The organism is Agrobacterium sp. DSM 25558 (assembly GCF_900100825.1).
Classification (GTDB): Bacteria; Pseudomonadota; Alphaproteobacteria; order Rhizobiales; family Rhizobiaceae; genus Agrobacterium.
In genome coordinates, this window is record NZ_FMUD01000010.1 from 1 (window position 1) to 164056 (window position 164056).

A 164056-nucleotide genomic window follows, 5' to 3' on the forward strand; every position below is an offset into this window, starting at 1 on the left:
CGCACACGCCGTCCTCATCATGGACCAAGCCGGATGGCATATGTCCAACAATCTCGTCGTCCCAGGAAACATCACCATCCTGCCACTGCCGCCCAAATCACCTGAGTTGAACCCCGTTGAAAACATCTGGCAATTCATGAGGGACAACTGGCTCTCAAACCGCGTCTTCAAGTCCTACGAGGATATCGTCGATCACTGCTGTTACGCTTGGAGAACGCTCCAGCAACGTCCATGGAAGATCATGTCAATTGGCCGACGCCATTGGGCGCAACGGTTCTGATCAATGACGGTTGGTATTACTTGGCGACGTGCGTACATATTCAGTTCTGATAGCGTTAAGAAGGGGGAACTTTGAAGAGTCTCGCATGTTCGGCGTGTGAATTCTTTGGAGGAATACCTAATGATACGTCGTGTTACCGGCGCTGCATCTCTTGTGGCGGCACTTTTTGCGTGCAGTACGTCCTATGCCCAGCAGGGCGATGGAACTGAAGTCCAAATCACCACAAACGTGTTCAAGCCCAACAAGGTCGCACCGACGAGCGAGCGGGTAGGACAATTGAAGGTGCCCGACGGCTTCTCTGTAAAGCCTTTCGCCCAGGGTCTTGGCAACAGCCGCATCCTCGCCGTGTCCGACAAGGGTTTCATTTATGTCAGCCGCCGGGAAGAAGGCGATGTGCTGCTGCTGAAGGACGAAGACGGTGATGGCAAGGCAGATCGGGCACCGATCCAGGTCGTGTCCCGCGCGCAGGCGCATGGATTGGCAATCAAGGATGACAAACTCTACCTTGTGACCGTCAAAGAAGTCTTCGTTGCCGACATCAAGGCCGATGGGACCCTTGGCGAACTTGAGATGATCATCGGCGATCTGCCGGATTCTGGCCAGCATCCAAACCGCGTTCTTTCATTCGGTCCTGACGGGATGCTGTACATCAGCGTCGGCTCCACTTGCAATTCATGCAACGAAAGCAATCCTGAAAACGCAACGATCATTCGCGCGACGCCGGACGGCAAGAGCCGGACGATTTTCGCATCCGGCCTGCGCAACACGATTGGTTACGACTGGCAGCCACAGACCGGTGAACTCTGGGGCCTGGACCACGGTATCGACCTGATGGGCGATGAGGTTCAGGCCGAGGAACTCAACAAGATCGAGCAGGGCAAGCAATATGGCTGGCCACATGTTTATGGCGCGGGTGACATCTATCCACAGTCCACGCCGGTTGGCGGGGTGACGAAGGAACAGTGGCGCGACCAGAGCCAGCCGATGGTGATCGGTTACACGGCCCATGCAGCGCCGATGCAGATGAAGTTCTATCGCGGAACTGCCTTTCCGGCAAAGTTTGCAGGAGATGCCTTCGCCACCATGCGCGGTTCCTGGAACCGCAACCCGGCCTCCGGATATGAAATCGTCCGCATTCACTTTGAGAACGGCCAGCCCAAAACAATCGAGCCATTTCTGACCGGCTTCCTGACGGATGGTGGAAAGACACATTTTGCCCGCCCTGTCGGTCTTGCCGTCGCTAAAGACGGTTCGCTGCTCATGGCGGATGATGCCAATGGTGTCATTTATCGCATTGCCTATACGGGTGATGCGAAAAAGGCTGAGACGGCTGCCACGGCACCGTCAGATGTCATGGAGGCACAGGCAAAAAAAGGCGCAGATGTGCCGTTGGCTTTGAAGCGTTCCGAGACAGACACACAAGGCAAAATCACGGTCTCCACTGAGGCGTTCTCCAGCAATCAGGCGATCCCAACAAAATACAGCGAATATGCCGATGGCGTTTCGCCGGCGCTTAGCTGGAGTGCCGTGCCCAAGGCGGCGTCCTACGCCATCATCATGGAAGACCCGGACTCTTCGCCGCTCAAGCCCTTTGTCCACTGGTTGGCGTGGAATATCCCAGCGATGGTAACGACGCTTCCAGAGGGTTTGCAGGAGCAGCTTCGCCTGGTCGAGCCGGAGGGCATTTTGCAGGGTCGCAACACATCCGGAACACACGGCTATTTCGGACCGAAGCCACCTCCTGGCGATAAGCCGCACCACTATCATATCCAGATCGTCGCTCTCGATTCCATGATTGATCTTCCTCCGACATCTGACCGTGACGCACTTCTGGCTGCCATGTCCGGTCACGTCATTGGCAAGGGTGAACTCGTCGGAACCTACCAGCAAAAGATCGAGCCACCCAAGCAATAACGAAATGTCACACCGCAGTTTCAAAGGAAATCTCATGCCCATCTCACGTTCCATCATTCGTACCGCGAGCCTAGCATTCCTGCTGCTTTCGTCTTCTGCAACCGTATGGGCCCAGCAGCCACCCTCAGCCCAACCGGCTCAACAAATGCAGCAGGCTGAGCAAGCAAAGCCTGATCCCCAAATGCAGGCTGTTCTTGATGCTCTGAAAGGGCTGGATGCCAAACCCTTCTCCGGCCTGACCGTGCCGCAGGCCCGCACGCAGGCAAGTGCCGCCGATGCCGCGCGCACGGTTCAGCGAGACAAGAAGATTTCTCCGATGCCAGAGGCGGGCGTTGCGACGACGGATATCGCCATTCCAAGTGCAGGCGGGGCGTTGCCCGCCCGCGTCTATATTCCCGAAGGCAAGGGGCCATTCCCTGTCGTGCTGTATTTCCACGGCGGCGGTTGGGTTGTGGCGGATATCAATACCTATGAAGCGACACCCAGGGCGCTTGCGCTTGGATCCAAAGCCATCGTTGTGTCTGCCGATTATCATCACGCACCGGAAAGCAAGTTCCCGGCTCAGCATGATGATGCCTGGGCTGCATATACGTGGACAGTTGAAAACATTCACACTTTGAATGGCGATGCCAAGCGGATTGCTGTTGCGGGTGAAAGCGCCGGGGCCAATCTGGCGGCGAACGTTGCTTTGATGGCGAAGGAGAAGAAGACAACGATGCCGGTGCACCAGTTGCTAGTCTATCCCATCGCTGGCAACGACATGAATACGCCATCCTATCAGGAAAATGCCGATGCCGCGCCGCTTGGCAAGGCCGATATGGAATGGTTCGTCTCGCATGTGTTTACGTCAAAGGATGAGACTAAAGATCCTCGCATCAATCTCGTTGGTCGCAACGACCTCGAGGGACTGCCATCTGCAACCGTCATCACTGCGCAGATCGACCCGCTACGCTCCGAAGGCCAGGCCTATGCTGAAAAGCTCAATGCAGCGGGCGTGTTGGTCAATGCGCTCAATTATGAAGGCGTAACCCACGAATTTTTCGGAATGGCCAAGGTAGTGGACAAGGCAAAGGATGCTGTCGATGCTGCCAATGCCGACCTCACAAAAGCATTTTCCAAAACGAAGTGATTACCTCACAAAGGACCATGACTATGAAGTTTTCAAACCTATCATACCTGGTATTATCCGTCGCCATGCTTGCCCAGCCTGTTACGGCGCAACAACAGAAGCACAAGCCTGCCGGCGACGCCGCACCCATGATGGTTATGGATCGGCCGACCTTCGTCAGCGTCGTTTCAAGCTCCAACGAGTTCGAGATCAAGTCCAGCGAATTGGCTTTGCAGAACGCGGAGTCTGCCGATCTCAAGGATGCGGCAAAGATGATCATCGCCGACCACCAGAAGGCGGGCGAGAAGCTGAAGGGAATACTGGACAAGTAGGGTGAGCCACTGCCGTCCCCAATCGTTCTTGCACCCAAGCAGCAGAAAATGATGGATCAATTGCAGACTGCCAAAGGCAAGGACTTCGACATGCTTTACCTCGACATGCAGGTGCAAGCGCATATGGAGGCGATCGCGCTGTTTCGGACCTATGCGGGATCCGGTGACGATCAGACCGTCGTTGGCTTCGCGAAGGAAACGTTGCCCAGCCTTGAGACGCATCTGTCCCACGTGAAGATGGTAAGCATCGAGCACTAGGACGCATCGCCAAAGCGCCAATCATTTTGCCTTCGGCGGGCTAGCGATCCGCTTGAAGGCATTTTCTTGGAAACTAACCCGGCGGCAGTGGGTTAGGTCTTCAATCATCACATCAGGAGATATCAGCATGGCTGACGACAGCACCACCACAATCCGAGCAACATTTGATACACGCTCTGCCGCCGATATTGCGGTGGAGCACCTTGTCCAGCAGCACGGCATTTCGCGTCCGGACATCTTTATTCAGTCAGCCACCGCGGAGAACACATCAGGGTCAGTTGCATCTGGTGGCGATGTCTCGAAAAGTGGTGCGGTGCGCGGCGATGCTCCTCTCGAAGGGGAAATCGAAGTGTCCGCAGACATCCCGTCCGACAAGATTTCCGCGGTTCAGCGTAGTCTCGGCGAGGCTGGGGCACTTCGGGTATCGGGCGCTGCATAAGGCGGTTCCGCGTTGGTGAGAAGGGGTGGATGCCATGGCCGACAATCTCAGCAAGTACCGATCCAAACGCGATTTCAAAAAAACGCTTGAGCCAAGCGGAGAGGTCGAGATCAAGGCATCCAACCGTCGCCGCTTCGTCATCCAGAAGCATGACGCGACACGGCTGCATTATGATCTTCGTATTGAGCTCGATGGTGTTTTCAAATCCTGGGCTGTGACCAGAGGTCCTTCTCTCGATCCTGCTGACAAGCGGCTTGCCGTGGAGGTCGAAGACCACCCCCTAGACTATGGCGATTTCGAGGGAACGATACCGAAGGGTCAGTATGGCGGCGGCACAGTCATGCTGTGGGATCGCGGCTACTGGCAGCCCGAGGGGAGCAAGACCCCCGAGGAGGCACTGGCGAAGGGTGATTTCAAGTTTACTTTGGAAGGTGAACGACTGCATGGAAGCTTTGTTTTAGTGAGGATGCGCAACGACCGAGACGGCGGCAAGCGCACCAACTGGCTGCTGATCAAACACCGCGACGATTATGCGGTCGACGAGAACGGAGCAGCGGTACTGGATGACAATCTGACGTCCGTCGCTTCCGGTAGAACCATGGAGGCAATCGCCGCTGGCAAAGGGAAAAAGCCCAAGCCATTTATGACGCAAGGCGATACGGTTGAGGCAGACGCGGTGTGGGACAGCAATGAGGGACTTGCCGCCGAGGAGCGCAAGGCTGGCATGAAGACGTCGCTGAAGAAGAGGTCGGCTCGACCTAAGGCAGCCAAGCCCACCAACGCTGAAACTGCGATGCCGAGCTTTATCGCCCCTCAGCTCTGCGAAAGCTTGACGCGTCCACCCGCGGGCAAAGGCTGGATCCACGAGATCAAATTCGACGGCTACCGGGTGCAGATGCGCGTCGCTGGCGGTGAGGTGACGCTGAAGACCCGCAAAGGTCTGGATTGGACATCCAGATGGCCTGCGATTGCGGAGTCGGCGTCGGTACTCCCTGACTGCATCTTAGATGGTGAAATATGTGCGCTTGACGAGCGGGGTGCGCCTGATTTTGCCGCTCTACAGGCGGCGCTGTCAGAAGGGACGACGGACGACCTCGTATACTTTGCATTCGACCTGCTGTTTGCTGGTGACGAGGATTTGAGAGAGCTTCCCCTGACGGAGCGCAAATCCCGTTTGGAAACACTGATGTCCGATGCGGGCGAGGGCGCACGCCTGCGTTTCGTCGAACACTTTGAGACGGGCGGCGACGCCGTGCTGAAGTCAGCATGCCGTCTATCGCTCGAGGGTATCGTCTCCAAGGAGGCAGATGCTCCTTATGCGTCCGGCCGGACGAAGACATGGGCGAAATCCAAATGTCGCGCTGGTCATGAAGTGGTCATCGGTGCCTATGCCAAGACCAATGGGAAATTTCGATCGCTGCTGGTTGGCGTCTTCAGCGGCAAGCACTTCGTCTATGTCGGGCGTGTCGGTACAGGGTATAGCGCGAAGACGGTCCAACAACTTCTGCCGAAGCTTCAAGAGATAGAAGCGGCCAAATCTCCATTCACAGGAATAGGGGCGCCGAAGACGTCAGACGATATCGTCTGGCTCAAGCCCGAGCTCGTCGCCGAGATCGAATTCGCCGGATGGACCGCGGACGGCCAGGTTCGACAGGGCGCGTTCAAGGGGCTGCGCGAAGACAAGCCTGCTGCGGAGGTGGAAGCCGAAGAGCCCGCGACGCCATCGGATGTGGATGTCGCTGATCCCGAGACCGACAAGCCACCACCCAAGCATTCCCGGAGGGGCGCAAAGGAAGAGGTCATGGGCGTCATGATCTCAAGCCCCAACAAGCCGCTCTGGCCAGACGCGGATGACAAAAAGCCTGTCACCAAGGTTGACCTCGCCCAGTACCACGAGGCTGTCGGAGCGTGGATGATCGATCATATCAAAGGTCGGCCATGCTCGATCCTTCGTTGCCCTGATGGCATTGGTGGCGAACAGTTCTTCCAGCGCCATGCCACACCAGGAACGTCGAACCTTCTGGAGCTCGTGACGGTCTTTGGTGACAAGAAGGCCTATCTACAGATAGATCGCGTTGAAGGACTTGCCGCCATTGCCCAGATCGGCGGGATCGAACTTCACCCTGGAATTGCTTGCCGGATCAGCCCGAAGTGCCGGGCAGGTTGGTATTCGATCTCGATCCAGGCCCGAATGTTGAGTTTCCAGCAGTCGTCGACGCCGCGCGCGAGATACGCGACCGGCTAGAAGAACTGGGCCTTGTCAGTTTCTGCAAGACGACAGGTGGAAAGGGATTACACGTCGTGACGCCGCTTGTCGCGTCCAGGGGAAAGAAGCTGAGCTGGGACGAAGCGAAGGGGTTTGCGCATGACGTCTGTCAGGATATGGCGCGAGATAATCCGGACCTTTATCTTATAAAGATGGCAAAGAACCAGCGGGAAGGCCGAATATTCCTCGACTACCTGCGCAACGACCGTATGGCGACGGCCGTGGCACCGCTGTCTCCGAGAGCACGTACCGGAGCGACGGTGTCGATGCCTTTGACGTGGACGCAGGTGAGGGCTGACCTTGATCCAATGCGGTTTACCGTTAGAACAGTCCCAGGCCTATTGGAGAAGAGCACGGCCTGGCAGGATTACCATGAGGGCCACCGGTCGCTGGAGCAGGCGATCAAGCGACTGAACAAAGCCCGGAAGGCGTCTGCCTGACGGGCTTTATTTTGCGCGTGTTTCTGCTGCGACCGATTTCTTGAGCGCGTCCATGATGTTGATGACATTGCTTGGCTTGGAAGGGGACGCAGGCGCCTTCGTTTTGGCACGGGTTGGCTTCTTCTGCTGTTTCTTCTTTTCCTTGATGATGTCGAGCAGACGGTCCTGCACAGGATCCACGACCATCTTCGCGTCCCATGACTTCGTCTGCTTTTTGATGAGCTTTTGGATAAGTGGCATCATGTCGGCGTCGGGCTCTTCATCGGCGATACCATCGAAATAGCTGTCTTCGTCTCGCACCTCGTCACCATACCGCAGGGTCCACAAGACAATTCCTTTGCCGCGGGGCTCCAGCATGACGGCGCGTTCCCTGCGCGAGATCACCAGCCGCGAAATTCCGACCATGTCCTGCGACGCCATAGCGTCGCGGATCACGGAGAAGGCCTCCTGCGCGATTTTCTCATTCGGAGACAGATAGTATGGTGTATCGAGCCATATCCATTCGATGGTGTCTCGTTTCGTGAACGTTGAAATATCAATCGTCCGGGTGCTATCCAGTGCAACGTTTTCGAGCTCTTCGTCTTCAAGGATGACGTAGTCGTTTTCGCCACGTTCGTAACCCTTGACCTCGTTTTCTTCCTTCACGTCCTTGCCTGTAACGGAATCCACGTAGTGACTGACCACGCGATTGTTGGTGGCGCGGTTCAGCGTGTGAAACCGCACCTTCTCGCTTTCCGACGTCGCGGGCATCATCTGAACGGCGCAGTTGACGAGGGAGAGCTTCAGGTAACCCTTCCAATAGGGGCGGACAGCCATGATGATATCCTCTTAACCGGCGCGACGGGTCGGTGCGAGCGTCGCCTTTGCTTTGGTCGCTGCCTTTTTAGGTTTTGCAGTTTCTTCGCCAGCGTTGGCGTTGGCAGCGGTCCGTTTTGACTTGTTTTTCTTGGCGTCGAGGCCCGCGCTCTGACGCAGGGCCTGCAATAGATCGACGGACTTGGCGGCCGGTGCGGCTTTCTTCTTTGGAAGCGATCGCCCCTCAATCTTCGCCTTGACGAGTTCTGCTACAGCCTCCTCATACCGATCATCGAAGGTGCTGGCGTCGAAGCTGCCCTTCTTTTTTGCGATGATCAGTTCAGCAATCTCGAGCAATTCGGGATCGCTTTTGACATCCGGCTGATCCTCGAAGGCTTCCTGCGACGATCGAACCTCGTAGTCGAAGTTGAGAGTGGAAGCGATGAGGCCCTTGCCATGTGGGCGGATGAGGACGGTGCGGAGGCGGCGGAACAGCACGGTCCGTGCGATAGCCGCAACCTTGGCCTCCTTCATGCCGTCGCGAAGCAGAACATAGGCTTCCGTACCCATCTTGTCTGGCGTCAGATAATAGGGCTTGTCGAAATACACGGTGTCGATGTCAGAACAGGGAACGAAGGATTCGATCGTTAGCGTCTTGTCGCTATCGGGGACGGCGGCCGCGACTTCCTCCGGTTCAAGAACGATGTATTGTCCGTTCTCGGTCTCATAGCCTTTGACCTGGTCTTCCCGTTCGACGGGGTCTCCGGTTTCACCATCGATGAACTCGCGCTTGACCCGATTTCCGGTCGCTCTGTTGAGCGTGTTAAAAGCGATACGGTCCGACGCCGATGCTGCGGTGTAAAGCGCCACCGCGCATGACACTTCGCCGAACTTGATGAAACCTTTCCAGTTTGCTCTCGGGGAACTCATGATACGCGCACTCCTCACACAACCAACGCGATTCAACCGAATCAGTGAGCGAATCGTTCCTTGCTAAAACGAATCGTTTTTCAATGACTTAGGCGCACGTGGTCTCCCGTTTTGCGAGTCTGTCTTAGGTCGCTGATTCGAATGCATCTTTTGACAGCAGCGCGCGTTTTCCTTGGACAGCAACCAAAAGGGAGATCTGTGATGACCAAGCGCGAATTGATCGATACCGGCACTGACAAGCGTTACGTACGCCGCGATGAAGACGGAAAGTTCAAGGAGAGCGTCGATGTCTCTCGTTCGCTTTCAGCCGATGCGCGCCATGACGCAAAGAATGATACCAAATCAGGCGAGGGCGACAGAGGCGATCGCAAGCGCTGACGCAAGCCGGTGAAGCTCGCCACCTATAATGTCAACGGCATCAACGGTCGCCTCGACATCCTCCTTCGTTGGCTGGACGAGGCGCAACCTGACATCGTTTGTCTGCAAGAACTGAAGGCACCGTCCAATAAATTTCCGCGCAAAGAGCTGGAGCGTGCTGGCTACGGCGCGATATGGCATGGCCAGAAATCGTGGAACGGTGTCGCGATCCTTGCACGCGGTCAGGAGCCGCTTGAGACGAGACGTGGGTTGCCCGGCGGCGAGCACGACGACCAAAGTCGTTACATCGAGGCTGTCATCGACGGAATGGTTGTCGGATGCCTCTACCTGCCAAACGGCAATCCGGTCCCAGGTCCGAAGTTCCAATACAAACTAGACTGGTTTCGGCGACTACATTCCTACGCGGAAGAACTGTTCGAGCTCGGAGTACCTGTAGCCCTCGTTGGCGATTTTAACGTCATGCCGACCGATCTCGATGTCTACAAACCGGAGCGTTGGGTAGACGACGCGCTGTTTCGGCCCGAGGTCAAAGCAGCTTATGCAAATCTGGTGGCTCAAGGTTGGACAGATGCGTTACGGCATCTCCATCCGAACGACCGGCTCTACACCTTCTGGGCATATTTTCGGAACGCATATGCGCGCGACGCTGGTCTACGGATCGACCACTTTTTGCTGAGCCCGGATCTCGTCGAAAAGCTCGTGAAGGCCGGAGTCGATAAGCACGTCCGTAGCTGGGAGCACACCAGCGATCACGCGCCTGTCTGGATTGAACTTGCTGAAAAACCGCCAAACAAAGGAGAGAAAAATGACCGATAATTGGAAACGTGAGGTTCGCTCAAAGCTTGAAGAGCTGGTCGATGGCCTCGTTGTAAACGGCATCAGTTATGAGGACGCCTGCAGTGTTATTGTCGTGGAGGTCAACGGCATGTTGGTGGCTCATGAGAATGATCCAGATCCCGCAGATGATGATGTGATCGAGGAGCCGGCCAACGACTGGCCAGCGGCGGAAGGCAAACGACCTGTAGATTGAAGGTTTGTGGCGGCCCCGGAGGATAATCCCTCAGGGGCCGTTCGACATCTTACTGAGGCGGCTGACCGTTCGACGCCGACATTCCACCATTGACAGGTAGATGGGAGAGGGCATCTATTTCCGCTGTAGCACAGATTGACACAGCATCTGGCTCATGTCACGACGAGCTTATGGCTCAACGTTTATCCCGCAATGTTTCGCTGACCCCCGAGCTCGAGGGTTTCATCAACGACAGCTTGGCAACAGGCGATTACGCCAATGCCAGCGAGGTGGTGCGTGCTGCTCTTTGCAGTCTGAGGGATGGCGGCCCTGCGCCTTTTCAGGTGCCAAAGACTTGGCCAATAGGCGGCGGTGAGTGCGGCGAAATGATCCGTTCCAAGGACTGGCTCAAAACCATGGCGGGGCCCATCGAAGGATGGAGCGCCGAGATGCGGGCGACGGTGGCAAACATCGTAAACTCGCCTGTTGCCAAGGTTTTGATGTGGGGTCCGCACCACGTCATGATTTACAACGATGCCTATCGTGAAATCGCTGGCGAGCGCCATCCTATGGCACTCGGCACACCTGTCGCTGCGGCATTTCCCGAGGTCTGGGACTGGAACCGCCCGATCCTCGAAGCTGGACTGCGTGGAGAAACAGTTTCCCACCACGACCAGCCTATCGTCTTTAACCGGGCGCATGGCCCCGAAACCCTCTATCTCGATCTGTTCTATACGCCCGTTTACGACGCTGACGGTGATGTCGGCGGCGTCATGTGCACCATTGTTGACAACAGCGCCCGTGTTATCGCCGAAAGGCGGCTTGAAGAGCGTGAGGCAGAACTGCGGCGTGTGACGGATGCGGTGCCGATGCTGATCTCCTATGTGGACCAGGATCATGTTTATCGATTTGCCAACGGCGCGTATCGGGATTGGTTTGGCGTAGAGCCGGGCAGCATGATTGGCCGCCACGTCCGCGATGTCATCGGTGACGCAGCCTATGACGATCGCCGGGCGTCGATCGCTCAAGGGTTGGCGGGGGAAACAATCGTTGCTGAAACCGACATGAGACATGCTGACGGCGGGACCCGCCGCCTTGAGATCCGCTATGTTCCACATGTAGAACCAGACGGTTCTGTTCCAGGCGTGCACATTCTGGGCATTGACGTCGAGGAGCGGGCACAACGTGAAGCCGTCGTTGCCATCAGCAACGGCCGGTTTCGAACCGCCATGGATGCAGTTCATGGCGTCCTTTGGACCAATAGCGCCGATGGCCGGATGGTTGGAGAGCAACACGGTTGGGCCGCTCTGACTGGCCAGACTCAGGAAGAATATCAGGGTTATGGTTGGTCTAATGCCGTGCATCCCGAAGACGTGGGCGCCACAGTCGAGGCCTGGCAGGCCGCTGTTGCAGTAAAAAGTATGTTCGTGCACGAGCACCGCGTGCAGCGACACGATGGTGCGTGGCGACAGTATGCCATTCGAGGTCTTCCCATCCTCGATACAGGCGGGGAAATCGTCGAGTGGGTCGGTGTCCACACCGATATTACCCATCAACGTGCGGCAGAGGCCGCTTTGCGCGAACAGGCGGAGACCCTTGCGCGTCAGGTGCGTCATCGTGAACGTGCGGAAGAGCAACTGCGTCACGTGAATGAAAATCTCGAGGCGCGGGTCATTGCAGAAATCGATGAACGGCGTCAGGCGGAAGCCAAGCTTGCGCAGTCCCAAAAAATGGAAACCGTCGGCAAGTTGACCGGCGGTGTCGCGCATGATTTCAACAATCTCCTACAGGTTGTCTCGGGCAATCTGCAGCTTCTTGCCAAGGATATTGCTGGCAACGAGCGCGCAGAAACCCGTGTCGCCAACGCGATGGCGGGTGTCTCCCGTGGCTCGAAGCTGGCGAGCCAGCTTCTGGCCTTCGGTCGTCGCCAGGCGCTTGAGCCGAAGGTCGTCAATATCAGTCGGTTCGTGCGCGGAATGGATGACATGCTGCGCCGTGCCATAGGCGAGGCGATCGAGGTTGAAACCGTGGTAACCGGTGGACTTTGGAACACATTCATCGATCCCGCGCAGGTGGAAAACGCACTGCTCAACCTGGCCATCAATGCACGCGATGCGATGGATGGCCGCGGAAAGCTGACGATCGAGCTCGCCAATGCCCATCTCGATGATACCTACGCGCGCTCACATGACGAGGTCACACCTGGCCAGTATGTCATGCTCGCCGTCAGCGACACCGGATCCGGCATGTCGTCAGAGATAATCGAGAAGGTGTTCGAACCCTTCTTTTCGACGAAAGCCGAAGGCAAGGGCTCTGGTCTCGGATTGTCCATGGTCTACGGCTTCGTCAAGCAATCGGGCGGTCACGTCAAAATCTATTCGGAGGTTGGCGAAGGCACCACCATCAAGCTTTACCTTCCCCGCGCCCTGCAGTCCGAGGACGTCGAGGTGGCTGTCGATACCGGTCCAATCTCAGGCGGCACGGAAACTGTTCTCGTGGTCGAGGATGACGATGCTGTTCGCGAAACCGTCGTCGCGCTGCTTTCTGACTTGGGCTACCGAGTGTTGAAATCCGTCGATGCGTCGAGCGCCCTCAACGTCATCGAGAGCGGTATTCCCATCGATATGTTGTTTACCGATGTCGTCATGCCAGGCACACTCAAAAGTCCCGAACTCGCCCGGAAAGCCCGCGAACGGCTCCCCAACATTGCTGTCCTGTTCACATCGGGCTATACCGAGAATTCGATTGTCCACGGCGGTAAACTTGACGCTGGCGTCGAGCTTCTATCAAAACCCTATACCCGCGAAGCACTTGCCCGAAAATTCCGGTCTCTTTTGGGGAAAGGCAACCAACGGTCCGTTCCTGCGGAGGCGCAGCAGGAACCAATGCCAGCACAGGCCGTCATCCCGACCGCACCATTGGTCACAGCACAGCTCACGGTCTTGCTCGTGGAGGACGACGCGCTGATCCGTATGAACACGGCCGAAATTCTGCAGGATGCAGGTTATATCGTGGTCGAGGCAGCCAGCGCAGAAGAGGCGATGGCAGCACTGGAAACGGTACCGTTTGATGTCCTTGTCACCGATGTCAATCTTCCGGGAGCCTCTGGTCCGGAGCTCGCCCGTCGAGCAAGAACGTTGCGGCCATCGGCTGCCATCGTCTTTGCAACGGGAGACACGTCCAGCGTCAAGAAGGAGGTTGGGGCGGGCATTCTGGGAAAACCCTACGATTCAGAAGCGCTGATCGCCGTCGTCGGCGCGACGTGGTCTGGTGTCACACGATCGATTGATGGTCTTGCGTCCGCTGATCAGACTGATGCACTGGGTGTTGGCAAAGGAACGGTGCAAGATTGAACGACATTCCTGAAATCCATGTAGAAACGTCCCCACTTGAGCAGGCGAACGATCCGGCCGAAGATCTTGCCTATCGGCTTCGCCAGCAGCGGCTGACGGCAGATTTTGGCTACTTTGCCTTAAAGACAGATGCGTTGGATGAACTGCTACAGGAAGCGACACGCGTCGCATCGCTTGGGTTAAACAGCGAATTTGCAAAGGTGCTCGAACATCAAGGTGGCGGTCAGGGCTTTGTTGTTCGCGCCGGTGTCGGTTGGAGGCCGGGCATTGTCGGTCACGCCACCGTTGGCGACGACCTCGAAAGCCCGGCAGGCTTTGCCTATCACACCGGCAAGCCGGTGATCTCCAATCATCTCGACAATGAGGAGCGGTTCCGCACGCCATCACTGCTGGTCGAACATGGAGTGAAGCGGGCCATAAACGTGCTGATTCAGACCGACAGTGAACGATATGGCGTGCTTGAGGTCGATAGTCCCGACGAAGGCAAATTTGATGAACTCGACACTGCGTTTCTCGAAGGTTTTGCCAATTTGCTGGGTGTTGCAATTCAGCGCAAGCAAAGGGACGAGACACTGCGTTTCAAAGAGAAGCAACTCGAGGCGACGATCCGGCACCAAGAAGTGCTCACGCATGAAATCAGCCATAGGGTCAAAAATTCCCTAACCGTTGTCGGAAGCCTTCTTGCGATGCAGGCCAGAGGTTCATCGAGCGAGGAAATTCGCAAGGCCCTAACAGATGCTCAATCGCGTGTTCAGACAATTGCGTCGGTCCACGACAGATTATGGCGCACAGATGAGGTGCACACCGTCAGCCTTGATGGGTTTATGATCGATCTTTGTCGTCAGCTTGAAACGATGGCAGGACAACATACGCTTCTGTGCGATGTGGAGCCGGTGACAATCCAGACGGATCAGGCGGTGACACTCGGTTTGCTCGCAAACGAACTTATTACCAACGCGTTTAAGTACGCATATCAATCCAACGCTGGGGAAGTTGTTTTAAGGATTTTCACCGTTGAGAACGGTGACCTGTATTTCTCGGTGTCCGACAAGGGCGCCGGGCTACCAGACAATTTTAACGAGACGAAAAAGAGCCTCGGGATGAAGCTTATCAGCAGTCTCAGTCAGCAACTGGGCGGCTCTCCGCATTGGATGAACACATCGCCGGGAACACGCTTTATGGTTCAGTTCAGGCCGATCAAGACGGACCAATAACTGTCGGTATCAGAAACCGGACATCGGCCAGAATGTCCTCAATCATTGTGGCGACGACTACCTCATCCTCGACAGTCAGTATGCTCAGCGAAGAGTATGGAGGATCACGTCTGTGAGCTCTGAGCACCAAAAATTGACTCGAATGTTTTACGCGATTGATTTTAAAATATTGATCATAGTTTGATTCATAGATGTCGCGAGGTAAAGGCGCGTGAAGTCGTTCGCTGTCATTAGTCGTCCGTAGAGATAGCCCTGTCCTTCATCGCATGCGTATTGACGCATCAGGTCTTCCTGTTCGGCGGTCTCAATGCCTTCAGCAATGCCTTCTAGATCTAATCCCGTCGCAAGTCAGTAGGAGTGGCGTCCCGGGCTTAGGATATCCAGAATACAATGGCGGCCATCACAAATCTCATCAGTCTGACCAGCGCCTACAACGGTTGCAGATGCGTGAGCGACCCGGAGGGAAACTCAGGAAGGCCGACATCGGCAAGACCATCAGACAAATCGTCGAGGATCCCGACGCTCATCGCATCGAGATCATGCAGATGATGCCGGATGGGATGAAGGCGGTAGAAATAACTAAAACTAAAGCGAAATAGTTTTCGTATCCGTTGAATCTTCTACCTAGGGACGTCCCTCACTTGATCAGAAAGTTCGCAAACTCGTCTTTTGGCAACGCACGACTGAACAGCCACCCCTGTCCGAATTCGACCCCTTTACCCTGAGGTATTCCGCTTGTTCAGACCGCTCCACCCCCTCCGCGACGATGCGTGCTCCAAGCAATTTCGCCATTTCGATGATATGATGAATCACCATGCTTTTCGGTGATGAGATACCAATACTGTCAACGAACGATTTGTCGATCTTCAGAACATCAGACGAAAGCTGCTCGAGATGCTGGAGGCTACCCCTGAAAGCATATCGGGGTCTTCCAGCTCGTCTTTACAGCTATCAACCATCTTACGGGGTGAGGTCATCGGTCTGTGACGTCACGCCAGGGACGCGGATGGCATAACGCTGCTTCGTCGCCAGCCCTTGATACGACGATAGTCCGTCGCACCGGTTAAGATTACGCGCCTTACCCATTCAAGAATTTCAGCACGTTTTTCCTCCGGCAATGAGTTGAAGTCATCCGGCAGATGCCACGCCAGACGTCGACGCTCTTCATGAGATACATCGTCACCGACATCATATCCGACCCCGGCACGAGACTGATGCGGAAGCTTTTCCTTGAAATAACCAAGTGGCAGTCGGTAGCGCCGCTCTATTCGATTGAGAATGCCCTGGTTGCCACACTGCGCGGCACCTTCGTTCCCTTCAACCAGCTCAACAAGGTCGTTGCTTCAAGAGCGTCACCGTCTCGGAATATGGCGCGATGCAAATGGTAATAGCTCTCACCGAAACGGTCGATATGGAATTGGAGAGCAGCCTGAAAAGATATCGGTTCCTCATAAGTCTCGAAGAGCGGTTCTGGTAACTCTTCGATGGGCTTGGGCTTCGGACCGGGCTTTGATCGATAACTGGTTTTTGCCGCGTCAGGCGTGCTTTTTTTGAAAGACTTTTTGCGCGGCTGCGTGTCTTTGTTGAATTGCAGGTGATTGAGGGCCTTCTATGGCTTGGCCCCGTGTCAGCGAGCCACCGTGATATCGCGTCAAAACCGTATTGGGCAATTCTCCTGAGTTCTGCTGATGTTTCCCAAGACCGAATGCGGGCGAAATTTCTCCCCAGTTGACGTGCGTGCCGAGCATTGGAGGTACACAAATTGCCTTCCTCATCATTCATGACCATCCTCTCGGCGCGTTTCAGCTAAATCAGTTCGGGTGATTGATTAGCGAGAGGCGGTGCCTGTGTAATTCTCGCCTACCTCGTGCCACCGAGTTTGGACCTGTATTTTCAATCAGCCGTCAAGTGAATTTCAAATGGTCACATATTGACTTTCAGTTAATCAATAATGCATTTTCAAACGGTCATTGAGAGGAATAAGGCCGTGATGCTCTATCCAAGACTCGTCGAGCAACGTGTTGCCGATGCCATGTTAGACACAAGGGTGATTATGATCGTCGGTCCCCGACAATCAGGAAAAACGACACTGGCAAAGAAGATAGCCAAAGAAGCCATGGAGTATTACACTCTAGACAATGCGACCACCCTGGATGCAGCGCGACAGGATCCGGTTGGCTTCGTAAGGCGTATAGATCGCGCCGTCATCGATGAAATTCAACGCGCGCCCGAGTTGTTGCTCGCAATCAAAGAAAGTGTGGATATCGACCAGCGCCCGGGACGGTTCCTCCTGACCGGTTCAGCTAATATTATGACGCTGCCACGTGTGGCGGACTCGCTCGCAGGACGCATGGAGGTCGTTCGATTGCTGCCGCTTGCGCAGAGCGAGATCAGAACCGCGGGCAGCAGCTTCCTGAGCGACGCCTTTCAAAATGAATCAAAGGTCGGAGAACCCGTCATCGGTGACGACTTGATGGCTGCGGTCCTTGCCGGTGGATATCCCGAGGCACTGAACCGCAAAACGTTGAGGCGCAAACACGACTGGTATGCGGATTATATCCAAGCGATCGTTCAACGCGACGTTCGTGATGTTGCCCAAATCGAGCAGATTGCGAAAATGCCGCGCTTGCTGCGCATTCTAGCTGAGCATTCGGGACAACTCGTGAACTACTCCGGAATTGGTGCCCCCATCGGGATGAACCACGTCACAACCCAGAAATACGTCGGTATATTCGAGAGCCTGTTCCTCGCCCGAACCGTTCAACCTTGGTTTTCCAACAAACTAAAGCGCTTGACCAAAACCCCTAAAATACATTTCCTCGATTCTGGTCTGCTCGCATCTCTTCGTGAACTGTCTCTCGAGAGAATGCGGGACGACAGAGGGCAGTTCGGGGCGTTGCTCGAGACTTTCGTTTTTGGGGAGATACTCAAACTCGCCAGTGCCGCACATACACGATTTGAGTTTTCGCATTTTCGTGACAAGCAGCAGAATGAAGTCGATATTGTCGTTGAAGACAGGCGGGGGCGGATTGTCGGTATCGAGATAAAAGCCGCAGCATCCGTCACAAATTCCGATTTCTCTGGCTTACGAATTTTGGCCGAGGAATGCGGAGAGCGCTTCGTATCAGGCATGGTCCTTTACGACCACCACAAGGTAATTCCATTTGGAGAACGTTTATCAGCGGTTCCAATTTCGGCGTTGTGGCATTAGCGCCTGGAGATTCTCTCTAGGCTCCAGACGCGAGAGCGGTCCTGGAAGTCCGACGGCAAAAAAATAAGACTCAGGTTCGGTTCCCTTCAAGAGCTCCACACCCAGTCTTTGATCTCCGGCAAATCGTCAAAATGCTCGCGGATGTAATCGTGGTGTGTTGCGAGCGTGTCGGTGCAATATGTCAGCAGGTCAGCGCCATCGATCAGCATTTTTGGAACGTACCGCAGAACGTCCAGACATAGATGCAGGCGGCTGATCTTGTTTAGAACCACCATGTCGAACGGCGTGGTGGTTGTTCCTTCTTCGAGGTAGCCACGCACATGGAAGCGGTCGTGCGCTTCACGGCCAAGCAAGAGATCGTGGATGACGCCCGGATATCCGTGGAATGTGAAGATGACGGGTGCCGTTGTCGTGAATATCTCTGCAAATTCGATGTCGCTCATGCCATGGGGGTGCTTGTTTGCGGGACATAGACGCATCAGATCGACAACATTGACGATGCGAACTTTCAATCCCGCAGTTTTTTGACGGAGCAACCATGCCGCGGCAATCGTTTCCTGTGTCGGGATATCGCCTGCACAGGCCAGAACGACGTCCGGCTCATCGGGTTCATTACTGTACATATCCCAGATGCCAGCACCTTTCGCGCAGTGTTCGCGAGCCTCATCCATCGTCAGCCATTGCAACTGCGGTTGCTTGTCGATGACGATGAGATTGAGATAGTTGCGACTGCGGAAACAGTGGTCAGCGACGGACAGAAGGCAATTGGCATCTGGCGGAAGATAAACACGCGCAACTGCTGGTTTGCGGTGGATAATGGTGTTGATGAAGCCGGGTCCCTGATGGCTGAAGCCATTGTGGTCATTCCGCCAGCAGGTCGATGTCAGGAGATAGTTCAGCGACGGGATATCGGCGCGCCAGGGGACATGTTTTGCATGTTCCATCCACTTGCCATGCTGCATCGACATTGAATCGACGATCATGGCGAAGGCTTCATAGGTTGCAAAGAGGCCATGGCGGCCTGTCAGCGTATATCCTTCCAGCCATCCGTGGCAGCAGTGTTCGCTCAACACCTCCATGACACGACCATCATGGGAGACGTGGTCATCGCCCGGCAAGATCTCGCTCACCAAGCATCGATCGGTCACTTCGAAGATTGCTCCAAGCCGGTTGGAGTTGGTTTCGTCGGGACAAAACAGACGAAAGGTGTGCGGGTTCTTGATGTAAATATCGCGAAGATAGTCTCCGAGGCCCGCCGTAGACCCCATCCGCTCCGTGGCGCGTTGCTCCAATTGGACGGCATAGGACCTGTAATCCGGTAGATCGAGAGGCTTTGTCAGCGTGCCGCCATTGGCATGCGGGTTTGACCCCATGCGCGACGTCCCCTCGGGAGAAAGATTTGCGTATTCTGCGCGGAACGTTCCGTTGCGATCAAACAGCTCTTTCGGTCTATAGCTGCGCATCCAGTCTTCCAGAATGGTGAGATGCTCTGGCTTTGTCCTAACCTCAGATACAGGCACCTGGTGGGCTCGAAACGTGCCTTCGATGGGAATGCCGTCAACGACCTTGGGTCCGGTCCAGCCTTTTGGCGTGCGCAGGACGATCATTGGCCAACGAGGTCTGGTGCTTGCGCTGCCATTGCGCGCCGATGACTGGATCGCGCGGATTTTCAAGACAGCGCGCTCGACCACGCCGGCGAAAAGCTGATGGACGACCACGGGCACGTCACCCTCGACGAAATAGGGCTCGTAGCCTTGGCCCTCGAAAAACTTCCGCAAGTCTTCATCGCTATGACGCGCAAGGACTGTTGGACCGGCGATTTTGTAGCCATTGAGGTGCAGGATCGGGAGAACTGCTCCGTCGCGTGCTGCGTTGATGAAGTCGATGCTTTTCCAGCTGCCAGCCAGTGGTCCGGTTTCCGCCTCGCCATCGCCGACCACAGCAACGACAAGAAGGTCAGGATTATCCATGACCGCTCCGAAGGCGTGGACCAGAACATAACCGAGTTCCCCGCCCTCGTGGATCGAGCCGGGTGTGGGAACGCTGACATGGCTGGGTATGCCGCCGGGTGTCGAAAACTGCCGGAACAGGCGCAGCAGACCGGCTTCGTCCTGTGTTACGTCAGGATAAAACTCAGTGTAGCTTTTTTCAAGATAGACGTTTGCAATCAGGGCAGGGCCACCATGGCCGGGGCCAGCCATGTAAATAGTGTTAAGGTCGAATTTCTTGATCAGGCGATTCATGTGAGCGTAGATCAAATTCAGGCCTGGGGACGTACCCCAATGCCCCAGCAGCCTCGGCTTGATATGCTCGACTTTTAGAGGCTCGCGTAGAAGTGGGTTCGCTGAAAGGTAAATTTGCCCCACATTCAGATAGTTAGCTGCCCTCCACCACGCATCGATCTTGTGAAGTTCCTCACCACTGAGTGGCTGCGCCGTCTGATTGAGATGATCCATAGTTGCTCCTGTGGCATCTGGTTTTGCGGCTTGAAAACGGAAACCAAGAGGTTTGTCGTGCGCGTGGAAACGTGGGTGCTTGGCGTCTAGCCTAGTGGCCTGGCCCAGTTCGCCCTCAGTGCTTTCAGCAAGCCGAAGGCATCGTCTGCAATCACCTGCTCTTCATCCGTCGCAATCACAAAGACCTTGATCTTGCTGTCCGTGCTGCTGATGAGCTGGGCGTTCGCCGCATTCGCCTCAACATCGATGTCGAGACCGAGCCAGCCGAGATGCGAAGAGATGGCTGCCCTGATCGATGGTTGATTTTCACCTATTCCAGCGGTGAACACGAAGGCGTCTATTCCGCCCAGAGTGTTGACGATCCGTGCGGTCTCACCAGCGGTGCGAAACGCAAACAGGTCGATGGCCTCCGTTGCCTCACGGAGATTACTTTCAAGAAGGACGCGGCTGTCCGAACTGATGCCTGAAACGCCCAGGAGGCCGCTTTCGTGATATAAGAGATGCTCTAGCTCTGCCGGGGTGCGGTTCTTTTCAGTGAGCAGATAAAGCAGGACGCCGGGATCCAGCGCGCCACAGCGCGTGGCCATCGGTATGCCGTCCAGCGTCGAAAACCCCATGCTGACATCGCGGCTCAGGCCCCAATCCATCCCGCAGAGGCTGGAGCCGCTACCAAGATGGGCGACAACGACTTTTGCATGCGCTACCTCTGGTGCCACTCGGGCCAACTCCCGGGCAATGAATGAATAGGATAAGCCGTGAAATCCGAAACGCTTTATGCCCTGGTCATGCAGGGCACGGGGCAGGGCGTATCGTTTCACAAGCGCAGAGTTGGTGTTGTGGAACGATGTATCGAAAGATGCGGTCTGGAACATGTTTGGATGCAGTTGCAACACCGCGTCAATCAGCTCGAGGCTGTGCTGCTGGTGGAGAGGAGCCTGAGGAAGCAGGCTCTCCACTGATGTCCGCACCGAGTTGTTCATCGCCACTGCACCGTGGAAAAGGTCGCCGCCATGCACCATGCGGTGGCCGACCGCCGCGATATGTGAGATATCGATATGGGAAGCCAGACTTGTAAAAACGGTTTCAACAATAGCGTTGGGATGCGGTTCGCCGCCGTGCTCAAATGCGATCTCGGATGTCCCTGACCCCTCAATATGGAATCTTAAAGACTTTCCCTGAAAATCGATTGTGCCATTGCCGATCCTTTCGGGAGTGCCGGTTACCAGGCTAAAGAGACCCATTTTGATGGACGACGAACCAGCGTTGAATGTCAGGAGTTTTCCGTCGTTCGATCGCAGACCTTGACGACGGTGATCAGACGGCTCAAGCATCTGATCATCCTAATCGTTTCTCGCGCAGCGGCCAGACAGGGTCTCAATCTCCACGCTGAAAAAGACGGGCAGAGATGCAGGTTTGGGAGGCTCAACTCCGGCTGGTTTATATGCACCGGGTTCCCACCAGTCGTTTTTCTTTTGGAGGAGTGACCAAGCATACATATGCTCTCCATGCCACTTTTCGTCATCAGGCAACTCTTGGTAACGTCCCTCGACCAGAACGCTTTGCCACTCCTGTTTTGTCTCTACATGATCCAGTTGAAGACAGACATGCGGGTCGGCGCGCAGGCTATCAATCTTCTTGCCCGGCATCGAGAAAGCGTAAAGCATACCACCACGATAAATGTACTGGAGCGGCACGATATAGGGTTTGCCGGCCGCTATGCAGCCCAAGTGGCATATATTGTTGGCTTCGAGCATGGCCCGGCATTCAGGCGTCGTCATCTCTTGCACGTTCATGTGGCAATCCTGACGAAAGCTACGAGCAACATCCGGAGGAGAGCTGCTGAGCGAAGTCCGGTATGCGCCTTTTAATTGTAGTTCGCAATCATAAGTTTTCATTGGAGGAGGCGCAATCGATGCTCGATCAATGAGGCGCAATGCTGACATCCCAGCCATTTAACGGGAAACGCCGAGACCGGACGAGGCGCCATGGCGGTATTCCAGAGGAATACAGTGTCCCGCGACACCACTGAAACGCACGATCATGAAACTCCCGATGGCTGCTTCGAGCCGGTCTCTACCTCGGACATTCATCGCCGATATGCCAGCTTATCGTTTGAAGTACCAGTTGCACTGCCAGTCAGCGATCGGCCCCACTCCAGCCTTCCCAGAGGCTCAGTAGTTCCCTGGACTGAAAATTTAAAGCCGGTATGATTTATAGAACCAAGGGATCGACGGTTCCTATTCCTTCAGTGCGATGGCAGAATCATAACTGCCGACGTCCATCCACGTGACGCACTGTTCCCAAAGCCTTTTCGGCCATTTCTACGAGGCGTGCATCACCGTAATAATCTCGATGCCCTGCCGAACCCGATAAGGGATGATATAGGAATGTCGGACAATACAACTTCGCGCGTGCCGGTTATGCGACCGATACGACCAGCGGCTGGTAGCTCTGCCAACATATCAACGAGGCTACAATCCGTGCAACGGCCCTTGCAGCGGCATCTGGGTCTTCATGCTCAATGTACGCACCAATTTCGTCAAGACGCTGCAACGCCCGCGCTGTCCAGCGAATGCGCCTCTGCTTCATGACTAAGCAGTCGCCTTGATATGTTTATCGATTACGCGTGCCACGTCTTCATCACTTGCGACTTCGCCCCGGTCCGCCTCCGCAATTCCGGCTTCTATTTCCGCAAGCTGCCATTCTACGCGTGAAACGAAATTTTCAATGGCCTGCGCTGCCATGTAAGAGCGGGAACGGTCGAGCTTTTGAGCAATCTCGTTCAGGCGGTTGGCCACCTCGTCTGGGACGCGGATCGTGAATGCGGTCATTAAAAGACACCCTATTGTTCACCTCGAAAATCGTTGAGCCACTTTGGTTCGTCAAGGTTCAATAGATTATCTTCCAAGTTTCTCCTGCCGTGCTGGGTCACCTTGGCCTATCGGATGATCTTTCCGATGATGGCGGCCGCACTACGCTCAACAGCGAAAAGCATTACCCATGTCTCCGGTACAAAACGTCACCTATCTCTCAGGTCGGACAGTGAATGCTGGACCTGTCCTGGCTTCGTCCCCAAGTCCTCTTAGCGAACATAGGCGAGGGGATTTGCAAGGTTGGGCGAGGAAATTACATCCATGTCGATCCCGTAGATGTCATGCAGCACCTTTGGTACGAGAATGTCGTTCGGCGGTCCGCTGGCGACAACGGACCCTGCCCTCAATGCGTGAATGCGGTCACAGAAACGGGCTGCCATGTTTATGTCGTGCAGAACGATGATGACGCTCCTGCGGCATTCGTGCGCCAGACGTCGGACAAGCGTAAGCACCTCGATCTGATGGGCGACGTCGAGTGCTGCTGTGGGTTCGTCTAGTAGGATGCAATTCGCGTCTTGAGCGATCATCATAGCGATCCAAGCGCGTTGTCGTTCGCCACCCGAAAGGGTTTCCACAATCCGGTCGCCCAAGCTCTCGATTTTGGTAGCTTCTAGGGCGGCCTCAACCTTTTGGTGGTCTATTTGTGAAAATCGGCCGAGTGCACCGTGCCACGGGTAGCGACCACAGGCTATGAGCTCACGGACCGTCATCTCCGACCCAGTGCTGACGTCTTGCGGCAAATAGGCGACCGATCGAGCGAAGGCTCGATCCTGGAAAATCCGCAGGTTCTGGCTGTCGTAGGTGACACGTCCAGTCGTCGGTAGAATTTGTCGGGCGAGGATTTTGAGAAGACTGGATTTTCCTGAGCCGTTGTGCCCGACGAGAGCTACAACCTCGCCGGCAGGGAAGTCGAGGGTGACATCCGACAGGATTACGCGGCGGTCAATCACAAGTCCTATGTTCTGAACAGCGAACGCCTTGGTGACCCACTCTGCTTCGTCGATCTCTTGAGCTATCGCCACATCAATTCCTTTCCTTTGGGACAGTCTGGTGGCCGTATCATCTGAATGTTGTAAGGGTTGAAGCGGAAAATCACTACGCAGCGACGGGTAAAGATGCGAAGCGCACCACTATCCCATGTCTTGTTTTGTAAGTGGGCACGTCTTGCAGTAGCCCAAGGATGGGATCAGATACCGGATGCAACAGACCCGCCGTTTTCTGACCTGTGTCTCACCAATATGAGTATAGCGAACTGGTTCAAAAAGCGGGTTGGGTTCGCCAGAAGACAGTCGGCGAGCCCTTAGGAGCAACCGTGCTTGCTCAACGCTTTTTTTCGCAGGGGCAGATTTTTCGCTGTAGCTGACAACGTTCTCGACGATATTGCCTGCATTGCTCCAGAGAACTTTTTGCGACAGTCCTGAAGCACCAGCGATGGCGCCGATGACCGGGGCGATATGTGCGTCAATCACAAAGGAAAAACGTTCGTCTGCGGTCTGTGCAGCTATCGCTAAGCCAGCATGTGTGAGGCAAAAGGCTCCTGGACGACCAAACTCGTCCAGTGTGATACCGGTGACACCAAGGTCAAGCGGCAGCCTCCAATCAAGCATGAGCGCGGCCGCGACCGAGGGAACAATCAGTTTTGAAAAGTAGATTTTCGACCACTGCGACGCGACCGCTCGTCGTTCCGGTTTTTGATAGCACGTGGAAAACTTTTCGAGGATCGCAGACAGACGATCGGGTTGCATCAGGTCAGCGACGGGTTCGAAACTGCGGGTATGGTCTTTGATGACGAGCGCTGCTCCTACAGCGGCCAGGTCTCCGCGGAATAATCCTGCCAGTTCGGGATTCATCGACGCACCAAAAGCAGTCCGTAAAAGCCTGCACCAATAATCATTGATACCAGCCCGGCCGGGACTTCCCAGGGGAATGCGATGGTGCGTCCAACCCAGTCTGAAAGAACAAGGATCGTTGCACCTATGAATGCCGCTCCTGCCAATTGGGTAACCGGTTTTCGCAAGCCGATCATGCGGGCGAGATGCGGTGCAATCAGCCCCGCAAAGCTTAGGGGCCCAACGATCATTGTTGCCGTTCCCGTGAGCCCGGCGGTCATGAGCAACATGGTCAGACGGGCATTTGCAAGAGGCAGGCCGACCGAGATGGCAGCCGAAAGCCCCAGCGGAACGATGGTCAGCCATCGACGTACCAGCGGCAGGAGTATCAGAAATATCAGAAGTAACACGATGGCGACGACAGCGTCTTCGGCTCGTACGGAATAGGTTGATCCCGACATCCAACCCAGCATCCGAGTGACGCGGATGTCGCCGAACAGCACCGAAACGGAGATGACCGAGCCCGCCAATGCGGTGACGGCCACGCCATTTAGGAGCAGCTTTTCCGGCGCGAAAGCCGAGCGTCTCGCGATGCGCATGGTGAAGGCTAGGAACAACAGGCAACCCAACGTCGCCAGAAGCATTGTCTGGGTGCGCCCAAGTGGCGGTAGAAAAAAGACGACGGGGATCATCAGCAATGCGGCGCCAGAAGAGACCCCCAGCAACTCTGGACTGGCAAGCGCGTTTCCGGTCATCCGCTGCATAAGGCAACCCGCCATCGCCAACATCGCGCCGGCGCTGGCAGCAGCGACTGTGCGCGGAAGTCGCCATTGTAACAGATTAACCCAATCTGTACCGGTTGCTATGTGCCAGCCGTCGGGAAGCCTGCCAACACTGGTGGCGATCAGTGCGGTGAGCACAAGTGCGCTGGCCACTGCAAGCAAACTTGTTCTTGGACTGCGGCAAAGCGCCGGCAGGTGCGGCTGCCGATGTCCGGCAGGACTGTTTTTCACCCTGCTGAGCAGCCAGATCAGCATAGGCGCGCCAAGAATTGCGGTCACCGCACCAGCTGGGATTTCGATTACAGTGATGAATGTTTGCAGAGCCTGATCAGTGACCAGCAGCAGACCTGCCGAAATCAACGGGGCCGTAAGCAGACGATCCTTGAACCGTCGCGCGCCGCTGGCCTGCGACAGTCCGGCGCCGGCCAAGCCGACGAAGCCGATCACGCCCAACTGGGCAACGACCAACACTGCTGGAACGATTGCAATCGAAAGCGCCAGCGCTCGCAGTCGAGCCGGGGAAATCCCTAGCCCACGGGCAGAAACCTCTTCCAGTCCAATCAGCGTCAAAGGACGGCACAACCAGAATGCCGATATCCAGGCCGCAGCTAAACTGGGCAACAGCAGGAGGGCTACGCGCCAATTGTCCTGCGTTAGAGATCCGACCTGCCACGTGAGAAGTTCGCCAAGGTCCTCGAAGTTGGCCAGGATCAGCATGGCTGTCAGTGCGTCCAGACATAGCGATAACACAAGACCGTTGAGGACAAGATACAACGGAGAAAAGTTGCCGCGTGCCGATAGAGCCAAAACCAATGCAATGGTCAGTGACGCGCCCAAGAGGGCAGGCAGTGCAAAGCCGAATACGAGCAGGGGAGGGAACCACAGCATGGCGATTGCTACTCCGACGCGCGCGCCTGAAAAAATGCCAAGCGTACCTGGTTCCGCAAGGGGATTGCGCATCACCTGCTGCAGGATCGTGCTGCTGAGGCCGAGCATTAACCCGCTCAGGATGGCGACGACGAACCGCGGTAATAGGCTGAAATATACCGCAACCTGATCAATATTAGTCAGATCCGGGTCGAGCGCAGTTGCCCATCCGGGCGTAGAGAGGTTCGTGGATCGCAAACTGAAAATGAATAGCGCGCATCCTGCTGTTATCAACAAGGTTGCGAGTAGCAAACCCCGGTTTCTGGCCGGGCCGCCAGTTATGGCATCAGACATCCTTCACCTGCGCAAGACCGTTTTCCAACTGCGTTGCCAGTCGCTCGATCGAGCGTACTCCGCCATTGGGGTAAATAACCGGCATCCGCAAGACCCGACCGCCCCGCACGGCTGAAAAGGCGTTCCAGAGCGGGCTTTCCGCCAGACGTTCCAGGGCGCGGTCGGTCTCTATGCCCCGATCGAAATGAATGATGATTGCATCGGGCACATCCGCCAGACGTCTTAGGGATACTGAAGCTACTCCCGATCCGTTGACACGACCGCCAAAGGCATTGCGCAGGCCTAGACGTGCCAGGGTATCGCCAATCATGCCGTTGCCACCAAACACTGCGGCGTTGCGACCGTCACGCGTGAACCGACACACATAGACAGGACGGCGCAGGCCACTCAAGGTTCCACGGGCATTCGCAATTGCCTGTTCGCAGGCAGCGATCGCGGATTCTGCTTCTGTTTGTCTGCTCAGAAGCTTTGCTAGTTGCCGCAACACGGACTGGACGAAAATGACCGCCGGAATGTTTTTGGGAAAGACCGCAAACGGCAGTACTTCGGTAATCCTGTTTAAATTGTCGAGACCCGCGGTTTGCCAGTCGGCCATCAGCAACAGATCCGGCTTCAGAATCTGCAAAAACTCGAGATTGGGCTCGTTCAACGGGCCAAGATCGGCGACCTTGTCCGACAGGGCAGGCTCGGCCACCAGTCGCCGGTACAAAGGAATGTTGGCAATAGCGACGGGTTGAATGCCAAGCGTCAGCAGCAATTCGGTTAACAGCAGATCCATGCTTACGATACGCTGCGGTGTCGCTGCCTTGGCAGTGCCGACCCAGGCGAAAAGGGCCGGAGCGGCCAAGGCCACCCCGATGAACTTTCGCCTGTCGAGGAGTGGCGCTCCTACCATTTGTAAGAAAGGGTCGCGAACACGGTCAGTGGCTCGCCATAGCGGCATCCATCAGACGCGACGCAAGTGTAAAACTGCTTGTCGAACAAGTTGCGCGCGTTCAGTTTCAGCGTGGCACCATCGAGTTCGTTTTTGAACTTACCCAAATCGAAACTCGCCATCGCGTCGACAAGCACGTAACCTGGGATGTCGCTGGTACTATCGGTAAGATTGGTCTCGCCGACATAGCGGACACCACCGCCGATCTTCACGCCTTCCAACCCGACATCGTCGAGTGCATAATCTGCCCACAGAGAGACATTGTGTCGAGGAACCAGAGAAACCTGCTCGCCGATTTCGGCCGTTTTTGCGCTCTCAGTAATTTCTGCATCCGTATAGGCATAGGCTGCGATGAGACCGAGATTGCCGAATTCGCCGCGTGCTTCAAGCTCGAGGCCGCGCGATTTCACTTTTCCCTGCTGGTAGGAAAGCCCGGCGGAATCATACGTAACGACATTGGTCTGTGTCAGATCATAGACAGCCGCGCTGAACAGCATGTTGCTGCCGAGTGGCTGGTAGCGCAGACCGGCCTCGTACTGCACACCCTCGTTGGGCTTCAATGCTGCCTTCGTAATATTATCGATGCCTGCCTGCGGCAGGAACGACTGACTGGCACTAAGATAAGGCGCAAATCCATTGTCGAACAGATAAACAAGACCAACGCGTCCTGTCAGAGCGGAATCCGTCTGTCCGGTAATGACCCCTGTTTGATAGCTCTTCGACTCGCTGTTTGCCCAGTCGTGCCGACCGCCCAGAAGCAAGACCCAGTGATCGTCGAACTTTATTTGATCCTGCAAATAGACCCCATACTGATCACCAATCGCATCAGCGCCACGATCAACGGCGTAGTTGATGGACGGCGATCCGGTATAATTGCCGGTGTCGAGATCAAGGAAGTCTGTTGCCGCACCCCGGAAACGATGGGAATCATATGAGCGGCGGTAATAATCAAATCCGCCAAGGACGGTGTGATCAGCACCCAGCGCATCGAAAGAGTATTCAAGTGAACTGTCCGAGGTGACGCCATAGGACGATTCGTTACGTGCGCTGCCCAGACGTGCCAGCAGCCCGCCGTTCCTCGACAGGGGAGCAAGATTTCCCATCATGTAATTCCATTCAAGGTCAGAACGGAAATAACGATTGCTGTTTGAAAGCTTCACACCATTATCGAACTCGTGTTGGAAGATCGTGCCGATCGCGTACATGTCGATGTTGTATTTGTCGAAACCGTCTATGCCGAGAAACGTGTTCCTGGGAATATTTCCGGCACTGACATCAGAGTAGAGGAGCGGCGTGGCAAACCGGGTATGAATGTGCTGGTAGCTGGATAAAACCGTCAATGACGTTGCTTCATCGGGCTTCCAGGTCAAGGCAGGTGCGATGTAGGTCTTGTTGTCAGGTGTGTTGTCGACCCAGTTGTCGGCATTGCGCAACAGTCCTGTCAGACGGTACGTCAGCACCCCGTCATCGGTGACTGGTCCGCCGAAATCACCTGAAATCTGCTTGCGGTTGTTGCTGCCATATTCGACGTTTAGCTCGCGCAGCTCCGTATCGGTTGGGCGTTTCGATACGCCGTTGACGATGCCACCAGGAGCCAACTGCCCATAGAGAACCGATGATGCGCCTCTCAGAATCTCGACTCGCTCAAGGCCGTAAGGCTCCTGTCCACCATCATAGACATTTGACTGAAACTTCATTCCGTCGCGAAGTGTGCCGGTATTGCCATTCGCCACATTGAAGCCCCGGATTGTAAAGTCATCCACAATACGGCTGAAGGTGCCAGACTGCGTCGTCACCCCGGGAGTGTAGCTGAGTGTGTCGGCGACCGAGGTCGCTTTTTGATTGCTGATCTGGTCTGCCGTCACGACTGTGACAGACTGCGGTGTCTCGATGAGGGGAGTGTCTGTTTTGGTGGCAGATGAGTTGCTCTGGGCGAGATACCCCTCGACCGGGCCAAAGGCATTTTGTCCTTGAACAACAATGGTCTCTAGGACGGTGGACGCACCTGATGAAATGACGCTAGTCTTTTGACTCGCAGCGCTCGCTATGGTGACGGAGGTTGGGCTGGTAAAATTGTATGTAAGGCCGGTTCCGTCAAGGATCTGTCTGATGGCGGCTTCCGTCGAGGGCGCGCCTTTGGTGCCAGGCGACGTTCGTCCCCGCGTCAGCCCGGCATCATATAGAACCTGAACACCGCTCGCGACACCGAACCTGGACAGCGCTGTATCGAGTGCCCCTGCCGGGACGGAAATCTGTTGCGTCTGTTGCTGAGACCAGCTCGGTCCTGCGGTCATCAATGATGTCCCGATCACTAAGGCAACCGCCGTCGTGACGTTTGAAAGATGGAACCGGTTTTTTTTCGCCGCGCCGCGTTTCTGCTTGCTCATCATAGTCCCCAAAATATGCTGCCCATGGCACGGTTTTGCCGACACCACTAAAGACAAGAACGAATGTCCGCGCTGAAGCCGAACTCGCTTTTGATGATTTTTCTGAGAAATTTAGCCGAGCGGCTGAAAATGGCCGTGGGCGCTAACGCAAAATGACGATACCTGCGGGCAAGCGCGTTGCTGAAACATTCAGCGTCGCCTCCAACTGGGCAATGATCTCGTTGGGCCGGGACAGGTGAAAGACACCAGAAACGCGTCTTTGACCAAGCGTACTGCTAGCGATAACGACAGTGCCACGTCGATGGCGATTGATGTCCATCACGACACTGGACAGGGGCTTGTCCCGAAACACCAGTAGCCCGCGTCTCCACGCGGCCATGTTTTGCGGTTCGTCTTGATTGATCTCGCCCAGGCCCGTATCGAAATAGCGGACCGACTGACCAGACTTCAAAAACATCTTCCCACGACATTCGACTTCGATCTGCCCTTCCAGGCATTCTACGGACACTTCATCTGAGCCACGTCCAATGGCAAAGTTTGCGGCATATGCGGTCGTGATGCCGCTCTCGGCGGAGAGCCGAAACTGGCGTTGGGAATCGGGGACAACATGGAATACCGCGGCGCCGTCGCTGAGGGTCAACGCTCGCGTGTATGAGGTGAAGTCCCATGACAGACTTGACCCGCCATCCATTTCAACGGTCGAGCCATCGGCAAGCATGACGGTCTTCTGTTCTCCGCGCGCTGTCGCAAAATCGGCTGCAAGTGCCGAATAGGATGGGGTTATTCCCAGGAAGGAGCCTACGACAGCTGTTCCAACGCCGGACGCAGCGATGGCGCCTCCACCGATAAACGCACGGCGGGATAAGCCCATGCCCCGTGAATGGTTTCGCGTTAACGCCGGTCCCATCGTTTTCCAGAGCCGGGCCGCATCAACGAAGGCCTGCTCGTGGCTGGGACTGATGCCGCGCCATGCCTGCAGACGCTGTACATCATCCGTCGTGGCGTCGCCTGACGTAAGGATCACAATCCATTCGGCTGCCTCCTGCGTGAGGGGTGAGCCGCGTTTAATCTCGTCGTCGAGGGGCATGGGGCAAAATCGATCAGGATATCAGTCAGCGAAGTTGTATTACAATGATAAGACGATTGGCAGCAGTGGTGCCGAAACCCGCTGGCAGATTATTTTTCTGGATCAGCAGGTTCGTGCAGGCGTGCGAAGCAGTATTCGATTGCCGCTCGAATTTCCAGTTCAATGGTTCGGGTCGAGACGCCATGGGTCGCCGCGATTTGCCGATGTGGCTCGCACTCAACGCGTGCGGCAAAAACGATTGCTCGACGCCTTTCAGGCAATTCGTCCATGATTTTCAACAACCTCGACAGTGTGTCGCGAGACATCAAGACGGCTTCGGGATCGGGTCTGTTATCATCGACATTCAGGAGCTCGTCAACCTCATGCGAATGGAGGCGGCGGCGGTGAGCCGATCGGCTGTGGTCGATAGCAAGATTTTTGACAAGGCGGCGGAGGTAGGGGACGGGAGCGACAAGGGTCATCGCTTTGCTTTGGGAAAACCGGATCCATGCCTCCTGCGCCAAATCCTCGCCATCTTCAGCGGATCCGGCGCGTCTGGACAGGTAGCGTGATATTCCTGCGCGTTCGCGCATGAAAATTGCGACCATTTTTTCATCGTGGCTTGCCATTCGTTGCGGCCCCGGCCGATATGATCGCTATCCGGTGACTGGATCAGCACCATGAGTTCGTTGAGACTTGCATAGCGACGAGCCGGATAAGAATCAATAGTGGAGCGTGTCGATCATCTTATTGAGCGCTAAGTTCAGCCTGCCGGAGCAAATGATGTCTTCAAGAGTGGGACCCCGAAGCGCGTTTTGATATTGGTCGCCAGTTCAATTCCTATCAAGAGCAGTCAGATAGCTTGAGTTTGCTTTACGCGTTCAACCCGGCAAGAGCAGCAGATCTTTGGCAATTTGCATAGCGGTTCACTCATGTAATTATGCACGGCAAAGATTGGCGATCAAATGGCTGCGACTACCCAACCGGAGAGTGCCACCTATTAACCTCTTGTAGCACCGGTTACCGCACTGCGGATATGCGAACGAGAGACGCCGAGGTCCTGCAAGGTACGGTCGTCTAGCGAACCTAGTTCATGCATGGCGCGACGGTTAGAGGCATATGTCTTGATTTTCTTGAAGATGTTCATTGTAAGCTCCTGCTTTGCTGCGCAATATATGTGCATTTTGTGATGAAATAGAATGCATATGCGCGCAGGTTGGGCATGCCAAAAATGCATGTCACGCCTAGATTGCTATCAAATCCTATAAAAAGCCCTCTCCCGCCATCGTGAAACGCTATGGCGGCAGAATGGAGTTGTGTTGGCCAAAAACGCTTTTATGAACCTACTGTGATGGTGTCGGCTACGCGCTGGCGCAAAAAATAGAACCGCAAAAGCGGCAGCAAGCACGTCACGGCATGTGCCGGACGAAAGCATCCGAAAAACGGAGTGGGAACATGAAACACACGCTAACTCGCAGAATACTTTGCATTTCGACAGCAGTTCTTTCGCTGGCGTCGGCTATGCCGGCTATTTCAGGACTTGCTCAGGCGGCAGACGACACGATCAAGCTTGGTCTTGTCGCGCCAATGAGCGGACCAAACGCCCGTTACGGCGCATTTTCCATGCACGGTGCTGAGCTTGCAGTTAAAGAAATCAATGAAGCTGGCGGCATCGATGGACGCAAAATAAAGCTTTTCAACGCAGACAGCCAGGGAACGCCGGTTGAAGGTGTTTCCGCCACGCGCAGACTGATCGACGAAGATGAAGTCGATTATGTGATCGGCGACGTTTCCAGCTCCGTAACACTCGCGATGCAGCCTGTCGCAGAAGATTCTGGCGTGCTCTTGCTGAACGCGGCTTCATCCAACCCAAAAATTACCTATGGTGCTGGTGTCGGCGGCTTTAAGTGGACGTTCCGCAACTATCCAACCGATGAAAATCGCGCCTTGATCGTTGCAAAATATGCAGCTGAACAGCGCGGCTTTACCAAATTTGCTGTTCTGTCCGTCGATAGCGATTATGGACGCTCCGCCATTACCTTCACCAAGAAGTATCTTCCCGAATTCAAGGGCGAAATCCTCAGCGAAGATTACTACAAGGAAGGTGAAGTCGACTTCCGCAGCGTTCTCGCCAAAATCCGCGACAACGGCGCTCAGGCAATCATCATGTATGGTTTGGCCGACACCACGCCAATCATCGCCCGCCAGATGGTTGAGCTAGGCATTGCCGGCAAGGTAACGCTGATTGGCAATGGTGAATTCAACACCGAAAAAACTATCAAGTCTGCACCGACCGCCATGGAAGGCGCTGTCGAGGCGGCGGCTTGGCTTCCTGCCTTCGATTCTTCTGCCAGCAAGGCCTTCGTCGAGAAATTCACGAAGGAATACAACGAAGCACCAAACAACCATGCTTATGTTCACTGGGACACGGTAAACTTGCTTGCCAAGGCAATCAAAGAAGCCGGCAGCCCGGACCGTGAGAAGGTTCGCGATGCTCTCTCCAAAATCCAATACAAGAGCCCTGTTGGGGACGTCACATTCGATGACCACAACCAAGCGCGTCTGCCGATGATCCTTCTTCAGATTGAGAACGGCAAGCCGAGCATCAAGGGTGCCTTCACAGCAGATATCCAGTATCCTGCCAAGTAATGCTTTCTGGAGGATAGAACCATGTTCTCGACAGTTCTCGAGCAGATTATCAATGGTATTGTGACGGGTTCCGTCTACGCCATTGTCGCAGTCGGCATGACGATGATTTTCGGCGTGCTGCGGGCGATCAACTTCGCTCATGGCGAATATTACATGCTCGGGACCTTCGGGGCATGGTTTGCCATCGACTATCTCGGGCTTTCCTACGAGACTTCAATCTTCGTAGGCGTCCTTTCCACCATCGTTGTTGCCTATATTGTCGGGCAACTGGTCATGCGTCGCATGGTTGGTGCTCCGGCTGAATCCGGCGTGCTTGCAACGCTAGGTATCGCACTGGTTTTGCAGAACACGGTGATCCTCGTGTTCGGCGGGGGCTACAAGTTCTTTGCTGGCGGTTATATCGAGCCGGTTTCGATTCTTGGCTTCAGCCTTGCGCAGCAGCGCATCCTCATTCTGGTCGTGTGCCTGCTCGTCTTTGTCGGCCTTGAACTGATGGTAACTTACAGCCGCATGGGCAAGGCGATGCGGGCCGTTTCGCAGAATGTCGAATGCTGCGAAGTGGTTGGCATCGACGTGCCACAGATCGTGATGCGGACGTTCGTTCTTGGTGCTGCACTTGCTGCCCTGTCCGGTGTCCTCACGGCACCTGTCAATGTCAGCGTCTATGGCGGCATGGGTGAACTTATCACCTTCAAAACCCTCCCAATCATCATCATGGGTGGTCTTGGCAACGTGCGGGGAACCTTCTTTGCAGCCATGATCCTTGGTGTCGCTGAAAGTCTGGTTGCAACCTATGTGGGGCTTCAGTTCCGCGATACGGTTGGCTTTGCAACCCTTATCCTGATGCTGATGTGGCGTCCACACGGTCTCTTTTCGACGCAAGCGCGCTTCTGACGCGCATCCGCCGATCAATCCTGAATTCGAGGACCCGACATGGCTATTACAGAAACAACACAGCCGATAAGAAAGCGAGATCTGCGTATCCCGCTGGCTGTTATTCTGATCGTTGTCGCACTTGCCGCGCCCTTCATCGGCAGCCGATACGTTACACACTCTCTGATCATCGCTTTGATCTTCATGCTTCCCGCCCATGGTCTTAACCTGCTGGTGGGCTATACCGGCCTGCTTTCACTGGCGCAGGCCGCATTCTTCGGCATCGGTGCTTATGTTGCGGGCCTGCTTGCCGTGACCTACGGCACGCCCTTCTATATCAATATTGCGGCGGCAGGTCTGGTCACTGGTGCCATTGCGCTTCCTTTAGGAATTCCAGCCCTTCGTCTGCGTGCAACGTCCTTCGTTATGTGTACGCTCGGCTTCGTTATCATCGGACAGGCCATCGCCAAAAACTGGATTGCCGTGACCCGCGGCGACATGGGCCTGTCAGGTATTCCAAAGCCCTATTTCGAGCTTGGCCCTTTGTCTTTCACGGTCTCTGGAACCACCGCGTTTTATTATCTCGCGCTTTCCGTTGGTGCCTTGGCAACCTTGGCTGTGTGGGCCATCGTAAGATCGCCAGCCGGACGCAATATGATTGCCATTCGTGAAAACGAAACACTGGCGGAATCTGTTGGAATTCCAACATGGCGCTATAAGCTTATCGTCTTCATGCTCAGTGCCGTCTTCGCTGGTGTTGGTGGAAGCCTTTATGCCCATTACCTCACGGTTGTCAGCCCGCTGACGTTCCAGATGTACTATTCCACGACGATGCTGATCATCGTGCTTGGCGGCGGTGCGGGTACGATTTCAGGCGTGGTCTTCGGTAGCCTGTTATTTGTGGGCTTGACCGAAGCGCTCAGAATCACTCCGGAACTTAGAATGATTGCCTACGGGCTTTGCCTTCTGGTGCTGGTATTCTGGTTCAAAAAGGGCTGTGCACCTCTCATCAACCGCTTCTGGAACCTGATCGGAGGCACGAAATGAACCACCTTCCTATCCTTGAGATCAGCAACCTCACCAAGTCTTACGGTGCCGTAAAAGCCGTCAATGACGTCAGCGTTCATGTCAATCGCGGTGAAATCGCGGGATTGATCGGCCCGAATGGCTCAGGCAAATCCACATTTTTCGATTGCAGCACGGGCCTTGGAAAACCGGATTCTGGTACTGTCAAACTTGATGGTCAGGATATCACAGGCTGGACGTTGAACCGTATTGCGCGGGAAGGCCGGATGCTGCGGTCGTTCCAGAAAACAGTCGTCTTCAAGGCGCTGGATGTGGAAGAAAACCTCATCATTGCCGGGCAAATGTTCACCTTCCCTTCGATCCTGTCGACATTTGGTCTTGGCCGCATGTCCGAGACCCGTGTTTCTGCTCTGCGTGGACGCGCTCGTGAGCTGATCAAGATGGCGGGTCTGTGGGACGTGCGCCACATGCCTGCGGGCAACCTTTCGGGCGGCCAGCAGAAGCTCATTCAGTTCGCATCAATGTTGATGCCGGAACCGAAGATCATTCTTCTGGATGAGCCGATGGCAGGCATCAATCCGAAAATCATCGAACGTGTCGTCGATACCATTCGCTACGCGAACAAGTCCCTCGGAACCAGTTTTCTCGTCATCGAACATAACATCGATGTCGTGACCAGCATTTGCGAACGTGTCATCGTTCTCGATCAGGGAAAGAAGCTTGTCGAGGGATTGCCGCACGATATCATTGCAGACCAGCGTGTCAGGGAGGCCTATCTTGGTGGCTAATTCCAACCTTACGATCAAAGATCTCCGCGCAGGCTACGGTTCACTTGATATTTTGAACGGCGTCGATCTCGACATTCCATCGGGTCAGTTCGTCGCGCTGATGGGGCCGAACGGGGCTGGTAAATCGACGCTTCTGAAAACGCTTTATGGTATGACGACCGTTAAAGGCGGTGTCATCGACTGGCAGGGCAAGAATATTGCCGGTGCCAAATCCAGAGCGATTTTGGGCGAGGGCATTTCCTTCGTGCCGCAGGGGCGCTGTAATTTCCCCGTCATGACGGTGGATGAAAACCTGCAAATGGCCGCCTATACGCTGCGAGACGCCAAGGTGAAAGCGGACAGGGACTATGTCTATGACCTGTTCCCCATTCTGAAAGACCGTCGCGCCACGCTGGCTGGCAATATGTCTGGTGGTGAGCAGCAATTGCTGGAAGTCGCCATGGCGGTGTTGCAACGGCCCAAGGTCTTGCTGGTGGACGAGCCTTCGGTTGGCCTGTCGCCCGCCGCCATCGGCATCGTCTTTGATGAGCTTCTTCGCTTGCATTCCGCAGGACAAACCATTCTTCTCGTCGAACAGAACACCAAGAAGGCAATGGAAGTCGCGGAGCGTGCCGTCATATTGCGTCTGGGTAAGGTGATTTGGGATGGTCTGCCCAAGGACATTACGCATGACGAATTGGGCGAACTGTTCCTGACCGGAAAAATGCGTGGTGAGACCGAGGCTGTTCACTAGCCTTGCCTGAACATAATCACAGAACAATCTAAGGAAACTTCCATGAGCACTTTTGTGCCTGCATTGCGCGTGTCCAAAATCAAGGTGTCTCCAAGCACCGCTGCCGCCGCGCGCGCCCGCGAATTGAAGGCCGCAGGCCGCGATATTGTCGATATGACGGTGGGCGAACCTGATTTCGATACGCCCGATGACGTGAAGGCTGCAGCCCATGCGGCAATCGACAAAGGCGAAACGAAGTATACCGCCGTCAATGGCACGCCTGCATTGCGCAAGGCGATTATCGGCGATTTTCAGCGTCGCCTGAATGTCAGCTACGCCGAAAACGAGATTTGCGTGGGCGGTGGTGCCAAGCAAATCCTGTTTCTGGCCTTGATGGCAAGCGTTGAAAATGACGCCGAAGTCATTATCCCGGCACCCTACTGGGTTTCCTATCCCGATATGGTCATCGCCAATGACGGCAAGCCTGTCATCGTGCAATGCCCGCAGGAGCAGGGTTTCAAGCTGACACCGGCGGCACTGGAAGCGGCGATTACGCCGAAGACGCTGTGGTTGATCCTGAACGCGCCGTCCAATCCAACCGGCGCGGCTTACAGCAAGGACGAACTGAAAGCGCTTGGCGAGGTTCTCCTTCGTCACCCGTATGTCTTGGTGCTGTGCGACGATATCTATGACCAGGTCTGGTTCAAGGATGAGCCGATGACGACGCTGGTTGCGGCGGTGCCGGAACTGAAAGACCGTATCGTCCTCGCAAACGGTGTATCCAAATCCTACGCAATGACCGGATGGCGTATCGGTTATGCGGCGGGGCCAGCTCCATTGATTGCTGCGATCAACAAGCTGCAATCCCAGATGTCATCCTGCCCGTCTTCAGTCAGTCAGGCTGCTGCAGCCTACGCACTGTCTGCCGATCAGTCTTTCGTCAACGATAGCGTCAAGGTCTACAAAGAGCGCCGCGACTACGCCTGCGAACGGTTGAATGCCGTCCCCGGACTGTCATGCCTTGTGCCAGACGGCGCATTCTATCTTTTCCCCAATTGCAGCGGCGTTATCGGCAAGACGACGCCGGATGGCAAAACCATCGAAAACGATCTCGATTTCGTGCTTTATCTGCTGGATGGCGTCGGCGTTGCGGCTCTGCAAGGTGCGGCCTACGGGTTGTCGCCCTATTTCCGCCTGTCGATTGCGACCTCCATGGACGTGATCAAGGCTGCTTGTAACCGTATTGAAAGTGCAGTCGCTGCGCTTCGCTAAAGTCTTTCGTCGGGCAGGGCTTGTATCACACCTGCCCGACGTTTTAGGTTTCGCCAAAGGGTGGGACCATGAGCGTTGATTTCAGAAAACTGAAAAGTTTCGTCAAGATCGTCGATACCGGAAGTGTATCGCGAGCAGCCGCTATTTTGCGCACGGCCCAGCCGGCACTGTCCCAGCAAATCGCATCGCTTGAGGCGCATTTCAAGCACAAGCTCCTGATCCGTAGTAATGTTGGCATAACGCCCACCGAAGCGGGCCTCATTCTTTACCGACATGCGCAATTGCTGTTGAAGCAGCTTGAGCAGGCGCAGACCGACATCAATCTTTCCACGCAGTCCCTTGCCGGGCGCGTATCGATTGGTCTCGCTACCTATTCGACTTCCAGCGCGCTGACCCTGCCGATCATCCGGGAAATGCAGGCGCAGCACCCGCAAATCGTCGTGCATATCAATGACAGTTTCGGCCACATCCTGAGCGAGCTGATCATGACTGGCAAAATGGATATGGCGCTGATCTATGCGGCAGACCCCATTAAAGGCGTAACCTTGCAGCCGCTTTTCCGCGAAGAAATGTTCCTTGTTTCCCCGCCTGGAACAAAGCTACCGGGTGATCAGGGAGAGCCATTGCCCCTGTCGGAGCTGGATAATATTCCGCTGCTCTTGCCGAGCAAGGGGCACCTTTTGCGTAGGCTCATCGATGAAGCGATGGCAAGAGCGCGGGCAACACCGAAAGTCATATCGGAAATCGAATCGGTTCCGGCACTCAGCGCCGCGGTTCTGGACGGCATGGGGTCCACCATTCTGCCCGCATCCGTCGTGACAGAAAACTCCGCTTTTGCAGGAGCAGAGATACGCGCTTTGGTGAAGCCCGTTATTGAGGCGACTGTTTCGCTTTGTATATCCGACCATCTCCCGCTGTCAGAACCTGCGCTGGCGGCGCACTCCGTCCTGCTCGGCGTCGTCAGCAAATTGATGGCTGGCGACCATCCGGGAATTCGTGCCGTCTGATCAAATTGCCATAAGCAAACCCTATGGCGGCAGACCATAGTTGTGTTGGCCAATCATGTCACAAGTCGCCTAACCTCATGACAGATAACGGGTCCAGAAAGTCGGACCTAACCTGTTCGGCACCTCGTTGCCTTACCGTTTCTCTGAGGAAAACATGGCAAAACTGGCATTTGATACCGGCGGCACCTTCACGGATTTTGCTCTTCTGGATGACAATGGCGAGCTTCATCTTCACAAGGTTCTCAGCACACCGAAGAACCCTGCGGAAGCTGTCGTGCAGGGCGTTTCTGAACTTCTCGAAAATTTTTCAGGTGCGATTGCGATAGAGAACCTGCAGGTGCTTGGCGCAACCACGGTTGTGACCAACGCGGTTCTGGAGCGCAAGGGCGTTGAAACCGGCTTTGTCACGACAGACGGTTTTCAGGATATGCTCCGCATCCGCAACGAAGGCCGCTATGATCTCTACGATCTGAATATCAAATATCCAGATCCGCTGGTTGCCCGCGCAAACAGCTATGGCGCGCAGGAACGTATTGCCGCAGACGGCACGGTCGTGACGGAACTGAAAGAAGAAACAGTTCGTGAGATCGCGATCAAGCTCAAGGACAAGGGCATTCGCTCTGTCGCGGTGTGTCTCCTTCACGCTTACAAATATCCGCAGCATGAGCAGCGTGTCGCAGCGCTTCTGCGTGAAGAATATCCTGATATCTTCGTATCGCTTTCCTCGGAAGTCTGCCCTGAAATGCGCGAGTTTGACCGCGCCTCCACGACTGTCGTAAACGCTTACACCCGCCCACAAATGGCAGGCCATGTGGCCAACCTTCAGCGCGAATTTGCCGCAAAGGGTATTGATCGTCAGGTTCTCTGGATGACCTCTTCTGGCGGTCTTGTTCCCAGCAGCCGCGCCGCTGAACTGCCTGTGAGATTGATTGAATCCGGTCCTGCTGCGGGCGCTGTTGCCGCTGCGGAATTTGGTCGTATCGCTGGTGAAGACAGCGTTCTGTCATTCGACATGGGCGGCACGACTGCGAAACTCTGCCTCATCCCGCATGGTGAGCCAACAGTCGGTACTGATCTTGAGGTCGCGCATTACCAGCGTTTCCGCAAGGGCTCAGGCTTTCCGCTAAAAATCCAGTCCATTCAGATGATCGAAATCGGTGCCGGTGGCGGCTCCATTGCTGCCAAGAACCCGCTTGGTCTTCTTGATGTTGGCCCACATTCTGCCGGTGCAATGCCGGGACCAGCCGCTTATCAGCGCGGCGGCATACAGCCTACCGTGACCGATGCCGATATTCTACTCGGTTATATGGGCACGGAATCTTTCGTCGGCGGATCGTTCAAGGTTTCTAAAGACGCGGCCCGCGAAGCCATGGCGAAACTCGCCACGTCGCTCGATGTAAGCGTTGATCGTTGCGCATGGGGCATTCATGACCTCGTCAACGAATCCATGAGCAAGGCTGCGGCGATGCACGCGACTGATCTGGGCGTTGACCCAAGATCATTGCCAATGGTCGCCTTCGGTGGCGCTGGCCCGGTCCACGCTTACGGCATTGCCAGAAAGCTCGGCATCAAGCGGGTTATCTGCCCAACGGGTGCAGGTGTTACCTCCGCCATCGGTCTGCTGATTGCGCCAGTCGCCGTTGATCTTTCGGCAAGCCATCCGATGGGCGTCGATGCCTGGGACATGGATGCGATGAACACCCTGTTGGACGATCTCTCCGCACAGGGTGCAGAGGTTGTTTCTGCCGCTGGTGTTGGCAAGGACACGATCACAAATCGTTATACCGTCGATATGCGCCACGTTGGCCAAGGCCATGAAATTACGGTTGTTCTGCCTGATCGCAAGCTTCCAAAGGAAGAGTTCCTCAAGCAATTGCTCGACAACTTCTTCAAGCTTTACAAGGAGCTTTTCGGACGCACGGTTGCTGCTTCGGTCGAAGTCATCACATGGCGCCTGCGCGCCAGCGGTGAGAAGGGTCAGGTCACTCGTCCTCATGAAACGCAGGTTGCCGATGCCAAGAAGGGCAGCCGCGAGGTCTATTTCCAGGAGCTTGGAAAATATACCGAAACGTCGGTCTATGATCACTACAAGCTTCCCGTTGGTCACGAGATCAAGGGGCCAGCCATTGTTGAGCAGCGTGAATCAACCGCAGTCGTTGGTCCAAGCGGCGTCTTCCATGTGGATGCCCGTGGCAACCTCGTGATCAATATTCTCTAAGGGGACATCAGATGTCGAAGCCCGCAACCGATTTTAATGATCCGATCAATCTACAGGTCATGTGGAACCGTCTGATCTTCATCGCTGACCAAGCCGACAACGTTCTTGGCAAGACGGCGTTCTCGCCCATCGTGCGCGAGAACCACGATTACGTGACCGTGCTGCTCGACAGCAAGGGTCAGGCGCTTGCCCAGTGCACATGGTCGATCCCAGTTTTCATCACATCGCTTCCAGCGGCAGCCCAGAAATACTTCCTTCCGAAATTTCCGGCTGAATCCCTGAACGAAGGTGATGTGCTGGCGACAAACGATCCTGAAATCGGCACCGGTCACCTGCCGGACGTAACTATGATCACGCCGATCTTCAAGAATGGCAAGGTCGTTGCGTATGCCGGCTCCATCGCTCACTTGCCGGATATTGGCGGTGCGCCGCTACACTCTGAGGCAAGCGATATCTTCGAGGAAGGCATCCGCTTTCCAATCGTCAAGCTACTAAAAGCGGGCGTGCCGAACGAAGACGTGTTCGATATTATCGCGGCATCTGTCCGTCTCCCCACGGAAGTCCGCGGCGATCTGGAATCGATGATCGCGGCCAATAATGTTATGGGCCGAGAACTCGTTAAGTTTCTGGACGAATATGGTTTGGATGATGTTGATGGTCTAGCAGAAGCGATCCATGTTCGTTCCGAAGCGCAGACCCGCAAGGCAATTGGTGAATGGCCGAATGGGAGCTACTCAGCAGAGATGCTGCTGGATGGTTATGAAGCCGACATCAAGTTGAAGGCTACCGTTATCGTCAAGGACGATTCCATTCATGTCGACTATGCCGGCACGTCGGATCAGGTTCTCCATTCAATCAACTGCCGCACGAATTATCGTTATGCCCACTCGGTTTATGCGCTGAAGTGCCTGCTGGACCCTGATACGCCTAACAATGAAGGCTGCATCACGCCTATTACCGATGATGCTCCGCTCGGCTCCATCTTGAACCCTGAGCAATGGACGGCTGGCAACTCCCGAAATCTAATCGGCCACGCTATTCCATCCCTGATTTTCAAGGCATTGGAAACCGTCGTGCCGAACAAGGTCATGGGCGATAGCGGTGGTGCCCCCATCTGGGCTGCCAACTGCGTGGGCCGCAGGGATGACGGAACCCAATATGGTTCTGTTCAAAACTTCCATGGCGGCCAAGGTGCGCGTGCGCAATTCGATGGCCTCGACACTTTGAGCTTCCCATCCAACTGCAAAGTCACCGCCATTGAAATGTTCGAAATTGCAGTTCCGGTTCTCACCGAGCGGAAAGAACTGATTGCAGATTCCGGCGGACGCGGAAAATACCGCGGCGGATTGGGTCAGCGCGTTGTCCTTCGCAATATCGGAAACACGCCCATGAATATCTACCTCGCTTCCGAGCGCGTTCGTCATCCCTGCTTTGGCGTTGTCGAAGGCGAAAGCGGCACCCCCGGCAAGGTATCGAAAGATGGGAAGCCACAGTTTCCCAAGGGAAAAGTCGTTCTTAAAACAAATGAACGGCTTGAAGTGGAGACACCAGGTGGCGGAGGATGGGGTCGTGCGAGCGAACGTGCGACACAGGACGTTGAACATGATCTTGCAGAAGGCTTGATTACGCTGAAGGCCGCGAAGGATGCATATAGCTACAACGGTAAACTCGCTGTAGCCGCAGAATAGGAGTTGGGAATGGGCTTGCTTGATGGAAAAACCGCACTGGTCACGGGTGCCGGAACGGGTATCGGCCGCGAGGCCGCCCTGCTGCTGGCGCAGGACGGTGCGACCGTTGTTCTCACCGGCAGGCGTCTTGCTCCGCTTCGGGAAGTCTCTGCGTTGATTGAGAAAAAGGGAGGCAAGGCATTTACCTATGTTCTCGACATCGAATCCCGCGATGAGATTTTTGCCACTGTGGAATGGGTCAAAAACGGCATCGGTCCAGTCGATATTCTCGTCAACAATGCTGGCAGCGCAAGCAAGGTGCTGAATGCCCGCTTTTTGAGTGAAGAAGAGTGGAACTCGACGGTCAATGTCAACCTGACCGCCGTTTTCAATCTGACGCAGGCAGTCCTTCCGGACATGATCGCTCGGGGGCAGGGAACGGTCATCACCGTTTCCTCGCTTGCGGCTCTTAACCCCAATCTGCTAGGCGGCGCGGCTTATGGCGCGGCAAAGGCGGGCGTCAAGAATTTCATGACCTTCGTTCACAACACCTACCGCAATCAGGGTATTCGGGCGACTACGATCCTTCCCGGCGAAACCAACACGCCGATAATGAACAATCGTGCCCGCCCGCCGCTGGAAACCGAGCGTGCGATCATGCTTGATCCGCATGATGTGGCCCGTGCTGTTCACCTCTGCGCCAGCCTTCAAAATGGCGCGGTGATCCCGGAGCTGCATATTTGCCCGACATTCATGCGCGACACATCTGCCGATATCGAGACAGCACGTTGGGTTGGCGCACCAGCCGACACGCCCGATTTGCCCAAGACAGTTAAGTAGGAGGAGCATCCATTATGAACGGTGCGAAGTTACGTGCCCGCCTTCAGGCCGGCGAAGCGATCACCATGTTCACGCCGCACCATTCATCATCCGGCATGGCTGCGCGTCTGGTGGAACTGGGTGCGGACTCTGTTTTTCTCGATTGCGAACATGGAACATGGAGCTTCGAAGACGTTCGTGAAACAGCGCAGATCGTCCGCTCCGTTAATGGTGCCGCGATTGTTCGCCCGCATTCACACGAACGTCCGCTTATCATCCGCTATCTAAATGCTGGTGCAGACGGTATCATGGTGCCGATGGTCGACACTTCGCAACAGGCGCAGGCGATTGTCGATACAGTGCGGTATGCTATTCCAGCCGACTACCAGAAGAGACTGGTGATCAGCATGGTCGAGACTGTCAAAGCCGTCGATAATCTCGACGAGATGCTGGCCGTTGAAGGCATCGACGTGTTCTTCATCGGACCTGGTGATCTATCACAGGATATGGGCTTTCCACCTGCGCCGCCCTTCGGTGAACCGCGCCCAGCGGTGGTTATGGACAAGGTTGCCGTTGCGGTCGAAAAAATCCGGGCTGCTGGAAAGATTGCCGGAACACTGACAACCTCTGACGAGTTGCCGCACTGGCTCGAGAAGGGCGTCCAGTTCTTTTACATGCATTCCGATCCGTTCCTGCGCATTGGCATGAACGGCGTTAAAAAGACACTGTCCCGTTGATCAGGACATTTCCATGACCTTTCCTCTCTTTGATCTATCCGGTTCGCGTGCGCTGGTTACGGGTTCGTTTCAAGGCATCGGTTTTGCGGCGGCGCAGGGATTTGCCGGGCATGGCGCTGAAGTCGTTCTGAACGGCCGTGATCGCAGCAAGCTGGAGTAAGCCGCTGCGCCGTTGCGGCAGGCTGGTCACAGCTCGGTTTCGATTTCGGACTTCGACGTGACAAATCCAGAAGCCGTGAAGCGCGGTGTTGACGCCATCGAGCTGGACATTGGCCAAATCGACATTTTGATCAACAATGCCGGCATGCAGTTTCGCACGCCGCTTGAAGATTTCCCTGTTGATCGGTGCCTAATGGTTTCTCGTTTGATCCTTTCGCGTTCGATGAGGATGGTCTGGCTGCGTCCGAAGTAGACGTCGGCTGGGGTGAGATTGTCGAGGCTTTCGTGGTATCGGCGATGAATGCTCGACGAAGGCCGCGATCTGGGCTTCGAGGTCAGGCTCAGATCCGTTGGTTTGTTCAGGATCTGGGAATGGGCCGCGCAAGGGCAATCATCGTCTTTTTCGGCGCGTTTCTGTTTGACACGATCGCAGCTTCCGTTGTCGCACTTCTGATCACTCTTGATGCCAAAAGTATTGCTCCTGCATCCGGGTGACGAGCGGATGTCCATGCGGGACCTAATGGCAAGCAACCTATCGTCGCCGGAGCCATAGGAGCACTCCTAGCGAAATCAGAATTCCGACGACGGCCCATAGCACGAGATAGGCTCCGAGATGGAGCATGTCGGCTTCGGCTGGACAGAAGCCGAGGACAGCGGTCGCAGAGACCACCACCAGAGCGGTGACAGCCATTGATATCCAGAAGAGCATCCTGTCTCCACGATGTATGTGATCGGGGAGATTCAAAATCGGAGCGCCCCGAACGATTGGGGTCCAGCCGACGGTCCGGCAGATAGAAGGTCGGATCAGCCTGTGCGATCAAAACGGGGCGTTCGGTTTGATGACCTTGCAGCGCCGGGTCCTCTGTGTGACGATCGTGTGCTCTGGAGGGTACCCATGAATCGCGGCGAAGATTTTGCACACATCGTCTACACGCTTCTCGTCGTTGAAAAGCAGAAGTCAGTCGAGGAGGCAGCCTTAGCCCCGATCCCACAGGCCTGACCGATCATCGTCCAGTCGATATGACCATTCATATACGCAGGCGATTTCCGGTAGATGATCAAACTGGCTAGATAAGGCCGTATTCTTCAACACTCGCCTGGATGCGATCGGAGCGAAACGAAGCTCGCAGAACTCCGAAATTTTCCGCTGAAAATGATGTGATGAAAGGTCGTGTTTGGTCATGGTCATTCCGTTTCTCTCGATACCAATGCCGAGGGCGAGCGGAAATAGGGTGCGCCCGTTAAACAAAATATGTTCAGGGTAAGTGCTCACTTGTTGATTGCTCCGTCTTGAACGGAGAGCCGTAGTTTGTTGTGCTGAGCGATAGATAGGCTTGCAATAGCTCATCTATTGAATAATCATGAGTTATAGACTGGGGTGCTATAACTCATGAAATGGAACTGGCAAAAAACTGATTGGCCAAACTTCAGGTACGACACCGCAAGCTTGGTACCATTAGAGCAAAAATTCTTGCAATCCGCCGGCGAGGTTATCGGTGCCGTTCGACATTTCAACGAGGACGACAGCAACCAACTTCGCATCGACTTGCTGAGCGACGAAGCGGTCAAGACCTCAGAAATTGAGGGGGAATTTCTGGACCGCGTGAGTGTTCAGTCATCGCTCCGCCGGCAGTTCGGGCTAAGCACTGATGATAGACAGATCCGCCCACAAGAGCGGGGGATCGCCGAGATGATGGCGGATGTCTATCGAAGCTGGCATACGCCGCTGCGTCATGACGGACTGTTCCATTGGCATTCAATGCTGATGGCGGGAAACCGATACATTGAAACGGTTGGCGCTTACCGGACGCATGAAGACGCCATGCAGATTGTGTCCGGTCGATTGGATAAGCCGACAATCCACTTCGAGGCTCCTCCGTCTCGCCAGGTTACCGGTGAGATGGAGACTTTCATCGCATGGTTCAATCAATCCGGGCCAGATGGCCAAACGTCGCTTCAAGCTTTGACGCGTGCAGCAGTAGGCCATCTGTACTTTGAAAGCATACATCCATTTGAGGATGGCAACGGCCGAATTGGGCGCGCGCTCGCTGAGAAATCGCTGGCGCAAAACGTAGGGCAGCCAAGCCTCATTTCACTCGCCTTTACAATTGAGAAGAGCCGGAAGGCCTACTACTCCGAGCTTGAGCGGCACCAACGTACGCTCGATATCACCGACTGGATCATTTTCTTTTCAGAAACGATCCTGGATGCTCAACGGGCGACGCTTGAGCGCATAGATTTCTTCATTCAGAAAGCAAAGTTCTATGATCGTTTTCGAGACCGGTTGAACGAGCGGCAGGAAAAGGTAGTCGCGCGTATATTCAAGGAAGGCACGGCAGGCTTCAAGGGGGGGCTAAGTGCCGAAAACTACATTTCTATCACAGAGACATCCCGCGCTACAGCAACACGCGACCTTCAGCAGCTAGTGGGGATCGGTGCAATGACGCGTACGGGTGAACGTCGGCATACCCGGTACTCGCTGTCACTGCAGAAATAAATTGCTGCTAGTTTAATGAACTCCACCAACGTTATTATCTACGTGAACGACTGTTCGATTCCATTCACATCAGGATTTTTGTCAATTGTTTATTCGAGTGGCATCGAATTTCTCCTTCTTAGGCGGATCCGCGGTCTGAGCCCATCGCTTTACCGGCTCGTTATCGAGCCTGTACAACCTCACATCCGGTCGCCGCTTCAACGGCAGACACCAATTTCCCGCTTTCGCGGGCGAGGGCTCAGGAGAACGGGACCAATCTCAAGACCGGCAGTTGAAGCCAAAAGGAATCCCGGTCCGTTCACCTGGATCCGTCAAGGCTGATCACGCCCTGAGGATTAGAATTTACTTCTCGCAGCCGTTTTGTATGTCAGGCGGTTTTCATGATTGCACCTTCGATCACGACGCCTGAAGCAACATATTTCCAAAGCGCAACGAGCAGCTTGCGGGCCAAAGCCACAGATCTCGATTTACAGGCTCGTAATCTCGTATTCCCTGAGTGACGAGCAGTCCCTTTATGCGATTGACGTGTAAGACATGTTCCGCAATCAGAGTTTTCCGCTCCCGCCCGATACGACGGTTGTCGTCCGCCTCGGGTGTAAGAAGTTCGACCATCGAGCACGCGCGGGGCTCGCCACGTTGCCATGCCATCAAAGCGCGGATCAGCGTTTTGCCGTCGATGGCGGCGGGGCATGGCAATCGATGCGGCCTCTACAATGTGGCTCTCTATCCAAGGTTCCTTGCTGAGCACTCATCCTAGCCAAAAGCCATCCAGTCCGGCCTCCTGGATCACCACCATCGGATAAAGCTTGTCTTTACGCCGCGTGGCCTTCTGGCGAAGTGCGGCAAAACACAAGAATGGCGGTGTCGCCTCCTGTAACTGTATGGCGAGACATCTTTTCGCTTCCTGGCGATAAAGCTGTCACGAGCCACGTCGATTTACTCAATTCCAACGAGACGAATAGTGCGCCCCTGACTCGCAAGCCCTCGCAGGGAAAAGTACTGTCGCCGATGCTGATGGTTCCAGACAGCTGCGATCCTACTCGCAACAAAGCGAACATCACTCTCACACAAGGTTTAATCATTGGACGGCGAATTCTCACCAGCGCAACAAGGATCGCCCGAGCATACCCCCCAGAAGCCCAGACAACGCGATCCCAAGTGTGTACCATAGGGAGACGAAAGTCAGGCCGTTCTCAATGCAGCCCCAGCTATAGACCCAGGCCCCGATTGAACCTGCTGTCAAGCCAGCAATGAGACCGGCGAGACGCGTGTGGGTGGGGGCGCCGCGTCGCAGGAACCAGAAGGTCGCTGCCATCAGCGGGGCACCGGATGCCTGGATGATCAGCGGGCAAAACCAGTAGGAAACGCCCGTCACCAGCTTGCGATACTCCTCAGGCGATGACGCCGTGTTGAGCTGTATAACGCCGATTGCGAAGACAAGCCCATAGATGATCAGCGCCGGGAGCGCCGCATCCACTGGCCTTCCACCGGGGCGCGCCACTTTCATCAGCGCAATGACGCCAACAATCGACAGAAGTAGCGGATAGGCGGATTTCACCCAAAAAACGGGCAGCGAAATAGCGTTAGAAATGTCGGGCCTCAAACCGTGGCCGAGCAGGATGAATGCTGCTGATAGTGCCAGGCTCGGCAGGATAGCAAGTACCAGCAACTTGCCCAGCGCGCCCTTGCGTACGGGCCGCAGGTCTCTCGCCAAGCCATCCATGAAATCATCCATCTTAGCCACGCTCGCCTCTCAATCTCGCAGCCAGTGCCTTGATACCCCGGTGGACACCGATCTTCACCATCGCCTCTGTCTTGCCACCGCTGGCGGCCGTTTCTGCAACCGAAAGGCCTTCCAGTCGCACCTGCCTGATCATCGTACCTTGCCAGGCGGGGAGACTGGCCAGCAGTCGGTTCACATCCATGGTAGCCGATACCGCGTCCTCGCTGTAGCCGTCCTCAATCTCCTCCACCGCCTCCAACCCAATGTGCGAACGGCGTCCGCTTCGTCGAAGGTGATCCACCAGCTTGTGGCGGGCGATGGTAAAGAACCAGGCCGTGAACGGTCGGTCTCGGTCATATGTTATGCGTCGCTGGTGCAGCGAAAGCAGCGCATCCTGCACCAGATCATCAACATCGGCAGAAGCGGAACGGCCAATCCGCCGGGCATAATAATTTCTCAGCAGATGCCGCAGCATATCGAGCAGGCAGCGATATGCGACCTGGTCTCCGTCGAGAGACAAGAGCATCAGCGCTTTCAGTTCAGACTCGGTCAGCTGCTTCATGTCGTTTCCGTCTCATACGGGCCAGCACAAAAACAGTTACACGCCCGCGGAAATAAAAGCGAGGAAGCCGCGGCTTAGAAAACGCGATCACATAGCCGTGATGACTGTAACCGCCTCGGCTGGCGGCCGAATGATCTCCTGTGAACCACAGCCGTGGAGTGCGGCGGGCACATCAACTGGGAGAAACACAATGACAATTCGTCTTTTCAGCACTGCCACCTTTGCAGCCCTTCTCGGCCTCTCGCTTGCGACCGGCGCAGCCCAGGCACAGACCAGCATGGACTCGATGAAGCAGCCCGACGCCATGAAGACCGACACGATGAGCAAAGATAGCATGAAGACCGACGGCATGAAGATGAGCGGTCGCAAGGCTGACTGTATGCACAAAGCGGGCATGGAAAAGAACAGCATGAAGAAATCCAACATGATGAAGTCCTGCGAGGCAATGAAGTAACCTCTCGGCGCCCTCGCATATTTGCGGGGGGCGCCGCGTCTAGACCGAACCCGTAGTCATGAGGAAAAGCCATGGACGCCTCCGCCAAGCCCGCCCCGACAACACGCATGCTCATCCGTCGTCATAGCCTGACCGTGCGCTTGTCACACTGGCTCAACGTTCTGTGCATGACTGTGCTCCTCTTCAGCGGCCTGCAAATATTCAACGCCCATCCAAACCTTTATTGGGGCCAGTACGGTGCCGATAATGATCCCTCCTTCATCTCCATGGAGGCGGTCCAGGACGGCGATGCTGTCAAAGGCGTTACTCGTATCGGTAGCCTTTCCTTCAATACGACAGGTGTGCTTGGCGTTTCCAATGTCGATGGCGAGCCGACCGCCCGCGGTTTTCCGGCCTGGGCAACGCTGCCGAGTTATCAGGACCTTGCCACCGGTCGCCGTTGGCACTTCTTCTTCGCATGGCTGTTCGTTATCAACGGGCTGATCTATATGGGCTACGGTTTTATCGCCCGGCATTTTCGCCGGGACTTACTGCCCCGTCGAGATGAGCTGACACCTGGCCATCTCGGCCACGAGATCGCCGACCACGCACGCCTGCGCTTTCCCAAAGGTGAGCAGGCCCGCCATTACAATGCGCTTCAAAAGCTCACCTATCTGCTGGTGATCTTTTTGCTACTGCCGATGATGATTGGCACAGGTCTTACCATGTCGCCGGGGTTTGATGCTTTCGCCCCGTGGCTGCTCGATCTGTTCGGTGGGCGTCAATCGGCACGCACGCTGCATTTCATTACCGCTAACGCACTTGTCGCCTTCGTTGTCGTCCATGTCGTTATGGTGCTGGTTTCCGGTGTCTTCAACAACATGCGTTCGATGATCACGGGCCGTTACGCCATTCATGTGGAGCTGAAGCCATGAGCCGCCTCATTACCCGCCGCCGCTTTCTGATTGGTTCAACACTGACAGCCTCGGCGCTTGGGCTCAGCGGTTGCGATGCGCTGGTCGAGAACCCCACGGTGCAACAGGCTTTGCGCATGGCCGAGGGGCTAACGATGCGCACACAGCGTCTGTTGCTCGGGGATAACACGCTGGCGCGGGAATTCACCGTGGCGGACATCTCATCGACCTTTCGCGCAAACGGCACCAGCATGCCCGATAGCCCGCAATATCAGGAATTGCTCAACCAAAAATTCTCGCAATGGCAACTGGAAATCGGCGGCCTAGTCGAAAAGCCGACAAAACTGTCGCTTGCCGCGCTGAAGGCGATGCCAACGCGGACGCAGATCACCCGCCATGACTGCGTCGAAGGCTGGAGCGCCATCGGTCAGTGGACCGGCGTGCCGCTCGGTGCACTGCTGGCCAAGGTGGGGTTGAAGCCGGAAGCCCGCTACATCGTCTTCCACTGCGCCGACGAATACGAAAAGTCCCTTGATGGCAGCGGCTGGTATTACGAAAGCATCGATCTTGTCGATGCGTTCCATCCCCAGACCATCCTCGCCCATTCCATGAACGGTCATGATCTGGAAGTGCCGCATGGCGCGCCGCTCAGGCTGCGGGTCGAACGGCAGCTCGGTTACAAGCAGGCAAAATACCTCATGCGCATGGAAGCCGTTGCCGATCTATCGAGCATCTATGGCGGCAATGGCGGCTTCTGGGAAGACCGCGGCTACGAATGGTACGCTGGCATTTAATGTTCAACAGGCCGGCAGGATTTGCCGTTCCTTCTGAAAAACCGGCGGATTTCCAACCCGCATCTGCCGGTGGTTTGAAACGATAGGGCTCTGAAAGGAAGAAGATATGCTATCCATTTCCAAGATTGTTTCCAGAACCGGTACATCGGTGATCGCAGGCACGCTGTTGGCCATGTCTGCGGGCTTCGCAGCGCAGGCCGCCGATCAGGTGCGGGTTCGTGGCACCGTCGAAAGCTTCGAAGGTAAAACCCTATCGGTCAAGACGCGCGAAGGCACGGACGCGAAGATCATGCTCAAGGATGACTGGAAAATTTCGAGCGTCGCCAAAGCCTCGGTCGACGACATCAAGCCGGGCGATTTTGTCGGAATTGCTTCGATGCCAACTGCAAGCGGTGGTGACGGCGCGCTCGAAGTGCTGATTTTCCCAGCCGCCATGAAGGGCACCGGCGAAGGCAGCTATGCCTGGGATTTGAAGCCTAACAGCTCCATGACCAATGCCACTGTCGCCGATGCGGTCAAATCGGTCGATGGCCGCACCGTAACAGTCTCCTATAAGGGCAAGGAAAAGAAGATTTCGATCCCTGACGGCACGCCGGTCGTGACATTCGCGCCTGCTACCGAAGCCGATCTCAAGGCAGGTGCCACCGTGTTCGTGCCATCTGAGAAGGCAGCCGATGGCTCGATGTCGAGCGGTCGTGTCGTTGTCGGCACCAATGGCGTCGTTCCACCGATGTAAAAAAAACTTGTCGGAACTAAAGAGTGGCGGTTAGAAATTTCCGCCATTCAAAGTGTGCATGACGTCAAAACATATTCAGAAACTCTTACATTTTAGTATCGGTTCATGTGTCTTTGGGTCGTAACCGTTCAAGGCGATTACCAATCATTTTGACCCGATACAAAGTAGCTAGCACCTGATCGAGTTCTCCACTTCAAGTGTCTATATATCTGTCATCGCTTTGTTGCGTAAGCGCAACGGTGAGCCAAGAAACGCGTGATTGATAAACGACATAGCTACAGATGCATCCATTCAGGCTTCCTATCGCTGAATGCCTATCTATTTGAAAACTTGACAATTCTACACATGTTTTTTCTAATTTTGAAAACACGCCATTCTTGCAGACTAGAACCACTCTAAGAAACTAAGCTTGCAGCATGTTTACACAGGGGATTAAAGCATTGGAATGTCTCGCATAACGATGGGACTCCAAACTTGAAGCCGCGAAAATGAACAAACTGACACGTGTTAATAACTCAAATAAGGCAAGCCACGGGCTTGATGTGGTCTCAACATGTCGTCTGGTGGCTTCGGAAAATGGTTCGTATGTCGCCAGAGAAGGCCACCGTTAATTGGCCTGGGATCTGCACGGACTTTTCCTTCGCCATGCAAACGGCATTGCCCGTTCACTGCGCAGGCGCGGGCTAAGCGAAGAGACGGCTGCTGACATTACCCAGGACACGTTTCTGCGCGTACTTTTGGTGCCACCGGCAGAAAATGTCACCAATTCCAATCCGGCGGCTTATCTTTATCAAGTGTCACGCAATCTCGGCATAAATCATCAGCGGCGGGAATGCCTGATGGACACGGTCGATCTTGGCGATGAAAGCGTTACAAATATCGTCGATCCATCTCCGCTTCCTGACACGGTGGTATATGACCGTCAGAGGCTGCGGCTCACAGAGGAAGCGCTTGCGGAACTTCCGGAGCGCACACGCCGCGCATTCGAATTGCACAGACTGGGTGAGCGCACCATCAGTGACGTCGGGCAGGAAGTCGGGTTGTCCACCTCGCGCACGTGGGCTTTGATCCGGGACGCATATCGCCATATTGTGATACGAACCGGCGGGATGTGATTTATTTTGGTTGCATCAAGAGAAAATCGCGGTGCTTCGTTTGTAGTAGATGCTAAGGGCAATGCGCAATGACATCGCTTTGGTGCCTGAAACCGGAAAACACGCATGAATGTTGCTGCGCCAGATCCCCAAAGACTGCTTGATGAGGCCATTGATCTCGTCATTCGTTTGCAGGTAGATCCCGGCAATTCAGTAACCCTCGAAATGATCAGGACATGGCGCAAGCGTGGCCCTGAATATGAGGAGGCCTGGTCCAGTGTGGCAGATGCCCACGGTATGAGTGGCAAGGTTCTGACCGACCGCGCAACGGCCGAAAACCGCAAAAGACTAGGACTGACGAGGCGCAATTTTGTCATTGGTGGCACTGTCGGTCTTGGCGCGGCACTAGCCGGGACAATCTATGGACCTTCCATAATTCTCCAGGCCAAGGCAGATTACTTTACCGCAAAAGGTGAAATCCGCGATTTCCAGCTCCAGGATGGAAGCGTTGCGACACTTGGGCCAGACAGTGCAATTGCCGTGAATTACACGCCCGAAAAACGTGGTATCGACCTTCTTTCAGGCATGTCCTTTTTTGATGTCGTCCGAGACCCCCGCAGACCCTTCGTCGTTCAGACCGCTGGCTTGACCGCAACGGCAATTGGAACAGCTTTCGATGTTGCCAATGATGCAGGCATCCTGACAATCTCTGTCGACCACGGCATCGTAGAGGCCCGCACATCGGTGTCGTCGCGGGAAACCGGCGAGCGGTTGAGACAGGGAGAGTGGCTGTCCTTTGATCCCTCGTCGGACGGCATCCAGCGTGGAACGCGCGATTTGGCGCAGATCGCTGTGTGGCGCGATAATGTTATTGTGGCCGAGCGGGAAACTGTATCGGCCCTCATCGCGAGGATCAGTCGTTGGTATCCTGGTAGGATCGTGATCGCTGACCCGTTTGTCGGATCGCAGCGGATCAGCGGCCTCTTTGACCTTCGCAATCCCCAACGCGCGCTCGAGGCCGTGGTGCTTCCGGCTGGCGCGCAGGTCAGACGTATATCGTCCAATTTGACGATCATTTCGCCCGTCTAAAAATAATTCCGAAAAAAAGAGAAAAAATCGAAGCCCCGTTTGTAATAGCTACAGGGGTTACGATACCGACGCTTACGGCACGCACCCCTTAACACGATCGAGCAGGAGAATAGGGGCTATGGTGCAGTTGTCGGGGAACGGACGTAAAACAAATGGCAAACGCAAAGCGCTGATTACCACGCTGATGATGAGCACCAGTATCGGCTTGGGCATCGGTGTGACGGCAAGGACGGCATTCGCGCAGGCGGCGGCGCAGACGAATTTCTCGATCAATGCCGGACCGCTCAATCAAGCTCTGATGACATTTGGTCGCCAGACAGGCCTTCAGATCACCTATCTCGCATCAATTGCCGCTGGAAAATCGTCGCCCGGTTTTTCTGGAAACGCGACACGCGAGCACGCGCTTGCCAGCATTCTGAAGGGTTCGGGCCTGACATATTCCTTCCCGAATGCGACGACCGTGGCGATCGCCGCTTCTGGGCCGCTTGCTTCGGGAGCGAATGTCTCGATCGATGGATCGACTGTGCTGGAGACCATCATCGTTGATGGAGCCACAAACGGTGTAAACAGCTTCGTGGTGGCGAATAGCTCTTCCGGAACAAAAACGAATGCACCTCTTGTCGAAGTGCCACAATCCATTTCCGTTGTAGGTCGAAAACAGATCGACGCACAGAACGCGCAATCCGTTTCCGAAATCCTACGATATGTCCCCGGTGTGACGATCGAAACCTATGGCCCTGATCCAAAAGGCTATGACTGGATCATGATGCGCGGTTTTAATGCCCAGTCCACCAGTTCCTATCTTGACGGGCTGCGCCAGATTTCGAGCGGTTACAGCTTCTTCCGGACCGACCCTTATCAGCTTCAATCGGTAGAAGTACTGCGAGGTCCATCATCTTCGCTCTACGGTCAAAGCGATGCCGGCGGCATCGTCAACAAGATTTCGAAGAAGCCGACAGACACACCGGTCCGCGAGGTCGAGGTTGAATATGGTAGCAACCAGCGTGCACAGGTCGGGTTCGATCTTGGTGGTCCGGTTAATGACGACAAGTCCGTCATGTACCGGGTGACCGGCGTTGCACGGAACAGCAACACGCAATTCCAGTATTCCGATGGGACCGATATTGGCGACGACCGGCTGATGATCGCGCCTTCGGTCACATGGGCGCCGGATTCAGACACGTCGCTCACCGTCACTGGGCAGGCACTGCGCGATAAGAGTGGCGGCACAGTCCTGATGTTCACGCCGACCAATACGCTGATAGGTGATCATACCTTCAACAAAAGTGTCCAGGAACAGGGGACGATCGGATACGAGTTTTCCCACCGCTTCAGCGACACGTGGACCGTTCGTCAAAACCTGCGTTACGGCCACGCAGAATTCAAGCTCGACAATCTTCTGGCCACCGGAATGGATGCTTTCGGCAATCTAATCCGCGGCACCCGCCGCTTTGATGAGAGCCTTGATGCGCTGACGATAGACAATCAGGCGCAGGCAAACTTCGACACCGGAGCTTTTGCGCATGAACTGCTGCTGGGCCTGGACTATGCGCGCTCGGACGCCGATGTGAAGCGTTATAGCGGATCGGCTCCTTCGCTAAATCCGAACAACCCGGTCTATGGCGTCGGCATTCCGCAGCCCACCACCGCATTCGCCAATTACAAGGAAAAATATCAGCAGATCGGGCTTTACGCGCAGGACCGGATTAATCTGACGGATAACTTCATTGCAACGATTGGTGGTCGTTACGATTGGGTTGACATCGACACGAACAATCGACTCTCAAGCACGAATTCGTCTCTTGACGTCGGCAATTTCAGCGGTCGGGCCGGGCTAAGCTATAAGACGCCGTGGGGCCTTGTTCCCTATGTCAGCTACGCAGAATCCTTCGTGCCAAACACCGGCGTCTCTTCCTCCGGTACTGGCTTCGACCCATCGACCGGACGCCAGTGGGAAGTCGGCGTTAAATATGAACCGGTGGGCATCGATGCGCTGTTTACGGTGGCATGGTTTGATATCGTCAAGTCGAACGTATTAACGCCAGAGCGGAACGGTGCCGGCGCGTTGACTAATTTCTTTGTCGCAACCGGCGAAGTGCAGTCACGTGGTGTGGAGTTGGAAGGCAAGTTCAGCATCGCAAATGGCTGGGACCTGACAAGCTCCTATACCTGGACAGATGCCGAGATTACGAAGGACAATTCAGGATTTGTAGGCAAGACACCCTATCTGGTACCTGAACATCAGGCCTCCGCCTGGCTGAACTACACCGTTTACGACGGCGTTCTGGAGGGTCTGTCGATCGGTGGTGGTGTACGGTATGTCGGCGATAGCTTCGGTGACAACGCCAACACCGTGAAGGTGGATGGCCGTACCCTGCTCGATCTGGGAGCCAGCTACAAGGTGAGCGATAACGCAACCGTTTCTCTCAACGCCACCAATGTGTTCGATAAGAAATATTACACGACATGCGAAGACAGTATGTCTTGCTATGAAGGTGATCGCCGTAGTGTTATCGGTCGCCTCAAGGTGAATTTTTGAGGTCGCCGGTTGTAACAAATAATTTGTTTCCGGGCGGTTTGCAGCCCGGAAACGCCATGCAGTCGCGTAGACATTTTCTGGCTCTCTCGCTTGTCTCCTTGATTGGAATGCGAAGCAATGCGTTTGCCTCGGGCAATGTTTGCCGCATCGTTGCGATAGACTGGGCAGCGGCAGAATCCTTACTGGCTCTGGGCGTTACACCAGCGGCTGTTTCGGACACCGGATATTTCCGCCAGAGAATGCCGCTGCCGCTTTCGGATAATGTTCTTGATATCGGTCCATTCTGGGAGATCAACCGCGAGCTTCTTGCCGAAATCGCGCCCGATCTGATCCTGATAAACAGTGCCAGTCTCATCATGACCCCAGATATCGCCCGTATTGGCCGGGTAGAAACCGTTCCGGAGAAAATTGCCGCTGGAGACCGCTACGATCTCTCAATCGACATTCTGCATCATGCCGGAAAGGCCGCAGGAGTTGAGCCGTCCCGAATGGATGCCATTGCAGCGCAAGGGATTACGCACTTTGCAGCGTTGCGTGCACGACTGCCCAGCCGGTCCCGGCGTGTGTGCGTCCTGCTACCAGACCAGACGGGTCGAGGCGTTGTCGTTTACGGAAAAGGCAGCCTGCCAGATGCTGTCCTGCGAAGGCTTGGACTTGAGAACGCATGGCAAGGGCCGGTCAATGCAGCAGGCGTATTCCAGACCGGTTTCGATGCGCTGTTCGAAATGGAAGAGGACATTTTCGTTCTGATCGATATTCCGGTATTGAGGCAGCAGACGACCAGAGGCCTGGAGAAAAGCGCCCTGTGGCAGGCGCTTCCGGCTGTCGGACAAGGCCGAACCTATTGGATTAGACAGTTTTATCCATTTGGTGGGTGTATTTCTGCCTTACACCTCGCAGAGTCCATGACCTCAGTGCTGGAGGGAGCGGGTTGATAAAGAGCACACCGTCAGCATCCAACAGCCTGCCACGAAATGGTACGGTCTTTTTTCTGCTCATCGCTATTACGGCATCAGCACTTGCCCTGAACGGACTTGGCCATTCCCTGCCACCCGCGCAGTGGTGGGCGTTTCTCAGCTCTGCCAAAATCTCAACGCCATCTGAAGCGCTAGTGTATTATGGATTGCTGCCCCGCATAGTCGTGGCTCTTGTCGCAGGTTTCGCCCTTGGACTTGGTGGCACCGTCTTTCAGCAGGTTCTTGACAATCAACTGGCCGAACCGGGTCTCCTCGGCGTCTCGTCCGGTGCAGGTCTGGCTTTGGCTGCCAGCCTCCTCTACGCACCGCCATTGTGGCGCTCCGGCCCCGAAGTCGTTGCGCTGGCAGGTGCCGGATTGGCGCTTATGGTGGTTCTCGGCGTGGCTTTCGGGCGGGGCATGGCCTCCAACACTCTCATTCTGGCAGGTGTCGTCGTCAATTTATATTGCGGCGCTCTGTATTCGCTTCTCGTCTTGTTCAATCACGATTTCCTCACCGATCTTCTGCGTTGGCAGGCCGGGTCGTTGCAACAGAGCGACTGGCGCGGCCTCACCATGTTGCTTCCACAGGTCGCTGTCATCTCCGGCGCTGTTTTCCTCATGCAGCGACCGTTGACGCTTCTTTCGCTTGGGGATGGAACGGCGAAGACGCTCGGTGTGTCATCAACGACGATGAAGATCGTTGCTCTGGCCTGCGCCTCCATGCTTGCGGCTTTCGTCACGGCAAATTTCGGGATCATCGGCTTTATCGGTCTGGCTGCGCCCGCGCTGGCAAGGACGCTCTGGCCGAACAACAATACCAGACTTTTACGGTCTGCCGTAACTGGTGCCGTGCTGTTGCTGCTTGCGGATCAACTCGTGCGCCTTCTGTCGCAATATGCTGGCGATATTCCAGTGGGAGCCGCAGCCGGGCTTTTAACCGGGCCTTTGCTTGTTGCTCTTGCTCTGCGTAATCGTAAGGCCTCGCTGCCGCATCATGACATCGCGCCTATACAGTCATCGATCAAAATCCGGTCCACCGCACAGTTGACAGGAATTCTGGCCGTCCTCCTCATCGCCGTGACGATCATGGCGTTCTTTGTCGGGCAGTCACAAATGGGATGGCAGGTCGCTACGCTTTCCGATATGGAGCCAGCCGTGAATTGGCGTCTGCCACGCGTTCTTGCCTCCGTTGGTGCAGGCGCATGTCTGGCAATCTCCGGGTTTATTCTTCAGCGCAGTTTGCGCAATCCTCTTGCCAGTCCCGATCTGCTAGGGATCGGCCATGGCGCCGGTCTTGGTTTGGCCTTTGCCATCATCCTGCTGCCTGCAGCCAGCATCTGGTCGAAATTCGCTGTGGCCTCGGTCGGTGCCGTCTTCGTGCTGGGCCTCGTCGTGCTTCTTTCTTGGCGCAATGCCTTCCATCCCGAACGAACCCTGCTGATCGGCGTCGGTCTCGGCAGCACGATGAATTCGCTGTTGGTTCTTGTGCTCGCTGGCGGCGGCCCGAAAGCTGCCGCTCTGTTAAGCTGGTTTGCCGGGTCTACGGGCGGTGTTAGCCTTGATGAGGCGCTTGCTGTAAGCGTGGTCGCAATCCTTACGCTCATATCTGGCGTCCTTTGCCATCGTTGGCTGGAGCTGTCCTCTCTAGGTGATCCGACTGCTACCAGCCTCGGTGTGCCGATGAAGGCATCCCGCGCGTTGGTGCTGGTGACGGCCTCGATCGCAACTGCTGCCGCCACAATCGTCATCGGTCCATTGAGCTTTATTGGCCTCATGGTGCCGCATCTTGCAAAGATGATCGGATTTCGTCGGGTCGCAGACTCCCTCGTTGGATGCGCTTTGCTTGGCGGCTTGCTGATGGTGTTTTGCGACTGGTTAGGGCGCAATCTGATTTGGCCGTGGCCAATGTCGCCAGGGCTGCTGGCCGCATTCATAGGTGGGCCACTGCTTCTCTGGCTCATTCACCGAAACGAACGAAGATGACGGTCCAGCGGTTCAACAGGCAGGATCATGTAAGATGAGTTTCGAATAGGCAGACGTCAGTGTGCGTGTGAGTAATAATACGCTGCTTGACACTCTCACGCTCGATTTACAGAAGGGAAAAACGATCGGACTGATCGGCCACAACGGTTCCGGGAAATCCACCCTGCTGAAACTTCTGGCCCATCAAGTCAAACCAACCGCAAGCCGGTTGCTGTTCCAAGGAAAGCCCCTTGAGAATTGGGGCGGGCGTCCGCTGGCACGCAAGATTGCCTATCTGCCGCAACATATGCCGGCGACGTCAGGAATGTTGGTCAAGGAACTCGTGGCACTGGGTCAGATACCCATGGCATGGAGCACTTGGACAGTTTGGAACGACTGATCGTGACAAGGTCGAGCAAGCCCTAGCTCTGACCGATACTGGAGCGCTGAAGGAGCGGCTGGTCGACACGCTGTCGGGCGGCGAACGCCAACGTGTGTGGCTTGCGATGCTTGTGGCGCAGGATGTGGAGTGTCTGTTGCTCGATGAGCCAATCTCGGCGCTCGACATTGCCCATCAGATCGAAGTCCTTTCACTCATCCAAACGCTATCCAGAGAGAAGGGTCTTTCTATTGTCTTGGTTCTGCACTTCGTCAACATGGCAGCTCGCTTCTGTGACGATATCATTGTCCTGCATACCGGCAGGCTTATAGCGCGGGGAGCACCGGAAAAAATTATGACAACGGAAGAATTGAAGCGTATCTATGGAATTTCGATGCATGTGATGTTCCATCCACAAACCGGAAAAGCGATTGCACTAGCTTATTAAAGCGACGGCGGTGTGGAAAGACAACAGTCGACTGTGGTAAGCGAATGGTCGACTTTCCCCGAGACCGCATGCCGTATGAGTTCTTTTCCCGTCCTCGTCAGAGGACTGCGTACGACCTCATGCGTCGGCTGTACTCGGGACAGCACTGTGATGAAGAGCGTTTGCGTGAAAAACGCCCAATCTCCCAAGAGATGGTCATCGCTCATTTTTGCCAGCAGGCATTGAATGCTGAAACGCTTCTAATCAATGTTTCTCCAGTGCCTTGTTGCCCTCGTGCATAGATCGGAAGCCCTCTTGCATGCGGACGAGATCGTAGGCCTCGCAGACCTTGGCGGTCATCTGAACATGCAGTTCTTGACTGTCGTCGATGTCGAACGACTGGACCACCCCGGAGCTGATCGCGAAGGCCTCATGAGGTTCCAGGCTGCTGTTATCGATCAGCAGGACTTCATCCGCGATCCTCAGGGCCTCGGTCAGCTTCATCAGCGATCCTTTATGCCGCCTGCGGATCTTTTCTTCAGGAATGTCATGACCGCCCTTGAGGACACGCTGCCTAACGCCCTCGACATTCGTCTCAACGAAATCCAGGGCGACGTAATACAGTCCTATTGTGAACCCAGCCTGCTTTGGTTCCTGCATCAACCGTATTGAATGCTGGCTGCTCAGTGTCGTCTCGAAAATAAAGCTTTGCCGGGTTCTTATCATCTCGGCAATTTCATGAGTGCGGCTCTGCCAGCCTGCATGTCGGTCGATCTGCCATTGCAGCCCGAGGGTATCGCCTTGGCGATTTCATCAGCGTTGATCCAGACACCTGCAAGATCGAGCTTCGTGACGCGGAAGGCTTGCCGGAGCCATTCGGCCCTGCAAGGAGGATGCATGACAATTCCGGCATGAAGCGACTTCAACCTCACTGTCGCCGGGGCGTGATCCGTGCGCTCGCTTGCCGACCGATCCTTTGCCTCGTTCTGCTTGTCCTTGGCGGAGATCGACAAACCCATGCGACGGCTCTCGGCAAGAGCTTCCCGGCCAATCTGCTTCAGGGCATCCTTGTTTTCGCGGTACTTCTTCAAAAGCATCGTATATCTCCTTTCCTTGTCTCGACTATAGAGCTTCACGCCATCCGCTGCAAAATCCGCTTTTGCAGGTTTTGCCGATAGCAACACTGGATCCAACAGGTCGCGCGAGACGGCCTTTAAGCACTGAAGGTAGCAGCTTAATAGTAGCGGCTCATGCCAAAGGGTTTCAACAAACCAGCGGCCAAGCTAAGCCAGATTATGTTGTCGATGGTTCTGATCCCATCAAAAGCGTGGAATGGACCCTGCAGGCTGTAATCCGAACGAACGCAGCAAGCTGGAAATAAATTAGAACATCGCTCGAGAAATGAAACTGCCTTGTAAGGGAAAGCAAAAACGTCGTAGAGGTCTTTTGTTTTCTCCCCGAGGCGATTGTGAACTTCTTCACGCCTGTCCAGCCGTGTTATGGGAGCGCCTGTCAGGCATTGTCACGACCACCCTGACCTTCGTAAGCAAAAGCCCCTGATGGCTTTGGGTTGCAATAGGGCCGTCATAGTACATAAATTTACGGTTTACTTGCAATCGGTGTTCTTCTGGAAAGAACTGTCGATGATATAAGCTGCGGGTTTGGAACGATTATGAGATATTTTGCTGGGCGCGAGTTTGTTAGTTTGTCTGGCCGTCGCCCAACGCTTGCGTGGCAATTTGCCTTTGCGGGTACGATCGTTCTGTTGTTGGGTATGATCCTGATCGGGCTCTGGGTAACATCGAAAATCGAGAGTGCGGCCGTTAGGAACATGGCGAGCGGCACTGCCCTCTATGTCTCGGGCATCGTCTCGCCATTGACACAGGAACTGGCGACCAGCTCATCGTTGAGCGATGATGCGCGAGGCAAAATTCTCGACACACTCAACCAGGGGCCTCTAAGAGGTGAACTGTTTTCCTTCAAAATATGGGGCAAAGACAACAGGGTCGTCTTCAGCAGCGAACCAGGGTTGATTGGTAAGACCTTTGAAGGGTCGCTTGGGCTTTCTACTGCGTTCAATGGCACGGTTCATGCCGCTTTCGATGATCTGGAAGGCGAGGAACATGAAGAAGAAAAGCGCAGTGGCCAGGTGCTGCTGGAAATCCACAGCCCCATTCGTGACGCGGTGTCCGGCCGGGTTATCGCGGTCGCGGAATTTTATGAGCGCTCTGCCGATCTGATGTCGGAGCTGGACAACGTCCGCTATGAGAGCTGGCTGGTGGTGGCCGGGGTAACCGCAGGCATGTTGGTGTTGCTGTTCGGTATCGTCGCAAAAGGCAGCCATTTGATCGAGGCGCAGAAACGATCTCTGCATGTGCAGGTCACGGAGTTGTCGCGGATGCTAGAGGTGAACAGAGATTTGCGCCAACGTGTCGATCAGGCAACGCAGCGCACGGCCGCACTGAACGAGCGATATCTTCGCAGGATATCTGCTGAGCTGCACGATGGCCCGGCTCAGCTGCTAGGATTTGCAGCGTTACGGCTGGAGGCTATCCGCACCGGACGGGCAAGAGATGACGACGAAGCCATGGTGCAACATTCCATCGATGAAGCCGTCAGAGAAATCAGGGGTATCTGTCGAGGACTGAACCTGCCAGAGCTTGAAGGGCTTTCCGGTGAAGATGTGGTTCGCCGGTTGATTACTACACACGAAAAGCACTCGGGTCGATCTATACAATTGGATATCGCTCCGCTGGAGGTCTCATCCCAGGCAATGAAAATCTGTATCTATCGATTCCTTCAAGAGGCTCTCAGCAACGCCACCCGGCATGCTCAGTCCGCCGATATCGCTGTCTCCGCAAGCGAAACGAATGGCGAAATCGTTATAGGTGTCCGGGATAACGGTATCGGTTTTGTCAGGCGTGATGATGAGGACGGCCTCGGTCTGGCCGGTCTTGAGGAGCGGGCCGCAGGACTGGGCGGAAGATTGACGATTGTCTCTGCTATCGGATCAGGCACGTCGATCACCATGACCCTGCCGAGGGTCACTAGTTCATGAGACCGCACGTGATCAGAATCGTTATTGTCGACGATCACCCCATCTTTCGAAGTGGTCTGTCCCGTAGTCTGGAAGATGAGCCGGGTTTCGAAGTGGTTGGCGAAGGTGCCAGCGCCGCCGATGCAATTTCATTATTCGACCAACACCGCCCAGATATCATGTTGCTGGATTTGTCCATGCCGGGTGGCGGACACTCGGCATTGCACGTCATTCTGCGCCGGGACGCTGCGGCTTCGGTGATTGTGCTGACCGCTTCGGGACACGATTCCGATATCGCGCAAGCTCTTGCTGAGGGAGCAAAGGGTTATGTGCTCAAAGGGGTTGGCGTATCCGAGCTTGTGAACGTCATTTCGACCGTTGCAGCTGATGATGGTTGTGTGGCGTCATCTTCGACGCGAAACGTTATGGCCGGACTGAAAACCGTCAACCATCCGGCGCAAGTCCTTGCCACCCTGACACCCCGCGAAGAGCAAATTCTTGAGCTTGTTGCAGCGGGCAATAGCAATAAGGAAATCGCTCGGCTGCTGAGCCTTCAGGAAAAAACCATCAAACACAACATGACCCGCATCCTCCAGAAGCTGAAATTGCGCAATAGGACCGAGGCTGCCATCTACCTGCGCGAAGCGCGATCAAAAGGCTGATCCTCGAATAATCGGTTCCCGTCCCATCCTCCTGATAGGGACTTTAGTCCCCATGGCCCGAAACCATCCACGGGTATAAGTGGAGTTTATCCGAATAGTTTTAAGCGCGTTTCATTCGCGCATTCGGATACACAAATTGCACGGGAAATAGGGTCCGCAGCGGCCTGTTTTGATCGGGAGAACGACGTGACTAAACGATCTGGAAAACACCTTTTGATTGCGGCTGCGCTTGCCGCGACGGGCCTTGCTGGCGTAGCGCGTGCGCAGGATACCGATGGCATTGTCGTCTATAACGCGCAACACGAAGGATTGGGTAACGCCTGGGCAGAAGCCTTCACGAAGGAAACAGGTATCAAGGTCACGCTCCGCAAGGGCAGCGACATGGAGTTTGCCAACCAGATCGTTCAGGAAGGCGCCAATTCTCCGGCCGATGCGTTCCTGACAGAAAACTCTCCGGCGATGGCGCTGGTGGAAAGCAAAGGTCTCTTCGAGCCCGTTGCCAAGGAAACACTGGATCAGGTTCCTGAGCAGTTCCGCCCTGCGAACGGTCATTGGGTTGGCATTGCAGCCCGTTCAACCGTATTTGCCTATGACAAGACAAAGCTGACAGAAGACAAATTGCCGAAGTCGATGCTCGACCTTGCAAAGCCGGAATGGAACGGTCGTTGGGCCGCATCTCCAACGGGTGCTGATTTCCAAGCCATCATTGGCGCGCTGGTACAGCTAAAGGGTGAGGCTGAAGCCACGACATGGCTGAAAGGCATGAAGGAAAACTTCAAGGCCTATCGCGGTAATTCTACGGCCATGAAGGCTGTCAATGCCGGTGAAGTCGAAGGCGCCTTGATCTATCATTATTACTATTTCGGTGATCAGGCGAAGACGGGTGAAAATAGCAAGAACGTCGCGCTGCACTACTTCAAAAATCAGGACCCGGGTGCTTTTCTCTCCACGTCGGGCGGTGGTGTGCTTGCGTCTTCCAAGCACAAGGAACAGGCTCAGGCCTTCCTGAAGTGGGTTACCGGCAAGGGTGGCCAGACAATCCTGCGTGAGGGAGATTCGTTCGAGTATGCCGTGGGAAATGGCGACGCTTCCAACAAGGCACTGGTGCCAATCGCCGATCTCCAGGTACCAAACGTTGAGCCTTCCACGCTCAACAATGCCAAAGTCACCGATCTGATGACGGCGGCTGGCCTGCTCTAAATCATTACTGTCAGACAGAAGTCATCGCAGCTTGCCTGCGATGACTTTTCGATTTCGAGGCCCGTATGAAATCTGTCGTGGAAACCGGTCAATTCTCCATCTCCAGACCCGGTCTGGTGGTCGAGGTGCCATGGACAATCCTGATCGCAATCGTGGTTGCGTTTCTTGCGCTTCTGCCGTTTTGCTTTGTGTTATGGGCAGGCATCGAAACCGGTTGGAAAACGGCATCACACTTGATTTTCCGTGCCCGCGTCGGTGATCTTATGGTCAATACGGTCCTGCTGATCCTCTTTACCGTTCCCATTTGCATCATACTGTCGGTGACGCTGGCCTGGTTGACGGAACGGACCGATCTTCCCGGTGCCCGGCTGGCGTCGTGGCTGGCCATTGCGCCGCTGGCGGTGCCGGCCTTTGTGCATTCCTATGCCTGGATCGGTTTGTGGCCGGGCTTCAATGGTTTGCCTGCAGGCATCGCAATATCTGTCGTAGCCTATTTTCCTTTTATATATCTGCCCGTATCGGCAGCGACCCGATTGCTGGATCCAGCGCTTGAAGATTGCGCGGAATCGTTGGGGTTGAACCGCTTTGCGGTATTTCGCCGTGTCGTGTTGCCGCAATTGCGTCTGGCAATCTGTGGCGGAGCACTTCTTGTTGGCCTTCATTTGCTTGCCGAATACGGGCTTTATGCCATGATCCGCTTTGATACGTTCACGACCGCGATCATGGATCAGTTCCAGTCGACCTATAGCGGGGCTGCGGCAAACATGCTGGCGGTCGTCCTTGTCTTCTGCTGCATTTTGCTTCTGTACCTCGAAGCCAGATTGCGCGGTAAGGGCCGCAGTGCGCGCGTGGGTTCGGGTGTCTCAGCCCGCAACCGCACTGTTCCGCTGGGCCGATGGAAATACCCAGCTTTTGCCATGATCATAACCGTTTCCGCATTCTCGCTCGGCATTCCGGCTCTGACGCTTGGGCATTGGCTCATTGCTGGTGGGGCAGGCGTGTGGAAGGTTGGTACAATCGGTCTGGCACTCTGGCAGACGATGGAGATTTGCTTGATCGGTGGCATCGTTGTCACTGCGGCTGCCGTGCCGATTGCATGGCTTTCCGTCCGTCGCCCGACGCGCGCCTCCGGTCTGCTGGAGAAATGTTATTATCTGGCAAGCTCCATGCCGGGCGTGGTCGTCGCGCTGGCGCTGGTAACGGTGACGGTCAGGGTTATTTTGCCGCTTTATCAAACCGTTTCCACTATCGTTCTCGCCTATGTCGTCATGTTTCTGCCTCGTGCGCTGGTCAGCCTTCGCGCAGGCATAACCAAGGTGCCCGTTGAACTGGAACAGGCTGCGGCAAGTCTTGGCCGGTCGCCAACGCGTGCGCTTTGGTCCACAACGGTACGGCTTGCCGCACCGGGTGCAGCGGCAGGCGCGGCGCTTGCTGCTCTCGGCATTATGAACGAGTTGACGGCGGCTCAAATGCTGGCACCGAATGGCACCCGCACACTCGCCATGGCCTTTTGGGCGATGACAAACGAAATCGATTATGCCGGTGCAGCTCCCTATGCCTGGCTAATGGTACTTTTTTCTCTGCCGATGACATTTCTGCTGCACAACCAATCCAGAAAGATTTCCGGTCGATGACATTTCTGAAGCTTCACGCCGTCGGCAAATCCTATGGCTCGGTGGTCGCGCTGGATGGCGTCGATCTTTTGGTCGAGGCGGGCAGCCGCACCGCCATCGTTGGCCCGTCTGGATGTGGAAAAACCACGTTACTGCGGCTTGTGGCCGGTTTTGATGTCCCGGATTCGGGAACGATAACCCTCGGTGGCGAGATGATCGCCGGTGATGGCCATCAGGTTCCAGCGCATCGCCGAAATATTGGCATCGTGGCGCAAGACGGCTGTCTGTTTCCACATCTCTCTGTGGCAGACAATATCGGCTTCGGCGTTAATGCCGAACGTGCGGTCAGACATGGCAAGGCGGCTGAGTTGATGGACATGGTCGGGCTTGATCGCGCCATGCTCTCGCGCAAACCCGATCAGCTCTCGGGCGGCCAGCAACAACGCGTGGCGCTGGCCCGCGCATTGGCGCGAAAGCCGCGTTTGATGCTGCTGGATGAACCGTTTTCGGCGCTCGATACCGGCTTGAGGGTCGCAACCCGAAAGGCTGTAACAGACGTGCTGTCTGCTGCGGGTATTCCGACCATCCTCGTCACGCATGATCAGGCAGAAGCATTTGCATTTGCCGAACAGCTTGTAGTGATGCGAAATGGCATTTTTGCTCAGGTCGGCTCGCCTCAGCAGCTTTATGCTCATCCGGTAGATCCTGTGACGGCAAACTTCTTGGGCGAAGCGATTGTTCTGCCAGCGGAGGTTTCTGGGGGCTATGCTGCCAGTGCACTTGGCTTGATGCCCGTCGATGCCCCCCTATATCGCGGCCATGCCCAGGTCATGATCCGCCCCGAACAGATCGTCGTAGCAAGCCCCCCCAGCAACGGTCAGCCATCCGGCACGATCAATGAAATGAGCTTCTGCGGGCCAACTTTCGCTGCAAAGATCACTCTCCATAATGGCGGATCGTCTTTCTACGTCAATATTCCCTCCAATGAAGGACTCAACCTCGGAGATAGCGTGTCTATTTCGGTTAGGGGAGCGGCACATTTTTTCAAAGCGTAACCGCTTGTCGCCACCGATTTGGAATGCCGTGACCAATTGCAATCAAGCCATTATCGATCAAACGAGCCTCGTTTTTCCTGTTGGCCACAAGACTTAAGCTCTTAGTATACCTGCGCTATTCCATGTTCTAGAAAATCGCAATCGACTTGCCTTCCGTTCAATTACCTTCAAGGCGATCGATTAGTAGCATCCTGATGACAACCGCCTATGCTATCAGGCTGCCTCGGCTCACAAAAACGCGTCGCGAACGCCTTCCTCTTCCTCGTGTGAGATGATGCCAGCTACATAGCCGGCACGACAATAGCAGTCGATGGCTGGCAACTGTTGCTGAAAGGTGCGGATTTCCGGCTTCTGCCTTCGTAAAAGCGGCCCGTATTTCGCTCCCCGGCAACGCGGCGTCTCGCGTGGTTCGCATAATCTCGGGAACCCCTGTGACTTGCGCGGGTTATTTATGCATGACCCCAACGAGGAGTGGAACCATGCCTAACAATGATAGTTTCCCGACAGACCCGGCATCCTCACAACGAGGCCCGACATCGACGCCGGGAGTTCCGGACCGTGTTCAAGAGAAGCCGCTGACGCCTCCCGTTCAAGACCCGGGCGATAGCAAAAATCCAAACGATCCTACGCTTAATCCTGCGCTTTTGCCGATAGGTGACCCTGCTGGCGCGGCGTAATCGGTAAACTGCTTAAAACTTAAGGCGCTTGAAGAACGTTGCTCACGGAGCTGGTTTTCAGGCGCTTTTTAATTCGTATTTGGAGGGGTTGATCGAAGTATACGGTCAAAGCATATGAGATAAAGACCGTTGCCACTATAAAGGTCAGGCCAGCCGGGATTGCCCAGCCTGCGTCACCGGGACGGGGCACGAGAAATACCGTCCACGCAAGCAGTGGGATGTGCAGCACGTAGACGGCGTAAGACGCTGTTCCCAGAAAGCTCGAAACCCGATCAAGCCAGCCGCCCGCCTCGATTGCGGACGAGACACTCAATAGGATCGGCCAGACAAGCAACACGATGACGACGTCGAATATCGGGCGAATTTCGTCGGTGATGGGCAGAAACAGCACCAAAGCAACGACTGACAGGCACAGCACGGCCAGCGCAGGACGGGTTTTGATTGTTTGACTGCGAAAGCGATAAATGAGCACACCGGCGAAGAACGAAAAGAATACTCTACCCATGCCTGCATACATCTCGTGCCATCGAAAACCGAGATGAAGCTTCCCAGAATGGATGGTTGCGATGATAAGGACACAAGCGCTCAAGGCTAAAATGACGCCAATTGTCTTCACCTGCGCGCGAGCGCCCTTGAGAGCATAGGCGATGTTGACCACAAGTTCATTGAACAGCGACCAAGCGGGGCTCACCAGAAACAGCGCACCATTGAGCGTGAGCGTAAAGGGGGCCGGTAAAAACAGCAGCCCCGTTACCAAGGCAAAACCCAGTTCCGCAGGCTGTATCTTCCGGTGAAGATCATCAATGGGAGTCGGTAGATCGAGGAAATACAGACAGACGAAGAAGGCTGTCATCAGCAGCAGCGCTAAACCATAAAGCGGATACAGCCTTAAGAACCGCGCCTTCATGAAGTTTAGCGGCTTTATTTGTCCGCTTGCAAGCCGCTCGCCGTAGGCGTGAGCCAAAACGAAACCGCTGAGCGCGAAGAACAAGTCCACAGCCAGATAGCTCGATGCTTCCGGCCTGCCAAAAAAGACTTCAGCATGCCGATGCACAATAGCAACTGCCGCCAGCCCCCGTATTCCATCGAGCAGCACAAACCGATGCGGGACGTGAGTGTCTGTCATTGATGATCCTGAAAGGCAGAACGCCAACGCATCAAACGCATGGAAGCAAAACCGGTTCATAACGCATATCACATTGCGCGATTTTGTAGAGGCTCTGCCGTCATCAATGAAGAAAAACGTTGTAGCACGTTGTGAGAGAGTTCGACCTCGCGCACTAAACGTTTGACGGTGTTTCGCCCGAGCATAGAGCGGATCATGTGGCTTTGCGGTGCATGGACGCTCGAGACTATAGTCTCTTCGCAATCCTCGGTTCCCACCAAGCTCAGGAGCGAGAACGGTTATAGTGCCGGCATTTTCGATGACGCCACGTCGCAGGGCAAAAGCGTCGTTGCCAATCGGAAAACTGGCATCGACATCCCGCGAGATCAATGTCGGCAGGAGAAGTGCTGCCACTCTTTTTCCGGTCGCATCCGGTCTTTGACTGCTGTTTGAAGATGCTCGTGTAGCTGCGATAGACAGACCAGTTATGATCACTTGCGAGATGACAGCGCGGCTGGCAATCATAGCAGGTATTCCGCACATTTGTTAACCAGAAGTAATGCCGCTGGCTTGCCACTTTTTCTAAAGTGTGTTTGATTGACGCTACCCTTACTGGAAGGGGTATTGGGTTGAGGCCCGCCGGTTGGGTGGGACCTAAGGCGGGCCTCCCTGACTTCCGATCGCCGTTTTCTTCTCAAATTTGCCACGCGCCTTGTCGTCGCGTTCCTTTGAAGCCGCTGCAATGATACGCGCCACCACGCCGGGCGCGCTCCTGTGGGCCGTCATTGAGGTTTGGCCATGATGATGATGCCTGTGCGCGCGCAGGTGACGAAAGGCGCTCCCAGTGTGGCCCCTCAACCGGAGAGAGAGAAGAAGGCGAGTCATGTCGCGACAAAGTTTGCCACTAGCAGCATCGGCGTCCTGGAGTCCGTCATACGACAGGCAATCTGAAACGCACTACCAGCGCTATGCCATCGGTGATTCAAGACGGGTAAGCGTAAATTTTCGTGAAACTGCATCGTGACCGATGCTCCGGCGAGAAAGTTTCATGGTTTGACGCTACTGTGATTTAGCATGCATCAAAATTTCTGCTCCAAACACGGTCGGTCCACTGATCGACCTACCGTGTTGCTATCCATCATCCAGGGAGTCTCGATTTGATCAACGAACGTTCGCCCATTGCCCCATGTTCGTCCAACCGGGGCAAATCAGAACAGGTACCATGTTGCCGCATCAGATAGCGTTGAGGATTGAGGCAGCGGAGCTTGAGTGGAAAAAAAGAGCGCTTGCGACAAGGCACCGGAAGCCCTTGTCGAAAACAAGGTTGTTTCGGAACCTATGGTGTCGGATGCACGGCCCAGATTCATGAACTCGTGGTGGTGCAAACCGGTGAACCGGTCATTTCGCCGTAGTTGCGGCGTAATCAGGTCTGAAAAGCTCAATTGGAACAGCCATCGATGTGGCTTTAAAGCGCTCTCACCGGACGATGTGGGCCTTATTTTTTAGGCAACTTGAAGGTGCAATCGGGAACTCTCTTCGGTTTACACATGCGAAGGATTTCGGCGCGCGCTGCGTCAGCACCCTTCGAGGGCTGTTTTTTAACGTACGGGCCAGACGTAAAGAAGAGCCGGGACGCTAACAAAGATGATCAACAATGACAGAGGCAACCCCAATCGGGGATAATCAGAAAACTTATAGCCCCCGGGTCCAAACACGAGCGTGTTGCATTGGTGGCCAACAGGGGTCAGGAAATCGGAGCCAGCACCAATCGCAACAGCCATGAGGAATGGCTCTGGTCTGAATCCGAGATTTGTGGCGAAGGTCGCAGCGATTGGCCCCATCACAAGCACAGTCGCTGCATTGTTGAGAAACGGCGTCACTGCCATAGCGGTAACAAGGATGAGTGCAAGTGCGCCCCAAGCCGGAAGATTGGCTGCAGCGTCCCCAAGCCAGCGGGCGATCAGTTCGCTGCCACCCGTTGTGCGCAGGGAGTCGGAAACTGGGATGAGTGCCGCGAGCATGACCAGGATGGGGCCGTCCACAGACTTGTAGAAATCCGTAAGCGGAATAGCGCGGAACACGACCATGCCAAGTGCAGCAGCGAAAAACGCTACCGAAACAGGCACTATGCCGATAGCTGTCGTTGCCATGGCAATGGCCAAAATCACTAACGGAATGAACGAACGGCGTTTCGTGCCCAAAAGCACCTCTCGCTGAGCCAGCGGAAGCAGCGAAAAATCCTGCAGCATGGCAGTTAGACTGCTGCGGCTACCCTGTAAGACAAGAACGTCGCCGGTTGTTAGCGTCAGTCCGCCTAATCGCTCCTTCAGGCGTTGACCCCGACGGCTGATTGCAAGCAGGTTGACCCCGCGTGTGTACGACAAGGCTAACTCTTTCGCTGATCTTCCCGCAAGCGTGGACTCTTGGCTGACAATTGCCTCAACAGAGATAACGTCAGTTTGCGGCTGTCCGTGATCCTTTAGCGGTTTGCCCGACAGTTGCAAGTCGCCGCCTGACACGACCCGATCAATTGCGCTCGACGAACCTTCTAAGAGAACTATGTCGTTGTGACGCAAAGTCAGGTCTGGAAACGGGGCCATGCGAGTTGAGCCCCGTAAGACAGCACTCGCTACGACTTCCCCGTCACCAAGTTTCAGTAAGGTGCTCAGAGGCTCCGAGATCAGCATTGAATGCTCCGGTATTGTGACCTCGCTCGAGTAATTCTTAATCTCAACCGCTTCCTCGATCGAGCTTTTTTGCTTGTTCCGGCTTGGAACAAGCCAGTGAAAAAACAAAAGGAAGGTTATACCGACAACCGCCAGGATGCCTCCAACGGGCGTAAAATCAAACATCGTGAACGAGGCCCCGGTCATCTCCTGTCTTAACCGAGAAACGACGATGTTGGGCGAGGTTCCAATTTGTGTCATAAGTCCGCCGAGCAGAGCGGCGAAGGCCATAGGCATCAGGTATTTCGATGGCGACACCCCAGACTTTTTTGCGAACTGAAAGGCTACCGGCATCATAATTGCGAGTGCGCCTATATTCTTGATGAACGCGGAAAGGACTGCCACCACGATCATCAAAAGTGCGAGCTGTGTTCGCACGGTGCTGAGGCTTGGAAAGAACTTCTTAATGGCGATATCGACAGCGCCGCTGCGAGCGACACCCGCGCTGACGACCAGAGCGCTACCAACGATGATGACGATGTCGTCGGAAAAGCCTGAAAATGCTTCGGTCGGTGGAACGATACCGACAGCCACGGACCCAATCAACGCGCAGCAAGCAACGACGTCGTAACGGAAGCGGTCCCAAATAAAGACTGCCATCATGAGTGCAATGACGGAGAATGCGAGGATCTGATGCGTTGTCATGTCATACCGAAAAGGAGGCTAGCGTATATGCGACAACCAAACGGGATGGAAAACGCCATTTAAAACGAATGTCGGCAGGGCAAGTTCCAATAGCAACGAAACTTAGGCCGTTCTTCCCAAACGATACATCGCCGATGTCGACAATAGTGACGAGGTAAGATTTATCAAAAATGGGCAATAATCAGTTTTGAAAGCTCTACCTGGGCAGTAAACCATTTGAGTTAAAAAGGCATTCTCAACAACCAGAAATCATTGAAGATTAGTGTCCCCTACGGCCTGCGAAGTGCTAAGCAAGTTAACGCTTGGACCTCGTGTCTCGCCGCTGGCCAATGGTGTAGGGCTTGCAAGGCCGTAGGACTTCGCGCCCGTGGTGACGAAGCAGTGGCGGGCAAGCACCGAGGAAGTCGCCGGCAAGCTTACGAACGACCAGCGGAAGGCCATCGTGGCGGCCGTGAAATCTTGAGATTACAAGAAATCACCCAAGGCCAAGAACCGGGTTGGCAATGCTGCGGCCCTTGCCGTGATCCTCGACATGGACGACGGGTCGCAGCGGAAGCGGGCGGATAGCCCGGTCACGACACAGACGAAGAAAAGCGCGCTTGTCGAGAGGAGGGCATGATCCGGTCAGGCGTGAGATGACGGTGTTTGTCAGGGTGGCATAGAGACGAATATCGGGCCAGAAATAGCTGGTTATTTTTTAGGCGGAACGATGTGCTCCTGAGAGTGTTTAGGTGTTGCCAAAACGCAGTCGGTCGGGCTGCGCTGCTCGTTGGGTGCGGGAAGCGTTAGACGTCTTTAGGATCAGCTGCGTCGTTAGGACTAATTTTTTTAGAGGAGACCTTCATGAACTCGATCATTTATCTGGTGGGACTGGTCGTTGTCGTCCTGTTCGTTCTCTCTCTGTTGGGGCTACGTTGATGGTAGAATCTACATTGATCGAGAACCCGAACCGCAGCTTCGTTGACTGGCCTGCAATTTTTGCCGGTACGGCCATCGCCTCCGGCACTGTGGCGGTACTCACCGCGTTCGCTGGCGGACTGGGCTTAAACGCAATCTCTGCCGACAACGGCGGCGAACTCAGCATTACATGGCTCATCGTAACTGGCCTTTTTGTGGTCCTGTCCATGGTGGCGTCATACATGCTTGGTGGTTACATCACCGGTCGCATGAGACGCCCAGTTGGAGGCTCCGCAACCCGAGATGAGCTTACGACTCGAGACGGAATCAATGGTTTGGTCGTGTGGGGCATCGGCACGGTCGTATCCGCTTTTCTTGCGCTCAGCGTGGTTTCGGGCGGCGTAAAGGCCGTCGGGAGCGTTGCTCAGACCGCAGTTGAGGCTACTGGCTCGGCGGTCGGTGGCGCGGCGCAGGGCGTGGGTCAGTTGGCTGGCGGAGTCGTTTCAGGCGCTGGTAATGCCCTTGGTGGTCTCGCCCAGGGCGCTGGTCAGGCCGCCGCTCCAAGCATTGAGCAGTCGTTGCCACAGGGTCTCAAAGCAAACCCGATCGAATACTTCACCGACACGTTGCTGCGGACAGATACACCTGCACTGAATGCCGATCCTAACAGTGGTGATTTCCAGCGCCAAGCCGGCGGCATACTGAGCAATCTGCTGTCGACGGGCGAAATATCCGATGCGGATAAAGCATGGATGGCTAATCAGGTCGCTGCACGCACAGGCATCCCTCAGGCAGATGCGCAGACCCGCGTGAACCAGACTGTGGAGCGTGTTCAGGCCGTTCGTGCAGCAGCGCAACAGCGCGTTGATGAAGCTCAAAAGAAGGTTAACGAACTGAGAGCCCAAGCCGAAAAGACCGTGCAGGACGCCAAGACTGCAGCCGCAGATGCGGCCGAGAAAGCCCGGATAACCGGTATTCTGACAGCTTTTCTTCTTGCGGCATCTTCGCTCGTAGCCGCAGCAGCAGCTTATATTGGCGCTGTACACGGCGGGCGTCACCGGGACGAGGGTCGCGTTTGGGGCGGTCTCGCGTATCGAAAGTAGGATCGATGCGGAGGCGGAACCATACGCGCCTCTGCGCATTCTTAATGCCAAGTAGCTTGCGCACTGACCACGGATGTACTGGCAGAAGATGACAAGCGGCAGGAAGGTCGGTGCGGTTTCGCCCCGGCCTTTTTTGTTCCGTTACGCTCAGGCCTCATAAAATCAGAGCCGGAAGATAAAAGTGGCGGTGATGCAAATGCTTGAGAAATAGGTGCGTGCGCAGCGGTCATAACGTGTGTGGATGCGCCTCCAGCTCTTTACCTTGCCCCATAGGTTCTTTATTTTGTGGCGTTTCCTGCAGAGAACAGGATCGTGCGGGACGGGCACTTCCCGGTTGGATGGTGAAGGGCAGGCGTCGATCTCGCGCTCGGCTAAGGCGGCGCGAAACCAGTCGGCGTCGTAGCCCTTGTCCGCCAGCAACGTCCTGGCTTTTGGCGGGACACGCAGCATGTGTCGCCCCTTTGTAATCGCCTATCTGGCCTCCGCTCAAAAGTAGGACAAGAGGCCTTCCTTCTCGATTGCAGACGGCATGTTGTTTGGAGTTCAGGCCGCCTTTGGTTCGTCCTTGTTTATCAGGCTGGCTGCACTGCGACCCGCTTTGAGGTGCGTGGCATCGATCATCATGGATTTGCTGCGATTTGCTGTCAGTTCGGCCAAGATGGGGTTGAAGACACCGAGCCGGCTCCGGCGAATGAAACGATTATGGATCGTCATATGCGGCCCGTACAGCAGATTATCTAGGGCTTGCACGGCAAGGACATTATGAAGCGCTACAAGTTCATCGGCGTGTCCTGTCAGCGTGATGCTGATCGCCTTCAAGCGTTGAATATAAATACGCTCGTCGACCATGCATTCTGGCACGTGACCCATGATCGCAACCTAGCGCGCCGCGTCGTATGTCACCTTGATGCGATTAAATATCAGTTTCCCGACATGAAGGCGGCTGCCTGACCATCCAGGGGTGGTCGCAAAGTCAACGATCGACCTGCCTAGGGACGGTCGGGAAATGCAATGTTACTCCAAACACAAGTTTTACAATTCGCGCCAAAAGAAAAGGCCCGCGTTTGAAACGGGCCTAGAAGGTTTACCAGCGGTCGCGACGATCACGATGGCTACGCCATTCTCTGTGATCTCGGCGATCTCGCCACTCTCTGCGGTCATGCCAGCGGTCACGACGATCCCATCTTTGCTCGTAGTGTCTTGGCGGTCCAACGGGGCGGCAATATCCGCGTGGTGACAGACGAAAACCACGTCCGCATGCATAGTCTACGTCGTGCACGACGGATGCAGCCGGTGCAGAGGGGTTGCCAACAGGCATGGCGTTTGCACCGCTGCCGATGAGCGCGGTTAGAATAATTCCCGCACCGAAGATTAACTTGCGCATTTCAATGACTCCTTTGTGATGAGCCATTTAGCTCCCATTTTTGTGAATGCCCTCTGAACGAAACGTGAGGATTTTGTGGCGGTCCCGCGTGCGTGCGTGCAAGAGCGCGCGTGCAAGGGGTTGAGCATGTCTGATAAGACAAGCCGCGTAGACAGCCTGGCTGAGGCCGTGAGTATTGCTTCTGCGGCTGCTGAGGAAATCCCGTTTCCCGATAGAGAGTCCTCTTGAATAGGGCGACGTTCCGTTTTTCAAAAATGTCATTGCAGAATATGCCCGCGCCGAATGGTCAACCCACCGGCTTGGGATAGCAGCCATCCTGGCTCTCACGATGGCAGATTTGGCGTGTGAGCAAGACCCTCTGCGAAGCGACGGTGCCGTCGCATGGACAGAGGCTTTCGGGCGAAGGCTGAAATCACGAACGGTGGGCTAATATTGATCGCCGCGACGGTCCCATCGATCTTGCTTTCAACGGCGGTTCTCGTCCAAGTCGCCGTCAGCGCACAGCAGCGGAAGCGATAGACTGCCATTCCCGGGTCATGTCTTTACGACAGATTGGAGTGCGGATTTCAGATAACGCTCTGTAAGTTCATTACCGCTTTGCTGGGCGAGCGTGATCGCTGCGGAAATATGGCCTTCGATCCCTTCCTCTGTCTCGTGTACTTTCATGTCATCGGCAGGCATCACAATCCCGGAGTATGTGACGGGTAAACCGTCCTCATCGCGTGAACAGGAACCGATGCTGACGAGGGACTTATACCGTCCGCTAGGGCTGAGAATACGATAAGGCGTAACGGCGGGAGTGCCGCCGAGCAGAACACTATGGATGCGCTCAGCCAGGCGCGCGCGATCATCTTCGACGATAAGCGAAAGGATGTGTTCCACTGGGACCCCTTGGATGAGGTCATCGTCACCTATCTCGTAAAACTCTCCAAACGTCTTGTCGGCGGTAATTATGTTCTCCGGGATCGACCACGAGTAAAATGCCACTTTTCGCAGTAAGCGGTTTAACAGCTTTGTTTCTTTAACTTCTGTCTGCATAGAGCACCACGTCTCCGCATGTTTCCTTCACCCTGACAAAAGCTAGAATCTGTAAATCCGGAAAACAAGACGCAAAGCTAAATGTTGACGCCTTATTCAATCCATCTAATGATTGCCGATCAATCTTTTGCTTATTGAACTTCGGTTACCGCGCCTGAAACGCGTCTCGACGAACTTTTCTTTCAAACTATCGTTACACTCCCCGCGAGGCTTTACGCCTTGCACTCGTTCAACAACGTATTGAGAGGGTTCATCATGACCACAGGCACAGTTAAATGGTTTAACGCCACCAAAGGCTTCGGATTTATCCAGCCGGACAACGGCGGCGAAGACGCCTTCGTTCACATCTCGGCTGTCGAACGCGCCGGAATGCGCGAAATCGTTGAAGGACAGAAGTTGAGCTACGAGCTCGAACGCGACAAGAAGTCGGGCAAGATGTCAGCCACAAACCTTCAGTCTGCATGATTTTTGACTGCTTTCGCTTTGATCACGGATGTACTGGCATCGCAGGAGCAGAATTTTTGGAAGGCCGGACGATTGTCCGGCCTTTTCCAGTTTGCATAAATCTACGGAGGGCTTGATGTCCCAGAGCAAAGCTCGCGAAGACGCCGAACTCGCCTGCAGCGACATGCAATCTCAGTTTTTGGGACGTGGGAATGCAGTAGAAGAGATCGACCACGTGGCCAGATCGCGTGAGGAAAAAAAACGTGCCGCGTGCGTGAAGCGAGGCTTACAAAGAGGAAGAAGACCGTTTGACAGCGACCACCAAGAACGCAGTCAAAACGCGCAAAAAGGCCTCACCCATGGCCAGAGACCACAGACTCGATCACTCCGATTGGTCCTCCGGCGAGCTCTGCAGGGCTTTGCGGCGGGGGTGGCGCTATGGATATGGGAGGTGGGCACTGACGAGCTTGTGATGGACAGCCATAGCTACATGCTCTGCGATGTCACTAGAACCGAGCCGCTGACGGTCGAGCGGCTACGGTAGCAAGCTGCTACACAGCACTCTCGCCAGCAAGCTCGGTGGAACAATCATGCACGACTGGTCGAAAGAGGGCCAGATCGCGACGCTGAAAATCGATGCAGCCCATCTCTCCGGTTAACTTTCATTGCTTTTCGCAGGTCAGCTCAGGCGCTCTGATCGTACCGGATCATAGAATGCGGAGACCCTTGTCATATCTGCCGAGCGGAGGACAGAGGAGAGGCGGCGCGTCTCTCTGGGTCTCAGACCGGCATCGCGTTGATCCATTCCATCGACGCACATCCCACCAGTAGGCTATGGATGCGTCATTCGCGTTCTGCCCGCCTCATCGGCATGCGATCTATAATGTCAAACATATCGAGATCGCTCACGACGGTGTCACTGCGCAGTTTGATGCCGCCGTCTTTTCCTACTAAGACGACCTGGAAACGATCTTTCTTGATATCTGCCTCTCGCCGTAATGCGACCGCATCGAGTTTTGAGACTGATCCAAAAAAGGCTTTTGCGTCGTCGTCGGAGACACCGATCACAACGAGGTCTCGCTCGCTAAGTTCGGAACGTTGATCTGTCAGGATTTTTATCTGATGCGCTACCCGCTGATCGCGGACCTCGCCGAAGACGATGACGGCCCGCTTCTTCCAGGTCAATTTTGAGAGGCTATCCATTGCGAACACCTGAGATGATACGAGGGCGATTAGAGCGGCGACGAGCAATCTTGCCATTGCGGGGCCTCCATTGTTGCATCCGTGAACGTCGTCACGGGCGAGAGGTTCAACCAGAAATGCTGTATTGCCATTACGGGTGAACAAAAACTGCGTCTCATTGGCCACGGTGACTTACATAGCCACGCATTGCTGGATGAGACGATTGCCTTCTTCGAGCGCATTCGACCTCAAGCCATCGCGGCGGAAAGTGCCACCTCGCAGTGAACCAACGTTGTGTCGAAGACAGGTACCGAGACGTTCTCCGCGCTCAACAGCATTCCGACTTCGGTACATCCGAGGATCAGGCAGTCACATCCTTCCTCCACCAGTCGCTCGGCGATGGATTCAAAGATAGTTCGGCTGCGTTCATTGATCACGTCACGGCAGAGTTCTTCGTAGATGATCCGGTGCGTTTCGTCCCTATCTTCTGCGTCAGGCACGACAGGGATCAAATCGCGGGCTCTGAGGCGGTCGGTGTAGAAGGATTGTTCCATGGTGAACTTGGTTGCCATCAGACCAGGCCGCTTCAGCCCCTGCGCCGAGATTTTCTCAGCGGTCGCATCGGCAATGTGAAGGAGCGGTATCGAGAGACCATCGACGATCTTGTCGGCCACCTTGTGCATTGTGTTGGTCGCAAGCAACAGCAACTGCGCTCCGCCACGTTCGAGCGCGAGGGCCTCGGCATTGAGAACCTGTCCGGCAGTGTCCCAGTCTGACGAGGCCTGGAGCTTTGCTATCCCGTCGAAATCGACAGATCGAATCAGAAGTTCCGGGGAGTGCAGACCGCCCAGTCTTTCCCTCGTCAGCCTCGCCAGCTCGCGATAGTACGTCTGCGTGGATGCCACCGACATGCCCCCAAGAATTCCGATCGTCTTCATATCAGCGCTCCGAGCTTTCGTTATAATTCTGAGGCAGAGCAAATCAGTTCATGCTTTCATAACAGAAAGCCGCGTTCCGGCAATTCGATGCCGCGCTGACTGAGCTAGAATAAAGACGCTCGTCCCGACCACCAGTCGGGTAGGGACGAGCGCCATCCATGGGTTCAGCCAAAAGGTGCGAGCTTAGCTTTTCTGAAGCAATGCGTTGTCGAGCTCAACGCTCCGCTCGTAGGCGTCTGTGGACACGAGGTTGCCAGCCTGTTTCGCGAACGCCCCCGCGGGGAGGGATCGTTCCCAAACCGAGACCTCATCCAATATGGAAACGACGTAGACGTCGGCTGCGGTGAACCGTTCACCCGCGATGAAAGGTTGCCGTGTTACCGCGAACTAGAGTTGATTCAACGTGCGCTCGAAGCTGCCATAACCGAAAAAGAACTCCTGTTCCGCAAGCGGAACAAATCCTGCGCGCTTGTTGGTAAAGGCCTGCTCCACCGGACCTGCGGCAAAGAAGATTTAACGATAATAGTCGGCTTTCGATTGGTTGAGGGGAGCCAGGTTCGCCGACGGAAAGAAATCGGCGCGATGGGCAATGATCGCTCCGCTCTCGCTGATGACATGACTGTCATGCTTGATCTCAGGTATCTTACCAATCGGATTGACCTCCCTGAAAAAGCGACCCTCCGCATTGCTCTCGTCGGTTTAGGGCTTGTTGAGCGCTGCGCCGCCCCAAGGGTCGCCCGCGCTCACCTTTTGGCACTCTAGCAAGGTGGTCTCGTGGGCACTTGCTTCTTCGAGCATTCAGCGGACCACGAGGAGTTTCTGGTCGTTCTCGAACCCAGAATAACCGTTGAGAACACTTACTCGCATTGACGCCGACAATCCTAATTTGACCGCGGCTCAGACAGATATCATTTTGGGCCACACCATCGGTGCGCAATGACACATAGTCGGCATTCATTCCGCCGCCCTCGGGGCCGCCGCTTTGAAAAGAAAAGGGGGTCCCGGCGATCTATATCGTCCTGAAAAAACCGGGGCATTCACCATTAGTCAAAGCATTGGCGCATTTGAGGCACGGGGGAGGGGCTGGTAGTCAACCAACTTGAGTTCAGTGACGCTATCGTCACCTTTGGCGATGATCTCGGCGTACCGGATCGAATGTCCCGTGGCATCACCGATCATCCTGTAAATGTCGCTCGCCAAGACAAAGTTTTACTGGGGTGCTCTACCGAAAACGGGCGATTTGTTCATCGGTATTCGTCGACATTTCAAATGGACATGGCGGCAGCCTTCACGAAGCCATTGAAAACGTTTTCCTCACCTTTCACTCGCTATGCGTCGGATTCCAGCTGAGACCGTCGAGGCGGCGCACACCGCGGACGGCATTGTCTTGCCTTAACTAAGTCAGCTAGCCCACCACAGGCCGGGCGCTATCTTCCTCTTACGTAGACGGAGTCACTGTCTCTGGATCCGCTGTTCGCCCAGTCTCTACCGTTCTCGCGCCGCCAGTCGCAACGACCTGCGTAGGGGTGAGACACATCATCTTGGCCGTTGCCACATGACTGGCCGAGTGGGGCCGACGGACCGCCACGATAGCCGGGGCCGTCGACGCAACTGCTAAGCAGGCCCATCGATGCGAGGCAAATTGTTATAAGGGAAAACTTCATGGCCCAATCTCCAATTTATCAAACCAAACGCTCGCTGGTGGACCAAGTTCCATTCCGCGGGTCGGTCGCGCAAAAGGAAAAACAATGCCAGTCCAAAATCGCCACACAGGAGAGAGCATTCGTGCGCCTGCATGAGGTCTATAAACAGGGAGCTGCCAACATGGCTAGAGAAACTTTGCCATCTCGCTGGAGGAAGGAAGTTCGCAATATACAAGTTCCGCGTGCTGAACTGGAAAGGGTCTGGCAATCTCAAGACGAGACGGATGTCCAGCTTCAAAAGCAGATTGATGAGATAAAGGCCAATGCAGCGGCTACATACCCTCCCCGAGACGCTATGCTTGATATGAGAGAAAGGTTGTTGGAGCGCCAGCGCCCGTCTTCAAGTCATGACGGCGGCGTATTAGGTCGTAACCTTTTAAAAAAACAAGCCCGACATCGCTGCCGGGCTCATCCTTTAAATGCAGAAACATGGGGAATTAAAACTTCACGCCGAGACCGACCCGAATTGCGTGTTGGTCGAGGTCGGAGTTGATCGTGCCGCCTCCAGCAAAGTTGAAGTCCTTATCGCCGAAATCGGTATAACGATATTCGATGCGGCCAAACATCATGTCCGTAAAGGCGTAGTCCACGCCAACGCCGACTGTGTAGCCGTTGAAGTTTTCTTTTTCTTCAGGCAGGCCAACTACTTCGGCATAACCACGGCCAACGGCCCAGCCAGCTGTTCCATAAACGAGTGCACGATCAAATGCGTAGCCTACACGGCCACGGACAGAGCCTTGCCAATCAAGACCATAATTAATCGTGGTAAAGCCAAGGAAACTCTGGCTGTCATCGCCCCAGTTTGCTTCGAAATCGCCTTCGACGCCGACGACCCAATTGTTGGAAAACTGGTAGTTATAGCCAACGAAACCGCCCGCAAGAGCACCATCAAAGTCCGCGGAAATGTCACCAAATCCACCGGAGATATTGGCATCCTGGTTGTTCCAAGCATAGCCGCCCTGAATACCGACATTAAAACCGGTCCAAGAAAAAAGCGGAGTTTCTACTGATGCAGGGGCTGTGGGGACTTCATTCACGGCGTCAGCTGCCATTGCTGTCGAAGCGGCGAGAACGAAAGAGAGGGTTACTATGATATTTTTCATGATTTTCTCCCAATATTAGATTTTTGGAGAATACTTAATTAATCACAAAATGCTGTAGTATTAGAGCCACACCAACCACCATTGCCCGAAACTTAGTTGCTTTCTACAGACTTACCCAAAAAAAGTTCACAAATTTGATTTCGGGCATTATGGAAATGTTGCTTGAAATGCGCGTCGTCGCGAAGCGGCCTTCGCCGTGGGCTTACGCCGTTACCCCATGTCCGGGGTTTCACCGTGCTTAAAGATGATCGTCGGAGGGCCGTATTCTCCGATGTCTGGATCTGCATCACGCGACCAGGCCACAACGCCGTCATATTGGCTGACCAGTGATTTCCCTTCACGTATGGCGCGATCTTCAGTCGGCATCTGTTTTTCCTCCATAGCCTCGACCATGTTGCCTTCATCATCCCTTTTGTATGCGGCGAGAACGATCAATTTGATTTTAGCCATGTCTCAATCCCTTAGGTGGGTCATGCACTCAGCACGCCAATCGCATCACAAAAGCTACTCGCTTTCGATCCTCTGCAATCTTGCCGCTTTGAGTTTTTCGGTTTTGTCTCTGTTAACGCTAATCCGCTTCTCTTCCAGATTGGTAGCAGCCAATTTAATGGTGTCGAAGTCACCTCTGACTGAGGTACGCCCGGCTTTGTTTGGCTCTAGATCGGCCATGTGCAAATCCTTGGTTCTCGAAATAAGTGTATTTTCGTTACTTTAACGCACTGGATGTGTAATCGTTGCCGCGCCTTCAGACCGCTTCGCGCTCCTGGCTCGGAACCCACCCCCACGTATAGCCTCGGGCCATGGCCGTGACGGCTAAGCTCAGTTGATGTTGCCGGTGCTCGATCTCTTCCTGCATTGCCTCAATCGCAGCCATGGCATTTCCATCGTGACATTGCACAATGTAATCGGCAAACTCAGTGGCTGCTGGTCTAGCTTCTGGTCGCACGTTCTCTATCTCCATATTTCAGAGACCAATGCCGCAAATGTGTTTCTTGAATGCGCGCCCGTCCGCGTCAGTTGTGTTCTTATTATGTTCTTACTTGAGGGTAAGTCAATAGTGGCTTTCAAGCGGCATTACGTTTTATGAAACAGGCTACAAGCCGTGGCGTCCACCAGCCGCTCCCGCTCTTGAGGCCTCGCGCCGCAGTTCTAGTCAGCCATGTTTTGCAGTTGTATCCTCGTGTCATAGTGAGGCGTCTTCCAGCGCCGCACGGCGAAATGATGGGGTAGACATTAGCTATTTTCAAGCCTGGCCTGTTCCCTCAGCCTCCAGACACGGGGAGGTTCACCAGCCCGGCTGAGGAAAAATCGGGAAAAATAGGCGGGATCCGCAAAGCCCAAATGGGCCGCAATTTCGCTGACGGGAGCTACTGAAAACAATAGCTGGGCCTTGGATTCCTCCATCAGTTTTTCCGCAATCAAATCATGCGCCGTGCAACCCAATGCCGAGCGGACGATACGATTGAGATGGGTCAGCGACACGTCGAGCGACCGCGCATAGAAGGCGACCGGCTTATGGCCGCGGAAATGCTGCTGGATCAAAGCTCGGAGCGCCTCGATACGGCTCGCCTTGTCTGAGCGGAATGGTTGTTCTGCAGTCTGCGCGGAGGATATCCGTGTCAAAAGCTGCAAGGTCGACGAGATATAGGCGGCCAGAAGATTGCCGCGCCCGAGGCGACGATTGTCGAATTCGTCCGCAAGCCGCGTCAGCGTTTGTGCCACATAGGCCCCATCCGCCTGGCCAATGTCGAGGCGCGTGACTATCGGTACTAGGAGCAGTCCGCTGCGTTCGCCAGGCCCGTGGCCGAGATGTGTATTGAGGACCGTGAGCACGAGGCCCCTCACATCGCGCGAGAAGCGAAAACCGTGATTAAATCCGACGGGCACGCTGACGACGGCAGGCGGGAGAATCGGTACAATTCCGTCGCCAAACATAGCATCGCCAGATCCGCTCTCGAGGTACAATATCTGAAAGAACGATTCATGTCGGTGAAGCCGGATTTCCCATCCATGACGGCTGCTTCGCGACTGAATCGTCTCGCAATGCACCCAGAAATCAGGCTCTTTGCGCGCATTCTCGCCGTAGAGCATATAGGTTGGAACGGACTGCATTGCGATGTTTTCTCCAGCGCGAATGTTCAGATAGTGCAAGCATCCGGCTGAAATGTCCATTGCGGACAAGCCTGAAGCTCATCACACTTGCAACATCAACTGCGATCGGGAGGAAAGCATTGAGAACACAAGTTGCCATCATAGGCTCCGGACCATCCGGTCTGCTGCTCGGTCAGCTTTTGACAAATGCTGGAATCGATAACGTCATCCTCGATCGCGTATCGAAAGAGTATATTCTCGGCCGCGTGCGCGCTGGCGTGCTGGAAGAGGGTACTGTCGAGCTTCTCGACAAGGCGAAAGCTGGTGCGCGCATGCATGCGGAGGGGCTTCCACATGGTGGGTTTTCACTGGCATTCGACGGCCGAGATCATCGGATCGACCTCTCCGGACTGACCGGTGGCAAGCGCGTCATGGTCTATGGCCAAACCGAGGTTACCCGTGACCTGATGGAATGTCGCGAAGCCAGCGGGGCTATGACGATCTACGAAGCGTCCAACGTCCAGCTGCAAGATTTCGATATCGGTTCGCCGTTTGTAACCTATGAAAAAGACGGCACGACACACCGGCTCGATTGCGACTTCATTGCGGGCTGCGACGGTTTCCACGGTGCCAGCCGCAAGGCAGTGCCACCGGGTGCGATCAAAATATTCGAAAAGATTTATCCCTTCGGCTGGCTGGGTATTCTCGCCGATGTCGCGCCCGTGAGCCATGAACTGGTCTATGCGAACCATCCACGCGGCTTTGCGCTCTGCTCCATGCGCTCGGAAACACGCAGCCGCTATTATCTTCAATGTTCGCTGGATGAAAAACTGGAGGGTTGGAACGACGACCGGTTCTGGGATGAGTTGCGGCGCCGCCTTCCTGCCCACCATGCGCAAGCTCTGCTAACCGTACCATCCTTCGAAAAATCGATTGCTGCGCTGCGTTCCTTTGTTGCCGAGCCGATGCGGTTCGGCAGGCTGTTTCTCGTGGGAGATGCGGCCCATATCGTGCCGCCCACAGGCGCGAAGGGCCTGAACCTTGCGGCCAGCGACGTGCACTATCTCTTCAGCGGGATGCGGGAGCATTACAAGGATCATTCGGACGCCGGTCTAGATACTTATTCGGAAAAAGCCCTTGCCCGCGTCTGGAAGGCAGTACGTTTTTCCTGGTGGATGACCAACATCATGCATCGTTTTCCCGACACCGGAGACTTCGGCCAGAAAATTCAGGAAGCTGAACTCGATTATCTCACCCATTCGCCAGCGGCCTCGACGGCGCTCGCGGAAAATTATGTGGGTCTGCCCTACTGATGAAATGCCAAAAGGGTGCGTATCTCGCGACATGCGTTTAAGAACATAGGTTGAAACGGTGCAAAACCTGGGAGGTGCGCACCAAAAAGGGAGGACTAAAGCATGAGGAAAATCATTCTTGCCGCCATGGCGGCGCTCGCACTGAGCAGCACGGCTTATGCCGACGTCATCAAGGTAGGTGTCGTAGGGCCGTTTTCGGGTCCGTTTGCATTGCAGGGCAAAAACTTCAAGGCTGGCATCGATGCCTATATGGCGATCCATGGCAACAAGGTTGGTGATGAAACGGTAGAGATAATCTATCGCGATGTCCCGCAGGCCGATCCCGCCCAGTCCAAGGCGCTCGGACAGGAACTGGTCGTCAAGGAAAAGGTGCAGTATCTGGCCGGGTTCTATTTCACCCCAGATGCCATGGCCGTGACGCCGATCCTGAAACAGGCAAAGGTCCCTATGGTCATCATGAATGCTGCGACCTCTGCGATCATGAAGACCAGCCCGTTGGTCGTGCGCACGTCGTTCACCACCTGGCAAACTTCTACCCCGATTGCGACCGTGGCCTTTGAGGCTGGCGTCAAGAAGATAATCTCGGTGGTCAGTGACTACGGTCCGGGCGTAGATGCCGAAAATGCCTTCAAGGCGGCCTTCGTGAAGGCAGGAGGCGAAGTGGTGCAGTCGATCCGCATGCCGCTGACCACCAATGATTTCAGCCCCATCATGCAGCGCATCAAAGACTCGGGCGCGGATGGCGTCTTTGCCTTCCTTCCGTCCGGCCCGACAACCCTCGGCTTCGTCAAGGCCTATAATGACAACGGCCTGAAAGCGGCTGGCGTGAAGTTCTTCGCGCCCGGCGACCTAACGCAGGAATCCGATCTTCCAGCGCTTGGCGATGCAGCGCTCGGTATCCAGACCACCTTCCATTATGCGGTTTCGCACGAGTCGCTGGAAAACAAGGCGTTCGTGGAAGCGGCCACCAAGGCAATCGGCAACAAGGCAGAGCTTTCCTTCCCGGCGGTCGGGGCGTTCGACGGCATGCATGTCATCTATAAAATGATCGAGGCGACCGGCGGCAAGCAGGACGCGGAAAAGGCTGTCGATGCCGTCAAGGGCCTGTCGTGGACCAGCCCGCGCGGGCCCGTATCCATCGATCCTGAAAGCCGGCACATTAAGCAGAACATCTATCTTCGCGAAGTCGTGAAGGCTGATGATGGCACCTATATCAACAAGGAAATCCGCACCTTCGAAAATCAGGGCGATCCGGGCCTCGCGGCTGCGAAATAAGCCTCAAGAAGAACCTCGAAACATCGGTGGGTCCATGATCCACCGATTTGAGCAGGATATTCCATGCAGACAGTCTTCAGCATAGCCATCGATGCCCTTGCCTATGGCATGGTGCTCTTCGTGATTTCCATCGGCCTTTCAGTGACGATGGGTTTGATGCGCGTCGTCAATCTGGCCCATGGCGCCTTCGCGATGATCGGCGGCTACATCGCATCCTACGTGGCCCGCGACCTTGGCCTCGGTTACTCCGTTGCGGTGTTAGCGGCTGTCGTGCTGACCATTATCATCGCCATCCCGATCGAGCGGTTCCTCTATAGACGCATCTACGGTGCCCCCGAGCTGACGCAGGTTTTGATGACGATCGGTATCACCTTCTGTGTCATCGGCATCGCCAACTACGTGATGGGACCGACGCTGAAAACGATCCCGCTCGCAGGCCCATTGCAGGGCGTTGCCGACCTTGGCTTCCGCAGTATTTCGGTCCACCGCATCTTTGCCATCGTCTGCGGCCTCGTCGTTGCGCTTGGTTTGTGGTTTGCAATCGAAAGGACCAGCTTTGGCGTCAAGGTGCGGGCTTCTGTGGATGATGCCGCCATGGCCGCGGCACTTGGCGTCCGCACCGAGGTCATTTATGCCATCAGTTTCGCCATTGCGGTCGGTCTTGCAGCATTCGGCGGTGTCGTCGGCGCAGAGCTTCTACCGGTCGAGCCCTATTACGCACTTCGATACATGGTGACGTTTCTCGTTGTCGTCTCCGTCGGGGGCGCAGGATCCATTCCGGGCGCTCTCGCGGCCTGCTTGCTGCTGGGCGCAATCGATACGACCGGACGCTACCTGATGCCGGAATTTGGCGAGTTCTTTTTCTACCTCGCGGTGATCGCGATCATTTGCGTGTTCCCGCGCGGCCTTGCCGGGAGGGCGAAATGAAGGCGGAGAACGTAGAAATGATCTCCAACCTGAACAACGATATCGCCCTCGGCGCGAAAACGCGCAGCTCTTTGGTTCGCGACCTCATCGGCATCAGCGTGATCGTGATTGCGGCCGTGATCGGCTATATGCTGTTCCCGGACAATCTGGCTCTGCTGACGCGCATCCTTGCGATCGCCCTTCTCGTGCTGGCACTCGATCTCGCCACCGGATATTGCGGCGTCGCGACACTTGGCCATGCCGCGCTGTTTGGATCTGGTGCTTATGCCGCCGGTATTCTTTCGGCCCATTTCGGCATAAATGACCCGTTGCTTATGACATTGGCAGGTCTCGTCGGCGGTGCGATTTCCGGCCTGCTTTGCGGCGCGATCATGCTGCGCGCCCATGGCTTGCCGCAGCTCGTCCTGTCAATTGCGCTCATCCACCTGTTTCATGAACTTGCCAACAAGATGTCATCCTGGACCGGCGGCAGTGACGGACTTGCGGGCATCGCGCCGGATCCCGTTTTCGGCATGTTCGAGTTCGACCTTTACGGTCAGACGGCCTATGTTTTCGGCGTCGTTCTTCTGCTGATCGTGTTTGCGTTTCTGAGGATACTCGTTCGCTCGCCTTTCGGCATGCTCAGCCGCGGTGTTCGCCAGGATACATTGCGAATTCGAGCGATGGGCGCATCCCCGAGCTCTGTGTTGATCAGGATGTACGTCATATCAGGCGCAGTCGCCGGCCTGGGTGGCGCGTTGAACGCCATCTCGACGCAGGTCGTTGCACTCGATACGCTATCCTTTACCCAGTCTGCGGAGGCGCTCGTCATGCTGGTGCTTGGCGGTACCGGTTCCCTGTTCGGTGCCTTGGCCGGAACGCTCATCTTCATGTTGTTCGAGGATTACGTCTCAGCTGCCAACCCTTTCCATTGGCTGACGATGGTCGGCGCGTTGCTGATCGCCGTTGTTCTGTTCGCGCCGAAGGGGCTTTACGGAACGGCCGCCGATTATGTCTCACGGCGCAGGGAGGCAAAGCCATGAGCGCGGTTTTTGAAGTCAACAAACTGAATAAGGCCTTTGGTGGGCTGACCGTCACCGACAACGTCTCGCTATCTATGATGCCGGGCGACCGTGTCGCGCTGATTGGGCCGAACGGCGCGGGCAAAACCACGCTCGTTAACCTCGTAACCGGCAATCTGCGGCCTGATTCCGGAGACGTGCGCCTTAACGGTGAGACCGTCACGAAAACTGGCGCGACGGGTCGCGTCAGGCGGGGTCTCGTGCGCTCCTTTCAGGTCACACGGCTTTTTCAGGACATGACGCCTGCCGAACATGTGGCGCTTGCGGTCCTGCAACGTGATGGCCGCGCCACTAGCCTGTTCGGGAATTTTTTGACGATGCCTGACGTTATGGCCGAAGTTGCGGCGCTGCTTGGACAGCTGGGTCTGGCCGACCTTGCGCACCGCAGGGTCAGTGAGATTGCCTACGGCCAGCAGCGCCTGCTGGAGCTAGCAATGGCCCTGGCTCTGAAGCCGAAGGTGTTGCTTCTGGATGAGCCAGCGGCGGGCGTGCCGCAAAGCGATACCGGCCTTATCGAAAGCGCCCTTGCAAACCTGCCTGCTGATCTTGCGGTACTCATGATTGAGCATGACATGGATCTGGTTTTCCGTTTTGCAAAACGCGTGATCGTTCTGGCGGGGGGAGCTGTTATTTTCGACGGGCTCCCTAACGATGTCACCAAGGATGCCCGCGTGCGGGAAGCTTACCTAGGGAGTTACGCCGATGCCAGCCAAGTCGCTTGAGGTCGAAAAGCTCTCCGCCGGATACGGCCAGACCAAGGTGTTGGAAGATGTTTCCTTTTCGGTGCCCGCTGGTCAGCGCTTAGCCGTGCTGGGGCGAAACGGCATGGGCAAGACGACCTTGTTGGCCACGCTCGCGGGCCAAACTAGGCGCTACGAAGGACAGATACGACTTGGCGGCACTGATATCACGACCTCGCCGAGCGCATCGCGAGCGCATGCGGGGCTTGGCTATGTGCCGCAGGCGCGCTGCGTGTTTCCGACGCTGACCGTGGAAGAAAACCTGTTTGTTGGCTTGAAAGGGCGACCAAAATCGGCGCTAGACGAAGCCTACCAGATGTTTCCGCGTCTTAAAGAACGGCGTCGAAACCTCGGTACCCAACTGTCTGGTGGCGAACAACAGATGCTCTCTACCGCCCGCTCCATCTTGGGCCATCCTTCAGTTTTGTTGCTGGACGAACCACTGGAAGGGCTGGCTCCGGTGATCTGCGAAGAATTGATGCTCGCTTTCGCCGATCTGGCGAAAACAGGTGACATGACAATCCTTCTGGTCGAGCAGCGCATTCAAAGCGCCCTTGACTTCGCTGAGCAGGTCATCATTCTCGAACGCGGTAGGCTGGCCTGGAGCGGAACGCCGGGTGCGCTTGTTGGTGACCATGACACGGTTGAGCGACTTCTCGGTGTCGGAGGACTTGTCACGGAGGAAGCGTAGGCGTTCGAACGGTGCTGAGAACTGCATAGGAATGAATTCCAGACCTAACGTTCGTCGCGGTTCAAAGAAATCTCTGCTGTGAGGTGGGATGTGATTAATTGCGTCAGAATTTAAGTTAACAAAAAAGCCCGGCTTAAGAAGCCGGGCTTTCCTAACCAACCGAAGTCAGATCAGATTAGAACGAACGCTGCAGACGAACGAAACCAGTAACCTGGTCGTTATTGTTGTCTTCGTCGTAGTAGTTCGCAGTGATCTTGGTAGCAAGACCATCAGTGATCTTGTAGTCGACGGTCAGACCAGCCGTCCAAGCATCGTTGGAGCTGAAGTCGGCGTTTGGCGAAATGCCTGCACCATAGATCGCGCCGTCAAGACCGCGAGGACCTACGTTGCCAAGGTACTCAGCAGCAGGCGTGATCGTCAGCTTGTCTGTTGCCTTGATTGCGTATTCAGCAGCAACGGCCCATTCGGACACTGCGTAGTAAGAGTTTGCGCCGGAAGCCCATACGCCGGAAAGACCGAGTGTGCCAGGACCGATGTCAGCAAACAGGATACCACGGATGGCACCGTCTTCGAGGTCTGTATCATAGCTACCGACGATCGTTGCGCTGACTGCGCCGAACTTCGCAGCAACAACACCAGTGATACCAACGTTGTTATCGCGTGTAGAAAGCGTGCCTTCAAGTTCGTCAACAGACAGAGTGGCCGAGAAAGAGCCAGCGTCGTATGTGTAACGAATAGAGTTGAACAGCGTATTGGTGGACAGGATGTCTGTTTCGCCGTTCAGGTCGTTATCCCATTCGCTGTAAACCTTACCAACGGTCAGGCCGCCGAGAGAGATGAAGGCCTGGTCAACAAATACGGAAGAGGAAGCAGCCGAACCGTTTTCAGCATTGCCACGGAAGCCGATGAAACCACGCAGAGCGCCGAGTTCTGTGTCTGTCTTTGTGTCAACTTCAAACTGAGCGCGCGTGAAGGAGTTCCAATCGGAAGTGCCAGACTCGTCACGACCAAAATCCGTCTGGAAACGAACATAACCACCAAACTTCAAGCAAGTTTCAGTGCCTGGGATGTAGAAGAAGCCCTCGCCGAAAGCATCACAAACGCGAACATATTCCAAAGGCTCCGGCTCGGCAGCGACGATAGCGTCGGCAGCCTGCGCACCAGAGATAGTTGTAAGGGCTGCAGCGGAGCCGATGAGAAGGCCTTTGATGTTCATAGTGAACTCCATTTATGTTACAAAACGGCGGTGGGATGCGCCGGTCAGGATGTCGCCAAAGTTATGGTTGTATCTGACATCGCCGCGCGGTCGGAGGCAAACTTTTATCAGCCTAAAAGCCCCGGAACGGAATATGGAGATGCCCCGTGTTGCAATTCTGGCACGCTCCGGTGGCGTACAAAGGGTGATGCATTCCTGAGTTAAATTAATGTAAATCGTCAATGGGTAGAGTTAGTAGGCGGCAAATTCGAGGATAGGTTAGTTGATCTTCGCTATTTTGCCTTCAGAACAATGTCATTGAGACAATCGAGTATCGGACATTTCGCAGCTTTATCGAGGGGGGGGTGCAGTCGACGCGACCTGTCGTGCATGCAAGCTGATAGGACGGTCGCTTCCTAGGCGTCTGAATTTGGGCATTGAAGCTGTTGATATAGTGGACTGGCCCTCTGGATGAGCGACGATCAAGAGGGATCCTCAATGTCACGCCGGTTAGTATCGTCCCGGGGGCAAACCGGCTGATCATGGCACTGCGTCATCTGTTTGTTCGAAACACCGCGGCAGATCGCAAGAGGCGTTTGGAAAGTCCATCATGGTGTTCGCTTTCAAGCCGGTCATTTTTGACCAACCACTAAGTTGTGTGTCGTACAGCCGATCTCGTCGCCGGTGAAAGATGTTCAGGTGATCAAGACAATTGTCGCACCGATGTTGCGCCATCGTCCCAGCGACCTGAGCGCGGGGTGCAACTGAGAATTTTTCTCTCGCGTTGTTTGTCATCTCACGGACCGCTCAAGCCAAGAGTTATCCGGCAACGTCTGGGTGGTTGCACCGCCCGTGCGCCACATAGGACTAAAACTGCGGCTTGCGTGCTTGAAGCGCAGGGTCGGGCATTCCAGACCGTAATCGCATGCTACGATCCGGATTTTCGCTTGTCGGGCGCGACCGACCCGAAACGGAACACTACGGCGGACCGAACACTCCTCACCAGGCGAGGTGCCGCTCTCCTGAAAAATCGAAACACACGACATAAGTGCTCGACATCCTGAGGAAATCCGAAGGTCTCGTCGCGGCGGCCGAGGTGGCGCAGCGGTTTGTAACCCACGAGGAGCTAGGCGATATGGTCGACAGGCTGAACAGCCACCTCACAGTGGTTTCGCCGCCATCCTCGAAGGTCTTTACAAGCAGAACCTGGTTCGCTTCGAGCAGGCTAGCGAGGTCGGCGGGCTCCGGCTCTAGGAGATCAATCAATAGATAATTTGGAAGGTACTCAATTCACTCCCGTCTGGCCTGGTTTTCAGACAGGTAGAGTATAGCGTAATATGATTTAAGATACATTTTTATAACATTTTATGTTTTTAGTTTCATATTGCGCATCTACTCCTATTGACTGCATATGAATGCTGAAACATATTTTCCTTTGAAAATGTACCAGGTATCATATATTCGGAGCGCGCATGTTCTTTCAGTTTATGGTAGGCGTGAAGAAGCTGAGGAAAGCCCTTCGAATGACCCAGAGTGAGTTGGGTATGCTGATCGGGATCGATCAGGGCTATGTTTCCAGGCTCGAAACGGGAAAACAAAACCCTCAGGCTGAGACACTTCAGGCGATCGCGGAAGCTTTGGAGGCTGAAATTATCTTCGTTCCCAAAAAAATGGCGAGACGGGTGCATTCAATCATCGATGAACACCTGTCCCCTCCCATCCAAAAGAAGCGGACGTTCGCGGGTAACGTCATGGATGACGTTTTCATTCCGGATGGCGATGATGAAGAAAGCCCAAGGGGATCGGAGATATGACCGATACGCTTGGTGTAACCATCGTATCCAATGAACAGGAAGTTCGTGTCGGTACACTTATACGCGATGAAGCGGATATGATAAGTTTCGAAGTTGACCGCTCATACATCGAGCGAGGAGAAAGCCGACCACTACTGAGTTCGTCCGTGCGATTTCTAGGAGACGAAGAACGCACCGTCCAAATGCTACAATCAGGCACCATAACCCAGCCTGGCCGGGATTTACATCCATGGTTCAGTAATCTACTTCCCGAAGGTGCACTGCGCGATCTGGTGAACAAGGGACTTCCCAGCGGGCGAATGTCAGACTTCGACGTACTTGCGTACCTTGGGCACGATCTACCTGGCGCTGTTGTCGTTCGCGCCGAAGGTGGTGCCCATTACCCGACGCCGCCACTTCAGGAGATCGAGGAAGCAGGTGGACCTAAGGCCATCCGCTTCTCTCTAGCAGGTGTGCAGCTCAAGATGAGCATGATGAAACAGGACGAGCGTCTCACATTTCCCACTACGGGAATTAACGGCGACATCATAGCCAAATTGCCCAGTCCGAAGTTCGAGTTTCTCCCGGAAGTCGAATTCAGTTCGATGAAGCTCGCCGAGTCTGCTGGCGTTTCGATTCCAAATTGCGAATTGGTGGCTTCGGGCTCGGTATCTGACATCGGGGAAGACATTCTTGAACACGGTGCGTATGTTCTGGCCGTCTCTAGATTTGACCGCGCGGGCGGTAGGCGTATCCATATGGAGGATTTCTGCCAGGTTCTCGGCGCTCCCAAAGACCGTAAGTATACGGCTGCGAACGAGGAGACCGTCGTCAATATGTCCCGTCGTTTCGGGGGTGGATCACGTTCTTTTGTCGAGATGGTACGGAGATTGACTGTCAACATACTAATAGGCAATGGCGACGCGCACCTGAAGAACCATTCGTTACTATATGTCGATGGCGCATCCGGTAGTCTGACACCGGCCTACGACATCGTTCCCACGTTTCTTTATGATGGCAAGGACGATCTGGCGCTAAAGTTCAGGGAAACAGTGAATCCCTTCATCGTCAAACTGCAACGGTTCGAGCGAGTCGCCGAACTCTGCGGTATTCCAGCCAAGATTGCCCGCAAGGTGGTGACCGATACCGTTGAAAAAGCCGCTGATAATTGGTCGAAGGAACTTCAGGACCTCCCAATGCCTGCACACATCGCAAAAAAAGTCGTGGAGCGAACGCACAGACTGGCGCTTGTGCAGGAGCTGCAAGTATCGTTTTAGTCCAAAGCCTCCGACCCATAGGCAAAGGGCGGATAGGTGCCTAGATCTGCACATGAACGAACTGCCCGCTGGCTGCTCTGTGGCATTTGCTAAACAATTCCTTGAATTCGCCGCACACTGACATTTGCGCAAATGTGTGGTCTCCCCACTTCTTTGCGCGGAATTGAAGCACCTATTCACCAGTGAGTATTCTCACATGAATAGAGAGCGGCAATAAAAGATTTACCGGCCTTGTCTGTTTTCGCTGCGATACAAACGGGGAGCGTTTATATTGAATTTATGGCCTGGGTGTTAACGATGCTCTTGATATCAATTACTTAGATCCATAGCTTCGCCAAATATCTGAGTTCTGGAGGCCCAAGAATGCGAACCCGCGACCCCACACTTCGCTGCGACAGTATCCGCTAAGGGGAAGCCTTTATGGTAAAGTTTCACCCCCCACGTGCTGGGGTATTTTTTTCATGATGTGATCGGACACTTGAATACATGCCGGTGCTTCTAAATTCGCTCGGATTGATGCCATAGAGCCGCCGAAAGACCTTCGAGAAGTAATTCGGGTCTTCGAAGCCGCACCGCACAGACACTTCTTTGATGGGCATGTTTGCTGCCGTCGTCAGAAGTTTGGCCGCGCGTCGCAACCGCTTTTCTAATACGAATTCGGCAGGGGGCAGGCCTTCATTGGCGGTGAAAATACGGGAAAAATGGGCGCGGCTGAGTCCCGCAACGACTGCAAGGTCGCTTACGGACAGGTTCCTATCAAGATGGCTGTCGATGTACGTTAGCACGTGTTGCATAGTGCGGTATTCGCCACCGAACGAGGGATGGGAGCCAAATACATCGTCGTAAAGCGCCATCGTTGCTTCATAGGCGACGGCAGAAGCTGCTCCAGGCGTTTCGGCACCATTGACGAGACGCGAACAACAGAGCGCCAGATGATCTACGGTCTCTGGCTGAAGCTTGAGGACAGGCCCGGTCACGGCTTGAATATCACGATGAATACGCAGGGCTTCCTCGCCATTCATGGATATCCAGAAAAACTCCCAGTGACCATTTTCCTCCAGCCAGTAGCGGTGGTTATGGGGAATGAGAAGCAACAAGGTTTCACCGGCCCCGACGCGGTAGGTGTTGTTCTCATACCGCAGGTTTCCTTCACCGCTAATGCAATATTGCAGAACGGTGAAAGGGGTTTGTCCGCGCTTGCGTCCATCCCAGTCATAACCGCTGCCACGGCGAATTTCGTAGCCGCTGCTGGTAGGCATTGTGTGAAGGGTTTGCCTGCCACGCGGCAAAGAAACCGTCCGCATGGACGGTCCTTGATCGATCAAATCCTGCAGCACAAATTTACCCATAAAAGCATAATCCTTCTCTGGCCCTTGCGGATATTATCAGCATAATCCCGCATCGAGGAGACGATCAAGTGGGGAATTGGGAGGAAAATCCTTGTTATTCAGTCATTGTCTAATACTATCTTCCTTCCTTCGTGATCACGTTGCCCGCCCATCTTTCGCATTCATTTCGCAAACGAAGGTGCCAACATGAGTTTCAAAATCGCTATCATTGGCGCAGGAAGTGTCGGTTTTACCAAAAAACTGTTCACCGATCTCTTGTGCGTGCCTGAATTTCGCGACGTCGAAGTCGCGCTGACCGATATCAGCCAACACAATCTCGAGATGATTAAAGCGATCCTTGATCGCATCATCGAATCCAACGGTCTGGCGGTAAAGGTTACGGCCACGACAGAGCGCCGCCTTGCTCTGGAAGGAGCAAAATACGTCATCAGTTGCGTGCGGGTTGGCGGGCTTGAAGCCTATGCGGATGATATTCGTATTCCGCTGAAATACGGCATCGACCAGTGCGTGGGAGATACGATCTGCGCGGGCGGCATTCTTTACGGTCAGCGCAACATTCCGGTCATTCTGGATTTCTGCAAGGATATCCGCGAGGTCGCAGCGCCGGGTGCCAAGTTCCTGAACTATGCCAACCCCATGGCCATGAACACCTGGGCGGCGATCGAATACGGCAAGGTCGATACGGTTGGTCTGTGCCACGGCGTTCAGCACGGCGCGGAACAGATTGCGGAAGTGCTGGGTGCCAAGTCCGTTTCTGAACTGGATTACATCTGCTCCGGCATCAACCACCAGACATGGTTTGTCGATCTGAGGCTGAATGGCCGTAAGATCGGAAAGGATGAGCTGATTGCTGCGTTTGAAGCCCATCCGGTTTTTTCGCAACAGGAAAAGCTCCGCATCGATGTGTTGAAACGCTTTGGCGTCTATTCCACGGAAAGTAACGGCCATCTCTCGGAATATCTGCCATGGTATCGCAAGCGCCCAGACGAAATCGGCCGTTGGATCGATATGTCAGACTGGATTCACGGCGAAACCGGCGGTTATCTGCGGCATTCGACGGAAACCCGCAACTGGTTCGAAACGGAGTTTCCGCAGTTTCTGGAGCAGGCGTCGAAGCCTGTCGATCCGGCCAAACGCTCGAACGAACATGCCAGTCATATTCTCGAAGCGCTGGAGACGGGGCGTGTGTATCGCGGCCACTTCAATGTCAGAAACAATGGCGTCATCACCAACTTGCCGCACGACGCGATTATCGAGTCGCCCGGTTTTGTAGACCGTTTCGGCATTAACATGGTCTCCGGCATCACCATACCGGAAGCCTGCGCGGCAACCTGCGTGGCCTCGATCAACGTTCAGCGCATGTCGGTTCATGCCGCTGTCACTGGCGATATCGATCTTCTGAAACTCGCCGTTCTGCATGACCCGTTGGTGGGTGCTGTCTCGACACCGGAAGAGGTGTGGCAGATGGTCGATGAAATGGTGGTCGCGCAAGCGCGCTGGTTGCCACAATATGCAGATGCCGTACCAGCCGCGAAGGATCGTCTTTCCAGATCCACCGTCAAAACACGCGATTGGGCAGGTGCTGCACGGCGCAATGTCAGATCGATTGAAGAGTTGCGGGCCGAAAAAGCGTTATTGAAAAAAGCGGTTTGATTTATCTGCGGCAGCATCGGCGCGAGGAGGCGTCGGTGCCGCCTGTTTCCGGGAACCATCAGGGAGGGCGTGCTTGGTCGCGCCATTGGGAGGACATGACGATGCAACATAAACGCAAGATTTTCTTGAGTGCATGCCTTGGTTTCGGTGTTTCGCTGATCGCGATGAATGCACACGCTTTTCAAACGTCCGCGCCGCCCGAGCCAGCGAAGTTTCCCGCTGAAGGCAAGATCAAATATGTGGAGCGCGATTCCATTCTGGAATTCAAGGCGCTGCCAAATTACTCCGAGCCCGACTGGGTTTCTGAAAAATTCGAAAAGACCGGCAAACTGCCGCCGCTGAAGGAACGTCTGCCGGAGGAGCCGCTGGTCTACAAGACCGGGAATATGCCTGACGGTATCGGCGTGTATGGCGATACCTTGCGCCATGTCATCGGCGGGCGTCCGGAAGGCTGGAATTATATGGCTGGCCAAACGCAAGGCTGGGGCGGCATCGATATTGCGCTTTCGGAATGCCTGACACGCACCGCGCCGCTGTTTCAGGTGGATGCCAAAGATACTCAACCATTGCCCAATCTGGCGAAAAGCTGGGAGTGGTCTCAAGATGGTCACAAGCTGACGATGCACCTCGTCAAGGGTGCAAAGTGGTCGGATGGTGTGCCTTTCACGTCTGAAGACATCATGTTCTATTGGGAGGATGGTGTGGTCGATCCGAATGTCTCGCCACTTGGTGGCGGTGCATCACCGGAAGCCTTCGGGGAAGGGACGACCCTTACCAAGATCGATGATTACACGGTTGAATGGACATTCAAGAGCGCGTTTCCCAAACAATATCTCTACACCATGGCCTATCCAAACTTCTGCCCCGGCCCGGCGCATATTCTGAAACCGCAACATCCGAAATATTCGAAAAACACCTATAACCAGTTCAAGAATGCCTTCCCGCCGGAATATATGAACATGCCGGTGATGGGTGCTTGGGCGCCGGTGGAATATCGCCCAGACGACCTTATCGTCCTGCGCCGCAACCCCTGTTACTGGAAGGTTGACGAAAAGGGCCACCAGTTGCCTTATCTCGATGAAATTCACTACAAGCTGTCCACCTGGGCGGACCGCGATGTGCAGGCTGTGGCCGGATCCGGCGATTTTTCCAATCTGGAGCAGCCAGAAAACTTCGTGGCCTCTCTCAAACGCGCTGCCGACGAAAAGGCGCCCGCCCGTCTTGCCTTCGGTCCGCGTCTGATCGGCTATAACCTGCAAATGAACTTTTCGGGCAATGGCTGGGGTGCGCCGGATGAGCGTGAACAGGCCATTCGTGAACTGAACCGCAATCAGGATTTCCGTGAGGCGGTGACGTCTGCGATTGACCGCAAGGCCGTTGGCGACTCGTTGGTCAAAGGCCCGTTTACGGCGATTTATCCCGGCGGCATTTCCTCCGGCACGAGTTTTTATGACCGTAACTCGACAGTCTACTACCCCTATGATCTTGAAGGAGCAAAGGCTGCTCTTGCCAAGGTTGGGCTGAAAGACACGGACGGCGATGGCTTTGTGAACTTCCCAGCGGGCACGGCAGGCGGCAAGAATGTCGAGATCGTTCTGCTCGTCAACAACACCTACACGACAGACAAAAGCCTCGCCGAAGGTCTGGTTGGCCAGATGGCAAAGCTGGGTCTGCGGGTGGTGCTGAACTCGCTGGATGGTAACCAGCGCGACGACGCGCATTATGGTGGCCGGTTCGATTGGCTGGTGCGCCGCAATACGACGGAGCTTGCCTCTGTGGTGCAGAACACCGAACAGCTTGCACCCGTTGGTCCTCGCACCAGTTGGAACCACCGCGCACCGGAAGGCAAGCAAGTGGACCTGATGCCGTTCGAAAAAGAAATGGTCGATCTCGTCAACCGCTTCATTGCCTCGCAGGACAATGCGGAACGGGCTGAACTGATGAAACAGTATCAGAGGATTTACACGCAAAACCTCTACACGATTGGTCTGACGGAATATCCCGGTGCGCTGATCATCAACAAACGCTTCTCCAACGTCCCGCAGGGAACACCGATCTTCATGTTCAACTGGGCGGAAGATTCGATCATGCGCGAACGGGTTTGGGTCGCTGCCGATAAGCAGGGCAAATACGAACTCTTCCCGCAGCAACTCCCCGGCAAGCCCGGTGATAAAGGCCCCATAGACTAGCTCCCTCCCGGAGACACCATGACCGGTCGCGCGTGAAGCGCGGCCGGACGGGGAGAAAAAGCGGAACCGATCACAAGCGGGACCGCAATGCAGGGAGATATTTCGTTATGCTCAGGTTCTTTTTCGTTCGCCTCAGCTCTGCCATTCCAGTGATGCTGATCCTCAGCGTCGTGACATTTGCGATCATTCAGGCACCGCCCGGCGATTACGCAGACTATATTCGCTCTCAACTGATGAATCAGGGTGGCGCATCGTTTGAACAGGCAGAAGCGCAGGCGCAAGCCTACCGTATCGAGCATGGTCTCGATAAGTCTGTCGTGGTGCAGTATTTCAACTGGGTTGGCGGTATCGTTACCCGCGGCGATTTTGGTTACAGTTTTTATTATAACAAGCCGGTTGCCGAGGTGGTGGGGGAACGCCTGCCGCGGACGCTTCTTCTGGCGCTGGTCTGCCACCTTTTCGCATCAATACTGGGCATTACGTTCGGCATATGGGCAGCGACACGGCAATATTCGTGGGTTGATAATCTTTTGTCCGCCATTGCCTTTCTGGGCATGACGATCCCGCGTTTTCTGATGGCACTGATCATGGTTTACCTGATGGTGTTCCACTTCAATGTCGCCGAAATCGGCAGTTTCTTTTCTCCGCAATATGGCGGCGCGCCGTGGTCATGGGCGAAGTTCGTCGATCTCGTCAGCCATGTCTGGCCTGTCGTTGCCATCGCCACATTCGGCGGTCTGGCCTACAATATGCGCGTCATGCGCGGCAATTTGCTAGATACGCTGAACGCGCAATATGTCGAAACGGCCCGCGCCAAGGGTCTTTCAGAAGGCGCTGTCATCATGCGCCATGCAGTTCCGAATGCGCTGCATCCACTGGTCATGTATCAGGGCGTCGTCTTGCCCTATATGCTGACCGGCGAGATCGAGACGGCGATCATCTTCGCACTGCCAACCGTTGGACCCGCCATCGTCGGTTCCATGGCGGTTGGTGATGTGTATGTGACCGCAACCTTCATGATGGTTCTCGCCGCAACGCTGATTGTCGGCAACATCATTGCAGACATCTTGCTTGCCTTGCTCGACCCACGTGTGCGCGAATTGGGGAGGGCGTAACATGGTTGCCGTTCATTCTTCTACAGGTCAGGAACAGGTCGTCAGCGTTGCCGAGCAGCGCGCAAACGAAAGTTACATGGCTCTTGTCTGGCGTCGGCTGCGACGCTCGTTTACCGGCATGGTCGGGCTGGTTCTGGTCGTGCTTCTCATCCTCATCGCTGTTTTCGCCGATTTTTTCGCACCTATGGACCCTCGGGAAACGGGTGCCAGTTTCACGCCACCGCAGGGCATCAGCGTTATGGAAAAAGATGGCAGCCTCAGCATCTGGCCGCGTATTTATGCCTTGGCGGAAACGGAAGAGCTTGACCCGATAACCTTCCAGCCCATCGTGGGGCCCAATTACGATAAGCCCCATTATCTTGGCTTTTTCGTAAAAGGTGCACCTTACGACCTCTTCGGCCTTATTCCCATGCAAAGGCATTTTTTTGGTGCCGTGGATGGTGAAGCCGTGCATTTTCTGGGAACCGACAAGTTTGGTCGCGATGTGTTGTCACGTGCCATTCACGGCTCGCGGATTTCTCTCGCCATCGCGCTGAGCGTGGTGTTTATCGTGACGGTGATCGGCACCAGCGTCGGTTTGATATCGGGTTATTTCGGCGGCTCGGTGGATGCGTGGGTGCAGCGTTTTGTGGAAATCGTTCTCGCTTTCCCGCAATTGCCGCTCTATCTGGCGCTGACATCGCTTATCCCCGTTACCGCTCCCACCAACGTGTTCCTCACCTTTGTCGTGGTCGTTATGTCGGCGCTGGGCTGGGCGCAGATGTCGCGTGAAGTGCGGGGCAAAACGCTGGCGCTGGCGCGTATTGATTATGTGCGTGCCGCCATGGCGATTGGCGCAACGGACCAGCGCATCATCTTCCAGCACATTCTGCCCAATGTCATGAGCCACGTCATCGTTGCCGTCACACTGCATATTCCCAGTGTCGTACTGCTGGAATCCTTCCTTGGTTTCCTGGGCTTTGCCGTCAAACCGCCGCTGATTTCGTGGGGGCTGATGTTGCAGGATACGGCAACCTATTCGGTCATCGGTTCCTATCCATGGATTCTGGCTCCGGTCGGTTTCGTTCTGGTCACTGTTTTTGCCTTCAACGCGCTGGGCGATGGTCTGCGCGATGCTGTCGATCCCTATTGAGAGGAGACTAAAATGGTGACGTCCTCGCTGGCATCATTTGCGCCCGATACTCGCTTCGACCACGCATCGCGTCAGGATGCGCCGATCATCGATGCCCGCAACATTGCGGTTAATTTCAAGGTGGAACATGGAACCGTCGATGCCGTGAAAGGCGTGTCGTTCCAGCTTTATCGCGGTGAAACCATCGCCATTGTCGGGGAATCCGGTTCCGGCAAATCCGTCACGGCGCGCACCATTATGGGGCTCTTGTCCAAACGCGCCGTTGTTTCAAGTGGCGCTTCCGTATCCTACGAGGGAAAGAATATTCTAAAATTGCCGGAACGTGCGCGCCGCGCCATGCGCGGTAACCGTTTGGCGATGATTTTCCAGGAGCCAATGAGTTCGCTGAACCCGATCTACACCATCGGCAGCCAAATCGTTGAAGCCATCCGCGTTCATAACCGAATGAGCCGCAAGCAGGCTGAGGCGCGGGCGCTGGAACTGTTGAAACAAGTGCATATTCCCGACCCGGTAGCCCGGTTGAAACAATATCCGCACCAGCTCTCCGGCGGGCAGCGTCAGCGTGTGATGATTGCCATGGCCTTGTCGAATGATCCGGACGTGCTGATTGCCGACGAGCCGACAACGGCACTGGATGTGACGGTACAGGCGCAAATTCTCAACCTGATCCGCGAGTTGCAGCAGGCCCGTGGCATGGCCGTCGTGCTCATTACTCACGATCTGACTATCGTGCGGAAGTTTTCCGATTACGTTTATGTCATGCAGCATGGCGAGGTGCGTGAGCACAAAACGACTGAAGCCATCTTCACCAACCCGCGCCACCCCTACACCAAAAAGCTTCTGGATTCCGAGCCGCAGGGGCAGGCTCAACCAATGCCATCTGGCTCTACAATGTTGCTGGAAGCCAGCGATGTGCGGGTATCCTTCATGTTGCGGCATGGTGGTGTGTTCAAGCCACAACTGAGAGAGTTAATTGCGGTCGATAGTCTGGGACTGACGATTCATAGGCATGAAACCCTTGGTATCGTGGGCGAATCCGGGTCCGGAAAGACGACCTTCGGGCAATCGCTGCTGCGGCTGAATGAGCCGCAGGGCGGCCGTATTCTCTTCGACAACGAGCCGATCCATGGCAAGTCCCGCACTGAGATGCGGCCCTTGCGGTCGCGGATGCAGGTGGTGTTTCAAGACCCGTTTTCGTCGCTCAATCCCCGCATGACCATCGGCCAGATCATCGAGGAAGGGCTCATCGTCAACGGGCTGGGAGCGAACAAGGCGGAGAGGCTGGAGCGTGTGTGCGATGCGCTGTCCGCTTCCGGCATGCCCACCAACATTCTGTCGCGTTTCCCGCATGAGTTTTCTGGCGGCCAGCGGCAACGCATCGCGATTGCCCGCGCCATCGCGCTGGAGCCGGAGTTCATTCTGCTGGATGAGCCGACATCGGCGCTCGACCTTTCGGTCCAGTCTCAGATCATCGCCCTGCTGCGCAAGCTCCAGGATGAAAGAGGGCTGAGCTATCTGTTCATTTCGCATGATCTGAAGGTGGTGCGCGCGCTCTGCCACCGGGTCATCGTCATGCAAAACGGTCGCATTGTGGAGGAAGGGCCAGTGGAAGACGTGCTGGCCAATCCACAGACCGCTTACACCCAACGGCTTGTCAAAGCCGCATTCGAAATCGCCTGACCTGCTATCGGAGACACATATGGCAAGAAATCCACGGATCACCTTCATCGGGGCCGGATCGACGGTGTTCATGAAAAATATCATAGGCGATGTGCTGCAACGCCCCGCATTGTCCGGCGCAAAGATTGCACTGATGGACATCAACCCGCAGCGTCTGGAAGAAAGCGTCATCGTCGTCAACAAGCTAATTTCGACGCTGGGTGCCAAGGCGACCGTCGAAACCCATACGGATCAGCGCAAGGCGCTGAGCGGCGCGGATTTTGTCGTCGTCGCATTCCAGATTGGCGGATACGAGCCGTGCACGGTTACAGATTTTGAGCTGCCCAAAAAATACGGCCTGCGCCAGACCATCGCCGATACACTGGGCGTTGGCGGTATCATGCGCGGCTTACGCACCGTTCCGCATTTGTGGAAGATTTGCGAAGACATGCTTGCCGTCTGCCCTGAGGCGATCATGCTGCAATATGTGAACCCGATGGCCATCAACACCTGGGCGATTGCCGAAAAGTACCCGACGATCCGCCAGGTTGGGCTTTGCCATTCCGTACAGGGCACAGCGATGGAACTGGCTGAAGACCTTGAAATTCCCTATGAGGAAATCCGCTACCGTTCCGCCGGTATCAACCACATGGCGTTCTTTCTGGAATTCGAACATCGTCAATCGGATGGCAGTTACCGCAACCTGTACCCCGATCTTGTGCGCGCCTATCGTGAAGGTCGCGCGCCGAAGCCGGGTTGGAACCCGCGATGCGTCAACAAGGTGCGGTATGAGATGCTGACCCGCCTCGGCTACTTCGTGACCGAAAGTTCGGAGCATTTTGCCGAATACACGCCCTATTTCATCAAGGACGGGCGTGACGATCTCATCAAAAAGTTTGGCATTCCGTTGGATGAGTACCCAAAACGCTGCATTGAGCAAATTGAAAAGTGGAAAGGTCAAACGAAGGCCTATCGTTCCGCACAGAAGATAGAGGTCAAGAAGTCCAAGGAATACGCCTCATCGATTATTAACTCGGTATGGACGGGGGAGCCATCTGTCATTTATGGCAACCTGCGCAACAATGGTTGCATCACCTCACTGCCAGCCAATTGTGCGGCAGAGGTGCCGTGCCTTGTAGACCTTAACGGTATCCAGCCAACCTTTGTTGGCGAACTACCGCCGCAGCTGACGGCACTGATGCGCACCAACATTAACGTACAGGAACTGACTGTCGCTGCATTAATGACAGAAAACAGGGAGCATATTTTTCATGCAGCTATGCTGGATCCCCATACGGCAGCAGAACTTGACCTCGACCAGATTTGGTCACTCGTTGAAGAATTGCTTGTTGCCCATCGCGACTGGTTGCCAGAGTGGACCCAGTTTAAGCCGGAGCAAGCTGCACCACTGTACTGTGATGTTTCATGATGCGAGACGCGATCAAGGCCGTTATCCCAGTTCCTCGTGACTCGCGCAAAAATTATCGCAAAAGGCTGATTACGCGACATTTAATAACAGCTTGGGGTGTTGCCATTTGCCTCAGTCGGACGATACTGGAGGCGCGCGTCGTGTTGCCTGAAAAGCCGACGATCAGATTACTGCTCATTTGTAATCTCTTCTTTGGGGGCACACGGAGGTGTGGCATGCGCACGTGTCAGGCCGTCTTTGCGACCGCAAGAATTGGCGTATTTATCCGTTCACTCTCGGCGCTCTTCCAGCGATTGAATGCCGCACGGCCGAGAATGGCGACGGAGGTGTCCTCTTGTGGAGCGTGGACGAGTACGGACTGGATATCGCGAAAATGCCGCTCCAGACCGAGATCGACATTCAGTCCAGGATTGCCGATGCCTCTGACTGCGATCTGAACGGCATCGCGTATCTGACGGCCCGCCAGAAGTCGTGCGCGGATTACGCGCTCGGCGTCATTCAGATCACCGTCAAGCGCGCCAAAAATGATCTGGCGCGCGCCTGAAACCAGAAGATCGATTTCTCCTGAAAGTGTCACGAAACGTTCGGTCTGTGCGACAGGATGGCCGAGATTGGCGGGAACTCGCTCGTGCGCGAACCGAATGAATGCCTCTTGTGCTGCTTCGGCAGCGCCAAGGTAAATTGCCGTCAAGGCGAGGTTCATTGCTGCGTGACTGCGGTTATCCTGTTGGGCAACCGAAGGATCGGCCAATTCCAATACATTCTCCACCGGAATTTCAACATTGACATATTCGACATCGTGAGAACCCGTTGCCCGCATGCCTAGGCTCTTCCAGTTCTCGATGATCGTGATGCCCGGCAAGCGGTTCGGTACGACGAAGGTACCGATGCGTGATTGAACTTCATCGGTATGTGCCCAAACAAGGAAGTGGGTGAGGCCATAAGCACCCGTCACAAAACGCTTGCGACCCGTGATCGCCCAGCCATTCGCCGTCCTGCGCGCCCGCGTGGCGGGCAATCCACCGCGAGCAGGCGAACCGAGCTCAGGCTCCACACGTGCTGCATTCAAAAGCAGCGGCTGGTCTTTTGCCTGGGATAGGAGTTGCCGGTACAGGCCTTCCGGCCAGTGGCCTTTGGCGGCCTGCCCCAAGTGATTGAAAATCGTCATGGCGCTGATCAGCGCCACTGAAGGGTCGCCCCGCCCAAGTGCCGCCAGAATATGAGCGGCCGTGCTGAGGGTACCGCCCGCACCGCCGTAGCGTGTCGCAACAGTGCTTTCGAGAAGACCGGCTTTATGAACGGCGCGAATGCCGGTCCAGGGAAACTGACCGGTCTGATCCGCATCTGGGGCGGCCTCGGCAACGATGTGCACAGCTCTATCAAGTGCGGTGGGATCATAGGACATGCGGGTTACGACCTTCTGGGAACCGACACCGGAACCAGCCAGAGCGTGGCTTCCGATGTTTTGGAAGAGAAAGATGGTGCTGCCCGGCTCTGCGACCGGACGCCCATGATCAGGCGGCTGCCTTCCTCTTTGCGTCTTCGCGCTCGCGGATGCCTTCGCGCACGAGGGGCAGGATGTATCGCCCGTAATCGATGGCGTCGTTGAAATTATCGTAGCCTCGGATCGAGATCAGATCGCAGCCGAGATCGATGTAATCGAGAATGGAATCGGCGATGGTGCGCGGAGATCCCACCAGCGCGGTTGTCGCACCGCTTGCATTGGTCGCGGTAACAGTCGGGTACCAAAGCGCCCGGTCATGCACATCGCCGCGCTTTGCGATATCGAGAAGACGCTGCGAGCCGACATTGGCTGGTGTGATCGCATTGACGGGAGCGCGGGAAAGGCCCTTTTGACGGTTGGCATTCAGCTGATCGAGAACGCGATGCGCCTTTTCCCAAGCCAGTTCATCCGTTTCTGCGACGATGGGCCGGAAGGTGACCCAGATACGCGGACGATCTGTTCGGCCAGCCTTTGCTGCTTCGGCATAGATGCGGTCGATTTGCTGCTTCGTTTCCGCGAGAGGTTCACCCCAAAGACCGAAGATGTCGCATAGGGAGCCACCGATGCGATAGGCAGCGTCGGAGGAGCCGCCAAGGGAGATCGGGATAAGGCCGTTTGTCGGACGCACAGCACTACGGAACTGCTTGAACTGATAATATTTTCCATCGAAGTCGAAGGGTTCGGTAGATGTCCACGCCAGCCGGAGAATGCGGATATATTCCTCCTGCCGTTCGTATCGCTCGTCCTTGGTGAGAAAATCTCCTTCGCGCGCCTGTTCATCGTCGCTACCACCAGCGATGAAGTGGACGACCACGCGGCCACCGCTTAACTGATCAAGTGTGGCAAGTGATTTCGCAGCCACCGTCGGATAAACCGTGTTCGGTCGCAGGGCGACAATGATCTTGATGTGCTTGGTGTGCGCCAGCACGGTGGCACCCAGCGTGAATGGATCAAAAGAAGAGGACGAATAGGGAATGAGTGTATAGTTGAACCCGTAATCGTCGAGCGCGCGCGCATAACGCTCCAGAAACAGCGGATCAATGGGAGCATCCGGAACAGGATTTAGATCATTTGACGCATTGGGAAAGCTGACGCTTATGAATTCCGCGGCCATGGGAGCTCCTTTGTGTTCTCGAATGTTGGTAAAAGCTAAGGCCCGGCTCGCAAATGAGGAAGACAGGTCTTTCTATTTCTATGGATATTATAGAAAATATTGCCTGACTACAGAGGCGCTCTAGAACCTCAGATCGAAGATTGCTTCAGAGACGTGTCGAGACTCGCGGGCGTCCAACCCAATGCGGGCGCAACAGTCGTTGCCAGATCGCTAAGCAGACGAATATTGTCGGAAAGGCAAAAGGCTGGCGGCAAGAACAGTGCGAGTTCATCGGCTGCAGCCAAGCCTGGATCGTTAAAGACTGCCTCTATGACCTCATCCGCTGAGCCCTGAAAAACAGGAGAAATCTGTGCTCCGGAAGGTGCGCTGGCAGGCGCAAGCGCACCCTTGGGCCGCGAGGCGGCAATGCCCACCGTTCGGCGCTCAAGATCGTAGGCCGCATATTTTTCCCGCAATTCAGGCGTCGTGCCGACCAGGATGGAGGCTGCGACAGCGACTGGCGGCGGCGGTGTCTTCCACAAGCGCAGCCAGTGGGTGCGGTACGCCTCGATGATGCGGGCCTGATAGTGCCCAAAGCTCTCGCCTTCGTCATGACCGTGCAGAACCGTACCGGATATAAGGCCGATACCGAGTTCAGCCGCCTGAACAGCAGAATCGATGCTGGCAGACCCTTGCCGGATGCGACTGCGCAATGTCGGACTGTGCGGCGTCACGCGCAACTCTGCGCCGACTGGCGCCCCGTTGTTCTTCTCGGTGACGGTGTGCAGAACATCTCCTGATATAGCTGACAGGAAGCGCGATTGACGACGTTTGGCCTCTGTTCGAGAGTCGGTATCGACAACACCGAAAACAGCGTCGAACGCGCCATTGGCACCGGTCGAAATCGCAAGTTCAAGCCGCCCGTCAATCAACAGGTCTGTCGTCGCAGCCGCCTCCGCCAGCAGAATTGGGTCCTGATAGCGCATGGGAATGACGGCCGAACCAAGCGTGATGTTGTGTGTGTGCTGGCCTACAGCTGCGAAAAACGGAAGCGGGGAGGAAAGATAGTGGTCGAAATGCCTCTGATAGGCCCATCCCGACTGGTATCCCAGACGTTCTGCCTGTTTGAACAGCTCGATGCCCTCCAGCAGCCCATGGGCCGGTCCATCATCGTCATTGAACGAAACACGCGTATTGAACCCCAATCGCTGTTTGGGTCGAAACGAAACCGGAAGCTCTGCGGAAGGGGATGCGATATTCATCCGATATGTTCCTTGCGTTGAACGCATTGGATCGCTTGCTTCGAGCCATGGACCTCGGCAATCCCGGAGGGGATGGAATCCAGCAGTGAGGCCGTGTAGTCGTGCTGTGGATTGGCGAAGATGTCCGACACGCTTCCATGTTCGACAATGCGACCCCGCTGCATGACGGAGACCGTATGTGCGAGCTGGCGAACGAGTGCGAGATCATGGGACACGAAGACATAGGTCAGGCCCAATTTTGCCTGGAGCGACAGCAACACCTCGACAATGTCGGCCTGCACGCTGACATCAAGTGCCGAGGTTGGTTCATCCAGCACGATGACGTCCGGCCTCAAAACAAGCGCGCGCGCGATTGCCACGCGTTGACGTTGCCCACCCGACAAAGCTGACGGCTTGCGTTCCAGCAGGTTTTCGCTCAATCCCACATTGGCGATCGCTTCCTTGACCGCCTCGGAGCGCTCATTTGGCGTCCCGATCTTGAAGCGGTCCAGTGGTTCGCGAATGAGCTGCTCGACCTTCCAGGCAGGATCAAGCGAGGTGAAGGGATTCTGATAGACCAGTTGCAGGTGCCGCCAGACGGATCGAAGATCCGAGCGGCTCTTGCTGCTGACGACATCTTCGCCAACGGTGATCGAACCGGCTTCCGGCTCTTCAAGCCCAAGCAGAAGGCGTATCGTCGTCGTCTTGCCCGAGCCGGACTCGCCAACAAGCGCGTGAGTCGTACCTGCGGGGACGCTGAAGGAGATATCGTCAACGGCTGTCAGAATGTTGCCGTCAACCGTGAAGCTCTTGGTGACACCGTTGACCGAAATTTTCGCAGGTTTCTTTTGCGTGTTCTGCTTGAAACCCGGGTCGCGCAGCTTTGCGTAGCGGTTTGGATTAAGAGCTGGCACGTCACCGTGAAGCTTCTTCGCGTAAAGAGAGTTGGGGGACGAAAAGACAGTGGATGTCTTGCCGGCTTCCTGGATGACACCGTTCTTGAGGACGACCAGGCTGTCAGCACGTTCTGCGGCAATGGCAAGATCATGCGTTATCAGCAGGAGGCTGATGTTCAGCTCTTCCTGCAACCGTGAAAGCAGATCGAGGATACGTTTCTGAATGGTCACATCGAGCGCGGAGGTTGGCTCGTCGGCAACCAGGAGGGCAGGGCGGGGCAAAATCGCAAGCGCAATCAGAACACGTTGCAGCATTCCGCCAGAAAGCTGATGCGGATAGGACTCATACGCACGTTGAGGATTGTCGAGTCCGACCTTGGCAAAGGTCTCCAGAATGAGCGCCTTGCGAACTGCCGGATCGACCTCATCCGTCAGGGCCGCGGCTTCAAGCGCCTGAGAGCCGATGGTGCGGACAGGATTGAGGGAATTGCCTGGATCCTGCGGGACAAACCCAATCTCCCGGCCGCGATACGGCCTGAAGCGCCTTTCGGGAAGAGCGAGTATATCCTGTCTGTCGAACACCACCTTGCCCGTTGCGGCTGCGCCATTGGGGAGGAGCCGTAGAACCGCTTTTGCGATCGTGGACTTACCCGAGCCCGATTCACCGATGAGGGCCAGGCTTTCGCCGCGCCGGATTTCAAAGCCGACATTGTGAACGACCTCTTGTTGACCATAAGAAACGCCAAGATTTTCCACCGTCAGGAGCGGTGTTGCGGGTCGTGATGACGGAAGCCGAGTTTCAGTTTCGATCTCGGTGGGCGCTATTTTCAGTGCGATTTGCGAAGCCATCGGCTGATCCTGTTGACAGAGAGGACGGTAACGATCGTAACGAACGCGGGCGCATAAACGAGCCAGGGCCATTTGAGGTAGTCTTTGCCGATAGAGATCAGCAGGCCCCAGTCGGAGGAGGGTGGCGGGTCGCCATAGCCGAGGAAAGCCAGGCTTGCGATGACGAGGATGGACTCGCCGAATTGCAACACGGCAAGCGGCAGCATCGAGCGCGATGCATTGGGCAGCACATGCCTCAGAACGATAAAGCGACGCGAACCGCCGAGTAAAAATGACGCCTCGACAAAGGTCGCTTGGCGGGTCTTGATGACTTCGGAGCGGGCCACCCGCGCAAAGAAGGCGATGGCCGAAATCCCCGTTGCGATTGCCGCATTGATTGTTTCAAAGCCGATGGCCGTGACGATGATGACGGCAAGCAGAAATTTCGGGATCGACAGCAGCACATCGACAAGTCGGGCAAAGACGACGTCGATCCACCCACCGAAGAAACCGGCAAGCAGTCCGATCAGGCCGCCAATCACCACACCAATCACCACGGCGACCAGTGCGCTCGATACGGATGACGCGGTGCCGTAAACGACACGCGTGTAGAGGTCACGTCCCAGATGGTCCGTGCCGAACCAGTGGGCCAGGCTTGGTCCAAGCAGTTTGTCAGCCGGGATACCATTGACCGGGCTGTGGCTGGTAAAGAATTGCGGCGCAATCGACCACGCAACGACGATGGCGATGACCGCAAAGGCGACCGCAACCGTTGGCGTGATATTCAAGGATTTGATCCTGTCAAAAAAGCTTTCGCCAGAAACCGGACTAGAGATGAGGCTCATGGCTTTGCTCCTGTCCCCAGAGGAAGACTTGCGTCATCGGCGATGGACTGGCGACGCTTGGCGCCAATGATGATTTTCACGCGTGGGTCGAGCAATGGATAGAGAAGATCGGCGATCAGATTGACGACCACGAAGACGACGGCACCGAGCGAGACAATCGCCTGAAGAACCGGTAGATCCTGCGTGCTCACAGAGCGTTGCACCAGACTACCAATTCCCGTGCGCCCGAAGACGGTTTCAGTGATCAGCGAATTGCCGAGAAGCTCACCCACCGTGAGTGCAATGACCGTGACGACCGGAAGCGAAGCGGGCTTGAGAAGATGGGTGGCAAAGAGCCGCTTCGGCCCAATGCCGCGGCTGCGCGCCACCGCTGCGTAATCCTGCTCGGCCTCATGATCGAGATTGGCAATCAGAACTTCCGCAATCTGCGCGGAAAAAGGAATGCCGATCGTGATGGCGGCAAAGAAGGTTGCCCAAAAACTGTCCGGCTCGATCACCCGGAACAGTCTCAGCTGAAATCCGAAAAGATGGATCAGGAACAGGCCGATGACGAAGTTTGGTGTCGACAAGAAAAGTGAGGGAAAGGCCCGAAGCAAGCCTTGCCCATATTTCTTCGGCACAACCTGCGTACCATAGGCAACAGTAAAGGCCAGGATCAGGGCAACCGTTAAGCCTGATGCCGCCAGAACGAGAGTCGATGGCAGAACCTCGGCAATCAAGGTTGAGACGGGCCGATTTGAGCGCATCGACATGCCGAGATCGCCGGTAAGAAATGACGACAGAGAGTGCCAAAGCTGTACGATGACCGGTTGATCCAACCCTTGCGCAGCGATGATCTCGGCAATTTCCTGTTCGGTAAAGCCGTTTTGCGGGTTGCGCAAAACGCTGGTAATAGGGTCGCCAGGCAAAATGCTGACGACCACGAAGGTGAAGATATAGGCCAGAAGGATGACGACAATCGCCTGGCCGAGCCGTTTTGCGGCGTAGGTTAGGTAAGCATTGCTCATGCCGTCACCTCCTTGAGTTTATTCATGAGTTGCGTCTCACTCGGCAATGTAAGCCGTGTAGTAGCTGGCATAGGCTACGCCGTTATAGACTTCGCCCTTGAGGTTTGGAGACTGCACATAGATACGCTGGACGATCTGTGTGCGCGGAATGAAATAACCCTGCTCCAGAACATATTTCTGCAAATTCTCGAGCAGGGGCTTGCGCTCCTCCACGGAGCCGGCACCGGCAATCTTGTCGCGCAAATCGTTCAGGGTTGCGTCACGCTCATCCAGAGCAAACCAGTTCTCACCATTATTGGCGTTCGTCAGGATGCTTGCGACGGTGCCGGCATCGATGAAACTGCGCGTGACTTCGTAGGTCGGCACTGCTGCACCGCCGAACTTGACCTTTTCGCCAAACGTGACGACGTCGTAAGTGCGAATATTGACCTTCCAGCCAAGTTTTCCGAGCTGTTGTGCAATAAGTTCATCGACGGATTTCGACGTGGCCAGATAGGGGTTGGAATGGATCGTTAACTCCAGCGGCTTGCCGTCTTTGACACGAACGCCATCCGCGCCCTTCACCCATCCTGCTTCATCCAGAAGCTTTTCCGACTTATCCGGGCTGTAAGCCAAGAGGTCACTGTGGTCTGTCGCGCCAGGCACGTTGCTCTGGATGAAGGACTTTGCGAGTTGCCAGTCCGGCGTATAGACGGTGTCGATAATTTCCTGGCGATTTATGCCGGACTGAAGAGCTTGGCGCACCTTCACGTCGTCATAGGGTTGCAGCTTGGTATTGACGGCCCAACCATTGACGAAACCGAGATAACGTGGCGTCGCAACGGTAAACCCTTCCTCCTTCAGCGACTTCAACTCCTGGGGAGAGGCATTATAAGCCACATCCGCCTGACCGGACTGGACGGAAGCCACGCGAAGTGACGGCTCCGACACGAGTTTGTAGGTGATGGTATCGAGATAGGCCGGACCCGTGTGGCCAACGGCGGACGGACCCCAATTGTAATCCTTGCGCTTGACCAGGGTGACGTGGTCACCCTCCTTCCAGGATTCAACGACATAGGGGCCACTGCCGGCTGTCTTGCTGAGATCAGCCTGCACGCTTGCGGGCTGGGCAATCGTCTTGGGAGAGATGAGGATTGAGCCATGGTAGCCAAGCGTTGGAATGAAGCCAAGCGTCGGCTTTTTGAAGAACACCTTCACCGTGGTGGCGTCGATAGCCTCGGCGCGGTCATAGGTTTTCGGGAAAAGGCCGATGGGGTTGATGCCCTCGTTTTTTCGGCCCGCATACCAGATGTTCAGATTGGCAACCACGGCCTTTGCATCCAGGGGTTCGCCGTCCGAAAACGTCACGCCGCTCTTCAAATGAAGGGTGAATTCCGTAGCAGCGTCATTTTGCTCCCACTTCTCGGCGATCCACGGGCTGGCTTTACCTTCGGCGTCCACATAGAGGAGCTTGTCTGCGACATGGCCCCAGACGTGTCCTTGAAAACTGGATATGGCGCTGTTGTTGGGGATCCAGGTGTCGCCGAGGGAATCGATCAGGAATGTAATGTCGCCGCCGTCATGCGGGCCGTCTGCCGCCTGAACTGCGAGCGGAGCTGCTGCGGATAGGAAGAGCGCTGCCGAGGCGGCGATAGATGCCGTAAAAAGCAGCTTGCGTCGGGAAAAAGAGCGTTTTGGGAAGAGTCTGACCATGATGCAATCCTGAGTGAAAATAGAAATTCTTGTTACCTTTGGCTTCTTCAGCGCATCGCAGCCACGCGTCGACGATGTCCGCCGCGTTGCGCTGGCGAGCTGTGGAAGCTTTCGAATGTTGGAAAGGGAGCGCCGCTAGGGCTGGTGAAGGTCTATTGGAACTCGCCAGCTCGTGGAGCGCACCCGCTTCTACATAATCCGGTCATGACGCAGTCCCTTGCGTTAGAGCTGTTTATCTTGACCTCTAACCTAGCAGTCGCGCGGGAGAGAGAAAGACTAGTTGTTCTTTTTCTATGGAATTAGGGGATTAATTTATCGCAATTTTCGCCGCTGTTTGGATTGGTGTTTCAGTACTGTCTTGAACTGGCGTCGGCTACGCCATGCAACCTGAACGTCGGGCCACCAGTTCGTCGTCGCGCTCCGCAAATGTCATGGCCTCGAAAATCCTCACCTCGGGAAGATCGTCTGTGTAACGTTCGATCTGAACCCTCGTAATTTGCCCGGTCGAGCCCTGGGCAAGCTTCGAGGTGCCGATGTCATGGGTGAGGATATTGGGATTACCGTGGACACACATGGTCTTCTCCGCTGCCGGATCGCTTGGCTCGAACCATGCGCCCGTCGCAAGCTGCATGACACCAGGCATGACATCCTCGCTAAGCACCGCCCCTGCTAGGCAGCTGCCGCGTCCGTTGAAAAGCCTCACGATGTCGCCAGCGGAAATCCCGCGCTGGGCTGCATCTTGCGGGTTGATACGAACCGGCTCGCGATTACTGATCTTGGTCGAGCGGCTGAAATCGCCAAAATCGAGCTGGCTGTGCAGCCGTTGATGAGGCTGATTGCAGACGACGTAAAGCGGATGAAGATCGGTCTCACCAGATACCTCACTTCGTACAGGATACCAGCGTGGATGACCCGCGCAGTCGTCATAGCCGAAGCTTTCGACAGTCTTCGAGAAAATTTCGATCCTGCCGGAAGGCGTTGGCAGTGGCGTTGTCTCAGGATCTAGCCGGAAGGCGTTTGCGGGACCTCCATCCTCGGATTTCGTCGGAAGAACAAGCTCGCCGCGCTGCCAGAACGTTTCAAAGTCCGGCGCGTCCTGCCCCTGGGCTTCCAGTGCAGACCGTGTCGTTTCATAAAGAAAGGCAAGCCATTCCCGGCTGTTACGCCCTTCGGTGAAAGCATCGAAATGGCCGAGTTGCCGCGCAATACCGGCAAATATGTCATAATCGTCACGCGCTTCACCGACGGGCTCTATCAGACGCTTCATCGCGATCATAAGGGAATCACGGTCGGCTGCACCGATGTCGTCGCGCTCCAGGGTGGTCGTGGCGGGTAGCACGATGTCAGCATGTCTGGCTGTCGAGGTCCAGGCGGACTCATGAACGATGATCGTCTCGGGGCGCTTGAACGCAGCTCTGAGCCGATTGATATCCTGATGATGATGGAATGGATTGCCGCCAGCCCAGTAGACGAGGCGGATGTCCGGATAGCGCAGGGCATGTCCGTTGTAATGGAGCTCACCGCCGGGATCGAGCAGCATGTCCGCAATGCGCGCGCAGGGTATGTAGTCCGGCACCGGATTTTTAAACTGGCTAAGCGTGGGCAAGGGGACCGCCAGCAGTTTCTTGCCAATATTGCCAAGCGCGCCGAGAGAGTAGGAGAAGCCGCCCCCATCAAGCCCGATCTGGCCGAGCATGGCTGCAAGCACAATTCCCGTCCAGACCGGCTGCTCGCCATAATCAGCCCGCTGAAGGGAGTGGCTGACAGTGATCAGCGTTCTGTTGCTTGCCATCCTCCGCGCGAGATTACGGATCGTCTCGGGATCGATGCCGCAGATCGTCGCGGCCCATTCCGGGCTTTTGGGCTGACCATCCCCTTCGCCGGAGAGATATTTCTCGAACCTATCATATCCGACTGTGTAGCGCTGCAGAAATGCTTGATCATGCAATCCCTCTGAGACGAAGCATTGGGCGAGCCCAAGCATGAGCGCGACGTCGGTGCCGGGTTTGATCGGTAGCCATTCCGCTTTCAATTCTGTGGGAAAATCATCCCTCAAGGGGCTAACGGATATGAAGTGCGCGCCCCTTTGAGCCGCGCCGCCCAGTTTCTGCCGGACCGTGTGCTGGCTGATACCGCCGCCATGGACATCGGCGTTCTTGATGGCCATTCCGCCGAAGGCCAGGACGAGGCCCGTGCTGCGTTCTATCGCGTCCCAGGTCACGCTTTTTCGGTCAAAGCTGTCGTAAGGTCCAAGGACATGCGGGATGATCACCATCGCAGCCCCGGAACTGTAGGTGTTGACGGAACGCACATAGCCGCCAAGGACGTTTAAAAAGCGATGAATCTGGCTTTGGGCATGGTGAAATCGGCCCGCGCTTGACCAGCCATAGGAACCACCGAAAACAGATGCCGGGCCATGCGTTTGATAGACCCGGCTGAGTTCAGCGGAGACGATCCTCTCTGCTTCTTCCCATGACACCTCGATGAATTCGTCCGCGCCGCGTTTTTGCGCGTGGTCACTATTTCCTTCCAGCCATCCGCGTCTGATGGCTGGGCACCTGATACGCACGGGACTGTCTGCGACAGCAGGGAGATTGCCGAGCAAGGGCGAGGGGTGCGGATCGTTGTCATGCGGCCGGATCTCCAACCGGCCACCGACGACACGCCCGGAGAAAGCGCCCCAGTGAGAACTGTGGGGTTTAAAGGAATTCATTATCACCCTCACAATCGCATATGTTCAGCTCTTCTCATCTTTTGATCAAGCGGCGAGCTTCTCGCCCTTGAGATGACGCTCGAGGAAAGGAAGGCTATCCTGCCCCCAATAAAGTTCACTCTCGTAGCGATAGGTTGGCACGCCGAACACACCTGCGGCCTTAGCCGCCTCGTAGCCGGCCTTGCGGATTGCCTCCGTGGCTTCACTCTGAGCACGGTCTTCCAATGCAGAGCCATCGAAACCCGCGGCATTTGCAATCTTGCGACGGACTTCTAAGCTGCCAATGTCTTCGCCACGCAACCAGAACGCTTCCTGAAGCGCCAAGGTCAGTTTGAGCCAATCATCGCCAGTCTCGATTGCCGCCACGACCAAAGCCCCTGCCGGTCCCGGATCGGACAAGCTCGCCCGGTTGTCGAAGTTCAGCACCTTGCCACGCAATGCGGCCCAGCGCTTGAGATCCTTGGTCCAATACGCGCGGCGAACCTCCGGGCGGTTGCGTGAATAGATGCCGCCATTTTCCTCGATCAGCGGAATGACATGAGGCCGTATCGTCGCGTCGTACTGGTTCGCCAGGTCGGCAAATGGCTCAAGCCCGATGAACGCCCAGGGCGAACCGATGCTGAAGAAATAATCGATCGTCTTTGTCATTATGCTTGCTTTCGGTTGGGTTGATGGATGGGAGATGCCGCATCGAAAACGAACAGCGCGCAGTCACGCGCAACGAGCACGGCGTTTGGATCCCGTCCGACGGCGACCGTTGCCAGGGCTCCTTCGTAGAGAAGCGAAAGATGGGCGGCGGCTAGATCGTTCGTGTTTGCCGATTTCGCCAGAACCGCGGCAAAAACGTCCCTCACCATGGTCTTGTGAAGGCGGGCCACGGACGAAACTTTTTCGGAATCTCCATGCTCGGCAACCGCCAGAGCAAAGGCGCAACCCCGGAAGTCCGGGCTGTCCGCCTTTTCGTAAAGCCGCTCGAATATTGATCCGATCTGCTTTCTGGGAGATGTGGCGGCGGAGAGCACTTCATGCAGCGACTGGATCACGCGCTCGTGGCGCGCCAGCAAATAGGCGGCGACGAGGTGGTCTTTCGATGGGAAGTGCCGATAAAGCGTCGCTTTGGCAACCTTGGCTTCCTCAATGATGCGATCGATGCCGACAGCCCGGATGCCTTCTCGGTAGAAGAGGGTCCCGGCTGCGGAGAGGATATGGTCTGATATGGCTTCTTTCATTGCATCGCTTCAAACTATCTTATCAAAATCTTGGTTGGTCGCGTCATGCCCCGACACTCAGATGAGGTTGGGACGGATCTTCCTCGTCCAGCAGTGAAAAGATCGCCTCCAAGGGGAGCGGTTCTGTAAATGCGCCCTTCTGGGCAAGTACACCGGCGAGCGTTTGAACGGCCTTATTATAGGGCGATGCAATGCCATGAAGACGACCAAGAAGTACGATTTCGCCATTGAGGAAGTCGACTTCGCTGGACGCGCCGCGCGTAAAACTTTGCCAGGTCGATTGCTGACCAGGCACGATGCCGCTGTCGGGTGCGATGCGCCAGTGACTGATGTCTATTGTTCGCTCCGAAGGTGCTGCAAACGAATAACCTGCGGCGGATAGAACCAGCCGAGCTTCTTCCACGATGGCCGTGCTGAGCGTTTCGCGCAACGGCTCCGGGCCGTCAAACAATTCCAGCACGTTGCGGACGTTGTGCAGCAGCTTGGCCGCCTTCCAGCGGCTTATATCGCCAGTCGCCTCTGCGAGATAGCCAGCGCTGGTCAGATCGGCTGCTATCTGCTGGCTGTCTTTATCGTGTCCCTTCGGAAAACGACCCAACGTCACGATTCCCGGCTGCGGCACGCCTCCAACGACAACGGTTCCGGTCTCCGTAAACCTTGCAGGCGTCAATATGCTCGCCCCATAAACATTTGCGAACGTTCTTAGCGCAACAGACTCTGTAGATAGCCCATTTTGGAAGGTTACGATGGGAAGGATTGCCGATGCTGGAGATTTCGATCCTGAGACACTTCTCCAAGACCAGAAGGCAAGTGCGCTTGCGGCGTCCTGCGATTTGACGGTCAGCAGCAGAATGTCATTTGGGGTCAGGTCCTGCGGATCAGAAAGATCGAATGCGTTAAGCGTTATCTGCCGCGTACCCTCCGGCCTTCGGTAGTTTAGGCCATGTTGCGTGATATGAGCGATCTGATCACCCCGCCCGACCAAAACATAGTCGATTCCAGACAGGGCAAATTGAGCTGCCAAGCTCGCGCCAACCGCACCAGCCCCAATGATAACATAACGTGGCATATGTCGTTCTTCGCCTTATTCGGATTGCGCGCGATGTTTGATTCCGCGTTCATTCTTTCACGATAGACATCCAGCAAGGAAGACCGGTCGTTCTATTTATATAAACTTAGTAGAAATTTGTTTCAGTTAAGCCGATTTCCCCGAACTCCGTCACCTCCAATGGTTTCATCATTGGAGTACACGTCCCAACAAGTCAAAGCCGACGCCGCCAGATGAACCGCAGCGGGTTTGCTGGAGACCGTTTGGTTTAAGTCATGCGGCCATGGCTGTTTCGTTCAGTATGGCAAAGTATCGTTCTTCGGCCTTGGCGGGTGGAGTGTTTCCGATGGGCACCAGAAGGGGGCGGTTTTAAACCAGTCGACCCATTCCAGCGTGGCGAACTACACGGCTTCGAAGTTGCGCCATGGTCCCCGTCGATGAGCCAGACCCGCGATGGGAGGTCTGGTTTCGGTGAAAATCGTCAGGCACTCCGCCACCGTCAGGCTGCCTTCGTCATTCAAAACGGCGAGGACTTTCAGTCGATCGCCCAGCGCCAGTTGGACGCTGCCGTAGCGCAAGAGGTCTCGCGCGTACTGAAGCCTCGGACCGTCGTAGATTTCCTCCGGGGAAAGCAACCGATACTGTAGGCCAACCTGGTCGGCCGATTTCTCAATCGAAGGCGCATCGCAGGGCAGTAGCCTGTCCGGCGCATCCATCAGAACCTGGAAGCCGTCGCTGTCGAATACAATAAAGTCAGGAACATGCGCAGTTCTCCAAGCTCCAGTGACAACGACATGCAACGCCATGGAGGGATTAAGATCGAGAATGCAGGCGACATCGCGAGATGGCTGGGATCAGTAGATGGCAGGCCCGTCACATTTGATGGAAGCCGCGGGTGCAAACGACCTGATAGATGCATTGCTACGGCTCGAGCGAAGCGACTTCGCGCGCTGTGCGACACCCTTTTCGAAACCTCATGGAAAACGGTTGATCGTCGCGGCAGGCGGGGATCAACGTATTCGTGTGAGGCGGGACATGTTTTGCATGTGAGAACGATTAGGGAACAAATAATCGGGGGTCAACTGCCTCTTGGAAAATTTAAATGATTTCGATAGCGGCCACCGGCACCTGACTTAGCAGAAGCGTGAACGGACAAATCTGTGGAACTTAGGGATGAAGACCCGCTGAATAAACAATGTTCATTTCGCAAACGGAATCGTTTCGTCCCGTTCGCGAGTGCCTGGTGGAAGGCCTTTCCGGTCGTCGCCAGCCACCATTCCTCGGGTAGAGTAAGTCAAGTTTTCCCAAAAACGATCCCACATCGGGGAGCGTACTCCGGCGCGATATCCTGCTTGCTCGCTTAGCGCCTTGTCCCGCCAACGGTTAGCGATCACGGGAGACACGAGCGCGAAAAACATCGTATCGCCGTCCGTCGCATCGATCGACAGGAGAACCTTACCGCTGTCCAGGATGCTCTGCTCCAGTTCCTTCGTGGCGAGGGCATAGTGTGACCAGACGAGATCATGATAAGCGCTTATCGGTCCCGGAGGTTGTTCTCCAACTATCAGAGGGCCGAAAACGGCATTTGCGACCGGACCTAACGTGGTCTTGTCTATGACGCCGCCTTCCTCCCAGATCGAGAAAATTTCACTGGTGTACTTGTCTTCGACCGAGTGGAGCTTTCCCGCGTTGTCTAGCAGATTTACCGTGGCGAGAAATAACCGATGCCGCGAAGAATAATCCTCCACGCCGTAAAATCCGACGGTCTCCATATCCGCGGGCGGGTTGGCCGCCATTGCCCGTACCCGGCTAATGATAGTGGGGTCATCTCCCGAGAAATCGGACGCGAAGGCGATGATATCGGCATATTCTTCAGATGGCATTTGGGCTCCTGCAAATTGCGCTGTGGAAAGAATGCAGAATAGGACGGCGATCATGAAAGTGTACCGCGCTAACATCTTCAGATGGCTGATCACCTTCGCTAGACCCTCTTCGAAGTACATTGTCTCTGAAGTGGCGCGCCGACGTTACAGAACATCGGTCACCGACGCGTCGCACAGTTCTTCAAAACCTTCTTCTGAGCACATCTGACGGTTCTGACTCAAAGATCGGGTTTCTGTTTTCGCTCCCATGCATTTCCATCGAAAAGAAAAATATCTTTCCGGCCGGCCACACAAAGCGCATCGTTGGAAGCCTCTGAGTGGGAAATATAATCGCCGTGCAGTTCAGGCATTCTAGGGGTGAAGCGGCGGCGGCCGGAAGACGACTTATCTGCGTTCAACAAGCGATATTATCGTTTGAGCAGGGGGGCTGGGATCGTGATCGCGGTCCACTCTGCACCGTCGAATGTTTGAACGCCGTGCTTCCTGTCGAAGAAGTAAAGCGTGTCGCCAACAGTTTGAACATTGAGCGGATTGGGGACGTTCTTGTTGATGGACGGATCAAGCGTGGGTTTCAGCGGGGACAGGATATGTCCATCAAATGAATAGAGTCCGTAATCAGAGCCAACTGTGATCCTGTCACCAAACCGGGTTATCGATCTCAAGTCCTCGTCGTCTCCCTTGAATGAAACGTCGCTGAAGCCGTGCTCTGCGTTGCCATCCAGAATGACGCCGTTCTCTCCAACCGCCCATACCTTGTCGGGAGTTTCTACGAAAACGTCCGACAGTACCGCTGGTTGGGCGTAGTGTTGACCGTCTCTCGGGGTGGCGACCACCTTCCAATTGGTTCCGTTCCAGTGGTAAAGCCGACCTTCCATGACCTTGGTCTCGCCTTCGGCCGCATGGTGGATGGCGAGCGCTTCGTCGGGTCGTCCCAGATCGAACAGTTCCGCTGCCCGGTCCTCCTCTTCCTCGGTCAACTCCCTTCCCGAAGCCTTAGGCATGCAGGTGACTGCCATATAGAGGTCGTCAAGCGAAGGGCCAGCGAGCGCACCAAACACGAGATGGTCGAACTCCTCCGATGGCATCGGCAGCTTGTCCCTCTTGAACCATGTCCACTGGTCGCGTTCTCGGATGTAGAGCTGGGAATTATGACCAGTTACCAGCAACGTGTCGCCGATCGCAACGATACGGTTCGTGTAACCAAGCCCCGCGGCATCCTCGCTATATACTCCAGAACCGATGATCTTGCTGTGCTTCGGCTCGGTTCCTGCGGAGAGGTCGTAGACGTCACCCTCGTCGCTCTTCGCGAAGACGAAAGGCTTTCCGTCTTTGCCGATCCAGCCCGTCACGCTGTCTATGATGCGGGGAATGTCGAATCTGGTCCACGGCTGGTCAAAGCCTCCCTCGTAGACCAGGACGATGGAATACATGTCGTCGTAATCCGCTTCGCTAAAGGCGATGCAGAACTTGCTTTCGGACAATGCCGTGGCTGCGGTCATGCGCAGCGGATCGTAGTTCGTCATGATTTACCTCGCGTAGCTTCCACCCGATAGAACCCTTATGGCGTCCGCATCTTTGGGCGGCAAGCGCGTTGTCCTCCCGGGTTGTCTGGATTTGCTTCCTACCTGCACCGTGGCCGCATCCCTGGCCAATTTCTTACATTTTTCGGGCAGGTTGGAGATCATGTTGATCGCCTGGTGGGTGGCAGCCCTGATCTCGCCCAACGGAGCAGTTCCGTTGGGAACATGTCTTTCCCCCAAAAGCTTAAGGGCGGGATTCAGCGACTTGTGGACCGCATCGTCGTCGGTCCTGTGCATGCCTGGGCTAAGGCAGATGGCCTGTCCCTCGTTGTAGGTCGGGGAATAGGGTATTCTGTTCGCGTTCGAATTCCTGTCGGGCTCGAGCTTAGGTGCCTTGCCGAGCCGGTAGACCATGTCGGGAATGATGTGGTGCGCTTCGCCGGGACAAATCGTCTCCACCCACTTGTAGGGACCGACAACGCACGGCCACTTCTTGCGGTCCTTTGTGTCCACCCTGACGTTGTGGTCCAAGGCAGCTCCCAATCGAGGATTCTTTTCCACTTCCTCTCTCGCACGCTCGTTGTCGTCGTCGAGACGTTGGCGGTATTGGGTAATGGCGTCACGACTCCACTGGACCCCTTCGTCCAATTTCAGGCGTCCCGTGCGCACCGCTTCCTCCGCAGTCCTGACGATATCGAACTCTTCCTCGTCGCGGGGGAACAGTCCTCCACCCAGCCGCTCGGATATCGGCGCTCCGAGTTCACTTGGCCACAAGACGGCGACCGCCGTTCCGAGAAACCTCGCTCCGAACTTGCCGAGCCTGCCCAGCCACGGCAGCGCCCTCTGCCCCAAAGACTCGGCGACCTTCGCAGGCATGGGCGGTCGATGCCAAAGCGGCGCGCGCCCCGGGCCCGGACGTATCACCTCACCAGGTCCTCTCGGCACCGTCGGCGCGGTTGGTTTGGGTAACGCGCCCCCTCGGGTTGTGGTGGCTACCTGCGGCGAGCTTTTCGCGGCTGCCGTGGCCCCGCTCGCAAGGGCGTACTGTTCACCTTCGATCAACGGCTCGGGAGAAGCGTCGCTAACAACCCTGCCTTCTTCATCTCCGCCGTTTGACCTTAACGATCCCGGGACCGGATCATCGTCCTTCGGAGGGCCGTAGGTCTGGGTGCTGCGAACGAAAATCGCTTCCCCTTCGGTGTTCTTGTTGTTCATGTAGAAGCGATCGAGGTGGCGAATGACGTTTGAGCCTTCGGCTCGGACCTGATCGGCGTGACCGATAGGCTCACAGATGTTATCGACAGTGCCGGACTTTCGGCCCTTTCTGATACCCGGCGCGTCGCCATGCACGTGCGTCGTGCAGGAGCGCATGACCATGGCCTTCTTTCGCGTGAAGCGGACCGAAGGCGTGTAGTTCTTGTCATGACCGCAAAAATCTACGACCGGGTACGGAATGGGGACCACTGAGGAGCCGACGGGGGTCAAACATACATCCGGTGCCAGCGAGACGATTCGGGCCTCGTCGATGTCGCGCAAGCCCTCACGTGGCTTATTCGTCGTCCAAGGCTCGGGATATTGCGGCTCGCCAGCATAGTCACGAGGGATGCTCATGCCATCTCTCCCTCTTTGACCGTGGCAGTCTCGACTTCAGGCGGAATCAACCGGACACGCGTCAAAGTGAGGGTCGTTTCGCCTGCGTCTGGCAAGGGAAATCTCGCCCGCCAGGTTAGCAGGACCCGCCCATCGTTACGCCAGTCGAACTGGACACCATCGAGTTCGAGCACGTGCCAGTCGTCTCGATCCTCGCGAGAGCAATGAACGCCGAGCGTGAGACCGGGCAGCTTGCCTCGGGCGACCGGGTGATGAGGATGCAAATTTGAGAGCTCGTATGCTTCATCACCCCGAAGATACGGAGCCGCTATCAGATCGGGATGTGCGGATTGCCAAAACCGACGATCGAAATCGCGCGGCAAGAGAGGATGACGTTTCTCCACCCAGTCGTCGTCGTAGGTTCCCGTATGTTGCTGGCGCGAACGCCACCATGGCGATACGAGACCCAGCCCTTGAGGCGCCGGCGTTTGCCGCCAGTCCAGCGCTTCATTGGGTGCGGTGATCTGGGGCGCGGGTACGGGATGGGTGTCGTGAGGCATATCGAGGTTGACGATGCCGCATCCGAGCGGGTTCCTGCGTTCAACGTCAACAGGTGTCTCTGTTTCGACATCTCCGGTGCCGGGGATCGCGCCTCCATAGGCATTGCGCCAGCAGACGCTGACGCTCCTTGCTGGTTCGGGTTCCGTCAGCGTCCAGTCTGCGATGACGCGTTTGGGCTCCTTTGCGGAAAACCCGGCCCACTTCTCCTTGATCACAGGCTCCCAGAAGCGCGGCCCGGAAACGTCGATCTCCTTGAACACCTGTCCCAGCCTCAACGAGGCCCGCCAGGACTGTTCAGGCTCTCCCGAGGGAGACCAGGCATGTCCCAGAAACGTGACGTCCGTTGCAGGTTTGTCAGGGGTGAGATCGCTCTGGCGCAGAAGGACGGTTTGATGCGGATCGCCCTCGTAAGCGTCCTCCCACTGGAAGCTTTCCTGCTCCTCGGCGATCTCGAGCATACCGTCCTGAACATGCATGAATGTCGCGCGGACGGACACGACACAATCCAGTTCCCCCTCGGTGTCGAACTGACGAAAGGCCATGGCGGGAAACGGAAGTCGATTATCAAGCTCCACGGGCCAGCCCCTTCATCAGTTCAGATCGATCGGCTTGCCGCGAAGCTGGAAATGATCGGTCGCCACGAAATTGAACGTCTTGCCGAGGATGATGACCTCGCCGTTGGACTTCATGATGAACTTGGAATCGCCGCACTCTATGACGAACTCCTCACCGACCGCGATCTTCTTGAACTTGCCCACGCTTTCCAGCGAAGTCTGACCGACATTCGTGACCTTGCTGACACCGATCTGTTCGGCATGCGCGACACCAACGCTGTCTGACTTGAAGGTGCTGACGATCGTGTTCATGATGCCGGGGAGCGGGAAGAGACCGGAAGCATCGGTGCCCACACCCGTACCTGAGCCTGCAAGCGCCGTGCCTGCATCGGAACGCGGGCTGGGGCCTGAGACCACACCCTCGCGCGACGACATGCCGCCAGCGCCAAGGAAGCCGAGGGCGGAAGACGCCAGCGTGGTTGCGAAGGCTGCCACACCAGACCCGCCGCCGCCCGCGATTTGGGCAGCCTGTGACAGCAGTCCGGCGGTGTGACCCGATAGTGCCTGAACACCCGCCATAGCCATCATCGCCATCGGTCCAGTGCCACCGACGACCGTGTTCACCGATCCACCGATCTCATGCTTCTGGTTGCCGGACACTTCAACGGCACGGTTACCTCCAACGGAGGCCACCTCATGGCGGTCAATGCGCTTCGTGCGGTCGTTGAGAACGCGGGTGGTCTGATCCTTCTGGGCATGGAAGAACTGGTTTTCCTTGCCTGCTTCATCCTCGAATGTAATTTCGTTGAAGCCGTCGCCCTTATGGGTATTGGAGCGCAGGACCATGCGGGTCTTGTTTGCGGGAAGGTCGTAGGGCACCGAATTTTTTGGATTGTTCACGACACCCGTCACCAGCGGACGATCTGGATCGCCATCCACAAAGGCCACCATCACTTCCATGCCAATGCGTGGAATGACCTGCGCACCCCATGTTCCGCCACCCCATGCCTGACTGACCCGCACCCAGCACGTATCCGTCCCGTCCTTCTTCGCCTTACGGTCCCATGGGAACCACAGCTTGATGCGGCCATATTGATCCGGGTGTATTTCTTCGCCTTCCGGTCCGGCGACGATGGCCACTTGCGTGCCCTCGATCTTCGGGCGTTTGGTGGTGCGGTGCGGGGTGAGCGGAACGCGTGCAGGGATGGCCTCGAAGGCGTTGCGGTATTCCGGCTCATTGCTGTTGGTCTCATAGGAGCGGTCAACAATGGTGTGGCTTGCCCGGATGATCACATGCTCTTCGTATTCGTGCTCGGGATGGGCCACCTCGTAAGGCGTGAAGCGACGACCGGCTTCCAAAATGCGGGAGGTCGATCCGCCGAAGACGCGGTCATGGTCCGCCTCGATGGATTGGGAACGTAGTTTTTGGGCACGCTCTGCCTCTTCCACCGTCTTGATGCGGGCAGGGTATTCGTAAAGCTCGCGCTTGGTCGCATCGGGCATCTGCACCAGTGACGGCGTCATATTGCTGGGCACCATGCCGGGTGTCTCGAAATTCCAGTCGGCCCCTGCACGCTGACCGGGCACGTAGGAAAAGCGTCGGGCCCAGTCATTGATGTGGTTGCGGTCTGATGAGCCCTGTGCCAATCTCACTTTGCCTTCACCCTGTGCTGAAGGTGATGGTCCAAGCCATCCGTTGGCGGTATCTGCCACATGCAGCTTGTGAGAGCCGTCTTCGTGGGAAAAAAAGTAAAAAAGACCGTCCTCTTCAAAGCGACGCAAGAGATAGTCGAGATCGGTCTCGTTGAACTGGGTGCTGTAGTGCTGCGTAGGTGGCGGTGAAATGACACCCGATGTATCCGGAGCTGGAATGCCGTGCTCGGAAAACAGCGTTTCGACGATATCGACCGAAGTCTTATCCATCCAGATGCGGCAGTCTGAACGGCGCGACAATAACCACATCTGCGGGCGGATGGTCATGGCGTAGGAGCGTAGACCGCGAGTAATCGGCGGTCCCTCGTGCAGGTTGGTCACGAGACCGTTGAACGGGCGGCGGATACCGCTACCTTCCTCGCCATCGCCCTGTTGAACCTCGATTGAAACGTCGACCAATCGACCGATCAGTTCTTCCGGCTTGACCGCTTCGTTCTTGGCACGGACATTCAGCTGTATCTCGAACAGTTGTGATACGCCTTCGTTGATGATCATCCGCTCGGGCAGCAACTGGTCTTCGCCGATCGGCGACTTGACCTTTAAAACACGGCTGGCTTGGATGAAATCGGACGACGATGGCTGGTCGGTCATGGGGAGCCCCGGTGATCGGATTGGATAAAATATCAATCAGCTGTCAAAATCTGTACGGAATGCAATCAATCATTGTGGCAAAAGCAAGGAGATAAGACCTTATTTGCAACCGATAGCCTATAATATTCGCTTGGCATCCCAAACTCGCCTTAATCTGCCGCCTAATCTCAAGGATCGACGGGTGAGGTGACATTCATGGTGCCAGTGGATATGGACAATGTGTTAGCGAACAAACGTAGGAAAGCTCAAGCTTACAGACGAAGCAATACGGTTCGAGGGGCGGACCTTGTAAGCTTCAGCTCCTTCGCGCACAGCCGCGCCGTTGCTCAGGGATGCACGGCGTTCTGTTTATGCAGACTGTCTGGTCGAAAAGGCACAGCTTAAGTTCGGTCCCCCCGGCGCTGAGCGCCGGAACCTATTCCTATTTTAGAAGCCAAACTCATCACGCTGTACTGAACGGCAAGAACAAAAGTAGTGCTACGGTCGCACCCACGAGCGACAAAACTGAAGCGTCTGAAAATTCAGCATTGTCGTCCTGATATGGTCAAGTTGACTTCTTTGATTTGAGGAATTTTGGCCATTGCCGGATAACTCAACCTCAACCAGATTAGTCAGTATTTTCCTCAATTCAGGCCGAGGGGCATCCTGCCCCTTGGTACCGGGATCTTGTGGTCTCATGAAAAAGTGCAGTTTTGCAGTCGTTTCCACCATCGTTCTTGGTTGTGACTAGGATATATGCTTGACAGAGCTCCCTCCTGATCCGCCAGATCGTGCTCGAAAGGCAAGAGCAGGGCTGTATCCAAGCTTTCTATCTGCGCCATTCCAGTTCTCGCGACACTTTCGCAACAGAGACACAGGCTCAGGGACCGTCAGAATTAAAGCGAAAGCTGGTAACTTCTTCGAAGAACCTGTTGCTGAGAGGGTGGAAACCAGACGTGGTTCTGCGACGATAGCTCTCGATATCGAACCTCATTTTGATCGCCTGATTTTCATGGATCAAAAACAAGCACATTGCGCTGCGCTTGAAACGCGTAAGGAGTTTCATTCTGGTCGAGCTATCCATTGAATGGCAATGCCAAGATAATTCAGCAAAACATCGGCCGCGTTGATTGGTCATCACGACGAGCAATTCTGTTTTTCGGTCCCTACGGCATGGACGTGTCTAGTGAGACGTAGGCGCTCAAGCAAGCTTGACCTGCGGCACTCACAGTATCGCCCGCATTGGGCGTGAGCTGACACGGAAACGTCCCGGCTACGCCATTTAGGTCGACCGGTGCGTGCGGCACACTGAATTTTCGATGGGTGATTTGGAGAGCTAGATCCTCCCTATGCCCGCAAGGGTATTCTCTCGATTGTTATCCAGTCGGCTGAATACCCTTGAGGGCAGAGGTCCTGGAGTGGCGCTCGACGTAACCTTACATCCCCAGCGCCCCGCATTCCTATCCGTAAGGGGCCAGCAGAAATCATTCTCTCGGCCGCCTTTATTTGACAAGTCTAACAACACCCTTTGCGCTTGTTCCTCCGCCGTCGTACGGCTCCAGCGCCCAGTTTGCCGAGTTGATGATCATGGTGTTGACGACAAGCGAGATTTTGTTCGCCTGATTGGTCGTCGAATTGTACGTGACGTCCCGGTTCGGAAGGTAGATGACGCCGTCGAGCGTTTCGCCCTTCGAACCGTTGAAAATATACTGGCGGGTGTTCGTACCAGGAGAGGCACCACTGGTCTTCTCAAACATCAAGATACCTTTGTAAGTGCCAGACGCAGGTGCGGAAGCGGTGAAGGACAAGCCTCCATTCGCGCGTATCTCACTGTCTACGTCAGGAAAATAGAATGTCACGCCTTCCGCCTTCACCTTGGCATTGCTGTTTATGATCATACGTCCTTTAACGACGTGTAGCCCCGGTTCGAATGTGATGGTCGGACTACCGTTGAAGGTCACATCGCAATGCAGGCCTGGCTTCAAAGATACAGTTGCTCCGTCTTTGGTGCCGCTTGTGGTGCAACTTGATGGAACTTTTGGCTCGATCATCTTCCCAATGTACGGATCAGAAGCTGCATCGCATCCAACCTGGAGATTGGAGAGCGTGCCGCCGTTCTTGATGTACTGCCTTCCCTTAACGCAGAACCGGGCGGTTTCGATAGTGGAGCCACTGTTCATGATAAATGCAGGATTGCTGACCGAACTAACGTCAACGCCGCAGCTCGGTGCTTTGACGGCCGCTCCAGAATTGACCAAGACCGCTTGGTTTGTATTTCCAAGAACGTAAATGCAGGTGCTCGGGGCTTTGGATTTCGGGGCTATGGCTGTTGCGGATACGGAGATCGGTAAAAGATCAATTCCGACGAGGGACAGGAAGGAAGGCACAAACTGTGCGTTAAAAGTTCCCGTTACGCTGCCGTCTGTATTGCTGATGACGGAGAGTGTCTTTTGAAAATCAACCGCTCCGCCATCATTGGCCGCTAAGTCGGCTAAAAAGTTCTCTATTTGTAATCTCTGACCAGAAGGGGTCGATTCAACGGCTGCCGCTAAAACACCGGAATCCAGCTTTTCCTGGAGATGGGCCTTCTCGGTGACTGCGCCGTAGATGTCGACAGCGCCCCCTGCTGTCGCAATGAGAATGGGAAACACGAGAGCAGACAGTACGCCGAAATTACCGCTAGAACATTGCATGTTGTGGAAAAAGGAGTTTGATAACTGTTTTGCTATGGGACGCTTAGGACTTGCTGGCACTTTAACCCTCTTTCATTACGAGAATACTTCTATCTCATAATATTTCTGGGCTATTATTAAACGAATCTGAATTTCTAGAAGGATTTTATCTAGTGGTAAATTCCTTGTAACCAAAATCTGGAGAATTTAATGGCAATTCTGCAGTTTAATAGCTGTCGAAAGGCCAGAAATTACATCTGAATCAGATAAATTTTGATTTCTATTGAGATATGCCGAGTTTTGACTTCATTAACGGCTTTCCACCCAACGTTGGCGTTCTTGCCAAATGGCATCGGCGACTATTTTTGTAATATCCTTCTCGCCGCGCGTCAGATGCTTTGCAACAATGACCCAAGCCATGAGTTTCAGTTCTTCGGGATATTCGAGTTGATCTTTTGTCACAGCAACCTCAAGCTTCAAAAATATGCTAGATTAGTGGGATTGCGCGAACCTGACCCTCGCGCGGACGGTTGCGGGTAGCTTGCGCATCGCAACAAGTATGTCGGTCGGCTCGTAGTCCAACTCGTCGCCGAACTGGAGAAACGCGGGCTCGGCGCTCGCCGGACTGATCTCATCGTGCATCGCGTCGACAGCACCCTCCAGGCGATCCGTGCAGGGACGGCAAAGCCGGCACGCGACGTCACGTGGCTTACGAAACTATTCAAGGATCGCACCGAGCAGATCGATCCCGGTTTTGGGATCGAGAAACTCGTTCTCGTTGCCGTGTCGGCGGAACCGCTGCAGGAGGAGCAGAAGTCGTCGTCTCTCGTAGAAGAGGAGATAACCGACCTGACACCTTTGATCGACATCTTCAGTAATCGCGGCGGCCAGCGCGTCTACCGCGTGGCACCCGTGGCACCGGATGTGCCCGAGCGCAGCGTGCAGCAGGTCTCAGCAGTTGCCGAAAACGTTGCCGAGAGCTGGGTGGGGCATTGGCGCAGACCCGTGCGGCTGTTCGAACGATCGGAGCAGATCCAAGCAATCGCAATGATGCCAGACTATCCACCAGCGACAATTACGTGGCGTGGAAAGCGCCACCGCGTGAAGCGAGCCGACGGCCCGGAGCGCATCTTCGGTGAGCTACGTCGCCGAGGTTATGCTTCAATCGGTGACGATCACCCGGTCGACGGGCAAGCAAATACTTTTTTACCGGAGACCTTGGCGGGGCGCTGATCCATGCCAACCCTCAGTTCTCCTTTATCCTCTGGACGCGCCAGGCGGGACTGAGGCAGCCGGATGTGGGCTACGATCAATCATGCCGTCGGCTTTCGACCCCTCGTTGATGATTTGACCGGAACAGTCGAGCCATACTCACTCCACCATGCCGCCAACGCCTCCATCGTGGGGCCAAGCCCGCGCGCCTTCTGTGTCATCTCGTACTCGACCCGCGGCGGCACCTCAGCAAATATGGTTCGCGATATTAACCCGTCCGCTTCCAGTTCTCTCAGCTGGGCGGTCAGCATGTGCTGTGTGATGCCAGGTATGGCTTTCCGAAGCTCTCCGAAGCGGTAGACCCGCTCGTTGAGCAGCCACATGATTTCAAGCTTCCATTTCCCAGAAAGCATGCTGAAGGCACGGCGCATCTCGTCTTGCATCGTTGGCGTTTCGTCGGTCATGGTATGTATTTCCATACTAGGGTGTCTTAATTCATCCTACTTGCACAAAACGATCATAGACGACAACTTGCAGTAATGCATCAGAAGAGCGCGAAAAAAGCTCTTTATTCGTCGTTTCAAGAAAGGCGCTGCCTGGCAGCGGCACGGTTTCTGCATGACTGCAACATATACCTATTGGATCAGCACGGCACTGTTGTCGTTGCTCTATCTTGGCTCGGCCTTCATGTATCTGACGAAGCGGGATTTCGTCACGAAGGCACTCGTCGATCTTGGATATTCCGCGGGTAATCTTGTGCCGTTCATGATCGTGGTCAAAATCCTCGGCCCACTCACGATTCTGACGCGATTCAATGTGGCACTGAGCGATCTGGCCTATGCCGGCATCTTTTACCACCTCCTCTTGTCTGGGATGGCGCATCTGGGCGCTCGCAAACCTGCAGGTGCAATGCCTGCCGCCATCGGGTTTGTCTTGCTCTTGGCCTCTTTCCTCACCCAGAACGCCGCCCGCGGCGTCCCGTCTGCCTATCTGCAGGCTCTGGGTTTTTGACAAACACATCAACAATCAAACTGAGAAATGGAGAAAATCATGGGTCGTCTTGATGGAAAAGTTGCTTTTGTCACAGGTGCTGGCCGCGGCATAGGCCGGGCCACCGCCAAGCTGTTCGCAGCAGAGGGCGCGAAGGTCGCGGTTGTCTCGATCACGCCAGCCAATATCGAGGCAGTCGTTGCCGACATCGAAGCCGCAGGCGGGACAGCGATCGGCGTGCCGTGTGATCTCGGCGACGCGAACCAGATTATTGCTGCAGTCGATAAGGTCGTAGACACGTGGGGCCGTATCGACATCCTGGTCAACAACGCTTTTGACCCGTCCGCAGTCATGTCTTCCATCATCGATCTGTCCGTCGAACAGTTGCAGCGCAATTTCGACATGGGTCCCATCGCCTATCTGCGAACGATGCAGGCGTGCTACCCGCATCTGAAGGCCAGCGGCCACGGTCGTGTCATCAATTTCGGCTCGGCTGCGGGCGTCGTCACGATTCTGCCCTATGGTCCCTACGGCATGGCCAAGGAAGCGGTGAGGGCACTGACGCGAACCGCCGCGAAGGAATGGGGCCCGGACAACATCACTGTCAACAATGTGCTGCCGGTGGCCGATACCTGGGGCGCGGCAGAGGCCAAGGCACCGCCACCGCCCAATGCACTTTCCCGTTTCGGTTCACCTGAAGACGACATCGCGCCTGCCGTCCTTTTTCTTGCCAGCAGTGATGCGAAGTTCATCACCGGTTACAGCCTCGCTCCCGATGGCGGCATGATCATCGACAGCGCACGATAGGGCCTTGGTTCTCACACAGCAGAAATACGATACGCCACGGCGTGCCGAGCATCACGCCGTGGCGACGGAAATCAATCAACAATCCGGAAGGACACACTCATGAAACTCCACGCCATCACATTCGACTGCGAAAATCCAAAAACACTGGCCACCTGGTGGTCACAGGTTCTGAACATTCCGATCGGCGGCGACTACGGCGACAATGTCGTGCTGTTACGCACGGATTCAACACCGCTTGTCTTGTTCCAGAAGATCGCGGAGCTGCCCACGCAGCGCAACCGCGTCCATGCCGATTTTTCGACCAGAGATCTCGATGGAGACGGATCGACTGGTTGCCCTCGGGGCAAAGATCGTTGAAAAGTTCGAGCTTCCTCAGGTTCGCTACACCACCATGACGGATACGGTTGGCAACAGGTTCGATCTTGTCCAGGAATTCACTTCCCAAGCAATAGCCCGACATATTCCCCGCATCCGCATTGACCGGAATTTCGGTTGCAACTATATGATTGAGTAACTACTCACTCAATAAAGTTAGATGTAAAAATGGCGCGTCCCCTCAGTGAAGAAAAACGACAGGCACTGCTCGATGCCGCCGCCGAGTTCGTTGCCAACATGGGCACGGGCGCGCCGACATCCAAGATCGCGAAGGCTGCTGGCGTCTCTGAAGGAACGCTTTTCACCTATTTCCCGACCAAGGACGATCTTCTCAACGAACTTTTTCTGGATATCGAGGCCAGCTTCATCAAGACGATGCTGGCACCCTATCCGATAGATGTCTCTGCCAGGGACCGGCTCTGTATCGTCTGGAACCGACTGATCGACTGGGGTCTTGCTCACGAGGCTTCCCGCAAGGCTCTTCGCCAGTTGAAGGTTTCGGATCGCATCACCGCAGACAGCCGCAACCGCTGCCATGCCATGCTACGGGATGCGCGGACGATGGTAGAGGGATGCCTCTCTGATCATGCTGCGCCAGACAGGATCAACTTCTATATCGATACCATTCTCATCGATCTGGCCGACAGCACCATCAATGCTGTCACAGCCAAGCCGAAAGACAGCGACGCCATCCGCCAGGCGGGGTTCGACCTGTTCTGGAAGGGTTCAGCCGCCTAAACCTTTAACTCATAAATGAGTATGTAATTACTCAATAAAGGATCGCAAATGTCTCACAGTAAAGGTTTTACCGAAGCCGACGTAGCCAACCAGGCAGACAAGAGCTTCATCGTCACGGGTGCCAATGCGGGTGTCGGCTTCGAAATCGCTCGTGTGCTCGCAAGCAGGGGAGCGCGCGTCCTTCTCGGCTGCCGTGAGCAGGGCAGGGCGCAGGATGCCATCGACCGGATCAAGCGGATTACGCCGACCGCCGACCTTGTCTGGCTGCCCCTTGATCTCGGTGATCTCGACAGTGTCCGCGGTGCAGCCGAAATTGCTGCGAAAGAGCAGCGGATCGATGCGCTGATCAACAATGCAGGGATCATGAATCCTCCGCTGACCCGTACGAAGCAAGGCTTTGAGTCTCAGTTCGGCGTCAATCATCTCGGTGTGTTCGCACTCACATCTCTGCTCTTGCCAAAGCTTGCGGAAACGACTGGGTCAAGAGTTGTGGTGACATCGAGCATCGCGCACCTCAAGGGCAAGATCGATTGGGATGACCTCAATGCCGACAGGAGCTACGGCAAGTACGATCGCTACGCCGCGAGTAAGCTGGCGAATGCACTGTTCTTCTTCGAACTGGATCGCCGCCTGCGCGCGGCAGGATCACCTGTCACCGCCATCGGCGTTCATCCTGGCGTCGCCAATACGAGCCTTGGTCGCCATATGGGGATTGTGCAGTATGCAGGCCCGATCGTCGGTTTGCTGCTCAACAGTGCCGACAAGGGTGCGTGGCCAGCGCTCTTGGCCGCAACTGGCAAGGTCAAGCCCGGCGGCTATTACGGTCCAACAGGCTTTGGTGAAATGCGGGGAGCCGTAGGCGAGGCGAAGAGGGCTGCAGACGCAGAAAGCGCTGCGCTCGCAACGCGGCTCTGGGACGTATCGGTGTCAATGACGGGTGTCGAACCCGGCTTGCCGGCCGCCTAACCTTTCCTAGGTCAATGGGATCAATTCAGCTTGAGGGGATAGCCCGCTGCTTCAAAGGCTCGGGCTTCTTTCCGTCTGGTAGCAAATCCTGAAGATGATCGTATACGACATCCGCGCTGAATGGCTTTTTCACAAATCTGGCCTCTTTTGGCATGTCGCCCTCGCTTGGTTCGATCATACCTGAGGCGACGATTATCCCTATGTGCGGCCAGGATGCATAGCATTGCCGGGCTAGGTGGAAGCCGTTCAGCTCGCCGGGCGGCATCTGCACGTCCGTAAACAGAAGCTGGATGTCCTCGCCGTGTTTATGGAGGACCAATAATGCCTCCTCAGCGTTCGCCGCTTCCAGCACCCTGAAGCCAGCGTCTTCTAAGATATCCACCCCGTCCATTCTGATGAGGCCATCATCATCGACCACGAGAGCGTAGGGTGTGTTTTCGTCGGACATGCGGTGGATCCTTTCGACCTCTTCGCAGACACAACGCGACGTCATCAAGTTCGATCCATTCTCGACAGCCGATTGATAAAACACCGAGTCTGTGGAGCACGAGACAGTTGAATTCCGTCTCTTATACCGAAGCAGATTATCCGGTGATTTTAACAGGTCTCACTTGTTTTGCTCAGTCCAGTGGCACTTTCGCTACGAACGACAAGCCGGAAGGATCATATGATACGGTCGCCACACCGCCTGCCTCGCTCGCTAGGAGGCGCTGAATCAGCTGCGTCCCGAAGCTTGTCCGAGCTGGTGCAACGACGGGCGGCCCACCACGTTCTCGCCAACTCAGCGCTAGCTCACGGCCTGTGGCGTTCGTGTCGATCGACCATTCAATTTCGACGACACCACTCTCGTTCGACAGGGCGCCGTACTTGGTGGCATTTGTCGCCAGTTCGTGCATCACGAGCGCATAGGCTGCCGTGAGATTGGATGGCAACTCGACCTCTGCTCCAATGATAGAAAACCGCGCCTTGTCCTCAACGCCAAACGGTGCGAGCGTGCGCCTGACGAGCGTCCGCAGTGATGCTTTGCCGAAATCCTCATTGACGAGAAGATCGTTTGCAGTGGCCATCGCATGTATTCTCGCCGCCAAGGTCGCTCCGGCGTCGTCCAGGGAGGCGGCTCGCCTGATCGTCTGCGAAACGATCGCCTGCAGCGACGCGAGCGTGTTCTTCAGACGGTGGCTGAGCTCTCGAGCCAAAAGGGCGCGGTGACCCTGCGCCTGCCGTCTCAAGGTGATATCCTGTGTGATGCCTGTGATGGATAACGGCGTGCCGTCTGGTGCGTAACTCGCCTGGCCCCTGATCTGAACCCATTTGAGCTCCCCGGCAGGCGTGACCAGTCGATACTCGGCTTCAAGGAGGCATCTGTCTTTCACAGCTTGATCGATCGCCTCGATCTGTAGAAGGCGATCCTCGGGATGGATCGTTTCCCGCAGGTCGTCCAGTGTAAGGGATTCGTTGGGTGTTCGACCACATATGGATTTGCATTCTGCCGAGGCGGTCAGTTCTCCTGTATGGAGGTCAATGGTCCAGATGCCGAGTTTTCCCGCCTCAAGTGCCAGGCGTAGACTTTGTTCGCTCGCGTCAAGTTCGGCCGTGCGCTCCGCGACTTCTCGCTCGAGGTCGGCTTTGCGCCGCTCGATCGCTGCCAGTTCCTCAAGCTCGAGTGTCACATCCTGTTGAGAGGCAACGAAGTAAGTGACGCACCCGTCTTCGAAGACAGGAGAGACAAGCAACCTGTTCCAGAAGCTGCTTCCGTCTTTGCGATAGTTGAGAAGATCGACTTCGATTTCTTCGTTTGCGGCGATGGCAGTCCTCAGGCGGTCAACGGATGCCGGGTCTGTCGCCTCACCCTGCAGAAAGCGACAATTCTGGCCAACAATCTCGTTTTCGGCGTATCCGCTCATCGCGATGAATGCGGCGTTGGCGTATACGATGGGGTTGTCCGTAAGCCTTGGATTGGTGACGACCATCGGCGTCCGCGTCGCATTGACCATGGCAACGAACGGACCAGCGGCGGCTAGGGATCGTTTGAGTTCGTCTGCGGTAACTTGGTCTTGCTTGATATCCATACAGACGCCTTCGAGCACAGGTTTTTTTCACCTTTTAAATCGACCCCGAAAGCAAGTCCAGAAGGTAGGGTAGCCGACAACTGTCATCATTTCGTGTTGGGACTTCAAGGATTTCGGGCCTGCTACTACGAGACTCGCCGTTCCTTTGCTGTTAAGTTCGGGCCTTGCGTCCCTCAATAAGCACAGGACTGGACGATGTTTACTCACGTAATGATTGGCAGCAATGATCTGGATAGATCGAAAGCTTTCTACGACGCCACCTTCGCTGCTCTTGGCGGCGTCCCCGGTGAAATCGATGCCAGAGGGAGGATTGTCTACATACATGGCGGAAGCCGCCTAATGATAACAACACCGATTGATGGAAAACCAGCGACGGTCGCCAACGGTGGAACGATCGGTCTTGTCGCTCCAAGCCCGGAGCATGTGAAAGCATGGCACGACGCCGGGACAAGCCACGGAGGAACGTCGATCGAGACACCGCCGTCAGAGCGTCCGAACGGCTCATTTGTCGCCTATCTCCGTGATCCGGATGGAAACAAGCTGACCGCGCGCACGTTACCGTCGGCTTGAGTTGGCCATGCACGGCAAGGTCTCGTCATCGGTGGAAACTGTCTGGAGTAACGGATGCCGAAGCGTCGTGAGAAGTCGGACCTGCCTACTAAGATCTGTCCGGTCTGTAGCAGGCCATTCTCATGGCGAAAGAAGTGGGAGAAGACTTGGGAAAACGTGAAGTTTTGCTCCCAACGATGTCGAGAGACGAAAGTAAGATCGTAAGTGTATTGAGCCGTCGTGAGATCGGGCAGACGTAACTGCTCGATATGTAAGGATTAGAAATGGCCGAAGATGCCGGCGTGATAGCTGTGGACCACACGGGATTCTCGGTCGCCTCGTTGGAGGATGCGATCCAGTTCTGGACTGAGGCGATGGGCTTCGACCTTGCTCGCCGAGGAGAGATGGGTGGAGAGTTTCTACGGGAGGCCACGGGGGTTGACGATCCGCGCTGCCGAATGGCGCTGGTAACAGCTCCAAACGGCTACCCTGTGGAGCTTCTCGAATATTCGACAGGCCGTACGCTGGGCCAGACACCTCGGAGCGCGGGTGCGATCGGCACCGCGCACATCGCCTTCACGGTTAGGGATATCCGTACGGCGATCGCGCGGGTTGAGAGGGCGGGGTGGGCCGTGAAGGGTTCGCCGCAGCCGATACCAGCCGGCCCCCGATGCGGAACAATGGTTGCGTACATCTCTGGCCCGGATGGGATCACCATAGAGCTGATGCAGCCCCCTGTTCAACATTACCGGATCGTGTAATGCCCTTAGGTCCGGAAAAGCTGAACCCTCTGTAGGTCTTCGTAAATTGACCAGGTGCCAAAGGTCGTCTCGAAACTGCGAAGTTCATGGCCGGATTGCGCGAACCGTCGTCTTCCGCATTGCGCCAAATGCGGTCGTTGGCCGCATGCACCTTGATGATGTCTTCGATCCGTGTTGGCTGCTCGGCGGTGAGCGGCTTGGCACGCTCTGTCTGGCGTGCAATGTTCGCACGCAAAGCCAGTTCAGTTAAAGGATGGGTCTCATGCGCCTCGACAAACTTTCGCCTAAAGATAAGCCCTACAAAATCGATGGTTTACCTACGCTCTACGGCGGCAAGGGGGCTTGGGTCACAGCGCTACCAATGCCTTTAACTTCAACGTTTCAACACTCGCTTGTCGCTCTGCCCCATCCCGGACGTGGCAATGCCGAGTTCGCTGAGCCGGGAGAAGTGCCGGTCATCTTGGAGAACGGCGACGGTACGGGTGACGTGCCCAGTTCGAACATGATCGCAGCAGCGCGGTGGCTGATCGATAACGACGCAGAAGTGGAACAGGCGATCATCGCTACTATTCGATCCTCGCTTGATGAGCTTATCAACATTCAGAAGGGGATTGACGGCGTGACCGACGAGGCCGTTAATGAGACATGGAAGAAGCACAGTTGCGCCCGAGAGTCAGCCTTCTCCACATCGCGCTACCAGACGTGGTAGGAAAGCCTCCTTATTTTGGTGTCGAGCTTGCCTGCAGTTGGGATACGGAGAACGGCTATGGCATAATGTTCCACGGCACGGATGTCGTGGAGTGGGGCGCTGGAGACGTACCAAACCTGCCTTGGATTGCCCTTCGCCATGCCGAAGGGCGGAGTTAGCTTTGAACGTACAGCACCCAACTTGTTTGCATTGCGGTTGACCCTGTCCTGGGCCGCTTCAGAGCGGATGGGCTGAAAAAACCAGTTCAAGGCGTTGTTGCGAAATTTTGGATTACGGAGACAGCGCGTCCGCAATGCGCCGATACTGTTGAAAAACTCCCTTGGGCATCAGTAAGGCGGCGCCTTGACCGGATCGTCAGGTATAGTTTTCTGACGGTTCGGAAGAGATGAAACTACTTTGCGTCTGACGTGCTGGGGAGCGTGGCATGCGCAATATGATTTCAGCGGGTTCGAAGGAAAAGCCGCTTGCTAGAGTTTTTCAACAGTATCCGCCAACAGGAGACATAGCTAAATATCAATCACGGAGGTGTTTCGGCCCCATCGCCGGAAGCGGTGAGGCCGATGCCTTCGTGAGGATTAAGTGTCCCCTCACTTTTAGCTTGGATACGCGCATCGGCGTTAAATCCGCTGCCTTCCCGGACCATGTGATCAGAAGGGCGATCACCCGCAGAACGGTCAGTTCCCAAGGGAAGTGACGTAAGGCCATATGAATCCAGAAGAATGCGCCCTGCGATTCCGCCGCCTGACGAACCATTCCGGGCAACGACACTCAGCAAAAAGGCTACGTTTGCGCCATCGACTGCACCTTCATCAAAACCCAGTCGATCAGCCCCACTTCATTTCGCCAGTAGCAACCTTGGAGCCGATATCAAGAGCGACGCCCATGCCGAGACCGGGAAAGCGCGACTCCATCGCGGCCTTAAGCCCGGCGGAGCCCTTGGCCTTACCCAACTCCTCATCGAAAGCTTTAAGGTAGGCGATGGTATGCGTGATTCCCGAGAGGTCTGTGGCCGCATCGGAATTCATATGGCCAGCAACGACAATTTTCGGATTGCGCGCTGCTATCTTTTCGAGATTGGCGACCCATGCGGAACGCAATTCGGCACTGTTCGTGTCGGCGGTCCAGACATGGACACCGTTGAAGATCAGCACGCCACCGAAAACAGCATTCAGCGACGGAACGAAGAGATAGCGTCGGTTGGCAAGTCCTTCGGCTTCGATGATTTCGATCGCCTCACCATCGACACTCAACGTGGTATCCGTAATGGCTTCCGGTATGACGATATCAGCAAGCGTTTGCGGACCATTTTCCTTCAACTGTGGACCCCACACAGCAAGCTTCTTCTCGACGCTACCCTTGATCGCCTCAACCGTGGCAGGCGCGGCAATTACCTTTGCATCTGGAAAGACGGCCTTTATCGGTCCCAGGCTAAAATAGTAATCGGGATCGGACTGGCTCACATAGATGGACGTGAGGGTCTTGCCAGTCTCTTTGATGGCGTCGGCAATCGCTTTGCCATCTGAAAGTGTGAACCCGCCGTCTATCAGAATAGCTTCCTTCGCGCCGGAGATGAGAACGGGAGCACGGAAAAAGCCGTTCTCTCCTGCAGGGAAATGTTTCCATGTTAGAGCCCCAGCAGAATGGGCGAGCCCTGCAGGTGCGAAAACGGCTGCAGCACCTGCGGCCAAGGTCGTCTTCATAACGGTTCTCCTGGTAAACATCTGTATCTCCTGTGTATGGATGAAAGTGTCCGTTTCCGTAATTTGTGGTCCGCATAGAGACGGCTATCGATCTGCGCCGGCTGGTCATTTCAGCCGAGATTGATCCCAAAGTTCCGGTGCCACACCAACGCCACCCAAAATCTATGGCTCTGATTGGCAAGACTTGAAACTCACGCAATCGCTGTACGCCATCTTTAGGCGTTTTGCCTCGAACCCGGTTTGCCGCTAATGTTCCAAGCCCCGCGAAGCGATAAATGGCATGCCGCGATAGATCTGAAAAGACTCACGGAGACTACAGACTGTATGTTAAAAGCTGACAATCATTTGAGGGACGATCATGCCTACGGCCACCAATCTCAATCGGCTCTCTTACTTCGTCGCTGTCGTTGATACGGGGTCATTCACGCGTGCGGCCGAGTATCTGGGAATCACCAAGGCGGTTGTCAGCCAGCAGGTTGCAAAACTGGAGTTGGAGGTTGGAACAACACTGCTGATGCGCACGACGCGACGGCTCCAGCCGACAGAAGCTGGGCGGATGTTCCATGCACGTTGCGTATCGGTCCTACGGGATGCCGAAGATGCCTTGGGCGAACTGGCCCAGGCCGCGGTCGACCCACGCGGCATGCTCAGGATAACGGCGCCTTACGACTACGGCACTTCTGTTCTGGTTCCGGTCATCACTGCCTTTACGTCGAGGTATCTGGATTGCAAGGTGGAGCTCAATCTCACTGACAAGACAGTCGATCTCGTGGCCGACAACATAGACCTCGCCGTGCGCGTGGGATGGCTGACGGACTCAAGCATGCAGGCGAGACGGATTGGTTCTTTTCGACAATATTTGGTTGGCTCCCCCCCGCTTGCCGAGAAACTGTCGAAAGCGCGTGATCCGGAAGACCTAGGGTCCCTTTCCTTCGTTGCCAACGCTTCGCTGCGAGAGCCTCTGGAATGGATATTCACCCAGGGTGAAAGCAACACCAAGACCTTACGTTTCAATTCTGACATAGCCATAAACACGACGCCAGCGGTCATGGAGGCCGTTAAGCACGGCGCAGGACTGTCTGTGCTACCGGATTTTCTTGCCGAAGCCGGGATAGCAAACGGTCACCTGATCCATGTGCTGCCGGATTGGAGCCTCCCCTCCGGTGGAGTATATGCGGTTTACCCTGCGGCGCGCTTCCGTCCACCAAAGGTTTCAGCTTTCGTTGCGATGCTGATCAGCACAATCAAACAGTAAATGAGGCTCCCTCCGAAAAAGAGGAAGTCGCAGGTGCGTCTTCCTCATGATCGATTTTTACGTCTGTCAGATCTTGATGAAACTGTGTGAGGCCAACGAACCGAAAGGCAGTGAAGCGAGCCGACCACCAGTATCCAGAGTACCGAGATCGACAGCAAAGAACCCAGTCGCTTCTATGATCGCGCGAACCTGGGACTTGGCATCAGCATCGTCACCAGAGTAAAACAGCACACGCTTTCCACCCGACACCTCAGGCTCAGGCAAGACATTGACGTCGAGATGGTTAAACGCCTTCACAACCCGTGCGCCTGGAACGTATTGGCTGAATACTTCGCTCGAATGCTGTTCGCCGAGATCAACCGCCTTGATGCCATAGGCCGCCAATGGATTGTTTGGATCGTTCGCATCGGGCGAGTTCGGCTCGAGGAATTCCACCGCGTTCGTTCCGTCGACGATGATGCGGCCATTCCAAGCAGGCAAACTTGTCAGAACGTCTTTGGCAACACTCCATCGCATCGCAGCAAATACGATGTCTGCGCTTGCCGCCTGTTCGACCGTACCTGCGGTGATGGACGAACCAAGCTCTTCGACCAGTGCCGCAAGAGATGCTGGACCGCGGCTGTTTGAGATAGTGGCCGCAATGCCATTCTTGGCGAAAATGCGTGCGAGGTTGGAGCCGAGTGCGCCGGAACCAATAATGCCGATAGTCATAGTTTTACTCCTGCAAACGAAACGGGGCTTAAAAGACGAGAACTGCCAACGCCCCTACGGCCAGCAATTCCTGGGATCCAACTTGACGCATAACAGTCAGATTGAAGGTGTGTCGCTGGCATAGTGACAGTTATCGACAAATGATCACCAGACCAGCGGAATAGAGAATTTACCAAGGCGCGCCACTTCCGCTGCGATGTCCGCAACGGTGGACTTCGCCAACTCTGCTTCAAGCGCCGCGCGCGCCTTTGTCAGGACAGGCTGAATCGCCTCGAGAATATTTCCACCAACGGCGCAGTTCTCACAGGGCGGCGTGCGATGTAAGGAAAACAACTCGGTGTCTTCCACAGCTTCGTAAACATCCAGAAGCCTGATTTTTTCTGCCGGCCTTGCTAGAAGGGCGCCGCCTCCAGCGCCGAGTTGTGAACGCGTCAAGCCTGCATCGATCAGCCTGGACAGAAGTCCGCGGACGACCACTGCACTCGTATTTGCCGAATAGGCTAAATCCTCAGACCGCATCGGCTTTCCATCACTGACAGCGAGAGCGGCCAGAATGTGCACGGCGACGGCGAAACGGGTGCTGGTAGGCATGACGATCTCCGTTATTGTGTAAGTATCACTATTACACACATTGCGCTCTGTCAACCGGCTTCGCTGCGAATTTATTTTGAGCGCTGCTTGAGGCGATCAATCATCCAACGTGCTGCGGGTCCTGGCGGAGCGTCCACCCGATAAACCGCTGACATCGGCAACCGTAAACCGCCGGGTGGTATATCTTCAATGGTGAGTTCGACCAGGCGACCGTCAGCAATGTCTTTTTCGACGGTGTGCAATGGCATCCCACCCCATCCAAGTCCGCTCACAAGAAAAGCGTGTTTGGCAAAAAGGTCTGCCAGGCGCCACGTCAGGGGAGACATGACACCAAATTCCCGCCCGGTTGAGAGATCCGACCGATCGGTCAGCACCAATTGAACGTGGCGGGCAAGCTCTTCACGAGGTATAAGCCCCTCACGTTCCGCAAGCGGGTGCATGGCCGCTGCAACCATGACAAATTCGACACTCGTGATGCGCTCCGCCCTAAGACCATCGGGCAGCGTCGGTAAAGACCCGACAAGACCAAAGCTCGCTCGGCCGTCCATGACCGGCTGCACTGCCGCACCCAAGGCCTCTACATACAGCCGCAACGGTGTGACAGGAAATTCCCGGCGGAACTCATGCGAAACATCGGCAATCGTCGCAATCGGAAAGAAAACGTCGATCACCGCTGCAAGCTCGGGTTCAAGACCTCCGGCAATACCTCTCGCCCGTGCTTTCATTCCGTCTACGGCACTGACCACAGCCCGCGCGTCAGCAAGGAGCACGGCTCCCTGCGGCGTCAGCTTGGGATATCGCGCCGAGCGATCAAACAAAGCGGTGGCGAGTTGGGCTTCGAGATTGGCAATGCTTTCGCTGACGGCCGACTGGGTCCGTTTCAGACGACGAGCGGCCGCAGAGAAGCTGCCTTCGTCGGCCGCAGCTACAAACGTTCGCAATTGATCGAGTGAGACTCCGTCTAGCATGTTGTCGGTTCCTATCGGTCAAGTCTATGGGTTCCATCGGACAATACAGGCTAGTCGCATTTATGCAACTGTGGCACTGACACATTACTTTTTCTTGACTGAGCGGGCATGCTGGTGCGGCCACGCGTCAGCGAGTTTCACCGCGACGACACCCACGCCAAGCGGGGGATCGCTGCCGTTATCGCAAAGATTATCACATACGGATTGGAACACGTTATGACCACCACAACAACTGCCGCCGACCTGCTGCGCCAAAGCCTGGAGAGATTTCTGGCAAAGGACATGCAAGGCTGGGCCGCACTTTGCGCCGAGGACGTCGTCGCGGAGTTTCCATTCGCCCCGCCGGGCTCGCCGACAAGGATCGAAGGTCGCCCTGCTCTCTACGAATATCTGCGCAACTATCCGAATGTCATTGATATTCGGTCGCTTCCGACGTTGCGGATATATGTAACAGACGACCCGAATGTCGCCATCGCCGAATGGAGCGCCTCGGGAATCGTCGTGAGTAACGCAAATCCCTACGACATGAGCTACGCCACCTTCGTCACTTTTCGCGATGGGCTGATCGTGAGCTACCGTGAGTACTGGAACCCACAGGCATTTATGAAGGCGTTGGGCGGCTCCGGCTTCTGATCGCAGACCCCAACGCACCGGACCGGCGCGATGTCCACTGGCACGTATCTGTAACGAAGCGAAATTCGTAGAGGACTAACAGGATGACCGTATTGAAACCGAGCCACGAAGGCCGTGTGGCCCTCGTCACGGGGGCTGCCCGTGGCATAGGTCAGGCAATAGCTTTGAAGTTGGCCGGACATGGAGCCAAACTCGTCCTTTGGGACATGGACGAGTCGCAGGAAACTGCCGGCATGATCGAAGGCGCAAACCTGATCGTGACGGGTGACGTGTCAAGCGCAGCCGATTGGGAGCGTATCGACCGGGAGGTCCAGGAACGCTTCGGCGGTACGGATATCGTCGTGAACAATGCCGGTATGGGAAGTCCCAAACCAATCGACGAGCTCGACATCGAGCTTTGGCGAAAGACATTTTCCATCAATCTGGACGCCCACTTCCTGAGTGCAAAGCAGTTCGTGCCACAGATGCGCGCGAAGGGTTGGGGACGCTTCGTCAACATTTCGTCCAATTCGATCGGCTTGGCGATACCCGGAATGAGCCATTACATGGCCTCCAAAATGGGAGTGATCGGCTTTGTACGAGGGCTGGCAAACGACGTTGCCGCCTCTGGCATCACTGTGAATGCGGTTCTGCCTTCCATCACCAACACGAGGCTGACACAGGACATGCCAGAGGAAGAAAAGCGCAGGACCTGGGAGACACAGGCAATCAAACGCTTTGCCGAGCCCTCGGATATTGCAGGTGCCATCTGCTTTCTCACTAGCGAAGATGCCTCGTTCATTACCGGACAAGCCCTCCCGGTTGACGGTGGACAGTACAAGATTTCCTGATGGCACTGATGCCTTGGCTATCAAATCCCCGTCCATACCCCCCGACACGTAGCCGCTTCTTTAGCGACAATACACAAAAGCAGCGGAAAATCGTGTTTGGTCCATCGCTACAGCCGATGGATGTCATCGGGAAATACAGGCTTCTCCAGCAGTTCTGATCATGGTGATGTGAGTCATGATCAAGACATTCAGAAACTTCCTTATCCGTATCAACTCTACTTTTTCGGGCAAATTCGTGGAGACGAAAACCATGACAACAATTCTGCATATCGATTCCAGCATTCTGGGCGGCTATTCCGTGAGCCGTAAGCTCACAGCCGAAATCGTTGCGAAGCAGGAGGCGCTCCATCCCGGTGCCAGAATCATTCGCCGCGATCTCGTCATCGACGCGGCGATGCATCTCTCGGACGAGCATATGGCTGTGTTTCAGGGCGGTGAAGTCGGAAGCGCTGCCCTTGGTCAGGATCTGGCGACAGGCGGTGCCTACATTGACGATCTGTTCGCGGCCGACATTATCGTCATCGGTGCCCCGATGTACAACTTCACGATCCCTACACAGTTGAAGGGCTGGATTGACCGTGTTTGCGTTGCCGGACGGACATTTCAGTACGGTGCCAACGGACCAGAGGGTCTTGTAAAAGGCAAAAAGGTCTTCGTGGCATCCGCCCGTGGTGGAGTCTACACAGGTGACAGCCCTGCCGCAGCCCTTGACCATCAGGAAACATACCTGCTCGGCGTGCTCGCTTTCATCGGCCTGACCGACGTGACTGTCATCCGTGCCGAGGGCCTTGCTCTTGGCGAAGACGCCAAGGCTGCGGCCATCGCTGGGGCGACGACGCAGATCGACGCGCTCGCCGCTTGACCCTTCCCTGTACGACAAATCAAATAGTTCAAGGACAACCAATGCCCAATAGCAATTATCTGGCGGCTACCGGCAGACTTCTCCTCGCTGTCATGTTCATCTTCAGCGGTCTCGGCAAGCTCATGGCACCGGAGGCTACCCAGGGATACATCGCCTCCGTCGGTTTACCCCTGCCTTTGCTGTCCTACCTGTTGGCGGTCGCCGTTGAGGTGGGTGGCGGCATCCTTCTAGTCATAGGCTATCAGACCCGCATCGTCAGCCTTGTCATTGCAGCCTTCACACTCGCAACGGCGCTGATCTTCCATAACGATTTTACCGACCAGAACCAGATGATCCACTTCTTGAAGAATATCTCCATCGTCGGCGGGCTTCTACAAGTGGCGGCGTTCGGAGCGGGGTCCCTCAGCCTCGACGCGCGCCGTCTGAGGACTGCATGATTTCAGAGCTGGCTCATTCTTGACAACAACAAGCCAGCCCCTCTCTTTCTTGACACCATATTGGAACGAACATGGAAATCGGCATCGATAGTTTCGCGGCAACAATACCAAATCCGGCGACCGGCCTCACCGTGCCGCCAGCGGATAGAATGGAGGCTTTGCTTGCGGAGGTGGAAACAGCGGATCGCGTCGGCCTTGACGTTTTCGGGATAGGCGAACATCACCGCAAGGAGTTTCTGGATTCTGCACCAGCCATTATTCTTGCTGCCGCTGCAGCACGCACCAAGCGCATTCGACTTGCGAGTGCTGTCACCGTTCTCAGCGCTGCAGATCCTGTCCGGGTCTTTCAGGATTTTGCGACGATTGACCTAATCTCCAAGGGTCGGGCGGAAATCGTGGTCGGGCGCGGTTCATTCGGCGAGGCCTACCCGCTCTACGGCTTTGCCATGAACGACTATGATGCTCTTTTCATTGAGAAGCTCGATCTTCTCCTCAAATTGCGGGAAACAACCAATGTGACCTGGCGCGGCCGCTTCCGGCCTGCGCTTAACGGGCAAGGCGTATATCCGCGTCCATATCAGCAAAAAATGCCGATATGGCTTGGTGTCGGCGGAACACCGCAATCTTTCGCGCGTGCGGGAGCTCTTGGACTGCCATTGATGGTGGCAATTATCGGCGGCAGTTTCGAACGGTTCCGTCCTCTCGTCGACCTCTACCGTGAAGCTGGCAACCGTGCGGGTCATGCGCCGGAGACGCTCAAAGTCGGTGTTCATGCTATGGGCTTCGTCGGTGACACCGACCAGAGTGCGGCTGACGCCTTCTTTCCGGGATGGGCGCATGTGTTCACCGAAATCGGTCGGGAGCGCGGTTGGTCGACTGCGACGCGTGACCAATTCGACGCGATGCGCGGACCGGATGGGGCCTTCCTGATCGGCAACCCTCAGACCGTGCTCGACAAGATCGTGGCTGCTGACAAAGCGCTGGGTGGGATTTGCCGCATTACCTTCCAGATGAGTTCCGCCATGCTGGAGACAAAGGCCATGCAGCGTTCGATCGAATTGCTCGGCAGCGAGGTTTCACCCGCCGTCAAGGCAGTCCTTGGTGAGGCGGCTCATCATGGGTGATTGATCGCAGGTGTGTGGCAGCGCAGCGGTATGGAGAGCGTACTGGCTGATGGGAACTGCGCCGTCCGCGCACCGTGTTTCGCAACTGGATTAAAGACGAGCCCAACAGTCTGTTCAAGCCAGAGCTGGGCCGTTACCACCTCTACGTATCGCTCGCCTGCCCAGCCGCATCCGACGACCGTGCCCTGAAAGGCGGTAATTCCTCGAACACTCCAAGCGAAAATCCGCCGTGCTCCAGCTCGATAGCTTCCATTTCTTCAAGACGCTGCCGAAAGCGTTGAAGCCTGTCGTCTTGGCCACGCTCGTCTCTAGCCCAGACATCGACCAGGTGACGAAGTGCCGGCACGGTTGCGTTGACGATATGAGACTCCGCATGACGGGAGTTCCTATTCGCAATTCTTGTGGAGCGGCTCTCACCGTCAAACATTTCGTGTCACCTAGAACGTCCCGCTACCGGGCTAATTCTGTTGCCCGAAATCAGCCGGCGCAATTATCTGTCCGGAAGAAAAACTCTGATGTTCCCCGCACCACCTCTTGAAGGATTCGTCGTTGTCGTCCAGCACAAGCCAGATGTCGTTCGCCAGCTGGAAATCGCTCTCGGCAATGCCGGCGCGACGGTCTTCGCCGCTCGCACTGCTGCAGAAACGATCGAGATCATGGCCAAGTATCAGGCGCATCTCATCGTCGTTGACCTGAAGGACGCTAACGGCGTCTTCAATGAGCAGGTGGTCTTCGCAGCGTTTCACAGCGAGAGCGGACGTATCTGCTACAGCGAGAGCTTTCCCGACGAGGGTCTGATCACGTGGGCGACGTGGTTAGCTCTCAGCGAACCGGCGGGCACCGTGGTCAAAGAGGCAAGCGCTTGGAGGGGGCGTATGCGAGCATAAAGAACCATCGGCTGGGGTTTCGGCACCGCCACCACGCCAATGCAGGTCGTATGCGGATCAATCTTGCGGAAAACTGCCAGCGTAACCGAAGAAGCTTCGCCTTCTGCGAAACTATCCCGTTTGTCTACGCTCCCTCAGGGCCTCCCGGATCGGAAAACGTTTTAAATCTGTGAAACCTCTAATAAATCGGGTTTTCACCCCGCAACTTTGAGATAAGTTCAGTTTTGAGTGTTCTCGGTGGAACCTTTCTTGCTCCAAATGGTTAGTTTGAGTTCAGGCTCAGCAAATTATGAAATTTCACAGTTGGATACGCAGTCTCCATCCTTCTTCCCGCACCACATCAGCCGCACGTCGGAGTTTTTATCGGTTTGACTACGACGCAACACACAGCCGATTTTGCGGCCATCGTCCGCGGGATGCCGCAGCCCTACCTTATCCTCAATAGCGACCTGACGATTGTCGGCGCGAGCGACAGCTATCTTCACCTTACAGACCGCACACTCGATGACATCGTCGGTCGTCATATCCTTGAGGCTTTCCCAGAAAATCCCGACGCTGTAGGCACAGTGGAGCAGGGCCCGTTGGAGGTCTCGCTACGACATGTCCTGGCCACGGGCAAGCCACACGAGATGGCTGTCATCCAGTACGACATTCCTCGACCAGAGGGCGGTTTTGTCCAGAAGTTTTGGACTCCTGTTCATACGCCTGTTGCCGGGGACAACGGAGCCATCGAATATATCATTCAAAACCCGATGGATGTGACGGAGAGCGTCGTCAAATCGCGCGAAGCCGATGCTCGGTTGCGCATCGCCCATCATGCCGCTGACCTTGCATCTTGGGAGTATGAGCCGGAGACGGACATCTGGCGGCGAAGCCATTCCGTCGATGAATTGTTTGGGTTTGAACCGGGCACCGGCGGGCCTGTCGCTGCGCCGTATTTTGCAAGGATGCATCCCGACGATCTCCCGCGAGTGAGAGCGATCGTTGAGAGCGCGATCGGCAGCCCTGATTTGACGGTGCTGAATTTCGATTGCAGGATCGTTTTGCCAACGGGCAACATCCGCTACGTCGCCTCGCGAGGAGAGGTTTTGAGAACGTCCAGCGGCGCAGTGCGGATGATTGGCGTGTTGATGGACGTAACCGCGGATCGTGCTCGAGAAGCCGAACTCTCAAGCTCCGTGAAAACTCAAGAGCAGCTTTTACAGCAGAAAGACGTTCTGCTGGCCGAAGTGAACCACCGCGTCAAAAATAGTCTGCAACTTGTCGTCAGTACGCTTCGCCTACAGGCCCGAAGACTGGACAATCCAGACGTGATCGAAGCCTTTGAGCAGGCCATCGGCCGGGTTAGGGCGATCATCTCGGTTCACGAGGGTCTCTACCGGACAGCCAATTCCCTGTCGGTGGATATGGCTGATCACCTCACCAGGCTGTGCCTCGATCTGACCAACTCGGTCGACAGTCGGCAAATCGAAGTCGATGTCGATCCGATTGCGCTGACGACCGAACGCGCAATACCGGTATCTGTCATCGTGAACGAACTCATCGCCGAGCGATTACGGCGAACCGAGGGAACCCCGTCTCCCGTCCATCTATCGCTGAAGCAGCTTTTCTCGGGTTCTATTGCATTGATGGTCCACGATCAGCATGCTTGTCCGACAGATGCTCCAGCGAGCGAACTGTCATCGAGGCTCATTGAAAGCATGGCAGCGCAGATCGAGGGTGAATTCCGCGAAGAGACAAACGATGATGGGCTTCGAGCAACCGTGACTTTTCCAGGGAAAGGCACCTGATGCCTCTACGGGTGATGATCGTTGAAGACGAAATGCTGCTGGCGCTTGATCTGGAAGACATGCTTCTCGATGCGGGCTATACGGTGATCGGGCAGGCTTCCGACATGCCGCAAGCCATCGCGCTCGCCGAGAAGGTAAACGGAAGCGTGGACGTCGCCATCATGGACGTCAATCTCGCCCGAGGAACAAACGGTGTCGAAACCGCAGCCGCTCTTCGCCAGCGCTGGGACATTCCATCCCTGTTCGTCAGCGGAAACCTTGACGAGCGCACGCGGGCAGAGGCACAGCGTTGGCATCCCATTGGTTTCGTGGGCAAGCCCTATTCGGAACGTGAAGTGCTCTCGTCGCTGATGCAGGTCGCTAAATGAATTCAAAGCCCGAAGTATCTGATTCCTAATCGATTGTGCCTTCATGCGTCGAAGCGAGGCGGCTCAGTGAACCTGTTGTAAAACGCTGCATTGGCCCCAGAGATGGTGCCGTGACTTCTTAGGTTGAAACCAATATGTGTGGGGTTATGTGCTATGGCGGATCGGAGAACTTGGTTATGAACACTGGGTTGGGCGTGAATAATCTCCGCTAGCGAAATCGAAGGGTTGGTCTGGCGAAGCGCCGTCGATCTTTAATGCGGCCGGAATCGCAAATATTACCTGGACGTTCGTTGTCTTCGGCCCAAGTCTTTTAGAATTTCAAGGTGGAACCGGGCCTGTCCGGATCGCTTGCGCAAGGTGTTTGAAAATGCGTTTCATAATTCATGGTGTGGGTGCCATCGGCGGCACGATTGCGGTCTCGCTTGCTTCGGCCCGTCAGAAGGTCATCGGGATCGCGCGCGGCGAGCAGCTAAAGGCGATCAAAGCGAAGGGGCTGACATTGCGGACTCCCAGGGGAACCGAGACCTGTCACTTCGAATGCGTGGAATCGCCGAGCGCGATCGCGCTTCTTCCTGACGATGTGGTGCTGGTCTGTACGAAGACCCAACACATGGGTGCAGTGATCGAGCAACTCGCGGCGGCTGGCCTTCAGGACCAGTCGATCTTCTGCTTCCAGAACGGTGTCGAGAACGAACGCACCGCTTTGCGGCGTTTTGCCAATGTACATGGCGTGAGCGTCATACTGCCGGCGGACTATGTCACGCCCGGCGAGATCCTCGCCTTCGGATCACCTCACTCCGGCTATTTCTATCTTGGCCGGTATCCGCAAGGTTTCGACAGTGTCGATGAAGCCGTCGCGCAGGCGCTCACGGCGTCAGGTCTGCCAGCTTTTGTGGTTCCGGACGTGATGAAGAACAAATATGGAAAGCTGCTCTTAAACCTTCACAACATCGTCGAGGCCGCATGCGCCGACCAGGGCGATATCGCGCCAATCGTCGACCTTCTACGCGAAGAGGCAGAGGTGGTTTTCGCTGCGTCGGGCGTGCAATGGCAGAGCGTCGGTGAAACCGATCCCAACCGTGGAAGGCTGATGAAGATGGCATCGATCGCAGGTTTCAGCCGTGCGGGGAGCTCCTCCATGCAAAGCCTTGCCCGCTCCACGGGATCTATCGAGACCGATTATCTCAACGGTGAAGTCGTTCTACTGGGGCGGCTGCATGGTGTCCCCACACCTGCCAATACCTGGTTCTGCGAACTCGCTGCCCGCATGGTACGAGAAAAACTGCGGCCCGGAACGATTCCGCTGGACGAGGTCAAGCGGGCACTGTCTCTCGCTTAGAGTATCGGGTTTGATCAAAATCTGTGTGCAGCCGGTGGTCGAAGGCTCCCGATGACAGAAGGTGCAAGAGCGGCTTCATTATGTGATCGAACGAACCTGTTCCGCCGGCTGCTCCTAACGCAAGATGCGTCGCAAATACCCTAGCATATCAATCAAATTCTCTAGCCCTGAAAAATTAAAGGGAATCTTCGTCGCGAAACTCGCTCTCAAAAGTCGAAGTTTTGCGACAGACATTTGCGACAGATTTAAGCTGCGAGTGACATGCCCTCGGTCTTACGCTCCACGAGCGCCCAAATGTGGCCGAACGGATCGAAGATCGAGGCCACGCGCCGGCCTATCACGTCAGTCTGGATTTCGTCTCGGATCCCAGCTCCGGCTGAAAGGGCGCTCTGCATTACACCTTCAATGTTGCCAACCTTGAGCTGGAAAATCGTGCTGACCGCCCCTGGTTCTTTCGGAAAGAAAGGGCCACCGTAGGAGGATGCTTTTCGCGATTGGGATTAGAGTCGGCGACCCACACAGGCAGGTTCCCGAACCGCATTTCGACAGCCGCCAGAGCGCCATCGATGTCATTAGTGTTCGCTTCCTGCTCACCAAAGGCGGCGGCATAGAATTTAGCGGCCTCTCTCTCCCGCCCATGTTCAACAAACAAAGAAAGTTCGACGATGATATCTGCGGACGTCTTGGCTCCTCGCTCTATCTGATCACCTCTCCACTATACCGCAAACTTTGTTGAACTATCGGACGAGAGGCCGCGAAATCCAGGATTCACTACCATTTCGCCGAGGGCAGATGACCGGTTTGGGCCAATAGTAGACCAGCGTATCGGCTGCCGCGCCAAAGGGACTTGGACTGGTGATAGTTGACGTTTATCGTTATCTGATTTCGACTAAAGCAAATCGGGCATCAAGGAAGAAAGATGACAGAAACCTATGATGACCAGTTACGATGCTTGCGTGAAGAAATTCAGCGTCACGGCGCTCGTCCGACCGTTATAGATTCGGTACTTTCGAAACTGCTCGTTCATAGCTGCGATAAGGTTTCGAGAGATTTATTGCTGCTCTTGTCCGATGAGGCAGAGTATGAAGAAGGCATGTATTCCCTCATCCACGCTGCAGAAAGTGCGCCCGACGAGGAATATATCCTCTCTCTTCTCTCTATTTTTTCGGCTATCAGGACATCATCTCCGCGTTGGACATCAATTGTCACAATGAGGGTACTCAATAGTCGTCCGACGCAACTAGAGCTAATTACTCAGCTGCGTACCGCATCTAAATCAGTCAAAGCTGATGTTGATGCCGTGTGTCGTCGTATTGCTGAGATCGATCCGCAATTTCTAGCAAAAACCGTACCGGTAACTTTGGCCATGCGATAAGAGGTCGCTCACATCATTAACACTCTGAGCACGGCTGAACGAGTGCGAAACGTGTTCAGACGTTTGCATAGGCGTCAGGGCGCTACCAGCGTTGCTAGTAATTATTGGCTGCCGAACCATAATGCCACTGGTCGTAGTAGCGCACGGCGGTATCCTGTGCGGTCCCCTGTAGCCTGGGATTCTGCCAGATGATCACGCCGCCGATGATGAGAGCCGCCACTAAGACGATGCCGATCAGTTTGCGTACGACGAACATTACAAGCCAGATAGTGATGACCGTGCCGATGGCAATCATCAGCACAGAATTGAAGTCGTCAGGGATATAGGGCCCAAAGGTTTCCATCTGCGCTTATAGCTGAAGCGTTTTGGCCGAAGAAAGGCAGCGCGAGGATCGTATTGCTGTTCTCGTGATTACAACCTAGATTTTCTTCCAGAGCAGAACCGCACGTAGGAGCCTCTGTGAAGATCACCCACTATGATGACGGCGTAGAATTTTCAGTTAAGAACGCGCCGACTGTATGGATACATGGAAGCATAATCTTCTTGGTCGTGGCCCTGACTCTGCCGATATGGTTCAAATTTACCTCCCGAGGGATTTCTACCGCCTGTGTGGTGTCTGTCGGAATAGTGCTGTCGATATTCATTCACGAGGTTGCACATGCATGGACTGCCATGAGGCTGGGCCACCGCGTGACGTCAATCCGCCTTCATGTGGCGGGCGGCGAAACACTTTGGGAGACTTACAGATACAGCCGAAAGGACGACTACCTGATAACATTGGCGGGCCCGCTGGCGAATCTCTTTATCGGCGCTCTTGGCGTCACAGCGTACTATGCCTTCTTACCCGATCCCGTTGTGTTTTCCTCAGGAACGGAGCAGCTATGGCACAGGCCACCACCAGCCTCGCCGCCGTTTATCTTTGATGCAGTCTTTTGGCTTTCTGTTTTCAATATTGTCCTGACATTCATCAATCTGCTTCCAGCTTTTCCCCTTGATGGGGGACACATTCTCCGAATTTTTTTGGAAGCCAAGTACGGGCTCCACCGTGCTTTGTTTTGGACGGGACTAATCGGGACGGTACTTGCTGTAATATCCAAGTTCGTTTTCATCGTCTCCATATTGGGCGGCGTGATAGTCTGGTCTCCGCCAAATTTCCATATGAATTACAGTGCCATGCAAGCCGGTCGACATAAGCGCCCCTGGAGTGTGGAATAGAAACTGCCCTGTTCCGATTTGGTCCAATTTCCGCTAACGAAGCCTCTCATTCGAGGTCTCCTGGAGATAAGTGCCAAGGAGAATTGAAGCATTTTTAGGAAGGTCAAAGCATGGCTGAGATTTGTAAGACTGTCGTCTCCCTGAGCTTCTCCGGTGACAATCTTGATCCAGACGAAATTTCGCGCTGGCTTGGTAAGCCTACGAACGGAGCGAGTATGGGCGGCATTTTGCTCACGCCTGCAGGTAATGAGCGTGTTTCGCACACCGGTATTTGGCTTCTCAGGGCAGAGGATGCCCAGCACGGGGGCTTTGAGCAGCAGATACATGCACTACTCTCTGGTCTCAGCGAAGACTTCAGTATCTGGAAGGACTTTTCGGATCGCTACCGAGGGCGGATCTTTGTTGGACTTTTTCTATCAGGGTTTAACGAGGGTTTGAGTGTCTCTCCCCAGACTCTCATTGCCATTGGCGTCCGTGGTCTTACCCTTGACCTAGATATCTACAGCGGTGAGGACGAGGCGGATGCTGGGGAATTTGAAAACGGCAACTGTGTGTAATGAAAGGCTTGAGACGAGCTGGGCGGCAGACGGTGACTATGGTTACGTCACCGAATAATGCCACAAGGCGGACGAAGTCTACGCCGAAGGTATGTCCCCTTTGGCCAACTGCTGCCTTGGCAGCGTTGCGCCAAGAGCGGTCATTGCGTCTCATCACGGCACTGCGTAATCTGCGAAACGCGTGCGGAAGTCATCAATATTAATGCCCAAGCGGGGGTGGCAAAAGTCGTATTGCCGCAGTCTCCTGAGTATGTCGGGAACATGGAATGAGCAACCCTAGCTTTTACAAGTGGCGTACAAAGGAGCCGAATGAAATTTCCAATCTCACGCACTGGCGACCCCTCCAAGCTTCTGGCACTTGTAATTGCGGAACTGCATGCCGATGACCTCTTGGATATCGCGCGCTGCGATTACGGGGACGGGGTAGAGCTGCATCTCGAGCAGCTCCAATATATTGCACGGAATCTTTCTGTCCCTGCGCCGTTCGGATGGTATCCGGCTGAAGTGCTCCAATTAATGAGATGGATTGAAACTGCACAAGATGCGACCAATGACGGCCTTATCCAAATGCATAGGCAAAGAGCATTTTGTTGCACCGTCCTGATGACAGCAATGTGTGATCCGGAGAGTTCTCACGACGGAAGCAATTGCACCCTGATTCAACTCATCGAAAGCCTTAGAGAGCTTCAGCTTTCAACAGAGGTTGAAGCGGCAGACCTCCTTGTCTGCTTGCTCGATACCGACCCGGATGATCATGATGTAGACACTATATTTTTCGGCCTCGGTCTCCTTCATTTTGCGCTTGCTGTTCCCCAGTGGGACAATGCCGCGCTGGTGGCGCTCATAGACTGGATAATGGTAAACGAGACTGCAGCCACCAGCATCCAACTCCAATACGCAAACTTGGGAGCAAACGACACTTGGCTGCTTTCAAAAACAATCTACGATCACCGCCACATGAAATGGCGGCAGCTTGGCTCTGAATTGAGCGGGCGTTTATCGACTCGCCACAATGCGGAGGTTGTCGAAAAGGTAGAACTGATCGCGGCCCTAATATCGCAAAATTCCTAATTTTGGGGGCAACGTCACGGTCAACGACCGGTTTGGGCCAATCGCTGCCTTGGCAGCGTTGCGCCAAAAGCGATCAGAAGTCTCACTGCCTCAAATCCGTCTATTTCAATCGGAAGCTTGTGGCTCTTTGGGGATGAACCAATATGACAAACGCGTTTTCGAAGGTTTCTGTTTATGCCCTGATCGCGGCTGCGGTTGTTGCGGCGGCTTTTTTCCTTCTTAATACAAACCTGCTTGCGGCACGACCGACAGGACAGATGACACTTCTCGCCCATCGCGGAATCGCACCGAGATACGATATGACAGGTGTTAAGGCTGACACCTGCACCGCCACGCGAATGCTGCCCTCTGGCGACGTCTTTATCGAGAACACTTTGGCTTCAATGAAAGCCAGTTTCGAAGCAGGCGCAGATGCTGTTGAGTTTGATATTCACCCTACCACGGATGGTGAATTCGCCGTCTTCCACGACTGGACGCTCGACTGCCGTACGGACGGTCATGGCGTAACTCGTGAGCATTCGATGGCCGAACTGCGCAATCTCGATGTCGGCTACGGCTATACATCCGATGGAGGTGAAACCTTTCCATTCCGTGGGAAAGGAGTTGGCTCAATGCCGACGCTTCGCGAAGTACTCGACACCTTCCCAGGGAAAGGCTTTCTGATCAACATCAAGAGCAACTCTCCAAAAGAGGGAGAGCTTCTCGCTGCATATCTCAAGTCTTTCCCATCGAATGTCAGCGATCAACTATTTGTCTATGGCGGCGAACGACCGACAGCGGTTCTCAAGCACCTTATGCCAGGGCTGAAAACGACGACGCGGGTTTCGGCCATCGCTTGCTTAAAGGACTATTCCAAATGGGGATGGTCTGGCATCGTGCCATCCTCCTGTGCAAACGGCGTCGTCTACTTGCCTATCAATCTGGCACCGAAGATGTGGGGCTGGCCCAACCGCATGCTCGACAGGTTTCGCGCAGCCGGTAGTGAGGTATTTATCATAGGACCTTACAACGGTGGAGACTATTCTACTGGGGTCGATACAGTCGAAGAACTCAACTCACTTCCGACTGATTGGTCTGGAGGCGTGATGACCAATGAACTGGAGCTACTTGCCACTTCAATTGGTCGTAAATCGACGCCCTCATCACGTTGATGTCTACTGCACCCTCTTTTTCAAACACTCGGAACGGTCGATGTATGTCCGCACTGGGCCAAATGCAGCCTTGGCAGCAGTGCGCCATCATCGCATAAATTGGAGGAATGCCTATTCTAGGACATATGGCTTACGTCCGCCGAGCAGAAATGCTTAATATCAGGAATGACAGACCCTACGCCCGAACAAATCGAAAAACTGGCTACCGATTACGCAGGCACTCATTCGAGGTCCACGATGCGCGTAGTTAAAGAGTTAGAGGCGGTCGAGATCGCAGCTGTCGACAAAGGGTTGCGTCGGATTATCATCATTGAGCGAGACGACGGTTTTTACGCCTTCGCAGAACAATATTATTATGTTTCTGAATACGATGGCGAGATAATAAGTCAAGGCTGGCACACAATTTCCCGAAATGGGATTTTTGAGACTTCTCAGGTCGCCGAGACCGAAGGTAGGGACGCCTTTTGTATGTGGTACGGCGTAGCTTATTAGGTTGGATCGAACCCGACTGTCCGCTTCGGGCCAAAGGCAGCCTTGGCGGCAATGCGCCAATAGGAGACATGGCTCCACATATCGGTCACGGTCATGTTTTGGCCCCACCGCGGTAGCGATAGGACCGATGCTTGTCTTCGTGAGGCGTCAGTGTCCCCCCACCTTTGCGTTGGAGGTACGTGCCCCTGGTGTAAATCCGCGCACCCGCCCGGACCAAGTGATCAGAAGGGCGATGACGAGCAGAACGGTCAGTGCCCAGGGAAACGCCGTGGGTCCATGCGCATCCAAAAGAACACCGCCCATGATTCCGCCACCTGCGATGGCACCATTCCAGGCGACGACGTTCATCGACAGTGCAACGTCTGCACCATCACCCGCGGTGTCTGCCAAGGCGGTTTGCAACAGCGTTGCGGCCCCGCCGAATGTCAGGCCCCAGATGGCAACGCCACCATAAATGACCCAAGGTGACATCGAAACAATCCCGAAAAGCAGGGATACCAGCCCGAAGGCGGCTAGACTGGCCAGCACGGTTGCGCGCAGGTGACGGTCGACCAGCTTTCCCGCCATCCAGATGCCGACGAGTGCAGCCAACCCAAAGACCAGGAGAACAAGGTCGACACGGTCCTGCATCCCGGCCGACTGAACGAAGGGTGCGATATAGGTGTAAAGTATGTTGTGAGCGAGCATCCATGCAACGACAACGGCAAGGACCGGTCGAACGCCGGGGGTTGAAAATACCCGAAGCAGGGGCAGTCGATCGCCCTTCTTCTGGCCCGGATAGTCAGGCACTTTCATTACGACCCAGCCGATCAGGACCAATGTCAATATCGACATTATCCAAAAGGCGGTTCGCCAGCCGACCTGCGCACCAAGCCATGTCCCCATCGGCACGCCGAGCGACAGCGCGATCGGCGTGCCTACCATAGCGATCGCCATCGCCTTCCCCTGTTTATGTGAAGGGACCATGCGTCGTGCATAGCCTGCCAAGAGGCTCCAGGCGAGACCAGCGGCAACGCCGGCAAAGAAGCGTGCGACCAAGGTAAGCGTATAGTTGGACGAAATCGCTGTGACAGAGTTGAAGATCAGAAACCCAATGATGGTGGACAGCAGAACTGTCCTGCGCCGCCAACTGCTCGTGGCAATGGTCAAAGGTATCGCCGCTAGCAGCGAACCGAGGGCGTAGACAGTCACCATCTGGCCAGCGAGTGATGGAGAAACGCCCAAACCCTCAGTGATCTGCGGTAGTAGCCCCGCGGGGAGCGTCTCTGTGAGAATGCAGATAAAGCCAGTCATCGCCAGTGCGAGTAAGCCAGCAACTGGCAATCGGTCGGTATCGTTTTCAGGTCCGGTCGTTTTCATTGAGTTCGTGCACCTCTATATATGGATCAAGCGATCCAGATATTCGGATCAAACGGGCTTGGCAAGAGATTCTGGATCGAATAGTACAGAATAAGTTTACGGAGGCACGATATGGCTCGAACGGGACGTCCAAGGGCGTTTGACAGAGAGAAGGCACTGGATGCCGCGATGATCCTATTCTGGGAGCAGGGCTACGAGCCGACCTCTCTTAATCAACTGAAGGCCGCGATGGGAGACATTTCTCCGGCAAGTTTTTATGCGGCCTTCGGGTCCAAGGAAGCCCTCTTCGACGAGGTCGTTCTGCGCTACCAATCCTCCTACGGGCGCGTAACCGCGAGCCTGAAGGATGAGGCAGTGCCGCCACGCGAGGCTATCGAGACGGCTCTGAGGCTTTCAGCAAGGATGCAAACCGACAAGACGCACCCGCCAGGATGCTTGATGATCCTGGGGGCCAACAACTGTGCGCCCGAAAATCGTCACGTAGATGATGTGCTCGCAGCTGACCGGATGCGAAATCGTGCGGGCATCGAAACCTGCATCAGGCGTGCGGTCGATGCGGGAGAGCTTGTCAGCACTACGAATGTTCGGGGGCTGGCGAACCTCTTTCATACCTTCCTGATGGGAATTGCATTTGAAGCTCGGGACGGTGCTGACGGCGCCGATCTCAACGAAGCCGTCACGGCACTGATGCAGATATGGGATTTGCACATGGCGGCGTGAAGGTTGGCCCTTTGCTTGGCCAAAGTGGGATGCTGAATAACCGCTTTGGGCCGGAATGCGTCTTCCACTTCGCGCCATTTGCGGACATGTGTAGGTGAGCATTAGGGTCGCAAGGACCTGAAGACGACCGTCCGACAAAACGGATCAGGGCTTGATATTTGTCGCTGAACGGGAGAATTGCGCCCGTGCTTCCATCATGGCTGGCTGATGTTGTTTAGCCCATTCGAAGAGTGCCATTATCGGCTCCAGCAACGTCCGGCCGAGTTCAGTAAGCTCGTAGTCGACACGGGGAGGAATGGTTGGGTAGATGGTCCGTGTCACAAGGCCGTCCTGCTCCAAGCCTTTGAGGGTAAGAGTCAGCATGCGTTGCGAGATACCGTCGATCAGACGGCCTATCGCATTGTAGCGCATCGGCCCGTTTGAAAGTGCCCCGACGACCATAATGGTCCATTTGTCGCCAACCCGCGCAAGAACATCTGCCAGCGCCCGGCAATCCGGGGCAGTAGGCTCGCTCTCACTAAAAGTCTTGTTCGTCATTCCCAAAAATGTGCCTCCTTGCGAACGTCTAGCCACGTCGTATCTTAGCGTAACGAACAAAATGTATCTAGCCGAGAGACCACGTTATGACGACACTTCGCATCGATCTTTTCACTGAAATCAGTTGCCCCTGGTGCATCATTGGGCTGCACCGTCTCGACAAGGTTCTGGCGGAACGGTTTCCCCAAATCGATGCCGACATCCGTCACCATCCGGTGATCCTGCTGGATTGCCCGCCGGAGGGATTCAAAATCGTCGACCTGATGAGATCACGCTACGGCATCACCGACCCTGCTAAAGCATGGGCTCGGCCACATGCTGAGGCGCGTGCATCCGGGTTGGATCTTGACCTTGGTCGCCAACCATTCGCTTATCCAACAGTCGGTGCCCATACACTGATCCGTCTGGCGGGACCACGCGGGACGCAGCATAGCTTGGTAGCAGCGATCACCTGGGCCTATTTCCAGGATGCCGCCAACATCGGTGATGCCGATGTGCTTGCCGATATCGCATCAAAACATGGCTTTGAACGCGAGGAAGCATATCAATTGGTCAGCGACCCGGTCGAGCTAGAAAGAACTCGTGGTGATGTTGCAAACGCTGCTGCGCATGGCGTGACATCGGTCCCGCATTTTGTGTTTGGGGGTGAGTTCGTTCTCAATGGCGGCCGCAGCGAAGATGAGATTGCAGCAGCCATCCAACGCGCTTCCGCTCCGGTTTCGGAGATTTCCCATGTCGGATGAACGCAAGCTCGATAATGCAAACTTCGTTTTTTTTGGCGGCACGGCAGGTATCGGCCAGGCGGCAGCAACCGAAATTGCTCGCCGCCATGCCAATGT

Annotated in this window: 151 protein-coding genes and 9 pseudogenes; 92 read left to right on the plus strand and 68 right to left on the minus strand. The window is 55.4% G+C overall.

Going from position 1 to position 164056, the window contains the following annotated elements; all coding sequences use genetic code 11:
- The 6 genes and pseudogenes from DSM25558_RS10580 to ligD form a co-directional block, all read left to right on the plus strand.
- The coding region (locus tag DSM25558_RS10580; protein ID WP_200800741.1) for a transposase at window positions 1–280 on the plus strand (280 nt) is incomplete at its 5' end.
- 120 nt (window positions 281–400) lie between these two features.
- Entirely contained in the window at window positions 401–2194 is a 1794-nt protein-coding gene (locus tag DSM25558_RS10585) for a YbhB/YbcL family Raf kinase inhibitor-like protein (RefSeq protein WP_143240071.1), read from the plus strand.
- Between the two features lie 34 nt (window positions 2195–2228).
- Window positions 2229–3323, plus strand: coding sequence for an alpha/beta hydrolase (locus DSM25558_RS10590; protein WP_200800742.1), 1095 nt, complete (start codon window positions 2229–2231; stop codon window positions 3321–3323).
- 137 nt (window positions 3324–3460) lie between these two features.
- A pseudogene (locus DSM25558_RS29265) lies at window positions 3461–3892 on the plus strand (DUF4142 domain-containing protein).
- Between the two features lie 127 nt (window positions 3893–4019).
- On the plus strand, window positions 4020–4331 hold the full coding sequence (locus DSM25558_RS10605) for a hypothetical protein (protein ID WP_077104555.1): 312 nt from the start codon (window positions 4020–4022) through the stop codon (window positions 4329–4331).
- A gap of 34 nt (window positions 4332–4365) precedes the next feature.
- A pseudogene (ligD, locus tag DSM25558_RS10610) lies at window positions 4366–7037 on the plus strand (DNA ligase D).
- Between the two features lie 6 nt (window positions 7038–7043).
- On the opposite strand, the gene DSM25558_RS10615 reads toward ligD, so the two are convergent.
- Both DSM25558_RS10615 and DSM25558_RS10620 read right to left on the minus strand, forming a co-directional pair.
- Window positions 7044–7853 (minus strand): non-homologous end joining protein Ku, encoded by an 810-nt coding sequence (locus DSM25558_RS10615; RefSeq protein ID WP_077104557.1) that lies wholly within the window; start codon window positions 7851–7853, stop codon window positions 7044–7046.
- A gap of 12 nt (window positions 7854–7865) precedes the next feature.
- Complete coding sequence (locus DSM25558_RS10620) at window positions 7866–8762, minus strand: non-homologous end joining protein Ku (protein ID WP_077104559.1); 897 nt, start codon at window positions 8760–8762, stop codon at window positions 7866–7868.
- A 201-nt stretch (window positions 8763–8963) separates the two neighbouring features.
- On the opposite strand from DSM25558_RS10620, the gene DSM25558_RS28215 reads away from it, so the two are divergent.
- From DSM25558_RS28215 to DSM25558_RS10640, 5 genes are all read left to right on the plus strand, one after another.
- A complete protein-coding gene (locus DSM25558_RS28215) occupies window positions 8964–9140 on the plus strand; it encodes a hypothetical protein (protein WP_103587869.1) in 177 nt (58 codons plus the stop codon).
- A gap of 9 nt (window positions 9141–9149) precedes the next feature.
- Window positions 9150–9956 (plus strand): exodeoxyribonuclease III, encoded by an 807-nt coding sequence (gene xth / locus DSM25558_RS10625; protein ID WP_077104561.1) that lies wholly within the window; start codon window positions 9150–9152, stop codon window positions 9954–9956.
- The gene (locus DSM25558_RS10630) at window positions 9946–10170 is read left to right on the plus strand and encodes a hypothetical protein (protein WP_077104563.1); all 225 of its coding nucleotides are present in this window, start codon (window positions 9946–9948) and stop codon (window positions 10168–10170) included. Before xth ends, DSM25558_RS10630 begins: the two co-directional genes overlap by 11 nt.
- A 365-nt stretch (window positions 10171–10535) precedes the next feature.
- Window positions 10536–13502, plus strand: a complete 2967-nt coding sequence (locus DSM25558_RS10635) for a hybrid sensor histidine kinase/response regulator (protein WP_244554171.1) — start codon at window positions 10536–10538, stop codon at window positions 13500–13502.
- The gene (locus tag DSM25558_RS10640; protein ID WP_244554161.1) at window positions 13499–14716 is read left to right on the plus strand and encodes a sensor histidine kinase; all 1218 of its coding nucleotides are present in this window, start codon (window positions 13499–13501) and stop codon (window positions 14714–14716) included. The genes DSM25558_RS10635 and DSM25558_RS10640 overlap by 4 nt, the downstream gene beginning before the upstream one ends.
- Before the next feature lie 645 nt (window positions 14717–15361).
- Here DSM25558_RS10640 and DSM25558_RS27705 read toward each other — a convergent pair.
- Window positions 15362–15586, minus strand: a complete 225-nt coding sequence (locus tag DSM25558_RS27705) for an EAL domain-containing protein (protein ID WP_246670419.1) — start codon at window positions 15584–15586, stop codon at window positions 15362–15364.
- A gap of 269 nt (window positions 15587–15855) precedes the next feature.
- Here DSM25558_RS27705 and DSM25558_RS28795 point away from each other — a divergent pair, with 269 nt between their 5' ends.
- Window positions 15856–16104 carry a hypothetical protein gene (locus DSM25558_RS28795; RefSeq protein ID WP_077104567.1) on the plus strand — a complete coding sequence of 83 codons (249 nt, stop codon included), beginning with the start codon at window positions 15856–15858 and terminating at the stop codon, window positions 16102–16104.
- A gap of 599 nt (window positions 16105–16703) precedes the next feature.
- Entirely contained in the window at window positions 16704–17927 is a 1224-nt protein-coding gene (locus DSM25558_RS10660) for an ATP-binding protein (RefSeq protein WP_077104808.1), read from the plus strand.
- Window positions 17928–18013: 86 nt separating this feature from the next.
- Here the strand turns inward: DSM25558_RS10660 and DSM25558_RS10665 are convergent, their stop codons facing one another.
- The 13 genes and pseudogenes from DSM25558_RS10665 to DSM25558_RS10725 all read right to left on the minus strand — a co-directional run bounded on the left by DSM25558_RS10665 (window position 18014) and on the right by DSM25558_RS10725 (window position 32622).
- The gene (locus DSM25558_RS10665; RefSeq protein WP_077104569.1) at window positions 18014–20383 is read right to left on the minus strand and encodes a phosphoketolase family protein; all 2370 of its coding nucleotides are present in this window, start codon (window positions 20381–20383) and stop codon (window positions 18014–18016) included.
- Window positions 20384–20469: 86 nt separating this feature from the next.
- Window positions 20470–21714 carry an acetate/propionate family kinase gene (locus DSM25558_RS10670; RefSeq protein WP_077104571.1) on the minus strand — a complete coding sequence of 415 codons (1245 nt, stop codon included), beginning with the start codon at window positions 21712–21714 and terminating at the stop codon, window positions 20470–20472.
- A 9-nt stretch (window positions 21715–21723) separates the two neighbouring features.
- Entirely contained in the window at window positions 21724–22176 is a 453-nt protein-coding gene (locus tag DSM25558_RS10675) for a pyridoxamine 5'-phosphate oxidase family protein (protein ID WP_083716406.1), read from the minus strand.
- A 528-nt stretch (window positions 22177–22704) separates the two neighbouring features.
- Window positions 22705–22972 (minus strand): annotated as a pseudogene (locus tag DSM25558_RS10680) (type II toxin-antitoxin system RelE/ParE family toxin).
- Window positions 22973–22974: 2 nt separating this feature from the next.
- Window positions 22975–23214, minus strand: a complete 240-nt coding sequence (locus DSM25558_RS10685; protein ID WP_077104573.1) for a CopG family ribbon-helix-helix protein — start codon at window positions 23212–23214, stop codon at window positions 22975–22977.
- A 251-nt stretch (window positions 23215–23465) separates the two neighbouring features.
- A complete protein-coding gene (locus DSM25558_RS10690) occupies window positions 23466–24272 on the minus strand; it encodes an ABC transporter ATP-binding protein (RefSeq protein ID WP_244554173.1) in 807 nt (268 codons plus the stop codon).
- Window positions 24273–24386: 114 nt separating this feature from the next.
- Window positions 24387–25106, minus strand: coding sequence for a siderophore-iron reductase FhuF (gene fhuF / locus DSM25558_RS10695; protein WP_077104575.1), 720 nt, complete (start codon window positions 25104–25106; stop codon window positions 24387–24389).
- Window positions 25103–27088 carry a Fe(3+)-hydroxamate ABC transporter permease FhuB gene (fhuB, locus tag DSM25558_RS10700; RefSeq protein ID WP_077104577.1) on the minus strand — a complete coding sequence of 662 codons (1986 nt, stop codon included), beginning with the start codon at window positions 27086–27088 and terminating at the stop codon, window positions 25103–25105. Before fhuB (DSM25558_RS10700) ends, fhuF begins: the two co-directional genes overlap by 4 nt.
- Window positions 27081–27935, minus strand: a complete 855-nt coding sequence (locus DSM25558_RS10705; RefSeq protein WP_159442483.1) for an ABC transporter substrate-binding protein — start codon at window positions 27933–27935, stop codon at window positions 27081–27083. The genes fhuB (DSM25558_RS10700) and DSM25558_RS10705 overlap by 8 nt, the downstream gene beginning before the upstream one ends.
- A 41-nt stretch (window positions 27936–27976) precedes the next feature.
- The gene (locus DSM25558_RS10710; protein WP_159442484.1) at window positions 27977–30316 is read right to left on the minus strand and encodes a TonB-dependent siderophore receptor; all 2340 of its coding nucleotides are present in this window, start codon (window positions 30314–30316) and stop codon (window positions 27977–27979) included.
- A 235-nt stretch (window positions 30317–30551) separates the two neighbouring features.
- The gene (locus DSM25558_RS10715; RefSeq protein WP_077104581.1) at window positions 30552–31496 is read right to left on the minus strand and encodes a FecR family protein; all 945 of its coding nucleotides are present in this window, start codon (window positions 31494–31496) and stop codon (window positions 30552–30554) included.
- An 89-nt stretch (window positions 31497–31585) separates the two neighbouring features.
- A complete protein-coding gene (locus tag DSM25558_RS29765) occupies window positions 31586–32104 on the minus strand; it encodes an RNA polymerase sigma factor (RefSeq protein ID WP_077104583.1) in 519 nt (172 codons plus the stop codon).
- 371 nt (window positions 32105–32475) lie between these two features.
- Entirely contained in the window at window positions 32476–32622 is a 147-nt protein-coding gene (locus tag DSM25558_RS10725; protein WP_077104585.1) for a DUF1127 domain-containing protein, read from the minus strand.
- Window positions 32623–32930: 308 nt separating this feature from the next.
- On the opposite strand from DSM25558_RS10725, the gene DSM25558_RS10730 reads away from it, so the two are divergent.
- From DSM25558_RS10730 to DSM25558_RS28235, 12 genes and pseudogenes are all read left to right on the plus strand, one after another.
- Entirely contained in the window at window positions 32931–34124 is a 1194-nt protein-coding gene (locus DSM25558_RS10730) for an ABC transporter substrate-binding protein (RefSeq protein WP_077104587.1), read from the plus strand.
- Between the two features lie 21 nt (window positions 34125–34145).
- The gene (locus DSM25558_RS10735; protein ID WP_077104589.1) at window positions 34146–35018 is read left to right on the plus strand and encodes a branched-chain amino acid ABC transporter permease; all 873 of its coding nucleotides are present in this window, start codon (window positions 34146–34148) and stop codon (window positions 35016–35018) included.
- Window positions 35019–35057: 39 nt separating this feature from the next.
- Entirely contained in the window at window positions 35058–36044 is a 987-nt protein-coding gene (locus tag DSM25558_RS10740) for a branched-chain amino acid ABC transporter permease (RefSeq protein WP_077104591.1), read from the plus strand.
- Window positions 36041–36811 (plus strand): ABC transporter ATP-binding protein, encoded by a 771-nt coding sequence (locus DSM25558_RS10745; RefSeq protein WP_077104593.1) that lies wholly within the window; start codon window positions 36041–36043, stop codon window positions 36809–36811. The genes DSM25558_RS10740 and DSM25558_RS10745 overlap by 4 nt, the downstream gene beginning before the upstream one ends.
- The gene (locus DSM25558_RS10750; protein WP_077104595.1) at window positions 36801–37544 is read left to right on the plus strand and encodes a branched-chain amino acid ABC transporter ATP-binding protein; all 744 of its coding nucleotides are present in this window, start codon (window positions 36801–36803) and stop codon (window positions 37542–37544) included. Before DSM25558_RS10745 ends, DSM25558_RS10750 begins: the two co-directional genes overlap by 11 nt.
- Before the next feature lie 42 nt (window positions 37545–37586).
- Complete coding sequence (locus DSM25558_RS10755) at window positions 37587–38795, plus strand: aspartate transaminase (RefSeq protein ID WP_077104597.1); 1209 nt, start codon at window positions 37587–37589, stop codon at window positions 38793–38795.
- A 68-nt stretch (window positions 38796–38863) separates the two neighbouring features.
- Window positions 38864–39802, plus strand: a complete 939-nt coding sequence (nac, locus tag DSM25558_RS10760) for a nitrogen assimilation transcriptional regulator NAC (protein WP_077104598.1) — start codon at window positions 38864–38866, stop codon at window positions 39800–39802.
- 154 nt (window positions 39803–39956) lie between these two features.
- Window positions 39957–42020, plus strand: a complete 2064-nt coding sequence (locus tag DSM25558_RS10765) for a hydantoinase/oxoprolinase family protein (RefSeq protein ID WP_077104600.1) — start codon at window positions 39957–39959, stop codon at window positions 42018–42020.
- A gap of 11 nt (window positions 42021–42031) precedes the next feature.
- Entirely contained in the window at window positions 42032–43708 is a 1677-nt protein-coding gene (locus DSM25558_RS10770) for a hydantoinase B/oxoprolinase family protein (protein ID WP_077104602.1), read from the plus strand.
- Between the two features lie 9 nt (window positions 43709–43717).
- Window positions 43718–44527 carry an SDR family oxidoreductase gene (locus DSM25558_RS10775; protein WP_077104604.1) on the plus strand — a complete coding sequence of 270 codons (810 nt, stop codon included), beginning with the start codon at window positions 43718–43720 and terminating at the stop codon, window positions 44525–44527.
- A gap of 14 nt (window positions 44528–44541) precedes the next feature.
- Window positions 44542–45243: an HpcH/HpaI aldolase family protein gene (locus DSM25558_RS10780; protein WP_077104606.1), complete on the plus strand. Its 702-nt coding sequence runs from the start codon at window positions 44542–44544 to the stop codon at window positions 45241–45243.
- A gap of 13 nt (window positions 45244–45256) precedes the next feature.
- Window positions 45257–45589, plus strand: a pseudogene (locus DSM25558_RS28235) (SDR family NAD(P)-dependent oxidoreductase); the annotation flags it as partial.
- Here the strand turns inward: DSM25558_RS28235 and DSM25558_RS28240 are convergent.
- Window positions 45586–45739, minus strand: a pseudogene (locus tag DSM25558_RS28240) (IS3 family transposase); the annotation flags it as partial. The pseudogenes DSM25558_RS28235 and DSM25558_RS28240 sit on opposite strands and share 4 nt — an antisense overlap.
- Before the next feature lie 1053 nt (window positions 45740–46792).
- Between DSM25558_RS28240 and DSM25558_RS10800 the strand changes: the two are divergent.
- Window positions 46793–47899, plus strand: a complete 1107-nt coding sequence (locus DSM25558_RS10800; protein WP_077104610.1) for a Fic family protein — start codon at window positions 46793–46795, stop codon at window positions 47897–47899.
- Window positions 47900–48358: 459 nt separating this feature from the next.
- On the opposite strand, the pseudogene DSM25558_RS29280 reads toward DSM25558_RS10800, so the two are convergent.
- The 3 genes and pseudogenes from DSM25558_RS29280 to DSM25558_RS10815 all read right to left on the minus strand — a co-directional run.
- Window positions 48359–48909: pseudogene (locus DSM25558_RS29280) on the minus strand (IS110 family transposase); the annotation flags it as partial.
- 86 nt (window positions 48910–48995) lie between these two features.
- Window positions 48996–49634 carry a DUF1109 domain-containing protein gene (locus tag DSM25558_RS10810; protein WP_083716411.1) on the minus strand — a complete coding sequence of 213 codons (639 nt, stop codon included), beginning with the start codon at window positions 49632–49634 and terminating at the stop codon, window positions 48996–48998.
- A 1-nt stretch (window position 49635) separates the two neighbouring features.
- Window positions 49636–50184 carry a sigma-70 family RNA polymerase sigma factor gene (locus DSM25558_RS10815; protein ID WP_077104614.1) on the minus strand — a complete coding sequence of 183 codons (549 nt, stop codon included), beginning with the start codon at window positions 50182–50184 and terminating at the stop codon, window positions 49636–49638.
- A gap of 190 nt (window positions 50185–50374) precedes the next feature.
- On the opposite strand from DSM25558_RS10815, the gene DSM25558_RS10820 reads away from it, so the two are divergent.
- From DSM25558_RS10820 to DSM25558_RS10865, 10 genes and pseudogenes are all read left to right on the plus strand, one after another.
- The gene (locus DSM25558_RS10820; RefSeq protein ID WP_077104616.1) at window positions 50375–50638 is read left to right on the plus strand and encodes a pentapeptide MXKDX repeat protein; all 264 of its coding nucleotides are present in this window, start codon (window positions 50375–50377) and stop codon (window positions 50636–50638) included.
- A 71-nt stretch (window positions 50639–50709) separates the two neighbouring features.
- Window positions 50710–51552 (plus strand): cytochrome b/b6 domain-containing protein, encoded by an 843-nt coding sequence (locus DSM25558_RS10825; RefSeq protein ID WP_077104618.1) that lies wholly within the window; start codon window positions 50710–50712, stop codon window positions 51550–51552.
- Entirely contained in the window at window positions 51549–52325 is a 777-nt protein-coding gene (locus tag DSM25558_RS10830; protein ID WP_077104620.1) for a molybdopterin-binding protein, read from the plus strand. The genes DSM25558_RS10825 and DSM25558_RS10830 overlap by 4 nt, the downstream gene beginning before the upstream one ends.
- A gap of 106 nt (window positions 52326–52431) precedes the next feature.
- The gene (locus DSM25558_RS10835) at window positions 52432–53061 is read left to right on the plus strand and encodes a hypothetical protein (protein WP_143240074.1); all 630 of its coding nucleotides are present in this window, start codon (window positions 52432–52434) and stop codon (window positions 53059–53061) included.
- A 611-nt stretch (window positions 53062–53672) separates the two neighbouring features.
- Window positions 53673–54176, plus strand: a complete 504-nt coding sequence (locus DSM25558_RS10840; protein ID WP_077104622.1) for a sigma-70 family RNA polymerase sigma factor — start codon at window positions 53673–53675, stop codon at window positions 54174–54176.
- 105 nt (window positions 54177–54281) lie between these two features.
- A complete protein-coding gene (locus DSM25558_RS10845; protein ID WP_077104624.1) occupies window positions 54282–55244 on the plus strand; it encodes a FecR family protein in 963 nt (320 codons plus the stop codon).
- Between the two features lie 118 nt (window positions 55245–55362).
- On the plus strand, window positions 55363–57783 hold the full coding sequence (locus DSM25558_RS10850) for a TonB-dependent siderophore receptor (RefSeq protein ID WP_077104626.1): 2421 nt from the start codon (window positions 55363–55365) through the stop codon (window positions 57781–57783).
- Between the two features lie 56 nt (window positions 57784–57839).
- A complete protein-coding gene (locus DSM25558_RS10855; protein ID WP_077104627.1) occupies window positions 57840–58718 on the plus strand; it encodes an ABC transporter substrate-binding protein in 879 nt (292 codons plus the stop codon).
- Window positions 58715–60724, plus strand: a complete 2010-nt coding sequence (fhuB, locus tag DSM25558_RS10860; RefSeq protein ID WP_200800743.1) for a Fe(3+)-hydroxamate ABC transporter permease FhuB — start codon at window positions 58715–58717, stop codon at window positions 60722–60724. The genes DSM25558_RS10855 and fhuB (DSM25558_RS10860) overlap by 4 nt, the downstream gene beginning before the upstream one ends.
- A 61-nt stretch (window positions 60725–60785) precedes the next feature.
- Window positions 60786–61530: pseudogene (locus DSM25558_RS10865) on the plus strand (ATP-binding cassette domain-containing protein).
- A 243-nt stretch (window positions 61531–61773) separates the two neighbouring features.
- Here the strand turns inward: DSM25558_RS10865 and DSM25558_RS10870 are convergent.
- Together DSM25558_RS10870 and DSM25558_RS29285 are read right to left on the minus strand one after the other, a co-directional pair.
- Entirely contained in the window at window positions 61774–62235 is a 462-nt protein-coding gene (locus DSM25558_RS10870) for a zeta toxin family protein (protein WP_244554163.1), read from the minus strand.
- Window positions 62232–62606 (minus strand): hypothetical protein, encoded by a 375-nt coding sequence (locus DSM25558_RS29285; protein ID WP_244554164.1) that lies wholly within the window; start codon window positions 62604–62606, stop codon window positions 62232–62234. The genes DSM25558_RS10870 and DSM25558_RS29285 overlap by 4 nt, the downstream gene beginning before the upstream one ends.
- 575 nt (window positions 62607–63181) lie before the next feature.
- On the opposite strand from DSM25558_RS29285, the gene DSM25558_RS10875 reads away from it, so the two are divergent.
- The 6 genes from DSM25558_RS10875 (at window position 63182) to DSM25558_RS29295 (ending at window position 69753) form a co-directional block, all read left to right on the plus strand.
- On the plus strand, window positions 63182–64567 hold the full coding sequence (locus DSM25558_RS10875; RefSeq protein ID WP_077104629.1) for a sensor histidine kinase: 1386 nt from the start codon (window positions 63182–63184) through the stop codon (window positions 64565–64567).
- An 8-nt stretch (window positions 64568–64575) separates the two neighbouring features.
- Window positions 64576–65208 (plus strand): response regulator, encoded by a 633-nt coding sequence (locus DSM25558_RS10880; protein ID WP_244554165.1) that lies wholly within the window; start codon window positions 64576–64578, stop codon window positions 65206–65208.
- A gap of 186 nt (window positions 65209–65394) precedes the next feature.
- On the plus strand, window positions 65395–66408 hold the full coding sequence (locus tag DSM25558_RS10885; protein ID WP_077104634.1) for an iron ABC transporter substrate-binding protein: 1014 nt from the start codon (window positions 65395–65397) through the stop codon (window positions 66406–66408).
- 65 nt (window positions 66409–66473) lie between these two features.
- Complete coding sequence (locus tag DSM25558_RS10890) at window positions 66474–68042, plus strand: ABC transporter permease (protein WP_077104636.1); 1569 nt, start codon at window positions 66474–66476, stop codon at window positions 68040–68042.
- Window positions 68039–69076: an ABC transporter ATP-binding protein gene (locus DSM25558_RS10895; protein WP_077104638.1), complete on the plus strand. Its 1038-nt coding sequence runs from the start codon at window positions 68039–68041 to the stop codon at window positions 69074–69076. Before DSM25558_RS10890 ends, DSM25558_RS10895 begins: the two co-directional genes overlap by 4 nt.
- Window positions 69077–69555: 479 nt before the next feature.
- Window positions 69556–69753, plus strand: coding sequence for a hypothetical protein (locus DSM25558_RS29295; protein ID WP_077104640.1), 198 nt, complete (start codon window positions 69556–69558; stop codon window positions 69751–69753).
- Window positions 69754–69772: 19 nt separating this feature from the next.
- Here the strand turns inward: DSM25558_RS29295 and DSM25558_RS10910 are convergent, their stop codons facing one another.
- Both DSM25558_RS10910 and DSM25558_RS10915 read right to left on the minus strand, forming a co-directional pair.
- Window positions 69773–71272, minus strand: coding sequence for an acyltransferase family protein (locus DSM25558_RS10910; RefSeq protein WP_244554166.1), 1500 nt, complete (start codon window positions 71270–71272; stop codon window positions 69773–69775).
- A 1184-nt stretch (window positions 71273–72456) separates the two neighbouring features.
- Window positions 72457–74229, minus strand: a complete 1773-nt coding sequence (locus DSM25558_RS10915) for an SLC13 family permease (protein WP_077104644.1) — start codon at window positions 74227–74229, stop codon at window positions 72457–72459.
- A 917-nt stretch (window positions 74230–75146) separates the two neighbouring features.
- Between DSM25558_RS10915 and DSM25558_RS10920 the strand changes: the two genes are divergently transcribed.
- Window positions 75147–76229 carry an ATP synthase subunit B family protein gene (locus DSM25558_RS10920; protein WP_077104646.1) on the plus strand — a complete coding sequence of 361 codons (1083 nt, stop codon included), beginning with the start codon at window positions 75147–75149 and terminating at the stop codon, window positions 76227–76229.
- A 162-nt stretch (window positions 76230–76391) separates the two neighbouring features.
- On the opposite strand, the gene DSM25558_RS10925 is transcribed toward DSM25558_RS10920, so the two are convergent.
- From DSM25558_RS10925 to DSM25558_RS10945, 5 genes are all read right to left on the minus strand, one after another.
- Complete coding sequence (locus DSM25558_RS10925) at window positions 76392–76679, minus strand: transposase (protein WP_083716412.1); 288 nt, start codon at window positions 76677–76679, stop codon at window positions 76392–76394.
- 93 nt (window positions 76680–76772) lie between these two features.
- A complete protein-coding gene (locus DSM25558_RS28800) occupies window positions 76773–77078 on the minus strand; it encodes a hypothetical protein (protein ID WP_159442486.1) in 306 nt (101 codons plus the stop codon).
- Window positions 77079–77313: 235 nt separating this feature from the next.
- The gene (locus DSM25558_RS10935) at window positions 77314–77613 is read right to left on the minus strand and encodes a GCG_CRPN prefix-to-repeats domain-containing protein (protein WP_077104820.1); all 300 of its coding nucleotides are present in this window, start codon (window positions 77611–77613) and stop codon (window positions 77314–77316) included.
- Between the two features lie 323 nt (window positions 77614–77936).
- Window positions 77937–78140 (minus strand): hypothetical protein, encoded by a 204-nt coding sequence (locus DSM25558_RS28805; RefSeq protein ID WP_159442487.1) that lies wholly within the window; start codon window positions 78138–78140, stop codon window positions 77937–77939.
- Between the two features lie 7 nt (window positions 78141–78147).
- Window positions 78148–78651 (minus strand): PAS domain-containing protein, encoded by a 504-nt coding sequence (locus tag DSM25558_RS10945; RefSeq protein WP_077104647.1) that lies wholly within the window; start codon window positions 78649–78651, stop codon window positions 78148–78150.
- A gap of 255 nt (window positions 78652–78906) precedes the next feature.
- Between DSM25558_RS10945 and DSM25558_RS10950 the strand changes: the two genes are divergently transcribed.
- Window positions 78907–79116, plus strand: a complete 210-nt coding sequence (locus tag DSM25558_RS10950) for a cold-shock protein (protein ID WP_077104650.1) — start codon at window positions 78907–78909, stop codon at window positions 79114–79116.
- Window positions 79117–79938: 822 nt separating this feature from the next.
- Here DSM25558_RS10950 and DSM25558_RS10960 read toward each other — a convergent pair.
- Window positions 79939–80346, minus strand: a complete 408-nt coding sequence (locus DSM25558_RS10960) for a DUF4174 domain-containing protein (protein WP_159442488.1) — start codon at window positions 80344–80346, stop codon at window positions 79939–79941.
- A gap of 179 nt (window positions 80347–80525) precedes the next feature.
- Window positions 80526–81215: an aspartate/glutamate racemase family protein gene (locus tag DSM25558_RS10965; protein WP_077104656.1), complete on the minus strand. Its 690-nt coding sequence runs from the start codon at window positions 81213–81215 to the stop codon at window positions 80526–80528.
- A 393-nt stretch (window positions 81216–81608) separates the two neighbouring features.
- Here DSM25558_RS10965 and DSM25558_RS10970 point away from each other — a divergent pair, with 393 nt between their 5' ends.
- A complete protein-coding gene (locus DSM25558_RS10970) occupies window positions 81609–81977 on the plus strand; it encodes a hypothetical protein (protein WP_077104658.1) in 369 nt (122 codons plus the stop codon).
- Between the two features lie 900 nt (window positions 81978–82877).
- On the plus strand, window positions 82878–83411 hold the full coding sequence (locus DSM25558_RS28245; RefSeq protein ID WP_143240075.1) for a hypothetical protein: 534 nt from the start codon (window positions 82878–82880) through the stop codon (window positions 83409–83411).
- On the opposite strand, the gene DSM25558_RS10975 is transcribed toward DSM25558_RS28245, so the two are convergent.
- The 5 genes from DSM25558_RS10975 to DSM25558_RS10990 all read right to left on the minus strand — a co-directional run bounded on the left by DSM25558_RS10975 (window position 83356) and on the right by DSM25558_RS10990 (window position 86133).
- Window positions 83356–84021 carry an outer membrane protein gene (locus DSM25558_RS10975; RefSeq protein WP_077104660.1) on the minus strand — a complete coding sequence of 222 codons (666 nt, stop codon included), beginning with the start codon at window positions 84019–84021 and terminating at the stop codon, window positions 83356–83358. The genes DSM25558_RS28245 and DSM25558_RS10975 overlap by 56 nt on opposite strands.
- Before the next feature lie 210 nt (window positions 84022–84231).
- Complete coding sequence (locus DSM25558_RS10980; RefSeq protein WP_077104662.1) at window positions 84232–84471, minus strand: hypothetical protein; 240 nt, start codon at window positions 84469–84471, stop codon at window positions 84232–84234.
- Window positions 84472–84525: 54 nt separating this feature from the next.
- Window positions 84526–84690, minus strand: a complete 165-nt coding sequence (locus tag DSM25558_RS28810; RefSeq protein ID WP_159442489.1) for a hypothetical protein — start codon at window positions 84688–84690, stop codon at window positions 84526–84528.
- A gap of 76 nt (window positions 84691–84766) precedes the next feature.
- The gene (locus DSM25558_RS29770; protein ID WP_371479810.1) at window positions 84767–84895 is read right to left on the minus strand and encodes a hypothetical protein; all 129 of its coding nucleotides are present in this window, start codon (window positions 84893–84895) and stop codon (window positions 84767–84769) included.
- A gap of 359 nt (window positions 84896–85254) precedes the next feature.
- Window positions 85255–86133: a helix-turn-helix domain-containing protein gene (locus DSM25558_RS10990; RefSeq protein ID WP_077104822.1), complete on the minus strand. Its 879-nt coding sequence runs from the start codon at window positions 86131–86133 to the stop codon at window positions 85255–85257.
- Between the two features lie 119 nt (window positions 86134–86252).
- Here DSM25558_RS10990 and pobA point away from each other — a divergent pair, with 119 nt between their 5' ends.
- The 6 genes from pobA (at window position 86253) to DSM25558_RS11020 (ending at window position 92119) form a co-directional block, all read left to right on the plus strand.
- The gene (pobA, locus tag DSM25558_RS10995) at window positions 86253–87425 is read left to right on the plus strand and encodes a 4-hydroxybenzoate 3-monooxygenase (RefSeq protein WP_077104666.1); all 1173 of its coding nucleotides are present in this window, start codon (window positions 86253–86255) and stop codon (window positions 87423–87425) included.
- Between the two features lie 102 nt (window positions 87426–87527).
- Window positions 87528–88700, plus strand: a complete 1173-nt coding sequence (locus DSM25558_RS11000; RefSeq protein ID WP_077104668.1) for an ABC transporter substrate-binding protein — start codon at window positions 87528–87530, stop codon at window positions 88698–88700.
- A gap of 63 nt (window positions 88701–88763) precedes the next feature.
- Window positions 88764–89627 carry a branched-chain amino acid ABC transporter permease gene (locus DSM25558_RS11005; RefSeq protein WP_077104670.1) on the plus strand — a complete coding sequence of 288 codons (864 nt, stop codon included), beginning with the start codon at window positions 88764–88766 and terminating at the stop codon, window positions 89625–89627.
- A gap of 17 nt (window positions 89628–89644) precedes the next feature.
- Window positions 89645–90649, plus strand: a complete 1005-nt coding sequence (locus tag DSM25558_RS11010) for a branched-chain amino acid ABC transporter permease (protein ID WP_077104824.1) — start codon at window positions 89645–89647, stop codon at window positions 90647–90649.
- Complete coding sequence (locus tag DSM25558_RS11015) at window positions 90646–91410, plus strand: ABC transporter ATP-binding protein (protein WP_077104672.1); 765 nt, start codon at window positions 90646–90648, stop codon at window positions 91408–91410. The genes DSM25558_RS11010 and DSM25558_RS11015 overlap by 4 nt, the downstream gene beginning before the upstream one ends.
- Window positions 91391–92119: an ABC transporter ATP-binding protein gene (locus tag DSM25558_RS11020; protein ID WP_077104674.1), complete on the plus strand. Its 729-nt coding sequence runs from the start codon at window positions 91391–91393 to the stop codon at window positions 92117–92119. The genes DSM25558_RS11015 and DSM25558_RS11020 overlap by 20 nt, the downstream gene beginning before the upstream one ends.
- A gap of 175 nt (window positions 92120–92294) precedes the next feature.
- Here the strand turns inward: DSM25558_RS11020 and DSM25558_RS11025 are convergent, their stop codons facing one another.
- The gene (locus tag DSM25558_RS11025) at window positions 92295–93335 is read right to left on the minus strand and encodes a porin (protein WP_077104676.1); all 1041 of its coding nucleotides are present in this window, start codon (window positions 93333–93335) and stop codon (window positions 92295–92297) included.
- Window positions 93336–94786: 1451 nt separating this feature from the next.
- Here DSM25558_RS11025 and DSM25558_RS11035 point away from each other — a divergent pair.
- Together DSM25558_RS11035 and DSM25558_RS11040 are read left to right on the plus strand one after the other, a co-directional pair.
- On the plus strand, window positions 94787–95128 hold the full coding sequence (locus tag DSM25558_RS11035) for a helix-turn-helix domain-containing protein (RefSeq protein ID WP_077104681.1): 342 nt from the start codon (window positions 94787–94789) through the stop codon (window positions 95126–95128).
- Window positions 95125–96384 (plus strand): type II toxin-antitoxin system HipA family toxin, encoded by a 1260-nt coding sequence (locus DSM25558_RS11040; protein ID WP_077104683.1) that lies wholly within the window; start codon window positions 95125–95127, stop codon window positions 96382–96384. Before DSM25558_RS11035 ends, DSM25558_RS11040 begins: the two co-directional genes overlap by 4 nt.
- A 431-nt stretch (window positions 96385–96815) precedes the next feature.
- Here DSM25558_RS11040 and DSM25558_RS11045 read toward each other — a convergent pair whose 3' ends face one another.
- Window positions 96816–97733, minus strand: coding sequence for an AraC family transcriptional regulator (locus DSM25558_RS11045; RefSeq protein ID WP_077104685.1), 918 nt, complete (start codon window positions 97731–97733; stop codon window positions 96816–96818).
- 186 nt (window positions 97734–97919) lie between these two features.
- Between DSM25558_RS11045 and DSM25558_RS11050 the strand changes: the two genes are divergently transcribed.
- The 6 genes from DSM25558_RS11050 to DSM25558_RS11075 all read left to right on the plus strand — a co-directional run bounded on the left by DSM25558_RS11050 (window position 97920) and on the right by DSM25558_RS11075 (window position 106910).
- Window positions 97920–99386, plus strand: coding sequence for an alpha-glucosidase/alpha-galactosidase (locus tag DSM25558_RS11050; RefSeq protein WP_077104687.1), 1467 nt, complete (start codon window positions 97920–97922; stop codon window positions 99384–99386).
- A gap of 101 nt (window positions 99387–99487) precedes the next feature.
- Window positions 99488–101575: an ABC transporter substrate-binding protein gene (locus DSM25558_RS11055; protein WP_077104826.1), complete on the plus strand. Its 2088-nt coding sequence runs from the start codon at window positions 99488–99490 to the stop codon at window positions 101573–101575.
- Window positions 101576–101682: 107 nt separating this feature from the next.
- On the plus strand, window positions 101683–102690 hold the full coding sequence (locus tag DSM25558_RS11060) for an ABC transporter permease (protein ID WP_077104689.1): 1008 nt from the start codon (window positions 101683–101685) through the stop codon (window positions 102688–102690).
- A gap of 1 nt (window position 102691) precedes the next feature.
- On the plus strand, window positions 102692–103822 hold the full coding sequence (locus DSM25558_RS11065) for an ABC transporter permease (protein ID WP_077104691.1): 1131 nt from the start codon (window positions 102692–102694) through the stop codon (window positions 103820–103822).
- Window positions 103823–103834: 12 nt separating this feature from the next.
- Window positions 103835–105502, plus strand: a complete 1668-nt coding sequence (locus DSM25558_RS11070; RefSeq protein ID WP_077104693.1) for an ABC transporter ATP-binding protein — start codon at window positions 103835–103837, stop codon at window positions 105500–105502.
- Window positions 105503–105521: 19 nt separating this feature from the next.
- Window positions 105522–106910 (plus strand): alpha-glucosidase/alpha-galactosidase, encoded by a 1389-nt coding sequence (locus DSM25558_RS11075; RefSeq protein ID WP_077104694.1) that lies wholly within the window; start codon window positions 105522–105524, stop codon window positions 106908–106910.
- A 226-nt stretch (window positions 106911–107136) separates the two neighbouring features.
- On the opposite strand, the gene DSM25558_RS11080 is transcribed toward DSM25558_RS11075, so the two are convergent.
- From DSM25558_RS11080 to tssI, 17 genes and pseudogenes are all read right to left on the minus strand, one after another.
- Window positions 107137–108315, minus strand: a complete 1179-nt coding sequence (locus tag DSM25558_RS11080; RefSeq protein ID WP_077104696.1) for an acyl-CoA dehydrogenase family protein — start codon at window positions 108313–108315, stop codon at window positions 107137–107139.
- A gap of 109 nt (window positions 108316–108424) precedes the next feature.
- Window positions 108425–109528 (minus strand): LLM class flavin-dependent oxidoreductase, encoded by a 1104-nt coding sequence (locus DSM25558_RS11085; RefSeq protein WP_077104698.1) that lies wholly within the window; start codon window positions 109526–109528, stop codon window positions 108425–108427.
- Window positions 109529–109656: 128 nt separating this feature from the next.
- Window positions 109657–110769 (minus strand): LLM class flavin-dependent oxidoreductase, encoded by a 1113-nt coding sequence (locus DSM25558_RS11090; protein WP_077104700.1) that lies wholly within the window; start codon window positions 110767–110769, stop codon window positions 109657–109659.
- Entirely contained in the window at window positions 110766–112493 is a 1728-nt protein-coding gene (locus DSM25558_RS11095) for a dipeptide ABC transporter ATP-binding protein (RefSeq protein WP_077104702.1), read from the minus strand. The genes DSM25558_RS11090 and DSM25558_RS11095 overlap by 4 nt, the downstream gene beginning before the upstream one ends.
- Window positions 112472–113317, minus strand: a complete 846-nt coding sequence (locus tag DSM25558_RS11100) for an ABC transporter permease (protein ID WP_077104704.1) — start codon at window positions 113315–113317, stop codon at window positions 112472–112474. The genes DSM25558_RS11095 and DSM25558_RS11100 overlap by 22 nt, the downstream gene beginning before the upstream one ends.
- Window positions 113314–114324: an ABC transporter permease gene (locus DSM25558_RS11105; protein ID WP_077104706.1), complete on the minus strand. Its 1011-nt coding sequence runs from the start codon at window positions 114322–114324 to the stop codon at window positions 113314–113316. Before DSM25558_RS11105 ends, DSM25558_RS11100 begins: the two co-directional genes overlap by 4 nt.
- Before the next feature lie 36 nt (window positions 114325–114360).
- On the minus strand, window positions 114361–116016 hold the full coding sequence (locus DSM25558_RS11110) for an ABC transporter substrate-binding protein (protein WP_077104708.1): 1656 nt from the start codon (window positions 116014–116016) through the stop codon (window positions 114361–114363).
- Window positions 116017–116389: 373 nt separating this feature from the next.
- On the minus strand, window positions 116390–118729 hold the full coding sequence (locus DSM25558_RS11115) for a molybdopterin guanine dinucleotide-containing S/N-oxide reductase (protein WP_077104710.1): 2340 nt from the start codon (window positions 118727–118729) through the stop codon (window positions 116390–116392).
- Between the two features lie 45 nt (window positions 118730–118774).
- The gene (locus DSM25558_RS11120; RefSeq protein ID WP_077104712.1) at window positions 118775–119377 is read right to left on the minus strand and encodes a 2-hydroxychromene-2-carboxylate isomerase; all 603 of its coding nucleotides are present in this window, start codon (window positions 119375–119377) and stop codon (window positions 118775–118777) included.
- The gene (locus DSM25558_RS11125) at window positions 119377–119958 is read right to left on the minus strand and encodes a TetR/AcrR family transcriptional regulator (protein WP_077104714.1); all 582 of its coding nucleotides are present in this window, start codon (window positions 119956–119958) and stop codon (window positions 119377–119379) included. The genes DSM25558_RS11120 and DSM25558_RS11125 overlap by 1 nt, the downstream gene beginning before the upstream one ends.
- Before the next feature lie 43 nt (window positions 119959–120001).
- Window positions 120002–121027 carry a ketopantoate reductase family protein gene (locus tag DSM25558_RS11130; RefSeq protein WP_077104715.1) on the minus strand — a complete coding sequence of 342 codons (1026 nt, stop codon included), beginning with the start codon at window positions 121025–121027 and terminating at the stop codon, window positions 120002–120004.
- Window positions 121028–121279: 252 nt separating this feature from the next.
- Window positions 121280–121458 (minus strand): annotated as a pseudogene (locus DSM25558_RS11135) (IS3 family transposase); the annotation flags it as partial.
- Between the two features lie 747 nt (window positions 121459–122205).
- Window positions 122206–122889, minus strand: a complete 684-nt coding sequence (locus DSM25558_RS11140) for a hypothetical protein (protein WP_143240076.1) — start codon at window positions 122887–122889, stop codon at window positions 122206–122208.
- A 407-nt stretch (window positions 122890–123296) separates the two neighbouring features.
- Complete coding sequence (locus DSM25558_RS29300; RefSeq protein ID WP_143240077.1) at window positions 123297–124412, minus strand: hypothetical protein; 1116 nt, start codon at window positions 124410–124412, stop codon at window positions 123297–123299.
- Between the two features lie 3 nt (window positions 124413–124415).
- On the minus strand, window positions 124416–126020 hold the full coding sequence (locus DSM25558_RS11155) for a DUF4150 domain-containing protein (protein ID WP_077104721.1): 1605 nt from the start codon (window positions 126018–126020) through the stop codon (window positions 124416–124418).
- Window positions 126017–127135: a DUF2169 family type VI secretion system accessory protein gene (locus tag DSM25558_RS11160; RefSeq protein ID WP_077104723.1), complete on the minus strand. Its 1119-nt coding sequence runs from the start codon at window positions 127133–127135 to the stop codon at window positions 126017–126019. The genes DSM25558_RS11155 and DSM25558_RS11160 overlap by 4 nt, the downstream gene beginning before the upstream one ends.
- Before the next feature lie 15 nt (window positions 127136–127150).
- Window positions 127151–129418, minus strand: coding sequence for a type VI secretion system tip protein TssI/VgrG (gene tssI, locus DSM25558_RS11165; protein WP_077104725.1), 2268 nt, complete (start codon window positions 129416–129418; stop codon window positions 127151–127153).
- A gap of 739 nt (window positions 129419–130157) precedes the next feature.
- On the opposite strand from tssI, the gene DSM25558_RS28255 reads away from it, so the two are divergent.
- Window positions 130158–130484 (plus strand): hypothetical protein, encoded by a 327-nt coding sequence (locus DSM25558_RS28255; protein WP_143240078.1) that lies wholly within the window; start codon window positions 130158–130160, stop codon window positions 130482–130484.
- A gap of 415 nt (window positions 130485–130899) precedes the next feature.
- Here DSM25558_RS28255 and DSM25558_RS11175 read toward each other — a convergent pair whose 3' ends face one another.
- Entirely contained in the window at window positions 130900–132150 is a 1251-nt protein-coding gene (locus tag DSM25558_RS11175) for a TadE/TadG family type IV pilus assembly protein (RefSeq protein WP_244554167.1), read from the minus strand.
- Window positions 132151–132378: 228 nt separating this feature from the next.
- Window positions 132379–132531, minus strand: coding sequence for a hypothetical protein (locus DSM25558_RS28815; RefSeq protein WP_153367041.1), 153 nt, complete (start codon window positions 132529–132531; stop codon window positions 132379–132381).
- Between the two features lie 90 nt (window positions 132532–132621).
- Between DSM25558_RS28815 and DSM25558_RS11180 the strand changes: the two are divergent.
- Window positions 132622–133302: pseudogene (locus DSM25558_RS11180) on the plus strand (DNA polymerase Y family protein); the annotation flags it as partial.
- Window positions 133303–133382: 80 nt separating this feature from the next.
- Here the strand turns inward: DSM25558_RS11180 and DSM25558_RS11185 are convergent.
- Entirely contained in the window at window positions 133383–133760 is a 378-nt protein-coding gene (locus DSM25558_RS11185) for a winged helix-turn-helix transcriptional regulator (protein WP_077104731.1), read from the minus strand.
- A 139-nt stretch (window positions 133761–133899) separates the two neighbouring features.
- Here DSM25558_RS11185 and DSM25558_RS11190 point away from each other — a divergent pair, with 139 nt between their 5' ends.
- The 5 genes from DSM25558_RS11190 to DSM25558_RS11210 all read left to right on the plus strand — a co-directional run bounded on the left by DSM25558_RS11190 (window position 133900) and on the right by DSM25558_RS11210 (window position 137157).
- The gene (locus DSM25558_RS11190; protein WP_077104733.1) at window positions 133900–134292 is read left to right on the plus strand and encodes a DoxX family protein; all 393 of its coding nucleotides are present in this window, start codon (window positions 133900–133902) and stop codon (window positions 134290–134292) included.
- A gap of 39 nt (window positions 134293–134331) precedes the next feature.
- Window positions 134332–135078 (plus strand): SDR family NAD(P)-dependent oxidoreductase, encoded by a 747-nt coding sequence (locus DSM25558_RS11195; protein ID WP_077104735.1) that lies wholly within the window; start codon window positions 134332–134334, stop codon window positions 135076–135078.
- Between the two features lie 99 nt (window positions 135079–135177).
- Window positions 135178–135435 carry a VOC family protein gene (locus DSM25558_RS29305; RefSeq protein ID WP_077104737.1) on the plus strand — a complete coding sequence of 86 codons (258 nt, stop codon included), beginning with the start codon at window positions 135178–135180 and terminating at the stop codon, window positions 135433–135435.
- Window positions 135436–135621: 186 nt separating this feature from the next.
- The gene (locus DSM25558_RS11205) at window positions 135622–136191 is read left to right on the plus strand and encodes a TetR/AcrR family transcriptional regulator (protein ID WP_077104739.1); all 570 of its coding nucleotides are present in this window, start codon (window positions 135622–135624) and stop codon (window positions 136189–136191) included.
- A 48-nt stretch (window positions 136192–136239) separates the two neighbouring features.
- The gene (locus DSM25558_RS11210) at window positions 136240–137157 is read left to right on the plus strand and encodes an oxidoreductase (RefSeq protein ID WP_077104741.1); all 918 of its coding nucleotides are present in this window, start codon (window positions 136240–136242) and stop codon (window positions 137155–137157) included.
- Window positions 137158–137182: 25 nt separating this feature from the next.
- Here the strand turns inward: DSM25558_RS11210 and DSM25558_RS11215 are convergent, their stop codons facing one another.
- Together DSM25558_RS11215 and DSM25558_RS11220 are read right to left on the minus strand one after the other, a co-directional pair.
- A complete protein-coding gene (locus DSM25558_RS11215; protein WP_077104830.1) occupies window positions 137183–137605 on the minus strand; it encodes a response regulator in 423 nt (140 codons plus the stop codon).
- Between the two features lie 172 nt (window positions 137606–137777).
- The gene (locus tag DSM25558_RS11220; protein WP_077104743.1) at window positions 137778–139226 is read right to left on the minus strand and encodes a PAS domain-containing protein; all 1449 of its coding nucleotides are present in this window, start codon (window positions 139224–139226) and stop codon (window positions 137778–137780) included.
- A 195-nt stretch (window positions 139227–139421) separates the two neighbouring features.
- Between DSM25558_RS11220 and DSM25558_RS11225 the strand changes: the two genes are divergently transcribed.
- From DSM25558_RS11225 to DSM25558_RS28265, 6 genes are all read left to right on the plus strand, one after another.
- Entirely contained in the window at window positions 139422–139796 is a 375-nt protein-coding gene (locus tag DSM25558_RS11225) for a VOC family protein (protein ID WP_077104745.1), read from the plus strand.
- Window positions 139797–139850: 54 nt separating this feature from the next.
- Window positions 139851–140000: a DUF2256 domain-containing protein gene (locus DSM25558_RS11230; RefSeq protein WP_077104747.1), complete on the plus strand. Its 150-nt coding sequence runs from the start codon at window positions 139851–139853 to the stop codon at window positions 139998–140000.
- Window positions 140001–140077: 77 nt separating this feature from the next.
- Window positions 140078–140536, plus strand: coding sequence for a VOC family protein (locus DSM25558_RS11235; RefSeq protein WP_244554168.1), 459 nt, complete (start codon window positions 140078–140080; stop codon window positions 140534–140536).
- Window positions 140537–140798: 262 nt separating this feature from the next.
- Window positions 140799–141245: a hypothetical protein gene (locus DSM25558_RS11240; RefSeq protein ID WP_077104750.1), complete on the plus strand. Its 447-nt coding sequence runs from the start codon at window positions 140799–140801 to the stop codon at window positions 141243–141245.
- Window positions 141182–141403, plus strand: a complete 222-nt coding sequence (locus tag DSM25558_RS29775) for a DUF6985 domain-containing protein (protein WP_371479824.1) — start codon at window positions 141182–141184, stop codon at window positions 141401–141403. Before DSM25558_RS11240 ends, DSM25558_RS29775 begins: the two co-directional genes overlap by 64 nt.
- A 266-nt stretch (window positions 141404–141669) precedes the next feature.
- Complete coding sequence (locus DSM25558_RS28265) at window positions 141670–141939, plus strand: hypothetical protein (RefSeq protein WP_143240080.1); 270 nt, start codon at window positions 141670–141672, stop codon at window positions 141937–141939.
- A 130-nt stretch (window positions 141940–142069) separates the two neighbouring features.
- Here DSM25558_RS28265 and DSM25558_RS11250 read toward each other — a convergent pair whose 3' ends face one another.
- On the minus strand, window positions 142070–142966 hold the full coding sequence (locus DSM25558_RS11250) for an MBL fold metallo-hydrolase (RefSeq protein WP_200800744.1): 897 nt from the start codon (window positions 142964–142966) through the stop codon (window positions 142070–142072).
- Between the two features lie 337 nt (window positions 142967–143303).
- Here DSM25558_RS11250 and DSM25558_RS11255 point away from each other — a divergent pair, with 337 nt between their 5' ends.
- Window positions 143304–144200: a LysR family transcriptional regulator gene (locus DSM25558_RS11255; RefSeq protein ID WP_077104755.1), complete on the plus strand. Its 897-nt coding sequence runs from the start codon at window positions 143304–143306 to the stop codon at window positions 144198–144200.
- 66 nt (window positions 144201–144266) lie between these two features.
- Here DSM25558_RS11255 and DSM25558_RS11260 read toward each other — a convergent pair whose 3' ends face one another.
- The 3 genes from DSM25558_RS11260 to DSM25558_RS11270 form a co-directional block, all read right to left on the minus strand.
- Window positions 144267–144911 carry an NADPH-dependent F420 reductase gene (locus DSM25558_RS11260; RefSeq protein ID WP_077104757.1) on the minus strand — a complete coding sequence of 215 codons (645 nt, stop codon included), beginning with the start codon at window positions 144909–144911 and terminating at the stop codon, window positions 144267–144269.
- Between the two features lie 144 nt (window positions 144912–145055).
- On the minus strand, window positions 145056–145502 hold the full coding sequence (locus DSM25558_RS11265; RefSeq protein ID WP_077104759.1) for an Rrf2 family transcriptional regulator: 447 nt from the start codon (window positions 145500–145502) through the stop codon (window positions 145056–145058).
- A 71-nt stretch (window positions 145503–145573) separates the two neighbouring features.
- Window positions 145574–146470 (minus strand): LysR family transcriptional regulator, encoded by an 897-nt coding sequence (locus DSM25558_RS11270; protein WP_077104761.1) that lies wholly within the window; start codon window positions 146468–146470, stop codon window positions 145574–145576.
- 216 nt (window positions 146471–146686) lie between these two features.
- On the opposite strand from DSM25558_RS11270, the gene DSM25558_RS11275 reads away from it, so the two are divergent.
- The 5 genes from DSM25558_RS11275 to DSM25558_RS11295 all read left to right on the plus strand — a co-directional run bounded on the left by DSM25558_RS11275 (window position 146687) and on the right by DSM25558_RS11295 (window position 150356).
- Window positions 146687–147103, plus strand: coding sequence for a nuclear transport factor 2 family protein (locus DSM25558_RS11275; protein ID WP_077104832.1), 417 nt, complete (start codon window positions 146687–146689; stop codon window positions 147101–147103).
- Between the two features lie 83 nt (window positions 147104–147186).
- Window positions 147187–147933 (plus strand): SDR family NAD(P)-dependent oxidoreductase, encoded by a 747-nt coding sequence (locus tag DSM25558_RS11280; protein WP_077104763.1) that lies wholly within the window; start codon window positions 147187–147189, stop codon window positions 147931–147933.
- Window positions 147934–148183: 250 nt separating this feature from the next.
- Window positions 148184–148795 (plus strand): FMN-dependent NADH-azoreductase, encoded by a 612-nt coding sequence (locus tag DSM25558_RS11285; protein WP_244554169.1) that lies wholly within the window; start codon window positions 148184–148186, stop codon window positions 148793–148795.
- Between the two features lie 41 nt (window positions 148796–148836).
- A complete protein-coding gene (locus DSM25558_RS11290; protein WP_077104767.1) occupies window positions 148837–149232 on the plus strand; it encodes a DoxX family protein in 396 nt (131 codons plus the stop codon).
- A gap of 71 nt (window positions 149233–149303) precedes the next feature.
- Window positions 149304–150356: an LLM class flavin-dependent oxidoreductase gene (locus DSM25558_RS11295; protein WP_077104769.1), complete on the plus strand. Its 1053-nt coding sequence runs from the start codon at window positions 149304–149306 to the stop codon at window positions 150354–150356.
- A gap of 142 nt (window positions 150357–150498) precedes the next feature.
- On the opposite strand, the gene DSM25558_RS28820 is transcribed toward DSM25558_RS11295, so the two are convergent.
- Window positions 150499–150783, minus strand: coding sequence for a hypothetical protein (locus DSM25558_RS28820; protein WP_159442490.1), 285 nt, complete (start codon window positions 150781–150783; stop codon window positions 150499–150501).
- Between the two features lie 88 nt (window positions 150784–150871).
- On the opposite strand from DSM25558_RS28820, the gene DSM25558_RS11305 reads away from it, so the two are divergent.
- From DSM25558_RS11305 to DSM25558_RS11330, 6 genes are all read left to right on the plus strand, one after another.
- Window positions 150872–151243, plus strand: coding sequence for a response regulator (locus DSM25558_RS11305; RefSeq protein ID WP_077104772.1), 372 nt, complete (start codon window positions 150872–150874; stop codon window positions 151241–151243).
- 368 nt (window positions 151244–151611) lie between these two features.
- Window positions 151612–153033: a sensor histidine kinase gene (locus DSM25558_RS11310; protein ID WP_077104774.1), complete on the plus strand. Its 1422-nt coding sequence runs from the start codon at window positions 151612–151614 to the stop codon at window positions 153031–153033.
- On the plus strand, window positions 153033–153401 hold the full coding sequence (locus DSM25558_RS11315; RefSeq protein WP_077104776.1) for a response regulator: 369 nt from the start codon (window positions 153033–153035) through the stop codon (window positions 153399–153401). The genes DSM25558_RS11310 and DSM25558_RS11315 overlap by 1 nt, the downstream gene beginning before the upstream one ends.
- A 367-nt stretch (window positions 153402–153768) precedes the next feature.
- Window positions 153769–154740, plus strand: coding sequence for a ketopantoate reductase family protein (locus tag DSM25558_RS11320; protein WP_077104778.1), 972 nt, complete (start codon window positions 153769–153771; stop codon window positions 154738–154740).
- A gap of 481 nt (window positions 154741–155221) precedes the next feature.
- Window positions 155222–155476 carry a hypothetical protein gene (locus DSM25558_RS28825; RefSeq protein ID WP_159442491.1) on the plus strand — a complete coding sequence of 85 codons (255 nt, stop codon included), beginning with the start codon at window positions 155222–155224 and terminating at the stop codon, window positions 155474–155476.
- Between the two features lie 183 nt (window positions 155477–155659).
- Entirely contained in the window at window positions 155660–156115 is a 456-nt protein-coding gene (locus DSM25558_RS11330; protein ID WP_077104780.1) for an Imm30 family immunity protein, read from the plus strand.
- Between the two features lie 94 nt (window positions 156116–156209).
- Here the strand turns inward: DSM25558_RS11330 and DSM25558_RS11335 are convergent, their stop codons facing one another.
- A complete protein-coding gene (locus DSM25558_RS11335) occupies window positions 156210–156458 on the minus strand; it encodes a hypothetical protein (protein ID WP_077104782.1) in 249 nt (82 codons plus the stop codon).
- A gap of 116 nt (window positions 156459–156574) precedes the next feature.
- Here DSM25558_RS11335 and DSM25558_RS11340 point away from each other — a divergent pair, with 116 nt between their 5' ends.
- The 5 genes from DSM25558_RS11340 to DSM25558_RS11360 all read left to right on the plus strand — a co-directional run bounded on the left by DSM25558_RS11340 (window position 156575) and on the right by DSM25558_RS11360 (window position 160601).
- A complete protein-coding gene (locus DSM25558_RS11340) occupies window positions 156575–157330 on the plus strand; it encodes a metalloprotease (RefSeq protein ID WP_077104785.1) in 756 nt (251 codons plus the stop codon).
- A gap of 110 nt (window positions 157331–157440) precedes the next feature.
- A complete protein-coding gene (locus DSM25558_RS11345; RefSeq protein ID WP_077104787.1) occupies window positions 157441–157887 on the plus strand; it encodes a DUF4279 domain-containing protein in 447 nt (148 codons plus the stop codon).
- 309 nt (window positions 157888–158196) lie between these two features.
- Window positions 158197–158958: a hypothetical protein gene (locus tag DSM25558_RS11350; RefSeq protein WP_077104789.1), complete on the plus strand. Its 762-nt coding sequence runs from the start codon at window positions 158197–158199 to the stop codon at window positions 158956–158958.
- A 143-nt stretch (window positions 158959–159101) separates the two neighbouring features.
- Window positions 159102–160109: a glycerophosphodiester phosphodiesterase family protein gene (locus tag DSM25558_RS11355; RefSeq protein WP_077104791.1), complete on the plus strand. Its 1008-nt coding sequence runs from the start codon at window positions 159102–159104 to the stop codon at window positions 160107–160109.
- 165 nt (window positions 160110–160274) lie between these two features.
- The gene (locus tag DSM25558_RS11360) at window positions 160275–160601 is read left to right on the plus strand and encodes a hypothetical protein (RefSeq protein WP_077104793.1); all 327 of its coding nucleotides are present in this window, start codon (window positions 160275–160277) and stop codon (window positions 160599–160601) included.
- Window positions 160602–160748: 147 nt separating this feature from the next.
- Here DSM25558_RS11360 and DSM25558_RS11365 read toward each other — a convergent pair whose 3' ends face one another.
- Window positions 160749–161960, minus strand: a complete 1212-nt coding sequence (locus tag DSM25558_RS11365) for an MFS transporter (RefSeq protein ID WP_077104795.1) — start codon at window positions 161958–161960, stop codon at window positions 160749–160751.
- Window positions 161961–162071: 111 nt separating this feature from the next.
- Here DSM25558_RS11365 and DSM25558_RS11370 point away from each other — a divergent pair, with 111 nt between their 5' ends.
- Window positions 162072–162680, plus strand: coding sequence for a TetR/AcrR family transcriptional regulator (locus DSM25558_RS11370; protein WP_077104797.1), 609 nt, complete (start codon window positions 162072–162074; stop codon window positions 162678–162680).
- A 144-nt stretch (window positions 162681–162824) separates the two neighbouring features.
- On the opposite strand, the gene DSM25558_RS11375 is transcribed toward DSM25558_RS11370, so the two are convergent.
- Entirely contained in the window at window positions 162825–163217 is a 393-nt protein-coding gene (locus DSM25558_RS11375; RefSeq protein WP_077104798.1) for a winged helix-turn-helix transcriptional regulator, read from the minus strand.
- An 86-nt stretch (window positions 163218–163303) separates the two neighbouring features.
- Here DSM25558_RS11375 and DSM25558_RS11380 point away from each other — a divergent pair, with 86 nt between their 5' ends.
- Window positions 163304–163960 (plus strand): DsbA family oxidoreductase, encoded by a 657-nt coding sequence (locus DSM25558_RS11380; RefSeq protein WP_077104800.1) that lies wholly within the window; start codon window positions 163304–163306, stop codon window positions 163958–163960.
- Window positions 163961–164056 lie beyond the last annotated feature (96 nt).

Excerpts from the sequence above, each read along its gene's own strand:
- DSM25558_RS10585 (WP_143240071.1), top strand. The coding sequence starts at position 401 with ATGATACGTCGTGTTACCGGCGCTGCATCTCTTGTGGCGGCACTTTTT.
- DSM25558_RS10590 (WP_200800742.1), top strand. The coding sequence starts at position 2,229 with ATGCCCATCTCACGTTCCATCATTCGTACCGCGAGCCTAGCATTCCTG.
- DSM25558_RS10605 (WP_077104555.1), top strand. The coding sequence starts at position 4,020 with ATGGCTGACGACAGCACCACCACAATCCGAGCAACATTTGATACACGC.
- DSM25558_RS10615 (WP_077104557.1), bottom strand. The coding sequence starts at position 7,853 with ATGGCTGTCCGCCCCTATTGGAAGGGTTACCTGAAGCTCTCCCTCGTC.
- DSM25558_RS10620 (WP_077104559.1), bottom strand. The coding sequence starts at position 8,762 with ATGAGTTCCCCGAGAGCAAACTGGAAAGGTTTCATCAAGTTCGGCGAA.
- DSM25558_RS28215 (WP_103587869.1), top strand. The coding sequence starts at position 8,964 with ATGACCAAGCGCGAATTGATCGATACCGGCACTGACAAGCGTTACGTA.
- DSM25558_RS10630 (WP_077104563.1), top strand. The coding sequence starts at position 9,946 with ATGACCGATAATTGGAAACGTGAGGTTCGCTCAAAGCTTGAAGAGCTG.
- DSM25558_RS10635 (WP_244554171.1), top strand. The coding sequence starts at position 10,536 with ATGATCCGTTCCAAGGACTGGCTCAAAACCATGGCGGGGCCCATCGAA.
- DSM25558_RS28795 (WP_077104567.1), top strand. The coding sequence starts at position 15,856 with ATGCCACGCCAGACGTCGACGCTCTTCATGAGATACATCGTCACCGAC.
- DSM25558_RS10665 (WP_077104569.1), bottom strand. The coding sequence starts at position 20,383 with ATGGATCATCTCAATCAGACGGCGCAGCCACTCAGTGGTGAGGAACTT.
- DSM25558_RS10670 (WP_077104571.1), bottom strand. The coding sequence starts at position 21,714 with ATGCTTGAGCCGTCTGATCACCGTCGTCAAGGTCTGCGATCGAACGAC.
- DSM25558_RS10675 (WP_083716406.1), bottom strand. The coding sequence starts at position 22,176 with ATGAACGTGCAAGAGATGACGACGCCTGAATGCCGGGCCATGCTCGAA.
- DSM25558_RS10685 (WP_077104573.1), bottom strand. The coding sequence starts at position 23,214 with ATGACCGCATTCACGATCCGCGTCCCAGACGAGGTGGCCAACCGCCTG.
- fhuF (WP_077104575.1), bottom strand. The coding sequence starts at position 25,106 with ATGAATCCCGAACTGGCAGGATTATTCCGCGGAGACCTGGCCGCTGTA.
- fhuB (WP_077104577.1), bottom strand. The coding sequence starts at position 27,088 with ATGTCTGATGCCATAACTGGCGGCCCGGCCAGAAACCGGGGTTTGCTA.
- DSM25558_RS10710 (WP_159442484.1), bottom strand. The coding sequence starts at position 30,316 with ATGACCGCAGGACCGAGCTGGTCTCAGCAACAGACGCAACAGATTTCC.
- DSM25558_RS10715 (WP_077104581.1), bottom strand. The coding sequence starts at position 31,496 with ATGCCCCTCGACGACGAGATTAAACGCGGCTCACCCCTCACGCAGGAG.
- DSM25558_RS29765 (WP_077104583.1), bottom strand. The coding sequence starts at position 32,104 with ATGGCAAGCCACGATGAAAAAATGGTCGCAATTTTCATGCGCGAACGC.
- DSM25558_RS10725 (WP_077104585.1), bottom strand. The coding sequence starts at position 32,622 with ATGAACATCTTCAAGAAAATCAAGACATATGCCTCTAACCGTCGCGCC.
- DSM25558_RS10730 (WP_077104587.1), top strand. The coding sequence starts at position 32,931 with ATGAAACACACGCTAACTCGCAGAATACTTTGCATTTCGACAGCAGTT.
- DSM25558_RS10735 (WP_077104589.1), top strand. The coding sequence starts at position 34,146 with ATGTTCTCGACAGTTCTCGAGCAGATTATCAATGGTATTGTGACGGGT.
- DSM25558_RS10740 (WP_077104591.1), top strand. The coding sequence starts at position 35,058 with ATGGCTATTACAGAAACAACACAGCCGATAAGAAAGCGAGATCTGCGT.
- DSM25558_RS10745 (WP_077104593.1), top strand. The coding sequence starts at position 36,041 with ATGAACCACCTTCCTATCCTTGAGATCAGCAACCTCACCAAGTCTTAC.
- DSM25558_RS10755 (WP_077104597.1), top strand. The coding sequence starts at position 37,587 with ATGAGCACTTTTGTGCCTGCATTGCGCGTGTCCAAAATCAAGGTGTCT.
- nac (WP_077104598.1), top strand. The coding sequence starts at position 38,864 with ATGAGCGTTGATTTCAGAAAACTGAAAAGTTTCGTCAAGATCGTCGAT.
- DSM25558_RS10765 (WP_077104600.1), top strand. The coding sequence starts at position 39,957 with ATGGCAAAACTGGCATTTGATACCGGCGGCACCTTCACGGATTTTGCT.
- DSM25558_RS10770 (WP_077104602.1), top strand. The coding sequence starts at position 42,032 with ATGTCGAAGCCCGCAACCGATTTTAATGATCCGATCAATCTACAGGTC.
- DSM25558_RS10775 (WP_077104604.1), top strand. The coding sequence starts at position 43,718 with ATGGGCTTGCTTGATGGAAAAACCGCACTGGTCACGGGTGCCGGAACG.
- DSM25558_RS10780 (WP_077104606.1), top strand. The coding sequence starts at position 44,542 with ATGAACGGTGCGAAGTTACGTGCCCGCCTTCAGGCCGGCGAAGCGATC.
- DSM25558_RS10800 (WP_077104610.1), top strand. The coding sequence starts at position 46,793 with ATGAAATGGAACTGGCAAAAAACTGATTGGCCAAACTTCAGGTACGAC.
- DSM25558_RS10810 (WP_083716411.1), bottom strand. The coding sequence starts at position 49,634 with ATGGATGATTTCATGGATGGCTTGGCGAGAGACCTGCGGCCCGTACGC.
- DSM25558_RS10815 (WP_077104614.1), bottom strand. The coding sequence starts at position 50,184 with ATGAAGCAGCTGACCGAGTCTGAACTGAAAGCGCTGATGCTCTTGTCT.
- DSM25558_RS10820 (WP_077104616.1), top strand. The coding sequence starts at position 50,375 with ATGACAATTCGTCTTTTCAGCACTGCCACCTTTGCAGCCCTTCTCGGC.
- DSM25558_RS10825 (WP_077104618.1), top strand. The coding sequence starts at position 50,710 with ATGGACGCCTCCGCCAAGCCCGCCCCGACAACACGCATGCTCATCCGT.
- DSM25558_RS10830 (WP_077104620.1), top strand. The coding sequence starts at position 51,549 with ATGAGCCGCCTCATTACCCGCCGCCGCTTTCTGATTGGTTCAACACTG.
- DSM25558_RS10835 (WP_143240074.1), top strand. The coding sequence starts at position 52,432 with ATGCTATCCATTTCCAAGATTGTTTCCAGAACCGGTACATCGGTGATC.
- DSM25558_RS10845 (WP_077104624.1), top strand. The coding sequence starts at position 54,282 with ATGAATGTTGCTGCGCCAGATCCCCAAAGACTGCTTGATGAGGCCATT.
- DSM25558_RS10850 (WP_077104626.1), top strand. The coding sequence starts at position 55,363 with ATGGTGCAGTTGTCGGGGAACGGACGTAAAACAAATGGCAAACGCAAA.
- DSM25558_RS10855 (WP_077104627.1), top strand. The coding sequence starts at position 57,840 with ATGCAGTCGCGTAGACATTTTCTGGCTCTCTCGCTTGTCTCCTTGATT.
- DSM25558_RS10870 (WP_244554163.1), bottom strand. The coding sequence starts at position 62,235 with ATGATAAGAACCCGGCAAAGCTTTATTTTCGAGACGACACTGAGCAGC.
- DSM25558_RS29285 (WP_244554164.1), bottom strand. The coding sequence starts at position 62,606 with ATGCTTTTGAAGAAGTACCGCGAAAACAAGGATGCCCTGAAGCAGATT.
- DSM25558_RS10875 (WP_077104629.1), top strand. The coding sequence starts at position 63,182 with ATGAGATATTTTGCTGGGCGCGAGTTTGTTAGTTTGTCTGGCCGTCGC.
- DSM25558_RS10890 (WP_077104636.1), top strand. The coding sequence starts at position 66,474 with ATGAAATCTGTCGTGGAAACCGGTCAATTCTCCATCTCCAGACCCGGT.
- DSM25558_RS10895 (WP_077104638.1), top strand. The coding sequence starts at position 68,039 with ATGACATTTCTGAAGCTTCACGCCGTCGGCAAATCCTATGGCTCGGTG.
- DSM25558_RS29295 (WP_077104640.1), top strand. The coding sequence starts at position 69,556 with ATGCCTAACAATGATAGTTTCCCGACAGACCCGGCATCCTCACAACGA.
- DSM25558_RS10915 (WP_077104644.1), bottom strand. The coding sequence starts at position 74,229 with ATGACAACGCATCAGATCCTCGCATTCTCCGTCATTGCACTCATGATG.
- DSM25558_RS10920 (WP_077104646.1), top strand. The coding sequence starts at position 75,147 with ATGGTAGAATCTACATTGATCGAGAACCCGAACCGCAGCTTCGTTGAC.
- DSM25558_RS10925 (WP_083716412.1), bottom strand. The coding sequence starts at position 76,679 with ATGCTGCGTGTCCCGCCAAAAGCCAGGACGTTGCTGGCGGACAAGGGC.
- DSM25558_RS28800 (WP_159442486.1), bottom strand. The coding sequence starts at position 77,078 with ATGGTCGACGAGCGTATTTATATTCAACGCTTGAAGGCGATCAGCATC.
- DSM25558_RS10935 (WP_077104820.1), bottom strand. The coding sequence starts at position 77,613 with ATGCGCAAGTTAATCTTCGGTGCGGGAATTATTCTAACCGCGCTCATC.
- DSM25558_RS28805 (WP_159442487.1), bottom strand. The coding sequence starts at position 78,140 with ATGGCAGTCTATCGCTTCCGCTGCTGTGCGCTGACGGCGACTTGGACG.
- DSM25558_RS10945 (WP_077104647.1), bottom strand. The coding sequence starts at position 78,651 with ATGCAGACAGAAGTTAAAGAAACAAAGCTGTTAAACCGCTTACTGCGA.
- DSM25558_RS10950 (WP_077104650.1), top strand. The coding sequence starts at position 78,907 with ATGACCACAGGCACAGTTAAATGGTTTAACGCCACCAAAGGCTTCGGA.
- DSM25558_RS10965 (WP_077104656.1), bottom strand. The coding sequence starts at position 81,215 with ATGAAGACGATCGGAATTCTTGGGGGCATGTCGGTGGCATCCACGCAG.
- DSM25558_RS28245 (WP_143240075.1), top strand. The coding sequence starts at position 82,878 with ATGGCCCAATCTCCAATTTATCAAACCAAACGCTCGCTGGTGGACCAA.
- DSM25558_RS10975 (WP_077104660.1), bottom strand. The coding sequence starts at position 84,021 with ATGAAAAATATCATAGTAACCCTCTCTTTCGTTCTCGCCGCTTCGACA.
- DSM25558_RS10980 (WP_077104662.1), bottom strand. The coding sequence starts at position 84,471 with ATGGCTAAAATCAAATTGATCGTTCTCGCCGCATACAAAAGGGATGAT.
- DSM25558_RS28810 (WP_159442489.1), bottom strand. The coding sequence starts at position 84,690 with ATGGCCGATCTAGAGCCAAACAAAGCCGGGCGTACCTCAGTCAGAGGT.
- DSM25558_RS29770 (WP_371479810.1), bottom strand. The coding sequence starts at position 84,895 with ATGGCTGCGATTGAGGCAATGCAGGAAGAGATCGAGCACCGGCAACAT.
- DSM25558_RS10990 (WP_077104822.1), bottom strand. The coding sequence starts at position 86,133 with ATGCAGTCCGTTCCAACCTATATGCTCTACGGCGAGAATGCGCGCAAA.
- DSM25558_RS11000 (WP_077104668.1), top strand. The coding sequence starts at position 87,528 with ATGAGGAAAATCATTCTTGCCGCCATGGCGGCGCTCGCACTGAGCAGC.
- DSM25558_RS11005 (WP_077104670.1), top strand. The coding sequence starts at position 88,764 with ATGCAGACAGTCTTCAGCATAGCCATCGATGCCCTTGCCTATGGCATG.
- DSM25558_RS11010 (WP_077104824.1), top strand. The coding sequence starts at position 89,645 with ATGATCTCCAACCTGAACAACGATATCGCCCTCGGCGCGAAAACGCGC.
- DSM25558_RS11015 (WP_077104672.1), top strand. The coding sequence starts at position 90,646 with ATGAGCGCGGTTTTTGAAGTCAACAAACTGAATAAGGCCTTTGGTGGG.
- DSM25558_RS11020 (WP_077104674.1), top strand. The coding sequence starts at position 91,391 with ATGCCAGCCAAGTCGCTTGAGGTCGAAAAGCTCTCCGCCGGATACGGC.
- DSM25558_RS11025 (WP_077104676.1), bottom strand. The coding sequence starts at position 93,335 with ATGAACATCAAAGGCCTTCTCATCGGCTCCGCTGCAGCCCTTACAACT.
- DSM25558_RS11035 (WP_077104681.1), top strand. The coding sequence starts at position 94,787 with ATGTTCTTTCAGTTTATGGTAGGCGTGAAGAAGCTGAGGAAAGCCCTT.
- DSM25558_RS11040 (WP_077104683.1), top strand. The coding sequence starts at position 95,125 with ATGACCGATACGCTTGGTGTAACCATCGTATCCAATGAACAGGAAGTT.
- DSM25558_RS11045 (WP_077104685.1), bottom strand. The coding sequence starts at position 97,733 with ATGGGTAAATTTGTGCTGCAGGATTTGATCGATCAAGGACCGTCCATG.
- DSM25558_RS11050 (WP_077104687.1), top strand. The coding sequence starts at position 97,920 with ATGAGTTTCAAAATCGCTATCATTGGCGCAGGAAGTGTCGGTTTTACC.
- DSM25558_RS11055 (WP_077104826.1), top strand. The coding sequence starts at position 99,488 with ATGCAACATAAACGCAAGATTTTCTTGAGTGCATGCCTTGGTTTCGGT.
- DSM25558_RS11060 (WP_077104689.1), top strand. The coding sequence starts at position 101,683 with ATGCTCAGGTTCTTTTTCGTTCGCCTCAGCTCTGCCATTCCAGTGATG.
- DSM25558_RS11065 (WP_077104691.1), top strand. The coding sequence starts at position 102,692 with ATGGTTGCCGTTCATTCTTCTACAGGTCAGGAACAGGTCGTCAGCGTT.
- DSM25558_RS11070 (WP_077104693.1), top strand. The coding sequence starts at position 103,835 with ATGGTGACGTCCTCGCTGGCATCATTTGCGCCCGATACTCGCTTCGAC.
- DSM25558_RS11075 (WP_077104694.1), top strand. The coding sequence starts at position 105,522 with ATGGCAAGAAATCCACGGATCACCTTCATCGGGGCCGGATCGACGGTG.
- DSM25558_RS11080 (WP_077104696.1), bottom strand. The coding sequence starts at position 108,315 with ATGTCCTATGATCCCACCGCACTTGATAGAGCTGTGCACATCGTTGCC.
- DSM25558_RS11085 (WP_077104698.1), bottom strand. The coding sequence starts at position 109,528 with ATGGCCGCGGAATTCATAAGCGTCAGCTTTCCCAATGCGTCAAATGAT.
- DSM25558_RS11090 (WP_077104700.1), bottom strand. The coding sequence starts at position 110,769 with ATGAATATCGCATCCCCTTCCGCAGAGCTTCCGGTTTCGTTTCGACCC.
- DSM25558_RS11095 (WP_077104702.1), bottom strand. The coding sequence starts at position 112,493 with ATGGCTTCGCAAATCGCACTGAAAATAGCGCCCACCGAGATCGAAACT.
- DSM25558_RS11100 (WP_077104704.1), bottom strand. The coding sequence starts at position 113,317 with ATGAGCCTCATCTCTAGTCCGGTTTCTGGCGAAAGCTTTTTTGACAGG.
- DSM25558_RS11105 (WP_077104706.1), bottom strand. The coding sequence starts at position 114,324 with ATGAGCAATGCTTACCTAACCTACGCCGCAAAACGGCTCGGCCAGGCG.
- DSM25558_RS11110 (WP_077104708.1), bottom strand. The coding sequence starts at position 116,016 with ATGGTCAGACTCTTCCCAAAACGCTCTTTTTCCCGACGCAAGCTGCTT.
- DSM25558_RS11115 (WP_077104710.1), bottom strand. The coding sequence starts at position 118,729 with ATGAATTCCTTTAAACCCCACAGTTCTCACTGGGGCGCTTTCTCCGGG.
- DSM25558_RS11120 (WP_077104712.1), bottom strand. The coding sequence starts at position 119,377 with ATGACAAAGACGATCGATTATTTCTTCAGCATCGGTTCGCCCTGGGCG.
- DSM25558_RS11125 (WP_077104714.1), bottom strand. The coding sequence starts at position 119,958 with ATGAAAGAAGCCATATCAGACCATATCCTCTCCGCAGCCGGGACCCTC.
- DSM25558_RS11130 (WP_077104715.1), bottom strand. The coding sequence starts at position 121,027 with ATGCCACGTTATGTTATCATTGGGGCTGGTGCGGTTGGCGCGAGCTTG.
- DSM25558_RS11140 (WP_143240076.1), bottom strand. The coding sequence starts at position 122,889 with ATGCCATCTGAAGAATATGCCGATATCATCGCCTTCGCGTCCGATTTC.
- DSM25558_RS29300 (WP_143240077.1), bottom strand. The coding sequence starts at position 124,412 with ATGACGAACTACGATCCGCTGCGCATGACCGCAGCCACGGCATTGTCC.
- DSM25558_RS11155 (WP_077104721.1), bottom strand. The coding sequence starts at position 126,020 with ATGAGCATCCCTCGTGACTATGCTGGCGAGCCGCAATATCCCGAGCCT.
- tssI (WP_077104725.1), bottom strand. The coding sequence starts at position 129,418 with ATGACCGACCAGCCATCGTCGTCCGATTTCATCCAAGCCAGCCGTGTT.
- DSM25558_RS11185 (WP_077104731.1), bottom strand. The coding sequence starts at position 133,760 with ATGGAAATACATACCATGACCGACGAAACGCCAACGATGCAAGACGAG.
- DSM25558_RS11190 (WP_077104733.1), top strand. The coding sequence starts at position 133,900 with ATGACTGCAACATATACCTATTGGATCAGCACGGCACTGTTGTCGTTG.
- DSM25558_RS11195 (WP_077104735.1), top strand. The coding sequence starts at position 134,332 with ATGGGTCGTCTTGATGGAAAAGTTGCTTTTGTCACAGGTGCTGGCCGC.
- DSM25558_RS29305 (WP_077104737.1), top strand. The coding sequence starts at position 135,178 with ATGAAACTCCACGCCATCACATTCGACTGCGAAAATCCAAAAACACTG.
- DSM25558_RS11205 (WP_077104739.1), top strand. The coding sequence starts at position 135,622 with ATGGCGCGTCCCCTCAGTGAAGAAAAACGACAGGCACTGCTCGATGCC.
- DSM25558_RS11210 (WP_077104741.1), top strand. The coding sequence starts at position 136,240 with ATGTCTCACAGTAAAGGTTTTACCGAAGCCGACGTAGCCAACCAGGCA.
- DSM25558_RS11215 (WP_077104830.1), bottom strand. The coding sequence starts at position 137,605 with ATGTCCGACGAAAACACACCCTACGCTCTCGTGGTCGATGATGATGGC.
- DSM25558_RS11220 (WP_077104743.1), bottom strand. The coding sequence starts at position 139,226 with ATGGATATCAAGCAAGACCAAGTTACCGCAGACGAACTCAAACGATCC.
- DSM25558_RS11225 (WP_077104745.1), top strand. The coding sequence starts at position 139,422 with ATGTTTACTCACGTAATGATTGGCAGCAATGATCTGGATAGATCGAAA.
- DSM25558_RS11230 (WP_077104747.1), top strand. The coding sequence starts at position 139,851 with ATGCCGAAGCGTCGTGAGAAGTCGGACCTGCCTACTAAGATCTGTCCG.
- DSM25558_RS11240 (WP_077104750.1), top strand. The coding sequence starts at position 140,799 with ATGCGCCTCGACAAACTTTCGCCTAAAGATAAGCCCTACAAAATCGAT.
- DSM25558_RS29775 (WP_371479824.1), top strand. The coding sequence starts at position 141,182 with ATGGAAGAAGCACAGTTGCGCCCGAGAGTCAGCCTTCTCCACATCGCG.
- DSM25558_RS28265 (WP_143240080.1), top strand. The coding sequence starts at position 141,670 with ATGCGCAATATGATTTCAGCGGGTTCGAAGGAAAAGCCGCTTGCTAGA.
- DSM25558_RS11250 (WP_200800744.1), bottom strand. The coding sequence starts at position 142,966 with ATGTTTACCAGGAGAACCGTTATGAAGACGACCTTGGCCGCAGGTGCT.
- DSM25558_RS11255 (WP_077104755.1), top strand. The coding sequence starts at position 143,304 with ATGCCTACGGCCACCAATCTCAATCGGCTCTCTTACTTCGTCGCTGTC.
- DSM25558_RS11260 (WP_077104757.1), bottom strand. The coding sequence starts at position 144,911 with ATGACTATCGGCATTATTGGTTCCGGCGCACTCGGCTCCAACCTCGCA.
- DSM25558_RS11265 (WP_077104759.1), bottom strand. The coding sequence starts at position 145,502 with ATGCCTACCAGCACCCGTTTCGCCGTCGCCGTGCACATTCTGGCCGCT.
- DSM25558_RS11270 (WP_077104761.1), bottom strand. The coding sequence starts at position 146,470 with ATGCTAGACGGAGTCTCACTCGATCAATTGCGAACGTTTGTAGCTGCG.
- DSM25558_RS11275 (WP_077104832.1), top strand. The coding sequence starts at position 146,687 with ATGACCACCACAACAACTGCCGCCGACCTGCTGCGCCAAAGCCTGGAG.
- DSM25558_RS11280 (WP_077104763.1), top strand. The coding sequence starts at position 147,187 with ATGACCGTATTGAAACCGAGCCACGAAGGCCGTGTGGCCCTCGTCACG.
- DSM25558_RS11285 (WP_244554169.1), top strand. The coding sequence starts at position 148,184 with ATGACAACAATTCTGCATATCGATTCCAGCATTCTGGGCGGCTATTCC.
- DSM25558_RS11290 (WP_077104767.1), top strand. The coding sequence starts at position 148,837 with ATGCCCAATAGCAATTATCTGGCGGCTACCGGCAGACTTCTCCTCGCT.
- DSM25558_RS11295 (WP_077104769.1), top strand. The coding sequence starts at position 149,304 with ATGGAAATCGGCATCGATAGTTTCGCGGCAACAATACCAAATCCGGCG.
- DSM25558_RS28820 (WP_159442490.1), bottom strand. The coding sequence starts at position 150,783 with ATGTTTGACGGTGAGAGCCGCTCCACAAGAATTGCGAATAGGAACTCC.
- DSM25558_RS11305 (WP_077104772.1), top strand. The coding sequence starts at position 150,872 with ATGTTCCCCGCACCACCTCTTGAAGGATTCGTCGTTGTCGTCCAGCAC.
- DSM25558_RS11315 (WP_077104776.1), top strand. The coding sequence starts at position 153,033 with ATGCCTCTACGGGTGATGATCGTTGAAGACGAAATGCTGCTGGCGCTT.
- DSM25558_RS11320 (WP_077104778.1), top strand. The coding sequence starts at position 153,769 with ATGCGTTTCATAATTCATGGTGTGGGTGCCATCGGCGGCACGATTGCG.
- DSM25558_RS28825 (WP_159442491.1), top strand. The coding sequence starts at position 155,222 with ATGCTTTTCGCGATTGGGATTAGAGTCGGCGACCCACACAGGCAGGTT.
- DSM25558_RS11330 (WP_077104780.1), top strand. The coding sequence starts at position 155,660 with ATGACAGAAACCTATGATGACCAGTTACGATGCTTGCGTGAAGAAATT.
- DSM25558_RS11335 (WP_077104782.1), bottom strand. The coding sequence starts at position 156,458 with ATGGAAACCTTTGGGCCCTATATCCCTGACGACTTCAATTCTGTGCTG.
- DSM25558_RS11345 (WP_077104787.1), top strand. The coding sequence starts at position 157,441 with ATGGCTGAGATTTGTAAGACTGTCGTCTCCCTGAGCTTCTCCGGTGAC.
- DSM25558_RS11350 (WP_077104789.1), top strand. The coding sequence starts at position 158,197 with ATGAAATTTCCAATCTCACGCACTGGCGACCCCTCCAAGCTTCTGGCA.
- DSM25558_RS11355 (WP_077104791.1), top strand. The coding sequence starts at position 159,102 with ATGACAAACGCGTTTTCGAAGGTTTCTGTTTATGCCCTGATCGCGGCT.
- DSM25558_RS11360 (WP_077104793.1), top strand. The coding sequence starts at position 160,275 with ATGACAGACCCTACGCCCGAACAAATCGAAAAACTGGCTACCGATTAC.
- DSM25558_RS11365 (WP_077104795.1), bottom strand. The coding sequence starts at position 161,960 with ATGAAAACGACCGGACCTGAAAACGATACCGACCGATTGCCAGTTGCT.
- DSM25558_RS11370 (WP_077104797.1), top strand. The coding sequence starts at position 162,072 with ATGGCTCGAACGGGACGTCCAAGGGCGTTTGACAGAGAGAAGGCACTG.
- DSM25558_RS11375 (WP_077104798.1), bottom strand. The coding sequence starts at position 163,217 with ATGACGAACAAGACTTTTAGTGAGAGCGAGCCTACTGCCCCGGATTGC.
- DSM25558_RS11380 (WP_077104800.1), top strand. The coding sequence starts at position 163,304 with ATGACGACACTTCGCATCGATCTTTTCACTGAAATCAGTTGCCCCTGG.